Here is a 230686-nt window from a genome sequence, read left to right on the forward strand (position 1 = left end):
CCCTCTCAGGTCGGCTACGCATCGTCGCCTTGGTGAGCCGTTACCTCACCAACTAGCTAATGCGCCGCGGGTCCATCTGTAAGTGATAGATTGCTCCATCTTTCCCGATTCGGTCATGCGACCAAACCGCGTATCCGGTATTAGCATTCGTTTCCGAATGTTATCCCAGTCTTATAGGCAGGTTACCCACGTGTTACTCACCCGTCCGCCGCTAACCTTATCCCGAAGGACAAGATCCGCTCGACTTGCATGTATTAGGCACGCCGCCAGCGTTCGTCCTGAGCCAGGATCAAACTCTCCAAATTGGTGTTTGAAATGCTCATTACTTGTTATCGCTTTTTCGCTTATCCCGAAGGATTTGCGAGGCAGTTATTACTCGTTGTTCAGTTTTCAAAGAGCAATCTATTCTTTCATATCGGCCGTGTGTCTCGTTGGCGACCTAGATAATATATCACGTTCGCCTATGGCATTGCAAGTGTTTTTTTCATTTTTTTCGTTTTTTTATTTAGAATAGCAATTAGTACCTATAATGCTGCGTTTTAACGAATGTTTAACGTTATTTTATACAGAACAACTTACAGTAAGATTCCCATTAGGTAAAAATCTATTCTCTTCCACTATAAGAAGGAATCTTTAAGCTGGATAACTGTACCTCCCCCACTAATCCTTAAAATCACTTACAAAAAAGCAAGCACATAATGCTGCCTTCTGAAATCATTCTTCAGGCTGCATTTATGTGCTTGCTTCAATTTTATCGACAGTATGATTACCTTAATACTTCTTTTATATGTAGCTGTCGCTCACTGATTAAATTAACAATAACACCTTCAATGGAAACCCATGGCCTTGTCGGGTAGTTATGATCCGAGAATACAATCTCGCCAATTCTCTCATCACTAAGCCTTACAATTGTTCCATTATGGAACTGCGTCGCCTTTTCGACGAAAATACGCACATATGTGGGATCCAGCTTGCCGAAAGCATCGCTTTGGATCTGCTCCAGCACCAGATAAGGAGATACCGCTTTCCTATACGCTTTATTTAAGGTCATGGCATGAAAAATATCTGCTATAGCTACAATCTTGGCATAAGGATTTATTTTCGTTGCATCAATACCGAGCGGGTACCCCGTGCCATCAACTTTTTCATGATGCTGCAGTGCCGCCATTTTAACACCTTCATTTAAGGCAGGCACATTTTTGAGCAGCTGATAGCCAAGTACGGTATGACGCATCATTTCTTCTTTTTCTTCTGTAGACAATGAATTGGGCTTTGTAAGGATGGACTTATCTATCTTTACGTTCCCGATATCGTGAAGCAAACCGGCAAAGGCGATTTGCATCCAATCTTTCTGTGGGAAACCCGTCCATTGTGCAATTTGGTAAGAAGTTAAAGCACAGGTGATGCTGTTATGAAGCAAATAATCTTTCTCCATAAATTGACGCGGCGCAAAGGTGAGTAAATTATAACTCTTTATGTGCTCGAGCAATTTTTCCAACTGCTTGCGAATGTCCATCACGGGCAGGGCCTGGCCAGCAACAAAAGAATTAAAAACTTGGCGCAGCACGATGAGCATTTTATCATACTCTTCATGAAGGGGAGATGACACGATAGCCGGACTCGCTTCTTGGCCAGCATCCTCAGCTGTTTCCTCACGTGTTTTGCTTACAATTTGGTTTGATTCAATCTCTACACTTGTAATGAGGAATGCCTGCAGGATTTCCATTTCTTTAGGTGTTACTACCTTACCCTTCTGAAACAGCACGCTGCCAAGCGGAGTGAGGACATCTTCAATGATTTTATCGCCTAATTTAAGATGTAATAACGTTACCGCCGCCACGAGAGTCCTCTCCCCTGTAAATGAATATACTTACGATTTATTTGTTAACTAAAACACAAGCTGATCCGCAGGTTGGCGGTATCAGCTGTGTTCTTACCTATTCGATTGGCGTTTCGCCGTTTTCTTCCTCTTCGCCCTCATCGAGAGTCTCGCTCTCTTCGCTGCGCGCTACGCGTGTAACCGTCGCAACGGTGTCGTCTTCGCGCGTGTTGATGAGCTTGACGCCTTGCGTGTTACGGCCCATCGTCGAGATCCCCTCCATGCTGGTACGGATCATCGTTCCGGAAGCAGTCATGATCATAAGATCCTCATCGTTCTCAACAACCTTAAGCGAGACGATCGGACCATTCTTATCCGTAACGTTTAGGGTTTTAATACCCTTCCCGCCGCGGTTCTGAATGCGGTAGTCCGCTACCGGAGTACGTTTGCCGTAGCCTTTGGAGGTAACGATCAGAATATCCTTATCCGGTACGATTACATCCATGTCGATAACCGTGTCGCTATCATCAAGCTGGATGCCTTTCACGCCGGTTGCAGAACGTCCCATAGACCGAACATCCTGTTCGGAGTAACGAATGGACATCCCCTCGGCAGTACCCATTATGATCTCCTGGTTGCCGTCAGTCAGCTTCACGCCAATTAGATCATCATCCTCGCGGAGCGAGATAGCAATGAGCCCAACCTTACGGATGTTGACATAATCATCAAGCGGAGTTTTCTTCACGACCCCTTGTCTTGTAGCAAAGAACAAGAAGTGCTCAGAATCAAATTCCTGAACCGGAATAACCGCATTAATGGTCTCGCCTTGTTCAATCTGAATAAGGTTGATGATCGGCGTTCCCCGCGCAGTACGGTTTAGATCAGGGATCTCGTAAGCTTTTAGCTTATAGACCTTACCTTTATTCGTGAAGAACAGGAGGTAGTGATGCGTATTGGAGACGAATAGATGCTCGACAAAATCATCATCCTTCGTACCCATTCCTACAACGCCTTTACCGCCCCGCTTCTGGCTGCGGTAAGTACCAACCGGCAAACGCTTGATATAGCCGGTGTGCGTAATCGAGATAATAACATCCTCGCGTGGAATGAGATCCTCATCCATAATTTCCTCATCACTTGCCATTAGCTCCGTGCGACGCTCATCGCCGAAACGTTCTTTCAATTCGGCGAGCTCTGTGCTGATAATATCCAGTACGAGCTGCTCGTCGGCTAGAATAGCTTTATATTCAGCAATTTTCCGCATAAGCTCCGCGTATTCTGCTTCAATTTTATCTCTTTCCAGTCCAGTCAGACGCTGCAAACGCATATCGAGAATCGCTTGAGCTTGCTCGTGACTGAGCGAGAATCTCGTTATCAATCCTTCACGCGCTTGATCTGCCGTCTGGGATGCGCGAATTAACGCGATTACCTCATCCAAGTGATCAAGAGCAATGCGCAGGCCTTCTAAAATATGAGCTCGCGCTTCTGCCTTCTTCAGTTCAAATTCGGTGCGGCGACGAATAACCTCGATTTGATGCTGTAAATAGTGATATAGCATATCGCGAATATTCAAAGTCTTAGGCTCGCCATTAACTAGCGCCAGCATGTTGATCCCGAAGTTGGATTGCAGTTGCGTATGCTTGTATAAGTTGTTGAGCACAATGCTCGGATTCACATCGCGGCGAAGCTCAATGACAACGCGCATCCCGTTACGGTCAGATTCATCCCGCAAATCGGTGATGCCCTCGATTTTCTTCTCCCGCACAAGCTCTGCTATCTTCTCGACTAAACGTGCTTTGATGACTTGATACGGCAGCTCATGCACGATAATGCGCGCTTTGCCGTTATTCTCCTCAATTGTTGCACGCGCCCGCATCGTTACGGAGCCTCTACCTGTCAAATAAGCTTGACGGATACCTTGGCGACCCATTACAAAAGCAGCCGTCGGGAAATCTGGCCCTTTTATATATTCCATTAATTCGACCGGCGTAATATCAGGATTCACGATAAGCGCCTGCACTCCATCGATAACCTCGTTTAGGTTATGCGGAGGAATGTTCGTTGCCATACCGACTGCAATTCCCGTAACCCCATTGACTAGAAGGTTGGGATACCTTGCAGGCAATACAACAGGCTCCGATTCTTCACCGTCATAGTTGGGCGCGAAATCGATTGTCTCCTTATTGATATCACGCAGCAGCTCCATTGCTATTTTGGAAAGACGAGCCTCCGTATAACGCATGGCCGCTGCAAAGTCGCCATCTATCGAGCCAAAGTTTCCATGTCCATCAACGAGCATGTAGCGCATGGAGAAATCCTGTGCCATCCTAACCATTGATTCATACACGGCCGAATCACCGTGAGGATGGTACTTACCGATTACTTCTCCAACGATTCTCGCAGATTTCTTATGGGGCTTGTCCGGTGACATGCCTAGCTCAGACATCGCATACAAAATACGTCGATGCACGGGCTTAAGCCCATCCCGAACATCGGGAAGAGCACGGCTTACAATGATACTCATTGCGTAATCCATAAAGGAATCCCGCATCTCCGTACCAATGTCCCGGTCTTTTATAGATATACGTTGTTCTTCCGCCATGATTTACCTCCCTGACGCCATCTATAGCTAATCTTAAATCAACATAACCTTATATTTCTTTCTCAAAAAGCGAGCATATAAACCTTTTTCGCTCGTGCTTTCGGAATTCCCGTGAATCTCTTGTCATTTTTCGTTAAAAATAGGTGAATTGCCGCTCTCCATACATAAAAAGCCGCCATAAAATAAACAGACCCAACTTTCATTATACCACTCAATTCCAAGTCTGTCTCCTTCATCATTCGATTTCCCATTGAAGATCAGAAACAGCGAGAGAGGAGAAAATTCGTTGAGCATTCAACGTGTGAAGAGTAAATGGGCTAAAACCAAAATTATGCTTAAATCCGATTATTTACGTCAGTTCATGCCCGTAACCAAACTGTTTGACCGTTCAAATCTGCGAACGATGCTGAATGAGTACGGAATGGTTTACTTCAAGCCCATTAATGGTACCTTTGGCAATGGTGTTACACGAATAGAAAGAACAACGACACCATCTCTCGGCTACCGGTACCAGTTGGATACCAAGATCATGTTTTTCTCCAGCTTCGAGCAGCTGTATCAGCGCCTATCGAAGCAAAAGAAAGGCAGAAGCCACATTGTGCAAAAAGGAATCCATCTGCTTCGTCACCAGAAGCGCCGCTTTGATATTCGGGTCATGGTCCAGAAAAACCCTCGCAACGAATGGGAAGCGACCGGCATTATCGGACGGCTTGCCCATCCCGCGAAAATAGTAACAAACTATCATAGCGGCGGAACCCCCATGGCGATTGAACGGCTTATGAGCGATCATGCCAGCTCCTCCGAGCTTGCCGCCTTTAAGAACCGGTTAAGGAAGCTGAGCATTACAATAGCCAACAATCTCGAAGCTTCCTATCCTCATCTGAAAGAGATCGGCGTCGACATCGCCATTGATGCGAAGCTTCATCCTTGGATTCTGGAAGTAAATACGCTGCCTGATCCGTTTATTTTTCGGAAACTGCCCGATCAGAGCGTTTTCCACAAGATTTACCGCTACGCGGTTGCTTACGGCCGATTCAAGCGTAAACGGATGAAGTCGTCCTCTGGCGGCTAAGCTAACGTTTCGCGTAGAAATATAGAGAAAGTTGGCAGCATGATATACTTTCCTATATTTCAAAAAAAGAAGCAGGCGTCCATAACGGGCGGCTGCTTCTTTTCCCTATGCTTGCCTAGACATCCAAGTTCGTTACGTATCTAGCGTATTTCTGAATGAAATCACGCCGCGGTTCAACATTGTCGCCCATAAGCGTGTCGAATACCACATCCGCTTCGATCGCATCCTCAATGGTTACCTGCAGCATCGTACGGCTCTCTGGGTCCATCGTTGTCTCCCACAGCTGCGTAGCGTTCATCTCGCCTAGTCCTTTATAACGCTGGACATTCACTTTAACGCCTTCACCGAACTCGGCAATAATCCGATCACGTTCCTTTTCGGTCTGTGCATAGCGGATAACCTTGTTCCGTTCAACCTTGAAGAGCGGCGGCTGAGCGATATAAATATAACCGGCATCTATAATTTGACGCATGTACCGATAGAAGAACGTCAGCATTAGCGTACGAATGTGAGCGCCATCGACGTCGGCATCGGTCATGATAATGATTTTGTGGTATCTAGCTTTGGCGAGATCGAAGTCATCGCTAATGCCGGTTCCAAGCGCCGTGATGATTGCCCGAATCTCCGCATTGCCGAGAATCCGGTCAAGACGCGCTTTCTCAACGTTCAGAATTTTACCCCGCAGCGGCAAAATAGCTTGGAAGTGACGGTCACGTCCTTGCTTTGCGGATCCGCCCGCAGAGTCACCTTCTACGATGTACAGTTCGCTAATCGATGCATCCTTGGAGGAACAGTCGGCTAGCTTGCCTGGAAGCGATCCAACCTCAAGGGCGCTCTTGCGACGAGTGAGCTCGCGCGCTTTGCGCGCTGCTTCTCGGGCACGTGCGGCCTGCAGCCCTTTTTCAATGATTTTGCGTGATACGGACGGATTCTCTTCAAGAAACTCCTGAAGCTTCTCGGCAAAAAACGACTCTACAATGCCGCGAACCTCGCTGTTGCCCAGCTTGGTTTTCGTCTGGCCCTCGAATTGGGGCTCAGGAATCTTAACGGAAATGATAGCCGTCAAGCCTTCGCGCACATCGTCTCCGGAGAAGTTCGAATCATTATCCTTAATCAGGTTGGTCTTGCGTGCATAGTCATTGATAATACGTGTCAGGGCGCTCTTAAAGCCGGACTCATGCGTACCGCCTTCATGCGTATTGATGTTGTTGGCAAAGGAATGAATATTTTCCGTATAGCTGTCGTTGTATTGCAAAGCGACCTCTACATGGATATGATCCTTCGACCCTTCCACATAAATCGGTTGCTCATGAAGCGGCTCTCGGGTACGGTTCAAATACTTTACGAACTCGATAAGCCCGCCCTCGTACATAAACGTATTCGATACGCCCGTACGTTCATCGGACAATACAATTTCAATGCCTTTATTCAAAAACGCCAGCTCGCGGATCCGCGATTGCAGCGTTTCATAATCAAAAACGGTTGTTTCCGTAAAAATCTCGCTGTCCGGCGTAAACGTAGTCTGTGTGCCCGTTTCCGTCGTATCTCCGATAATTTTGATATCATATTGCGGAGCGCCTTTACGGTATTCTTGCTGGTAGATATGTCCTTCACGTTTAACTTGAACAATGACGAGCTCGGACAGCGCGTTTACGACAGATATACCGACGCCATGCAAGCCGCCAGATACTTTATAGCCTTCACCGCCGAATTTACCTCCGGCATGCAAAACCGTCATTACGACCTCGAGAGTCGATTTCTTCAGTTTCGTATTTTCCCCCACAGGAATGCCGCGTCCATTATCGATAACAGTTATGCTGTTATTCTCGTGAATGATCACTTCAATTCTTGAGCAAAAACCAGCCAAAGCCTCGTCAATACTGTTATCGACAACCTCCCATACGAGATGATGAAGACCTTTGCCACTGGTGGAGCCAATATACATCCCCGGACGTTTGCGTACCGCCTCTAATCCTTCCAAGACCTGTATCTGACTCTCGTCATACGTATGCTGCTCCAAAGACATGCAACTTCACTGCTCCTCTCAACTGCTGTTCCTGATCGCCCTCGCTCTAGCCGTTCGCTGCAAAATGATGTGCCCTTTTCTTAAGCGTAGAGGATGAAATAGGCGAATAATATATTTTCTGCTTCGTTACAACGATCGATTTCGGCTCTTCCTCGCCTATCGTTTCAACGTCCTTGCGTTTTCGTGCTCCCGCAACAAATTGCTTGGAGAGTTTGGAGGATTGCTCGATAGAAATATCAAAGATGGCCACGAGCTCCGCAGCCCGAATTATTTTCTCGCCGCCCAAATGGATGTACATGTCCTCTTCCTCACCTCTCCTATTCGCACCTAACGCGTCACTTGGCCGTTTTTCACATGGTAGATGCCGGCATCCTGAAGCTTGCTCACATTCACGCTTTCAAGGCCGGTCGTTGTAATAAAGGTTTGTACTTTGCTTTGAAACGTCTCAATAAGCTGGGTTTGACGATTCTGATCGAGCTCAGACAACACATCGTCAAGCAGGAGAATCGGATACTCGCCGATTTCCTCGTTAATGAGCTCTATTTCTGCCAATTTTAAAGATAAGGCCGTCGTTCGCTGTTGCCCTTGAGAGCCGAAGACTTGCGCTTCTTTGCCGTTTATAAAAAACGCCAGATCATCGCGATGCGGTCCCACTAGCGTAACCCCTCTGCGAATCTCCTGATCTTTCACCTGTGTTAACTTTATCATAAATTGATCAAATAAAACAGTTTCATCTTGCTGGGCATCCGCATCAAAAGAAGGGCGATACTCTATTTTGAGTTGTTCAGCCCCGTTCGTTATGCCTGCATGGATCTGTTCTGCAAACGTTTGTAATTTATGTATGAAGTGTTTCCTTTTTTTCATGATTTTAACACCATGCTCTGCTAGCTGCATGTTCCACACGTCCAGCATCGTTTGGTTAGCCCCTCCAGGGTAGGCCGCTTTCAAAAAATTATTGCGCTGCTGAAGCACCTTCCCGTACTGCTGGAGCGTATACAAATAGCCGGGCTGCACCTGACCGATTTCCATATCGAGAAACCGTCTTCGCACACCCGGCGTACCTTTTACGATCTCAAGATCCTCGGGCGCGAACATCACGACATTCACGGAACCGATGAAATCACTAAGCTTACGTTGTTCTAGTCCGTTGATTTTGGCTTTTTTTCCTTGTGACGAATAGAGGAGATCCAGCTTAATCGAACCATATTTTTTATCGACCTCGCCTGAAATGCGCGCAGAATCGGCTTGCCAGCCGATAAGCTCTTTGTCCTTCGATGTACGATGGGATTTCGTTAACGCGAGCACGAATATAGCTTCAAGCAGATTCGTTTTCCCCTGGGCATTCGGGCCCAGAAACACATTAACCTTATTCGTCGTTTGCAGATCGATCTCGGTATAGTTGCGGTAATTTTGCAGCTGTATGCTTGTTAAAAACACGTTTCGACCTCCAGGTCCCTTGGTGCGTTACGCTTTTCCTACCGTGAATGCGCCGCAGCCTTCAACCTCTACTTTATCTCCGGCATATAGCTTTCTGCCTCTACGATTGTCCGCTTCTCCGTTAATGGTAACCGTGTTCTCCTGCAGAAAAAACTTTGCGTGGCCGCCTGTCGAGATGCAATCGGACAGCTTCAAGAACTGTCCAAGCGTTATATATTCGGTCTTGATTTCGATTTCCTTCATCGGGTTTGATCCTTCCTTTCTCTGCTTATGCCAGCATTAGCCCGTTGTCCGGTAAGGCAGAATGACGTACATGCTGTATGCGTGGTCCATCGGTCTGATAATAATAGGGCTCATAGCTCCCGTAAAGCCAAAAAACAGCTGCTCACTGTCGATTACTTTTAGAACATCAAGCATATATTTCGAGTTAAATGCGATTCTAAGCGGATCGCCGTTGAATTCCTTCGCTTCAAGCTGCTCGGTTACTCGTCCAAGCTCCGTAGAGCTCGATGAAATTTCAATTGTTCCGTCTTCCAGCGTCATAAGGCGAACGATATTCGTTTTTTCCTCGCGCGACATCAGATAAGCACGGTCAATCGCATCCATTACGTTTTTTGTATCGAGAACAAGTTCTGTTTTGAATGTCTGCGGAATAATCTTAGAAGTATCGGGATAGATGCCATCTAGGATACGCGTATAGAACAATACGTTGCCAAGCTTAAATAAAACTTGATTGTCTGCTACGACAATATCAACGAGAGCGTTCTGCTCGGGTACGAGCTTGGAGAGTTCAATCAACGTTTTGGCAGATATAACGACATTGCTGAACTTAAACTGCGCTTCCGTGTCAACTTGCGCGGTTCGGCTGGCAAGCCTATGGCGGTCAGTGGCAATGAATTTAAGCTCGCCTTCTAAAAGGTTCCAAAGCACACCTGTCAAAATAGGCGTTTGTTCGCTCGCCGAAGCTGCTAGCACGGTTTGACGAATCATCGCTTTTAATAGATCGCCTGGCATTTGCAAAACTTCGTTCTGCTCAATGGATGGAAGCACCGGGAATTCTTCGGGGTCAAGTCCAACCATCTGTATTTCAGTGGAGCCTGAACGAATCATCGTTTGGTAACTTGAGCTAACTTCGATCATTACTTGCTCGGAAGGAAGCTTTTTGACGATCTCCACAAAAAACTTTGCTGGAAGCACAACGCTGCCAGGCTTATCCACATGTGCAATAACGAATTGATCTCTTTCCACAGGGATGAAGCTTTGGATGGAAATATCGGTATCGCTTGCGGTTAGTGTTACGCCTAAATGAGTGACTTCGATTTTGATACCGCCAAGAATCGGTATGGCAGGGCGTGAAGAGGCAGCTTTGGCTACTTGCTGAATCGCATCGTTTAGTTCATTTTTTGAAATGGTTAATTTCATGGTTTCACTCCTAGCGTTCTTATAAATGGATTCACGTATGATTGCGTACGAAAACGGTGTTTGGTTTCAAAAAATGCAATTGCCGTTTACGCTTATTTGATGATGTTTTTTTAAAGATTTTTAGTAGTCGTAGTAGTAGGGACACTGAATATGTGGATAACCCCGTGGAAGACCGATAAAGCAAGCCTATCCACATGTGCATAGCGTGTGCATAGGCTTGCTTAGTTGTTCACATATGATTTTTGATTTTTTCGGTCAGGTTTTGGACGATTTTATATAGATCCTGATCGATCTTCAATTGCTGCGTAATTTTCTCGTGTGCATGGATGACCGTCGTATGATCTCGGCCCCCGAATGCCTCTCCGATCTTAGGAAGCGAGAAGTCGGTGAGCTCCCTGGACAGATACATGGCGATTTGCCTCGGATAGGCAACGGCCTTTGTCCGCTTCCGCGCTTTAAATTCCTCTAGCCGCAGTCCGTAGAATTCGCCTACTTTTGTTTGAATATCATGCATCGTTATCATTCTAGGCCTACTGGATGGAATGATATCCTTGAGCGCTTCCGCCGCCAAATGCGACGTAATATCTGCATTTATAAGGGATGAATAGGCGACTACCCGTATGAGGGCACCCTCCAATTCACGAATGTTCGTGTCGATTTGGTTAGCGATATAGATCATCGCTTCGTTTGGTATATCCAGGTTTTCCGCTCTAGCTTTTTTTCGAAGAATCGCGATCCGTGTCTCCAGGTCCGGAGGTTGAATGTCGGTAATAAGCCCCCACTCGAAGCGTGAGCGCAAGCGCTCCTCCAACGTCGGAATTTCCTTTGGCGGCCTATCGCTAGAGATAACAATTTGCTTGCGTTCTTCATGGAGCGCGTTAAACGTATGGAAAAACTCTTCCTGCGTCTGCTCTTTCCCTGCCAGAAACTGAATATCATCGATGAGCAGCACGTCGATATTGCGGTATTTGGTGCGAAAGCTTTCGCCTCGGTTATCACGAATGGCGTTAATAAACTCGTTCGTAAATTTCTCGGACGAAATATATAGAACCTTCGTATTCGGGTTGTGATCCATAATATAATGGCCAATTGCATGCATTAAGTGGGTTTTGCCAAGTCCGACGCCCCCATATAGAAACAAGGGATTGTACGCTTTGGCAGGCGCTTCGGCCACAGCAAGCGAGGCTGCGTGCGCGAAACGGTTGTTGGCCCCAATAACAAATGTATCAAATGTATATTTGGGGTTAAGCATATGAGTAGGCGTGGCTTCTTCACTCATAACAGGCGAATGCACCGCTTTCGGCGGAAACATATAGGCCGGCTCGGCGCCTTTCGGCTCCTCGATAGAGAATCGCACGTCCACTTGTCTACCCAAAAACTCAAAAAGCGTTGTTCTGATTAGCTTCGTATAACGGCCTTCCAGCCATTCGGCCGCAAATGTTGTCGGCGCTGTTACTTCAAGCATGGAATCATCGACAAAAGAAGCCTTCGTCGCTTTGAACCAGGTGTCAAAGCTCGGCTTGCTCAATTTAGTCTGAATGATCGACAACACTTGCTGCCATAAATCATAGGTATGGCTGTCCACAGACTGTCACTCCTTATCCAAATCGCCACGAGTGGCGCAGTTGCAAGAAAAAATGTCGAAATTCAGGGTATTATAACGAAACCATCCACATTCTACCGTTTATTGAGCGGATGAGTTATAAATAGGGGATGAGTTTGTTCACAATGTTATCCACAGGCTGTTGATAAAACTGAGGCTGTATTGATCTAATCCACAATGAAAACATAATTATCATAGCAAAAGATCCCTTATATTTCAACGAAATCGCATATTTTATCCACATTCTCAACTGCTTGTGCATAAAAGTTATCTACACCACTACATATTGTTTATATCTTGTTAAGATTTCGACAAAGTTCGTTGTGGCCAGTTGTGGATTGTGCACATGTTATTAGTTTTTGATGAACAGGGGCTTTTCATGCGTTATCCACAGCAGCGATTGCATATATTTTTATCCACCATTTCATGCTGGAGCCGATCATTGACTTTTGGTCGCTAACATGGTTTAATAAAAAAAGCGTTTTTTTAAATATAAGGCGATATAAGTAGCACACTTATGGACATTCTTATATTTCACCGCGAAACGATGCTGCTCCGTCGACATAGACGGCGAGAGCCGTTTACGCTTGATTGGAAACACGCAGTATAGGAGGTGCAGAACGATGAGACCTACATTTAGACCTAATGTAAGCAAACGCGCGAAAGTGCATGGATTCCGCAAACGGATGAGCACGAAGAACGGACGTAAAGTTTTGGCAGCGCGTCGTCAAAGAGGAAGAAAAGTACTGAGCGCATAAGCAGAAGACCACGTCCGGTGGTCTTTTTTTTTTGCTTATGAGGATGAGGAGCGGGGAGCAGGCTGCTTATGCTGCTCACTTGCTGGCGATACTTTAGAAGATCAATGAGGGAACGGTGGCCATCAGTCGTGCATAGAAAATTGCGTCTTCGCAACCGTGAAGACTTCAGCCGGATTTACCGAGGCGGCAAATCGTTTGCGAATGGGCAGTTTGTCGTCTATTGGTCCAAGCAGCCTTCGGCGGATCCTTTTCGCCTTGGCGTTTCCGCAAGTAAAAAAATAGGCAATGCGGTCGTTCGCAATCGGATGCGCCGAATGATCAAAGAGATTGTCCGTCATCAAGCGAATCGGATTGTTCCCAGGACCGACTTCATTCTTATAGTAAGAAAGCCTGCTACGGTAATGAAGATGAAGGAAATGGAGAAGAGCGTGCTGCATGTATTAAAGAAAGCGGGCTTGCTTAAGGGCACTGCAAATACGAAGGAAAAGCGGGCAGAATAGCGTTTTTTTGCCGGCTTGCTTCGCGTGCTCAAATTTCGATCTTTTACGCGGATCAAGAAAGCGGATGCATGGCAGGTCTCGCTGTTTCTTTGTCCCATAAATTATGGTATAGTCTAGAATGAAAATGTAGTATTGTATGAGTTATACAATGCCTGTATTTTGTCTTGAATCACATGCTGCGCCGCAAGGGTACGGACATAGCCGTTAAAGCTTGAAATGTAAGATAGGGTATGAGTGTTTCTTCTATACATAGCTTATGTTTCACTTCGCGACGAGTTTTTCCGAAAAAACGGCTTTTGCCGTTTTACGCTTGATGTAAATGCTCTTAGAGAGGAGTTTTAATGTTGTTGTTTTGGACTAAAAACAAGAAATGGATTTTAGTGCTTGGCCTTGTCATGCTTATGGGTGTGCTTGCAGGCTGCGGCGCACCAACAACCCAGACGACGGAAACCGCTGATTTATTGAAGGGGAACTTCTGGGAGAAAAACGTAGTTTATTATTTTGCAATTACGCTTGATACGTTCGCAGGCTGGTTTAATGAGTCTTACGGACTTGCTATATTGCTCCTGACGATTATTGTAAGAACGTTGATATTGCCATTAACGCTGAAACAATACCGCAGCTCGAAAGCGATGCAAGCTCTGCAGCCACAAATGGCTGAAATTAAGAAAAAACATAAGGATAACCCGCAGAAGCAGCAGGAAGAAACGATGAAGCTGTTTCAAACGCATAAGGTTAATCCAATGGCAGGCTGCTTGCCGCTAATCGTTCAAATGCCGATTTTTATCGCGCTTTATAATTCGATCTACAAAAACCCTGATATTCGTGAGCATACGTTCCTATGGCTGGAGCTCGGAGAGAAGGATCCTTATTACATTCTTCCGATACTCGCCGCTGCTACGACTTTCATTCAATCCAAAATGATGCAGAAGCAGCAAACGCAAACGATGCCGGGCATGGGGATGATGCTGGCGATTTTCCCAGTGCTTATCTTTGTAATGGCGCTTTCGTTCCCGGCAGCTTTGCCTCTATATTGGGTTTACAGCAACATTTACACCATTGTACAAAACTACTTCCTGTATGTTCGTTCATCTGACAAGGGCAAGGAGGTCCCTGCGAAATGAAGAAAATCATTGCATCAGGGAAAACGGTAGAAGATGCTGTACGTAACGGATTAACACAATTGCAAGTCACTGAAGACCGCGTTAAGCAAGTTGTGCTTGAACAGCCGACCAAAGGATTTTTTGGACTGTTCGGTGCAAAAGAAGCGAAAGTTGAGCTTGAGCTAATTCCCGATCCGATGCTGGAAGCGGAGCAGTTTCTCCGTGAAGTAGCAGGTACGATGGGGTTGCAAGTGAACATCGATCGAAAGCAAACGAGAGAAGGCACGCATCTGTCCGTAACGGGCAGTGGCGACCTTGGTATGCTGATTGGACGTCGCGGACAAACGTTGGATGCATTACAGTACTTGGTTAACATTGTGGCAAACCGTTATTCTGACAGTCATTTGCGTATCGTTCTTGATGCAGAGGATTTTCGTGAGCGCCGCCGCAAAACGTTAGCGGATTTATCCGATCGTTTAGCAGGACGAGTCATTCGAACTAGGAAAGAGGTTGTCCTAGAGCCGATGTCGCCGCATGAGCGCAAGGTTATTCATTCGCAGCTTCAAAACCACCCTAAGGTGAAAACATTCAGTAAAGGCGATGAGCCCAACCGGCGCGTCGTCATCGCACTCAGACAATAAGGTTAACCTTATAAATGTATACGAATCAATACGCTATCCACAGCAATGGCTCATAATGGTCATTGCTGTTTTTCCATTTGAGAGGTGCTGACAGCAATGGTACATGATACGATAGCAGCCATTTCGACAGCGGTCGGAGAAGGCGGTATCGCTATAATACGAGTTAGCGGCCCGGAGGCAGTTACTGGGATCGCAACGGTTTTTCGTTCAAAAATTGATCTTAATGATGCCGAATCACATACGCTGCATTATGGGCATATTGTTGATCCGCTATCTGGTGAAAAGGTTGAAGAGGTACTCGTTACGCTTATGCGGGGGCCGCGTTCCTTCACTGCGGAGGATGTTGTTGAAATTAATGCGCATGGCGGCGTTATAGCCGTTAAGAAGGTGCTTGATGTTGTATTGCAACTGCAGGGTTACCGTACGGCTGAGCCGGGGGAGTTCACGAAGCGGGCATTCTTAAACGGACGCATTGATCTCATGCAAGCGGAGGCTGTTATCGATCTGATCAGGTCTAAGTCAGATCGTGCGTTCTCCGTTGCCCGCAAGCAAGCAGAAGGCGTATTATCTAAAAGAATTAAAGCATTGCGACAGACGGTTATTGAGCTGCTTGCCCATATTGAAGTGAATATCGATTATCCGGAGCATGACGTGGAGGAAATGACGAATGCTTTTATTCGTGACCAATGCGATTCTGCTATTAATGAAATAGATCGTTTGTTAAAAACGGCGAATGAAGGCAAGATATTACGGGAAGGGATCGTAACCGCTATTGTAGGACGGCCCAATGTCGGCAAGTCTTCGCTGATGAATGTGCTGACTCAGGAGAATAAGGCGATTGTTACCGATATTCCAGGAACGACGCGCGACGTCATTGAGCAATTTGTAGCACTTAATGGCATACCGCTTCGGTTGCTTGATACTGCCGGTATCCGTGAAACGACAGATGTAGTTGAACGTATCGGTGTCGAGCGTTCACGCAATGCGCTGGAAGAGGCCGATCTAATTCTGCTTGTGCTTAACTATAATGAGCCGTTGCAATTGGATGATCGAGAGCTTTTGCTGCAAATGAAGGATCGTCCGGTCATTGCGATCATTAATAAGACTGACTTGCCGCGTCAATTAGAAATTGAGGTGGTGGAGGAGTCGATTGCTGCCGATTCCATCGTGAAAATGTCGGTTCTTGAGGAAGACGGTCTCGACCGTTTGGAAAAAACGATAAGTGAAATGTTTTTCGAAGGGCAGCTCGAATCAGGGGATTTGACCTATGTGAGCAATGTTCGACATATCGCATTATTGAAACGTGCAAAGCAATCGCTAGTCGATGCTATCGATGCTTCAGATTCCGGTATACCGATTGACCTCATTCAAATTGATGCTCGATCGGCTTGGGAATCACTAGGTGAGATTCTAGGCGATGAAGCTGGCGACTCGTTGATTGATCAAATATTTTCGCAGTTCTGCTTAGGAAAGTAAATGCCGTCAGTCGCTTTTATATACGTAAGATAATAGGTTAGGTTGAGCCGCGAATTTTCTATGGAAACGGTGCGCTCACCCCTAGGAAGCAGGTTTTCATGAAAACCTGGAGGAGGGTAATAGGACAATGAGATATCTAGCTGGTGAATATGATGTTATCGTTATTGGCGCGGGCCATGCAGGCTGTGAGGCTGCACTTGCCGCTGCGCGTATGGGTTGTGAGACACTGCTGCTCACGATTAACTTAGACATGGTCGCGTTTATGCCTTGTAACCCATCAATTGGCGGTCCGGCAAAAGGGCATGTCGTTCGGGAAATCGATGCGTTAGGCGGAGAAATGGGCCGAAATATCGACAAAACCTTTATACAAATGAGAATGCTTAATACGGGTAAAGGGCCAGCGGTTCATGCCTTGCGTGCGCAAGCTGATAAATTTGATTATCAGCATGTAATGAAGAAAACAATTGAAGAAACGCCTCATTTGACGCTGCGTCAGGGAATGGCAGAAGAGCTTATCGTTGAGGATGGCAAATGCTTGGGTATCGTTACGAAAACAGGTGCAGAGTATCGCGCCCGCACAACGGTAGTGACTACAGGTACGTATTTGCGCGGTAAAATCATTATGGGTGAGCTGATGTATGAAAGTGGTCCTAACAATCAACAGCCGTCGGTTCGGTTGTCTGCTAGCTTGAAGGAGCATGGGCTTGAGCTTGTTCGTTTCAAGACGGGCACGCCTCCGCGTGTTCATAAAGATTCTATTGATTTCTCGAAAACCGAAATCCAACCAGGTGATGATAAACCAAAGTTTTTCTCGCATGAGACAGAGTCTTCGACGAACGAGCAGCTGCCTTGCTGGTTAACGTATACATCCGAAGCGACGCATAAAATCATTAACGACAACTTGCATCGCGCTCCGATGTTTTCTGGTGCCATTGAAGGTACGGGGCCGCGCTACTGTCCTTCTATTGAGGATAAGATTGTTCGCTTCGCGGATAAGCCTAAGCATCAAATCTTTTTGGAGCCGGAAGGTAAGAATACTTCTGAATATTACGTGCAAGGTTTATCGACCAGTATGCCAGAAGATGTACAACTCGGCATTTTACGATCAATCCCAGGTTTGGAAAAGGTTGAGATGATGCGCAATGGCTATGCCATTGAGTATGATGCCGTTGTTCCAACTCAGCTTTGGCCGTCCTTGGAAACAAAGGTGATCAATGGTTTGTTTACAGCCGGTCAAATTAATGGAACATCGGGCTATGAGGAAGCAGCCGGCCAAGGCGTTATGGCAGGCATCAACGCAGCTCGCAAGGTGCAAGGGAAAGATCCGATTATTATTGGCCGCTCTGAAGGCTACATTGGTGTAATGATTGATGATTTGGTTACGAAAGGAACGAACGATCCATATCGTTTGCTTACTTCACGAGCAGAATATCGTTTGCTGCTCCGCCATGACAATGCAGATTTGCGTTTGACACCAACAGGGCATGAAATTGGCCTTATTTCCGACGAAAGATATAGCAAGTTTTTAAGGAAAAAAGAATTGGTTGAAATAGATATTGAGCGTTTGCGTGGGACAAAGGTTAAACCTGATCATGTGAATGCAATGCTTATAGCTGCAGGAACTGCTCCAATGGAGCACGGTACGGATGCCCTTTCGTTGCTTAGACGTCCTGAGATTACTTATGCCATGCTGGAGACTGTAGTACCTTCCGTTCCAGAAATGAATGAGGAAATGAAAGAGCAAGTTGAAATTCAAATCAAGTACGCTGGATATATCGAGAAGCAGCTTGTACAAGTGGCACGATTGAACAAAATGGAGAAAAAGCGAATTCCGGATGATATTGATTACAATGAAGTTCGCAGCTTGGCTTCTGAAGCCAAACAAAAGTTGTCCTTGATAAGGCCGTTGTCTATTGGGCAGGCTTCGCGTATTGCGGGCGTAACACCAGCCGATATTTCCATTCTACTTGTACATCTAGAGCACTATAACCGTGTAACGGCAGCGAGAGGTTCATAATATGGATGAGACAATACAGTGGTTTACAAAAAGGATGGAGGAGAGCGGGATACCGCTTTCTTCCACCCAGCTTGATCAATTCGAGCTATACTTCCGGTTGCTAGTAGAATGGAACGAAAAAATGAATTTAACAGGCATTACGGAAAGAGATGCGGTTTATGAAAAGCATTTCTATGATTCGGTAACTCTTTCCTTTTACACTAAAATGGATAGCGTGCGCAGGCTTGCTGATATTGGATCAGGAGCGGGGTTCCCAAGCATTCCTCTTAAAATTTGCTTTCCGCATCTTCAAGTTATGATTGTGGATTCTTTAAATAAACGTATTCAGTTTCTTACGCATTTAACGGAGCAGCTTGGTTTGAAAGATGTGTTATGTTTACATGGCCGAGCTGAGGATGTAGCACAACTGCAAGCACATCGTGATAGTTATGATTTGGTAACAGCAAGAGCAGTAGCGCGACTGAATGTTTTAAACGAGTTTTGTTTGCCCTTCGTCAAAAAAGGCGGCATATTTGCGGCCATGAAAGGTTCGCAATCGGATGAGGAAGTTGGCGAAGCAGCATTTAGCCTAAAAGAGCTTAAAGGGAAAATCAAATCACAACATCAGCTCTCGCTCCCCAATGAGCAATCAGAACGCCATATTATATTAATTCAAAAGCTTGATAGCACACCACGCAAATATCCAAGAAAAGCGGGAACCCCAATAAAGCAGCCGCTTTTGTAGAAAACATGAATTGTTCCACGTGAAACATGTTATGTTTTTATCGCCATATTTATACAACATTTATTCATTCGTCGCTGTGTCAAGCAGGAGAACGCTCAGCCATAGTCGAATTTATAAATTAGATGAAGAGACTGGACGATACCGTAAGACCGCGAATAATGAGCCGCATTCTTAGAATGGGCAGCAGTTCGGGAAGCGGGTAAATATAAACATGGTATATCAACGTTAAGACATACATGATTATATTGGAAAGACGCCTCTCCTATCATTTCCGAATGAATTTTGTTATGGATGTTCGCCGTGCAGTTGACGATTATTACCTGAGATAGGTTCAAGCAACCTTAATAATCCAATTGGCAATGAACCAATCTTACTGCTGAAGCGTATTTATTGCAAAAACCTTGTGAGGGCACTTTAATTGAATAACAGTATAAATGTAGAAGTAATTTGTACATTGATGCTGTATTTGTTGTGAAACGCATGGTTTCCATGATAGTTATGGGGAAAATGGTTTCATTTGAAGTGGCTAAAACTAGGTTTATCTCATGATCGGGTGGTAATTATCGATATGAAAGAACAATTTTCTCGATTGTTCGGCCTGTCCGAGCAGCGCATACCGCAAGAAGAAGTTCGGCAAATACCGATTCAAGAAATTGATCCGAGTCCTTTTCAGCCTCGTACGATATTTGATGACGAACGAATTGAAGAGTTATGCCAAACGATTAAAACCCACGGTGTTATTCAGCCAATCGTAGTAAGAATGCGTAATGGCAGATATGAAATCATTGCGGGGGAGCGTCGTTGGCGTGCAGTTACCAAGCTCGGATATGATACAATACCGGGCATTGTGCGTGAATTCAATGATTCACAGACTGCTTCTATTGCTTTAATTGAAAATCTTCAAAGAGAAGGACTTTCAGCTATAGAAGAAGCGATTGCTTATCAAAAGCTAATCGAGCTTCATCAGCTAACGCAAGAAAGCCTTGCACAGCGATTGGGTAAAAGCCAATCGACAATTGCAAATAAATTGCGATTATTAATGCTCAATGATACGATAAAGATGGCATTGATGGAGCGCAAGATTACAGAACGACATGCCCGTGCTTTGTTATCATTGGATACGGAAGAATTGCAGCTAAAAGTATTAGAAGAAATTATAACCAAGGATCTTAATGTTAAACAGACAGAGGTTAGAATAGCGTTCTTGAAGGAATCAACGAAATTAAAAAAAGCGAAACGTATTTCATTTACGAAGGATGTTCGTTTGGCTTTAAATACAATTCGTCAATCCATCGAGATGGTATCTGGCTCTGGCTTACAGATCAAAACGAATGAAAAGGATCACGACGATCATTATGAGATCGTTATTCAGATTCCTAAACGATAAAATATAGGTGGCTGCTGCCATTATTCTCTTTTCTTTGTGCCGCCCTCTGCGAGGGCGGCGAAGCCATTTGTAGCTAATGAAACTGAATTAATACCATTTATAAAGACGTCTTCTTAAGAGAGGGCTTTATTACAAGAAGCAAATAGCAATGCAGAATTAATACTATTTCTAACTTTTTTTAACTTCAAGATGCTGCACATAATAGCTGTACACATAGAGGTGAGCCGGTTTTGTCGAAAATTATAGCAATAGCCAATCAAAAGGGCGGTGTCGGAAAAACGACAACGTCTGTCAATTTAGCTGCTTGTCTTGCATCACTCGGAAGAAAAGTGCTGTTAGTCGATATCGATCCACAGGGGAATACAACGAGTGGATTAGGTATCAACAAGGGTGATGTAACGAATTGTATTTATGATGTGCTTATTAATGATGTCCATCCTAAAGATGCGATGTTTGAAACGAGTGTTCCAGGATTGAAGATCATTCCAGCAACGATTCAATTGGCAGGAGCCGAGATTGAGCTTGTCCCAACGATTTCGCGCGAGCTTCGTTTGAAAAAATCACTTCATTTGGTCAAGGATGATTTTGACTACGTTCTCATTGATTGTCCTCCGTCACTTGGTATTCTTACGATTAACTCACTTACAGCCGCGGATTCTGTCCTTATCCCAATCCAATGCGAATACTATGCACTAGAAGGCTTGAGCCAATTGTTAAACACAGTAAGACTTGTACAAAAACACTTGAATACTTCACTTCAAATTGAAGGAGTCCTTCTAACAATGCTTGATGCTAGGACGAATTTGGGCATTCAAGTTATTGAAGAAGTTAAGAAATACTTTCAACAGAAGGTATATCAAACGATTATCCCTCGTAACGTTCGTTTAAGTGAGGCACCATCGCATGGACAAGCAATAATCACATATGATCCACGTTCTAAAGGTGCGGAAGTTTATACTGAACTCGCAAAGGAAGTGATTATGTATGAGCAAGCGGCTAGGTAGAGGGCTGGATGCGCTTATCCCATCGCTTTCTGTGAATGATGACGATAAAGTTATTGAAATTTCTTTGACGCAGCTTAGACCAAATCCTTATCAGCCAAGAAAAACGTTCGATGAGGATTCTATTAAAGAGTTGGCGGAATCCATTAAGCAGCACGGTATTATCCAGCCTATTATTGTTCGGACTGTTCTGAAAGGCTACGAAATTATAGCTGGTGAAAGACGATTCAGAGCATCGCAATATTGCGGTAACAAGACGATACCGGCAGTGGTTAGATCCTTTACTGATCAACAGGTTATGGAAATTGCATTGATTGAAAATCTTCAACGCGAGGATTTAAATGCAATTGAAGTTGCCGTAGCCTATCAAGCACTTATTGATAAGTTCAAGCTTACGCAAGAGGAGCTTTCCATGAAGGTTGGAAAGTCGCGCTCGCATATTGCAAACTTTGTTAGATTGCTTTCCCTTCCTATAGAGATTAAAGATAATGTTTCACGTGGAACAATTTCGATGGGGCATGCTAGGGCATTGGTTGGAATAAAGGATAATAAGACTCAAAAAGAGCTTGCCGACTTGACCGTGTCGCAGGAGTGGAGTGTTCGAGAGTTGGAAGAGGCCATTCAAAAGCTTGATTCGAAGCAGGCCGAGGATACGGTAGCCAAGCCAAATCAACGCAAACGTGACCCTTACATCGATCATCTTGAAGAGTCATTGCGTGAACGTTTTAAGACAACGGTGAAAATTAAGCAACAAAAAGATAAGGGTAAAATAGAGCTTCAATATTACAGTAAACAAGATTTGGAAAGACTGCTTGAATTGCTTCAATATATGGCATAGAGCCTATTAAACAATGGCATACCTAAGTTGTAATCTTGCTTTTGAAAGATTAAACTAAGGTATGCCATTGTTGTGGAGAGACAGCTTGAAAGGATGCGGAATTGTGGTTAATAAAGAGAAGCCTATCATATATTTGGATCATGCAGCGACTTCATGGCCAAAACCACCTGAAGTAACAGACGCAGTGATTCAAGCAATGTTGAACGATGCAGCTAATCCTGGCAGAGGAAGCCATGCGATGGCAGTACGGGCAAGTCGGATATTGTTCGATACACGCAAGCATTTAGCAAAGCTTTTTAACATAAAAAATCCAAATGATATAGCATTCACTTCGAATACGACGATGTCACTTAATATGGCCATAAAAGGGTATCTTAAACCAGGTGACCACGTCATAACAACTTCCGTTGAGCATAACTCTGTGAGAAGGCCTTTATATTATTTGGAACAGACAAGTGGTATCGAGGTTACTTATTTAGAGTCAGATGAGCAAGGGAATTTAGCTATTGATGCGGTTGCTAAAGCCATACGCCCGCAAACCACACTTATCGTTGTCAACCATAGCTCCAATCTGCTTGGAACGATAATGCCGGTTGCAGCTATAGCAGAGTTAACCAAAAAGCACGGCATAAAACTTCTTGTAGACGCAGCACAAAGCGCAGGTATCATCCCAATAGATGTTAAAGCAATGGGCATTGATATGCTAGCATTCCCAGGGCATAAGGGACTGTTGGGGCCACAGGGCACAGGAGGGTTGTACATCGATCCTGAGCTTGAATTAGTACCATTGCTGCATGGTGGCACTGGGAGCCAATCTGAGGCGCTTGAGCAGCCTTTAGTGAGGCCGGATCGTTATGAGGCAGGCACGCAAAATACGCCAGGTATTGCAGGCCTAAAGGCCGGAGTACAGTATGTGCTGAATGAGACAGTTCAGAAAATCCATACTAAGGAATGGGCATTGTCGCAAAGGCTAATGGAAGGGCTTAAGCTGATTAATGAGGTTAAGTTGCTGGGGCCGGAACTAGGGGAACAGCGTACTGGAATAGTGGCTTTTAATGTGAATGGGGTAGATCCGTCAGAGCTTTCCTTTATACTGGATCAGCATTATCATATTGCCGTGCGAGCTGGCTTTCACTGTACACCGCTCGCACATGCATGCGCAGGTACGACTGAGACGGGAGCAATTCGGGCTAGCGTAGGTGTGTATACAACGAACGAGGAAGTTGATGCTTTATCAACTGCCATTAAGGAAATCGCAAAACAGTACAAAGCATAGCAATGATTGTGGGGGGCGGATTAACAACGATGGAAGACTGGACGACAAATCCGATGAATGCTGTAACAGTAGGAATCGCTTTATTGGTTATCATATTATTCGTATGGATAGCAGTTGTTGGCGGGCGGCTGAAAAAGCTGCGAAAGCAATATACAGCGGTCATGGGGAACACAGGCGTAACGAATATGGAGGAAATCATCATTCAGCTTAAAGAAGGGCTTGCTGAGCAGCAACAGGCCAATATTGCGTTAAAAGTACAATTGGCAGACGTCCAAGCGGCGCTTCCGCTTCAAAAGAGTAAAGTAGGTATTGTGCGATACAATGCTTTTGCCGAGCAAGGAAGCGATCTTAGCTTTTCCATTGCTATTATTAATCAGGAAAAAGACGGAGCTATTTTTTCAGGCATCCATAGCAGAGAAAACACGTACGTGTATGCGAAACCGGTGGAAAAAGGCGAGTCAACCTATCCATTGACCCCGGAAGAACGTAAGGCAATTCAAGAAGCCAAATAAATCAGGAATGCAATACAAGCTAGATCGTATCGGATGCAGCCGTTTGCTCAAGTGCAATGCCGGTGGAAAGATGCGCATGATTCGCAATAGCTGTAAACAGGCTAAGAGAAATGATGTCCGACATCTTCATCACGAGATGCAATCTGGTGTTTTGCAGGACGAAGTACTCCATAAACCCGCCAACGTTTACGATACCGGTAATGTGAACGTCGCCAACCGGAGGAAGATCCTTGTTGACTCCAGCGCCAGGGCGAACAGGGCCGACCCCGACTTGAATGCTGCCAACACTGGCAACCTGACCTAAGCAAGCATCAATGCCAATGACAAATGGCTTATGATAGCGTCGATTAATTTCGATGAGCGTATCATCCAAATTCATAGCATGAACGGGGTTCTCTAATGTCCCGAATAAAGAAAAATGAGGGCTCCGGTATTTCGATAAGTTAGTTCCAATTAACGGTCCTAATGAGTCGCCGGTGGAACGGTCGGTACCTATGCATACAACAACAATAGGGCGGTTATCGGCGAGCTCATCCAGCATGGCGGTTAGACGGTTGACCAGCATGCCAATAACGTTCGCAGTCGTGTAGGGCACCTTCAAAGGCGTTTCTTTGATAAATGAAAGTTTCATAGAATCCCTCCGATAATACCGATATGTTACTAGTATATGGATAGGACAACCATTTTATACGTCAGATAGTTTTGATATTTATTATGTATAGCTGATCGTAAATCCAACAAAATGGAGGTCTTGCACGTGTTAATTGCGTTCGATTCGACGCAGCAGGCGTTGCGTGCTGAGATGCTGCTTGAGTATGCAGAGATTGAAATTGATATTTGTCCTACTCCCAAGGAAATCACAGCCGGCTGCGCGTTGTCCATTCACTTTCCTGAAGAGGATTTAACGATGGTGAAGGATGTCATTGTCCAAGAAAACGTAGAAGTTAGAGGCATATTCAAACCGGTTGATACTGGTTATGAGCAAATTGAAATGTGAACGGTAATAGGCATGCGAAGGAGGTTAGGGGATGTCAATCAACGAACGGTATAATAAGGTTGTCGCATGGTTGACAGATAACGAATTGTGGGAGGCCTTCGGAAGCTCGGCGCTGCGAATCATTATGTTCCTCGCTATAGGCCGACTTGTCGTATGGATCATACATAAAACCATTGATCGCGTTATCTTAGAGCGTGAGAGCAAGAGACCAGCAAATCATACAAGACGAATGACTACGGTAGGCAAGCTAATGAAAAACGTGGCCTCGTATGTCGTTTATTTTATTACGGTAATGCTTGTGCTGTCAGAGTTCGGTATTAATCTCGGGCCGCTGCTCGCAGGAGCCGGCGTTCTCGGCCTTGCAATCGGGTTTGGCGCGCAAAGCTTGGTGAAGGATATCATTACTGGCTTTTTTATCGTGCTGGAAGATCAGTTCGCTGTTGGCGATGTCATTCAAACAGGGCAGTTCAAAGGAACGGTTGAGGTTATCGGCCTGCGCACGACACGCATACAAAGCTGGACGGGAGAAGTACATATTGTTCCGAATGGAATGATTAATGAAGTGACTAACTTCTCGATAAATAATAGTATAGCGGTAATTGATATTTCGATTGCATTTGAGGAAGAGGTCGACCGGGCACTTGAAGTTATCCGTCATACGATGATTACGATGCAGGACGAGAATCTGATCAATGCGCCGGAGGTGCTCGGTATTCAAACGATCGCGCCGACAGGGGTAACGATACGGGTTGTAGCTGAATGCAGGCCGAATACGCATCCCATAGTTTCGCGCAAGCTCAATATGGTGATCAAGAAGTCGCTGGATGCAAACGGAATTGAAATTCCTTACCCAAGAATGGTAACCTATCAGCGCAATGAAAAAGGGGGCGTCAAAGATGGAGCGTAAGCAGTTTGAGCTGGGAGACGTTGTTCAAATGAAAAAACAGCATCCTTGCGGCTCTAATGAAATGGAAATTATACGCATGGGGATGGATATTCGCATCAAATGCGTAGGTTGCAAGCACAGTGTGCTGATTCCCAGAGCAAAGTTCGAGAAAAATATGAAGAAGGTTCTCCGTTCCAATGCATCTGCGGAAGGAATGTCGGACTCGCAATAATAAAAGCATTATTTGAAGAAAGCACTTGCAGGAAGACAAGCTGTGTGATACAATAATTTTTACATGCGGAGAGGTACCCAAGAGGCCCAAGGGGGCTGACTCGAAATCAGCTAGGCGGGTCAAACCGTGCGTGGGTTCGAATCCCACCTTCTCCGCCATAAACAAACAGTCAAACGATTCGGTTGCCGAATCGTTTTTTTTATATTTTATGCTAGGAGGTCCTTCCAATGAGTACACCTAAGCTGCCTTTGACAGATGACGAACGCAAGCATTTGAGGAATGCAAAAGTGAAGCTAATCGAAGTGAAAGGCTTTTCCGAAGCTGAGCTTTGCATGATCATGCAAATACCGCAAGAAAGGGCCGCGTATATACGGGCTCTAGCACATTTTCAAAACGTGCCTTCAATCGGGCCGAGTCTTGCTCAAAACCTATATGAGCTTGGTTTTTATACATTGGAAGAAATTAAAAGCAGCGGAGAGAGTGGTGCCCAGCTTGTAGAACGGCTAGAGCGGCTCCATGGGGTATGGATGGACCCCTGCGTAGAAGACGTGATGAGGCTTGCCGTTCATCATGCCAACCATCCTGGCAGCGATAAGCAGTGGTGGGACTTCACTGCGGAGCGGAAGTTATACAGAGCAGAGCAGGGATATCCAGATAATCGGCCGAGCAAAGCTTGGCATGATTAATGGGTTATGAAATGACAGGATCGCTTATAAATGAGGCTGAAGCTGAGGTAGTAGCTGGCAATGAAAAGAGGGCTCTCGCGAGCCCTCTTATTGACGGTGTTGAATGGTTGAGTCGATTCATAAACACGACAAGTATTTGAAACATGGAAAGATTCATTCGTCAATTGGAGAAAATTAGCCAAAGCCTCATTTATTCCTTTTGAGCACAATGCCGCAATTCCGTTTGAACGGTTGCTTGCAGCGATGCTCGAATGCATGTGCATGAGAGACAAGTGTCTTTGGCACAATCCTCCGCTTCAATGCTGCGTGAAAGACCTTCTCTTAAGGCTGCATGCACAGCTTAGGTTTTCACCTAAAGGCTGCAAATGTTCATGAGCGAAACAAGAGCTGATCCGCGGATGGCGGGTACAGCCGTTAACGCTTTTTGCCAGAATGGTCCAACGGAACCACACCTCTCTTACACCGTCGAATTATAGAATACCCCAAGCTTTTCTGTTCTATACAGTGAGATGAACGGCAATTAGTGGCCCATTCGTTTCCATTTGCGCTCATGGTTACTTGTATCAGGGAAACGCTGCCCTTTATTCAAGGTTACTTTTTTGGGATTTTGAATGCCCATGTGAAAGGAATTCACTCCATCCTCGATGTAAGTGCCGTCGTTCGGTGCTTTGTCCCCCGGAGAGAACATGGTACCTTCACCTATTAGGATCATCCTCCATATACATAGTATTTGCACGGTAAGATCGATGGTTCATATCTACCCGCTGGGATAGTATCTGCATTAAAGCCCGATTGCATAAGTAGCAGATAACGGCTATAAACATACAAATGGAACACGCCTGTTAAAATCGCTTGTCATAGGCATTTGTATTTGATATAATATAGAGATGCGAGCAGAAGCTCGTTCCTTGCTCCATTTATGGGGCCGCTAGTCCAAGAGGAGGTGAAACAATATGCGCAAATATGAAGTAATGTACATCGTTCGTCCAGACGTTGAGCAAGAAGCCTTGCAGGCAATCGTTGACAAATTCCATGGCATTATCTCCAACGGCGGAGAGGTCACAAAGCAAGATGTGAGCGGAAAACGTCGTCTTGCGTATGAAATCAACAAGCTTCGTGATGGTTATTTTATACTGGTACATTTCAACGCAACGACTGAAGTTGTGAATGAACTTGACCGCATCATGAAGATTACGGATGAAGTTATCCGTTCGTTGATCGTCAGAGACGTCGCTTAATCCACGCTGGATTGTTCGATTGGGAGGTCAGAAACGATGTTGAATCGTGTTATACTAATTGGTAGATTGACGAGAGACCCAGAGCTTCGCTATACGCCTGCAGGTGTTGCGGTTACACAATTTACGCTAGCGGTAGATCGTCCGTTTACGAGCGGCGGTCAAGGCGAACGTGAAGCGGATTTCATTCCGGTTGTAACTTGGCGTCAACTGGCCGAGACTTGCGCCAACTACTTGCGTAAAGGCCGCTTAACAGCGGTTGAAGGACGCATTCAAGTTCGGAATTACGAGAATAACGAAGGCAAACGCGTCTACGTAACGGAAGTTATCGCTGATAACGTACGGTTCTTGGAGTCCAACAAAGACGGCGGCGGCTCGCGCGAAGAAGGCGGAAGCAGCTACAGCGGCGGTACAAGCAGCGGCGGCGGATCTTACGGCGGCAACGCTTCCCAAAGCGGCGGTAACCGGCCATCTGGCAATAACTCACGTAACGACAGCCGTGATCCTTTCCAGGATGACGGACGCCCGATTGATATATCAGAGGATGATTTGCCATTCTGATATCGGAGTAGCAGATACTTCGCATATCGATGGAACGGTTATGCAGCCTTTATCGCAATATAAAGCAGCTGTGTAATTGTACAATTTTCAACGATAAGGAGGATACCTATCATGGCTTTCAAGCAAAGAGATAACGGTGGCGACGAGCGTCCAGAACGTAAGTTCAGCGGACGTAAAGGCGGACGTAACAAACGCCGTAAAGTGTGTTTCTTCACTGTAAACAAAATCACTAAAATTGACTATAAAGATGTTGATTTGTTGAAAAAGTTTATCAGCGAGCGCGGCAAAATCTTGCCACGTCGTGTGACTGGAACAAGCGCGAAATACCAACGCTTGCTTACAATTGCAGTTAAACGTTCACGTCAAATCGCATTGCTTCCTTACACGACTGAATAGGTCGTGAAGTGAATATGCACCAAAACGGAGGAGCCTGTCACCAAGGGCTCTTTTTGTTTATTAAGGGGCCTTATGCATAAGGGCCTCTTTTTGTTGTATGCTAAGCCAAACAAGTGAGAGGTGTTTGTGAATGCAGTTTATACTTTATTTGGCAATCATCATTGCGGCGACCAAAGCGGCTGGCCACTTGTCCGTGAAGCTGGGGCAGCCAGCCGTGCTGGGCAAGCTAATCATGGGCATTATTCTGGGCCCGGCTTTTCTTGGCTGGGTACAGCCTGATGACTTCATAGATCACTTTGCGGAAATAGGCGTGCTGCTGCTTATGTTTATCGCGGGGCTGGAAACGGATTTGGATCAGCTGCGGCAAAACTGGAAATCCGCATTCGCGGTAGCAATCGGAGGAATTATTTTACCGTTTATTGGCGGGTATGCCGTTGCTTCAGGGCTTGGATTATCGCAATCCGAATCCTTGTTCTTGGCCCTGCTGCTCTGCGCAACCTCCGTTAGCATTTCCGTTCAGGCATTGAAGGAGCTGAATCAGCTTAATTCGAAGGAAGGCAGCACGATTCTAGGAGCAGCGGTTGTAGATGATGTCGTCGTTGTCATCCTGCTGGCTGTAATGCTCAGCTTGCTGGGTACGACGGAAAGTGTGTCGATTCCAGCATTAATCGGTAAAAAGGCATTGTTTTTCGTCGTTGTCATTGCGGTTTCCATCTGGATTATTCCGATCTTCATGAAGCTGATAGCAAAGCTTAAAGTAACGGAAGCGCTGATGAGCGGTGCGTTGATCGCTTGTTTTTCTTTTGCATATTTTGCGGAGAAGATGGGAGTAGCGGGGATTATAGGAGCATTTGCCGCGGGGATAGCCATTTCGCAAACAACGTTCAGACATGAAGTGGAGAAGAAGGTTGAGCCTATTGCATATACGCTTTTTGTTCCCGTGTTTTTCGTTAGCATCGGGTTGAACATTACATTCAATGGCGTAGGCAACCAACTCGTATTTATCATTGTGCTATCCCTAGTTGCTATTCTCTCAAAGCTGTTCGGCGGTGGGTTAGGTGCAAGGCTGACGGGCTTTAATAACCGTTCGTCGCTTGCGATTGGTGCCGGGATGGTATCGAGAGGAGAAGTAGCGCTTATTATTTCGGCAAGCGGATTGCAATCCGGACTGCTGCCGCAGAATTATTTTACAGCTGTAGTTATGGTCATTATGATTACGACACTGGTGACTCCGCCTATGTTGAAGCTTATCTTTCCGTCGGCTGCAAAGGAAAATACGGCAAAAAGATAATTACCCAGCTAAGGATGAAGCTTAACGGAGCAATTGTCATGTATGGGCTGTTTTAGCCATTCCCGAGTCCCCCATTCGCGTTTAGGTTTAAAGTAATGCTACAATAAACCAAAATGATTGCCTTTATGGGAAGGAAAGGGACTTCAAGATGGAAAATGCAAAAACGGGAACCGACCGATTCAAACGGTTTATCCTGAATAATAAATTCGTTTTATTTCTGCTTGTGCTGCTGCTAGTCGGGCTAAATATTATGGTGCTTACCAAAATATCGTATATCTTTACGCCGGTTACGGTGCTGCTCAAAACGCTGCTTTTGCCTGTCATATTAGCGGGAATCGCTTACTATTTGCTTAATCCGATCGTGGATTATTTGGAGCGCAACCGCATCAAAAGAGTGTACTCGATCATTCTTTTATTCCTGCTTGGAGCAGGGCTTATTACGATATTGCTCGTTGCGGTAATCCCTTTTCTCAATGAACAGGCGGTTAGCTTCGTCAACAATTTCCCTAAGTACGGTGACCAGCTGCGCAAAAATTTCGAGGATTTTATGGACAGTCCCGGTTTTATGCAGATTCAGGAATGGTTTAACTTAAACCCAACGGAGCTCTCCGGAAATATCACGGAGCAGGCAACCTCGCTGCTGAATGGCACGCTGTCGAGCGTAGGATCGTTCGTAGGCGCGATCAAGGAAGTTTTTCTAGCCATTGTGACGCTGCCGTTCATCCTGTTCTATCTTCTCAAGGATGGGAAGCATTTGCCGCAAGCGATTGTCCGTTTTCTGCCTAACCAGCTGCAGCCGCAGTCGAAACGTATCATGGCAGAGATGAATGGCCAGATCAGCAGCTATATCAGAGGCCAGATTATCGTTAGCTTCTGCATTGGCATGCTGCTGTATATCGGATATTTGATCATTGGATTGGAGTATTCGCTTGTCCTAGCGTTAGTTGCAGCCTGTACAAGCGTGATTCCTTACCTCGGGCCAGCTATTGCGATTACGCCTGCTTTGGTCGTAGCGCTCGTCACATCTCCTGTTATGCTGCTGAAGATGATCGTCATTTGGACGATTGTTCAGCTTATTGAAGGCAAATTCATTTCACCGCAGATTATGGGAAAAAGCCTGCAGATCCATCCGATCACGATTATATTCGTCATCTTAACGGCCGGAAACCTATTCGGGCTGGCAGGAATCGTGTTAGCCGTTCCTGGCTATGCGGTGCTAAAGGTTATTGTCATTCACTTGTACGATTGGTTCACGAGCCGTTCTTCGCTGTACAAGGAACAGTTGCACGAGGATCAGCCGTCATAACATACGGAAGCGGCTCAACAGCTTGTAGTACGAATAAACAATGCCAAAGGCCAGCACATAGGACAAGAAGGTATAGCCGATATTCCAACCGTTTCCGTAGGACACTTTTCCGAATAGCAAGGCAGTGAATTCAAGCAGCGTCGTAAAAAAGATAAACAAAAACAAAACGAGCCCCGTCTTGCTCTTGTGAGATTGTATTGCCAGGATCATGTAGCTGCCAAGGATGGGGTAGAGGCCAAGGTCAAGCGGCATGGCGGAGACAGATTCGTCATTCGGGATAAACGGCGTGAAATCCCAGAACCCCATTTGGAAGCCAAGCGAGTTGATGACTAAGGAAGCGACTGCGCCAATCGGACAGATGAGGAGTAAGATTCTCGGATTGTTCCGTATGAGCGGAATAGCAGCGAGCCAAGGAATAACCAAACCACAAATGATATTAAGGACCATATCAATATGCATGCCCATTCCTCTCCTTTTTCTTTTTTATTAAGATGCCCTTGATCTCAGTCCGCGTATTCATACACCATCAAACAAGGCAGATGTCATTGGACATCTGCCTTGTTTGATGGTGTATGAATTTATAGGTTTCACGCGATAAAGTATTCTTCTATTTCTACGAGAAACGGATACCCTTCTCTTGCAGAGGAGGGTATCCGTTTCTTCTTGTGATTAACCGATTTCAGGTTTTAGCATAGGCTGGCGGGGTGTGATCGTCAGCTCTACCTTGTTGATGCGGTGCTTGCTTACCTCGCGGATCGTGAAGGTCAAATGATGAAAGTCGAACTTCTTGCCGGGTTTCGCTTCTTCCATCTCACTGTAAAGCCAACCGCCTACGGTATCGACTTCCTCATGGGTCAGCTCCGTGCCAATCAGGTCGCCAAGCTCGGTAAGCGAAACTTTGCCGTCCAGGAGATAGGACGTCTCGGATATCATCTCAATGTCCTTGCGTTCGTCGGCATCGAATTCGTCCCTTATATCCCCAACGATTTCCTCAAGAATATCCTCGATGGTAACAAGACCGGATGTGCCGCCGTATTCATCGACAACAATGGCAAAGTGTACGCGTTCCTGCTGCATCCGTGTCAGCAAGGTTTTGACAGGCAGCACCTCAGCTACGGACATGACCGGCTGGATAAGGGTTTGCAAATCAATCTGCTTGTTCTCTTGATACTCAAGAAACAGCTGCTTGGTATTGATCATGCCTACGATATTGTCCTTGCTGTCTCCTGCAACAGGAAAGCGGGTATATTGCTCCTTGCGGATAATGTCCATGTTTTGCTGCAAAGTATTGTTCTTATATAAAACGGTCATATCGGTACGCGGAACCATAATTTCTTTTGCCAAAATTTCGTCAAAAGCAAATATGCGATTTACATATCCGTATTCCGTCGTGTTGATTTTGCCGCTTTCAAGGCTGTCGCTTAATATAATTTGAATTTCTTCTTCGCTGTGGGCATTCTCATGCTCCTTGGCCGGCTTTAAGCCGAACAAACGAACTAATGCATTAGCTGAGCCGTTTAAGAGCCAAATAAATGGGTACATGACCTTGTAGAACAGAATAATCGGTTTAACAACGGCGAAGCTGACAAGCTCTGCCTTCTGAATCGCAATGCTCTTCGGGGCAAGCTCGCCGATGACCACATGCATGAACGTTACGCCGATAAAGGCAATGACGAATGAAAGAATGTGACTGATATCGCTGTTGAGGTGCCATGCTTCGAATAGCGGGAGCAATAATTTTTCTACGGTTGGCTCTCCGAGCCATCCGAGTCCGAGCGCCGTAATGGTTATGCCGAGCTGGCAAGCCGATAGGTATCCATCTAAATTACTGACTACACGTTGAACGGCAAGCGCGTTTTTCTTGCCTTCAACGACTAATTGGTCGACTCGGCTAGTCCGAAGCTTGATAATGGCGAATTCGGTAGCAACGAAAAAAGCAGTGAGCACAATTAGTAAAGCAAATAATACTAGATTAAGTCCTATACCCATATGAAATATTCACGATCCTTCTTGTTTCGATTTTTTGGTTTCATTTAATAGTACGAACTTTCTGCCAATTCTTCAAACCTCTGAATCGGTGATAAATTGCGGTAAGCGTTCAATTAAGCGCATTTGGAGCGTTGGGCTAATCGATATTAGACATTTTCTTTGAATTACGAGGTGATGTTAATGGTTTTAAGAGTAGTTCTTATGAACTTATTAAAAGAACAAAAAAGAACGGCTAAAGGCCGTTCCATTTTGAAGCAATAGTATTAAAATTTACTGGCTTGCTGCTCTGACCAGTCGCCAATAACAGGAAGCTTATTGAGCTTGCCTTGCAGCGTAAGCAGCATAAGGCCAATCCACAGAACAAAACCGACGGGCACAAGCAGTAGCCCGAGCAACCAGCCGATAACGGGAATAAAGCCAAATAGCAGGTTAAGGACGATGAGGGAGACTGACACTACGATCGATTGCACGGCATGCAGTCTGACGAAGCGGCTATTCTTTTCTAGAACTAGGAATATAATGCCGGTAATAAAGCCGCCGAGATAGCAAAGCAAGCCCGCTACTTTAGGGTCCAGGCCGGTTGAGGAGCTGTCCGGTTTCAAGGATGGGGGATGATCCACAATTTTCACCCTTTCTATATTTTACATAATCTTTCCTGATTGTATTCGCCGCGAGTTAGGACTAGACCTCTTTCTATTATAAAAAAATATCCATTTCTGGTATGATTCCATTGTAAAAGTTTTGTAACCTGTTTCGACAATATATCGTCTAAACTGAGAATGCGTATTTATAAAAGAATAGACCAGATAGGAGAAGTCATCATATTATGAATAAACGTAAATGGATGTATGCAGCGTCAGCCGCAGTGGTTATCCTTGCCGTTACTGTTTTTTTCAATCGCGGGGCATTGGCCATGCTGGGATTCGATTGGTTTCTGGAAGGACATGTGGAGAAGCAGCTGGAGCAGACCTATAAACCGATAGATGGACGGGAACCCATTCCGGTTAGTACAATAGATAAGAAGCAGGATCCGTTCTCCGTCCTTCTGCTCGGCGTCGATCAGCGGGGCAAGGAAATCGGGCGCTCCGATACGATGATCTACACGGTTGTGCGTCCCAATGACGGCGACATGCTGATGGTCTCGATTCCACGCGATATGTATGTGGAGATCGTGGGCAAGGACAAAGAAGATAAAATTACTCATGCTTATGCGTTTGGCGGAGCAGGAATGGCGATGGACACCGTAGAAAAGTTTCTAGACGCGCCGATTAATTATTACGCTTCTATTAACTTCGAAGGCTTCCGCAATGTAATAGACACGCTTGGAGGCATGTCGCTCCCGATTGAAGAGGACATGGTTAATGATGACGCCGACCACGAGAAGTTTGTCATCAAAGCCGGGCAAGAAAGCTATAATGGTCAAGATACGCTGAATTACGTGAGATACCGTGAAGATGCAGGCGGGGATATGAACCGTACGGAACGGCATCAAATCTTTTTGGGCCTTCTCATGGACAAAGCAAAGCAAATGAATCAATGGTCCAAAATTCCTGAGCTAATGAATATTATGGGCGAAAACTTCAGCACGGATATGCGTCCGCAGCAGCTTGTCGATCTAGGCCAAAGCATGCTGCAGGCGAAGGATCGGAATATATACAGCCATTCTCTGCTTGGAAGCGGACATCGCTTGAAGAACGGCGGGCCTTGGTATTATTTTGCCGATGAAGAGGATTTGTCGAAGGTACAGACGATGATAAAGAGCTGGTTGAATGCGGATGCGCCTGCATCCAGCTTGATATTGCCGGATAAGTACACAGTGAACAAGGTGAAAGAGGTAGGCTCGCTATCGAGCAGCGAGGATTCCTCCAAGCAGTAAGCCTGCTTGCTCCGATCCGTCTGCTGCCTTCGGCCAACAGGAATAGGGGAAACAGCAAACGGAACGGAGTGGTTGGGGAATATGAATATTGCTTTCTTTTTGTTGCCGAAACAGGAGGTCGTTTGCCTTACGCAGGATGCGACGCTTAGACAGACGCTTGAACGCATGGAATATCACCGATATACGGCAGTACCTATTATTAATGATGACGGCGGTTATGCCGGTACGGTGACGGAAGGCGATCTTCTATGGTACATCAAGGACCATGCCGATCTGACGCTGGATCAGACGAATAAGGTAAGGCTTGCGGATGTGCCGCTTCGCATGAATAACAAGACCGTTCGGATCGATGCCAATATGGATGATCTGATCTCGCTCGCGAAGCTGCAAAACTTCGTGCCCGTCGTCGATGATATGAACCGGTTCATAGGCATCGTCAGGAGAAGCGAAATAATCGATTACTGCCAGAAAATTATTATGGAGCAGCATAATGTACTGCAGGATAAATAGCCAATAAGCGTTTCTGGCATGGATCGCAGGTATTAAGTTTAATCGCGGCAGGGCAATCTAATAAAAACGGAGACGGAATGGAGTGACTGTTCCGTCTTTTTTGTTTTTTCGGGGGAAGCGGGGCGCTGGCGTGAATGTGCGTGATATGTTTTGCTTTTATGCTATAATGAGTTGTAAAAGTTTCGTAAGAAACCAGATTATATAAGCAAGAGGTGAACGGTTTGAGAACCGGCTTGAAACCAGTGCTGTGGAGCTTTGCGGCACTCCTTTTATTATTGACCCTGTTAGTACCGCTCTTAAATGTTTTTGCCATGCTGCTGCTTATGGTGCCGTATGTCGTGCTTTATACGACCTTGTCGCCCAAAGCGTTTGCGCTGCATCTGCTGCCCGTATGGGTGCTGGCATTTTTTATCGGTGGTCCGGCTACGCTTATTATCGGATTGTTCTTTCTCATCCCGTCTATTGTGATGGGCCACTTGTATATTAAGCAAGCGCCTGCTTCGAGGGTGGTTCGGACGGTCGGCGTTGTCGTTCTGGCGCAGTTGATGCTAGAGCTGCTCGTATTCGAGGTGTTCTTGGATCTATCGCTCATCAAAGAACTGAGCTCATTCATCCGCGTGTCGGTTGAGGACCTTATGGCGCAAAGCTTATTGTCAAAGGAATGGGATTCCAGCCTGACAGAGCTGGTTATCCAAACGATGGTCAACTCTATTCCGGTGACTTTTATTATGATCTCCTTTACGATCACTGCAATTGCGCAGTTTTTAGGTCGCAGAGCCGTGAAATGGAGCGGCGGTCCAGAGGTGCCAAGGTTCACGCGCGCAAGAGAATGGCGTCTGCCGCGTCTGCTTGTCGTATTGTACTTAATTACTTATGTAATGGAGCTATTCTCATCCACAACGAACGAGTCGTTCTTTTCGGTCGCTTTGCTAAACCTGGTTCCTTTGCTTAGTTTTGTTTTTGCGTTTCAGGCTGTCGGATTCTTCTTCTTTCTCGCTCACCAGCGAGGATGGAATAAAGCGGTGCCGGTGCTTATTGCAATTCCGGTGCTATTGTTCCCGCCGCTTAGCTTAATTGGTGTGCTGGATACTGCTTTCCCAATCCGCAAGTCGTTTACGAAACCATAGCACAGGAGCGGATAGGAAATGCCGAAGTTTTTGGTTACGCGTTGGCACGGCATGCATCAGGTATGGGCTTTTGCCCTGATGGTGTTGATGTCGGTGGCGCTTGCTTGGTTTGAATGGCTGCTTGGCCTGATCGGGCTGCTGCTTACCAGCGGAGTCTTGATTTATACCGTAATGGCGGAGAGGGCTTTCCGCAAAGATCTTAAAACGTATTTGGGCACATTGTCATATCGGGTGAAGAAAGCGGGCAACGATGTTGTCAGCGAGCTTCCCTTCGGAATTATCCTATATAACGAAGATCGAATCGTAGAGTGGCATAATCCTTATATTACGGACATGACCGGGTTAGAAACGGTCATTGGCGTGCCGCTAGCCGAGATATTCCCATCCTTGCAGCAGGTTAAGGAGCGGGAAGGCACCGTGGAAGCAACGGTGGGCTCGCAGGTATACCAGCTGATCTTCAAGCCGAAGGAACGGATATTGTACGTAAAGAACATTACGGAGCTGTGGCAGCTTGGCCGTAAATATGACGACGAGAAGCTTGTGCTGGGCGTTGTCATGATCGACAACCTTGAGGAAGTTACGCAGGGGCTCGACGATCATCAGCGCAGCTCGATGCTGGCAAAGGTCACAACGGAAATTACCGAGTGGGCGCAGAAATATCATATTTATTTGAAAAGGCTCACGTCGGACCGGTTCCTGCTTGTAACCGATCAGCGTACGCTCAAGCAGCTTGAGCAATCCCGCTTTGTCGTGCTTGATGAGGTAAGGGAAATTACCGGCGACCACAAAATTCCGGTTACGCTGAGCATTGGGTTTGCGGCGGGTGCCGAGCATATTATCGAGCTTGGCCAATGGGCGCACACAAGCCTTGATATCGCGCTCGGACGCGGCGGAGATCAAGCTGCCGTTAAAGTGGGGAGTCGCCAGTCATTCTATGGCGGCAAGTCGAATGCGGTCGAGAAACGGACGCGGGTACGGGCGCGTGTCGTTGCGCATGCGCTCCGGGATTTGATTCGCGAGAGCCATAACGTTGTCATTATGGGCCACAAAATGCCGGATATGGATGCAATCGGTGCGGCAATCGGCGTGATGAAAGCGGCGCAGCTGTTCGGCAAGGAAGCTTATATCGTATTAGAGGGCGTTAACCCTGCTATCCAGAAGATGATGGAGCTTATCCGGGAAGACGAGAAGCTCTCCAAGCGATTCGTATCGCCAGAGCAAGCGTCGGCGCTTATTACGCCGCAGACGCTCGCGGTCGTCGTCGATACGCATAAGGTATCGATGGTGAAGGAGCCGAAGCTTCTCACGCAAACGGACCGCATCGTCGTAATTGACCATCATCGCCGCAGCGAGGAATTTATCGCGAATGCGATCTTGGTTTACATGGAGCCGTACGCATCGTCGACTTGCGAGCTCGTTACGGAGCTGCTTCAATATATACATGACCGTGTCGTACTCGATGTTAGGGAGTCAACGGCGCTTCTTGCGGGCATCACCGTGGATACGAAGAGCTTCTCTCTCCGAACGGGAGCGAGAACGTTCGAGGCTGCATCATTCCTGCGCCGCAATGGCGCTGACTCCATGATGATTCAGCGGATGCTGAAGGAGGATCTGGAGGAGTACGTACGCAAAGCCGAAATCATTAAGCATGCCGAAGTGTTGTATGAACATGTAGCCATTGCCGTTACGGAGTCTGGCCGCAAATATTCGCAGCTGCTCATTGCCCAATCGGCCGACACGCTGCTCAATATGACCGACATACTGGCTTCCTTTGTTATCGGGGAACGGGCTGACGGTCTCATCGGCATCAGTGCTCGCTCACTCGGTCATATGAACGTGCAGGTCGTAATGGAACGCATGGGCGGTGGCGGGCATTTGACGAATGCGGCCGCTCAGCTTGAAGGTTCGGTAGTGGAAGTTGCCGAACGACTGAAACAGGTATTGGACGAAATCGAAACGGAAGAGGGGTTATTTGAATGAAAGTGATCTTTTTGCAGGATGTTAAAGGACAAGGGAAGAAAGGCCAAGTAAAGGATCTTTCCGAAGGTTATGTACGTAATTTTCTATTGCCGCAAGGGCTGGCGAAGCTGGCGTCTGACGGCAACCTGAAGACGCTTGAGGTTCAGACTGCTTCTGAGCAAAAGCGCAAGGAGAAAGAAAAGGAAGATGCGCAGGCGCTTGGCAAGAAGATGGAGGAAATGACGGTTGTCATTAAAACCAAAGCCGGCGAAGGCGGAAGATTGTTCGGTGCCATCACGAGCAAGCAAATCGGTGAGGCGCTGGCGGCGCAGGGCATTAAAATCGACAAACGCAAAATCGAGCTGGATGATCCGATCCGTACGCTGGGCGTAACTCAGGTCATTGTTAAGCTTCACCCTGAAGTGAAGGCGAAGCTAAGCGTTCAGGCGAGCGAAGAATAGAAAGCGACCCGGGCTTGTGCAGCAGATTTGCTACGCAAGCCTTCGCTTATGTATAGGATGGGGGTTTGCTACGCAAACCTAAGTTAGTGCTTGTGAAGAAGGATTTTCTACGCAAACCTTAAGTTAATGCTTACGAAGTAGGTTTGCTACGCAAACCCTAAGTTAATGCTTACGAAGTAGGTTTGCTACGCAAACCCTAAGTTAATGCTTACGAAGTAGGTTTGCTACGCAAACCTTAAGTTAATGCTTACGAAGTAGGTTTGCTACGCAAACCTTAAGTTAATGCTTACGAAGTAGGTTTGCTACGCAAACCTTTTAGGAGGTTCCCAATGAGTAACGAGCTGATGTTTGACCGAGTTCCACCGCAAAATCTAGAGGCTGAACAAGCTGTTATCGGAGCCATATTGCTGCAGTCGGAAGCGCTCATTACGGCGATGGAGCGGGTGCGCAGCGAAGATTTCTACAGCGGTCCCCATAGACAAATCTACGAAGCGATGGTTGAGATAGCCGAGAACAACCAACCGGTCGATCTCGTGACCTTGACCGCGCATTTGCAGGATCAGCATCTGCTTGAAGAAATCGGCGGCGTCAGCTATTTGGCGAAGCTGGCCAATTCGGTGCCGACAGCGGCGAACGTTGATTATTACGCGCAGATCGTCGAAGAGAAATCGATGCTTCGGCGTTTGATTCGGACCGCGACCAATATCGTCTCCGATGGATATGCCAATTCCGATGATGTCGGCGTCCTGCTTGGGGACGCAGAGAAACAAATTCTAGAGATATCGAATCGCCGCTCCGGCAGCGGGTTCATCTCCATCAGGGACGTACTGATGGAGGTGTTCGAGAAGGTTGAGCAGCTTTACCAGGATAAGGGAGGCACGACGGGCATACCTTCGGGCTTTACCGATCTAGACCGGATGACCGCCGGCTTCCAGCGAAGCGATTTGATTATCGTTGCTGCCCGTCCTTCCGTAGGTAAAACGGCATTCGCGCTGAACGTGGCGCAAAACGTCGGCGTGCGCGCCCGAGAGACCGTGGCCATATTCAGTCTGGAGATGTCAGCGGCGCAACTGGTTCAACGTATGATCTGCGCCGAAGCGAATGTTGATGCACAGCGCATGCGTACAGGACATCTGGAAGGCGACGATTGGGAGAAGCTGACGATGGCGATTGGCTCCTTGTCGGAAGCCCAAATCTTTATTGATGACACGCCGGGGATTACGGTAGCGGAGATTCGTGCCAAATGCCGTCGTCTGAAGAAGGAAAAAGGGCTTGGCATGATTATGATTGATTACTTGCAGCTCATCTCCGGCCGCGGTAAAGCGGGCGAGAACAGGCAGCAGGAGGTATCCGAGATTTCACGGACGCTGAAGCAAATCGCACGTGAGCTTGAGGTACCGGTCATTGCGCTTTCGCAGCTTAGCCGGGGAGTCGAGCAGCGGCAGGATAAACGTCCGATGATGTCCGACCTTCGGGAATCAGGTTCGATTGAGCAAGATGCTGATATCGTATCCTTCCTATACCGGGATGACTATTACGATAAAGAGTCCGAGAAAAAGGATATTATCGAAATTATTATCGCAAAACAGCGTAACGGACCAGTCGGCACGGTTGAGCTGGTGTTCCTCAAAAAGTACAATAAATTCGTCAGCATAGACCGGGCGCATCAGGATCCGATGCAAGCCTCTTAATATCCGAACAATTGCATGGGCATCTATGCAATTGTTCGTTTTTAGTTTGACTTCTCGCAGATGGACTGCTACACTATTAATGCTGTCTTTTGACTGGCATCACGTAGCAATTGTTTCCTTTCTTATGAAGGACATTTCGTGACGCAGCATTTGGACGGTAATTTTCGGTGCTTATAAACACCGGACGGGGGTATAATTATGTCTACGGTTGTTGTTGTTGGTACACAGTGGGGAGACGAAGGTAAAGGCAAAATCACTGACTACTTGGCAGAGGGAGCCGACGTCGTCGCTCGTTACCAAGGGGGAAACAATGCCGGACACACGATCCTTATTGATAACAAAAAGTATAAATTGACGATGATTCCATCGGGTATTTTCAATCATAATAAAACTTGCGTCATCGGAAACGGGATGGTTATCAACCCGGAAGCGCTGATCGACGAAATTAACTATATTCATGATAACGGCTTCTCCACGGACAACTTGAAAATCAGTGACCGGGCACATGTTATTATGCCTTACCATCTTGTGCTTGACGGTCTTGAGGAAGACCGCAAAGGCGACAACAAGATCGGTACGACTCGCAAAGGCATCGGCCCTTGCTACATGGACAAAGCTGCCCGAAACGGCATTCGTATCGCTGATTTGATGGATGCGGAGGAATTCGAAACTAGAGTTCGCAGCATCATCATCGAAAAAAACCAATTGATCGAGCAAGTCTACGGAGGTTCGCATTTGGATGCGGATTCCATCGTTCGCGACTACCTCGGATTCGCTGAAGTTCTACGCAAATACGTAACAGACACATCCGTTGTTCTTAACGATGCAATCGATGCGGGCCAGAAGGTCCTGTTCGAGGGCGCGCAAGGCGTTATGCTTGATATTGACCAAGGCACTTATCCGTATGTAACCTCTTCGAACCCATCGGCTGGCGGCGTATGTATCGGTTCGGGCGTAGGCCCATCGAAGATTCAGCAAGTCATCGGCGTAGCCAAAGCTTACACAACCCGCGTAGGCGACGGACCTTTCCCGACGGAGCAGGATAATGAAATCGGCCAATTGATTCGCGATAAAGGCCATGAATACGGCACAGTAACAGGCCGTCCGCGCCGCGTTGGCTGGTTCGATACGGTTGTCGTTCGCCATGCACGCCGCGTAAGCGGCATTACGGGTCTTTCCCTGAATTCACTTGATGTGCTTACAGGTCTAGAAACGGTTAAGATCTGCACAGGCTACAAGCTGCGCGGCGAAGTGATCGAAACGTATCCAGCAAGCCTCAAAATGGTTTCTGAGTGCGAAGCGATCTACGAGGAGCACCCAGGCTGGTCGGAAGATATCTCAAACGCCAAGACGCTTGAGGATCTGCCAGTGAATACGCGCAATTACTTGAACCGCGTATCGGAGCTTACGGGTATTCCGATTGCGATCTTCTCCGTAGGACGCAACCGCGAGCAAACGAACCCGGTTCGCCCGATTTACGAATAGAATGCTAACTTAGAAGGATGGCCCTATGGCCATCCTTTTTTGCATGTTTTGGCATAAGAGAGAATGCCTGTCCCTTTTGTTGACCATAATGGTATATAACAGATTATGGTAACGGCAGCTTTAAATAAAAGAAAGATAGGCTGCGCAACGAAGGGAATGTGGCAAATGTTGAAACGAATCGGATGGCTGGGTAAGCTGGTTGCTTCAGGACTGATTCTAAGCTTCCTATGCATATGGACGACCGGATATATTGTTACTAGTTATGTAGAGTCGATACTAAAACAATTCAATCTGCCGCTTGAGGTGCCGCCTATGGCCATGTCAGGCGTATGGGGCAAGCTCTGGGGAGCCGACCCGTTAGTCACGACGGATCTTGCTGAACAAACGGAAACGCAGGAGCAAGCGAGTACTAAAGACACTTCAGAAGCGAAAAAGGAAGATACTCCAGGAGCGATTACTGAGGGGAATACAGACGAGGTTACTGAGGATAAAACAGAAGCCAATGCGCAGCAAGAGACGGAGAAAGATCCACCGGCATCGGTTGACGCTTTCAGCCAAGCCTCGGATCCTCCGCTGACGGATATTGGAATTGGTGGAGGTACGCAGGCGGGAGCAGGTTCGGCGCCAGATAGCGGAACCGTCGTAGAGGAAGGCGTGGCCGGAATGGATGGCAGCGAGACGGCAATGACAACCGATGAGTTGACGGAAGTGAAGGAGCAGATGTCCGACAAGGACAAGGATGAGCTGTTTGGCCTATTAATGAGCAAATTGCCCCAGGAATCATGGCAAACCATCTCGCAATTTATCGAAAACGGGCTGACGGAACAGGAGCTGACAGACATCCAACAGATCATGGCACAGCATCTCGACAAGACAGAATATAGCCAAATGATGGACATTCTGAAGAAATATTAATATTACGAACGTCTTGTAAAGGTTGCTCCAATTGTTGGGCATATGTTAAAGTATTAGGCGAGTGATCCGACAGGATAATTCGCCTTTTTTTATTGTCGGAAGCCAGAAAAATAGTTGCATAAGCGCGAAAAGGAGACAATCATGACCGTTTTCAGGGACAAGGGTCGGATTCAGAAGGTATGGAATCAGTCGATTCAGTACTTTCGGCGTGACCGATCGCAACACTTGAGTGGCAAGAAACAGCAACAACCTGCAAGCGATAAGGCCAAATTGCCTATATGGCGGAAGAAACCGGTTCAATTGGCAGGGGGAGCTCTCGTTCTCCTCACAGTAGCAGGATTTAGCGGAATCCAATATGTCCAAGCAAACACAGTCGAATTTTATAACGTATATATGAACGGCACAGCGGTTGGAACCGTAAGCGACCCACAGGAAGTAGAACAGCTTGTTCTTCTGGAGACGGAAGAGGTTCAGCAAGCAAATCCAGGACTGAATATGGTGCTTGATACCGGAACGATTACATACGAAGCTACTCAAGCCTTCAAGGGAACGCCTGAAACGGATGTCACATTGGACAAGCTCGAGGGCTTGTTTGCATCTCATGCGGTTGGCGTAGAAGTAAAAGTAGACGGCAAAGTAATCGGCATCGTGAAGGATCAGCAGACAGCCGACGACGTATTGCTGCGCGTACAAAGCAAGTTCGCGCCTGAGCTTGCCGCGGCGAAGAAGAATCAGAAGGAAGTTAAGTCCCTTTCCTTCGACCCTAACGAGAAAGCGGCACCTGCAGAAGAAGCCAAGCCTGCGTCTAAGACGCCAGGGCGTGAAGTAACGGAGGTCGAATTCATCGAGGCTGTTATGACAGAATCAATCGATATCGATCCAGAGCAGATTATGGAAGCGGAAGCGATCTATAAGATGCTTGTGCAAGGCAGCATTCAACCTACCAAATACACGGTACAGGCCGGGGATTGCGTCGGCTGTATCGCGCAGAAGTTTGATATTTCACCTGAAGTCATCTATAAGAATAATGCTTGGATCAAGGATGACAAAATAACGATTGGCGATGTACTCGATCTAACGGTCCTTCAGCCGGAGCTTACGGTTAAGACCATTGAAAATTTGGTGGAGGTCGAAACGATTGAGCCGCCGGTTGAGATTAAGAAAAATGCAGACATGCGTGTCGGCGAATCGAAAACTATTTCCGAAGGGTCGGCTGGCTCGAAACGATTAACGTACCGGATTACCAAACAGAACGGTTATGTTGTCTCAGAGGAGCTTCTTACAAAAGAAGTCATCAAAGAAGCAATGCCTAAAATCGTCGAGAGAGGTACAAAGGTTATTATCGGCGAAGGAACAGGCCGTTTCGCGATGCCGGTATCCGGATCACGTTTGACGAGCAAGTTCGGCAAGCGCTGGGGCCGTATGCATAACGGTATTGATTTAACCGGCAACAAGAATATCCATGCTTCCGATAACGGCATTGTTGAATTTGTCGGCACGAAGCCAGGTCTAGGCAAGACGATTATTATCAACCACAAAAACGGCTATACCACGGTTTATGGACATCTAAGCTCTTACAAAACGAAGGTAGGCGCCGTTGTTGAGCAAGGCGATACTATCGGCATTATGGGCAGCACAGGAAACTCAACGGGCGTACATTTGCATTTCGAAGTGCATAAGGACGGCGTTCTTCAGAATCCATTAAAGTACTTATAATTTATACCCAAATATAAACAGAAATAATCACTTTCGCTTTATGCGGAGGTGATTTTTTTTTTAAGTATGCGCGTAAAAAGAATGAAAGGAAAAACCTTGCTAACATGAGGGAAGTTTCATTGTGAAGGAATGGATAACGTGTGTTAAAATAGAAGTTACAAGTGTTTATTATAGGACAAGCGACGGGCGGGTGTAGCGATGCACGGAAAAATATTAGTGGTCGATGACGAACAGCCGATAGCCGATATTATAAAGTTTAATTTGGAGAAGGAAGGCCATCAGGTCATTTGTGCCTTTGACGGCGGAGAAGCAGTGCGGCTCGCATTCGAGGAGCTGCCTGATTTGATTCTGCTTGACCTGATGCTTCCCGTAAAGGATGGCATGGACGTATGCCGCGAGGTTCGCGCCAAGCTGCAGATGCCGATTATTATGCTGACTGCCAAGGATACGGAAATTGACAAGGTGCTTGGGCTAGAGCTGGGCGCCGACGATTACGTAACGAAACCATTCAGCACGCGTGAGCTGCTGGCGCGCGTGAAAGCGCATTTGCGCAGGCAGCAGAAGCCTGCTGGAGCAAATGGCGAGCGTGCAAGCTCCTCCGAGGGGCCTGCCGAGCAGGAGCAGCAGGGGTTCAAGTTGTTTAATTTGTTTATTGATACCGATATGTACGTCGTCTATAAGGACGGCGAGCCGCTTGATCTTACTCATCGCGAATACGAGCTGGTGCATTATATGGCTCGCAATAGCGGCAAAGTGATGACGCGCGAGCACTTGCTGCAGGCGGTGTGGGGCTTTGAGTATTTCGGAGACGTGCGGACGGTAGACGTAACGATTAGGAGGCTCCGCGAGAAAATTGAGGATGACCCAAGTCGTCCGGAGTATATTATGACCCGGCGCGGCCTCGGTTATATGATGCGCAATTCCAAGTCCGGAGGCTTCGCGTAGGATGAAGGGCAAAAGCTTCTTCCGAACGATTCAAGTCAAGCTGGTCATTATCTATTTGCTGCTTATTCTCGTAGCGATGCAGCTGATCGGCGTTTATTTCATCAGCACGGTAAAGAATTCATTGATAGACAGCTTCACGAAGAACCTCAAGGAGCAGGCTGACATTCTCTCGAAATTCGCAGCTCCAAGCCTTGCTGCCAAGCCGGATACGGAGGGCGATTCGTCAGAGAGCACGACCGAGGATCTCAGCCTGGTCGTTCGCAACCTGTTCAGCATAAGCGGCGCGGAGGTTCAGGTGCTGGACTCGAATGGCAAGATGGTCGCGACCTCGGTTCAGAGCAACCAATCGTACATTGGCCAGAAGAATAAGTCGCTTGCCGTGAGCAGGGCGCTCCAAAACATAACGGACAATGAACAGGAAATTATAGATGAGGACAACACGCGCAAGAAGATGATCGCGCAGCCGGTTACGATTAATGACAACAAGGTCGTCGGCGTCGTCTATGTCGTCGCCTCGATGAATGAGCTCTATGAGACGGTGAACAGGGTCAATCAAATCTTCTTCTCGGGTACGCTCATTGCGCTCGGCTTAACGGGAGTGCTGGGGATTTTGCTGGCGCATACGATTACAAGTCCGATTCAAGGGCTGACGCGGCAGGCGGAAGCGATCGCACAAGGTAAGTTCGATCTTCAGGTGCCCGTGCTTGGGGATGATGAGATCGGCAGCTTGAGCGTCGCGTTCAATGATATGACAATCAGGCTCAAGGAAGCCTTATCCGTGAATGAAGAAGAGAATGAGAAGCTTGCTTCTATTCTATCGAATATGAGCGATGGCGTGGTTGCGGCAGACGAGAACGGCAATGTAATCGTATGGAATAGACGTGCGCTGGAGCTGCTGGACGTACGAACCTTCGAGGGGCTTGTATTGCCGGAGGTTTTTGAATTGTCCGAGCAGCGCCTGAGTGAGCTTCAGCAGGGGCGCGGCCAGACGCTGCTCATCGCTCGCAATGCGGATGAGCAGGACATGGGCGACAGCGAGGAAGGGCATCTGCGAGCTACCTTTACGCCGATTCATCGCCGCGACAAAGGCATTACGGGTACGATAGCCGTGCTTCAAGACGTAACGGAGCAGGAGAAGCTTGAGCAGTCGCGCCGCCAGTTCGTTGCGAACGTATCGCATGAGCTGCGGACGCCGCTCACCACGATCAAAAGCTATGCAGAAGCACTTAACGACGGTGCGCTAGAGGAACGGGAGCTGTCGGAGCGGTTTGTAGGCGTCATTCGCAACGAGACGGAGCGTATGATCAGACTGGTAACGGATCTGCTGCATCTGTCCCGACTGGACTCCAATCAGGCGCCACTGCGGCGCAGGCAGACTAACGTGCACGATATGCTGGACGAGGTGGCTGACCGTTTTTCGTTTCAGCTTAGGCAAAAGTCAATCAAGGCAGCTGTGAGGGTCGATAACGGACTGGAGTCAGCGTGGCTTGACCGCGACCAGATTGATCAGGTGCTCGATAATTTGTTTTCGAACGCGATTAAATACACGCTGGACGGTGGAACCATTGAATTAACGGCGAAGAAGCCGGCCGATTCGGCATTGCTGGCCATCAGCGTCAAAGATACGGGGATCGGGATTCCCAAAAAGGATTTGGATCGGATTTTTGACCGATTCTACCGCGTTGATAAGGCGCGCTCGCGCAACATGGGCGGAACCGGCCTCGGGCTTTCGATTGCCCGGGAAATTGTGAAGGCTCATAGCGGAACTATTTCGCTGCATTCCGAGCTTAACGAGGGCACGACAGTGACCTTCACGCTCCCGCTGCTGGAAGAAGGGGGTGAGCCTGCATGAAGGAGAAAATAAAGACGACAACGCTAATCGTGCTCGTCGCGCTCAGCCTTCTTCAAAGCTACTTGCTGGCTTACAGCATGCCGGGCCTTGGGGCGACGGTCAGAAGCGATCAGGATTACGTGAATTCCGAGCCTATGGGAACGCCGGGAAGCGTGGAGAGCGTAATTTTTCCAGAGACGCTTGTTATCCATCTGGGCGGCAACAAGCATACGATTATTTACCCAGGGACGCAGTTCTACGACATGATTCTTAACCAGCGCATTCAGGGTAGGGAGTTCAAGGGCTTCCAGCGAAGCCCGTCAGACGTGCTGAATTGGGAAGAGATTCGGAAAAACGATATTGGTATCGAGCTGCGGTTCGAAAACGGAATTCCGGTGGAGCTGCTGCAGAAGCTGCTGAAGCTCGAAGGCGACCTGCTGTTTCTAAACGAGACAATCGACCGCATCTGGATTTTTAAGACGACCGGTACGGAAGAGATCAGAACGTTCTTCTTCAGCTCGGACGGAGAGATGGTATATGAGTCCGTCCGTGCCGACTTAACGGTTCGCGACGTGCAGGATTATGTGGGCTTTGGGCAATACCAGCCGAAATATACGATGACCGCAGACGGGCTATACGTTCCAGCTGTGCCGATTCAATCGACGGAGATGCTGTTCCCGTATGAGACCTATTCGCCGGATTCGATGCAGCGCAGCTTGTTTTTTGATCCGAGCACGACAAGGGCTTTAGAGGATCGGGGCGGCTCGCAGATTTATACGGACGGCAAGCGGGGACTTCAGGTAGAACAGAACGGCAAGTGGATCAGCTATACCGATCCGAGCGCGCCGCAAATTACGGAAAATCTATTAAGCGACAATGTGTATGCCTCGGTAGACTTTGTGAATCAGCACGGCGGTTGGGACGGCGTTCATCGGTTCGTTAATGCATTGCCGGGTGGCGAAGGCAAGGCCATACGATTCAAGCAATACGTGGAGCAATATCCGGTCCTTGCGGCATCCCCGTTCCATTACGGCTACATGAAGCTAACGCTGCAGCAGGGGGTCGTAACGGAATATGCGAGATCGCTGATTACGCTTGCCGCGGATTCCGAGTCGCGCACCGTGAGATGGCTGCCTGGCGGCGATGAGCTCCAATCCATCCTTAGTCGGTATGACCGCCGCAGTGAGGTGAAGACGTTGTTCCCGGCGCTGCAGTCGCTGCCGATAGATGAGGAGAGACTTCGTTTCAATCCGATCTGGGCGGTACGCCTAGCTGACGGAACGGAGGAAATGCTGACGGATGCTTACCCGAGCGGGTATGAGCCTCCTAAGCAGGCTGTGGAGTCATCCATGAGCGGCACCGCTGAAGACAGTGGAGAGGATGCTGACACCGCAACGGCTGCGAATGGTGCAGGAGCCGTATCGGTCGGAGGAGCGAACCCCCTGTTTTTCGGGACAGGGAAATAAGGTTATTTGAGATGGCGGGGGGTGAAGGCGGGTGGATTGGGGACGAGCGAAAAACGTGCTTATTATTTCGTTTTTGCTGCTCAACGTGTTGCTGGGCTATCAGCTCTGGCTAGATATTAGAGAGCAGCTGAATATGAACGTGAACACAGCGGAGCTGCCGCAGGATAAAGTGCTGCTTATGCAGCAGAAGCGAATTTCGTTAGAAGCCAATCTGCCGCTGGAAACGCCGGAGCTGGGTGATCTAACTTACAACCTGCACTCCGATAGCCGAAAGAACGCGGAGCCCGTCATTCTGGATAAACCGGTGGACAGTACCATTATTTATTCCAAAAAAGAACTGTTGAAAACGCTGGGGAATCGCATTCCCGAGCTTGACCAATACGCGTTCGATCTATTGAACAGTAGCGTGGACCAGTTCGTTCTCTATCGTGTCGTGGACGGGCGGCCCATGTTTGACGTGAAGCTGACGCTGTATATCAGCGATCAAAAAATAATATCATTCCTGCAGGACCGGGTAGAGCTGCTCGGCGCAGGCGAAGCCAAGCAGGCGCTTCCGGCAGCTAAGATCGTAGCGAGCCTCATTGAAACGTATTTGCCGGATGGTGCGGTGATTTCGGATATTCAGCTCGGCTACAAAGGCCAAATCTTCGATTCGGAGAAGCAGGTGTCCGCACCATCTTGGCGCGTGATGCTGGAGGACGGCCATTTGTTTTATGTGCATGCGATAAGCGGCGAGGTTGCAACGGATGAAGCGCAAGGGGAAGCGGCAGCGAACGGTTTACGTTAACGGGAGCGGGAGAAGGGACAGGAAAGAGCATTATGGGACTTCGATTTACGGTATTGGGAAGCGGTTCGACCGGCAATGCGACAATCGTGCAGGGTAACGAAAAAACGGTTATTGTCGATGCGGGAATGAGCGCGAAGAAGCTGGATGAGCTCATGCGCGAGCGGGGAATAACGGGGCATCAGCTCGATGCGCTGTTCGTGACGCATGAGCATTCCGATCATATCAAGGGTCTCGGCGCATTCGCGCGCAAGTATGACTTGCCGATTTATGCCAATGAGGCAACATGGGCCGCGATGGAGAGGCATGTAGGCACGATTGCCGCCGAGAAACGTGTGTTCATGGAAACGGGAGAAGAAGTTACTTTCGGATCAATGGCCATTCAATCTTACCCTATCTCGCATGACGCGGCGGAGCCAGTCGGCTACTGCTTCGTGGAGAATGGGGAGAAGCTCAGCCTGGCAACGGATCTTGGCTATGTGAGCGAGAAGGTAAAGCGTCATATTATCGATTCGGACGTGCTGGTGCTTGAGGCCAATCATGATACCGAGATGCTCCGGATGGGAAGGTATCCGTGGAATACGAAGCGCCGCATATTGAGCGATGTCGGTCACTTGTCCAACGTCGCGGCAGGCGAAGCGCTGCTGGAGCTCATGACGGATCGAACGAAACGTGTCTATTTGGCTCATTTGAGCCTTGATCATAACGTGATGGATTTAGCGATGCTGACCGTGAATTCTATCTTGGAGGACCACGGAATATTTTATAAGAAGGAAGAGCATCCCCTGCGGGCAACGTACCACGATAAGCCTACGCCATGGGATGAAGTGAAGCGGAAATAAGCGACTCGAGCTGCGCATCCAGCGCATCGGCCTTAGCGCTTAGCTCTTCTCTCGTAAGTATGCCCTTATCTATGAACAACTCTAGCATTGCGCTTAATGTGAGAACGGTACGGTAGTGGTCATCCTTCAAATCTGCCAGCTTGGCGGCTAGCTGTACATGTTCCCAGGCGGCGGGGGTTTTGGCTTTCATTGCGGCATCTCTCCTTGGTTTTATAATGGTTTGTGAGCGGAATGAAAAAGATCTGCTGTCCATCGTTCGAATCTATTATTATTGTAGTCAAATCTTCCGAAAACATTCCTATATTGAAAAAATAGTCTTGATGTCTAAGACATCGAGAGGAGCGATAGCAATGAGCTTATTCGACGATGATTTTTATTCGACCAAGGTTTCCAAGCGTGCTGCCCGCGAGAGCAAGAAGGGAGACTTTGCTTTTCCATATAAAAGCAGGGAACGAAAGTGGTCTAACGTCCGCATTGCATTCGTATCCTCGATAACCAGCGCAGTGGCCGCGACCTTGCTGTTCGGCGCCGTATTCGGCGGCGGAGGCGGGATAGGCAACGGCGGCGAAGCAGTAGCGACAGCAGGCGGCGTGCTGGCGGTTGATCCGCTCGAGCGTCCGATCCAGGCTTCTGCTAAAGTAAGGCCAGCCGTCGTAAGCGTCATTAATCAGCAGCTGTTCGCGCTTGGCATAGGCAAGGGAGAGCCGCTTCCCGAGGGCACTGAGGAGAAAGGAACGCTGCGCGAGGTAGGCGTAGGCTCCGGCGTCATTATAAGCAAGAAGGATGGCAAAGCAGTCATTATTACGAATTATCATGTGATCGATCAGGCGCAGGCGGTAAAGGTTGTTCTAATGAACGGCGAGACGCGCGAGGCGCGTGTCGTCGGGAAGGATCAAATTACCGATCTGGCCGTGCTTGAGATCGATGCGAAGGGCATAGATGTCGTTGCTGAGATTGGCGATTCCTCGGCTCTGCGCCCGGCTGAATATATTATCGCGATCGGCAATCCGCTTGGGCTAGGAGAGTCCGTGACGACGGGAAGCGTGAGCAAGACGAAGCAGATCGTACCGGTATCGCTTAATCAGGATGGCGTTTACGACTGGGAGCAAGAGGTTATCCAGATCGATGCGTCCATCAACCAAGGCAATAGCGGCGGACCGCTTATTGACCTTAACGGGCGAGTGGTTGGCATCAACAGCATGAAGATTGCCGATCTCGGCGTTGAGGGCATCGGTTTTGCGATTCCCATTAACCTAGCTATGCCGATCGTGGAGAGTCTGATCAAGCAAGGCCATGTGCCGCGTCCTTATCTGGGCGTCTACACGATGGACCTGGAGCAGTATTGGGAGCAGCAGGGCTTCGAGGATGCTTACGGCGATACGGGCGAAGATGAGCTGCTGCCGGATGATGAAGTGTCCGAAGAGGAGCCGGATAGCGTTATTGAAGGCACGCTGCCGAAGCTGAACCTGCCTGATGACATTTATGACGGCGTGATCGTGCTTGAGGCGGTTGGTCCTGCCCAGGAGGCAGGCTTGCTGTTCAATGACGTTATCGTGAAGCTCGACGGCCAATCCATTAGCAGCACGATGGATCTACGCAAATATTTGTACGGCAAGAAAAAGATCGGCGATGATATTGAGATTACTTACTATCGTGACGGCAAGCTGAATGAGACACACTTCAAGCTTGGCGAAAAGGAAGACGAGGAATAGATGGTCGAATAACCGCAGTGCACGTACGGGAGACCGTAGGGGGCGCTGCGGTTTTTTGTTGGAATTGGAGGAGGGGGAGAGCGGTATTGAAGAGAATCAAGATGGGACAGTGAGTGCAGAGAGAAATTGTGAGAAGGGACGGATGAAACAGTGATTGCAGCGAGATATGGTAGGTGGGAGTAGCGGGGAGTGAACACGGCAATAAAACACGGCAAGAGAAGGCGGAGAGCATATGGTGATAATAAGGGGAAATAGAGGCTAATGCTTGTCGTTTGCGAAAATTGTCGACTTCAAAGGGAAGGCGTTTTCTGATATGCTGAGTATAGTTATTTTTGGACAGACTGGTAAGATGGTAACATGGATGGTTGAAGCAGGATATAGGAAGACAACACATTGCAAGACCGGACTGAACAAAGCAAGACGTGACAAGAGATTGTAAGAAGCGACAAGAGAAAGAAAGACAAATGTAGACAAGCAAGACCTGACAAGACATAGCAAGGCATATGAAGAAATATGAAGACACAGCAAGATAATTAGGCAAGACGAAGCCGTTAGGCAGAAATACAATCAACCAGGACAGGAAGCGTGCAAACGATGTATTGTGTGTGTAAAGAGCATATGGAGACGGCTTTGGACCGATTTGTAGACGAATATGAGGATGCACCGGATGTCGTAGATTTGAAGGAAACGCAATTCGCAGATTGGGACCCGCCGCGGAAATGCGATTTTTGCGTAGAACCTGCTACTTTTTTGGTGGTTTAGGTGTGAATAAATTTAAACCATTTGGTTGGTAACCGAGGTTGAAAGAAGGATTCGGTTACCAAAGCGATAGCAGCCTGTAAATGGTTTATTCAACTTATTTAGCATAAAGGGAAGTGTCGGGTTTGCATATACAGATAGCTGCCGTTGGCAAGCTGAAGGAAAAGTACTTGGTGCTTGGCATAGCGGAATATGCCAAGCGGCTCGGGCCGTACGTGAAGCTTACGCTCACGGAAGTGCCCGATGAGAAGGCGCCGGAGACGATGAGTGCGGCGGAGGAAGCGATTGTGCGCGAGCGAGAGGGCGAGAGGCTTCTAGCGCAGCTGAAGCCTGAGGCGCACGTAGTCGCGCTCGCGCTTGAAGGCGAGCTCTGGTCAAGCGAGGATCTCGCGGGCCAGCTCGATAAATTAGCCACGTATGGGCGAAGCCACGTGGCTTTTGTTATTGGAGGGAGCAATGGTCTTGCTCCCGCTGTTTTGCAGCGCGCCCAGCAGAAGCTGAGCTTTGGGCGCATGACCTTGCCGCACCAGCTGATGCGTCTGGTGCTGGTGGAACAGATTTATCGGGCTGTGAAGATAAATCGGGGGGAACCGTACCACAAGTAACGGCGAAAAATCCGGGTGTTGAGGATATACGGGGGTGTAAAACAAAAGTGAGATATGAAGAGTTTGAGCTCCTATAGTCTTCGACTGTAGGGGTCTTTGCTTTTGAGAAAAATATGTCCGAATCGTTTATGCCGTTCCGCAGAAAAATCCACTATATTTCATGCCGGGAGGTACAGATTAGAGATCTATCGGAAGAGATTAGAGCTTTACGCAGTCTCTTTTTTGCATCTCTTAATCTACTCTTAAACTGAAGCTGATACTATTTGCATAGTGTCCCTATTATGTCTGACGGGCACATTATGATTGTGGAGGACGAAAGCATCAGATCTATTTAAATATTGGAATTATATTAATTGTTATTCTCTATTTGATATAACAAAGGAGAGATAGGAGTGCATCATATTTTGGGAATGGTAAAACAGAAAAAGATATTCGCGGTCGTCCTCGCTTTGGCAGTATTCATTAACGTTTATTCGGGGGTCGCTAAAGCTCAGGGTACGGCCACATTGAAGATTTCAGCAAATTCCATGGATTCAACTTATGGGGAGGATGTGACCTTTAACGTCACTGCACTCGATCCGGTAATCGGTGGAATGACCCCCAGCGGGACAGTCACCTTCAGGGATGGTAATCAGGATCTTATGACAGTTGGATTAACTACGGCTGAACCAGTGATTACGACAACGAACTGTGGCTCTGCTTGTCCCGTTATTCAATGGGGGGCATACACCTACCGGGCTTACAGCTTTGGGGATAATCGCATTGCGATGAACATTGTTACTTACGACGCTTCCGGCAATATTGTTAACCAACTGGAAAAGGCAGGAGCGCGTTATTTATCGAACATTACGATGGATGCTGCTGCTCAGACTTTTACCTTCTGGGGTCAAGATGACATGACGATTACGGTGGGATGGGGAGAGCTCCTAAGCGCCTCGTCCAGCGCCAGCTTTAAGACATCCGCTCTGGCGATCGGTATGCACGCCATTACCGCTGCCTTTCAAGGGGACGACGCTCATGCCGCAAGCGAAGCAACCACTACGTTTACCGTACACCCTAGGTATACCGTGGTGTATAACGGCAACGGCAGCACTGGAGGAGAGGTGCCCGCTAACAGCGGCTCATATAAGGGCATTAAGGTGTCGATTTCTGGCAACAACGGAAATCTGGTGAAGACAGGCTACACTTTCGCAGGCTGGAACACGCAGGCGGATGGACATGGATTGGATTATATAGCAGACGCTGAAGGCGTGATCACGTCCGATGTGACGCTGTACGCGAAATGGAGGAAGACTTTAAACGTTGGAACGGGTACTGCAAGTGATCCTTATCAGATTACAACCGGTGAGGAGCTGGATACGGTCAGGAATTATTTGGGTTCGGATCTGCATTTCAAGCTGACGGCGGATATTGATTTGAGCAGCTATGGCCAAGGATGGTTGCCGATCGGGGGTTCTAGCGGCCGATTTCAGGGGCATATGGACGGCAATGGACACAAGATCACAGGCTTGACGATTAATAGACCTAATGATAATTTTTCAGGGTTGTTTGGTTATTTAGACTATGATGCAAGTGTTTCCAATATGGTTCTGGAAAATGTAAATGTTACAGGCAAACAATATGTAGGCGGCTTGGTAGGCCGTATCGATGGCGGTGAGATAAGCAACAGCTATGTATCAGGAAGTGTAACAGGAACAAGCGCCAGTGTAGGCGGTTTGATTGGCTACAATTACTATGGAACGGTTAGTAACAGCTTCGCAAAAGCAAATGTAACAGGAAGCAGTACCAATGTAGGCGGTTTGGTTGGAGCCAATTTCGGAGAGATCAGCTACGGCTATGCAGCAGGAAACGTAACAGGAACCGGCACCAATGTAGGTGGTTTGATTGGCACCAACAGCGGAACAATCAGCTACAGCTATGCAGCAGGAAGTGTAACGGGAAGCGGCACCAAAGTAGGCGGTTTGATTGGCAACAATAGTAGTGGAACGATCAGCTACAGCTTCTACGACTCGGGTACAACAGGTCAATCGGATACCGGCAAAGGCGTTGGCCGATCGACCACGGAGATGAAGACGCAAAGCACTTATGCAGATTCAAACTGGGACTTCACAAGCAGTTGGGGGATAAGTCCATCGCGCAATAACGGATATCCCTATTTGCAGGCAATACAAAAGTTTATGACTTATGACGGTAACGGAAACACGGGCGGGAGTGTGCCGACTGACAGCAAGTCGTATTCGCAAGGCGAAACAGTCAACGTTTATAGCAATACGGCAACTTTACTCAAGACTCACTATACGTTTGCAGGTTGGAATACGCAGGCGGATGGAACCGGAACAGATTATGCTTCAGGCGCTTCATTCAGCATGGGCTTGTCCGATGTGACGTTATATGCAAAATGGATATTGACCCCTACATTCAAAGTGACATATAACGGCAACGGCAGTATGGGAGGAAGCATACCGACGGACAGTGGCTCGTATGAGCAGGGCAATACGGTGTCGGTATCCGGGAACAACGGAAATCTGGTGAAGACTCACTATACGTTTGCAGGTTGGAATACGCAGGCAGATGGAATTGGAACAGATTATGCTTCAGGCGCTTCATTCAGTATGGGCTCGTCCGATGTGACGCTATATGCAAAATGGATTTTGAACCCTACATTTACGGTGACATATAGCGGCAACGGCAGTACGGGAGGAAGCGTACCTACCGACAGCGGCTCGTATGAGCAGGGCGTTTCGGTATCGGTATCCGGCAACAACGGGAATCTGGTGAAGACGGAATATACTTTTGCAGGTTGGAATACAGCGGCGGACGGCAGCGGCATTAGCTATGCCAGTGGGGTGAGTTTCTTTATAGGCACTCAAAATGTTACCTTGTATGCACAATGGCTGTCAGCGAACACATTATTGTCCGGCTTGTCACTGGATCATGGAATGCTACATTTTTCACCATCGCAGACGAATTATGCTGTACGAGTTGAGAATTCGGTTTCTACTCTTAACCTTTTTCTGAGTAAAGGCGATCCTAACCAATCTCTAACGGTTACGGGGGCGAATTACAATTCGGTAACGGGAAATGTATATGGCTACAGTGCATCAAGCTTGTTTGTCGGACAAAACCCTATTCGGATTACCGTGACGGCGCAAGACGGCTCAAACACGACATACGTGGTCACAATTGCCCGAGAAGGTATCATAGGAGAGCCGATGCAATTAGACCCTTCGGTTCGTACGCTTATGTACCCGGGCGGGCTCGAAATTAAGCTGCCTGATGGACTGGTGATTCCCGAAGGGACAATATTGACGGTACAAGATTCGAATGCCACGCCCTCCGGGGAGGTTAAACTAGCTAGAGCAGGACAAGTTATCGAATTCCAATTTGAAGGCATGACCATTACTCAACCTGTACAGATTACACTCGGGTATGACGATAGTTCAGATAGGAGTAAGCTCGCTGTTTATTATTACAACGTGTCTACTGGCAAGTGGGAATATAATCCTTCCCAAGTAACGGACAACGGCATCGAGACGACAGTCAGCCATTTCTCCACATACGGAGTACTGGCGGACACGACCGCACCAGACCAGGTAACAATTACATCGGGCGCAAAAACGACAAACTCGATTACGCTTCATCTTGCTGCGAACGATGATTCGGGTGTGGCCAAATATATGATTTACCGTGACGGGACGATCATTGTGGAAACGGCTGAAAGTACGTATGTCGATACAGGACTTTCTGCTTTGAAGCAGTATATTTATACGGCTAAGGCTGTTGATATGTTGGGAAACATTTCGAATGTCAGCGAAAGCATGATGGTCGCAACGAACGGCGATGGTGGCTCATACACGCCAACTCCGCCAACGAGTGACCCCAAGGTCACCTCTATAGATGGTCATTTAACGCTTCCCGCAGGCAAAGCGGGAGAGGTTAGCCAAGGCGATGAGATCAAGATCGTCATTCCTGCTAACGCTACAGGCAAAGAGTTAAAATTAACGATCGATAAAGTCTCGGATGTACAGACGTTGATTACAAATAAGGATATTCTGCTTAGCCCGATATTCGAAATTCTGAAAAGCTTCGTGGAGAACTTCGACAAACCTGTCACGCTCTCTTTCAAATTTGATCTAAATAGCTTGAAGGGCAATGAGAAGGCGGTCGTCTTCTATTATGACGAAGTGAAGAAGGAATGGGTGAAGGTCGGCGGCACTGTGAGCGGCAACAACATTACCGTAGAGGTTAATCACTTCACCAAATACGCTGTATTTGCGGTAGCCAATACTGCCCCTCCGACAACGGACGGATTAACGAAAGTGAGCTTCAGCGATATTGCCGCACATTGGGCGGAAGCCAGTATTAAACAAGCGGTAAGCGCGGGCATCGTTAAGGGCTATCCGGACAACACGTTCAAGCCAGGTCGCACCGTGACACGCGCGGAATTTGCGGTCATGCTGATGAATGCGCTCAAACCGCAAGGAGATGGAGCAGCCCTGACGTTCACCGACAAGGCGATGATTGGCTCCTGGGCGCAGAAATCTATCGCGCAGGCCGTGTACACGGGTATTATTAGTGGTTATGAGGACGGCTCCTTCCGCCCGAATGCGGAAATTACTCGTGCAGAAATGGCTAAAATGGTTGCAAAGGCCTTGGGTCTGACTGGCGGAACAACTGAGACACCTGGCTTTGCAGATGATATAGACATTCCGGGCTGGGCGAAAGGCGCTGTGGCCACTATAAAAAATTTGGGTATTATTGAAGGCAAAGGTGCAAACCAATTCGCTCCTGGAGATAAAACGACAAGAGCAGAGGCGGTAACGGTGCTCTTGAAAATGCTGGAACAAAAAAGCAAGTAAAGAATCTAGACCAAGGCTGTTTTGAAGTCAAATTCAAAGCAGCCTTGTTTTGTAGAACCGATAACCCGGATTCCCCGCTGCCAGATGGATAACCCGGACTGCCTTGGCAATTGACAGAGATGTTGCCTGCAGTTCAAAAAATGTTTTTCGATGGTCGAGTCAAGCTGGAGCGGGACAGGGTCGGACATGCTGTCCGCCAGTTGCCCTTTGGCCTCGGTCTTGCTTCGCTCAAGCTGGTCGTGCTGGGCTTTCAGTTCGCTGAGCCGCTCAACGAACAGCTCGTCGTCGAAGCCGCTTGACTCGAGATGCTTGAAGAACCACTTGCGCTGGCTCAAAGTGAAGCTTAATTTTCTCAACTTGGCGGCCAATGCTTCGCGGTGCGTCCTTGCTAATGGTGATTTATTCCACTACCATGCGCAGCAACGCTTTTCTAACTGTTGCAATAGCGATAAACGCTGATCTTCAAGCTCTGATGACCATTCAATTGCAAGATCCATTCTTCAACTGTATCAATATGATCATAATGAACCTCCAGCTATGTGGATTTGAATGAAGAGACAGGTTAAACTGAGCACAACAAGCCTAGGATGTGCCAAAGGAGACATGATCAATATTGTGAGCCATTCGAATAGATTACACATCATACGGTTTATCCTTGTGCTGCTTACCGCTGGCCTCATTCTTCAAGCTAACCCTGTGCAGGCAAGCTCGCATGAGGATCAAAACCAGGCATCGAGGATCGCTTGGGAAGCCTACTATTTCGGAAATATGACTAAGGGACAGTTGCCTTCCGAATGGCATCCATTCTCCCAGATGGATTCGGATCGGAATGGCGCTCATCCAGGCAACGAGCTTTGGCTAAAAGCTGATCTTTCGAAAAAAGGGATTTCACCGGGGCAGCTTCTGGTCTATTCCTATCTAGTTAAGGATTTTGAGATTGCCTTATTTCTTGACGGCCAGCCTGTCTTCAAGTCAGAGAAACTTCTACCATCGGGATTTATTTCTTGGAGAATCATTTCGTATGAGAATATAACGGGTAATGAAGATCAGGTACTGGTGGCTCGCATTGCTCCTCATCAAAATTTGGAAGGTTTCGAGGTATGGTCGGGAACCTCATCGTCTTTAGCGCTTAAGCTGCTGCGAACGGAAGCGCCGATGTGGGCTGGGGCAATTGTGCTATTACTGCTAAGCGCGGTATCTTTACTATTGTATTTTTTTAATCGCAGCCAAACGCTTTTTATTTATTTTTCCGTTTTTTTCGCGAGTCTTGCTATAGATTTAACCGTCATGTGGGGAGGCTGGCAGTTTGCTTTCCGACCAGAAGCTCTATGGGTCTGGGGATCGCTTATTCACTTTAATTGGTATATCGGATATGCCAGCGGGATTTTGATCACGTATGCGATTGTTGGTGGTAAAGGCAGCAAGTGGATTCGTAATCTTGGTTACGTGGTGTTAGTCTATGCCTTTGTTGCGGTTGCGGGTTGGCTGTTGTTCGGTGAACAAGCGCAGCTGCTATTTTATCGACTTTTTTACGATTATGTTTCGACATGTCTGTTACTCGCATTAATAGTTGTCCTTTTTCTTGCTCTTAAACGGCGAAGAAATTCGGAAATCATGGTGTTTGCAATCGGAAATGCCGTATTTGTTGGAGGGCTTGTACTTGGTCGGGCGATGAGCGGGCAATTCGGACTCTTTCCTACGACGCGGACCTTGTTGACATCGCATCACGCGCTTGCCCAGATTAGCTGGACCTTTCTTGGCTTCGGCGGGGTAGTCATCTGTTTTGGGATCATCATGGGAATGCGGCTTATGCGTATGGTAAAGTTACGTTCAACAAACAAGGAGCTGGCGAAGGTAAATGGCGAGCTTATAATAACCAATGAAAAGCTATCTCACATCGATCAGATTCGCAGCAATATGTATTCCGAAGTGAGTCATGAGCTCAACACGCCGATTACAGCAATTAAAGGTTATGTCCAGTTAATGCTGAATGGTACGATTCCGGCGGGAGAAACCCGCTATCTTCAGGTCATTCATGATAAATCGCTGGTGATGGAGCGGATGATCGACGATATGCTGGAAATCGTCCGGCTTGAAAATAAACATATTCAGTTCGAATTTGAGCTTGTTCCGTTTGGGGCTTTATTCGCAAGGCTGTGTTCGAAGGTGCAGATGGACATGCTGGAGCAGGGCTTTACCTTCTCCTGGGTTCCGATGCCGGAGCCTTATTGGCCAGATCGATTTATGGCCATTTACGCCGATCCGATGCGCGTGGAGCAAGTGTTTGCTAACTTGCTGTCGAATGCGCGGAAGTTTACAGCTCCGGGAGGTACGATTCGCGTCGAGGCGGCAATGGAGGAACTCGGGGCTCAGCCTTTAGCCATTACCATTCGGATAATCGACAGTGGGTACGGGATAGAAGAGGGGGAGCGGGAGTCTATTTTCGAGCGCTATTACCGGGGGAAGGGTGCTAAGACAGGAGCGATTACGGGAACGGGGCTGGGACTACCGATATGTCGAGAAATTATGAACGCTCATGGCGGTGAGGTCGGACTTGAACGTTCATCTACTCAAGGAAGCACATTTTATTTCCGTTTTCCGTTGCGTTATGCATATGTAAGGGAGATGGAGCCGGAGGAGACCGCGTAAGGGCGGGAGCCTCCTTTTTTCATTTTCTTAATCTACTTTTAAACTGGTGTAGCTAGGATGTAAATTGTGCTGCGTCATTTTCAGAGGGAATACCACAATAAAAGTTCGATGAAGTCAATATCGAAGTGAAAGGTAGGTGCTTATAATGTCTGACGGGCACATCATGATCGTTGAGGATGAACGGGATATTCGGGAGCTGCTGCGGTTGTGCGTGGAGAGCAGCGGATTTCGCGTGACGACAGCTGGAAGCGTGAAAGAAGCACAAGCTTTACTGGGCAATGAATTGCCTAATCTGGCGCTGCTGGATATTAACCTTCCGGACGGAGACGGGATGAGCCTGTGCGCTGAAATTCGCAACCGCTCGGATATCCCCGTCATTCTAATTACTTGCAGGAAGGAAGGCGGTGATATTGTAGCCGGCTTGGAGGGTGGGGCGAACGATTATATCGTGAAGCCATTCGATGTCGATGTCGTGATCGCACGTATTCGGACGCAGTTGCGCAGCTACGCTTATTGGAAGCAGTCAAATTATAAGAATAGATTGCGTAATCAGGAATTGAGCATCGATCTGGATAGCTGTGAAGTGACGGTTGGCGGAAAGATGGTAGGACTATCGGCTAAGGAACGGCAGCTTCTCTTATTTTTGGCCGATCACCCCAATCAAGTGTTCAGCGCAAGCTTGCTATACGACAGAATTTGGGGGCTGGAAGGAACAAGCGAGGAGAACACGGTAAGCGTTCATATTCGCTATTTACGTAAAAAAATTGAGGTCAATCCTTCGGAACCGAAATATATTCAAACGGTTCGCGGCTTTGGCTACAAGTTTTGTTGGGTGGAAGATTACTAATCTGGAGGCAGAGCAGTGAACAAGCTTATTTATAGTATATTCATTATATTCATTTCGACTTCGTGGACAACTCCTTATCCAACCGTTAACGCGGCAGATGTACCCCAGTCCTCGCTGACCGTTCAGTCCATTTCTGCGGGGACTTATCATATGTTGGCCTTGATGAGTGATGGAACGGTTATGTCTTGGGGCCGGAATGTTAGCGGACAACTGGGAGTAGGGGGGACGGGTAATCGGGGCTACGCTTCAGCGGTCAAAGACGGGAACGGACAGCTTTTGTCTGATGTTGTAGCTGTTTCAGCGGCCTCACAGCATTTATGAGGGCATTGCATAGCCATTGATAAAAAATGGACTAAATTTTAATGATTGTAAATTAAATAGCTAATTATTAATCAAACCCATATCTATATAGATATGGGTTTTTCATTTTATGGTACATAGATACGTAGATACAAAGATACAAAGATACATAGTATATGATTATTATTCTATCTAATGAATCTGAGCGTTAAGTGAATAAATATAACTGATGGTTTTATCACCTTAGAATTATGCTTTAAAATATTCTACAATTAGTGTTATAAAGATATTTATCGAAACTAAACGACTAGACGAAAAAAGTATTTATGAATTTGCAAGATCTCAAAATGTTCTTCCTGGAATAGTTGTAGCAAGATTACAACACGATTAATATATTGGCTTTGACAAATTAAATTACTTAAAAAATAGGTGAATAGTAATTAAACAAATCATATTCTCACACTATAACACCTTATTCTCGTCTGAAAAAATCACTATACAAATGTAATTAGGGATTTGAATTAGAATTTTAAAAATAAATTCCTGTTCTCTAAATTAGGCATGGGAATTTCTTTTAAGTGTGGGGTGAAATAGCATGATTCTAGTTAGAAAGCGTTATTGTCAGTTGCATTGCATGCATCAATCCGTATCTTTAATAATATATAGCTGAGAATTGGACGGTTAAAAATTTTGCCCTACAGATGATAAGGCGAACCGTATCATAAGTAGGGCGAAATTTCGTGACCATACCATATATGGTTTGCTGAAAATTAGAATTAGGTGTGTGGACGGCCTGTCCATTGAAAAATAAAAGCCATCCAGCAAAGACAGCATTCCTTTATTACAAAAATTCACTCTTTTAGATCGTGTGGAGTGACTCAATCCATGACCAGCCCACCGGTAACAATCGTTATTTCCCATGCAAGCACATTATAAGCCAATCTCACTTCCTGAACTTATTCCTTGTCGACCCTGCCATAGTGTGCCGCAATATCCAGAGCAGTCTGTCTCACTTTTACGGCTATATGATAAGGTTCAAGCACAATAACATCGGTCATGTAATGGAACACAGTGCGGATTAGCGAACGTTCACTCGAGTAGGTCGTTCGCACAAGAAGCAGACCATCCGGCAACCGTTCAATATCCTTTTCATCAAAATGGTCCATCACCGACACGGCAGCTGATGCTTTAAACTGAAGAACAACGGGAATTCTCTCTTTCGTCTCATTTATCTCAGGTGCTATCCATATGTCATTCAACTGTGTAGGAGACTCTGTTTGACGCATGAAGGTGCTGGCTTGGATACCCAACTCCCGAATACGAGTCAGCTTGAAGATACGATAATCGTCGCGTAAGTGACAATATCCGTGAAGGTACCACGAGTAGTTCTTAAGCACGAGCGACAGTGGCTCGACCTCGCGCTCCTGTTCATCGCCTGTTCTGCTGGTGTATTTGAATCGAATGTGCTTCCGGTCATTCACGGCTTGGCGTAGTAAATCATACCGGCTTTGGTCCTCTTTGCTATTTTTCCAAGGGGTGAAATCGATATGAATACGGTCTCCTTCTCCTGTCCGGCCCTGTTCGGCTTGCGCTACCATTGCGCCGACTTTGCTGAGGAGGAGATCCATATTTGAGTGATTATAGGCCTTTGTAGACTCAAGACCGCGAAGCGCAGTGGAAAGGGCAGTCAATTCATCGAATGACAGCAACTGCCGATCCAGCCGAAAGCTGTCCATAATTTCATAACCGCCTTCCATGCCGGTATAGGAGACGATGGGAATGCCAGCTTGACCGAGCGAATCGAGATCGCGATAAATGGTACGCAGAGACACTTCAAGCTGTTCCGCCAATTCCTGCGCTTGTACCCGTTTTCGATTGAGCAGCAAAATCATAATGGCCATTAATCGTTCAAGCTTCATTGTCATCTCTCCTAGGTCGGCACGCTGCAGCTCGCCGGTATATGAATTAGTGCGTGGTTACGAATTCTTCACCTTCGGCAACTAATTCCATTTTATCCTTTGACATTAGGAATGCCGTAATCAGCGCCAAAGCAGCGGGAATGAGGCTCCAGGCAAAGGTTGCTCCAATGGAGCTCGACAGCCCGGAAGTAATGGTATTAAGAAGCTGAGGATCGATGGATTGACGAAACGCCTGATTCAAAAGCGAATGGGGATCGCTTAAGTTCAAATCATCCGGGATCGTTATGTTGCCCTTGCCAAACGATTCGGTGAGCTTGGAGAGCAGACTATGGCTTTGCACAATTCCGAAAATGGTAATGCCAAGCGCCATGCCAAGCGAGCGATTGAAATTCAAAGTCGCGCTTGCCGCTCCGCGTTGCGCCGCAGGGAACGAATGAAGCACAGAAGTGCTCAGCACCGAGAAGGATGCACCAATCCCAAGACCAATCAGAATCATAATCCCCGTAATCGCAAGTCTAGAAGATTCTACCGTAATTTGCGAGAGGAGGGCAAGGCCTATCAGCAGCATTGCTAGCGTCCCTATCATAATGGTCCGGTATTGCAACTTTGTCATCAAAAGTCCGCCAAGCGTAGCGGTGACAACCGAACCCAGCATCATCGGCAATAAGGTCAAGCCTGAATTGGAGGCGGAACCGCCAAGCACGCCTTGCACGTAAATCGGAATGAAAATCGCCGCTGTCATGTAAGCTGCGCCGCTGAGCATGGCGACCAAATTGCTCGTCGTGTATAGTCTGCTGCGGAAAAGGCCGAACGAGATGATCGGTTCTGCAGCTTTTTTCTCAACTACGACAAGCAAGAAAGCAAGAACCACAAATCCAGTAAACAATCCGATTATTTGCGGGGAATTCCAAGCATACGTTTTACCGCCCAGCTCAAGTCCGAAAATAAAGCAGACGACAGCCCCTACGAGAAGAACAGAACCCGCCCAATCGATTTTTTGCTGCGAATGCTTTGCTGATTCTTTGTAAAACAAGGCGATTAACAGCAAAGCAACGAACCCTAACGGCAAATTGATGTAGAAGATCCACGACCAGCTTAGTTGATCGGTGATGTATCCACCGAGCAGCGGACCAACCACACTCGACAAACCGAATACCGCTCCGAATGCTCCCATCATCTTCCCGCGATCCTTAGGCGACATGACGTCGAACAAAATTGTGAACGCAATCGAGACCATCGCCCCGGCTCCGACCCCTTGCACAGCCCGATAGCTACTTAGCTCTACGATGGATTGCGCCATTCCGCACAACGCGGAACCGATCATAAACAATATGATCCCAAAGATGAAAAAACGTTTGCGCCCATACATATCGGACAGTTTTCCGAAAATTGGCATGCAGGCCATTTCTGCAACCATATACGCTGTGGTGACCCAAACAAACTTATCGAGTCCTCCCATCTCTCCGACGATCGTGCCGATTGATGTTGAAACAATCGTGTTGTCCATGGACGCCATCAGAAGGGCAAGCAACAGTCCTCCAATGATTGCTGTCAGTTTGTTTGTCATACGATCCCATTCCTTTCTTATACCTAAATTGATTGGTGAACAGTCATCTGAGACCATCATAAGCAACCCTTGTTGACAACTGTATGTCAGGGAAGAAATGCTCCATTGGTATTTTTAGAAAATAGGTTTCAATCGCCCTTTAATCATCGGAAAAAGGCAGGCGCCGAGTAGGTATTCGGTTACAGTAAGAAGTGAAAAATCTACTCTAAGCCCACCATGGTCAACAGTCTCAGCGCCAAGAAAAATCGCATCAACTGATCGATGCAGCTTTGGTTTATAATAAATAGGGATGAACACATTGCAACATACTCAGTAAGCAACATCGTTTTTCACATCGGAAGAGGAGACTGTTTGATCTTGAATAAGAAGCAAAATGGGTCCAATAAAGTCGTAATGGCCGCAATCGAAACGATTGAAGAAGTGGATTTGCTGCTTATAACGCAGTTAACGGCATGGTTTGTTCTTTCTGGGTATCTGGAAATTATGCAAAACGGTTCCGATATTTTAATTCGGACAGGCGATATTTTCGTTCTGAACAAAGGTGATATTGTTCGTGTAATTGGCAGTAAAGAGAACGCGACGCTTACGGTAAAGCTGCTGACCAATGAGTATCAAGAAGAGTTTCCATCCTTTAAGCTTAACATCCCATTATCGATGGTGTACAAAAAAGACGGTTATGAACTCATAAAAAATGGCATGGCGTATTTGTACCTCGAAATGATGTATCCGGCAGATGGCCATGATTATATGATTGATGGTTATACGAATCGTTTAATCGGGCTGCTGTACCGGTATCTTGGCGCGGCAGACGAAAAGGAGCAGGCGCACGCTGCTACGGACAAGGTGAAAGAAATTGTATCGTATATCCATGCCAATTATGCAGAGAAGCTCAGCTTGGATGAGGTAGCAGAGAAGTTTTATAGCAGCAAGTACTACCTGGCGCATTCTTTTAAAAAGCAGTTAGGGATTTCAATCGGAAACTATATTAAAGAAGTGCGATTGTTTCACAGCTTCCGAATGCTGGAGAGTACGAGCGAAAAGATCGTTACGGTTGCTTTAGCCAACGGTTTTCCCAATGTTCGCTCGTTTAACGAAGCATTTAAAATAAGATATAAGCTTACACCCGCTGGGTTCCGTAAAGAGCGTCAAATAAGAGAAGTACAAAATCGTGCCAATGGGGTACTGTCTCAAGATGTATTAGCATTACTATCGCCATATGTGCCACTAGGCGATTTAGCGACTGGCCCAACTTTTGTTCCCGAGCGCATTGAGGTTCAAATGGATCTGCATAAAACGATCGGTCGGTATTCAAAGGTCAATCATGTACTAAAAGTAAAGGACGAACCTTTGGATAGCCGTTTGCTAGAAGTGCGTGGGCGTCTTGGGGTGAAGTGGGTAGCAGTTGCCCATATCTTAAAAAAAGTGAATATACAGCTGGATGAAGGCAAGCTTGTTTGTTCGTTTAGAGAACTGGATCGAATGTTGAAGCAAATCATGTCTGTCGGTATGATTCCCTATCTTCAATTCCATTCCATTGATTACGATGATTGGGAAGTGCAAGGCTTTCATGACAAGGAAGGGTTTCAAACGGTAATTGCTGAATTAATGCTCCACTTACAGCAAAATTACATCACAAGCCAGGACTGGATGTACGAGTTCCGCTGTTATTACGAATTGCAAAATAGCGGGAAGTTATGCCTGCCGCTAGTAAATGCGATTTCAATCTTTAAAGGCTATAGAAACGTTGTCATTCACTTTCCTATGGCGCCCGAAGACGCGGTGTCGCTCGATATGGCCTGCCATAATGCTGTTTTTTGCATTGATGACTGGACGCGCATGCGCAAGATTCCACTCGAAGCTGCGATTGATCATCTATTTGACGAGGCTTACATTCAAGTCATAGGTGAGAATACGAATATGAAAGCCCAAGACCGTATTTTGAACCATATGCTGGTTTTTGAACACGATGATTATTTACAGGCTTATTCGGATCTAGCGCAAGCAAACGCAAATATTTGGCAATTTATAAGCCTAATGAATCATAACGAAAATGCGGACCACTACTTTCCCCCATTGTCGCTCGATTCTGCAAAGCTGTTTGAGTATTTTCCAGATGAGCTGTCGAGTAAGCTGTCATTATTTACGCCTGATGGTCGTTACAAGGACAATTGGTATGCAACAGCGTTTGTGAGTCGCCTGTTTGACGAACTTGTATTCCAAAACAACTCATGTGTCGTGACAAAGCAGCAAGAAAATTACCGCATTTTGAGCGTTTATCCAGAGGAAGAGCTGCATCTGATTATCAATCAAAATAATGAACCATTTAAATCAGCATGGCATAAGGTGAAAAGTCCATATATGTCTATAAAGTTGGAATTAGAGAACCTGGATGGACCATACCGATTAATCAAGCAACAATTAACACCTGACCAGGTAGATCAGCGAGTTGAACTTGCCGAATTAAGAAAATGCAAAAAGTTGTCCTTTGAAGACATCGCCTATTGGAATGCAATTAACCGACCTTCGAGGAGCGTTGAACAATTGAAAGCAAAGGGAAATTACTCCCTTGAATTCGAGGTCCCCATATTCGGAATCGTCATGATAGACTTAGAAAAGACGAACGGTTAGTGCTAAATATTGCTCATTCGATTTAGTGAAATATCGAATGATCGCAATATTTAGCTTTTTTTTTGGCAAGATTCTCATAGTTTTCATGTAAGCGCTATATTAAGATTGAAAAAGAATGAGAGAGCGAACCGGAGGGGTGTCACCGTGTGGGACTACTTTAGAAAAAAACAGGCAAAGAAAAAAGAGATCGTGCTGAAAGTGAAGGCGGATAAAGCTAAGCTTAAGGAACAAAAGAGAAAAATGACTGCGCTGCCAGAAGCAGAACGCAAAGCAACGATAGAACAGGACAAACAATTACGAAATGAGCAAAAGCAACAAAGAAAAATGGAGCTAAAGGCTTTAGGACGCAAAGATCGAAGGGAGATGAAAAAAGAAGCGAAGCAGTACAAAAAAATTAAAAACAGACCAAGGCGAATCGCGGGATGGTCGATAGCGGCGGCTATTGCCATATTCTTGTTCGTTCAATTCGGCCCAATCGCTTCTGGGCTCATCGATGCATTGACTGGAAAGCATATTACAGCAGTAACCGATTCACCTGAGGCACTTGCAGCTCGCGAGCAGGGTGGGAAAATAGCTGAAGAAATCGCAAATGAAGGCATAGTCCTACTCAAGAATGAAGAAGGACAATTGCCCTTGCAGGATAAAAAGGTTAACGTCTTCGGAGTAGCGGCATTAGAGCTGCGTTATGGCGGCGGAGGCTCCGGCTCGGGCGATACTTCTCGTGCGGTTAATTTGTTTAAAGGCATGGAGAATGCCGGTATTTCGTACAATACGAAGCTTTATGAGCTGTATCAAGATGTCGGTGCCGAAGCGGGAGTGGGTGCCAAGGCAAGTACCGGCATCACTCAAGTTGTAAAAGGCATGCTGGGCTTAAGCTCAAGCGATGAACCTTTTATCGATTACTTGTCGGACGAAGCCATGGAACAAGCGAAAGCCTACTCGGACAATGCGATAATTGTCATTGCCAGTGAGAGCACAGAGGCTAGCGATGCAATTGCTGAACAGTTGAAACTGACAGAAAACAAACGCGCCTTAATTGAAAAGGTTGCAAATAGCTTTAAAAACGTGACGATTGTCGTAAATGCAGGGAATGCACTGGAGCTTGGTTTCGTAGAAGAATACGAATCGATTAAATCCGTATTGTGGATTGGAACGCCTGGTCCATACGGAGCAAATGCGCTAGGAAATATTCTTGCAGGTAATATCAATCCATCGGGGCGCATTACGGATACGTATGTTTATGACAATTCGTCGTCTCCGGCAAGCGAGAACTTTGGGGACTACAAATACGATAATTTAAAATATTCATTCCTCAATTATCAAGAAGGTATTTATGTAGGCTACCGTTTCTATGAAACCTTCTTCTTAAACGACGAGGCAGGCTATAAAAATACGGTTCTATACCCATATGGGCATGGATTAAGCTATACGGATTTTGAATGGAAAGTACTAAATCAGTCGTTGTCGGAAGAGAAGATCGAACTGCAAGTTGAAGTGAAGAATACTGGCGACAGAGCCGGCAAAGATGTGGTGCAAGTTTATTATTCAGCTCCTTATATCGCAGGCGGTACGGAGAAATCGGCAATTGAATTAGCGACCTATGCAAAGACGTCTCTGCTGGAAGCTGGCCAATCCGAGGTACTCACGCTTTCGTTTGCCGCCGAGGAAATGGCTTCTTACGATATGAACGTAGAAGAAGCATATGTATTAGATCCGGGAACGTATTCGATTAAAGTAGCTCGCAACGTCCATGATATAGTAGCAAGCTATGATCTGGAACTGGCACAGAAAAAGGTTTTTAAAGAAGATAAGGATACCAAAACGGCTTATGAGAACCGCTTTGATCTAGCAAAAGGCGAAATTACGTATTTGTCGCGTAATGATTGGAAGAACACGTATCCCTCTGATGAGAACATTAGCCATGAAGCACCGGAATATGTGCTCGATGCGTTCTCGAACAAGCCGGAGGCTTCGAAACAGGAAATGCCGAAGGTTGATGCCGCTAATGGCATAAAGCTGGAGGATTTGAAAGGTTTAGCTTTTGACGATCCGAAATGGGCAACCTTCTTGGATCAGTTAACCATGGACGAGATGATTGATTATGTAGCAAACGGTGCTTACCGTACGATGGCTATAGACCGTCTAGGCGTTCCGAAAACGTTGTTGATGGACGGGCCTGCTGGATTTAGCTATTTCTTTAAACCAATTGAAGCAGCATCATATCCGTCAGAAATCGTCATTGCGGCAACATGGAACAATGATTTGGCTTATCGAATGGGAGAAGCAGTCGGTAAGGAAGCGCGTGCGTATGGCATTCAGGGCTGGTATTCACCGGGTATGAATATTCACCGTACGGCACAAGGCGGCCGCAACTTTGAATACTTCTCCGAGGATCCCGTGCTATCAGGGAAGATGGCAGCTTCAATGATAAATGGTGCGGAAGACCAAGGCATTATTGCCTTCATGAAGCATTTTGCATTGAATGATCAAGAAACAAACGCTCGTTCAGGAAATTTGATATGGGCCAACGAGCAAGCGATTCGCGAAATCTACTTGAAGCCGTTTGAGATTACGGTCAAAGAAAGCAGCCCTCTGGGCGCAATGTCCAGCTTCTCCATTATCGGAACAAAGTGGGCTGGCGCGAATTCCGTCTTGTTAAATGATATTTTGCGCAAAGAATGGGGCTTCGAAGGGTTTGTTTCAAGCGATGCAGTCTTTGGCTTTATGAAAGCACCTGATGCTGTCGTAGCAGGAAATGACCTCATGTTGGATATTATGACGCCAAGCAAAAACGTTAAATTGTTGAAAGAAGCATACAAGAAGGATCCTTCAGGTATTGCAAACGGAGTCCGCACAAGTGTTCATCATGTGTTGTACACGATCTTGCAAACCTACTTATTCAAATCATAGGCGTTTGGAAGCAGGGTGAGAGAATTGAAATATAAAGCATTAATTGAAAGCATGACATTAGAAGAAAAAGCGTCTTTAATGTCTGGCGCAAACTTCTGGAATACAAAAGCGATTGATCGATTAAATATCCCGAGCATTATGCTGACAGATGGGCCCCATGGACTCAGGAAGCAAGGCGGAAAGGCAGACCACTTAGGCTTAAACAAAAGCCTGCCTGCGACTTGTTTTCCGACGGCGGCAACCTTGGCTAATAGTTGGGATAGGCAATTGATTTATGAAGTGGGCCAGACGATTGGAAAAGAAGCGGCTAGCGAAAAAGTGAGCGTGCTGCTTGGCCCTGGATTAAACATCAAGCGGAATCCGTTATGCGGGCGCAACTTCGAATATTTTTCCGAGGACCCTTATCTAACGGGCGAATTAGCGAGCGAGATGGTTAAAGGCATTCAGGCTAACGGCATTTCTGCCTGCCCAAAACATTTTGCGGTCAATAGCCAAGAGCATATGCGAATGACGATTGATGAAATCGTAGATGAGCGTTCATTAAGAGAGCTGTATTTAGAAGGGTTCAGACGTGTGGTGGAGAAGGGTCAACCGAAAACAATTATGACCTCTTACAACAAAGTTAACGGCAATTTCGCCAATGAAAACGACTATTTGCTGCAGGATATTCTGTATGGAGAATGGGGATTTGGTGGCGTGGTCGTTACCGACTGGGGCGGTAATAATGACCGCGTTGCGGGTTTAGAAGCAGGAAACCAGTTGGAAATGCCCGCGACCAATGGGATTACGGATAAAGAAATCGTACAGGCGGTTAGAAGCAACGAGTTAGACGAGGAAGTGCTGGATGAAGCCGTCGATCGTCTGTTGGAGCTGGTCTATTCCACCCAGCTGAACGATAGCGACATTCCTCGCATTGATTATGAGGAGCATCATGACAAGGCAATTGAAGCAGCTAAACGATCGATTGTGTTATTGAAAAATGACGACAATATTTTACCGCTTGGGCTGGATAAAAAAGTTGCGATTATTGGCGATTTTGCCAAAAACCCTCGCTACCAGGGTGCTGGAAGCTCGCTTATTAATCCTGCGAAGCTATCCAATGCCTGCGATGTGCTTAGTCAATCAAGCTTGCCGATTGTTGGGTACGCAAAAGGCTTCAAGCGAATGGGCGGAAATAATGATCGGTTACTAAGGGAGGCCGTTACATTAGCTGAACAAGCGGATACCGTTCTGTTGTTCTTGGGGCTGGACGAAGGCAGCGAAGCGGAAGGCGTCGACCGCGAGAACCTTAGCTTACGCGAGAATCAGCTGGATATGCTTCGTTCGTTATCGAAAGTTAATGCCAATGTTGTGGTGATTCTTGCTGGCGGCGGTGCTATTGAAATGCCCTTCGTGCACAATGTGAAAGCCATCGTTCATACCTATTTATCCGGACAAGGAAACGCCGAGGCGTTAACGAGTGTATTGCTTGGGGCGTACAACCCAAGCGGCAAGCTTAGCGAAACCTTCCCAATCTCATACGGCGATGTTTCTTCTGCTCCGTATTATCCGGGCAGGGAAGCAACGGCGGAACATATCGAAGGTATATTTATCGGTTACCGCTATTTTGATACCGTGGAGAAACCCGTGTTATTTCCGTTTGGTTACGGGCTGTCCTACACAACCTTTGAGTATGCAAATTTAACGGTTAATTCGTATAAAGCTTCGTTTACCATTACCAATACAGGTGCTGTTGCGGGAGAAGAGGTAGCGCAGCTTTACATCCAGAAGCATGATTCCTCCATATTTAGAGCAAAACGTGAGTTAAAAGGCTTTGAAAAGGTGTTTTTGGAGCCGGGTGAAAGTAAAATGGTCACGATAACGCTGGAGGAACGTGATTTCTCGTACTACAATCCGACCATTAATAAATGGGCGGTTGAACCGGGAGCATACGACATTCAAATCTGCAGTTCGATCCAATCCATACTGTTAAGTGAACGGATTACGCTTGCGGGGGATTCTGTTTCTTGCGAACACACGAAGGACCAATTCCCTCATTATTTTAGCGGACATGTTCATGAAGTAACGGTAGCGGAATATAAGCGGCTTTTGGGATACGAGCCTCCGTCACCTGCTTGGAACCCGAAACATGATTTGGGTTTAAACGACACCATTGCTCAAGCTAAATATAAGAATGGTCTGGGGAAAACCATTTATCATGTCGTGTTTTTCTTTAAAAGGTTTTTTGACGCAACCAATAAACCACTGTTAGCCAATAATGTCTACTTTGTTTTGAATATGCCTTTTCGCCAGATCGACCGCTTTACCGGCGGTAAAATTAGCCGAAAGCAAATCTTAAGACTATTGAAATGGATCAATCGATGACGCATGGCCAATTCTGGTACTTTCCTTCATGTTGATCGTGAAACAAGCATAAATCAAATACATTAGTAAAAAGGGGATACCATGGTATCTCCTTTTTACTTCCAACAGCCTATTTCTGTGCTACACCAGATACGACCAAGGAGATGTAAAATAAAATGAGCGAAGTAAGTATTAAAAAGCATGCTGGAATGATAGGTTTTTGGAATAAGTATAAGAAAAAGCATCCAAATATTGCACAATTTATAGTATTCTTTATACTAAGTGCCGGAATGACGGTATTTCAACTTATTCTAATGCCTTTAATCAAGCTCATATTCGCGCAGACATCATTACTAACGACAACCTTTAAAGTTTTTCAGTTGGGGCATAATTATGATGGAAGTGCTTATTATGTGTTCGATTATGCAGCTGGTTCACTTGCATCAGGAGGCGGAGGAGGGCTTGGCTATTTTCTTGCCGTTCAAATAACGCTTGGAATTGCACAGATTATTAACTTTTTTGCACAGAGAAATATTACGTTTAAATCCAACAGCAACGTTTGGATGGCTGCTTTCTGGTATATATTAGCGTACGTTCTCATAACAATCGGCGCTGCCGCAGCTCAAGGATTTTACAAAGCTCCTATCTATAACTTATTAATTAACACATGGGGAATGGGCTCATTTGGTGAAACAACAGCGGACATTTTTACAATGGTTATAAATAGTACCATCTCGTTCGGAGTATTTTACCCTATATTTAAAATCATTTTCAAACAAAAGTAATGAAATAAAGGAGAGATGGCAATGTCTTATATCGTTGATTTTAAAAATGTATCTGCGGTTGGTTTAGAGTCTTCGCCTGTAGTAGAAGCGCTGGCTGGTTTGCGTGCGAACGAAGCCCGTTACTTTATGACCAAATACAAGCATGAATTTACGGTTGTACAAGCTAGCGAGAGTCAGGATACGCTTGATTACGTGAACCGAATTCTGAAAGAAGAACGTGATATTGAATTTGCGGCCAAGCCTTTAGAAACATCGCGGTTTCAAGTTGAAAACATTAAATTTGCCTATGTGTTTTATGAGGATGGTCTTTCGATCAACGTCATGTACACGGTGGACGACCCTAAGAAGCGGGCCGTTGGTTTTAAGCTTTCCGAGGGTATGGAGATACCAAAGGAGTTAGCGGAAAAGTTTAAGTTTGCTAGGCAGAAATCCAAGCTAGCTGGAACGATCCGGGGTTCGTTTTTTGTCATCAAAAAAGAATATTAAGTCTTTTAAGGCTGTATCGAGTGGGGCTCTGACCGAGCAGGAAGAAGAGGTACTTGATTTGCTCACCATTCAACGCGTTAAGCAGCATCGGCATCAGAGTTGAGCGTGAGGCTAGTGTGGTGGACCAAAATATAAACAGCATCATAGAGGGGTTTCAGCTTTATGCGATACCGATATTATTAAAAAGACAGTATCCTCGGGGATGCTGCCTTTTTTCTTTGTGGCGTATGCAGCGGGAATAAAGCTAAATTTAAAAACCAAGGTTTATAAAATAGGTGCTAAAAATGTGTTTAACAATGACAAAAGCTGTCACCATTAACGGTTAATATAGATTTGTGGGAGATTAGTTGAACAAAGAGGAGTGACGACAAGATGTATGGTACAGTCGAAGATTTGATCGTGGAGTGGAAGCGCGAAGCCGTATTGACCCAGAAGGTATTAGATAGCTTGACCGATGAAGCGCTCTTGCAGCAGGTCTATCCCGAAGGTCGCACGTTGGGAAGAATCGCATGGCATTTCGTTTCGAACATCCCGGATTATTTAACGGAATTCGGCGTCTCGATAGCAAAAGTTGAAAATCCGAGCGAAGTGCCATCCGCAAAGGAAATGATGGAGGCATTTAATACAATATGCTCCCAGGTAACAAGTGCTCTTCAGGAGCAATGGACGGATGACACATTAAAACAAAATCAAAAAGCATTCGGAAGAACAGAATCTAACGCGACGATCTTTATGGGATTGATCAAGCACATCGTTCATCATCGGGGACAGGTTACGGTACTAATGCGCCAAGCGGGGTTGCCTATACCCGCAGTATACGGTCCTTCCAAGGAGGGGTGGACGCAGCTTGGAGTAACACCACCGCTTTAAGCAGGCGCCTATCATAAACATTCACAATAATGAAAGGATTCTGTATTCGAAAGATGAAGGTACCCGATTGGGTACCTTCATCTTTCGCTCTGCTAGCAATAAGCTCAACCGTTTCATAAGTAGCAGCATATTTTTAGTCACAGCAGTTGAGGTGCTTGGCAGACGAACGGTCATCTCATGGCCAAGTCGATAGCTACGGTTATCATGTCCAGGTTTTTTGACAGGCGTAATGTCCAAGTTGTTCCACTGAGGAAACTGTGTATCTATTAGACTGCGTACCATTTCAGTCGTAAATGTGATCAGTAATGTCACCACTTTCTGCGTCACTTAGGTATCCTCTTGCATCACTGCTATAATTATAAATTATTTACCTCAGCCACTTCAAAGGATACAGCAGTTATAAAAAACATGCCGTTACATAAGGCTGTTCAACAACTGTTCAACAACCTTAATATAGGTAGGGCTTAGTGTTACCGGGTATGATATATATAGGTTTCGATTTTTCTCCAGCTGCCAATATCTATACAGCGTCCGCTTCTGCTATAAGCTTTGCAATTACCGCGCTGCGCGCCTCGTCCGTAAAACGGATAACGCCATTTACCTCAACAATGAGGCCTTCTTGAATCCGTCCATCCAGCCAATCGCTAATAAAGCCGGGAGCATAACCGCCTTGACCGAATTCGCCGCCAAAAGCGATTATTTGACTATAGGTATCTAAATACAGCTGACGGCTAGTAGCCGGATACGTGTTCGTGTATAGCCAAAACTGCACATCATACATGAGATGTGACTGCTCATCCGCATGAAATGAAAAATGGCCCTTTTCCTGAACAATTTGGTTACATACACTGCGTATTTTGGACTCGAGGCCGTCCACTCCAGAAGCCTTGTCGCAGAGCTCCGCGAGCAGTGGAGAGAATTTGCCTTCTGCTACCTTGCGCAGATCCTCCTCTTTGTCTTCTTGGGATGTGTCGTATTCTTCATCGCTCACAAGCCCGCGAATGAATGTCTCAAAGTCCGGTGCCAAGAACGTAATCTCGTAATCATCTTCCTGATCGACATGAATAACTTCCGGTTCGCCATCTTTCCCGCAGTACCTGTAATCGAGCATTATGACATCATGGCCTGCCGAAGGGCAGTCACAGATCACCACACCAATGTTCGGATAGCCCCACTCTTCAATCATAAACGGGCTGCCGAGGTCACCGCAGATCGCATAGCTTTTGTCTCGTCCAATTCCCATAATTCCGGTTATGGCGATATGATCCTCGGCCCAAGAGGTAGCTTCATCTGTCGGAAAGGATGTGTGGTAGGGAATTCCTCCGTTCTGATGCTTCATTAGAGCAATATAAGCCGCTGGCAGCTTATAGCCGAGTTCTTCTTCTACGGAAGCAATCAGCTCCTCCGTAGGCGGCACAGAAACATATTGATCTCTGGCATAGGTACTGTCTTCCCAGAAGCTATCGAGATCCATTCCTTCAAATGGAGTCGAGCCCGAATCCTTCTGCTGCCTGCTGAGTGTGCGTCTTGCCTCAGCCTTTTGCTGCTTCTGCCATTTACCGCGGCTCCAATCCAGAAAACGGGCCGAATGCTGATCGTCAGGATCCAGCTCCAGCGCGGTTTTCAGCATACCTACCGCTTCTTCATAACGCTTCATATAATAATAGGAGTAGCCTACGCGAAAATACCATAAAGGATCAATGTTTCCCTGCTCAGCAATGAGAGCAAACTGTTCGAGCGCATCTTCATACAAACTTAGATTGTTATAAGCCCGGCCCATGCTGCTGATCGTATCGTAATCCCTGTCCGCAGGAGAAATCTTCATTAGCGTATCAATGATTTGCTGGTGCTCGCTGTCCTCGTGCCACTGCATGATCTGTGCTTTTAGCTCTTCGTTCATCATTGCTTTTCGCCTCCCAAGTAAAAATAAGATTTTCTCTATTTTACCAGATGGAAGGTTGCATACGGAAATGGGCGCTAGAACGATTTATCGACGTGTTAATTGTTAAGAGAGAAAAAAACACTCAAAGTTCACGGCATCAAGGAGATAAAGCTTCTCATAAGGCAAAGACGAAGAGTGATGTATTCTCTATTGTTGGGCCGCCAAAAAGTCATGTTAACCTTCTATTATGACCGCTTGGCGCAAATGCGTTCCTAATTGTTAAACCCTCGATTAGATTAATGTATGTAGAGTACATGGTGCGAAGGGTGGTTAACATGAAAATAGGGCTTAAAATTTTGGTTGGTTTAATCGTTTTGGTTGCAGTTGGATTTGGTTTATTGGCATTTTTCAATCGACCGATATCGAAAGAGGCGGTTAATGAAAAAATGGAACGGCACCTCACAAAAGTACTAAATAAAAATGATTCGTTATCAAGCGTGTTATTGACCATACAATCCGATCAGTCCGATTACATGGAGCAATTCGCGGTAGGCACTAAAAATCGGCTATCAGAGCAACCCGCTCAAACGAATAGTCAATACCATGCAGCCAGCATCGGCAAAACGATGTGTGCGGTTGTCTATGGCATGTTAGTGGATAATGGTCAAATGAGTTATGACGATAAAATCAATTCTTGGCTAGATCCTGGCATTCTGAAGGGGTTATTCGTTATGGACGGCATAGACTATAGCGATCAGGTAACGGTAAAACAGCTATTGAATCACACCTCGGGAATCGGTGATTATTTTGAAGGTCCCGTAAAAAGCGGGAAACCGCTATTGGAAATAATCACATCCAATCCGGACCTTTCATTCACTCCTGAAAAGTTGATTGCATTTACAAGGGAAAACCAGGAGCCTGTAGGATTGCCAGGACAACAATTTTATTATTCGGATACGGGATATATACTGCTTGGACTTATTCTGGAAGCAATCGAGGAAAAACCTTACTCCGATATTTTAGAGGAGAAAATATTCGAGCCATTAGGCATGACGGATAGTTATTTAATGTTTTATCATGATCAACCAGCCGATATTCTTGGGGTTTACTTGAATGGCATAGATTATAGCGACAAAGAAGCATTATCGATTGACTGGTCAGGCGGTGGCGTAGTGACCACTATGAATGACTTGTTAACGTTCATGAGAGCTTTGGAAAAGGGGGATTTACTGTCTGACGAAGTGTATAAACAGATGACGGACTTTAACCAACGCTATGAAAAGGGTATATATTACGGAATGGGCATGATGTATTTTGACTTTAGCGAGCTGTCATTCCTGCTTGGCTCCATGACGGATGTGTATGGCGGCGTCGGAGCAACAGGGACTTATATTTTATATGACAAGAAGAAGGATACCTTTTTTATCGCTAATTTTGGATCGCTTGATTTTGCGGAAAAAGGAATAGAAGAATTAGTAAAAATAAGAATGATTTATGATAGGATGATAGTTGAATAAACAATCCACAAGGTGTCATTAGGAGATATGATGGTTCAATTATTGTGTTCAAGCAAGGTTTATGAAAAGTTGAAACAAGAATTATCCAAACACCAAATAGTAATCGAGCAAGACAGCGTGTTGGTGCTCGTTGAGAATGGGTATGACATACCAAGCGGGAAGCTTAGTGTTGTATTCGATGCGATTGATTACATGGATGTAGTCAAGCTGTTGGTCTCCGGCGTTCGAGAAGATATGCATTATATGAATACGCTCACTGGCTTAAGCGATAATAAGTTTGCCGTTATTGAACCAAGGGATATTTTATATCTAGAAGCAGGTCCGGAAGGCATGATGGCTTATACGAAGTCTAATCACTACAGCATCAAAGAAACGTTGCAATATTATGAAAGCATTTGGGCGGCCAAAGGATTTATTCGTATCAATAAATCACAACTCGCTAATTTGCTGCACGTGAAAGAAATTATTCCTTGGTTTAATTCCAGGTATGTGCTTAGACTGGATAACCTAGTTGAACTAGAAGTATCAAAAATGTATTCGAAAAAGCTTAGGAACACACTTAAGATGTAGGAGAACCATAATGGAAAAAATAAATCTGGAAAATATTATAAAATCCTTTTTTCTCGGCATATTTATGGGCATTGTACTACAGTTTTATGACCGTACAGAGGCGTTGGTCAGCTATCAAGTATTAACGGTATTAGCGAGCGGAAGCATAGGGTTCATCATCGGCTTTATTACAGAATGGCTAACAGCCATACTTCCGATAAGCATAGCAAATGCGCGAATGTACTTCTTTATCAATAACCTCATTGCATTATTAGTTACGTCATTTATTATGGCAGCCTTATTGTTGATTACAAGCAGCGACATGGAGACCGAGCAGCAATTTATGCCGGTATTATTAATCGTGCTGGGCATTATATGCATAGCAAATCTATTTGATTATTTGATGTATCGGCGGGCTCAGAATAAATTGAAAACCTTTAAGGCGTTGATAAAAGAAAAATAAGCTATGTCACATGCGCATAAGACCCTTCTACACCACTATAAAAGCGGTGCTGAAGGATCCTTTTTAACCTCGTCATGTTACTCAGGTGTTCCTTGAGCTACCCCGTGGACATATGTGAGCCAAGGGGAATTTAATTACTTATTCCCATGCAGGTTCTTATTCGCCAGTTGAATACAGTCCAGAATCGCGCGGATAACAATCTCGGGCTCCGTTAGTTGCGGGAAATGTCCACTTCGGTGAGCGATGATATGCTTGCCCTGATTGCTTAGCCGAACGAAATCTAATTGGTTGTTTGCACGTATCTCCATGGCATGCTGGGGCATCATCGGCGGTTTTTTGCCTCCGGATACGACTACGAGCGGAACATCGGGAAAGGAACCCGCTTTTTCAAGTTGCGCCACGGTTTCTTCTACAAAGTTAACCTCGCTCCACTTGCGCTTCGAAGAGAATGAATCGAACATTGCTAGCATCCGGTTCATTCTCTTGATGAATGGGCCTTGTGTTTCATTGATGCTTAAATCCTGCGGATGGCTGGAATCCAGCAGCACAACGCCTGCGACTTCACCCGGGAATTGTCTCGCGAACAGGTTAGCATATAAACCTCCCAAAGAGTGTCCAACGAGAATGTAGGGAGGGTGGACGCGCGTTTCCGCTAGTAACTGACGAAGTGCGGTCACAATAGCGTCCCCATGCTGGGGGATTGATGGCTTATCACTGCTGCCGACACCTAATCGATTATAAGCGACAACGGTAGCTGCCTCTGCTAGTTTATGGAAAATTTTGTACCAGCCTTCTATAGGGCCGCTCCCCCCGTTAATGAGCACGACAGCGGGATTATCCTTCACCGAAAGTGCATATTCCATAATCCCGCTTGGCGTATCGGTCTTACCCTTAGAAATGGATTTCATCGTAATGCCACCTTTTTAATAGTAATGGATAGATCGTGTCACCTTATTACCTAGAATCAGCTTGATTCCACTCCTATGTATTAATTGTTTTTTCTACCATAAAGTCTAAGAATCAGCATGCAAATAAACGCCGTTATGGATAGCTCCCGAGCGGATTACATGTTCGGCATTAATCTTTTTCATCTGATGAAACTACCCCCTTCTAATCGCATAAGGTCAGTATACAGCTTAACTTGATTTGCGCGTGGTTAAAAATTAAGGCTGTGTTAGGATTTCATTTTCCCGTAAGGCAATTTGCTCATAATAGAATAAACATAACGCCATGGTTTGGGCGGATTATTGAAAATATTGTTGTCGTAGACGAATAGACAAGTTAACTGGCTATGGCTGCAGTCGGTATGTTTATGCTTAGGCCCGCTGCTGCTTTGTTTCAGGCGAAAATGATGTTTAATTGAAAATAAATGGAGCGCCGAAGCACATTTATGTGTCTTTGGCGCTTTTTTTGCGTCTATAGATAGACAGGGGCCACTCAGTCGTATGAAGCGGATAGTCAGGTTGTTTCCTTTTCTCGAAACGTTTATTTTAATGATAATAGCCGTATGCTAAAAAATATTATCAATAATGAAAAATATGAGGGTTCTCAGTTGTATTCATAGTGAAAGGGGGTGCTGAGGTGTACAATTCATTAGAGCTCAATGAATCTGTGCGGCAGGCCTTGGATCTACATTCACAAAGCTTAATTAAAATTGCCTTTGCATACTTGAAAAATATAGCTGACGCAGAAGAAGTGGCACAGGAAGTATTTCTCACCTATTTGCAGAAGCGCCCTGTATTTGAAAATGGCGAACATGAAAAAGCATGGCTCATTCGAACGACGATTAACAAAAGTAAAAATATGCTCAAAACCGGATGGTTCAAAAGCAGGAACCCTGTTCCCGAAGATTTGAGCTACCTTCCGAAGGAAGAAAACGATGTTTTGCAGGCCGTACTGGCCTTGGACAAGAAATATCGCATTCCGATACATTTGCACTATTATGAGGGATATTCTATCCAGGAAATTGCAGCTATTTTACAGGCTAAGCCTGCAACGGTAGGAACATGGCTGGCAAGAGGACGCTTTATTTTAAAAGAGAAGATTGGAGGCCTTGAGGATGAAGAAATCTGTTTATAAATCCGCAATGTCCCGTGTGAAAACAAGTGAGAATTTCAAAGAAGAAACCTACCAGAAGTTAATGCAGGAATTGGACAAGACATCTCAAACCAATCATAGCAATCAAAAGGAGCGGTTCAAAATGGAAAGAGCGAGGAAAAAGACGTTAACAGGTTGGACGGTCGGAATCGCAGCATGTGCGGTATTATCGGTTAGTCTCTTTACGATGAATCAGAATTCGCCAGCAGGTACTACCCAGCCTCCGACTGCTGTAACACAGCCTCCTATTATGGGTAAGGTACAAGTCAATATTGATGGCGTGATCTCTGAAGTGAGCGCTGACGGCAAAAGCTTCAAGGTGGGTGATCTTTGGGTAGAGGTAACCGATAAAACAACGCTAGGCAGCAAGGAGCCGACGGCGGCCGAGCCATCTAAAGAGCTGCTGCAGAAAGAATTTAAAGTCGGTAATATCGTGTCTGGCTACACTTCACAGGATGTCAGCACCGGCAAGGTCACTGCGGATGTGATCTACAACAACATGGCTCCGCAGAAGGAGGAAAGCTCGAAAGCGCCTACTACAGGCAAAGCGGCTGTCAATATTGAAGGCGTAATTACGGAAGTAAGCGTAGACGGAAAAAGCTTCAAGGTGGGCGATTTGTGGGTAACCGTAACGCCGGATACGGAACTTGGCATCGGAGGCCCGACGGCAGCTGAGCCATCTGAAGAGCTGCTGCAGAAGGAATTCAAAGTCGGCAACATCGTGTCGGGGTTTACGACAGAGGATGTTGCCACGGGTAAAGTGAATGCAACGAACATTTACAATAATATGGTTCCCCAAAAATAAGCGAGATCACACAGCACGCACCTGTATGAAGCGGGTAAAATAATCGTTTTCTGCGTATAATGCTTCGAAACAGCTTGCATGTCCTAAGAACATTTCCATAGGGGGAATGTTCTTTTTTGTGTTCGCTACTCTTTACAACGAGAGCCGATCTCTTCCCTTATAATCGTCATGAGAAGCTCCTTGGAGGATACAGATGGATATGCTCGGCCACGAGGCTGCAATAAGCCTACCATAATATAAGAATCCTGTAATTCGACATCGATTCTCTCTACCTCGGGGACCAGCATAGTCGAGGCCAGCACGACACCGACGTCGAGCGTTTGCTTGATGAAACGCGGAATAGCAGAAATCTGGCTAACTGTATTCAGACGAGGCGGTACTGCTTCATATCTGGAAAGTTGCTTAGCCAAATACAAATAATAGAGGCAAGTATGCCCTCCGGTTATAACGGGGTAGCCCAGAATATCAGGAACGGAAATATTATCTTTTTCGCAAAGCGGATGGTCACGGTCCACGACAAAAACAATCTTCTCTTGATACAGGGGTTCAAAATAAAAAGAAGCCCCATCGGCAGGCTCGCCGCAAATAGCGAAATCAAGCTCGTCTTGAAGGATCGATCGCGATAAATAGTCGGTGTTACCCGTAACGATCTGGCAGTTCATTTTTGGTTTATGCGCATGAAAGGATCGCAAGGCGTTCGGAAGAACGCCATCCATCATCGATTCGATTCCTCCGATCCGCAGGTTGCCTATCTCGTCTTGCTGCAGCCCTTTGGCTAATTCGGATACGTCGTTCCAATGTTGAATGAGCTTGCCGGTCTCCGCTGCAAACACTCGTCCGGCGCTCGTCAATTCAGCGTCCCAGCCACGTTTGAATAGCTGCACGCCAATGTGTTTCTCCAGTCGTTGTATTTGATTCGTTATAGTCGATTGCGCATAATTTAATTTCTGGGCTGCCCGGGAGAAGGTTCCTTCTTCAAGTATCGTTTGGAAAGCAATCAGCTCTCTTAAATCCACTCCAATCACCTCGATCGAAATAATGAATGAAGAATATCATCTTATTCAATTATATAAATAATGAAAAGCCAAGTAAAATAAAGCTATCTCAATGAAGGAGTGGTGACTATGCCATTTGTTAGGGTTAGCTACTTGGAGCATTTGTATGATAACAGGCAATTGGAGCGAATCAGCCGCTCGATTATGGGCGCGCTGGTTCAACAGTTCAATGTGCCGGAAGACGATCTGTTCCAGGTGTTTCATTCCCATCAAGCAGGGCAATTCTATTACAGCAAACAGTATTTAAACATTGAACGAAGCGATGAACTGCTTTACATTCAAATTACGCTCAAGTCGGGCAGAACGACGAGGCAGAAAGAAAGCTTCTACGAATGTTTGGCTGAACAATTGTCAAAGAGGCTTCCCATGCGGAAAGAAGATGTCTTCATCGTGCTTGTCGATACGGAGTTCGAGGATTGGTCGTTCGGCAACGGAATTGCTCAAATGCTGCAACGAACAGCCGGGGAGGCGTGACATGGCGCATCGGAAAATCATGTCCAGCGCACGGGAGTCGTTCGGAGACATGGCTCCGGCCTTCGTCGCGTATTCGGAAGACGTGTTGTTCGGGGATCTCTGGCGAAGGGAGCAATTATCGCTCAGGGATCGCAGCATGGTTACGGTTGCCGCGATTGTGGCGGGAGGCATGACCGAGCAGCTTGCCTATCATTTGCGATTAGCAGTAGAGAACGGGGTGGCACAAGATGAGCTGGTGGAGGTCATGACGCACCTCGCCTTTTATACGGGATGGCCGCGCGCGGCATCAGCACTCCATGTGGCGAAAGCCGTTTTTGGAGAGTAGATTAACGTTCACCATTCACAACGAAGCTAGACAAAATGTTATTATTTTTTACAATTTTGGACAAATATTTTACTGTTAACCGCATAAATATGATATTCTCCACCCTATGGTATCGTATACTAGAATGAAAGCCGATATTCATAGGAATAAATATCATATTTCAGAAATAGGGGATTTCCTGCATGAGCTCCACCGTTGAATTCGTACTTATGTGTGCATCTTTGATTATGATGGGCATGATTTTAATTTATGTTTATGGATTTAGAAGAGAGCGCGGCGTCTACTACCTTGTCGGCTTGATCGTATGCAGGATTGTATATTCCAGCAGTATCATTTTGGAGAAGAACAGTGATTTATTGATGGAAAAGCTAATTTTCCGTAATGCTCAGCATACGGCACTTAATATAATGGTACCTTTCGCCATGCTATTTGTTTATCAGCTAGTTGGCCGCAATAAGCTGTTAAAGCCGCTATGGAAAATAATCGTGTTCGCTATATTTTCACTTTGGTCATTGCTTGTTTGGCTCGATCCAAAGCTTCATATGATCTTCCGTACGATTGAGCTCTATAACGGCAACTTAGTAACAACGAAGACGTTTTATTCGATGACCTTTACTATGATTTGCTATAGCCTGGTGATCTTATGCATCTATTTTCTATTTCAGTATATACGGAGCATTCGCAACGATTTCCGCAAACCGGGGATGTGGGTGCTTCTCCTATCCACGCTGCCGTTTGTGATTGAGATTATGAGGTTTGTAAATCCGGAATGGTCCTCGTGGCTGCTTTCATTGACCGTTTACTGCGGGTTTACAGGTACTTTGATGCTGGTTATCATGCTGCGGATCAAGTTTTTCTCTACCGTTCCGATTGCGAGAAGCATCGTGCTAGACACGCTTCAGGAGAGTATTGTTACAGCGAATGCGGCGGGGAAAATCATTGACAGCAACAAAAGAGCTATAGATTGGTTTACGGAGATGGGTCACGAGGCTGTTTTCGGCAAAAATATAACTGAATTATTGGACGCTTGGCCGGAATGGCTTAAGCTGTGCAAGTCCATGCAGCAGGGCAATGTTGAGATCGATATCTTTCTGGATGGGGAGAGGAAAATATACAGCGTAAACGTATACCCGTTACATATGCTGAGGCGTCAAGGGCAAGGAAGCATCTCGCTTATTGTCGATATTACGGAGAAGCAGCAGCATCTCGAGCAGATAGCACAATTGAATCAATTGAAGGACCAGCTATTTACGATCGTATCTCACGACATTCGCAGTCCGCTGGCCTTGCAGTTCCAACTTATTGAGCTGCTGGAAGAGGATAGGCACCGCTTGGATAAGGAACATCGGGAAATCATAGAAACATTGGGAGATCAGATTCGTCACACACTGGGAATGACCAATAATTTGTTGGAGTGGTTTCGAAGCCAAAGGGAAGATATGGCGCTTCGCCCGCAAATCCTGCAATTAAATGAGGTTGTCGAGGATTGCTGCCAGATGCTGCACATCAGGTACGAGGCCAAGCATATTCGCATGAATAATGGCATTGCTCTGGAAACGCTAGTGTATGCTGACCGGGAAGCGCTCGGACTAATTATCCGCAATTTGTTAACCAATGCGATTAAATTTACTGAAACGGGAGGATCCATTCAAATCCTCGCAGAAGTATCGGGAGACATGGTGATTGTTTCTGTAGGTGATGACGGAGTCGGTATGGATGATGTGCAGGTTCGTCAATTATTTGGCGACAAGCAGCTTAATTCATTGACGGGCACCTTGGGAGAAAAGGGCACAGGGCTTGGACTGCTCGTCAGCCGGCAATTCGTTGAACGAAGCGGCGGGCGCATATGGGTCGAAAGCAAAGTCGGAGAGGGAAGCATATTTTATTTCACGATGAGAGGCGGGGGCAAATCATGAAGGTTCTCATTGTTGACGATGAGCCTGCTATGCTGCTGGCTATGAAAAGACTGCTCTCAAAGGTTGAAAGCGTGGAGCTTGTCGAAGGATTCCAAACGGCGTCAGAGGCGCTGGAATTTGTACGTGAAACGGATGTAGACCTCGCATTCCTGGATATAAAAATCGCGGAAGATAACGGCTTAGAGCTCGCCCGGAGCTTGCGTACCATTTGTGCGGATCTCGACATCGTGTTCGTAACCTCCCATTCCGATTATGCATTTGAAGCCTTTGACGTATATCCATTGGATTATATGGTTAAGCCCATTTCCAGAAACCGTTTGACTCAAACGATCTCACGGGCGGCTAGCAAACGCAATGTTTCTTTGCATGAGGAGAGCGCTGCCCTTCCTGCCAATCGCTTAATAATCCGGGGCCTTGGCTGTTTCGAAGTCACTAGTGAGCACGCGGGTACGTTGAAATGGATTTCGAAAAAGAGTATGGAGCTATTCGCCTATTTGCTTGTAAATCAAGGCAAAAGCGTAACGAAGGCACGGATTTTGGAGGACGTTTTCCCGGGCATGCCTCTTAAAAATGCGGAAATATACTTGAATACGGCAGTCTATCAGCTAAGGAAGGTGCTGTCGCTGCATGGCCTTAAAGAAATCGTACTATCCGCACAGGAGCAGTATCGTGTTCAGCTTGATTATATAGATGCTGATTTTATTCAATTCGAACAGGCCGTAATGGAATTATCCGAAATCAATATAGCGAATGAAGCGATGGCCATAGAATTGGAGAAACATTATGCGGGCGAGCTGCTTGAGGATAAATCCTTTGAGTGGGCAACTTTGGAGCGCGAGCGTTTATCGATTGTTTACGATTCCTTTGCTAAGCGCCTTGCAAGCTGGCTCTTGGATCAGAAGCGTTATAGAGAGGCAGCGCATATTGCCAAACGAATTGTGTCACGCAATGAATTCGAAGAAGAGTCAACGATATTGCTGCTGAGCATATATGGGGCTATGGGAGATCGACAGTCTCTGCATCATTACTATGAAGTCTATGCGCAAGCGCTGTTCCAAGAGCTTGGCCTGCAGCCCTCGACGGCCATTCAGCAGCTGTATGAATGGTATGGGTAATTATCCAACTGGCATCGGTATGGAGAGGGATCAACATAAAAAGGGATTAGACAAATTAATTCCCGCCTCTATGCTATATTTTATAAAAAAACTTTTATGACATGGCTTCCCACACTGCGAGGGCGTACACAATGATGATAAAGACAAAGCTTTACATTCCGCTTGGACGTAATTACCTAGTATCTCGGCCGAGGCTGATGAACAAGCTGGATGAAGGGTTAACCGTAAAGCTAACCATTATTTCTGCTCAAGCGGGTTACGGGAAAACGACGGCATTAAGCGAATGGGCGAAACAATGCCGTTCACTCGTTGCATGGGTTTCTTTGGACAAGCAGGATAACGATTGGCAATCATTCTGGAAATATATCATTATCTCCATCCAGGAGAGAATACAAGGCTTTGGCAGCACAGTGCTGCCTCTTTTGGAGAAGGGACCTTCTCCAGCATCTGAACCGCTTATTACGGCGCTGCTGAATGAATTAAGCCATTGGGATGATGATCTAGTCATTATTTTGGACGATTATCATACCATTGAGCTTCAAACGATAGAAAAATCTTTGTCGTATCTCATTGAGCATCTGCCCCCTCACATTCATTTCTATATCGCAAGCCGCTCGGATTTGGCCATTCCCACCACGCGTTTACTGGTTAAGGGCGAATTGCTGCACGTTACGATGCAGGATTTACGTTTTCAGCTGGATGAAGGGGTTGTGTTTTTCAGGGATACGACGAACTTGTCGTTAACCAAGAATCAAGTGACCCAGCTGTATAAGCAGACGGAGGGTTGGATTAGCGGACTTAAGCTGGCTGCGCTATCTCTACAAGCAAGTGATGACATCGGCAGCGCCATTCAGCGGTTCGGTGGACAACAGCATAAAATATCGGATTATTTGCTGGAGGAAGTACTGCAGCATCAATCGGAACAGCTGCGCCAATTTTTATTGGAAACGTCGATTTTGAGTGAGATGAACCATTCGATATGCCAGGCCGTAACAGGCCAAACGGACAGCCAAGAGCAATTGGATCGGATTGAGCAGCTCAATTTATTTATTGTTCCGCTGGATGACCATAGAGGCTGGTTTCGATACCATCATTTGCTTTCCGACTTCCTGCAGCAAATTCTCCGGAGAACAGACGCTGACAAGTGGAAGCAGGTACATATTCGCGCGGCTCTTTGGCTAGAGGAACATGGTTTGGACGTAGAAGCTGTAGAGCATTATATCGAGGGAAACCAAATTGAGGACGCGATTCGGTTAATAGAGAAAAATCTTCATGTATTGGTGCAGAAGAAAAATGTAATGTTAATCAGGTGGGTATCTGCAATTCCTGAAAACTCCCTTGCAGAGAAACCGATGATTGAGCTTTTTTATATAGCCGTATTAATGGGAGTAGGGGAATGGCAAGCCGCATTTAGAAGAGTAGAGCAAGCCAAAGCGCGCTATCAGGCGCTGCAGGGAAAGATGAATGCCGACGAATGGAACCAGACAATGGGCAACATTTACTTTTTTGATACGATGGCTTCATATTTGCAGCAAGACTTGAAGAAAACGTCCTTCTACTTGGAGTTGATGGAGCGTCATTTGCCGGATGGCAGCTTTTTTCAGACAATGGGCTGCAATCGGTATCAAGAGCTTGATTTCTTTGATGATCTTCTTGCGGTTATAAACGATTTCAAGGCAATGGAAGGTTTTCTGCTGAAATGGATTCTAATGTGGGAAAACAAGCAGCAATATCCGTTTATCGGTTACTTTTATGGCTCCTATAGCAGATTGCTATATGAACATAACCGGCTGGATGAGGCGGAGTTGTATATGAATCAGGCACTGGAGCGCAAAGATCTTGCTGCCTTTGCCCGAATCTTGATACCCGTATATATAAGCGCATCGCGAATTCAACAAGCCAAAGGCAATGCGAGACGCGCTTCCGAGCTTTTGGAGCAATTAAAGCATAAGGTTGACTCACCTGACTATGACCTGTTTATGCGTATGGTCGAAGCAGAACAAGCTTCTCTGTTTCTACAGCAAGGCTCGATCGAGCGCGGGGAAGAGTGGCTGCAAGGCCGCGGATTGGCGCTAACCGATGAGTTATCCCTAAACCACGTAGCCGAGTACATGATCATGGCTAAGGTGCTTGTGGAGAAAAAGCAGGAAAGCGACGCTCTTCATTTGTTGAATCGGCTATATGAATGGTTGCGGAAAGAAAATCGTATGCGGGATCAAATCAAAGCATTGATATTGCTAAGCGTTGTTTATTATCGCATGGATCAAATGGAGCCGGCGCTGGCGCAGCTGGATAACGCTCTTGTGTTGGCAGAGCCTGAGGGGTACATTCGCAGCTTCGTGGATGAGGGGGCTGAAATGGCAGAATTGTTATCCGCCTATGTGAAAATAAAGCAGTTCAGCTCTGCAGTATCTTCCGATTCCATAGAATATGCTAAGCGATTGCTTAAGATCTGCAATGGCTCCAATCGAGCCGGCTTATCCGACAGGGTATTTTTAACCGAGCAAGAAACGAGAGTATTGAGGCTGTCAGCTGAAGGATTATTGAATAAGGATATTGCAAACCGGCTATTCATAATGGACGAAACCGTCAAATCACATATTAAAAATGTGTATAGAAAGCTTGGAGTAAATAATAGGATGAAAGCTTTGAAGCGGGCGAGAGAGTTGAATCTGATCGATAACTTTGAAGATAGGTAAGGCCATTATACAATTTGATTTCATAATAGATTTGAAATGCTATCCCCCGTTTGGGGGATATTTTTGTTTTCTGAATAGTGATATAGTCTTGAAAATATCGATAATTGTCGAATTATAGCTTAGGAATAAAGCAAAGCTCAGACATTTAAGGAGGAATACAGGTGCGCAGCAGGTATCAAAAAGGCATTTCAACGGTTTTAGTATTCGTGATGGTGCTAGGTTTGTTTAGCGGGTTAATGGTAGGCGGAGCTAAGGTGCAAGCGTTTAATGGGGGGACAGGAAGCCAAACGGATCCATACCTCGTTTCAACAGCCGAAGAGCTTAATGATGTGAGGTATCATCTGGAAGCGGGAGCGCACTTTAAACAGACAGCAGATATTGATTTGAGTGCATATACCAATTGGGAGCCAATCGGCAATGATCCCAATTATGGCGACAGAAGTTATTTTTTCAAAGGTAGTTTTGATGGCAATGGGTTTAAAATCAGCAACTTAAAGATTGATAGGCAATGGAATGAAAACGTCGGTCTTTTTGGAATTGCCGAGAATGGCAATTTCAAGAACATTCGGTTAGAAAATATTGATGTCAAGGGTATGTATTCGGTGGGCGGATTGGTTGGTAACAACTACAACGGAACCGTTAGCAACAGCTATACCACGGGCAGTGTATTCGGTCAAAATCGGGTAGGCGGGTTGGTTGCAGATAATTATGGAACCATTCGCAACTCTTACTCCACCGTAAATGCTACCGTATCCAATATGGAGGTTGGGGGTCTAGTCGGACAAAATAATGGCCCCCTCGTTGCAAGCTACGCTACAGGCAATGTCGTTCAAACCGGAACTGCATATGGAACTGGTAGAGTAGGCGGGCTGGTAGGAATCAACAGCGGCCCGATTGACAGCAGCTATGCTACAGGTAATGTATCGGGCAGCTATGATGTTGGCGGCCTGGTGGGCGCGTATAGCGGGTATTTCGGAGGAACCTCCGTAACCAACAGCTATGCGACAGGAGCGGTGACCGCGACACAGCCATCAGTAGGCGGTTTAATTGGAGCATACTATTCGAATGATGGACCTATAGCGACTAGTTATTACGATAGCATGACATCAGGAAAAGCTGATACAGGAAAAGGCATCGGCAAAACAACCTCAGAGATGAAGGATCAAGCCACATTCACGGGTTGGGATCCATCTCTTTGGTATTTCGTTTCTGGTCAATATCCGCAATTGTGGACCGGTAATTTAGCGCAAGGAACAGAGGGCGGAACAACAAAGCTTGAAAATGTTGAGGGTATGGATTTTTCTTTAAATGGAGGAAGCTACACAACGGTAGCCGGTACGTTTGTTGATCGTTTAGATGCCATTGCGGGTGATGTCATCTCTATTCGCAAGACAGCGAATAACGCGATCAGTAAAACATTTACTGTCGGCTTGTCGGATATTAGGCCGGCAGCAGCACCGGCAGCAGCATTGGCTGAAGGAACGAATCCAGGTACAACTAAGCTGACGGTTTCGGCTGGGGGAATGGAGTACAGAATCAATGAGGGTACGTTCACATCCATGGCCGGAACGAGCGTAGATAATCTTCCGGTTTACGTGGGAGACCATCTATACGTACGAGTGGCGTCGTCGTTGGAGCAACCGGCCTCCTTCGAACAGGATTTAGTTGTGTCCAGTGAGGATATCAAGGTTGTAGCTATAGCAAATCCCGCCATAGTAGGGGTTACGGTTCCTGTAAAGGGGGCTTCCCCGGTTTCGTCGATGAGTACTACGGAATACGATGCTGCTATTACTTGGACTCCGGCACATGCAGCATTCGCTGCAAATACGGTGTATACGGCAACCATTACGCTGTCTCCGAAAGCGGGATACACCAAAGCAGGCGTAGTGGATAACTTCTTTACCGTAGCCGGCGCAACAACGGTCACTCATGCGGCTAATTCAGGCGTAGTTACGGCCATTTTTCCAGTAACGGAACCAGCCGTAGTCGCAGACTCGGTTATTAATGGGGTAACGGTTCCGGTTGTAGGCGAAGCACCGGTGCTATCCGTTAATGAAACGAATGAATATACAGGAGCAGTAGCGTGGTCCCCTTCCGCTGAGAAATATGCAGGGTCGGCGGTGTACACGGCAACGATTACGCTCGCTCCGAAAACAGGCTACACGCTCACCGGCGTGGAAGAAGATTTTTTCAGCGTAGCGGGAGCCGTATCGGTTACTAATGAAGAAGATTCGGGAATTATTACAGCAATATTCCCCGCAACGGATGTTGCAGGAATAGAGAAAGCAGATATTGAAGGGGTTACGGCTCCAGCAACAGGCCAAACGCCGGTAGCGTCTATTACGGATACGAATGAATACACAGGAACGATAGCGTGGTCGCCTTCCGTTGCGAAATATGCGGGTTCAGCGGTGTATACGGCAACGATCACTCTCGCTCCAAAAACAGGCTATACACTAACAGGTATCGAGGAAGACTTCTTTAGCGTAGCAGGTGCCGTATCGGTTACGAATGATGCCGATTCAGGCGTCATCACAGCCATTTTCCCAGCGACGGATGCAGCAGCGGTAGAATTTGCGGATATTGAAGGCGTTATTGCACCAGTTGTGGGTGAAACGCCAGTGTCGGCAATTGATGAGACAAACGAGTATACAGGCACCGTAACATGGTCGCCTTCGGTTGTGAAATTCGCGGGCTCGACAGCCTACACGGCAACGATCACGCTTACACCAAAAACAGGCTTTACGCTAACAGGCGTAGCTGAAAATTTCTTTAACGTTGCTGGTGCCGCAACGGTTATTAATGAAGAGGATTCAGGCGTGATCATAGCAACCTTCCCAGTAACGGATCCAGCCGTATTGGAGATTTCGGATGTTGAGGGCGTAACCGTGCCGATCACAGGTGAAGAGCCAGCATTGTCGATTGAGGAAACAGATGAGTACACGGGGGCAATAGCATGGTCACCTAATGCTGCAACATTCGCAGGAGACATCGTGTACACGGCAACGATTACACTTTCGCCCAAAGCGGGTTACACGTTAACAGGCATAACGGAAGACTTCTTTACAGTAGCGGGAGCAGCGGCAACGACAAATGAAGAAAATTCAGGCGTCATTACCGCAATATTCCCGGCGACAGAACCAGCAGCAGTGGAGAACGCAGCTATTACTGGCGTGACTGTACCTGTTAAGTATGCTGTCCCTACGGAAGCTGCAATCGAAACTGCCGAATATACGGCAGCTATTTCATGGTCGCCGGCTCATAATCCATTTGCGGCAAGCACGGTCTATACAGCTACAATTACGCTAGCGCCAAAAGCAGGCTATACGCTCACGGGCGTGGCTGAAAACTTCTTTACGGTAGCCGGAGCCGTGACGACTACTAATGGATTGGACGCGGGCGTCATTACGGCCGTTTTCCCAGCGACTGAAGCGTTAAGCACATTAGCGACATTGAGTTCCACAATCGGAACGGTAAGCGCGAGCGGCTCTGTCAATGAAACGATTACCGGCATACCGGCCGAAACTACACTTGCATCGCTGAAAGCAGCCATTACACCTGCTGAGCATGCGACGTTCGACATTTATGAGGCCGACGGGGTAAGCGTTGCTCAAGCATTGGCAACAGGCAACAAGGTGATTGTTACCGCAGAGGACGGTATAACGAAGACGGTCTATACAGTTACATTACTCGTATTGCCGACACCAACGCCAGCAGCGGGCGGAGGCGTTCCGACGCCGAGCAGTACGGCGGTTATCTCTACGAATGGTCAGTTGACGCTTCCGTTGGGTAAATCAGGTGAAGTTAGTCTAGGTACGGAAATTAAAATTTTAATTCCAATGAATGCCATCATGAAGGATTTGCGGCTTACGATTCAAAAGGTACAAGAAACGCTGCATCTTTTGAAACATAACGAGGTTCTTGCTAGCCCGGTTTATGAGCTCGAGAAAAACTTTAATGAGAACTTTGCCAATCCCATTCAAATATCGTTTGTTTTTGACCCGTCCGTCATTAAGAGCAATCAAAGAGCTTCGGTTTTCTATTACGATGAAATAAAAGGGCTGTGGGTTGAAGCTGGGGGTGTAGTGAGCGGCAATCAAATAATGGTTGAAGTCAATCACTTCACAAAGTTTGCAGTACTGGCTGTTGGTATTGACCAAACAGTAACCCTTAGTGATATTGCAGGACATTGGGCTGAAGCCAATATCAAGAAAGCGATCGCGGACGGCATCGTCAGTGGTTATACGAATGGCACATTTAAGCCAAATGCAACCGTAACACGCGCGGAATTTGCATTGATGCTGGTGAATGCATTGAAGCCGCAAGGAGATGGAGCGGTAATGACCTTTACGGACGAGACGGCAATTGCTGCATGGGCGAAAAAGGCTGTTGCGCAAGCGGTGCAAGCTGGAATCATAACAGGCTACAGTGACGGAGCCTTCCATCCGAATGCACAAATTACACGTGCAGAGATGGCAGCAATGCTGGCCAAAGCTTCGGGCAAGCCTGTCCAAGAAAATACCGAGACCGGCTTTGCTGACGACAAGGATATTCCGGCTTGGGCGAAAGGCAGCATTCTTTTTGTACAGCAAGCAGGATTGATGCAAGGGAAAGGCGAGAATCAGTTCGCGCCACAAGCTAAAGCGACTAGGGCAGAGGCTGTAACGGTTTTACTGAGCATGCTGGAAACCAAAGAATAGACGCATCTATTTGATTGGCTTGGCGTGTGCGGAATAGATTAGAATTCAACAGCCCTTATTCCATTAGGGGCTGAATTTTCGGACATTTACGATCGTGCGATTCATGCAGAAGAGGGTACACCGGGAGCCATAGGCTTCGGTGTACCCTCTTGTTTTTAACAATGCTATAAATTAAGGCGTGTTCTTAGGTATCAGGCCGTTGCCATACTGCATGAGCGGTGCGAGCCAGACCATGCCAGTCCCCCGATATACGTTGACGAGTCCTTCTCCGGAAGCCGCAGAGCCCATCCGAGTCTTGCCCGACTTCTCAACGGTGAATTCCAAGGAATTCGACCACATAAGCGCAAAGTTCCCGTCGACCTTGAGCACGTCGTTCTGCAATTCGATAACGACAGCCTCTTCCGATGGAATCGGCGCTTCGAGCGCCAGAATGCCTTTTCCTTTGGCGCTAAGATTAAACAGGCCTTCTCCGCCTAGCGCGGCTGAAGAGAGACTCTTGCGCGCAGTTACACCGATCTCTAGAGTCGTCTCGCAAGCGAGGAACATGCCGTCATCAATGACAATGTGGTCGTTGTCGACATCAATTAACCACAGGTACTTGTAGGTCGTTTCCAGCAAAATGGTGCCTGTGCCTTTATAAAGGGGTTTGATGGCACTCGTACCTGTTACTGCACTGGACACGAGATTTCTCATGAGGCCGCCAACTCCTTTAACGCCAGAAGTCATTTCAATATTGCCAATCATATATTGCATGGCACCAGCGCTCAGCATGACCTCGCTATTTTTAATCTCTACCATGAGCTGCTTGTTGCGCATATTGCTTTTGCTCATAAAAAAGTTTGCTTGTGCGTCTAGCATGGTCGTGTTGCTGAGATCCTCTTTATACTCGATTACGGTAAAGCCACCGAGCTGTTCCTTAATGACAACATTGTTGTTGTCCTTTAGATTGTTTATCGTGAAAGCCATACTGATATTCGCCTCCTGTAGAAGTTATGATGATCAAATGGAATCCTTCCAGATGTAGGTATTCGACAAAAGGAGGCAGTATCCTTGCCATCTTTTGTAAAGCTAAGTAACTAAAAATGAATGGCTATAAATTTCCAAGATGATACAATGGTAAAAATTGATAAAATAAGGAGCTTTTATTGATGAGGGTATCAAAGAGTATATTAATGTTAACCGCAATTCTTCTATCTTTTTCGTTTTTAAAGTTAGAATCATTCGTTGAGGCCGCAGAGAAGCCGGCAACGAAAATTGTTGTCGATGGCAATGAAATCAAGCTTGCCGTGAAGCCCATTGTAGTTAATGGGAGTACGATGCTGCATGCCAAGGGAATATTCGATGCCCTGAAAATGAATTCGAAGTTCGATAAGAAGCAAATTACGGTAAAGTACAAGGATATTACTTATAAAGCGAGTGTAGATCAAACCCGAATTTATATCGGAAGCCGTGAGCTTCGTTTGACACAGGCTCCCGTCGTCAGGGAAGGGCGAATTTTTGTACCTGCAAGGTTTGTCGGGATTGTAATCGGCAAAGAAGCAACTTACGACGAAAAGGAAAACCAGCTAGTTTTTGGATTAACCGAAGCAGCTAGGAAGGCTCTGCAACGCAGCTTGTTTGAAGCGGTGAGAAAAGGGGATGCCGTTGCCGTTGCTAACTTGATTAAGCGAGGCGCCAATCCGAATGGCAAGTTATTGGAAGAATATTTAAATAACACTCCGATGGATTATGCAGTTACCTATAATAGAACGGCGGCTGCCCGTGCTTTAATAGAGGGTGGATTTCAAATGAAAGGAAATGACCAATATATTGGATTTAACGTCATTACACTTCAGAATGCCGAATTGCTTGAGCTTTTGCTATCGGCGGGCTTGGACCCGAATAAAAGGGATCATTTAGGGACACTGCTCGAGTTAGCCTCTAGCGCAATATCAATTGGTTCAGAGAACGGCACCTATAAAAGCCTGAAGCCATCACCTGCTATTGTAAATTCGCTGCTGAAGCATGGAGCAGACCCAGGGCTGGACAATTCCCTTTATAAAGCGGTTCAATCCCAAAATTATAGTATCATACAATCACTACTGAGAGCCGGCGCTGATCCCTATAAAGTAAATGAGCACGGTACGACACCTTACGAATTAAGCCTTCAAAAAAATATTAATCGTTGGATGGTCATTCAGGATGTGCGCGTTGAACTGCCTTCGATCATTATTACGGACGCCAAGGGACAACAAATCAATGAAGGCAACATGAACCTTCGCTCCTTGGAAATGCCCAATGAGTTACCTTCATATGTTAGCTGGACCAATGGTCAAGTAAATATAGACGTGCCAAGCGGGAGATATCAAATCATGGATTTGATGTTTCACGGTACGACCTATATTTTACAACAAAATAGTTCTTTCACGATTCAAGGAGCGACGGCCACGCCTTCTACGATTAAGCTGCCTGAGCTAAATGTAAGTGCCAGGTTAACCAGTGACTCGATCTCCATAGATGGTGGGTTGTTGATGATGTATAATTCCCAGAATGCTTCTCTTTCATATGTTAGCGTAAGCGATTCGACATTTAATCTGTATGCGCCTGCTGGACAGTATCGTATTATAAGCTATCGAGACAACTCAGGTAAACCGCATACGGTAGACGTTACGTTTACCGTTAATGGTGGAGGCGGGGTTCAGGATCTGGCATTAGCGCTTAAAAAATTAAGTGATCCAGTCTATAATTAATGTAATCTTTTGTCGTTGAATAATACAATAGTTGCAAAGTTAAACTATTGTGTGATACACTTTGTTCAGGTGATGATCATGACAAAGATTTCTCCCTACGTAAATGTACGGGAAACTTTTCAACTGCTGGTTAGGGTTTTCGGCATGCTGCAGAAGGATGGCGCGCAAGGCTGCGGCGTCTCTGTTATCCAGAGCCATATTTTGTACGAGCTGGGCAAGCGGCCAAATATATCTTTGAATGATCTCGCGCAGCTGCTTATAACGGACACAAGCTCCCTTAGCAGGCAAGTACAGCAGCTTGTAGAGCTTAATCTGATTAATAGGCTGCCTGATCCGAATGACCGGCGTTATGTTGTGCTGTCGCTGACTGCTGATGGTGAGAAGAAGCAGCTGCATATCACGGAATCCATGGAGCTATATTTGCAGGATGTATTTGCAAGTATTCCGGCTGAGAAGCACGAACAAGTTTTCGAAACGTTAAGTTTGATGAACCAGGCATTGAACAATACCCCATTCAAGAAACAGCCTTCTTCCTAGTAAGAAGGCTTGCGTTTCATTAATAGTTGCAAAAATCAATTATATGTAGATGCAGTAGTTGAGTGAAGCTGAGAATTGGCTGTGAGTGAATGGGAAGCACAGATTTGAATAAATGAACGATGAAGGAGCTGCTTATAATGAACCAAGTATATGATACCGTGACAAACCACCGATCGATTAGAAGCTATACGAATGAACCGGTGAGCGAAGAGCATTTGACGATGATTATTGAAGCCGTACAGGCCGCACCGTCGTCCATTAACGGACAACAGGTAACAGTCATCAGCGTACAGGATCCAGAGACGAAAGCGCGGATCGCAGAGCTTTCTGGAGGAAATCCTTGGATTGCGCAGGCACCTGTTTTCTTGCTGTTTTGCGCGGATTTCTACCGTGCCAAAATTGCGGCCGAGCTGAATGGCGAAGAGCTGGTTGTGACGGATGGGGTCGAGTCGATTATTGTCGGCTCTACCGATGCAGGCCTAGCTATGGGTAACGCCATTGCCGTCGCAGAATCTTTAGGGCTAGGTATCGTGCCTATTGGCGGTGCGAGAAGACAGCCTATTGAGCTGATTAAGCTGCTGGGACTGCCTGATTACGTGTTTCCCGTTAGCGGTCTAGTGGTCGGTCACCCGGCAGGAGCTTCCGAGAAAAAGCACCGGCTCCCTCAAGCCGCGGTTTGGCATAAGGAGCAGTATAATACGGAGCAGGAAGGCTTGATCAAACAATATGATGATGAAGTCTCTGCCTATATGTTGAAACGTACGGACGGTAAAGAATCCCGAGGCTGGTCGAAAGCCGTGTCCTCCTTGTACAACCGGATCTATTATCCGGAAGTGAGAAAGATGCTGGAGCAACAAAAATTCGATACCAAATAAAAGGAGGATGCACATGATTATTTTACAGGTTCAAATGACAGTGGCAGCGGGGGAGCGCGAGACGTTTCTAGATAAATCGACCGTGCTGCTCTCGTCTACGCAAGCCGAGGAAGGCAATATCAGCTACCAGTTGTTCGAGAATGTCACTAGCCCTGGCAAGTTCGTTATGCTGGAGGAGTGGAAAGACGAGCAAGCGATTGACCTTCATAACCAAACGGATCACTTCACCGAATTTTTTGCTTACGCACGAAATGTTCTTATCGAGCCGCTTAAAGTAAACCGTTTGAACGCATAGAGAATAAGGAGAAGCCGACGGCTTCTCCTCTTTTGTTTATCTAACCGCTAATTTCGTTAAAGTTGAAGCATACGCAGCATCATATCGATAAGAGAAATGTAATTTAGTTGATAGGTTTGTGATGATTGATATTGAAGATATGCCTCAATGTGAAAGTATTGCACCTTTTGTAGAAGTTTGTCATTTTGCCGTCATTAGCTTCCTGTATGATTGAATAGATGAACATGCATCCAATGATCATCTATTCAATCATATAGGAGTGAAATATGTTTATGAAACTTTTTTCGTTAAGTCGTTCGGTACTCGTCTCTGCTTTGATACTGGTAATATTAAGTGGCTGTGTAACCAATACGGGGTCATTCAGCGTTGTTATTGGCCCCGAAGAGATATTAGAAAGCTCTGAGCAAATGTACGTTAGATATTCGAATGGATCCGTAGAGCATATACCAATTGATTCTACAAACCCGTCACTAACGGTGGCCACGACTGATGTTGGTAAAACGATCGTAGGAGGTTACTTGACCGATGGAATTGTAAGCTGGGTTCCTGAAGTTGTGTACTCCTATAACCAAGTCGAAATGAAAGACATCTCATCAACTAAACCAGCGTTACCAGTAAATTATGTTGTTCAGCAAATAGAGCCTAAAGCGGATATCGATCATCCGGGGTTTGTAAGTGTGACCTATTCTGTATATGGAACGGATGGGAACACAGTGAGTGATCGCACGGAGATATTTGCTCATTCCGCCGATCCAAGTGTTGTTTTTTTAAATAATACTGGAAGTGGGAATAGTGAAGTAACGGGGGGATATTCTTCATATACCCAAAAAGGTGAAGTTACATTTTTGGTTAAATCGCCTATTGAAAATTTTTCAGAACCGAATATTTCATTGTTTTCGGGCTCGCATTTAGTTTATAACACACAATTTAATGAGGCTATAAAAGCAGTATCAATTGGATTTGCTTCCGGTGATAACGAGCAGAATGTGACGCAAAACATTAGTTTGCTATCGAATGATATACCGGGAATCAATGTCTCTTGGGCAAGTAGCAATACCGATGTCATTACCGAAGCTGGGGTTATTCAAAAGTCTAAAACGAGCTCAGGCTTCTCAGATGTGAAGATGACAGCCACGTTAGCAGGTTATGGCATTGTATTGACTAAATCCTTTGACCTTCGCGTGGAAGTTAAAAAACTTAGCAATGCTGCTTCTCTTAGCGAGCTCAGCTTAAGCGGCGTTGTATTAGATCGGGATTTCAATGGTCAAATATTAGAATATACCGGTCAGGCACCACATGAGGTATCCGTCACTACGGTCACCTACACGCCAGATGATAGCTTCGCATCCGTAGCTTACGAACGTGATGAGTCACCAGTTACTAATCCAATCGACTTGCGAGTAGGTTTGAATGAAATTAGCGTCATCGTAACGGCGGAAGACGGCAGCAAACAATTCTATAATGTGGCAGTTACGAGGGAACTCGAGCCGACGCCAACTCCATCACCGACTGCAACACCGGATCCAACGGAAACGCCGGTACCAACGCCAACGGCAACAGAAGCACCAACAGAAGCACCCACATTACCAAATCCAACGGTTTCTCCAACACCAAAACCGACACCGGCGGCATCCAATCCCTTCTTGTCGTCTGCTGCAATTGATATAGATAAGCTGACGGCTGAGTTGAAACAAAAATGGACAGCCTCTGAACCGGTTTCCTTCACGGATACGGCTTCGCATTGGGCATCCAAGGATATCGGTATTGCATCACGCCTTCAGATTATTGAAGGTTTCCAAGACGGCGGCTTCAAGCCGAATGCATCGGTAACTCGAGCAGAGTTCAGTGCGATGATCGTAAGGGCATTTGGTTTAGGCAAGGCTTCCTCAGGCACGTCATTCAGCGACCTGGATTCACAGAATTGGTCAAGCACCTACATCGAAAGCTTGGCTTCGAGCGGCATCATCAACGGCTATCAAGACGGCACCTTCAAACCAAACAATGACATTACGCGAGCGGAGATGCTGACTGTTATTTCTCGGATTGTGAACTTGAAAGCATTGAGCCAGAATGATGCCCCTGCAGCATTCTCGGATATCTCGGATGAATATTGGGCAAGAGCGGCAATCGAGGAAGCAGCAGGCGCAGGCATGATTAATGGAGTGAGCACGAATCAGTTTGCCCCAGAGAATAAGTCAACGCGCGCTGAAGCATTAACGCTTATTATTCGTTCATTGCGAACTTCAGCGGCGATTAACGAGCTTTTGCAATAAATCATAGCTTTCTCAACCGGAGACTGCAGCTAACCGCTGCAGTTTTTCATTAAGGCTTTGAATCGCGCAAACGTGCGATGACCCTCCCTATAGGTAGTCTTATAACGAAATTTGTGATAACATGTAGACTGACAAGTAGAACGTGAACGTGGGAAAGCCGATTCCGTTCGTGCCAGTATCACCGCAGTTTGCGGACGCATTTTTAAACTGCGGATGAATTGGGTATGATTGAAAGGTCGAGTTATTAAATTGCAATTATTTTGAAGGAGGATTTATCATGGCTTTGGAATCAATGAAAGAAATGTTGAACAAAGGTTTAAAAGAAGGTTACGCAGTTGGTCAATTCAACATCAATAACCTGGAGTGGACACAAGCGATTCTAGGTGCTGCTCAAGCTGAGCAATCCCCTGTTATTCTTGGCGTTTCCGAAGGTGCAGCTCGTTATATGGGCGGCTTCACGGTTGTAACTGCAATCGTGAAATCCCTAATCGAAGAAATGAAGATCACAGTTCCAGTTGCCATTCACTTGGACCACGGTTCAAGCTTCGAGAAATGTAAAGAAGCGATCGATGCTGGATTCACTTCCGTTATGATAGATGCTTCGCACTCGCCATTCGACGAGAACGTAAAAACGACAAAACAAGTGGTTGCTTACGCACACGAGCGCGGCGTTTCGGTTGAAGCCGAGCTAGGTACTGTTGGCGGACAAGAAGACGACGTTATCGCTGATGGCGTTATCTACGCTGATCCTCAAGAGTGCAAACAGCTGGTTGAGCTTACAGGCATCGATTGCCTAGCTCCTGCTCTAGGTTCCGTACACGGTCCTTATAAAGGCGAACCAAACCTAGGCTTCAAAGAAATGGAAGAGATCTGCCAAACGATCAAGCTTCCATTGGTATTGCACGGAGGTACAGGAATCCCAACTGCAGACATTAAGAAATCGATCTCACTGGGAACTGCAAAAATCAACGTTAACACAGAAAACCAAATCGCGTTCACAAAAGTTGCTCGTGAAATCTTGACTTCCGACTCCGAAGTTTACGATCCGCGCAAATTCTTGTCCCCAGGCCGCGATGCAATCAAAGCTACCGTTCAAGGAAAAATTCGTGAGTTTGGTTCTTCAAACAAAGCGTAATCCACATACATGCAAAAAGGTTGGGAAGAATGCGATAAGCATTCATCCCAACCTTTTTTTTATAGATAAGAATTTACATGTTGTCACATATATATGTGTTTATCTATCTCCGCCAAACGACTGCTTTTGCCACAGAGGACGGCGACAGCCGTTTACGCTTGGCGTAATCCTTTAAAGCATGATTGTCCACTACCGTTCCTTGTTAAGGGTATGATCCGCATTTGGCAATCCATGGAACCCAAACGCCAGCATCGGGCCCAATTTAATGATTCGTGCCATATAGGAGCTAATTTCGCTCGGAGTCCGATTAAGGCCAGTCTCAAGCCAGTGCATGATCAGGCCAAAGTTGGCAGATGTCACATAAGCGACGATATAATCCGGTGGAATAGCAGCAGGACTTGTGCCGCCTAACTGCTGCGTTTTCGCATAAATATGGCTGGCGAACAGCTCCCGGAAACGTATCGCATAGGCAAGATCGCCCTTGGGACCAAACATCGTCTTCAGAAAATCGGCATGCTCCGCTATCTCCTCGAACAATTGAACACTCACAGGGTAGACTTCGTTTCTGTCCATATAGTGAATGGCATCTTGAAAGTTCAGCTGAGTAATCCGGTTTCTGACCTTCTCAAAAACATGCTCCTTCAACTGTTCCAGCATATCGGGCACATCGCGGTAATGGAGGTAGAAAGTGCCGCGGTTTATCTCGGCGCGGTTCGCGATATCCGTCACCGTTACGTGATCAGCGCCTTTCTCCGCAATCAAGCTCATTAGTGCTTCATAAAGCAGGCGCTTCGTGCGTACCTGGCGCCGATCCAACTGGTTGCTCATCTAATCCTGTCACCTCTTCGTCACTATTTTATGAGAAAATCAACACTCTATCCTTGAACTGCTGAGTAATAAACAGTACGGGAAGAACTGATTATTGTACTTTCACTGCTACTTATTATAATAAGCATTGTGACCTTTAATCAACAGAATGTCCATTAAAATAGAGGAGTGAATGTATAGGATGGCATTATTTAAGCAAAAAATAACTTGGATTGGGTTTGTCGGCGTTTTTGTCGTTCTGATCGTATTCGGCGCGGCAATGATGGGTTCCGTGCTCGGCATGAAGCCTCAGCATTTGCCTGTAGCGCTAGTCGTTGCTGATCAGCCTGTTCAGACAGCGAATGGTCAAGCAGTCGCAGTGGGAGAAATGATCAAGCAGATGCTGCTTACTAACGAGCAGATGCCGTTCACGTTTACTGTGATTGAGTCAGAAGCAGCTGCACGCGAAGCTTTGGACGAAGGCAAATATTATGGTGCGTTAGTGTTGCCTGTCGATCTAAGCGCAAATGTCTCATCGCTAATGAGCGCACAGCCAGCTCAAGCTTCCGTAAGCATTGTAAGCAATGACGGGCTCAATACTCAGGCAGCTACTGCCGTGAAGCAAGGGCTGGGCCAAGCTATGCGGATGGTCAATGCTGAGCTTGCCAAGTCGATGCTAACACAAATCGGCAACCAGACAGAGCAACTGCCGATTACTGTCGCTCAAGCTTTGTTATCGCCTATTCAGGTACAAGAAGAGGCTGTTCACGCCATCGGAGCGAACAACGCCTCAGGAAATGCGCCAGGCTTATTGACGCAGATCATGTGGATGGGCAGCCTGATTGCAGCGGTAATCTTGTTTCTCGCTAGAGGGAATGCGAGGAAGGCTGGGGCGAATAGCTGGGTGAGCATTCTGGCGCAGCTCGGTATGGGCGTCATTATAATAGGCGCGGCTTCCGGCTTCCTGATATGGATGGCATCTTCGTGGTACGGGATGGAGCTGGCTCACGCGTCGGAAACCTGGTTGTTTCTGTGGCTGGCTGGATCGATGTATTTCTTGATTCAGTCTGCATTGCTCAATTGGATTGGATTTCCGGCGATGGCGATCATGGTGCTGCTGATGTTCTTCTCTATGCCGATCCTGAATGCTGCGCCTGAATTTCTAACCCAAACGACGCAGGATTGGATATACTCCTGGACACCGCTTCGATTCGTTGCGGATGGACTGCGAGAGGTCATGTACTTCAGCGGGCTGAAGGCGGCAGCATCGAATGCAGCGATTGTGTGGAGCATCGGCGGGGCTTTTCTCTTACTGCTGCTTGCTTCGGGGTTCAAAAAAGGGAAGGCACCGATAGAGGCATCGCATGCTTCGGCAGTGCCAGCACCAATAAATTAAACCAAAACAGCCTCCTGTCCACGTGGACAGGAGGCTGTTTTGACTTTATGGGCATTATGGCAGCACGTTGCCGGCTGCGCGATAAATACCATACCATTCCTCGCGGGTTAAGTAGATCTCGCTAGCTTTACAGCAGTCCTTCAACCGCTCTATGTTCATTGTGCCAATGACCGGCTGCATGCGAGCAGGATGGCGCAGAAGCCAAGCAACGGCAATCGTCGTATTGCTCACCTCGTATTTGGCTGCTACCTCATCGATTTTTGCATTTAATTCAGGGAACTTCTCATTGCCAAGGAAAACACCTTCGAAGAAGCCGTATTGGAACGGTGACCAAGGCTGAATAGTTATGTCGTTCAATCTACAGTAATCTAGTATGCTGCCATCGCGGTTTACGGCAGGCTCATTCTCCATATTCACGTTAAACCCGGCAGAAATCATTGTTGTGTTGGTAATGCTCAGTTGAAGCTGGTTGGCGACAAGCGGCTGTTTAACCGATTTTTTGAGAAGCTGGATTTGCATCGGGTTTTGGTTGGATACGCCGAAGTGACGTACTTTGCCCGAGCTCTCCAATTGATCGAAGGCTTCCGCTACCTCTTCTGGCTCAACTAATGTATCCGGACGGTGGAGCAGAAGAACATCCAAGTATTCCGTATTCAATCGTTTCAGAATGCCATCAACGGAATTCAAAATATGCTCTTTGGAGAAATCGAACATTCCTGGGCGGATTCCGCATTTGGATTGCAGAATCAGGTTCTCGCGCACGCTTGCGTTCATGTGAACGGCATTTGCAAAAATTTCTTCGCATTTGCCGCCGCCGTAAATATCGGCATGCTCGAAGAAATTAGCGCCTTCCTCAAGAGCCGTTTGGACAAAACGCTCGGCCTCGGTTTTATCGAGTGAATTGATCCGCATGCAGCCTACCGCAACGACTGGCACGTCTAGCGTGCTTGTTCCAAGCTTTATCGTTCTCATTATGAAACTCCTCCTTGGTACTTGGGTTATAAATATGTAGGGAACGAAATGATTGTCTCACACAATCGGCTCTCTTTTCAAACCTGCTCGCAAATCATGTCGAAGTTTGTCATTTTTACGTCATTCAAAGGTGATATACTTAATTAAATCCTATACCGTTTAAAAGAAGACCATATCCAGCGTGGGGGATAGCCCTTTATGAGCTACAATATATATTTATCGGTCTTTCTGATGGCAGCTGCCTGCTGTGCCATAATCATTTGCTACCTTTGCTGGAAAAGAAGGGATCTTCCTATTTCCGTGAGCTATGGCTTGGGTATGCTCACGGGTGTCTTCTACAGTTTTGGATATGCTTTTGAGATTGTCAGTACCTCGCTCGATCAGATTCGATTCTGGCTCAGAATGGAATACATCGGCATTCCCTTCGGTACGCTATTTTGGTTCATCATGGTTCTCCAGTATACGGGACGCCAAGCGCTCGTTAGCAAACGGGTCGTGGCCGCGCTTATATCCGTCCCATTGATTACGTTTGTAGCACACCACACGAATGAATTCCACCATCTATTCTATAAAAGCATGACACTCGACTATTCAGAAGGATTCCCGTTGCTCGTGTTGGAGAAGGGACCTCTATACTATCTTCATGTTTATTATTCTTACGTTATCTTTGTCATTGGCATGGTCATGCTGATCCGAATGTTCTTGAAAGAAACGCCGCGCATAAAAAAACAAGTCGCTTTAATGATTATTGGCTCTTGGGGGCCTTTTGGATTTGCTCTGATTTATGTAAGCGGCATCGTGTACATGCCCATTGACATTTCCCCATTTGGATTTGTTATCTCGGGTATATTCTATATGTGGGGAATCTACCAGTTTAATATGCTCAGGCTGGCGCCGCTCGCGCATCAGAAAATGTTCGAATCCATGCAGGATGCCGTTATCGTCCTTGATATGGATAACAGCTTAATGAGCTTTAACCAGTCTGCGGCAGACACAATTCAAAACTTGAGCAAAAAAAAAATTGGGCAGCCCGCCGCAGTCATTTTCTCGGAATATCCAGCATTGCTTGAGAGGGTAGTCCATCAGCCTTTTCATGCAAGCCAAACGCAGATTTCAGGGCATTCGGACGAGCTGTTCTTTAATATTCATATGTCATATGTCAACAATAGCCGCAGGAAGCCCGTTGGCAAAATGATTCTGCTAAGCGACGTGACGGAATCGGTTCGGTCGGAACAGAAGCTGCTTGAGAATGCCAGGCAGCTTAGCGAGCTGAATACGTTTAAAGACAAGATGTTCAACGTTGTCGCCCATGATATACGTGATCCGCTAGCCGTACTCATTAACCTCATGGAGTTAATGGAAGAGGAAATGCAGGACCGCGGAGAAAGCCACGATGAGCTTTTGAATGAAATGGGCCAGCAAATCAAGAACACCTTTGACCTTGTGGAAAGCCTGCTTGATTGGTTTCGAAGCCAAAGAGGAGGCATGCTATTCCGCCCCGTGGAGCGGGACTTGCTGCATGCAGTTCAGAGTAATATGCGCTTGCTTAGCGTTAGGAGCGAGGCGAAGCGGATTCACATCCATACAGACATACCGAAAGGCATATTTGTCTATGCGGATAAGGAAATGCTCGATCTTATCATTCGAAATTTGCTATCCAATGCGATTAAATTTACGAACTTCGATGGGAGCATTCGCGTAAAAGCGGAAATTAGCAGCAGTAAAGTAACGGTATCCGTCCATGACACAGGCTTAGGCATTTCCTGCGACCAAGCCGACACGCTCCTGCAGGAAGAAGCGTACCCGAACTCATTGGCGGGAACGGCCGGTGAACGCGGCGTAGGGCTAGGGCTCACGTTATGCAAGGAATTCGTTCAGTTAAATGGCGGGCAAATTTGGTTTGAAAGCAAGCCGTCGCAAGGAAGCACCTTTTATTTCACCATTCCTATTCCTCCAACTGCATCTACCAAGCCGCTACCTGGCATAAAGGGGGTATACCATGAAAGTCTTGCTCATTGATGACGAGAAGGCGATGCACTTAATCATGAAACGGATGCTCGGCAAAATTGCGGAGGTGGAGATTGTCGGCGTATTCCAAGAAACGGAATCTGCCTTCTCCTACCTCAGCCTTTATGAAGTAGACTTGGTATTTTTGGATATCAGCATGCCGAGGGAGAATGGAGTGGAGTTCGCGGAGCGTATACGGGGGATTGGACGACAGACCAAGATCGTATTCATTACCTCGCATAAGGAATATGCCGTTTTTGCCTTCGATGTGGATGCTTTTGACTATATTGTAAAGCCCGTCATTCAAGAACGGCTGCAAAAAACGGTTCAAAAAGCGCTTGCAGAGAAACGTTCGGAGCTTTTATTACAGTCAATTCGGAAACCGGATAGAGAGGTGGCTACCCTGCTTTGTTTAGGCGGCATCGATATTCAGAGCGCCAATGGCGTCAGGGTCAAATGGAAATCGAGCAAAAGCGCGGAGCTTTTGGGTTATTTGCTATTACATAAAGGCAGGCTGGTGTCCCGGTCCAAAATCATTGAAGATCTGTTCGGCGGCATGGCCCAAAAAAACGCTGAAACCTATCTGAATACGACAGTCTATCAGCTGCGAAAAGTTTTGGAGGCTTACGGCTTGAAGGAAAACCTGCACTCCGAGAGCAACCACTATGCTTTCAGCCTTAGTCAGGTGCATGTTGATTTCTTAAGTTTTGAAGAAGGCTGCAGGCGGCTGGCAACCATTAATGATTCCAATATTCAGCAGGCTATTGAGCTGGAGCAGCAATATACCGGACATTTGTTCGGAGAGCGTGCCTTTCCATGGGCTTGGAATGAGGTAGAGCGGCTAACGTTGATGTATAACGCTTTTACGCAGCGGCTATCCATCGCGCTGATGCAAGTCGGGGAAATCAATACGTCGATTCGGTTATTGTTAAAACTAATGACGCATAATGAAATCGATGAAGAATCGTTCATGCTGCTCATGAAGGCGTGGGCGCTGCAAGAAAATAAAGAAGCAATCGTGAAAAATTATGCTCAATTCGTGGAAGTGCTGCATAGGGAAATCGGCATAAGGCCTTCCCCTGAGGCATCGGACTTATACGCTCAGTTGTTAGTGGGACTAAATTCATAATAATATGTCGGAAAAAAGAGTTTCGCGATAGCGGAATTCTTTTTTTCTGTCGAGGTTTGTCATTTCCCCGTCATTGGTCTCATATACACTAGACTTTAGTAGGTTAAATTATTGAAGTGGGAGTGGAAAATTCAGATGATTAAAAGAAACAACAAAGGCAAGACGCAAATGAAAAGAAAGGTTTCGCAATGGATGGCTGTTACATTGACAGCGGCAGCGGTTCTAAGCGCAGCACCCGTAGGAGGTTATGCGGCACCGGCTGGAGGAGAGGTTAGCTTTGTGCCGCTTACAGTGCCGGATACGACAGCTCCCGCTTTTGTTGGGGCGAGATCCTCGTATGGAAATGAAGTGTATTTAAACTTTGATGAGAACTTTACTATTAATGTGGCGGAGAATTCCAGTTATGAGGCGACTACGGCATTTTTGAAAAATAACATCAGCATATCGAGTGATGGCGTAAATTTCACACCTTTCCAGATGCAAGAGAGTGAAGCCTACTTAGATAATGGGAATCAGATGTATTTAGATTATGGTCAAAATATGAAAATTATTGCAGGGGCTAATACGGTCATTAAGATTGCAGCGGGTACGATAAGGGACGAGGCTGGAAACCTAAACGAAGAGATGAATCTTCAAGTAAGCCCGCCAGTCATACAGAGCGCTGAAGTTAGCGCCGATAATCATGATATCGTGATTACTTTTAACGAAGAAGTCTTCGATAATACTGAGAATGAAAGCTATCTCAAACAATATATTCAAATCTCAAGGGATCCCCAAAGAAAACTGATCCCGTTAACAGGGCAGGATACGGCAACGCTTGTTTCTGGAAAGCTGCATATTCATTTGGCGGAAGCGATTAAAGGAGAATCCAACCAAATTATCATTTCAGGTGATGCTCTAAGAGATGCTGATGGCAATGTACAGACTGATACAAGAACGACTTCTTATATGAAGGCAAACGCGGGCGTAGAAGATCCTAATCCAGCAGATTCAACGCCTCCTCAATTTTTGAAATATTATTTCTCTAATGGTCTTAAAGATTTGGCCCTGCATTTTGATGAGGATATTCAAATGGATACAGCTGCTATTGCAACTTTCAAACAGAACACGCAAATGTATAACAGTGCAATCGGGTATTACTCTGGCCTTGCTGATGATGTTGACGTAACCGTAACGGGCAATACCATTAATCTCCATTTTGTGTCATTGCCACCGGGGTACTATAGCTATTTCCAATTTAATGGAGTAAACCAAATTAGCGATATGAGTGGAAACAAGTTCGATCATTCCAGCATTAGTACCAATTGGATTAATGTAAATGACCTGACAAATATGTACTTAAATAGCAGATATCTCTCTCATGATGGCCGCCTCTTAACTTTGCAATTCAATAACTATAGTGAAAATCTAATGGATTTAACAATAGACGAAATGGGATCACATCTTAAAGAGTCGATTCAAATCTCTTCGGATCAAGGCGTTACCTTTGTAGATCTCGACCCTAACGATATTGTTTCGCTGCAAGGTGGCGAGATAAAGATTATTTTCCACGATGCGATCAAAGCGGGTGCGATTCAGGTTAAGGTAGAGGCAAACATTGTCGGAGACGAGTATGGCTATCGGAAAAACAATGAGGTTAACGAAAAAATTGCATATAACACGCCGGATTTCAGAGGTTCATTGCTAAGTAATACAGTAAGTGAATTTCTATTCGAAGATAATGCAAGCTGGCGAGACCAAGTAACAAGCATCGAAGTGTATGATGATTACAATGAAATTACTAGAGAACTTACAAGCTCTGAATACACACTGACGAATGGAAAGCTTACAATTCAGAAAGGCGTTTTTCTAGAAGGCTATAGCTATGAAATCTATATCCATGCGAACGGATACAGCAGTAAGTATATTGAGGGCTATGCAATGAAATCCACCGAACTATTTTACATGACAGCGCCGGTCGTGACTCCGGACAATGGCATTACTGCGAAGATTAATGTGCTCGCACGCGATCATGCTAATCAAAGCAATAATTCAAATCCATTCTCGCGCGATAGTAATAACAATACCAATCAAAGAGGCAATCAAACGGTTGTATTCCAGCTGTTTAATGGAACAACGCCTGTTAGCATCGTTGCCGCTGATCTGAAAGTGGGAACAGGCACATATTCGGCGAATTTCAATGTGAGCGATGCAGCGACAAATCCTAACTACACCGTCAAAGCGTATATTGTTAGCAAATATAGCAATGACCCGACCGATGTGGGTTTGAATCTGGCTAGCGTGAAAACGCAAAGCGAATTCGATCAAGCTCTGCTTTTGAGTGACAACAATAATAATAGTCCGGAATAATAATCAATTAAGGAATTAATATGAAGGTGAGGAATATAAAAGTGAAACTACGACAGCTTAATATGATGCTGGTCATGATGCTTTGTTTCATGTTTGTACCCGTCACGGCTTTCGCAAGCACTGCAGCGGTTACGATAAACGCAATAGAGCCTGTTGAGCAAAGCGGAAATGTGGTTATAAAAGGTACGTCTACTCTCGATGAGGTTATCATTAAAGTATTGCGGCCGGGAAACAGCGTCGTGTACTACACGATTGCCCCGGTAAGCGAAGGGAAGTTCTCCAGCTCCTTTACTTTGGCAAGCAGAGAAGCGGCGGGTACCTATAAGGTTGTCGCTGGACAAGCCGAACAAGTAGCAACATTGGATTTCATCGTTAAGCCTTCAAGCACAGGCGGTGGAGGCTCAGGTGGCGGTGCGCCTATCGGAACGATAGGGACGCCTGGAGCGGCCGGCAAGCCCGTAACGCCGCCCAAATCGAACGCGGATCCCGTAACGGTGGATACGAGCAAGAATGAGGCTGTCCCTTCTAAGGATGCCACAGGAAATGCAGTGACGGTCGTAAAGCAAAATGAAGAGGCATTGGCGGACGCCCTTGCTAAAGCGGCAAAGCAAGACAACCGCGGAGATGCGCCAATTGTTTTTATCGCATACAATAATCCTGCTGGTGAGACGGTCCAATTTAACCTATCATCCGCCGTATTGGCTGCAGCCGCAGCCGGCGCTCCGAATACCATTATCTCGCTGCAAACGAATGATGGGGAGTATTCATTGCCGCTAAGCATTATTGATTTTGCCGCAATCGCGCAAAGCCTGGGCGCCGCGACCAAAGATATAAGCATCCAAGTAACCATTTCGGCAGCTGCTGCCGATCTGGATGCTCAAATCAAGAAAAGCGCACTCGATATATCCGCAACCCAACTTAGTAAAGCAATTACGTTTACGGTAACTGCAACAGGAAACGGTAAGACGATTGAGCTTAATCAATTCGGTTCCATTTACGTGGAGCGAAGCATTGTATTAACAAATGCAGTGGATGGAGCGCGCACGACAGTAGTCCTTTATGATCCTCAATCTGGAAAGTTCTCATTCGTTCCGGCTTTGTTTGAGAAGCAAGCCGACGGCTCTACGAAAGTAACGTTTAAACGCAACGGCAACAGTATATACGCCGTACTTTCCTCAACAAAATCGTTTAATGACGTAAGTACGCATTGGGCCAAATCAGATATCGAGCTGCTGGCATCCAAACTGGTGGTCAATGGCGTAGCGGACAACGGCTTTGCTCCTAATAAACAAATTACAAGGGCAGAGTTCGCGGCATTGCTCGTTCGCTCCTTAGGGCTATCGCTAGATGCAGCCGCAGCGAATTTCACCGACGTTAAATCAAGTGACTGGTTTGCGGGCGCGATTGGCTCAGCCGTGAAAGCGAAGCTTGTGGATGGTTTCAGTGACAACAGCTTTAAACCTAATGACACCATTACTCGCGAGCAAATGGCTGTTATGATCGCAAGAGCGATTACTGCATCGGGTGTAACTACGAACGCTGCGGGTGAATCGGATGGTACATTAGCTGTATTCAAGGATCAGGCATCCATCAGCAGTTGGGCGCAATCCGCTGTCGCACAAGCGGTTGACGCCAACATTATTACGGGCATGACGGAGGAAACGTTTGTTCCTTCCGCTAAGGCTACGCGTGCACAAGCCGTAGTTATGCTTAAACGCTTGATGCAGTATGCGAAATTTATGAATTAGACAGTTGTAAGCCGCCAAGCCCAGTAGGGCTTGGCTTTTTTTATGCTTGAAATATAAGCTCTCATTTACTATAATGGATATTAAGAGTCTATAATATCTTTTTATTGACGGACTCCAACATGCAATAAAGCAGTGCTTGTTTCCGCATCCTGTTCTAACCCATACGCTTGAAGCGGGAAGCGATTAGCTTCTTGTGCTCTAATTATAGACATTAAGGATCTAGGAAGGTGATTTGAATGGAGAATAATATGGATGTAGCCATTATTGGCGGTGGACCAGCGGGATTGAATGCAGCGCTCGTGCTGGGCAGGGCGAGAAAAAAAGTAATCGTGATTGACGAAGGCCGTCCACGAAACCGGGTTACCCGCGAGACACATGGCTTCTTAACCCGTGACGGCATTAGCCCTAGCGAATTCCGCCGTATTGCGAAGGAGCAGATTAGCGCTTATCCTGGCGTGCAATTTGTAGAGGATTCGGCATTTTCCGTGACAGGGGAAGATGGGGCGTTTGAAGTGACTACTGCGAAGGGAACGGTCTATCGAGCCAAAAAGCTGCTATTTGCCGTTGGCATGAAGGATCTGCCCGTAGATGTGAAAGGATTGGCAGAAGCGTACGGCAAAAGCGCGTTTGTCTGTCCTTATTGCGACGGATGGGAATTAAGAGACCAGCCATTGGTTCTGATCGTGAAGGGAGCTAGAGCGCTGCACTTGGCTATGATGCTGACCGGGTGGACCAGTCAATTTACGATTTGTACGGATGGTCCCGATGAATGGACCGATGAAGAGCGTGCAGAGCTTATTCATCATAACGTTCCAACCTATAGCTCGCCGATCGAACGTATTGAATCAAACGAAGGTATGGTGGAGCGGGTTGTATTGAAGGATGGAACGGCCATTCCGTGCAAAGGTATTTTCTTTGCTCCGAATCTTGCTGCGGGGTCAGACTTGCCACAAGCATTGGGATGCATGGTGACAGACGCTGGAACCGTGATTGTCGATGCTTTTGGCAAAACGAATATAGCGGGTGTCTATAGCGCAGGCGACGCGGCAACCCAAATGTATCAGGCCATTGCGGCAGCTTCCATGGGGGCGCTTGCTGGTGCGGGTATTAACGGGGAATTGCTTGCAGAGGCATGGAACAGCAAGAAGTAAATGAACGTTTCGTTTCAATAAAACAAGGCAAAAACACTCGGAATGATTCGGTTCCGAGTGTTTTATTTGCGCCATGTACGCGTTATTCATGCAGCTTGGAGCTTCTCTGCGTTGTTTTTTCTAATCCGCACGGCCATTAACGCGGCGAAGAAGCAGACGAAGCCGGCGATGACAAAGGCTTGCGAGTAGCTGCCGAACCAATCACGCATGACGCCGGCTCCATATGCCGCGGTTGATGCGCCGATCTGGTGGGCAACCACGATCCAACCGAAGATCATGCCAGATTTCTCTTTGCCGAATGTCTCGCCCGCAAGCTTGGCGGTTGGCGGTACGGTGGCAATCCAGTCGAGACCATAGAATACGGAGAAAACGACAAGCATGGCAGGCGTTGCGTCAAGCGCATAGGGCAGGAACAACAGGGATAGTCCGCGTAAGCCGTAATACCAGAAGAGCAGCCAGCGGCTGTCGAACCGGTCGGATAGCCAACCGGAAATCGTAGTGCCGAACAAATCGAATAGCCCCATCATGGCGAGTAGACCAGCGGCTGTAACTTCCAGCATGCCATGGTCGCCGCATGCCGCAATCAGATGCGTGCCGATTAGGCCATTTGTTGAGAACCCGCAGAAAAAGAAGGTACCGGCAAGCAGCCAGAAGGTGGCATTCTTCATGGCGAACCGCAAATTCTGCAAAGGAGTCAGGAATAGATTGCCTTTGAAGACGGCAGGCTCGACGATTTCATCCGAGCCGTAAGGCGCTGCTCCCACATCATAGGGATGGTTGCGCATCCAGATCGTTACGGCCACCAGTACTATCAGAACGCCGGCAACGGCGGCATAAACGGCATATCTCCAGCCCCAATCGGCGGTGACCTTGGCGAACAGCGGCAGAAACAACAGCTGCCCGGTCGCGGCGCTCGCCGTTAACAAGCCGATGATCAAGCCTTTTCGCTTCACGAACCACATATTGCTGACCGTTACGCCGAGCACGTTAGCCATCATGCCCGTCGCAAGCCCGGATACAACCCCCCATAGCAGCTCGAACTGCCAGAGGGAGCTGATGAAGGGAGTAGCGGCAAGGCTGCCAGCCAGCACGACTAACGCGCTAATAACGACCTTGCGGATTCCGAAGCGCAGCAGCAGGGCAGCAGAGAAAGGGCCTACAAGCCCGTATAATAAGATACCAATAGAGATGACGCTGGAAATTCCGCCTCGGCTCCACCCGAATTCATCCTGAAAGGGAACGAGCAGAATGCTTGGCAGCGAGCGAATTCCCGCGGATACGAGCAATGTAGCGAAGGTTAGCAATACGATAATCCAGCCATAGTAGAAGCGGGACTTCACTTTAAGTTCGCCCTTCAATTTGGTTTTACTCATGCCTATCCATCCTTTATATTTTGTTTGTACATACAAATATATGGGGGCAAGCACTTTACTTATTCCAGTAAAGCGCTGCCTGCTTCCACGTCACGCGTCAATTGTTCGGCAAGCTCTTTGCCGAGCAATGCTTCATAATTGGCTTTGAGCTGTTTGGAGGCTTGGCGCAGCGACTGTTCCATCTCGGCTCCTTTGGGCGTTGGGTAGACGAGGACCGTCTTTCCCTGAACCTTGCGCTCGACAAGCTGCTTTCCCTCGAGCTTATCAATGAAGCGCGTAAGAGTAGAAGGCGTAATATGGAGCTTCTCGGAGAGCTCCTTCTGCGTAATGCCGGGCTTGCCGATAACGAGTCGGATCAAATAACCGTAGGCTGGCGTGAGCCCAGTCGTAGCAAAAGCATCATCTGCCATTCGGGTGATTGCGCGGCTTAACCGATTGGCAGTGAAGTATAAGCAGGTGTGCAGAAACGATTCGTCAGGGATAGGATCTCGCTCGGCAGATTCATTCCGTTCATTTGTCATGTGTGAGACCCTCCTTAAGGACTAATGCGGGATTTGCAATCTTTATTTTGTATGTACAACAAAGATAATTCATTTTAGGTCGGCTGTCAATTGTTTTTGCGAGCGTCTCTGGTATCAAAATTAACCTCTTCCAAAAACTCAATAACCTCGCCGTTGGGGCTTTGAACGACAGCGTTTTTGATGGTTAGAGGGGGCTCTCCAAGGGTGAGCAGTCCTGGTTCTACATATGAGGTCGCTCCGTGAGTGATCGCCTTCTCATATAGGTTGTCTACATTCTCCACATAAAATGCAACATGAAGCAGCGCCCCATGAGCGACTTCCTCGTCTGAAGCGGCTTTTTTACCTTGAGCAGGAATGACGGCCTCGTTATCAAAAATTTCGATGCATGTTTTGAGGTCAGGCGAGATAAGCATCGAAGCCTCTTTGATCTGAAATGCGGGCAAGCTCCAATGATGGCCGACTTTAAATCCTAAAGCCTGTGTATAAAAAGCGATTGTAGCCTGATAATCCTTGGCTTGTATGGCAATGTGCGCGAGTCCTTTTATGCTCAATCGAATCTCTCCCTTAGCGTAGTGTCTATCTATTATAGTAAGAGAAATAATTAAATCACATAATAAACAAAAGGTTATAATGAAATTTATATTAAATAAAGAAGTTATTTCGGCGATAAAAGCTTATTATAAATTCAGGATGAAAGGCGGGCTGTTATGGATTCGCATCTAGACGAAATTGATAAAAAGATTATGCAGCTGCTTCAGGACCAAGGACGGATTTCGGTCTCGCAAATAAGCAAACAGATTGCGATGTCACAGCCTTCGGTGAAGGAGCGAATAATGAAGCTGGAGGATAAAAATATTATTACCGGCTATACGGCCACCTTTAATTTACGTCATCTAGACCGGGGAACCACATCGTTCATCATGGTCAAGACGGAGCATTGCCAGGAGCTCGTTGATTTCTGCGCAGCAGCTAAGGAGGTAACCGACCTGCACCGCATCAGCGGCGAGTATAATTATCTGATTCAAGTTCAAACCTCTTCCGTTGAGGAAATAGCTGCGTTTCAAGACTTACTAGTCCGGATGGGTCCTTCCAAGACGCTGATCAGCATGAAAAATATAATGGAAAACCGAATTTTGCTTTAGCCGGCATCGTACATTAGTGGCATCCATTACGGAAATCCCCTATACTTGTAAAAGAATTTTAAGTGCGCGATTGCGGCACTGCAACACGATCCACAATAGAAAATGAATGGGGAACTTATACGATGGCGGAATTGCCGAAATGTCCGAAATGCCAATCCGAATACACCTATGAGGACGGAGATATGCTTATTTGTCCAGAATGCGGCCATGAATGGACGCTTTCCCCCGACATTGCGGCAAGCGATGACCAAAAAATCGTAAAAGACGCGAACGGCAATATTTTAACTGACGGCGATACGGTGACGGTCATTAAGGATTTGAAAGTCAAGGGAAGCTCATCCGTATTGAAGATCGGAACCAAGGTCAGAAATATACGCTTAGTGGACGGTGACCATGATATCGATTGTAAAATTGACGGTTTCGGAGCAATGAAGCTGAAATCGGAGTTTGTTAAAAAGGCGTAATGAGGAAGGCTGTTTATCAGCTTATGTATGTGAAAAGAGGTGATCCCGGCCGTTACTACCGGGATCGCCTCTTTTTGTAGTTTACGCTCTGCGCTCGGAGATATAGCAGGCGATTCCCAGCATAAGCGCGGCTCCCACAAGCAGTGCGCCTACCCATGGCAGCGCCGTTATGGACATATGCGTGATGACAAAGCCGCCGATAAAAGCGCCTGCTGCATTGCCTAAATTGCCTGCTGAATGGCTGGAGGTAGAAGCAAGCGCCGGCGCTGCCTTTGCTAGGCTCATAATACGGACCTGAAGCCCCGGCATCACGGCAAAGGACGCCGCTCCCCAGAAGAAGATGGTCAGAACAGCCGCAATCGGGCTGTGGATGGTGAAGGTAAGCAGCGCTAGAATGAGGCATATCGCCAAATACAGTCCGAGAATAGAGGGAAGCAGCTTCCAGTCCGCCAGCTTGCCGCCGACGATGTTGCCGATCGTTACGCCGCAGCCGAACAGGACAAGAATCCATGTTACGCTGTGCTCCGCGAAGCCGGACACCTCCACAAGCAGCGGCGCAATGTAGGTGAACACGGCGAATAAGCCGGCATTGCCAAGCGCCGCGATCAATAGGAATAGCAGCAGCTTTGGGCTTGAGAGCGCGCTGATTTGTTGGACAATGCTTGCGGGCTTCTCGGGCTTTAGCTTCGGAATAAAGATTAGGATGCCAATCAACGCCAGTATGCCCATGATGGCGATGGCACCGAAAGAGGCTCGCCACCCCATATTTTGACCGATAAAGGTACCAAGCGGTACGCCGATGATATTCGCAATCGTGAGCCCGGCCATCATAATGGACACGGCGCCGGCACGTTTGTCGGGGCGTACGAGGTTAGACGCGATAACGGCGCCGACGCCGAAGAAAGTACCGTGCGTCAAAGCGGTTAACATTCTCGCTCCCATTAGAACGGCATAGCTCGGGGCGATTACGGATACTGCATTGCCAACAATAAATAACACCATTAGAAGCAATAATAGCTTTTTTTGCGGAATACGGTGGGTAAGAATCGTTAATATGGGGGCACCGACGGCTACGCCGAGCGCATACATCGTAATGAGCTGCCCAGCGGCAGATATGCTCACGCCTAAATCCTGCGCCACGTTGGGGAGCAGTCCCATAATGACGAACTCGGTCATTCCAATGGCGAAGGCGCCGACGGTAAGGGATAGAATAGAAATGGGGAATGGTTCCTTGACTGTTTGTTTTTTGGCCAAGCGTTCTGCTAGTTCCATGATGTCGTTGTCAACCTTTCTGAGTGCTCGTGAAAGCTTACATAAAATAATAGGCAACAAGCCTAAAAGACCTGTTACCTATTATTTCGTTTTCTGTTCGCGTAATCAAGCTATTTCTATCTGGCTGCCCTTCGTGCAGCGGAAGCAGCGAACGACGTTATGCCTTTTGCTCATAAAGCTTAATGATCTCAATAATGGTATGCACGGCCTTCACCATATTGTCTGCTGACACGTATTCAAACCGGCCGTGGTAGTTTTCCCCGCCTGTGAAGATGTTGGGCGTGGGCAGTCCCATATAGGACAGCTGGGAGCCGTCTGTGCCGCCGCGAATCGGTTCGATAATCGGCTTGATGCCGAGATTCTCCATCGCCAGTTTTGCGATTTCAACAATCTCTATGACCGGTTCGATTTTCTCCCGCATATTGAAATATTGGTCTTTAATTTCCAGTACGATGCGATCCTTGCCATAGCGGGCTTGCAGTCCCTCCATGATTTGGGTCATTTGTGCTTTCCGCTCGCCAAACCGTTTGCGATCATGGTCGCGTATCAAATAGCGGAGCTGCGTTTCCTCAACGTCGCCTTCGATGGAGGCAAGATGGAAAAAGCCTTCATAACCTGCCGTGTGTTCGGGTGCTTCTTCGGCTGGGAGCATGCCTTGCAGCTCCATGGCGATCTTCGCGGAATTAATCATCTTGTCTTTAGCAGTGCCGGGGTGGACGTTTTTACCTTTGACCGTAATGTGAGCGCCTGCGGCATTGAAGCTTTCGTATTGCAGTTCTCCTAATGGGCCGCCATCCATCGTATAGGCATAAACAGCGTCAAAGGCCGCCACGTCAAAGCGGTGCGGACCCCTGCCGATTTCCTCATCGGGCGTAAAAGCGACCCGGATTCTGCCGTGCTTGATTTCAGGATGCTGAAGGAGGTAAGCCATAGCTGTCATAATCTCGGCAATGCCGGCTTTATCGTCTGCCCCCAGCAGCGTCGTTCCATCGGTGGTGATCAAGGTATGGCCCTTATAGCCGGAGAGCTCAGGAAAGTCCTTAGGAGACAGCGCGATGCCTAGCTCCTGATTGAGGATGATATCATTCCCGTCATATGGCTCTACAATTTGCGGCTTTACGTTCGTACCCGTGAAATCGGTGGCCGTATCGACATGGGCAAGGAAACCCACCGTGGGAATTTGCTTGTCCGTGTTCGCGGGCAGCGTGGCCATGACATAACCATTCTCATCCAGCGTGATATCCTCCATGCCGATGCTTGCCAGCTCTTCCACAAGCTTACGGGCAAGCACTAGCTGGCCAGGCGTCGAGGGGCATGAAGTGCTGCTCTCATCGGATTGGGTTTCTGTTCGTGCGTAAGCAATAAAGCGGTTTATGATCTCCGTTTTCATGGTCTGTTCAACATCTCCCATACATTTGATTATGTAGAAAATTATAATACAAAAGAGACGGCATCCCAAATGATGCCGTCCCGCGTTTGATTAATGCTGGATACACAAGGTCTAATAGGTGGGATCCGTCGTGTCATACGAGCGGGTTATGCACGTTTTTTGAATGTGGATACTTTTTCAGATACCTGAGCTACGGCAATATGCTTTTGCGTATGCTTTTGGGCTTTAGGCCTATGAATAATCAGCGAGAGCAGTACCAGGTTTAGGGGCAAGGTGCCGGAAGGATAGACGAAATAAACATCCTTCCACATGGGAGCGAATTTGTTCTTATATTCATAAAGCCCTTTGAAGTTGTACATTTTGCTTCCGTAGCGGTACAGCAGACCAGCTGCCGGGAAAGGATTTGAATTAGCAAGCGGAGCCATTCCGAGGCTACATACTGAATAGCCTTGCTCTTGGCCCCATAGAAACAATGACGCGAACAGCACGTCCATCGTCCCATGCGGGCATGCTTTCGTATAGCGCATCAGATCAATGGTGATACGGCCGGGGAGCGGTTCCTCTTTTTTTCTTGCGTGCTGAGGTTGCCCGCCGGCGATGGAAACAAAGGCTTCATACTGCCCGCTAGGGCCAATCAGTACGGCAATTGGGAACTGGCTGACATAGCCTTGCGAGAAGGAGCCGACGGAGAACCCCTTTTCCTGCCGATTGGCGAGCCATTCATCCGAAATCGCTTCAAGCCGGTTCAGCAGCGCGTCCGAATAAGGGGGCTGCATAACTTGAAACGTAAAGCCGCTGCGCTGCGACTTATTCATGCGGTTGCGCAGCTTGAGCCATTGCTTTCCCTTTAGGCTGAAACCGGTCAGATCAACCTGAGCCTCTTCTCCAATCTTGGAGCTGAGCATGCCTAGGCGTTTATATAAAGAAAGATATGTCGCTTTGGTTTGATAAAAAACAGGGACACGCTTGTTCTGAGCGCAGTCCTCGATAAACTGCGCAATAAGCCGTTCGACAGCGGCTGGCGTGCCAATCGGGTCTCCCAGCACAATTCTGCGATTTCCGATAGAACGGTAAACGAGAAGTGCCTCATACCGGGAATCCCATAGCCATTCTTTGTCGCAAAGGTAATATAAATGTGAATGCGATTGGTGACCGCAGGTTTTTAATAAGTCCTTCAAGCGTTTTTCGGAAAGGTTATCGATCATTTGAAAATCCTCCAAGTAAGCAATGAATATGTCGAATCGTGTCGCATATTATGTTTATCGGCGTGAACGACCCTTGATTAAAGAGAAAAGAGGATATCCGCGGGCGCTGCGTTAAAGAAATTTCGCATTCGGTCGGGGCTAGAGGGTATAATATGAACAATAATTAGCATATAAAGCCCTAAAAATTGATTTTAAGGGGATATAGCTATGAGAACCGCAAGACCTCCCTGTTAATCCGCTGCTGCCTATCGACCACGAGCTCCTCCGCTTTATTTGATTGCGCAATTTGCATTCAAAAGGAGAGGAGCCGTCATCATGGGCCATATACCGAACGTCCGGAAGCTGTTCGTCATTCGTTTTTGTAACCATTTGATTCCCGCTTATGTGATTGAAAGACTGTTCTGGGAAGAGCGGGGCATGACCATACAAATGGTTGTGTACACTGAAATTATTTTTGCGTTCACGATTGTGTTATTCGAGGTGCCCTCCGGCATTTTGGCAGACAGATGGGGTAGGAAGAAGCTGCTTACATGCGCTGCGCTGCTTGGTTGCCTTGAATTTCTGCTGCTCGTGTTCGCGACCGCGTTCTGGCACTTTGCATTGGTCGTGTTTATAGCTGCAATCGGCCATTCCGCCAGCAGCGGGGCAGAGGATGCATTGCTGTATGATTCCTTGGCAATAGAAGCAAAAGAGTCGCAGTTCGAGAAAGTAGTAGGCCGATTAAACGCATGGGGCCTGGTAGCGGTCATCCTTGCCGCACTGAGCGGCAGTTTCTTAGCGAGCCAATTCGGATTGGAGCTGAATTATTGGATTTCCCTATGTGCCATGGCCGTATCGCTAGCGGTCACGCTGTTATTGGCCGAACCCGCTCGGGTCGGCGGTAGAGCAGATGAGGGCTCCATGCCTTTCAAGCAGTATCTCCTCGTTTCCATCCGGTTTTTCAGAAGGAACAAGGGGCTCAGCTTAGTCATGCTATCGGGAATGGTTATGGGAGCCGCTATTAATTTCATCGATGAATTTTGGCAGATCTATCTGGAGCGATTAGATATTCCGGTTCTGTATTTCGGAGTCTTTTCTGCCGCCATATTCCTGCTCAGGCTGCCGGGCAATATGCTTGCCTATAAACTAAAGCATTGGATCAGCTATCGAGCCTTGCTCCTAGGCATAACCGCGGTTCTCACGCTCGGATTCTTTTATATATCGATGACTCAGCATTACAGCAGCTTGATTGCAATCGTCGTGATTTGTACGGCTGCCGGTGTAATTGAACCGCTTGCGGCTGGTTATCTGCATCACCGAATCGATTCGTCGATGCGAGCCACAATGGGCTCGTTTCAATCCTTTGGGGAGAACGTGCTGCTAACGCTAACTGGCTTAGGTTTCGGTTATTTCTCTTCGAAGCTCGATATTTTCGGAGGTTTTGGTTTCCTTTCCGTTATTTGCAGCTTGTTTTTTATTTATTTTTTGTTTGCGTCCAAGAAGGTTGTAGAGTAGAAAAGTGGCGTTAAAGCTGTCTATCTCAGGTAAACCAGGAGCGGGCAAATCTAATAAAATGCGTGAAAACCTTCAGTCCCACAATAAAAGTGGTACTGAAGGTTTTTTTTGCCCGATTATATGCCAGGCTAGAGCTGATATATTCAAGGATGCGTTTGGGAAACGGCACTTTTTTGCGCGGTTTGCACATAGGTTGAAAGCGTCTGCTAGAGCCGAAATATGGTATATTCATAATAGTGAAAAGACAGAGGCGAAGGACTAATGAAATGAACAAACAAATGGCAGTTTTGCTTGGTATCATTGGAATGTTTTTTGCGGTGACATTCATTTTCATCATGCAGTGGGTTCAGCCCTCCGTGAATTATCCGCAGGCGAAGAACGGGGTGCTGGATGCTAGAGAGTGGAATTTCGCTGAACAGGGGTTCGTACCGCTGCGGGGCGAGTGGGACTTCTATGAAGGAAAGCTGCTTACGCCGGAGGATTTGCCCAGCTTGAAGCCGGATATTCAGGCCATTCCGGCACTTGTTCCCGGAGGCTGGCGGGAGATGGAGGGCTTTTCGAACAAAAAGGGTTTCGGTGCAGGTACCTACCATTTGAAGATTTATGTAAGCGAATCGGATATTTACAGCCTTCGCGGCAAGAAGATGCGAATGTCGAGCCATATTTTCATGAATGACAGCGATCTCGGAGGCACGGGGAGAACGTCGCTTTCGCCTGATGCGTTTATTTCGAGCAACATTCCCTTTATAGGTACGGCTTATTCCAACGGGCAGACCGTCGATATATTCATTCAGGTAGCGAGCTTTAAATATTTGGCTGGCGGCTTGGTTCAGGCGCCGGAATTCGGATTAGACGAAGATATATCGAACCGGCGGGACCACTCGAGGCTGGCGGATATGATTGTCGTCACCATGCTGCTCGTTTTCGGGTTGTATTACTTGGGCATGTTCAGACAGTGGCGGAAAGAGAAGCATTTGATGTATTTCAGTTTTTTTTGCCTGGCAACGGGCTTGTTTTTCAGCATTGATAATGAAATATTAGCCATCCTGGTTATTCCGGGCCTTTCATTTCTTTGGTTGCAGAAGCTGATCTTTTTATTTTCTTTTTTCTCTTTTATTTTCTTCGCGCAATATGCCTACAGTTATTTAGGAGAGCGGGACAACATCGTTTTTCGATGGCTGCGGCGCTGTTCGTTTATTTATTTCCTGTTGTTTATGATTGTACCGAACACTTATTTGCGGAGTATTTTCTTTATTGCCGTCATATTGCAGCTCGTTACCTTTATATCTGTTTTCTACGCCATATTCCGCAGTAGAAGCAGGGGCGATCAAGGAAGCTTTACGATTCTGATTGGGGTCTTTTTTCTCATCGTAAGCTGGATTTATGCGCAGCTTCGCTATGAGCTGGCGCTCGATAATCCCTATTATTTGATCGTTACGCCGTTGCTCCTCGTATTCTCGCAGGCGTTTCTCATCTCAAACCGGATGCAGGAAGGTTTCCAGAGGAGCGAAAGGCTTGCCGAGCAGCTCATTGTTTATGATCGGCAGAAGGATGAATTTTTGGCCAAAACCTCGCATGAGCTGCGAACGCCTTTGCATGGCATTATTAATTTATCGCAATCGCTGCTTGATAATGAGGAAAAGCCGCTTAAGCTGGAGCATCGCGAGAATATTATGCTCATGCACTTATTAGGACGCAGGCTTGCGGGGCTGGTGCATGATATTCTGGATATGAATCAAATTCGGCATGGGCAGCTTTCTATTCATAGGACCTCCGTCAGTCTTCATATGTCGGTTCGCTTTGTCATGGAGACGCTATCGATCTCCTCGCTTAATAACGAGGTGAGAATCGTTAATGATTTACCGAAATCATTGCCTATGGTGCTCGCAGACGAGAACAGGCTGAGGCAGATTCTGCATAACTTATTGGAGAACGGCTTGAAGTATACGATCAAGGGTACGGTAACGATCTCGGCGGAGAAGAGATCGGGTATGCTTGCCGTCTCTGTTTCCGATACGGGAAGAGGCATTCCGACGGAAGCGCTGCAGCAGCTCTTTCAGCCCTTTATGCAGTACGAGCATGAAGATATGGATGCGCGCAGCGGCATCGGACTTGGACTTAGCATCTCTAAGCAGCTGGCGGAGCTGCAAGGAGGCGTGCTCGAAGTGGAATCGGAGGTAGGCGTAGGTTCCCGGTTCACCTTCACCATCCCGCTCGCAACGGCAGAGGCGAATGATGTGTCCGAAGCAGCAGGCGGCGAGCTCGTTCGCAGCTATGCTCCGGTATCGCATGCGGCGGCAAGCGAGCTTAAAGGTTCCTTCCATATCCTAATCGTCGACGATGAGCCGTCTAATCTGAAAATATTGATGGACGCAGTTGAATCCATGCCGTATGCCTATACCGCTGTACAGAGCGGAGAAGAAGCGCTTTTGGCGCTGCAGCAATCGGTTAAGCCGGACCTCGTGCTGCTCGACATTATGATGCCAGGCATATCCGGCCTCGAGGTTTGCAGGGAGATACGGAAGCTGCACGGCTTATCCGAGCTTCCTGTGCTCATGTTGACCGCCTCGGGCCAGACAGGCGATGTCATGGCGTCCTTCGCTGCCGGAGCGAATGATATTCTTCAGAAACCGTTTGAGCTTATGGAGCTGAAGGCGCGCATGAAATCGCTGCTTGCTATGAAGAGTTCCTCGGAGGAGGCCATACGCCGGGAACTGGATTTCCTGCATGCTCAGATTACGCCGCATTTTCTATATAACAGCTTGAATGCATTGGTCGGGCTCAGTTATAAGAACGTGGATAAGCTTAGGGAAATGATCTATCATCTGACCACCTATTTGCGGGCGAAATTTACGTTCGTGTTCCAAGGTGAGCTGATTGAGCTTAAAAAAGAACTCGAGCTGGTTGAAGCTTATCTCGCGATTGAGCAGCTTCGCTTTGGCAATCGGCTGCAGGTTCATTACCACTTGGAGGATGGCGTAAACTGCATGCTTCCGCCGCTTTCCCTTCAGCCGATCGTAGAGAATGCGGTTCGCCACGGCATTGGCCCGAAGCCGGAAGGCGGCAGCATACACATTACGATTTGCGGGAGCAGCGAAGGGGTAGATATTACTGTAGCGGATGATGGTGCCGGGATGGATGAATCCACGCTGCGCAAGCTGGACAATGGCGAAGCTGGCGGTGTCGGTATCGGCAACGTTAACCGTCGCATGCAAATGCTCTATGGCGTTAAGATGGATCTGCACAGCTTGCCGGGTCAAGGGACGCAAGTTAAGCTGCATATACCGGAGGGATTTGATGCTAAGCGCAATTATGGTTGATGATGAGGAAATGGCGTTAGAGGTTTTGGAGATTCTGCTGGAGGAGATCGGAGGCGTAACCGTAGCCGGCAAATTCAGCCAGGTGGCGGAGGCGATTGCGCAAGCCGCCGCATTAAGGCCGGATCTTATTTTCCTGGATATTGAGATGCCCGGGATGAATGGGCTTGCTGCGGCTGAGCTGTTCTTTGCCGAATCTCCGGACAGCGAGATCATTTTCGTCACGGCATTCCATGAATATGCCATTGAAGCGTTCGAAACAAATGCAATCGGTTATTTGCTGAAGCCAGTCGTAAAGGACAAGCTGGCAAGCACCGTGTACCGCTATATGAACATGCAGGCCAAAGCGATTCGCCGAATGGGTAATTCCGTACCTGCTGGAATCGTGCCAAACGGGGAGGCCGCTTCGCTTTCTAGTGCGAGCCATTCCCTTCATCTCAAGGCAATGGGCAGCTTAGAGCTCTATCAGGCTGATGGGACGCTCGTAACCTGGAGAACGAAAAAAACAAAAGAGCTGTTTGCTTATCTATGGAGCTTTGCCGGGGCTCCGGTTTATCGCTATTATATTCTCAATGATCTATGGCCGGACCTGGACGTGGAACGCGCGCAAACCTTATTCCATACGACGCTGTACAACCTCAGGACCACCCTCAAGAAAGCGGGATTTATAGAAGCTGTAGCTTTTGGAGATGAGCGGTATTGGCTGACTTCGGCAGAGATGGCAAGCGATGTGACTGATTTGGAAAATATGCTGGCGGATCATTCCGGCCGCTATGACGCGGCTGATCTGCTGCTCCTATATCGAGGAGATTTTCTCGAGATGGAGCATTACAGCTGGGCGGAGGCAAAACGGCACCAGCTTCGCACAAGCACGGTGCTGCGCTTGGAGCAGCTGGTGGCGGAGACGCCTTCTTCCATGAAGGAGCAGCTGCTTCGCAAGCTGATCGAGCTGGACCCCTATGGCTTGAACAATTATGATCACTTGATTCAACACTTCCGTCAGGAAGGGAACAGAGCTGCTGCGCGGAAGGTGGATGAACAGCGGTTGAATATAATCGGAAATGAGCTTGGAGCTGGCATAGGCCGCAGGCGCCGCTGAGCGGAGCGAATATATTCGTTAATTGACGCGACAGCCCCCTTGTTTTCGCGAGCCAATTTTGGGACAATAATAAGCAGAATACGCGCTTCGGTTATATAGGCGGGAATAGACTGGATCTTGCAGTTTTGAAAAGAGGATTATACATGAACAAACCATCCATATATGGGTTAACTTTTGAGCAGCTGACGGACTTTTTTAAGGAGCATGGCTATACGAAATTCCGGGCAACGCAGGTATGGGAATGGCTGTACAGGAAACGGGTTACGGCTTTCGGCGATATGATTGACGTCAAGGAGGAATGCATCAAGCTGCTCTCTGAGCACTTTGTTCTTCTGACCCTTACGGAGCATACGCGGCAGGAATCGGCGGACGGAACGAACAAGTTTTTATTCAAGCTGCATGACGGGAATCTGATCGAGACGGTATTGATGCGCCATAAATTCGGTTTGTCGGTATGCGTAACGACTCAGGTAGGCTGCAACATCGGCTGCAGCTTCTGCGCAAGCGGTCTGCTGGCGAAGAGCCGCGACCTGTCCAGCGCTGAGATTGTTGAGCAAATCGTGCAGGCCCAGCTTCACCTGGATCGGATGCAGCAGGATGAGCATGTGAGCCATGTCGTTGTGATGGGTATCGGCGAGCCATTCGACAACTTCACGAACATGACAGACTTTATCGGCGTCATCAAGAGTCAGAAGGGACTCGCTATCGCAGCTAGGCACATTACTGTATCTACAAGCGGTCTTGCAGGCAAAATCGTGGAGTTCGCCGATTCCGATCTGCAGGTTAACCTTGCCGTTTCCCTTCATGCGCCTAACAATGAGCTGCGGACACGGATTATGAAGATTAACAAAGCGATTCCAATCGAGAAGCTGATGGAGTCCATCGATTATTATTTGGAGAAGACGAACCGCAGAATTACGCTGGAGTATATATTGCTCAAGGATGTGAATGATCAGAGGGAGCATGCGCTCGAGCTGGCGGAGCTGATCGGCAATCGCCGAAGCTTGGCGAATGTGAATCTCATCCCATATAACCCGGTCGACGAGCATAGCCAGTATCAGCGTTCGGATAGAGAGACCATCCGCGCCTTCTATGACACGTTGAAGAAGCAAGGGGTTAGCGTCAGCGTCCGTCTGGAGCACGGTACCGATATCGATGCGGCCTGCGGACAGCTTAGAAGCAAGCAAATCAAAAAAACCAAAGAGCTTCAGCTTGGCTAGACAACTGCCGTTTGCAGAGGGCATTTCCGTCACAGGGAATGTTCTTTTTTGCGTTAACGTGACAGTCTTCTGCTTCCATCCTTTATCTGTTAAGATGAATTTGCCGCACGGCATGATATTGGCTAAGAAGGGTGTAAAAACATGAAGAAAAAAGCATTGGATTTGCTTATCATTATGGCAGGAGCGTTTATATTTGCGTTAGCCATCAATTTATTCGTTATTCCGAATGAGCTCGGAGAGGGCGGAGTTACGGGAATAACGATTATTTTATATTATTTGTTCGAATGGTCGCCAAGCTTGATCAGCTTGCTTTTCAACTCCTTTCTGTTAGTTGTCGGCTATCGCTTCCTCGACCGAAGAACGGTTATCTATACGATCGCTGCGGTGTTGTTTCACTCGTTATTCCTGCATCTGACGGAGAACTGGAGCATTGCATCAGATGAGATTACCGTGAATGCGGTATTCGGCGGCTTGTTTGGCGGAATCGGAATTGGCTTAATCATCCGAGTTGGCGGCACGACTGCCGGAACGACTATACTCGCCCGCATCGCCAATAAGTATTTGGACTGGAATATCAGCTATGCGCTGCTGTTTTTCGATCTGATCGTCGCCTTCTCGTCTTATTTCATTATCGGGGCAGAGGCGCTTATGCTGACGATTGTCATGCTTTATATTGGGACGAAGGTGATGGACTTCATCATTGAGGGCGTAAATCCGAAAAAAGCCGTGACGATTATTTCGAAGGAGCAGGACAAGATCGCGGAACAAGTCAACGTGGTGATGGATCGAGGGGTTACGGTTATGTACGGTCGCGGTTATTACACGAAAACGCCGCAGGAGATCCTTTATATCGTCATAAGCAAGCAAGAGCTAAGTACGCTCAAAAAAATCGTGAAGGCAGCCGACAGAAACGCTTTTATTACGATCCATGACGTACGCGACGTGTTCGGGGAAGGCTTTATTGATATTTCGAAGTAGATGATAAAGGTAGCCATGACTTGGATCATTGTCATAGGTTGCCTTTTCTTAATTTTCTTTAGGGAGGAGCTCCGTACCGGAGACGGTACTAGCTTGAAGGTGATATGGTTGGCTGGCTCAAGCCAGTCATGCTAAAGCATGCTAAAGCTTCGTCGAAATAGGAGGCAGCCCGGTATGCTTCAACCGCATGAAATAGCCATTCCATTTCCGACTGAGAGGCTCCTCTATTCTTATCATTTCACTCGTTATAGCGCTGTCCCATCAGCTGGAAGTCATCGCTTTTCGCTTATTTTTGCAATATAGGGTAAGATTAGAGGAAGAAAGCAAATGGGAGCTGTTCAAATGTCGAACGAAGAAGTAATATTAACCCAAGAGGGCTTAGAGCAATTGCAAGCCGAGTTGGACGATCTGAAGTACGTTAAGAGAAAGGAACTGGCAGCTCGGATTAAGCTGGCGATTAGCTACGGCGATTTGAAGGAAAACAGCGAATACCATTCCGCGAAGAACGACCAGTCATTTATGGAAACGAGAATCATAATATTAACCAAGATGCTCAAAAAAGCCCGCGTTATCGAAGCCGATACCCTCGATCTCTCAAAGGTCAATATCGGTCTGACCGTTATTCTTAACGATATCGAATTTTCCGAGAAAATTACTTATAAAATCGTAGGCACGGAAGAAGCGGACGTAGCGGAAAATAAAATTTCTTACGAAAGCCCGCTGGGCAAGGAGCTGCTGGGGAAAACCGTTGGCAGCATCATCAGCGTCAACGCGCCAATGGGCGTTATTAAATACGAGCTTCTTGAAATAAAAGCAATGTAATCATTCATTCCTAAAGCAAAGGATGAGGGGAAAATGGGTAAGCTATTTGATGCCATGTTACCTCAGCATGAGGCGTTTATTCGCCAGCAGCATATCTTTTTTGTCGGATCGGCTCCGTTATCGGAGGAAGGGCATGTCAGTATATCTCCTAAAGGACATGATTCCTTGCGCATTCTGTCTGCGAGCCGCGTTGCCTATTTGGATTTGACGGGCAGCGGCAATGAAACGAGCGCCCATCTTGAAGAGAACGGAAGAGTCACGGTGATGTTCTGCGCGTTTGACGGAGCACCCAATATTCTTAGGCTTTACGGTAAGGGGAAGGTTGTGCTTCCTAATTCACCGGAATGGGATACGCTTTTTCCATTGTTTACGCCGCTGCCGGGTGCCAGACAGATTATGGATATCGAGGTGCACAAGGTGCAAACCTCTTGCGGGTACTCGATTCCATTTATGTCTTACGAAGGCGAGCGGGAGACGCTTCAACGCTGGGCGGTTCAGCAGGGCGAGGACGGATTGGTCCAATACCGGAAAGAGAAAAACACGAAGAGCATCGATGGTATGCCAACCACTTTGAGCGCTCTTTATAAGTAATTATGCAGCGTGGCCAGCTAATTCGACATTGTCGAATTAGCTTTTTTCAAAATATAGGAAGGTATTTCATTTCGCCAACTTTTTCTATATTTTTACGCGCAACGTAAGCTTAGCCGCCAGAGGACGGCTTCAGCCGTTTACGCTTGTTAGCGAATACTAGCGGAGACGACAGCATAACGCGTCTATTGAGCGAAAAAAACAAGGATCGACAAAATCAGATGAGAAAAGATTAATGAGCTATGGGACTCTAGCATGATGTAAACTAACACTTAGTGTGGCAAAGTAATACTTAGGAATGCGATACACTGACCATCAACTTTTGGAAGCTAGATAGGTTTCTCCAAAACTTTTCAAGGAGGCAAGCAATTATGAATTATCATTTCTTTGTAGGCAACGATAACGGAAACAGTGAGCATGATTTGATTATCGACGGAAAATTGGTCCAACAGCCCAATGTGAATTGTACGGTGGACGAGCTGCCGTGGAGCGAGGAGCAAACGCCGGAAAGCTTTATCAAAAACCTGCAGGATCAGCTCGTCGTTACGATCGATTCGCCAGCGGCCCGGCCAGGAATGTATTACGTCGGCAAATTCGCGCTGGAAAGCGGAGAAATTCTGGACAACCTGCAGATCGGAATCGATTTGAAAAGCGATATGGACCTTCCGGTCATTAATACGCTTGCGCAAATCGCAGCTATGGCGGTACAGAAGGCTTATGAGGAAGAAAAAAAGATCCCAGCGCAAATCGACGTGGAAGCGGATATGGCAACGGCGCTGCCCGTAACTCAGCACACGGACGAAACCTCGACAAAGTTCGAGAAGCGTTTCACTTCGGGCACGCATCACGTAACGGTGCATCTAGGCATGCAGCGCGTAGCCGTGAAGATCGTATTCCCGTTTGCCAAGGTCGTTCCGGAAGCAACACCGGTCATATTCACTTTGCAGAAGGACGCTGCGGGCAGCTGGAGAGAAGGAGAAATATTCGGTGATTTCCTTGAATCTTACGGGATCGAGAAGAAATTCAACGGCAGCTATTTCAAGGACAAGCGTATCCTTCACGTAGATATTGGCGATGGCTCGACGGAGTATCCGATTACGGAGGGCAATAAGTTTCTGCGCCAGTTCGTTCATGGCAGCCATCATGGCGCTGGTTACGCAATCGAAGAAGCGCTGCAGGAATTTAATCGCCTCATCCATTTGCCGGACAGCCCTCGCCAATTTTTCAGCGATGTCATTAAAAACCCAGGCCATAAATATCATGCTCGTGCGCTTAAGACATTGAAGCGTCCGCTTGAGAGCCAAGTTAGGCAAATCGTTCAGCATGTGAAGAAGCAGCTGACCAAAGCGCGCAATGAAATTGACTTGATCTGCGTTTATGGCGGAGGCAGCATTCTTATGCGCTCCGTATTGTACGCACAGCTGAAGGAGCTGTGTGAGGAACGGGAAATGCAGCTGCTTTATATTCCGGCTGAATATGCCGTACAGCTTAATGCAATGGGACTTGATGCCTTCGTACGCGGGAAAATTTATGAAGCGCTCAAAAGCAAAGCGGTTCAGCCCGTATAAGGAGCATCACGCAAGCATCGGCATATTCTAACGGATTCTGGTAGGTGATTAATATGAAAAAAACAAAACTGCCCGGTGACAATATTAGCTTGAAAACCAAAAAGACGGAGGACCCGCTGGTTATGCAGTGGTTGAATTCCCAATCGAATCTGATGGATTCGCTGCGTTATTTGGTCGAGAAAGAAATCGCCAGCAATGGCGTGCGCAATTTGCAAGCATACGTTCCGATGGAGCGAAGCACCTTGCAAGCGGGTGAGCCTGCGACGCAAGAAATGGATCTCCGCGCGCATTTGGCTGCTGGCCTTGGCCAGTTCGCGGCGGCGGTGGAAGAGGTTATCGCGCCTCCGAAACCACCCGAGCCTGCTGTTGAAGAAGAGTTCGATGACGATGACATTGAAGCTTGGAGCTAGCTAAATAACGTTTTTACTGGTATTATCACTTAAAAAGAAACACCTAGAAACACTAAGTGTTACTAGGTGTTTCTTGATTTTTGTGAGAATAACACGACCGAATATTGTTTAATGATACTATATGTTTCTTAATATTATTAGGTAATACCGAATAGGTTATCTCTATTCTCACTTGCCTCATACAAGAAAGTGATCGTTGAAGCAGTCATGACAAGCTCAATTTTAACGTTTGTTTCAGCTTAATAAAAGGGCCGAATGCAGAGGAAGTTCTCCTCCCAGCATTCGGCCTCTTTTCGTTTACTGGCTATTTTGTTCACGGAATTGGGCAGGCGAGATTCCGTAGGTTTTTTTGAACAAGGTGAAGAAATAGGTTGTGTTCAATACGCCTACCCTCTCGCTTATGCTCGCAACGGAATCAGTCGTCGTGATGAGCAGTTCTTTTGCCGCTTCCAGTCGCGTGTTTTTCAAATAATCATTGATGGAGATCTGGGTATGGCTTCGAAATAGCTTGCCCAAATACCCGGGAGAGAGCTGTACCGATTCGGCAATCGATTCAATTCCCAAGCTTGGGTCACTATAATGCTGCTCCAAATACGAGCGTACGGAGTCGATTAGCGTATCGGTCTTTGTCGTTTGCTTCTTATCCATCAGCAGGCTGATCAGCTTGCAGAAGTGATGGAGCAGGGAATGAACCTCCTGAATCGTCTCCTGCTTTTGCAGTTGATTGACTGTATCGTAATATTCCTTCGAATATTCCTGCATAATAGGCAAAGCGCCGTCAAAGTCGCGCAGCAGTGCGTTTAATAGCTGATTTGCGCTCGAAATAGCCTGATAATAGCTCATATCACTGAGCTGTTTCATAAATTGGTTCAAGGCATGCTCGACCTTTTGATCATGGTTTAAGCGAAGCGCCTCATTCAATTTTTTCTCGGCAGCTGCCGGATAGGCGTTATTTTGCCGTAGACCGCTTCGCACCATTCCTTCATAGATAATGGACTGATGCCCGAAGAAAAAGCGGTATTTGGCATATTCCTGCGCGGATATGAAAGAGCGGTCAACTTCATTTCGATCGTCAACCGTTTCTCCGAGGCTGAATGAAATGGTGAATTTGAAATAATCCCAGATGACCCTTTGAATTTCACCCAGCGTTAATAAAACATGCTCCGGGAGCTCAGGGTTATCCAGAAAAAGGAGAATGGCCAGCGTTTCCTCGTCAATAACGATGGTTTCGTTCCGCAAATGCTTCTGAAGCAGCTCATTGCTTATATTATTCACAGAGAATCGGTACAGCCCTTGTTTGGTCTGATTGTGCTGCTGAGCGAACTCCGCGTAATGATCGATTTTCGTCAATATCACCATATAATAGGGGCTTGTAAAATGCTCGTAGATCGCAGATTGGATCATATGGGAAGCGGATAAATCCTGAAGCGTCCCGTGCAGCAAATGCTGTAGGTACGATTTCTTCAGCACGGGCAATGATTGCTGCTGCTCCAGCTCTACCATATTTGCTTGGTCCATCACGTTGGAGAACGCATCAGCAAGCAGGGCATACTCGTTATGGTTTTGCTCGGATAGAGGCTGCCGGCTGCCTGTCGCCTCATGCACCCGTTTGATCAATCGTCCAAGCGGGTTATAGAGCTTGTTCGTAGCGAATAAAGACGTCAACCCGCCAAGCACGATAATGAGGACCGCAATAAGCCCGGTAAAGTTTCGCAATCCGGCGATATCCGATATAAGCAGCTTGTAAGGTTTGAGGCTGACAAAATACCAATTTAACTGGCTGGATTTCACGAAGGTGACAAGCTGCTTGCTGCCGCCTATATCAGCCTTGAAGTGTCCTGTTTTGGATGGAGAGCTTAGAATGCGCGCGATATGCGGCATATTGGTAAAGCGCTGCATAAACTGCCCAGGATCGGTATGGGATAAGACAAGCCCTTCGCCGTTCATCACAAAGACGTCATCGCTCGCGCTGCTGATCGAATTAATCGTGTTCAGAATATAATGCTCATCTACGTGGATGACAATGGCTCCCTTATTGGGGGAGCCCAAAGCATAATTTGGCCGCAAAATGACGGTAAGCACATGCTCGGGGTCACTATTTGGCAAGGAGGTCGGCGGCCGTAGCTTCTGCGCGAACAACTCCATGTATTGCATGTGCTGGATGTCGTTAATGCGCTCTTTCTCGGGCTCGGTAAGCACGTAGGGGGTGCCTGCCGTGTTCAAATATCGTTTTGTGTAATCATTATAGATACCTACATATTTAATGAACGGATAGGTGGATTGGATATCCATCAGAATATTCATGGCATCGCGGTCCTGCACATAATCATGCTGTTTACCCATAAGAACCGTAATAATCTGGTTGTTTTTCAATAAATGATTGCCGATCGTTTCAATTTGCTCATGTACGATGCTTGAGGTATAGCTTGTCTGCTGAAGCATGGATATGACATGGTCGCTAATCGTTTTCTCCGTTTTGGAGGCAAAAAAAACATAAAGCGTACTGCTTACAGCAAGCACGGCTATTGCGACAAGCAGCACGAAATAAATCAGCATTTTGCGGTAGACGGAATAATACAGCCAGCTCCTCCATTTCATCGGTTTGCCTCCTTCTGCGCTAACGTATAAATCGCTTACATTCTTTATTTATAAAACTTTAAAATACATCCTACTTCAATGCAACGTTATTGGGCCCCATTAGCAAAAATTGAAGGCATCACTAATTTTTGTATCCCTCAAAAGCCTTGATTTTAAAGGCTTTCCAAACATTTTGACTATTCAGCCGTTCACCCTGAAGCACATACTGAAACTATCAAACGCAAGCCACAACATTGCAAAGGGGGAAGCTGCTATGAGCCGGATTAAAGTGCAGTCGTTCAAGCGATACACCTTTTTTACCGACATCAGAAAAAATCCGGTATCGTATTTGTTGGTTTTGCCGGCACTGCTGTATACGCTCATTTATGGTTACATGACACTGCCGTACATGGTCATCGCTTTTCAAAAGTTTAGTTACACGAAGGGAATATTCGAGAGTGAATGGATAGGCTGGAAAAACTTTGAGTTTTTCTTTAACTCGACGGCAGCCTCAATGGTCACTTGGAACACCATTAAGCTGAATTTTTTGTCCATTTTATTCGGTACGGTAGTGGCTTTAGCTTTCTCTATTCTATTAAATGAAATTCGTTCAAGGGCATTCAAACGCGTATCGCAATCTACCCTGCTGTTCCCTCACTTTCTGTCTTGGATCATTGTCAGCTACATCGTGTACAGCTTGTTCGCGACGGAGCATGGTCTTATTAATGGCTTGCTGGAGTCTCTGGGCTTCGATCCGCATAATTGGTACTCCGATCCGAAGCCATGGACAGGCATTCTCGTCGGGCTCAGTGTATGGAAGGAAACGGGGATGTCGGCAGTCATTTATTTGGCAGCTATTACAGCCATAGATGACTCCCTATACGAAGCAGCAAAAATAGACGGCGCCAACCGGTGGCAGCAAATCAAATCGATTACGATTCCGATGCTGATGCCAACCGTGTCCATTCTTACCTTGCTAGCGATCGGGAAAATCTTTTATTCCGATTTCGGGATGATTTATGCCATTATCGGCGACAATGGTATGCTTTATTCGACAACGGATGTCATCGATACGTATACGTTCCGGACGCTGCGAACTTCAGGCAATCCGGCAATCGCCATGGCAATTGGACTTTATCAATCTGTAGTAGGCTTTGTGCTTGTCCTATCCGCGAACTGGATCGTCAAGAAATTCAACAAAGACAGCGCAATGTTCTAAGGAAAGAGGTGAGTGCATTGAAAAACCGAGATCTATTTCAAGTCGTTAATACGGCTTTTATTACGTTGTTCGCCTTGCTGTGTACCTTGCCGATATTGCTCGTCCTAATTGTATCTTTCTCCGACGAGGAATCCATTCTGCGAAAGGGCTACAGCTTCATTCCCGACAGCTTCTCGTTAGCCGCGTATAAATCGGTGTTCGGAAGCAATGACCAGCTGCTGCAAAGCTACGGGATTTCGATCTTCGTGACCGTGATCGGTACGCTCGCAGCGGTTGTGATTACAGGGATGGCTGGTTATATGCTGGCTAATCGCCAAGTACGCTATCGCAACAAAATTGCCTTGTTTTTCTTCATTACGATGCTCTTTAACGCGGGCCTGGTGCCCTGGTATATGATGAATGATCTTCTTGGCTTCAAAAACAATCTGCTGGCGCTTATTGTACCTACGTTAATATTCAGCCCGTTTAATTTGTTTCTCGTCCGAAATTTCATGCAGGAGCTTCCCGAGGCTCTATTGGAATCGGCAAGAATCGATGGCGCAAGCGACGCCTATATCGCTTTTCGCATCGTATTCCCATTGTCGCTGCCCGTACTCGCAACGGTCGCTTTATTCTACGGATTAGGTTACTGGAACAATTGGTTCAACGCGATTATGCTGGTAGACAAAGAAAGCTTGTATCCGCTCCAGTATCTATTGTACAAGCTGCAGTCGGAAATCAACATGGTGAATCAGATGCAAGGGGTCGTGGCTTCGAACATAACGTTGCCGACAGAATCATTCAAAATGGCGGTAGCGATCATCACCATCGGGCCTATTGTGCTGCTATATCCGTTTCTTCAACGGTTTATTATTAAAGGACTCATTGTCGGAGCAGTCAAAGGTTAAGACATATACGAATGGATCGATCATCTTACACATGCAGAGAGGGGAAACAAAGATGAATACAAATAAGAAGCGCTTTATACCTGCGGGTTTGGTGCTAGTTATGCTGACTATGCTGCTGATGGCATGCGGAAATTCCGCTAACAATGAGGAAACCAACGGCAATACGGGCAGCGGGCAAGCGGATGCTGGCGAGGTTCTACCGCTGCGATACGTAATCCCAGGTACAGTCAAGCCGCATTCCGATGACGTTGTAGCAAAGGTAAATGAAAAGCTGAAGGCTGACGGCGTCAATGTGAAGCTCGAGGTAAACTATATTCCGTGGGATGCTTGGGATCAGAAGACGAATCTGATGCTGAGCACGGGCGAGGAATTCGATATGCTGCATGTCATGGAGAACAGCTCTGTGCCTACCGGCTCGTACGTTGGGCGCGGTGCGCTCCAGCCGCTCGATGAGCTTATAGACCAATACGGGCCCGAGCTGAAAAAAATCATTCCGCAATATGCATGGGATGCCGCGAAGGTAAACGGCAAAATATATTCCGTGCCTGCCTTGTGGCGCTATGAAACGTCAGGCAGCGGTGAAATGGGAACGCTCGGTTACCGTAAGGATTTGCTGGAGAAAACGGGGCTTCCGTTCCCGAAAACAGCTGAGGAACTAATTGCAACGGCCGAAAAAATGCAGCAAGCCGCTGATAAGAAGCTCTATATTCAAACAGAGCAGGACGTTACGCCAATCTTTTTGCACCGTACGTATGACTCTTGGCCATTCTATGTAGATTATCGGGAGCAGCTAGTTAAAGTCGATCAGTCCGGCAATGTCACCTCATGGCTCGAGAGCGAGGAGTTCAAGAAGGACGCGGAATACTTCCGCCAGCTGTACGACAAGAAGCTTATTAATCCCGATATTTTGACTTACAAAAAAGAAGAGCGCGACAAAGCCATGACGCTGGGCGATTTCATTTTCAGCACGAACGGGGCGTTTTACTCCAGCGTAGCCATTGCGAAAAACAACCCGGAAGCCAAAGTGGGCGAGAAATATTTGGCAGAAGAAAAGCCGCTGCTGCAATATTTGGCTTTTGGCAATACGAATGCTGTTCCGATTACGTCAGAGCACCCGGAAGCAGCGATAAAGTTTTTAAACTGGCTGTACACGAATAAGGACAACCACAATCTATTTCTATACGGGGAAGAAGGCACGCATTATAAAGCGGTGGGCGAGCGTACCGCAGAATTTATTAAGGATGACAACGATGCGTCCTATTATTTCGACTCATGGATGATTGGCAATAACCGATACACGCTATTTGACGTAAATACGCCCGAGGATTATTTGAAGGAGTTAACGACAGAGCCGACGAACCCAGTCGAGTTCTCGCCCGTGCTGGGCTTCCGTCTTAACACGGAGCCGATTGCCGTCGAATACGCGAACGTGCTGTCGGAACTAAAGTCCAAAATCTTCCCGATCAAAATGGGGGTAGTGGATTATGATAAGTACTTCCCGGCCGCGCTGGAAAGCTTGAAGGCAGCAGGGCTGGACAAAGTGGTTGCCGAATACGGGAAGCAATTCAAAGCATGGCAGGCCGAGCAGCAGTAATAAGCTACGCGATGCCAAAAAAAGAAAAAAAAGAAGGAGAGCGCGATGCTCTCCTTCTTTCTTTATGTGTATTAGTGTGCAAGCGCGAATAGGCCGTGGATGTGCGAAAGATAACGAATGTTGCTCGCTTCCTTCATCAGGGATGCAGGCAAGCCTTTCAGCTGCGTTGCGTTTCCGCCGATTGTGCCAACGCCGTCTTTGCGGCCAAGGCTGCCGAGCGTACCGGAGAATACCGGAACGAACTTATCCATAACGCCGCCTTTGATTTGAACCGCTAGGTTGTAGCCTACCGTTTCGCCCATTTGCCAAGCAAGTTGAGCCGTAGGAGGGTAAGGACGGTCGCCGCCCTCTGGGAATACTACCGCGCAGTCGCCTGCTAGGAATACGTCAGCGTGCGAAGTCGATTGAAGAGTAGGCGTAACCGTAGAACGGCCGCGATCCTCTGCAAGACCGCTGCTGCCGACAACAGGGTTGCCTTTAACGCCGCCGGTCCAGATGATTGTGCTGGATTCGATCGTGCGTCCGTCTTTCAAAGATACGGAGCTTTTGGTTGCTTCGGTAATCGCTACGCTCGTAATGAAGTTCACGCCGCGCTTCTCTAAGCTTGTCACTGCACGATCGATCAATACTTTAGGGAAGATTGGCAGAACGGCAGGGCCGGCTTCTACGCAATAAAGCGAAATATCATTGAAGTCGATGCCTTTGCTGCGGCATACTTCAGGAAGTCTGTCCGCGAACTCGCCAACAAGCTCAACGCCTGTCAAGCCGCCGCCGCCGACAACGATTGTTGCGTCAGCTTTGTTGCCTGATTTTTTGTAAGCATCAAGACGGTCTTCCACATGCTTGCGAATTTTGTTAGCATCGGAAACGGATTTAAGAACAAGGCTGTTCTCTTCGAGTCCTGGAATTCCGAAGTAGTTCGTTTCGCTGCCTAGGGCAACGACAAGCGTATCGTACTTTTGTACTTGGCCGCTGGAGAGAACCACTTGCTTCTCATTCGGTTTGATTTCTTTTACGGTGTCAACTACGATGTTGACTTGTTTGTCGCCAAGAAGCTTGCTTAGCGGCAAAGCAACGGCTTGCTCAGCAATCGTATCGCCGGCAAGTCTGTGCAGCTCAGTGATGATTTGGTGAGTAGGGAAACGGTTTACGATTGTAATGCTAGCTTCTGCTGCGCTTAGGTGCTTGCGAGCTGTTAGAGCAGTTAGAAGACCGCCGTAACCGCCACCAAGAATTAGAATTTGCTTCGACATGTTCATCCTCCGTTCGTTCTATACGTAATCAGTGTATTATGCTTTTTCGTTTTTCCGTTCCGACAATACGCTAAGGAATGCTTGTGCAAAGCGAAGCGTTTTTTGAACTTCTGGATCCTTCAGCATTTTCAGCATAGCGAATAGGCCGACGGATGATCCAGCAGCCTCTTGTGAGCGCTCGCCAGCTTCCATAGCTGCAGTAGCGATACCTTTTGCTTTTTCTTGAACCGGTTTGACGAATTCACCGATACCTTGAGCGAAATCGTTGATCAACACTTTGTCTGTTGCAATGCCTTGCGCGAAGTCATAAGCTTTAGTCATCAGCGTAACCATTTCAGCTAATTTCGGAAGGTTGTCTACAAGTACAGTCAAAGACTGTTGAACCTCCGGCTTCAATAACTGATCAAGTACATCCAAAGTTTGCTTTTCTTCCACGAGGCTTGCTGCGACCTCTTGTCCAGCAGTTGGTTGTGACATAATAGAATGTCCTCCTTTGCGTAAATTTGAAAGTAAGTTGTGGTCTCAATTGTGCCAGTCGCTAAGTGAAGCTTAACATCCTTGAAGTTTGTTACACTTTTCACATAGTTTCGCAAAAAAATGTGTGTGCGTTAGTAACAGCCTTATCCCGGCTATCGGACAAGGAAGCATTAGCGAGCATGACGTAATCGGATTGAACCCTTTGCTTCTATTCTACATCGTTTTTGTCAAAAGTTAAAAAGAAATTTATTACTTTTTGTAAAAAAATATTGCGATTTGTCGCTTTAGGCTAAGAAACGGGCAATAAGCGCCCTTAACAGGCCTATGGAAGAGAAGGAGAACGATTGACATGAAGCCATTTACTCAAAAGGTAATCTTGATTATCCAGTCGATACCGAAAGGATCTGTCATGACTTACGGCCAAGTAGCCGAGCAGGCCGGCAGCCGAAGAGGCGCAAGGCAGGTCGTTCGCATTCTGCATTCGCTTAGCGGTATTCATAAGCTTCCCTGGCACAGAGTCATTAATGCAAAAGGAGAAATTGCCATAACCGACGAGGAGGCGCGGTATTCGCAGATTCGTTTTCTTGAAGAGGAAGGCATAGAAGTAAGCGCAGAGGGGCGAATCGATTTAGAGAAATACCGGTTTGACTACAATTAACATTTTCTAATAAAGGCTGATTTGAAACCCCGTATCCGAACCTTTATTATGGTATAGACCAATCGGAAGGGAGAGAAAGAATATGACTACTGAAATAACACCGGGAAATGTGCGAAACTTCACCGTTTCGACCGAAATCTTTTACAATCCGAGCTTGGATATTTATTCGCAAATGATTTATATCGTACTGAGCTCAAGCACGGCGGATACCGCGTCGCTCACCTTGGATGAGGTTGCCAAAAAGGGGCGCATGACGACGAAACTAGCCATAAAAGCGATGCAGTCCTTAGTAGATGAGCAGTTAATACCACATAAATTGTTCCGTAAAATGATCGGTGAATTCCAGGATGACCGCTTGTCCTGGGCGGCCAAAGGCCTGCTTACGTATTGCAAAGAGCATAAGGAAATTACGTTGGCGGAGCTGCTGACGCTCTCGGATCAGTCCGGGGAAGACGAGCAAAGCATTCGGAAGGCGCTGATGGAGCTCGAACGCAATGGCTACCTGGAGGAGTTTCCGGAGCTGAGCAGGCTGACTTCATAAGAAAAAGCGGGACGTATCCGGCCAAGTGGGCCGCGCACGTCCTGCTTTTTTCAATTGCTGAGGCGTTTGCTTATTCTTTGCTTAATCGTTTCAGAAGAGAGTCTCCGTTTTTTCCAACCACGATATGCGCAAACTTCGCTTGCCGCTCGGTCTCCATTCCGGTGCCTTCCGGAACAAAGTAGGTTTCAATGCCATAGTAGATGCCATCCCAGCCATTATAGACGCCATTAATGACGATTTCTTTGGCGCTTATCGGCTCTCCCTGCGCATATAACCGGCTAAATTGATAGATGCCATTCGCATCTTCCTGGAGCACGGCCTTGATGCGGCGCGAGCCTCCGCGGGCCTCCAGCTCCTTGTTTACGATGGACGGCGGCGTAGAAATGCTGTAATTGAGCGTTACGTAATCGCCTTGCAGCAGCGATCTGGGGTCAAGCGGCTCAATGGCAAGCTTTGCGGGAGTTCCGCCAGAGAGCAGGATCTCGCTCGTCGCTGCATGGTACCCGACATAGCCAAGCTGAAGCACGATGACGATGGCGATTAGGACAGGGCTCTTATGCAGAATTCGGCTGTAAGCATCCGTATCCTCCGGAACCGCTGCGCGTGACCGATAGGCAAACACATAAGTAACGGCAATGGCGATCACGCCTAACAGAGCAAGGGTTATCGATTTATGAAGCAGCGTCCAGAACAAGTCGTAGTATTTGAAACCAACGAAGATGAACCAAAACACTAAGCTCGCCGCTGCTTCGAGCGTCTGCTTCCGGCGAACGAACAGGAATGAAAGAACCGTGACGACAAGGAAGTTGATCACATTAAAAAGCTCATAGGAATACGGGAAAATGTCAGGCATAAACGTGAGCCAAAACATGAGCAGCAGTGTAAATAGCAGTCCGCATTCCCTAACATGCCGTCGCATGGCCCCTTCGCGTAGAAGATGGTGGCTTGCATAGACGACGGCGTTCAGCGCAGCCATAATAAGCACAATAAAGGATGAAGCATGCTGAATGTATTCGAACAGCTGGAACAGCAGAATGGCGATATTCAAGTTAATGAGCGAATAGCTGAATAGATGCTGCGACCTTCCGCGGAGCCTAAACCAGCCTGCCGCCGTTAGAGCGAGATACAGAAGCGTTAAGGCTGCGGCATCAATCCATACGATGGCGACTACCCCTGCAGCGTATCCGATCGTTAGGATCGTGTACCGGATGACCGGATTGAGACGGCGAAGCAGCAGCATCGGAAGCACGAACAGGAAGGAGAGGACGAGCAATACCTGCTCTGGATCGACATTGTTCGATGCAAGCAAGACTAATCCTACTAATGAAATGCTTCCGATCAACACACCGATTACCGTCACGATTGTGGAGACGATTCTGCCAACGAGCACGCTTTGATGCTCTTCCTTTACCTTGGTCTCCGCATGCGGCACATCATTTGTTTCATCTGCTCCCAGCTTGTTGAGGAAGCGGAAGAAAAAGAAATTTGCGGTCAGCAGCAAGGCAACGAATAGCAGGCCGAAAATGAAAAACGAAGTAGAGGCATGCTCAGAAAGCAGCTCTAGAAATTTAAATACGGCAAATGCTGATGCTGCCAGCGCATTGAGCGTAAGCATCACTTTGTTCAGGCGAACGCGGATGAAGTAGTAGAATCCTATCGCAATCGCAGTGAGGCAAGCGATGTTCATCCACATGCCCAAATGCTCGAACTGCGTCGAATTGCTTAGAAAAAGCAAGGCGATATGGAAGACGATAAAGCTAACGAATTTCAGCGGAGCCGAAGGAAGAAGCTTGGACTGCGTAAGCAGGAACAGGATCAGATTGATGAGCGCGAACATGCTGCCAATCAGCCAAAGCTCGTTATCTGTGCGTGCAATGTACATGGAGCTTGGGAAAAAATATTGCCACAGCGTTAAATGTATTAGGACATAGGACAACAAATAAAACGGGTTGAAGCGCGTAATAAAAGAAAACAGCAGTGCGGGAGCCGACCATACGAGAAACAGCTCGTATGTGTCCGCATGGGAATTGTAAATTTGGTTGAGCAGGGCAACGGCCGCGCCGAATGAAATGCAGCCGCCTACAAGGAATAGGGCAGACAGGAAAGAATGATGCCCGAGCATGATTTTCATTTTGGCAAAAAAGGCAGATGCTCCGTAGAACAGCACCATGATGCCGGCGGAGGCAAGAATTTTATCGGCACGGCCTAAGCCGCCCCAGTTGGCAGCGAAAAAGTAGATGATGGCAGCAAGCAGCAGGGACACGCCCATCAGGAAGCCGACGCGGGTAACATTCAATCGAAGCATTGTACTCACATGCCTTTCTTGGTGGTATGTCTTGTATTATAATGACCCAATCCTTGGCGAGATAGTACTCACTTTTTGTAGTACTATCCCTTGAAGCCAGTGGTCTCGCTGCAATATCATTACCCTCGTTATCCGCATGTTAATCGCTCAAATCCTTATGGGCATGGCGAAATGGATGGCTGCGTCAGGTTTATGAATGCTGCCAGCTGCCAGCTTGAATCCTATGGCAAATAAAAAACTCCTGACAGCTTCCGTCAGGAGTTCTCTGCTTGTTCCAGCTGCCAATTACATGGCTTTCGTCAACGTTGCGGATTGATTCGACTGTTTCCAATTGACGTTCCAGCCAAGCCATTCTGCAATGAAACGAAGAGGAACTTGCGTACGCCCGTCTTTGATATGAACGACGGCATCAAGGGTCACGTTAGCGCCATTGACTTGAATCACATTTTTGCCTAGCCAGAATACGACTTTATCCTTGCCAAGTCTAAGCTCAACCGTTTTGTTTGCCGGTACATATTGCACGTTTGCGCCGAGCGTATCCGTCAATGTGCGGAGAGAGACGAAGGTCGTACCGTTCTTGACATATGGAGCGACATCCATCATCGCGTTTTTTCCATTGATTTGGGCATTTTTGTTGCCCAGCTGGAACCAAATCGTCGTAACGTTATTCGGATTCTCAGGCTGCGTAATCGGCGGTTTTACTTGGAAGAGCTCCGGTTTTTGGGTAACGATGGCCCCGCCGAGCGCTTTTCCTACGCCGAACATAAAGCTGTAGCCTTTGCGGAAGCTGTCGTACAGACCAGTTTTATTGCTCGATTGATAAATATCAAAGGCTTCAAGCACAAGCTTCTCATGCTCGGCAATTGCAGCAGTAGCGCCTGCGGTCGGCAGGTTCTCGCCTGTTGCTGCGCCAAGGAATTTGCCGAAAGCTACAGAGAAAGCATCCAGCTTGGCTCTTGCTTTGCTGATGGCGGCCGTATCGCCTGCAAGCACGGCCTTGATGATTTCATCCTGTGCGAAGATATGATCGCCTGTCCATACTTTCTTGAATGCCGCACCGCCCTCAGCGCCATAGATCGATGTAATGGCAGTGGTGAAATCCTTGGTGTTGCCGTCTTGTGCTTCCAAGAGAGCGGCATAGGCTGGCGATTTGTCGAAGCCCTTCTGCATGCCGAGTACGGCTAACGCATAATGCTCGGCTGCCAAGTGGTTCAATGCGGAACGCAAATCCCCGGCAGGCGTATCGGAGCGGGTTTGATTGAATTTGGCGGGCAGCTGCGTCGTGATAGCGCCCGCCAATGCATCGCTGACGCCGAACATGAAGCCTAAGCCTTCGCGGAATTCGGTATAAGCCGCATTGTAATTGCCTGCGGCATAGAAATCGAATACTTCGAGCACCTGCTTCTCATGCGTACGGACGACATCTTGAGCGGCCGCGGCAGGCAGATTGCCTTCCGTCGCGGAGCCAAGGAAGCTGCCGAATTCCTTTGCGAAGGCTTCCAGCTCGTTCCGGGCTGCCGTCTGGCCCGTCATGTCCTTGCTTTTCACGGCGGTCACATACTTGTCGGTGTAGCCATTATGGGCCGCGAAGATGCGGTCGAACTCCTTGGCGCCTGCATCACCGTAGATGGATGCGATCGCGGGCACCATGTCTTTCGCGTTTTGATTCAGCGCAGCTTGGGCTGAGGCTGCGTCCGATGCGCCGTCGTACGCTTTGGTCATGGAGACGACCGCCAGCGTGAAGTGCTCGGATAGCAAGTAATCGAGTCCTGCCCGAAGCTCGACGGCAGGGGTTTCTACGCTCGGCTTCATCGATTCTGCGCGAACGTTTTGCGTGCCTGCCAGTGCGGGAAGCAGCAAAGACAAGCTAAGTACGGGGGCAAGCCATTTTTTCATCTTCATGGTACATTCACTCTCCTCGTATGTGTTGTTTTGCTTTCTTACTAAGGCTCACGCTGAGGAGGAAGAATTGGATCACCTTTTTCGAAAAAAGTTTTTTGAAGCTCAATTCGCGTATTGAGCGAGGCCGTTAGCAGGAAGGGAAATAAGAGAGCGATTAATACGTTGGAGGCTATTCCAGCCTTTTTACAGCCTAGCCAAAAAAAGACTTCTCCCCGCTGTCTATGACAGACCTTAGGGAGAAGCCGCTATGCTTAAGGGCGAAGCGCTTCTTCCGCCCATTCCATATAATACGAATTGCCGTTGCGGGTGTCGTATTGCTGCGCAGACGACAAAGCGAGCTGGGCAAAGTGATCAGCCAGGCTTTCAAGGCTAGTATCCTCTTCCGTTCCAATGAAGGAGACAGGCAGCCGCGGCCGATATTTCGAGCCGCTTGCCGCAAGCTTCTGAAGCAGCTGCGCGCTGTAAAGATGAAAGACCATTTTGTGAAACGGATCCTCATGATCATAGGCCATCGCCAAGTGATGCTCGAATAAGTCGATGCCCTTCTTAAGATCCGTTGACGATAGAAAAGCGATATGCCTGCCGATCGTCTCAATGAAGTCCCGTTTGCCCTTGATCAATCGATAGCCCCTGACGTGCGCCTTGCGCGCTTCCTGCTCGGATTGTTGATGAAGCATCGGAAGGAGCAGATAGGCGAGCGTAATATGCGGTACCTCCGCACAGCTCATGTCGCCGGACAGGATCGGCTTCGCGGCTTCAAGCGCCTTCTCATGCTCGCCGAGCAGGGAATAGAGCTGCACGATCTGGTTTTGCTCACATGCCTCGCAATCGCTCATGTGATCGCGGTCGGCCTTCTGGAATTGCTCCATGTAGCTTTGTGCTTTTTCCATATGGCCTAGGTCCATGGCGGTGCGGAAGCGATAATATAAATAAGTGCGGTCATCGTAGCCATGCTCCTTATACCGCTTGCCCAGATCATCGACAAGCTCTTCGATCTTATGAAGCGGGATTTCCGGGAAATGCGAAATTTGCCCGACAATCCATTTGTAGGACCACATGAGATTAAAGCTTGCGAACGCTTCGGGATTACGGTCATATTGGCCGAGCTGCCAGGAGAACGCGATAAGCGCTTTGAGCGGGTAGCCGTGGAAAATAGCCGTTTGAACGATCTCGCCCCTAGCCTCATAGCCCTGCTCGATATTCCCTTCGGCATCGGCGTAACGCGCCGCTGCTTCCAAAACCTCCAGCTTTGCTAGGCCATCGGGCAAATCGTAAGCCTCGTCCATCAATGTTTCGAAATCATAGTTCATATGGATGTCCCTCCATTCCCCGCATTCGCGGACAAGCCCCAGTCAATAAATCGTACGATGCCTTGATTCAGAACGGCCAGCTCTTGCCGGCTCATCGGGTAATGCCCCATCATCAGCGCGTTTGTATACAGCATCTCAACCGCGGCCGGCAGCATTTCTTTGCTGCTTGCGGCGAATAGGCGACTGATCAGCGGGTTGTTTAGGTTGAAATATAAGGTTGAATAGGCTGATTCGCCGAAGCTGGCGCCTAGATTGCCCAGCACGGACGAAAGCAGATCGGTGCTCGATTCCTTGGCTTTCTCCAAAGAACGGAGCGCGGATGACTCCTTCGATAGCGTGTAAAGCGCCGGAAGCTCAGCCGGCTTGAACCGTTTCAGCTGAATATGGCAGCGGAACCGCTGCAGCGTGATATCGGCGATCCGGATCATATCGTAATAGCTGTTCTTTTCCTCCATCGTTAGATCGGTAAAGGACAGGGAAACATCCTCGGGCATCAGCCGCTCCAGCTCTAGCTCGGGGTTCAAATAAGAAATTCCGTCTAGAAGCTGATGATTGTAAATATATCCGCCGTTCAGCACGAGCAGCGATTGCGCAGCCGCCACATGCGTGATTTGCCGGTATTCATCCACGGTAGCGGTATAGTATATCTTTTGCTTCTCATTGATCAGCTCGCCAAGCGTACGCTCTCCGTAGGTGCTCTCGAACGTAAGCCACTTGTAAATGGTATTCAGGAATGCGGCATCCTCCGCAGCCAGCGCCTTCATAGGCAGAGCGTGCAGGGCAATGATGCGTTGAAGGCGTTCCGGCTCATGGCTCCCGATGCGGACCAGCTCGTCCCGGATGGCTTCGCCCAGCTCATCGCGTACGGACTGCAGCCGGTCATCCTCATAGAAATGCTCACGCGAGGCGGTTGGCTGCAGCTCATCCGTCCAGATCAGGCATTTGACGAAAAAAGCCCATTCCGGCAAAATATTTTCCGCTTTGTCCGATACCAGCATCTGTTTCAAATAAACCTTGTGCGAGCGCCTAGCGTTTAGATTGACGCTATGCGGCAAAATATAGGCAATGCCGCCGGTACGTCCGTTCGCTGTGCGCAGCGGAATGAAATCCTCGAAGGGCTCGGCGAGCAGCCGGCTTCCAAATTCGAGCACCTCTCGGCGTTTGCCGCGGGCAAGCTCAGGCTCGACGAACCAGGCAGGCTGCGCAGCGTTGATGGCCTTCTGTTGACCGCCTGCGACCAGCGTGACCGGATACGGCAGCAAGGCGCCGTAATAGAAGAGCAGCTCTTCTACGGCAGCGGGCTCGAAATAATCAGCGCTATCGCTTTTACAGCGCAGGTACACTTTCGTACCGATTGCGAGCTGCGTGTCGAGCTTGCGGATCGTATAGGTGCCGTCCGGTTTGCCGCGCCATTCCATGGAAGGGCCGCCTTTGGCCGACTGGGTCAGTACGACAATCTCTTCGCTGACCATAAAGCAGGATAAGAGGCCGATGCCAAAGCGGCCGATGAAGGAGGTTTCGTTGGCGAGAAAATCATTGCCGACCTTCGAGGAATGGCCGATCATCGCCAGAAATTGATGGATATCCTCTTCGGTCAATCCAATGCCCGTATCCTCCACGGTCATCGTGACATGCTCGCCGCTTCCGGCGATTTCAACGGACACCTTTCCTTTGTAGGAAGGGTCCAAGCTGCTTCGTGCCGTAATGGCGTCGGTCGCATTCTGCAGCAGCTCCCGCAAAAACACCTTTGGACTGCTATATAAGTGATTGGATAATATATTAATCATTCCGCTTAAATTAACCTGAAACCGATATTCCTGTTGTTCGCTCATCAGACACTCTCCCTTAAGTAAGTAGTAACCAAATTACACGAATGCTGGTAGGTATCTGCCTTAGTTTACTATTCTTTTGTGTTTTATTTCCAATATTGGCCCAATAATAAGACGAAGGGCTTAATGTCATATGAGCCATAAGTCCTTATGAATAAGTCTTATTTAGCAGGCTGAGAGCGATAAGAAAAGGTTTATGGATCAAAAGGACAGCTAGTATGCTATGCTTGAGGTTACGAAAAAACTAATAATGTGCGGAAGAGGTATATAGATGAGTGAAATGAAGTTTGCGGATTATGCGTTAAGCGAAGAAATTGTACGAGCGCTCGAGAGTCTTGGCTATGATACGCCTACAGAGGTGCAGCGCGAGGTTATACCGGTCGCACTAGGCAAGCAGGATTTGGTCGTCAAGTCCCAAACGGGCAGCGGCAAAACCGCGGCATACGGCATTCCGTTGTGCGAACTTGTGGATTGGAACGAAAATAAACCGCAGGTGCTTGTGCTGACGCCAACCAGGGAGCTGGCTCTTCAAGTAAATGAAGACATAACGAACATTGGCCGATTCAAGCGGATTAAATCGATGGCCGTTTACGGAAAGGCACCTTTTCACATTCAAAGAGCAGAGCTGAAGCAGCGGACACATATGGTCGTAGGAACGCCTGGCCGCGTGCATGACCATATCGAGCGGGGCACGCTCCCGATTGAGCGCATTCAGTATTTGGTCATCGATGAAGCGGATGAGATGCTGAATATGGGCTTTATCGAGCAGGTGCAAGCGATCATAGAGCAGCTGCCGAATGATCGGGTGACGATGCTGTTCTCGGCGACGTTCCCGGCAGACATCGCAAAGCTGTCGCACAAATACATGCATGAGCCTGCCCAGGTTGAGATCAAAGCGGCAGGACTTACAACCGCTACGATCGAGCATTCGGTCATCGAGGTGAAGGAATCGGATAAGTTTGCGATGTTAAAGGATGTCATGATCGTCGAAAATCCGGATAGCTGCATTATTTTTTGCCGCACGCAGGAGAACGTTGATCAAGTATTCCGGCAGATGGCTGAGCTTGATTACCCGTGTGACCGCATTCACGGCGGCATGGAGCAGGATGAGCGCTTCGAGGTTATGAACGCGTTCCGCAGAGGACAATTCCGCTATTTGATCGCAACCGATGTGGCCGCGAGAGGCATCGATATTACGAATATTACGCATGTCATCAACTTTGATATTCCGCTTGAGAAGGAGAGCTACGTTCACCGGACAGGAAGAACGGGACGGGCTGGCAAGACGGGCAAAGCCATCACCTTCGCTGCATCCAAGGATGCAAGGCGCCTTGCCGAAATCGAGAGCTATATCGGGTTCGCTATTCAAAAAGCAAAGGCGCCGTCCGAGGAAGCCGTCGATCTTCGCAGGGAAGCCTTTGAAGAGAAGCTCAATATCGGACCTGAGCTGAAGAAGGACAAGCGGGAGCAGCTGAACAAGCAGATTATGAAGCTGAATTTCAACGGCGGCAAGAAAAAGAAGCTGCGTGCGGTGGATTTCGTAGGAACGATCGCGAAGATTGAGGGCGTTTCCGCCGATGATATCGGGATTATTACGATTCTGGACAATGTAACGGACGTGGAGATTCTAAACGGCAAAGGATCTCTCGTGCTGGAGGTCATGAGAAACACGACGGTCAAAGGCAAGCAGCTGAAGGTTCGCAGAGGCAACAAGTCCTAGCGAAGAGTAAGCTGTAAGGTTGCCAGCTTGCGGAGCGCAACACGGCTAAAAGCAAATTAAAGTTCAGGAGAATCGAATGGAAAGCTTCGTATACCAGGTTGTTATGCTGGCGTTGGCGGCAGCGATGCTGCTTGCCTTGCTGTCCATCGTGTTCGTTAGCTGGCGCAATGGCATATCGCCGATGCCTTCCTCGGCCGTGGTGCGGCGAGAGGTTTTGCTATTGCTGAGAAGCCTGCCCGGGCAGGGCGTTATGGTTGATGCCGGGTCCGGCTGGGGAACGCTGGCGCTTCAGCTCGGAAGAAGCTTCAGGGGCTGGCGAATTATCGGTATCGAAAATTCAGTTATCCCCATGTGGATATCTTTTTGGCTAGCAAAGCTTGAGAATCGGACGAATGTATCGTTTAAAAAGCAGGATTTATACACATATTCCTACAAGGATGTGGATAGGGTTGTGTGTTACTTGTATCCGGGTGCGATGCGGCGGCTGGATACGATTTTTGGCGAGCAGCTAAAACCAGGCGCGTATGTCATCAGCATTTGCTTCGCGATTCCGAATCGGAAGCCGGAGCGGATCATTCTATGCAAGGACTTGTACCGCACGAAGATATATCTTTACAAGTATAAGGACACATAAGGAAGCGGGTCGATTGCATGGAGACGGGCCTGAAGTCGCTTTTTGGCGATATAGATATATATTTGTTTGACCAGCTGTTGAAAGGGCGATTAACGAAGGATATGCGCATACTCGATGCTGGCTGCGGCTCGGGGCGCAATCTCGTGTATTTGCTTCGAAACGGCTATTCGGTGATGGCAGTTGATCGTTCGGAGGCGGCAATTGCCGATGTTCAAAGGCTGGGAGCGGCAAGCTCAACGAATTGGTCGGAGCAACAAGCACGCGTGGAGGCAGTCGAGCGGCTAAGTTTCGAGGATGATAGCTTTGACTTCATTATTAGCAGCGCGGTGCTGCATTTCGCGAGCAATGACGTCCATTTCGATCAAATGTGGGATGAGCTTTGGCGTGTGCTTGCGCCCGGAGGCAGGCTGTTCGCACGATTGGCCTCCTCGATTGGGATGGAGTCCAGCATGCAGCCCCTTGGAGACGGACAATACCTGCTTCCTGACGGAAGCAGGCGTTATCTTGTGAATGAGGAGCGAGTGGATGGGCTTATGGAGAGAACAGGCGGACTGCTGTATGAGCCGCTCAAAAACGTCATCGTTGCGGGCAAGCGCTGCATGACGACCTTATGCGTCCAAAAGCCGCAGCCGCAACTAGCGCAGCTCTAAAGCTGCAGCCACCAAATGCCCGCGCATTCCGGCAGGCGAATAAGCTGCTCCTCCGCTATTCGGTCGGCAAGCTCGTCGCTGAAGAAGAAGCGGGTCAGCTGTTCGGCTTGATCCACGCTGTCGAATTCGTAATCCATGCGCACCCATCGGGACGAGAAGCCATAATGATGTTCCAGCGCATTGAAATACGGTTTTAGGAAGCGAGGGGGATTCGGCGTTTCGAACCCGGTTCCCATCGTCTCCACTATGATTGCCGTCCCGCCAGGGCGGAGCACCCGCTTGATCTCGCTGATCACTAGCCTGATATCGTCCTCCCAGCCCGGGAGTGTGTCGCTGCCTAGATACCCGATGCTCCAGCCTGACACGACTAAGTCTGCGCTGTCATCCTCCAAAGGCAGGCTTCTGTGGTCAGCCACGCTTGTACTCCAATTCGTATATCCCGCTTGCGACAGCCTCTTCGCTGCTACTTCCAGCATCGCTGCCTGCGCATCAAGCGCGACAATGGACCTCGCTTGACCGGCCAGTACGGCAGCCAGCCTGCCTGAGCCAGCTCCAAGATCGACTACGTCGAGCCCTGCTACGGGCCGAATTTCCTCAATGATTGATTCTAAGCTTGGCTGCTTCGCGATTAACTCGTGGTAGCGCTCTGCTTGCTGCGCGTAGATTGCCCCATGATCTGGCATCGGTAACTCCTCCTTCTATGGTATGTATCGCTCACTTCCCAAGAATAAAGGTATACGTAACGTTAAAGTCAACCTCGGAATGCAGGAATGGAGCTGGAGCAGCTCCGCCTATTTGCTTTTTCAGGCTTGCATGCGATTCACATGTTTACTCAAACCGCTCCAGAACGATTTTCCCAATCATGCTGCCGGTTTCAACGATTTGATGGGCTTCCCGCAGGTTGGCGGCATTTATTGGCGACAGCCGCTTGGCAATGGTTGTACGGAGAACACCGTTATCGATCCGTTCGGCAACCTCGTTCAGCAGCCGGTGCTGCTCATCCATATCTGCCGTTTCGTACATCGCTCTCGTGAACATGAGCTCCCAGACGAAGGTAACGCTTTTGTTTTTGAGCAAGGTCAGGTCGATAGGCGAGCTCATCTCTACAATGGAGCAAATTTTCCCTTGAGGCGCGATCGCTTCGGCCATATTGGCCCAATGCTGCTCCGTCCGGTTAAGGCAGAAAATATAGTCGACGGATGTAAAGCCGAGCGTCTGCAGCTGGGGCAGGAAAGCGCAATGGTGGTTAATCGTATGGTGGGCGCCAAATGAACGTGCCCATTGCGCTGAATCAGGCCTTGAAGCGGTTCCGATTACGGTCAACCCAGCTTCGTTAGCGAGCTGAGTGGCAATAGACCCGACTCCGCCGGCAGCGCCTATTATCATAATAGACTTGCCTTCGTTACGTTCACGATTATGTGAGATGCCGAGACGGTCGAATAATCCTTCCCAAGCGGTGATGGCAGTAAGCGGCAAAGCTGCTGCTTGCGCAAAATCAAGCGTTTTTGGTTTATGGCCGGCAATGCGCTCATCGACAAGGTGGAACTCGCTGTTGCCGCCAGCACGCGTTATGCTGCCTGCGTAGTAAACTTCGTCCCCCGGCTTAAAAAGGGACACATTGGGGCCTACCGTTTCGACGATGCCTGCGACATCCCAGCCAAGCACGCGCGGAGCGGCTTCCGTTTTTCCTTTGGGTGAACGGACTTTCACATCTACGGGATTAACGGAAATCGCTTTAACCTTAACGAGCAGGTCACGTCCCGTAGGAATAGGTTTTTCGATGCGCAAATCGATGAGGCTTTCAACGTCCCCGATGGGCAAATAACGGTGTAATCCAATTGCTTTCATAGTGGTCATAGGAATCATTCCTCTCTTTTATGCTAGCCATATCCCTAGTATAGGTGTTAACCTGCAGATACGTAAGTACGCACATTCATGTAATGTAGTATCAAATTATATACTGTAAAAGAGGGGACGAGGCGAGATGAGAGACCGGATAAGCGGGTTTGGCGATTGCCCCACAGGCGAAGGCTGCCCCGTTGAATTCACGCTGGACGTGATCGGCGGCAAGTGGAAAGGCGTCATTTTGTACCACCTGATCGATGGAACGAAAAGATTCAATGAGTTTTGCAAAATTTGCCCTAATATTACGCAGCGTATGCTGACCCTGCAGCTTAGAGAGCTGGAGAATGACGGAATTGTTCATCGCGAGGTCTATCATCAGGTACCGCCCAAGGTCGAGTATTCGCTGACGGCATTTGGGGAAACGTTAAAGCCGATTATATTGCAAATGAAGGAGTGGGGAGATACCTACAAGGACAGCCTGCTGGTGCTCTCGAAAAAGAGGCAGACCAAATAATCGGCCAGCAGGTTGTCCAGCACGTTAACAGGATAGGGACTCGTTCACTGCTTCGTTGAGCAGCTATGTTGCATCATTGCGGCATGGCTGTTTTTTTGGTTTTGAAGTCGCATGCGGGCGCCGATTCTAAGCCAAGAAGCTGTTCCTATATGGATGAGACAGCTTCTTTCATGCTCGGCGATGTTCTGCTGAAGCGAAAATACATGATGAATATTGCGGCCCAGCTGCACGCTCATGCCGAATTTACCGTTCACCTTCAATAATTCTCATGAAGCGAGAGGTGCAACCCTTTTTTTGAAAAACGGTATTAAGAGGTATTCATCATCTTGCGGCAGCACGCCGCTTGTTTAAATTCCGTTTAAACAGGCAAGGTAAAGTAAAAAGCGTAGCGGAGAGAAGAGAAATAGAGGAGTGGTAGTTATGAAAGACAAAAAAAGCAACGTTAGGCGGTTTATTGGACTTATCATGGAGACGAACCCTCCGAAAATGATGCTGTCCATAGCGGTTATATTAAGCGTGATCACGACGCTTGTAAGTTTGACGATTCCCTTGTTTACGAAAAACATGGTCAACGGCTTCTCGCTTGGCTCCTTGAGCACGACACAAATCGTCTTGATGGCAACCGCATTTATTGCGCAGGTCGTATCGGGCGGCTTGTCGGTATATTTGCTGCATTACAGCGGCAACAAGATTGTATCGTCCATCCGCGAGCGGCTGTGGAGCAAGATGCTTCGCCTGCCTGTCCCGTATTATGATAACAAAGCCTCGGGCGATACCATTAGCCGTCTAACGAACGATACGGCGCTGCTAAAGGGGCTTATAACCGATCATGTGACCGGCTTTTTCACCGGTATCCTATCCATTATCGGCGCCTTGTCGATCCTTTTTTACATGAACTGGCAAATGACGCTCATCATGCTTACCGTTTTCCCCGTGGCAGCTCTCATTATGGTGCCGATCGGCCGCAAGATGTACACGATCTCGAAGGCGACGCAGGCCGAGAACGCAAAGTTCACTTCGGTTGTGAACCGCGTTGTATCAGAGATTCGTTTGGTAAAGGCATCGGGGTCCGAGCCGGCAGAGTATGAGCAGGGACGCAGCGGCATTCAAAACCTATTCGGCTTCGGCTTGAAGGAAGCGCGCATGCAGGCGCTAATCTCGCCAATGGTCTCGTTTATTATCTTGCTGCTGCTCGTATGCTTGATCGGCTTTGGCGGCGTGCAGGTTTCCTCCGGCGCCATGACAGCCGGAGAGCTGGTCGCATTCATTATGTATTTGTTCCAAATCATGCTGCCGATTACGCAAATTTCACAGTTTTTCACGCAGTTCCAGAAGGCAATGGGCGCAACGGAGAGCATTATTGGTATTATCGAATCGGAAGAGGAAGATCAGGATAGCGGCAAAGCGGTTACGGAAATGAATCAAACGCTTCAGGTCGATCATGTTTCTTTTGCCTATAAGCCAGAGGAGCCGATCCTGCGGGATGTGAGCCTGACGATTGAAGCGGGCAAGGTAACGGCGCTCGTGGGACCGAGCGGCAGCGGCAAGACAACGCTATTCTCCCTGCTGGAGCGGTTCTATGATCCGACCTCGGGGGCGATTCGGCTTGGCGGGAAGGACATTCGGGATGCGTCCCTGCGCTCATGGCGCAGCCAGATCGGGTACGTATCTCAAGAAAGCCCGATTATAGCAGGCACCATTAAGGATAACCTATGCTACGGGCTATCACGGGACGTTACGCAGGAGGAGATCGAGCAGGCAGCGCGAATGGCTTATGCGGACGGTTTTATTGAAGCACTGCCTGGCGGCTACGATACAGAGGTTGGAGAAAGGGGCATCAAGCTGTCAGGCGGCCAGCGTCAACGGATAGCAATAGCTAGAGCGCTGCTTCGCGATCCGCGTATTCTTATGCTTGACGAGGCGACCTCGAATCTGGATAGCAAATCAGAAGAGGTCGTGCAGGATGCGCTCAAAAACCTGATGATCGGCAGGACAACGATTGTTATCGCGCATCGATTGTCGACGGTTGTCGATGCGGATTCGATCGTGTTCCTAGAGAAGGGCGCCATTACCGGCGTCGGAACGCATGAGCAGCTTTATGCGAGCCACGCGATGTACCGCGAATTCGCGAACGGCCAGCTGCGCATGAACAAAACGGCTTCCTAAGTGAGAAATGAGGGATTAAGATGGGGTATTTGCTCGTAGTAGACGATGATCCGCACATACGGGAGCTTATTCATGTCATTCTTCAGAAGGAAGGACTGCTCGTGCAGGAAGCTCCGGACGGGCAAGCAGCGCTTGCTCAGATGGAGCAAGCGCCCGCGGATATGGTCATTCTGGATATTATGATGCCGAATATGGACGGCTGGGAGCTGTGCAAGGAGCTGCGCAAGCAGTATGACGTTCCGCTGCTTATGCTTACGGCCAAAGGAGAGATGGGCGATAAGGTAAAAGGCTTTAATCTGGGGACCGACGACTACTTGGTAAAGCCGTTTGATCCGGCGGAGCTGACGGTCCGGGTTAAGGCGCTTCTGAAGCGCTACCGGATTGCGGTTTCGCAGCAGGTGTCTGTGGCGGAGCTGATGCTGGACCGGCAAACTTATGAGGTAAGGATTGGCGCTGACTTCTTCACGCTCCCTCCGAAGGAATTTGAGCTGCTGTTCATGCTGGTCAGCCATCTGGGCAGAACGTTGACGCGCAACCAGCTTATAGAGGGCATTTGGGGATATGACTTTGACGGCAATGAGCGTACGCTTGACGTTCATATCAACCGTCTAAGGGAACGTTTTGTATCATGGGACATCTCCATTAAGATCAGCACGATCCGCGGCTTAGGCTACCGGCTGGAGGCTCTGAAATGAAGCGGCGCCATTCCATAGCCGGCATGGTGCTTCGCTTCGCGGGAGCCATCACCATGCTGTTTGTGTTCAGCGGCTTAGCGTTCTCGCTTGCGTATTGGCTGACGAGATGGTTTTACTCGCATCATGAAGTCGCTTTGCCCGAATATCTTCTTCAGCTCGTTAACTGGGCGCTTGGCATCCTTATTCTCATACTGCTGGCGGGTACCGTGAACTTGGTGACGGTGCCGAAGCAAAGGAAAGTCTGGATTGAAATGATGGATGCGCTCAAGCTGATGGCAAAGGGCAATTTCAATATTATGCTCGACCGCGACAAGAAATACCATGGGCAGATCGGCGAGTTCGTGCAATCCATCAATGACATGGCGCATGAGCTGAAGCAGGTGGAGCTGCTTCGGCAAGAATTCATTTCGAACGTATCCCATGAGATTCAATCCCCCTTGACTTCGATTCGGGGCTTTGCCAGCACGCTGCAGCGGGAAGGGCTTAGCCCGGAGGAGCAGCGGCATTATTTGTCCATTATTGAGAAGGAAACGACGAGGCTCTCCAAGATAAGCGATAACTTGCTTAAGCTGACTACGCTTGAGTCGGAGCAGCAGCAGCTCGATCCAAAGCTTTACCGCCTGGACACGCAGCTTGAAAACATTGTGCTCGCTTGCGAACCGCAGTGGCTGGAGAAGGAGCTTGAGCTGGAGCTTGAGCTGGAAGAAACGACGATCGAAGCGAACGAAGAAATGATGAGCCAGGTGTTTGTGAACCTGATCCATAATGCCATAAAATTCACGCCGGTTGGCGGGAGCATTAAGATCGTAATCCGCCATTCTCCGAGTGATGTTAAAGTTATGGTTGCCGATAGCGGTATCGGCATATCCAAGGAAGACCAGCTGCGGATATTCGAACGCTTCTATAAAGGGGATAAGCAGCGGACGAGAACGGCAGACGGAAGCGGGCTAGGCTTATCGATTGTCCAAAAAATCGTCGAGCTTCATCACGGGGCAATCAAGGTGGATAGTCAGTTGAATCAGGGCTCCTCCTTTGAGGTGTCGCTTCCTCTTCCATAGCGGGAGAGCCGGCTGTCCGTTACTGCACTCAGAGAAAGCCGATTTTCAATATCCATATTTTAGCCCCCGCTCATTTGTTTCAAAGTACGCGAATAAGGTTAATCTTAGCTATATCGCAAGCAAAGAGAGGGGAAGATAAATATGGGTCTATTATGGACATTAATTGTCGGAGGCGTTATTGGTTGGTTAGGCGGTTTGATCGTAGGTCGCGACGTTCCGGGCGGCATCATCGGTAATATCGTAGCTGGACTTGTCGGAGCTTGGTTAGGTACGCTCTTGCTAGGCGGATGGGGTCCTTCGGTAGGCGGATTCGCGTTGATTCCAGCTATCATTGGAGCGATTGTAGTCGTACTGATTCTAAGCGCGATTATGCGCGGATCAAGAAGAGCGTAAGTACGCTTTTGCCAAAACTTGATAAAACCGTTGTTGAAGTAGTAACGTATACTTCAATAGCGGTTTTTCTGCGTCTATAAAGCTAGAATGGAAGAGGTCGAACAAAATGCTTATAACAATTGGTAGTATTGCCTTATGCGTGGTCATCGTTTATTTGGTTCTGCGGTTTTATCCGGCATTCGGCGCTGGACCGTCCAAGAAGCAGCGTCAGCGGCTCAGCGGGTCGGAGCAGTATGCCAGCAAAAGGTTCGTTAATGCCATACCGACCTCGATGGAGACCTCGACAGGTGAGAAGCTGAAGCTGCTTATCGCGTTCATGAAGGGCAATCCGCACGCGAGGCCCGGCAAGCCGATCGCTACTCTGCAGATGGAAAACGTTTATTCGCCTGAGGCAGGCTCGAAGCCTAAGCTTACCTGGTTCGGGCATTCGGCTGCCATGCTGCAGCTTGACGGTAAAAACCTGTTGCTAGACCCGATGTTCGGTAAAGCGCCTTCCCCATTTCCGTTCATTGGAGCAAAAAGATTCAGCAGCAAGCTGCCGTTTGAGATTGAGCAGCTGCCGATTATCGATGCCGTCCTTATTTCCCACGACCACTATGACCATCTGGATTACGGTTCAATCGTTAAGCTAAAGGACAAAGTGAAACGGTTCATTGTTCCGCTTGGCGTAGCGCAGCACCTCATAAAGTGGGGCGTGAGCCCTTCCATTATCGAGGAGCATGATTGGTGGGACGAGTTTCAATATGATGGGCTGCGGCTTGCCTGCACGCCGGCGCGGCATTTCTCCGGGAGAAGTCTCTCGGATCGCGACGCAACCTTGTGGTGCTCATGGGTCATTCACGGCGAAGCCGCCAAAATCTTTTTTAGCGGTGACAGCGGTTATGGCCCGCATTTCAAAGAAATCGGAAATAAATACGGGCCGTTCGATCTTACATTAATGGAATGCGGACAATATGACATGCGTTGGGCAGACATACATATGATGCCCGAGGAAACCGTACAGGCTCATTTGGACGTGCGGGGAGAGGTGCTGATCCCGATTCACTGGGGTGCTTTCACTCTTGCGCTCCACAGCTGGTCGGACCCTATTGAACGTGCAGTGAAAGCAGCGAAGGCGCGCAGCGCAAGGATAGCGACTCCCCGTATAGGCGAGACGGTCTTTATTCATGGTGCTGCTTACCCCTCTTCGGTGTGGTGGAATTAATATGAGAGAGCCCTTCCGGGTTTCATTGAACTGTGACCCATAGGTAGGGACTTTTTTAAAAGTGTCCTTCCTAGAGGTCACAGTTCGCATGCGGGAGGGCTCTTGCATTTATTGCCGCAGGATAACTGCATTTTTATCATCCCAGCGCCACTGTGTCCTTTCATCACCTAGAAAGAATCCGCCAAGCCAGCTGCCGCAGCCGCTTGGCCTTGCCCAGTCGCTTTTGCAGGCCAACACCGCTTTGCCTCGTTCGGTAAGCATGATATTGGCTTGTAGGAATTGGTCTGGTGAATCATGCAGGCCGGGAATAGGTACATCGTTTTCTATGCATATTAAGGGATCATGGCCTTCCGACAACTGCTTAAGTATGAACCAATACTGCAGGTCGCCTAGCCCGAGCCGGTGATGTTTATTGCTTATTTGTTGAAAGAGCTGCAGGGGAGTATGGCATTTTGCCGCAAGCAGCTCCAGCGTCGTTTGCTCAATAAGGCCAAGACCGTTCCGAACAGACGGATAACGGGCTAAATGAAGCTGGAGCGCATCATGCAGGAACGGCAGCGCCGACGTATCTTCCTTCAGCAGCTCCGCGATAGCCATCGGATGCTCAGCGACGAATGCTTCCCATGCTTTTTTGCCTAATGCTAGCTGTTTACCGCTGATTTCGCTCCAAGTATGGTTGAGCGTGGAGAGCTCAGCCGCGGTCAATTGACCTAAGCCGTGAAATAAAGCAATGCCTGGAAACTGGTCAATGCTTAGCAAATACAGCTTGGTGCTGCCCAAATCCTGCCGCGCGAACCAATGGAGCAAGCAGCTCAGCATCGTCTGGTCATACAGATCATGCTCGAACCAGAGCACAATCTCGCGGTGCTCGCGAAAAGCTGCGAGCCGGCGTTCCTGTGTCTCGGCAGACGATACCCACTCGAGCGGCGGTATGCCAAAGGCCTGCTCCATATAGGCAGCTCTGCGCAGCTTGTTCTCAGCCAGCTCGGGCAGCAGAAAGACGGGACCGAACGTGTACATTTCCCTCCATACAAGTACCTCTCCCTGCACGCCAGCCTCATGGAGCTTGCTGCCAACCGAATCTCCGTTAACAATGTGAATCATCGAACCGCCTCCTTGTAAGTTGATATTCGCCGATCGGGAACGGTTTGGCAACGGGCAAAACAAATCATTTGAAATAAGGTGTTGACAACGCCCCGAAAATATATTATCTTTAATTCAAGATATTTAACTTAAAGACATGCGAAACGCGGAAGGGAGTGAGCATCATGGCAAACGACAATCCGAAACCGAATGTATCATTGGAACTTTTCATTGCTTTGTCGAGAGCGACCCAATGGGTCAACGCGCATGCGGATCGCGACATACGAAGCAACGGCTTGAATCGAACGGAATTCGGCGTGCTGGAGCTGTTATACCATAGAGGACCTCAGCCCTTGCAGCAAATCGGTGAGAAGGTATTGATGAGCAGCGGTAACATTACGTACGTTGTGGATAAGCTGGAGAAGAAGGAATTGGTTCGCCGCAGAGCATCAACCGAAGACCGGCGCCTCATTTATGCGGATTTAACGGATCAGGGCAAGCAATTCGTAGAGAATGTATTTCCCGGACACCAAGCGGTTATCGAACAGGCAGTAGACGGGTTGTCATCGGAAGAGAAACAGCTTGCAAGCAAGCTGCTTAAGAAGCTGGGGAAATTTGCGCAGGAGCATTACAAGTAGCGAGGTTAGCGTACAGCTTGCGGCCTCTTTCTTGATAGAAGCCAAACGGACTCTCGCGGCGGGAAGCTGCCGGCAACCGTTTACGCTTGTCAATTATCTTTAATTAAAGATTCTTTAATTAGTAATAAAAAACAAAAAATGGAGGAATTAAAATGAGTATTGCATTGGGATTGTTAATCGTTCGTCTGGTTGTAGGGTTGTTGTTCGTGGGTCATGGCGCACAGAAGCTGTTTGGGTGGTTCGGAGGCTACGGCCCTAAAGGAACCGGCGGCTGGCTGGAGTCGATTGGCGTTAAACCGGGTGTAGCAATGGCAGTGGTTGCGGGCCTCATGGAAATTGTCGGCGGGCTGCTGTTCGCAGCAGGGCTTCTTACTCCGATTGCCGCAGTATTGATTGTTATGACGATGCTGGTTGCAATCGTTAAGGTACATGGGCAGAATGGATTGTGGGCAACTGCAAACGGCTATGAATATAATCTCGTGCTTTTAGCCATTGCTATAGGTGTTGCATTAACAGGAGCGGGTGAATATTCAATCGACGCACTCATTCGTTAATCTGAGATTTTGTTAGTTACAATACTTTTGGAATTCATATAAAATAAGGAGAGTGTTTAAAATGACAAACAAAACAACAGGTATCCATCATGTCACCGCTTTTGTAAGAAATCCGCAGGTAACGGCTGACTTTTACGCAGGGGTGCTAGGTCTTCGCTTGATTAAAAAAACAATTAACTTTGACGCACCTGAGGTTTACCATCTGTACTTCGGTAATGAAGCGGGAAGCCCGGGCACGATCATAACGTTCTTTCCTTGGGAGAACTCACGCAAAGGAAAAGTCGGCGCTGGACAGGTGGGGTACACGACATATGTGGTGCCTAACGATGCTTTCGATTTCTGGAAAGAGCGCTTCACGAAGCTGAACGTAGCGTTCGCCCAAACATCGAGATTCGGCGAGCAGTACCTGCAGCTTGAGGATCCGGACGGCTTGAAGCTGGAGATTGTGGCTCGTGAACCGGGAGCGCCAAGCAAATGGGCATTCGGCGGAGTACCGGCAGAGAAAGCGATTAAAGGCTTTGGCGGAGCGATCCTGTACAGCGCGGCGCCTGCAGCAACGGCCGAGACGCTTGTTAACGTAATGGGTCTTGAAAAAATTGGCGAAGAAGGCGGGTATGCGCGCTTTCAAGCTTCCGGTGATCTCGGAAACCTTATCGACGTTAACGTGGAAAGCATGGAGCTTGGCCATGGAGGAGCAGGGACCGTCCACCATATTGCTTGGCGGGCAAAAGACGATACGGAGCATGCGCTTTGGAGAAGCCAAGTCGAAGGCAGCGGTTTCCTTCCTACTCCGATTGTTGACCGGCAGTACTTTAACGCCATCTACTTCCGGGAAACCGGCGGCATATTGTTTGAGATTGCGACAGATCCTCCGGGCTTTGCCCGTGACGAGGATGCGGAGCACCTAGGCGAGAAACTGATGCTGCCTGAGTGGTACGAAGGTCGCCGCAAAGATATCGAGCAGCTATTAACGCCTTTTGACATCAGGGTATTGGAGGAGGACAAATGATGAAGCATATATTCAAGCAAGGAACGGATCCGGCGGCACCAGTACTTCTGCTGCTGCACGGCACGGGCGGAACGGAGCGGGATTTACTCCCGCTCGCTGACCGGTTATCCCCAGCCTCATCGGTGCTCAGCGTAAGGGGCAACGTGCTGGAGAACGGCATGCCGCGTTATTTCCGCAGGCTGGCAGAAGGCATCTTTGATTTAGAGGATCTCGTGTTCCGGACCAAAGAGCTGAATGATTTCCTAGATAGTGCGGCAGAGCAATATGGGTTTGACCGCAGCAACCTTGTGGCGATCGGTTATTCCAACGGCGCTAACATTGCAGGCAGCCTCTTGTTCCACTATCAGGGAGCGCTGCGCGGAGCGATTCTGCATCATCCGATGGTACCGATTCGCGATGTAACGCTGCCGGATCTGACAGATGTCCCTTGTTTTATCGGGGCAGGCTCGAATGACCCGCTGTGCACGCCTCAGGAAACCGAGGAGTTGAATGGAATGCTGCAAGGAGCAGGAGCTTCCGTTACGCTCCACTGGGAGCAGTTCGGGCATCAATTGACGAGCTCGGAGGTCGCAGCAGCTGCGGCTTGGTATGCAAATACATTCAAAAGCGAGTAAACCGGATTGCATGCTAGAATAGGAGGGTTTGTCCGTGAAATCGATTGATCCAACAAGCCAAAGCGTACAGGATAATTACAAGCTGCTCATCGGCAGCATCATACCGCGGCCGATTGCTTTCGTAACGACGTTATCAAGCGAGAGCGTGCTGAATGCGGCGCCCTTCAGTTTTTTTAATATCGTTACGGCAAATCCGCCGATGGTAGCGGTATCCGTACAGCGCAAACCGGGCGGTGTCCAGAAGGACACCGCCCGCAATGCCGTTCATGCCGGCGAGTTCGTCGTACATATTGCGCAGGAAGGCTATATTGAAGCGATTAACGTGACTGCGGCGAATGTGCCGCCGGATGAAAGCGAGGTAGCGCTTGCGGGTTTAACCACGGTAGCAAGCGAGTGCATCGCCGTGCCTGGCGTAGCTGAGGCGGGCATACGGATGGAATGCGTGCTGGAGCAGGCGCTGCCGCTTGGCGGAGACGGGCAATCGCCTGCCTGCGACCTATTGATCGGCAGAGTCGTCCGGTTCCATATCGACGAGGCCTTATACGAGAAAGGCCGCATTGATGCCAAGGCTTTGAAGCCGGTAAGCCGGCTTGCCGGAAGCGACTATGCAAAGCTGGGTGAACAGTTTATGATTGAACGACCTCAATAAGGAAAAAGAAAGGAGAGAATAATGGTCATCGCAAGCATTATATTTGTCGCCATCGTTGCAGTAGAGCATGTTTATATTCTTTTGCTAGAGATGTTTTTATGGAATACGCCGCGCGCGCGCAAATCCTTCGGCACGACGAGGGAGTTTGCGGAGAGCACGAAGTCGCTTGCAGCCAACCAAGGATTGTATAACGGCTTTCTGGCAGCGGGGTTGGCATGGGGCCTATTTCATCCGAATGCCGAATTCGGCCAGCAAATTCAGCTCTTTTTCTTAATTTGCGTGCTCGTTGCTGCCGTATACGGCGGTTTGACCGCGAAGAAGTCGATTCTCGTCGTACAAGGCTTGCCCGCGCTTATCGCTCTCCTATTCGTCATACTTGCTTCATAAAATGTTCAAACGCAAAATGCCCGTACCTTGGTGATAATTACCGGTACGGGCTGTTTGCGTTTGGTTTAAAAGGACACTTTTGCGTAAGGAAAATAAAAAGTATTACTAAGTATTATATTGTGATGTAGACCATGCAAGGAAGCCTAGCCCAATGAAAAGGACGAAGGTGCAAACGGCTGCCTATGATAACGGCATTATCGTGGATGGAGTATGCACCGCAATTGACGGGTATTGCGGAAAGCTAACAATATCCTAAAGCATTTCTCTCATTATTCTAATGATATTTTGATAGGATGGGGGTACTATGCAGCACAAATGCCATATCAGCTGTCAAAAAGGAGAATATTAAATGCCCGCCGCTAAGAAAATGGACTCGATATCGAACCTGTCCTTCCGCTTTAAGCTTCCTGCCATGATATGTCTGCTCGTGTGTGTCGTATTATCGGCTACCAGCATGATTTCGTACAAGATCGCTTCGAGCATTACGTTAGACAAGAGCAAGGATGAGATCAAAGCAATTTCCGACAGAATTGGGGAGGGCTTGTTTTCTTCCGTACAGCTCGAGCAGCAGTCGGTTTTTTTATTATCCATTAATTCGGCGCTTACCGACTTAGTGAATCAGCGGAATACGGGCAAGTTGGCGGACGAAGCCTTCTTCTCAGCTGCGAATGAGGTCCATGTGAAGGCGAACCAGACGCTCATATCCAGCATCAAGGGCATGCCAGGCATTGAATCGCTTATGCTGATTGATAAGACCGGCGTGATTATCGCATCCAACAATCCTGAAATTATAACGAAAACAAGATCTGATCGGCAGTACTTCCAAGACAGCCTGCAAGGTAAAACGGTAGTCAGCGAAGCGCTGGTATCCAAAACAAGCGGCAATCAGGTAAACGTATTCTCGTTGCCCGTACTTGATTCCAGCGGCAAGGTGCAGGGCGTATTTATCGCAACGGCCGTTACCTCCTTTTTCGTAGACAAGCTGGCGAACATTCAAATTAACACGGAAGGAAAAGTAATCATTCTGGACCGAGTAGGAACCATCGTCTACCACTCCGGAGACGAGGCGTTGATAGGCAAGCCGATGGAAACGGCAGAGTATGCGGATATTTCGATGCCAAGCACTTCAGGCAAGCTGGCCCAAGGCGAAGTAAAGCTGAAGGACAAGGCTGCCTACTACTCCAAAATCCCTTTATCCGACTGGACCGTCATTGTCGAGGATCCCTATTCGGATGTGAATAAGCCCCTGCAAGCGATGCTAAGGCAGATGATGACCGTAATGTTGATTGCTCTGGTATTATCGATAGCGGTTGGCGTGCTTATATCCCGGCTCGTCACGAAGCCGATCGTACAGCTGACGGGACTTTTCAAAAAGCTGTCCTCCGGTGATCTAACGACTTCGGCGACTGGCAAATACAATGGCGAGTTCAAGGAGCTGGCGGACAGCTTCAACACGATGGCAGGGCGCAACCGGGAATTGATTACGAGCATGAACGGCTCGATCTCTGTGCTTCACGGCAGTACGAGAGAGCTCGACCAAACCTCCGCTCGAACGTCTGCTTCCATTATGGAAACATCGACGACGACGTCGGAGATTGCGAAGGCGATGGAATCGCAGGCGAATGATACGGAATCCATCGTCAATAAGTTTATGGACGTGGGTGACAAAATCGCCAGCGCCACAGCCAAATCGTATACGATTAAAGAAAAGGCTGACGCGATAACCGAGATATTCGAAGCAAACCACGGGGTCATTGAATCTTTGGTTGCAATCAATGTACGGAATGAAGAAGAGGTTCGCAAAATTTCGGATATTACGCGCCAGCTAGCGGAGAGCTCATCCGGCATCGGCCGCATGACCGATGCGATTGCCGAGATTGCCAATCAAACGAAGCTGCTTGCCTTGAATGCTTCGATTGAAGCGGCACGGGCGGGAGAGCACGGCAGGGGCGGGAGAGCACGGCAGGGGCTTCGCCGTGGTGGCGAGCGAGATCCGGAAGCTTGCGGAGCAGACTTCCATACAATCGCAGGACATCAATGCCATCGTAGGCCTGACGATCAACCATGTTGAGCAGAACAACCAAAGCGTTCATGTTATTGAGGGCATTACGGAACAGCATAATGACAGCGTAGGCCAGACGAAACAATCATTCGAGCTCGTATCCGGGCATGTGAAAGATATAATTGAACAGGTTCGGGCGATGGCCGAAGAGCTGTATGAGGTCGAGAATGCGAAGAACGAAGTGCTCGATGCCGCTCAAAACTTGTCGGCTTCGGGCGAGGAAGTATCCGCGTCCGTCGAAGAGGTAACGGCAACGGTGCAGGAGCAGGCGGCTATGGTGCAGCAGCTAGCGGCAATGGTTACGACAATCGACAAGCTGACGCAGGATTTGGCGGTTGCTTCCGCGCAGTTCAAAACGGAATAGTACGAGAAGGCTGCTCCCCGACAAGCGATGCTCTGCGCATCCGGGGGCAGCCTTTTCGATATCTAGCAAGCTCCATGAAGGCTAAGCGCACTGATATGAAATGTTAGGGTAGATGTGGTATGTTAGTAGAAATAGCGTTTAACAGGAGCGGTTCGTCCATGAAGGTGAGTATTTTTGATGTGGCCAAAAAATCAGGTTTGTCGGTCGTGACGGTATCGCGGGTACTCAATAACTCAACCTCGGTTCGGCAGAAGAACAAAGAAAAAGTATTGCAGGCCATGAAGGATTTGAACTACCACCCGAACGCCTCAGCAAGGAGCCTGGCGAGCGGAAGGACAGGCATTATTGGGCTAACGCTGACCACCTTGCATGATACGGTGCTCGATGCAGTCGTGAAGGAAATAAATGATTGCTTAGCCGAGCAGGGTTACTTCTTGGCGTTATCGATTTCACCGGGTGACGAGGATTCCTTTCAACGCTCCATGTTCCAAGAAGACCGTGTAGACGGCGTCATCCTGCTGTCGCCTATGAATGCGGACATTTACGTGATGGAGCTGAAGAAACGAAAGATTCCGTTTGTCATTCTCGATAATCAGCAGCGCAATCCGTCGGTGCCATCCATCGTGGTCAACAATTATAAAGGCGGCTATGATGCTACGAAGCATCTTATAGACTTGGGACATACCGAGATTGCCCATATCAGCGGGCCAGATTCCTACTTAAGCAGCCGCGAACGTGAGCGGGGGTATTTGTTTGCGCTTCAAGAGGCAGGACTGAGGCCGTTCCATATCGAGCAGGGGACATTTGGCATTCCGTCGGGCCATAGCATTGCGATGCGCTGGATTCAATCGGGCCGTTTGCCTACCGCGGTTTTCGCGGCGGATGATTTTATTGCGCTTGGCGTAATGGATGCCTTTAAGAACGAGAGAATCCGTATTCCCGAGGATGTTTCCGTCGTTGGATTCGATGATCAGATCTATGCGGAGGAGTTCCGCCCGACCTTGACTACGATTCGGCAGCCGTTCGAGAAAATTGGACGGCAAGGCGTCGAGATTTTACTGAAGCTAATTAAAGACCCGTCCAAGCGCAATGTAACGATGGAGTTCGATCCCACTTTAATCGTAAGAGAGTCAACGGGAGCGCCCCGTCAATCCCCGGTTCCACTGAGAAAATGAATAGGCGCACGAAAAAGGAGCTAGGCGGCTTAAATGCGCTAGCTCCTTTGATTTTGTTACCCATGGGCAAATGAAGGTACTGGGTGCATTTGAAAGCCCGACCCTGCTTAGGCCTTTGCTTAACCTTTCACCGCTCCGGCAACGACGCCTTTGACGATGTATTTCTGCAAGAAAATAAATACGATAATCGATGGAAGCACGGCCATCACCATGGCTGTCATCGCGTATTGCCAATCGGAAGTATATTGGCCGACGAAGGTGTAAGCGGCAAGCGTCAACGTTTTGGTATCGGGCGAGCCGTTAACCATAAGCAGCGGCAGCAGGAAGTCATTCCAGATCCACATCACGTCGATGATGACGATGGTTGTCGTAACGGATTTCAGCAGCGGGAAAATAACGAGAAAGAACAGCTTGAAGCCGGATGCGCCGTCAATTGTCGCACTCTCGTCGATTTCCTTCGGAATGCCTTTCACGAAGCCGTGATAAATAAAGACGGCAAGCGGTGCGCCAAAGCCCCAATAAAGGATGCCAAGTCCCCAAGTGCTTTCGGACAAATGGAGATCTTTGGCGAGCTGAAGCACGGTAAGCATAATGGACTGGAACGGTATCAGCATCGGCATGATGCACACGATATAGAGCAGTCCGCTCCACCGCGTTTTCGTTCTGGCCAGCTTGTAAGCGGCAATAGAAGAAACGAGGATAATTCCCGCAAGCCCGACGGTCGTAATGACAAAATTGTTTAGAAAGAGCTTCGGATAATTGATGAACGACCATACATACGAGTAGTTCTCGAATACGAGCTGCTTCGGAAGGGCGACGACATCGGTCATGACCTCGCCGAAGCTCTTGAACGAGTTGTTAATGGCTAAGAACAACGGATATAGAAATACGAGCGAGAGGAGCACCATGACGATCTCAAGGACAATGCGGCCTGCTCTGCCTTTACTTTGCGTTTTCATCAGGCTTCAACCTCCCTGCGTTTGAAGAGCGTCAATTGAATGATCGTTACGAATAGGACAGCGACGAACAGAATAAGCGCTTTTGCCGTACCGTAGCCGTAAAGATTGTTTTGGAACGTATCGCGGTAAATGTCATAGGCGATGCTGTAAGTCGTACCGCCAGGCCCGCCGCCCGTGAGCGAGAGGATGACGTCGAATACTTTGATGGAATTCGTCAGCGCCATAAAGACGGATATCGTGATGGAAGGCGCAAGCAGCGGAAGCGTAATGCTGAAGAAGCGTCTCACCGGGCCGGCTCCGTCAACGGTTGCGGCTTCCTTCAAATCGTCAGGCACCGACTGCAGGCCCGCGATGTAAATGACAAGATAGAAGCCGATGGATTGCCAGATGGATACGAGCAGTATGGATACGAAGGCTAGCTTAGGCTCGCCGAGCCAGCTGAGATCGAAGATGCCCCAGCCTGTGCTTTGCCCAAGTGATTCGAAGCCTTGCATGAAAATGAATTTCCAGATGAAGCCAACGATCACAAGGCTTAGTATATACGGGATAAAGAAAGCAGCCCGCAGCCAAGAGGTCGTCTTAAGCTTCATATCCAGAACAACTGCCAGAAGAATGGCCAGTATGTTCACGATAACGATATATAGCACGGCATATTTAATCGTAAACCATGCGGAGTTCGCAAAGTTCGTGTCGCCCATGAAAATTTGCTTGAAGTTGTCGAGCCCAACGAATTTCGGATGCTTGGAAATCCCGTTCCACTTCGTCATGGAATAACGGATCGTCATCGCGAACGGAATGTAAAAAGCGACCGCGATACAAATTAATACAGGCAAGGTGAAGATGCCGAATTCGAGCTTCTCGCTCCATTTTCTACCTAATGATTTGAACATCGCCATACCTCATCTCTTTATGGTTCATCTAAATTTATATTTCAAAAAATCGGGATTAGCTATATTGTGTATTATAAAACAGCCATCCGCCCTGCAAAAATGGATTTAAGAAATCAGTTAGGGGTAAAAAGGTGAACTTCATGCTGTATTAAAAGGTGGTGGATTTTCTTGATGAACAGAGCGTTGCGGGCAATAAGGGAAACCGCCGAACGGGTGACCAGAAGGTTGGTGAACAAGCTTATTTTGCTTTTCACGACCATTATTATACTCGTAGTGGCGTCATTGACTTTTATTTCATATCAGATGTTCCAGAAGGAGTCGGTCACGAACAGCATTGCCAGCACTTCCAATAACCTGCTGCTCGTTAATCAGAACATGGAGGACTATTTGAAGGGAATGGAGCAGCTCTCGCTGCCGCAAATCCGGTTCGATGAAATTACGTATGCGATCATGCACGAATCGGAGGATTATGCCTCGAAAATGTACTTGGAGAACTATTTGCGCCAGCTGTATTATTCGAGAAACGATCTTCAGGCGATCTACCTTTACGTCGTGAACGAAAACAAATATTACTCGATTACGCAGGAAAATTATAATATCGCGGTCCGTACGGGATCCGACCCGAAGATTGCCGAGACACCGTGGTACGAGAAAGCCATGACAAGTCCTTTCAATCGCTCGTACCAATCGTTTGTCCAATCAGAAACCGAAGCAGTGGGCTATCCGATCGAGTTCGGCAACACCTTTATGGCATATCACAGGGTACTTCGGTCGATTGTATCGAGGCAGCCTCAGGCAGTCCTTTCGTTCTATTTCGACGATTCGGTCAGCGAACAGATTCTGAAGGATATCCCTTTTGACGAGGGACAGCATTTGCTTTTTTTAAGTCCGGACAACGAACCGTTCTATACGGATGACGAAGCGTTCTACAGAAGGGCGAAGAACGCCTCCATCACGGAAAAGCTGACAGAAGGAGCGAAAGGCCAGTTGACCTGGTCGGAGGGAAGCCAGAAGTATTTGGTTGTCTACGACATCGGCGAGCAGGAGGGCTGGAGGCTTGTTAAGCCGATTCCATACTCGCAGATTTATGAAGCAGCACGCACGACGCGTAATTTAGGCTTTATAATCGGCTTGCTGTTCCTGCTGCTGTCGATTATTATCGTTATTTATTTCTCCAATGCGATTACAAGGCCGCTTCAGAAGCTCTCTTATCATATGAGCCGCTTCAGCACGGGGGATTTCGATGCAGAGGCAGAGGTGAAAGGGAGAGACGAGATTGCGTATTTGTCCCGTCATTTTAATCTCATGGTGCGGCGGACGAACGATCTGATTAATGAGCGCTACAAAATGAAGCTCGTAGAGAAGAACGCCATATTGAAAGCGCTGGAGGCGGAAATAAATCCGCATTTTCTCTATAACGCGCTGCAGGCCATCTCTACGAAAGCGTTAAAGAATGAGCGTTATGATATCGCCGATATGGTGGATGCATTGGCGCTGACGCTGCGCTATTGCATCAGCGGGAAAGATATCGTGCAGGCGCGGGACGAGCTGAAGCATATCGAGAATTACCTTTCGCTGCAGAAAGCGCGGTTCGGCAGCAGGCTCCAGGTGGCGTATGAGTGGCAGGAAGCGCTGCTGGAGCTGGAGCTGCCGAAGCTCTCGATCCAGACGCTTGTCGAGAATGCCATCAAGCACGCGCTGGAGAAGGTATCAAGTACGATTACGATTGAAATCCGTGCTGCGGTTACGGAGTCGCATGCCGTCATTTCGGTAAGGGACAATGGGCCGGGATTCACGGCGGAGCGGCTGGAGCAGGTTCGGCAATCCTTCCTGCAGGCATGGGAAGATCGCGAGGATGAGAACGAGAGCATTGGGCTCGTGAATTTGAATACTAGATTGAAGCTGCTTTACGGAGACGAGGCAGAGCTGATTATCCATACGGATAAATCAAGCACGGAGCTGGCAATGTTATTACCGCGGGGAGGCGTGAGCCATGTATAGGGTGTTGATTATTGATGATGAAGAGCCGCTTCGCGAAGCGATTCGCATACTAGGCGATTGGAAGGGCTTAGGCGTTGCGGAAGTGCTGGAAGCAACCGACGGGAAGGTCGGACTTGCCATGCTGGCTGAGCATAAGGTCGATCTCGCTATGGTCGACATGAAGATGCCGGAGATGAACGGGATGGAGCTGCTTCAAATCATTGAACGGGATTATCCTGATTTGCTGACGATCGTCATTAGCGGCTATAACGATTTCGAATATACGCGCCAGGCGATCCGCTCCAAGGTTGTTGATTATTTGCTGAAGCCGGTCAACCGGCAGGATCTCAATGCGTCGCTGCGCAAGGCGATCGACGTGCTGGACGCGAAGCGCAAGAAGGACAGCGACTTCATTAATCGTAACATTACGCTGAATATGTCGCTGCCGCGGCTTAAGGAAAGAGTCTATTTATCGATCATCGAGCGCAGCTTCAAAAGCCAAACGAACGAAGCCTTCCTGCCGCTGATCGGTGCAGACGATCCCGGCAACCGCTTTACGGCAGTCGTTGTGCGCGTGCTCAATCTGGAGCAGATCCGCAAAAAACGGTTTCATCACGATACTGACCTGCTGCACTTCGCGGTCGCGAATGTCATAAATGAAATAGCAGGCGATCATTTCGGAGCCTTTAGCTTCGCAAGCCCGAAGCAGGAACGCGAGCTAATCGCGATCCTAACGATGAAGGGTGGCTATCCGGAGGACATCGCCTATCGGTCGGTTCATCAGTTAAATAAAGTCGTCTCTACCCTGAAGGAACTGTTCGGCATCGTGGTTGCCGTTGGGTTTGGCCATTCCACGCCCGATGCGCTGCAGCTGGCTTCCTCTTACGAGGCGGCAAAAGCTGCAATCAACGGCATTGACCTGCTTAAGCTTAACGGGGCAATTGTCATTGCGGCCACGGATAAAGCATTGGCCCCTAAGGAAACGCAGTCTTTGACAAGCCGGATATTGGTCATTCGCGGCGCATTGGAGAGCGGCAACATACATAACGCCAAATCCATCCTGAATGATTACATGAAGAAATGGCGCGCGTCGGATTGGTTCAATATCGGGGAAGCGGACCGGGCGCTGCATGAGTTCGTTATTTTGCTTAATGATATGGCGCTTGAGCTTGGCGCGCCGCAAGCCGAACTGCCGCTTGGCGGGGATCACGCGTTGCGGGATGTGGGCATTAACAGTGATTTTGAGAATTTGGAGCAATTCGAGCAGCTGCTGGCCGATATTTTGGATTATTTCAGCGGTCAAATTAGGAAATCGCTCTTGACGAATCAGCCCTTCGAAGTAGGGGATATTAAAACGTATATCGATAACCATTACTTTGAAGAAATCAAAATTTCGATGTTTTCGGACAAATATTTTCTGAGCAGGGAATACTTGATGAAGCTGTTTAAGCAGCAGTTCGGCTTCGGTATTCACGAGTATGTGCAGAAGGTGCGAATGGACAAGGCGAAGGAGCTGCTCGATGACCCGAATTTGAAAATCCAAGATATTTCCGAAATGCTGGGCTATAAGGATAAAAATTATTTCAGCAAGGCGTTCCGCAACTATTACTCGTTGTCGCCTAGCGAGTATCGGGCATCAAGCGGGAGTAGCTAAAAAGTGAACAGCGGTCAGCATGACACTTTTTTACCCTTAACTATTCACTTATGTGCATTCTTATCCGATTTCTTTTTCTTTAGAATAGGCATCGTAGACCACAACCAACGAAGGAAATGGGGGCATTTCAATGTTCAAAAGATTTCTGGCACTATCCGTCAGCCTCGTGCTGATTATCGGAATACTGGCTGCTTGCGGCAGCGACAAGAACAATTCGGCAGGCAACAACGAGGGCACGAATACCGGAGGAAATACGGAAGCCTCGGATAAGCCAGTGACGATCAATATGTTTACGGCCTCTCCCGAATACACGGACGCATTTAACGCATACATCGCAGAATACAAAAAAGTAAAACCGAACGTTACGATTAATCTCGAAATTATGCAAGCCGACTATAACACCGTATTGAAATCGAAGATTGCTGCGGGAAGCACGCCGGACGTGTTCCAAACGACTGCGGGCGGCGATATCGATACGTTCGCCGAATATAGCGCAGACCTTACAAACGAGCCGCTTGCGGCTGCAATGACGGATTCCGTCAAAATCAACATGAGCTCCAAAGACGGTAAAGTGCTTGGTTTCCCTGTCAAAGGAAACTTGATGAACATGGTTTACAACAAGAAGCTGCTAGCTGAAGCAGGCATCACAGAAGTGCCAAAAACAACCTCCCAAATGGAGGATGCAATCGCGAAGCTTGAAGCAAAAGGCATTACTCCTTTCGCCAATGCTTATAAAGAGTGGTGGGTATGGAAGCATATCTTCCAAAACTTCGTGAATGCGGCTGCTGAGGATGCAGGCATTACGCCGAAGGAATTGGTAGCTAAATTTATTGCAGGCGAAACGACTTTCAACGAGTACCCCGTACTAAAAGACAACTTCTTCAGCTTCATCGACACGACGGTCAAGCATGGTACGAGCAAGCCGCTTGAGCGTGACAGCAACGCAGAGGTAAGTGACTTTGCTTCCGGCAAAGCAGCATTCATGACCGGTAAAGGCGCTTGGGACGAGGAAGCGATTAAAAAAATTACGCCAGATTTCGAACTTGGTATCGTAGGTTACCCGGTAAGCGAAAAAGCAGAGCAGAACTTGCTTGTGACAGGCGCTGACCAAGCGCTTCGCATCAACAAAGACTCCAAAGTGGTTAATGAAACGATTGCTTTCTTCAACTGGCTGTACACTTCCGATTACGGTAAGAACTGGTTCTCCACTGTAGCGAAGGTTATTCCTCCAATCAAGGATGCTCCGCTTCCTGAATTGGATATGCCGAAGCAAATGGAAGAGATTCTAAAAACGGAAAAATCCGGCGACTTGTCGGTTAACTACTCTCTAGATACGTTCCACCAAAAGTTTGGTGAGTTGATGCAAGGCTATATCGGCGGCAGCAAAACGAAGGACCAAGCCATTGACGAAATCCAAAAGGCTTGGGTGCAATTCGGCTCCGCAGAATAAGTCTCGCGAATAAGCATGACCTTAACTCAGCACTTTTACAGTGCTGGGTTAAGTTGTTTTATGGGGACTAAATCAAACAGCTAAGGACGTGGGCATGGGATGAGCAAGCAAATTGAAATCGCGGAAAACGGATTGTACCTGCAGTTTGAAATTACGGACAGCGGGGATGTGCTGTTCCTTCATTTCGGCCCAAGACCGCTGGGCAACGGGACGATTCAAACGAATCAAAAGCAGGGATTCCGCTTGATGGAGCTGCAGCTGACAGGGGAGGACCGTGACGAGTATCACGGACGCACGCATCGTGCTTCTTATCCAGGCCTGCGGATGGTCTATGATGCGCATACGGATACGCGCAACGAAGCGGGGCGAAAGCTGGAGCTCGTCTTGCGGGATGAAGTGACGGGCCTTAAGGCCGTTCAGCACTTTCAATTCTACGATGGCGTACAGACCGTTCGCTGCTGGACTGTCCTTAAGAACGATGGCACGGCCGATGCTGAAGTGGAATACGTGTCATCCTTCGCCTTGACGGGCTTGGACAAAGAAGGACAGCTGGACCGCGATGATAAAATGAGGCTGCACATCGCCCATAATGGCTGGCAAAGCGAGCTGCAATGGCGCTCGTACAAGCTGCCTGAGCTAGGCATGTCCCATATGAAGGATCGCGGTTCGAAGCGTGTTTCCTGCAGCAATACCGGCTCATGGTCAGCAGCCGAGCATATTCCGATGGCTGTCCTGCAGAATGAAGAAGCGGGATCTAGCTTGTTCTGGCAGATTGAGCATAACGGCTCATGGCATTGGGAAATCATTGAACAGTCCGATTTGCTGACCGTACTCATTAGCGGTCCGACCGAGCATGACAACCATTGGTGGCTTAAGCTTGCGCCAGGCGCGGAGTTCGTGTCTATCCCTCTGGCAATCGGGGCGGTTGTTGGCGGATTCGAAGATTCGATTGATCAGCTAACGGCTTATCGCCGCCTTATTCGGAGACCAAATGAGGACAATCGGCTGCTTCGCGTGATCTTTAACGATTACATGAACTGCTTATGGGGAGATCCTACGACAGCTAAGCTGCTGCCGCTAATTGACGCCGCAGCGGAAGTAGGCTGTGAATACTTCTGTATCGATGCGGGCTGGTATGCGCCAGGCGAATGGTGGGACGGCGTAGGCGAGTGGCTTCCGTCGGAAGAACGCTTCCCGGAAGGCATTAAGTATGTGCTCGATTATATCCGGGAAAAAGGGCTGATCCCCGGCTTGTGGCTGGAGCTTGAGGTCATGGGCATCAATAGTCCGAAGCTTGCGGAAACCGATGACAGCTGGTTTTTCATGCGGCATGGCAAACGCGTCAAGGACCGCAGCCGCTATCAGCTCGATTACCGCAACCCGAAGGTAATCGCCCATGCGGATGAGGTGATTCGCCGTTTGGTCGAGGATTATGGGGTTGGCTATATTAAGATGGATTACAATATTAACGCCGGGATCGGAACGGAAACCGATGCTGATAGCTATGGAGACGGGCTTCTCCAGCACAACCGCGCTTATCTGGCATGGCTGGACAAGACGTTTGCAAAATATCCGAGCCTAGTCATCGAGAACTGTTCGAGCGGCGGCATGCGGATGGATTATGCGATGCTCAGCCGACATAGCATTCAATCGACGAGCGACCAAGAGGATTATGTGAAGTACGCGGCAATCGCAGCAAGCTCGCCTGCGGTACTCACGCCGGAGCAGTCGGCTATTTGGTCCTATCCGCTGAGAGAGGGCGATGACGAAGAGGTTATTTTCAATATGGTCAACGCGCTGCTGCTGCGCGTTCATCAGAGCGGCCATCTGGCGGAGCTTAGTCCCCGTCGCAGAGAGCTGGTCAAGGAAGCACTCGATTATTACAAAGCCATCCGCAGCGACATTCCAGCGGCACGGCCATTCTGGCCGCTTGGCCTGCCGACGCAGCAGGATGATTGGGTGAGCTACGGTCTACGGCATGAGGATCGCATTTACTTGGCCGTATGGCGCATTAAAGGAAGCACAGGCACAGCGAAGCTTCCGCTTCCGAGATGGAAGGGGCAGCAGCTTCAAGCGAAATGCGCGTATCCTGCTCAGTCCCATGGTTCTGAATGGGTTTGGCATGAAGACGAAGGCGTGCTGGAAGTCACTCTGCAGGAAGAGAAAACGGCTAGGCTGTTCGAGCTGCGTGTCATGTAGCTAGCTGCTTCAGTGGAGGCCGAAACCGAAACCGAAACCGAAGTGACAGATAGTTTATAGTGCTTTAACTAAAATAGCGTGCAGCGAGAGAAGCTTGTTCTCCGCTGCACGCTATTTTAGCATACCCCGTACTTTCTAACGATGCAGTGCTTTGGCTACCATATCCGCATAGAAGGAAGCACCGTGCTTCTTCAGGTGGACGCCGTCCGTGGAGAAGAAATCCTTTTTCCCCTTGCTTGCCGAATACCAATCTATAATGGTCACATTCTCGTTTGCTTTCGCGGTTTCCGCGAGCATTTTATTTACGGTGTCCTGCCATTTGCGCGGTACTCGCGTGTTGATCATGAAGATCTTGCGCTCCGGTCCGATCGTCTCCAGCAGCGCAGCCATTTGCTTTGTCGTGAAGGAACCGTTGGTACCGAGGGCAATGATGACCGTGTCCGCGAGCTCGTCTCCGCGTTTCAGCTTCTCTAGAATGGCAACGGCCTGCGAGAACTGCCTGCCTACTTTGCCGTCTATGGCGATGCCGGGCAGCAGATTCTCCAGATAAGGACCGGCATCCAGCAGAACGGAGTCTCCGATTGCCGTAATTTCAGCAGCCGGATGGGAAACATCCGGCTTTACTGCAGGTGCGGGCGTTGCCGTAGCGGTGGGGCTCGTTGGTTTGGCAACAGCGGTAACGGGCTTTCCGTCTGCCTTATCCGGCTTGCTTTCTGCATCAGGTACAGCAGGCTTAGGAGGATTCGGCGTTGTTTCAACGGTTACGGCCGGGTGGTTTGCTTCTGATCCGCTATCCGCTTGGACGGCTGCCGATTGGAGATTAACGCTGCTTGCGCAGGAAACGCAGGATACGATCAAGACGATGCCGACGAAGTAGGTCGTTGATTTCCGTAGATGGGGGATCTGGAAGCGCTGCTTAAACGAACGAGACAGCTTCCCGATAGCGCCGTGTCGGATCGGCTCCTCTACAAATCGCCAGGACAGCTCTGCAAGAACAAAGGTGAGTACGACCTGGATGAACGCTCTTGCTATATGAAGCTCTCCTGCCTCGGCAGTCGGCGTTGTCAACACGATAATCGGATAATGATACAAATAAATGCCGTAAGAGCGAACGCCAATCCACGCAAGCGCCTTGCTGCCGATGGCGCTGGCCAGCTTGCTCGCTGGATGCGCCATTGCGGCAACGACTGCAGCTGTTGCAATGGCAAGCAGCACCATGCCGCCGCGATAAAGGAAGGCATCGTATTCCCCAGTGGTAGCGATCATAACCGCGATTACGACCATGCCGGCCGTTCCCACGCAGTCGAGCATAATGCGGCTGCGCTGCGATATTGCCATGGATAGCTTCCAGCTCGGCCAAACGACAGCTAAAGCAGCCCCGATAAGAAGAGCGAAAGCTCTTGTGTCCGTACCGTAATATACCCGGCTTGGATCGATCCCTGGCTGATAGAGCAGCGCCATAGCACCGGCAGACAATGCGGCCGCGGCGAGTGTCCATAATGCGAGCTGGCCGCGTTTGGGTACGAAGCGGATCGCTGCGATTAGCAAAAGCGGCCAGATGAGATAAAACTGCTCCTCGACCGCAAGCGACCATAAATGTCCGAAAGGCGAGGCGGGACCAAAGCTTTCGAAATAAGAAACCTCATGAAAAATGAGCCACCAATTGCTTATATAGAGCAAGGCTGAGCCGATATCTCCTCTTAATGCCAAGAGCCTGCTGGAATCGCTGATGAACAGCCATATGGAAACGAGCGCGATCATGAGAAACATCGCGGGAAGAAGCCGTCTTGCACGGCGAATAAAAAATGTTTTGAGATCGATGGCTTTATTTTGCCCAAGCTGTTTAAGCAAAATATCCGTGATCAGGTAACCAGAGAGGACAAAAAACATGCTCACGCCAAGCAGGCCGCCAGGCACGGCTTTTACATTCAAATGATAGGCAATAACGGCTAGGACGGCGAAGGCGCGCAAGCCATCAAGTCCAGGCATGTACCTGCTGCTGTTGCCAATGGGCTTAGGCATGGCGGATGCCTCCTTCACGAATCAGGATGGGGAGACTTGCAGCAGAGCGAAATAAGCGAAGCGTACGAGACAAGTGCGATAGGAAGGAATTGCGGACGGTAAAAATGATGTTCAGCCCCTCTGGAAGTTAAATCGTTGTATAAGCAATTATAGAAGGTAAGCTCGGGAAATTCGTAACAGAACAGTTACAAATCGGTATCAAACCGGTATCAAATCCGAAATGGCAGCTCTCAAAATAATGCATGGAAACCTAGTATGTTTCTTTTGGCGCAGGGAACGGTAACCATAACGTGACGAACATGAGGAGGAAGGCAACGAATGCGTTTTTTGAGAATGGGAATGGCCGTGTTGATGGCCTTTATTTGGATCGCAGGGGGAGCTGACTATAGCGGGGCAGCCCGAGGGACAGGCCAGCCGATGGCTGCATTCGTCAGGGAAGGCGGATTATGGGTGAAAGCAGGCGAGGAAGAGACGCTGCTGGATAAAGGACCGGCCATTCGGAATCCGAGTTGGTCGTTTGATGGGAAGCGGCTCGCCTATACAAAGGGAGCAGACGAAAAGGAGTTATGGGTGCTGGAGCTTCGTTCCGCTAGAGCAACTCTTGTGCATGCGGAGGGAGGCGGGCGGTTCCAATGGTCGCCTTATGACGGGAAGCTGGCTTATCTTATTAACGGGCAGCTGCAATATGTCGATGCCGAGCAGCCAGGCACGATACTTGGGAAGGGAGATGGCATCGGCAATTTTTCTTGGCTGCCAAGCGGAAAAGGCTTTTTTGCCTCCTCCCGCTCGGAGCTGCTGCCGGATGGGTGGACGCCGATTACTCTTTATGAAATTCCGGTTATGGTATTAGGGCAACCAGCCGAATACGTGACTGTGCATGTGCTGCCGAAACCTTCTGATGATTTTTTTGCCGTCGGGACAAGTGCCTTCAAGTGGTCGGCCGACGGCCGATGGATAGCGTTCCTAGCGACGCCGACCGCTTCGCTATCAGCTGACAGCAACACGCTTTGCGCCATATCGGCGGACGGTGTCGTATTTCGCACGCTGGATGAGATGGTTCATCGCGAGGAATGGTTCCAGTGGTCGGCAAAGGGCGATCAGCTTGCTTTCATTGCGGGAATCGGACGCGAAGCGACCAGCAACAAGCAGTTGAGGGTCATTGCCGTTTCATCTGAGAGAAGCGCTGTCTACACGCCTAAGGGTTTTGTTGATGGGGATTTCACTTGGCAGGATCCAGCTCATATCGTCGTATCAAGAGCTAAGGAGAAGAAGGCAGACGCTATGGAGCCCGCAAGCTCCGTCTACCCGCATTTAGTCAGCATAGAACTGGCAAGCGGCAAGCAGAAGCAGCTAACGAGACCATCGAAAAAGCAAGAGCAGTACGATCCTGAACGTTTGAAAGATGCTCTTGCATGGGTGAATACCGATCAGACAGTAGCAAATGTCATGCTGGCAGATGCCCGCGGCCGCCGTGCCGTTGCATGGATTAAACAAATTGACATCGCTCCATCCTATTATGGACAGTGGGGATGGCCTGAGGTAGTGTCCTATTATGGCCGACATTGAGCGTATCGTAAGCAAGCGGCTGTAACGCGCATAAAAAAGAACCGAGACGCCGAGTCTCGGTTCTTGCTTTAGATTTGGACGAGCAGCAGAATGATGGATGACAAGCACAGGCAGGTACTGATTAAGCATAGGAACATGACCACCTGCTTGTGGTTCAAGCCTGCGCGAAGCAGCCGGTAATGGGCTTGGCTGGCATCTGCTTGATAGATCGCTTTTCCTTGCATCATCCGTTTCACGACGACGAACAAATTGTCGAATATCGGTACGCCCAGCGCGAGAATCGGGATGAATAGCGATATGACCGTAGCTTGCTTGAATGCGCCGTCGAGCGCGATAACGGCTAGGATGAATCCTAGAAAGGTCGCACCGGCATCACCCATGAAGATTTTGGCTGGCGGCTTGTTATACCTTAAATAAGCAATCGTTACGCCGACCAAAATGATAGCCATAATGGCAGAGTTGGATTGGCCCTTTGCGAGCGCAACTACGAATAGGGTCACGGCCGAGATTGCGGATAGCCCGCCTGCCAGCCCGTCCATGCCATCGGAGAAATTAATGACGGTCGTAACGCCGAATATCCACAAGATCGTAAGCAAGAATTGTAAAATGACCGGAAGCATGACGTAATCGCCTGAGAGCGGGTTATAAAAACCGGTAAAGGATATGCCGGAAGCGTACACGAGCACAGCCGCCGATATTTGCACGATGAATTTAGGCAGGGAGGGAAAATCTTTCCCCTTTGTTTTATACCAATCATCCACGGTGCCGATAACCAGGAGCAGCACGCCACCTGCAAAGATAGCGCCGGTCTGGAGCGAGAAGTCTCTGGCGACTAGTAGATACGTAATGAAAAATCCGATAAATATGACGTAGCTTGCGGTCAGCGGAATCGGTTCGCGATGAAGCTTTCGTTCCACGTCCTTGCGGGGCTTGTCCACGAAATCAAAGCGGAAAGCCATTCTGCCAAACGGCGGTATTAAGAAATAAACGATCGCGAAGGAAACGACGAGAGAGAATACGTATAGAATGTTGGTCACCACCGTTAATTAATGAAGGAACAACAGAATTATACAATTCGAGCAGAAGAATGTCGATTGGCGGCGGCGTATGTGAGAAGATCTTAATATATGTCTGGCCCCAGCGCTGTGCGCTGGGGCCAGACATATATTGCGGGATATAAGCAGCGGGTTCTCCGGCTGTTGCAGGCTAAAGCAGGAGATTCTCCAGCGTTTGCCCAGCGGTTTCGTCTCCTGCCGATACGCGAAGCAAGGCTTCCATGTACAGCTGATGGAGATGAAGAATGAGGCCGTTCTGCGTATCGATCGCTTTGACATTGTATACGTCCCCGTTGCCAAGCAGAAGGAGTGAATTATGCTTAAAGTAAACGACGCCTGTGTCGGCGAATAATCCGAATGCACCCAAAGGCAATACGGTATTCAGCTTGGCTGCGAGAAGCAGCAGCTGCTCATAATTTTCGGAGGACACATCCTCGGCTATTGTAACAAAGGCTTGCAGAATACAGATGCCTGCTGCCTCGGCATCCTCCATATTGGGAAGGAAACAAAGCTCCAGCTGGATCTCGCGCGCTTCGTCGCCAATGTCGTCAAATAAGACGATGAGCGAGCGGAAAGGATCTTCGGGCGTAGGCTCGGCCCAGCCAGTCCGGAAACCTTCCGAGCGGTAATCGGCTTCCAGCAGGTGAAGCAGTCGGTTTGGTCCTGTCGTATCCATGGTCATGCACACCTCCAGCATTTACTAAGTATGGAGTTTCTTCGCGATAAGGTCGGCTTTTGGCGTTTTCTTCTTCGGATCTGGCTTGAGACCGATATTGGTAATCAAGGTTACATACTGCGGATCGGATTCTAGCACGCCTTTTTTGTATATCGTGTGAGCGAGATCGGTAATGATCTGGGCGTAGCATTGCGCAACGGAGTTGAATCCGTTCTGCTGAAGCAGTCCGTTGCGAAGCACCGATTTGTCCGGCTTGGCTTTCGGATCAGCCGCTTGAAGCTCAGCCACTTTTTTGTCCACGCCAAGGAAGCGGTCCACGATTTCTTCTTTGCGGGTACGTTTTTTATAGAATTTATAAATAGCCGCAATACCGCCAATTGCTCCCGCAACACCGAGCAGCAGCCATCCGACAGGGGTTGCCGCGCTCGCAAGCAACAGGCCGCCCCCGACGATCATTGCCGCGCCTTTTAGCGCCGTAGCACCGCTTTTTTTGCGATTAATCTCCTGAGTACTGGCCCCAATATTCGCTGCGAGATTCAGGTTGGCATCCTTGCCGGCCGTTTCTTTCTCCAGCTTTTCGAGATTTTTTTTGCGTTTGCCATGCGTATACACGCCGGCTGCCCCGCTTGCCAGGTAGGCCGCTCCGCCAACTACGCCAGCTGCCCCAGCCGCTGCCGTAGCAGCGGTGCTGACAGCAGCGCCCATATATGTCTGTGTGTTGACCACGCTTTGTGCGCCGAAGCGAGTAAGGTCGGCAACGCCTGCAAAGCCTTCTCCTCCGATATTTTGCGCTTTGTCATGCGTGCTCAGAGCTTCGTCATGATTCTGTGTCGCATTGTAGATCTGCATGCCTGAAGTAACCCCGCTGAGCATAGCGGCTGCCGGACCGATATCCGTTACGGCTCCGAGGGCGCCTTCGTGCGCTGCGCCTGTAACAAGGCCCTGAGTCGTGCTTACGCTGGTCGCGGTTGCGCTTGCGGCGCCGACCGAGGCGGCTGCCGCCGTCGTCGCGTATGTCACATAGTCGCGATCGGTGTCGTCGTTGTAGTTTTTCGTATTCTGGCCTTTAACGGTTCGCACGATCTTAGAGAATTTATCCCAGTCGACGCTGCGCCCGGTAAAGCCTGTAATATGCTTCTTTGCCTTGCTCAGCGAGGATGAGCCGGTCCCGCCTGAGCACAGATGCGTGACGATTTTTTGTTCTGTGGTGCTTAACGCTTCAAAGAACGCGAACAAATCCGATTTCTTATCTTTGGCGGCTTCTGCTTTCAGCCAGCTGGCGATCGCCTGCGAGCCTCCGGAAGCTGCGGCTCCGTCGCCCTGGAGCTGCTTGACGCTTGCTTGCGCGGCGCGATTCCCGGCCGTTCGCTGCAATTGCAGGACATTGGAAGGGGCTGCGGCGCTTGGCGCCCGGTCCGAAGTAACGGAGGGCTGGCCTGGCGTCGACTTAATAGATTCACGGGAAGAAGTCGCCTTCTTCTGTAATGGACTGTTAGCCAAGTATTACCCCTCCTAAGATGGAAAGCCTGCCTGTACGAAATGGTGTAACCATGCGTGATCCGAGCTTATGATGTAGTTCTTTTATCTTAGCACGACTTGCCAAATTGTACTATTAAAATGGTGCGAATTACCTTATTTTCGACAATTTTTTTATTGAATTTCAGAAAGCAGCCACGCGTAGGCATTCTCTTCCTTCTGAATGAATAAGGATAAGCGATCCTTTAATAGATAGAACGCATCACGTGAAGAAGGGGGAGACGTGGACATGAAGCTGGATTGTGCCATTATCGGCGGCGGGCCGGCGGGCTTGAACGCCGCGCTGATGCTGGGCAGATCGCGGAGAATGGTCATCGTATTCGACACGAACAAGCCGAGGAACGCAGTTACCCGGGAGTCCCATGGGTTTATTACGCGGGACGGAATCGAGCCGCGGGAGCTGCGCAGGCTCGCGCATCAGGATATCGCGAAGTATCCTTCCGTCACGATCAAGCCGGATAAGGTCACCGGAATTAAACCGAAGGCTGGCGTTTTTGAGGTGACGACGAGCAACGGGGTCATGTACCAAGCCCGTACGGTCATTTTGGCCGCGGGGCTGAAGGAGTCGTTGCCCGATATAGCTGGTTTGCAGCAATTTTACGGAAAAAGCGTGTTTAGCTGCCCATACTGCGATGGCTGGGAGCTTCGAGACCAGCCGCTTATGGTTCTGTCGGAAGGCTCCAATCTCTTTCACTTGGCCAAAATCGTGTATAACTGGAGCAAGGACGTGCTCGTCTGCACGAATGGAGCTAATACATTGAATACGCAGCAGATCGCCATGCTTGGGCAGAGGGGCATTCAGGTGGCTCCTTACAAGATCAAAGCGCTTCAAGGCGAGAACGGGAAGCTGGAGAGTATCCTATTTGAGAATGCTGCGGAGGTGAAGCGTACGGGCGGCTTTGTTACGCCTTCTTGGGACCAAGCCGCCGCATTCGGGGAAGCGCTCGGATGCGCGATGACGCCGTCCGGCGGCTTCGTGACGGACGACTACGGCCGAACGAGCGTCAAAGGCGTATATGCTGCAGGCGATGCCTCTATTATCGTGCCTGCGCAGCTGATCGTGGCGGCGGGAGAGGGCAGCAAGGCAGCGATTGGGGCAAACACCGATCTGACGAATGCTGACTTCGGCGGATAGCAAGTTACTCGGCTCGTTCGGCATTCTATGGGAGATGATCCAGCGTGTGCCCGTCCGGACTTTTTGAACCGATAGCATGAGGCTGAGAATGAGAATATGCAGCGTAATTGTTACACCCGGTCGCTTTATGGGTATTGGATGTGGACCAATTGAAATCAACTGCTCCATGTTTCATATATATTGTGCTAACCGTGGGTAGGGGGAGGGATCTTATGCTGGAGAAGTTGCAAGCCGATGATTGCGTATTAAACCAATTTCCGTTTATGCGGGATGAGTTGCAATACAATTTGATTCATTTGATTACAGCGATCGAGGGGGCGACCGCGCTCAAAACGCCTGACGGACGAATGCTGTTCGCAGGATCGCCAGGCCATAACGCTTGGCTTTGGCTATCGGAGGATGTTACGGACGAACACAGGATTATGCTCATGAAGGAGCTTGTCGGCTATCATCAAGGGACGGATCTGCCTGGCATATGTGGTGCCCCGCCTACGGCAGAGCTTTTCGCTAAGCTGTACTCCGAGATTAATTCATTGAAATACCACGCCTACATGAAGATGCAAACTTATTCTTGCCCAAAGGTGATTAAACCCGTTAAGGTAAAAGGAAAGCTGGTTCAGGCAACAAGGCAGCATGTGGAGCTCGTCGCTGAATTTATGGCAGGCTTCTCCGAGGATGCGTACGGGGCATCCGTCATTCCTGCGAGCCAGCTCCCCGCGGCTGAGGGCATGGTTATGCGAGGCAATTTATATTTCTGGACGGTTGACGAGCTTCCGGTGTCGATGGCCAATATCGCACACCGTTCTCCGCGGCATGGTCGGATCAATACGGTGTACACGCCGCCGGTATTGCGTAAGAACGGGTATGCAAGCGCAGTCGTAGCGGGGCTTTGCTCGATACTGGAGGAAGAGGACCGCGAGCCGATGCTTTATGCGGATACTAAAAACCCGAACGCCAATAAGGTATACAAGAATGTAGGATTTGTAGAGAGCGGCCCTATTGCCGAGATTAGATTCATGTAGAAAAAGTAGCAGCAGAAAGAAGGAAGCTGTCTGAAGATCGATCGTTTGTTAGCTATGACCGTACTGCTGCTAAACCGCCGCCGCATTAGCGCCAAGGAGCTGGCGGACCGCTTCGAGGTGTCTACGAAGACGGTTTACCGTGATATGGATACGTTGAGCCAAGCGGGAATACCCGTGTTCGCTCACCAAGGCACGGCAGGCGGCTTCGAGATTATGGAGCAGTACACCATATCGCGCCAGTATCTCTCATTGGGAGAAATTTCATCGATTATCGCAGCGGTCAAGGGCATCGGTACGGCCCTGGATGATGCCACCTACGCCAGCCTGCAGGAAAAGGTCACAACGCTTCTGCATCAATCGGACAAGCATCAGGAGGGCCATAGACCGGAAAGCTTGGTCTTTGATCTCAATCCCTGGGGATTGGGACCGACTGCGCGGGATAAAGTAAACAAGCTTAGACGGGCGATAGAAGATACGAGGCTGGCGCAGTTCAGCTATATGAATTCCAATAGCTCCGAATCGGAGCGCACGGTTGAGCCTTATGCGTTGATCTTAAAAGGGAACGTGTGGTACTTGCATGCCTATTGCACGCTGCGCGGGCAGTTCCGCGTGTTTCGACTCTCCCGCGTGCAGCAGCTTGTTATGCTTGAGGAACGGTTCGAGCGGCGCGCTGTACCTGCAATGGATAGCTATGCATGGGATTCGGAATGGATTGGCCGTTTGCTCGCACGGGTAACGCTGCTTTTTCAGCCGCAGGTCCGCTACCGCGTAGGAGACTCTTTCCACCCGGATATGGTTGCCACGCTTGAAGATGGGTCTCTGCGAGTCGAGGGAGAGATGACGATAGACGAGTGGTTCTTCGGCATGGTTCTCAGCTATGGCAATCAGGTCAAAGTTGAGCACCCTTCCCATGTCGCGGAGGAGGTCGTTCGCCGGGCTCGCCAAATTGTTGAAAGCTACGAGAACTAAGACAGACAGCTGTCCAGTTTCCCCGACTATACTTGTGAAAGAAACAACGAAATGGGGAAAAACAGATGAATGAACAGCTTGTGGCAAAGCCAGCGATATCGTTAATTGGGGTAGCTGTCCGCACGACCAATGCAGCCGAGGCAGGGCCGGATGGCCAGCTAGCCAAGCTTTGGCAGGGTTATTTCGCAAGCGGTACCGCGCAGAGTGAACGGGTAAGCAACGGGCATATGATCTACGCGCTATATACGGATTACGAGAGTGATGCAAGCGGTGCGTACACGACTCTTATTGGGCATGAGCGCGCTGCTGGACACGCGGATATTCCTGACGGTCTAGAGCACGCTGAGGTTCCGGAATCGAGATATAAGGTATTCAGGACGAAAAAAGGGCCTGTTTACGAAGTTGTGGCACAGGCATGGGGCGAGATTTGGGCTTATTTCGAGCAAGCTTCGCTTGAGCGCGCGTTTACCGGCGATTTCGAGCTTTATGACGGACGTGCTTTCGATCCGGAGCATGCAGAGATCGATATTTATATCGCGGTCAAATAGAAGAAACTGAAAAAACGTACAAGCACCCGTTCTAGGCGAGGCTTGTACGTTTTTTTTTGAAATGCAGGAAAGTATAACATTCTGCCAACTTTCTCTCTATTTCAGTGAGGAATTTTAGCTTATCCGCCAGAGGACGGCTTCAGCCGTTTACTTTTGTTAAGGGTATAAATGCAGTTACTTCTCGTCGCGATAATCTTCAACGAGCAGCTCAAGAGCACCTGTCTCGGGATGCATGATAAAACCGTGAACAGGAATGTCCTTCGGGAATAGCGGATGCTTGCGAATAAGCTCAACGCTGTGCATCACGCCTTCCTCGGCGCTTGCGAAGCCCCGCAAAAACTTCTCCATCTGGATTCCTGAATTTTCTAATGTTTCTATGGCAAGCGGATCAATGCCGTGTTTAATGAATTTGCTGACCAAGCCCTCCGTATCCAAGTTGGTCATGCCGCAGCCGTGATGTCCGATGACAAGCACCTCGCGAGCGCCAAGCTCGTAGACAGCGACGAGAATGCTGCGCATGGCACTGCCGAAGGGCTGTGTCAGAATGGCGCCAGCGTTTTTGATAAATTTGGCATCACCGTTTTTAATATTCAATGCTTTGGGCAGCAGCTCGACAAGCCGCGTATCCATACAAGTTAGAACAGCAACCTTCTTGTCTGGAAATTTGTCAGTCAGATAAGCTTCGTACTGTTTCTCTTCAACAAACTGTTTGTTAAACTCCATAATGCGCGGAACAATGGACATATTATTTCCTCCTAGCCAGCATACTTGCTATCTCTTTAATATTATTATTCATGGAAATTGGGAGAGAGTCAAATGTAGATCTAATGAATGATCCCGCTTTGCTTCGCTTTTTCCAGCATTTTGAACGTATAACGATTGATCCACTTCTTCAAAGCGAGACCGAGGAGCAGGGCAGCTCCGGCAAAAACGGCCTGTGCAAGCAGGTCCCGAGCCACGATATCCCAAAGAATGCCGCCGACCGCCTCGCGCATCATGCTAATCGCGTACGTAAAGGGCAGGAAGGGATGGATGGCTTGGAAGAAAGGCGGAGTAACCTGAATGGGAAACGTGCCGCCGGAGCCCGCAAGCTGGAGCACGAGCAGCACGATAGCCATTGCTTTGCCCACGTTGCCGAATATAGATACGAGCGTGTAGACAATCAGCATAAATACGGCACTCAGCAGGAGCCCGAACAACACGAACCATAACGGATCGGCGACGTAAGCCTTCAGCAGCCACATGTCTCCGAGCGTCACCAAAAGCGATTGCACAAGCGCGATAGTCAGAAAAGTGAGGTAGCGGCCCAGATAAATCTGGTAGCTCCGATAAGCCGTCTCTGCGCGGTGAACGTCGACCGTCAGCAGCGATACGAGCAGCAGGGCGCCGACCCAAAGCGATAGCGTGGTGAAAAACGGCGACATCGCGGACCCGTAATTCGGAATAGGGAACAAGCGGTTCTCCTTTAAGATGACAGGCTCAGCGAAAAAAGCGCCCTCGCGCTCCGCGTCATTTTTGAGCAGGTCAACAAGCTCGTTCAAATTTCCTTCCTTCTCCAGCTCGCGTATGCGCCCGGCAAAATCCTTGATCCGCTGCTCTGCCTCAGGCAAACGAGCTTGAAGCTTGGCCAGCTCGCGGCCGCCTATCTCCAGCCCCTTAGCCGCATCATTTGCGATGCTGATGGCGTCCGGAACGGCTTTTCCTGCTTCCGCAAGCACCGATTGCGCATTTGCCGCTGCCTGCTTCGCTTTATCCGCGGCTTGTTTGACGCGAGGCAGGATCTCGCTGTCATAACGGCCAAGGACGTCCGTTACTATTACGGAAGCTTCCTTCGATAGCGAGTTTAGACGATCGATTAAAGTCTGAGCCGGCTGCTCACCCTTCTGAATGGCGGAGCGGATCTGCGAAACCAGCTCCAGCTGCTGCTGGAACCGGCTGTTCGCCTGCTGCAGCCGGCCAATGATGGCGGTTAGCTGCTTGCCATCGGTTAGCGCGTTCAAGCGCTCCAGCAGCTTGACCATCCCGCCTGACACGGCAACCGCGCTGGATAGCCGTTTTTCCGCGAGCGCGAGCGTCGTTTGGACGACGGCGGGATCAATGGTTGTGTCTTGCAAAATAGCGGTGAGCTGCTGGATGCTCTCTGCCGTCTCGAGCAGCAGCTGCAAATCCTGTTTAATGAGCGGGCCTGCGTTGTCGAGCGCTAGTGTGCTTTGCTCGAAGAAAAGGCCGAGCTGCTTCGTGAATGCTGCGCCATCCTTGGCAAGTTGGGCAGCCTTCGGCAGCTCGGCTTGCACCGTGCCGACTATTTTTTTCGATTTCTCGATATCGGTTGCGGCTAGCGCTACCGCTTCATTGATTTGCGGGATTAGCGACTCCAGCTTGAATACGGTTTGGCGGACCTGCTCGATAGCCGGCTGGTTTTCCTCAAGCTCCATGCCTATTTGGTTGAAGATGCGGAATATCGTCTCATTTGCGGTTTTTACGAAGCTGGCGCGAACCTCCTCGATAATGCCGCTTGCGCCTTTTTGGGCAATTTTGGGCGCGACCGCGTTAATCTTTTCGTTGACGGCGTAATCGAGCTCCGCTTGCTGCGGATTGTCGGTCAGCACGGTGGCCATCTTCGCGGAGAAGTCCGCCGGAATCGTAATGCTGGCATAATAATCGCCATGCTTAACGCCGTCCATCGCTTGTTTTTCCTCGACAAACACCCAGCCAATCTTTTTATTTTCTTTCAGGGAAGCGATGATTTCATATCCGGCTTGGATCGGCGTGCCGCGCAGCTCGGCGCCTTCGTCGTTGTTAACGACGGCGATGGCAAGCGAGCTGGTCTGGCCGTAAGGATCCCACGACGCTTTGATATTGAACCATGCATAAAGGGAGGGCAGGAACGCGAGGCCGATTATGATGATGGCAGCAGCGCTGTTGCGGGCAATGCCGCTAAGATCCTTGGCATAGATGGCGAATATTTGTTTCATATGTACTCACTCCTAATAATGGCTGATATTAGTATTGCTTAATAGCCCGCGATCTACCCAAGGTATAAATGAATAATGGCGCGTTCAGCTCAAAAAGGCAGAAGCCGCAGCTGTTATGCTGTAGCTTCTGCCTTTGAAATTGTAATTTGATTTAGGTACGGTCTTCGCTCATAAGCTCTGCGAGCAGCTCGAAGGAACGGAGACGCGCATTGTGGTCGTGGATTTGACTGACAACGATCAGCTCGTCCACGCTTGTCTCTTCGATAATCGCATTCAGCTTCGCTTTGACGGTTGCTTTGGTACCGGAGATGGTGAAGCTGAGCTGCTTGCGCACCATCGCTTTCTCCTGCTCGGTCCAAAGTCCGTCCATGGTGTCGACGGGAGGATTGAGCTGCCCCATGCGCCCGCGGATCAGGTTCAAGAAAGCTTGCTCCTGAGAAGTTGCAAGGTAAGCGGCAGCCTCATCCGTATCCGCTGCGATGACGTTGATGCCCGCCATGGCATAAGGCTTATCGAGCACGCTTGAAGGACGGAAGCTATCGCGGTACAGCTTTAAGGCCGGAACCAGGAAGTCAGGCGCAAAGTGGCTTGCGAATGCAAACGGAAGGCCGTGATGCCCGGCAAGCTGGGCACTGAATCCGCTGGAGCCAAGCAGCCAAATCGGTACGTCTAGCCCTTCGCCCGGAACGGCTCGGGGCATGATGCCTCGGCCTTCCTCGGTTGGGTTGAAATAATGCCGCAGCTCGTTCAGCTGCTCTGGGAAATCCTCGCCGTTCGAGCCAAGGCCGCGCCGCAGCGCACGGGCGGCAACCTGGTCGGACCCCGGAGCCCTTCCAAGCCCGAGGTCGATCCTTCCCGGATACATCGATTCGAGCGTGCCGAACTGCTCGGCGATGACGAGCGGTGCATGGTTCGGCAGCATGATGCCGCCTGAGCCGACGCGGATCGTTTCCGTGCCGGCTGCAATGTACCCGATAACGACGGAGGTCGCGGAGCTTGCTATGCCGGGCATATTATGATGCTCTGCCACCCAGTAGCGGTGATAGCCCCATTTCTCGGCGTGCTGCGCCAAATCCAGCGTGTTGCGGAAGGACTGGGCGGGCGATCCGCCGGTTACGATTGGTGCCAGATCGAGTATGGATAAAGGAATATTCGAAATCGTCATTGGTACATATGCCTCCTCGTTATAAGCGAATGCAGTAAATCTGCCTCGCCCTGAATGGCTTGCGCGCGCCTGAAGGGAAAGCCCCGATGCCGTGATCGACATGCGCGTGTGCCTCGACGGAAAACCTCAAAGCTGAGATTGACTTGCGCATGTCTCGATTGAAATCCTCGATGTCGTGACTGACTTGCGTGCGCCTGAAGGGAAAGCCCCGACGCCGTGTACGGCTGCGGGGCTTTCTCGGCTTGTCGATTATTGCGGATTCGTGGTCCAGATGCCTGCTGATTTGATAAATACGCGATCCGGCAGCTTCAAGGCCGCTAGAACAAGCTCGGCCAAATCCTCGGCCTGCATCATGCGATCCTCATCGCCGATTTTGAGTCCGGCATTCGAAGCAAGCTCCGTATTGACGGTGCTTGGCGTAAGGGCAGTTACGCGGATGTTCGACTTGCGTACCTCCTGCATAAGCGCTTCTGTCATGCCGATTACCGCGAACTTGGATGCGCAGTAGGCTGAGCCTGTCGCAAAGCCGCGCTCGCCTGCCGAGGATGCAATGTTAATGATGCTGCCGCTGCTTTGCTCCAGCATCGTTGGCAGCGCGGCACGCGTGACATAATAGGTGCCGAGCACGTTGGTTTGGATAATGCGCTCCCACTGCTCGTGGTCCATATCCAGCAGCGTGCCGAACGTTCCGATTCCCGCGTTATTGATCAGAATATCGATGGAGCCTAGGCTTTCTTTCAGCGTGGAAACAGCCTGGTCCACTTCAGATTTGACCGCAATATCTGCGGAAGCGATGTGAACCTTCACGCCGTAATTACTTGCAAGCGAGGCTTGCAGCGATTCCAGATCGGAGCTGGTGCGGGCAACTAGGCCCAAGTTAACGCCTTCTGCCGCCAGTGCGGTCGCGATCGCTTTGCCGATGCCTTTTCCCGCGCCGGTAATAATAGCGGATCTATTTTTTAATTCCAAGGGTATCTCTCCTCTTCAATGTTTGGTAGGGGGTGATTCGTACATAGCCACAACGATATGATATCCTTTTAAGAAGGCTCCACATACGCTAGGTTTAATTATTATGCTACATCATACTTAAAGCAAGTAGCAACTTTATAGTAAGAAGGTATCATTTTTATATTGAAAAGGAGTCGTTTACGTTGGGAGATCAGCATTTTAAAGAGACGGTAGAGTTAACGCTTAAGGTCATCGGCGGCAAATGGAAGCCGGTCATTCTGTGCCATCTGACTGAGGGCACGCACCGGTTCGGCGAGCTGAAGCGGGAGATGCCGGCCATCACCCAAAAAATGCTTACGCAGCAGCTGCGCGAGCTCGAAGAGGACGCGATCATCGACCGCAAGGTTTATGTACAGGTGCCTCCTAAAGTAGAGTACTCGTTAACCGAGTATGGCTTATCCGTAAAAGCGCTGCTAAACGTTATGTCTCAGTGGGGAGAGCAGCATCAGGAAAGGCTCTCCGAGCAGCGCGGGTGAGGCGATTTTTGCTTCTCATAGTACCCAAATGGGTACTACGTTCCATAAAAGTGCGTACTGTTTTTTCTGACTGAGAGGGTCTAGAATAAGGGCTGTCGGAACGAAAAAACGAATGAGGAGCGATAATAAATGAAATTACAACTAGCACTGGATTTGGTTAACATAGAGGGAGCAATCGAGGTCGTTAAGCAAGTGGAGTCTTATGTGGATATCGTGGAGATCGGTACGCCGATCGTCATTAACGAAGGGCTGCACGCAGTAAAAGCGTTAAAAAACGCATTCCCGAACATGACCGTGCTTGCCGATCTGAAAATTATGGATGCAGGCGGCTATGAAGTAATGAAAGCCTCCGAAGCTGGCGCGGATATCGTGACCATTCTTGGCGTAGCCGAGGATGCTAGCATCACGGGCGCTGTGGAAGAGGCCAAAAAGCAAGGTAAACAAATTCTAGTCGATATGATTGCGGTAAAAAACTTGGCAGAGCGTGCCGCGCAGGTAGATGCGCTTGGCGTTGATTATATTTGCGTGCATACCGGCTATGATCTTCAGGCCGTTGGTCAAAACTCTTTTGAGGATCTTCTCACGCTGAAGTCCGTAGTCAAAAACGCGAAAATAGCCGTTGCCGGCGGAATTAAGCTGGGTACGCTGCCTGAAGTGATCGCTGCCGGTCCTGATCTGATTATCGTTGGCGGCGGCATTACTGGACAAGAAGACATGAGTGCCGTTGCATCCGAGATGCAGCAATTGATCAAGCAGGGGTAAACGCTATGAAAAGAAGCATTGCTGGTTATGCGGTTATACTGATGGAGCTGCAGCGAGCCGCAGATCAGCTTGATCAGGGGCAGCTGGCGTATTTGGCTGAGGCAGTAAGCTCTGCTGGCCGCGTCTTTGTTGCCGGAGCAGGCCGCTCAGGCTTAATGATGCGTGCGTTCGCAATGCGCTTGATGCATTTGGGACTTGATGTGTATGTCGTGGGCGAGACGGTCACGCGCAGCTTGGGCAAATGCGATCTATTGCTGATCGGAAGCGGTTCGGGCGAGACCAAATCGCTTGTGCCGATGGCGGAGAAGGCACGCGCGCTTGGAGCGGTTGTAGGCGCCTTGACGCTTGCTCCGGAGTCGACCATTGGCGGGATTGCTGACTTTGTAGTCAAGCTGCCTGGTGCGCCGAAGGATCAGGCGGAGCATGAAGCGTCGACAGTACAGCCTATGGGCTCCTTGTTCGAGCAGATACTGCTGATCGTGGGCGATGCAGTTATATTAAGCCTGATGGAAAAGCAGGAGCTGAGCGGCAAGGCGATGTACGGCAATCATGCGAATTTGGAGTGAGAGCTGAGACATTGGGGGAAGAGCTTTATCTAGGTAGAGCTGATTCTAGGTGTAATAGTGAATCATAGGAGTAATAGTAAATCATAGGAGTAATAGTAAATCATAATGGATAAGAGGCAATCTCGGTAGGTAATAAATACCTCGGGAATGCCTCATTTTTTGTGTACGGAGATGCAGTAGCAAGCATGCGAATGGAGCTTCGTTATAGAAAATTTTTTGTTCTATGCAAGTGCAATTATCTAACCGTTGCCGTTAGGCGGTTCAGTGTGATTCGTAGTTTGTTGAAGTGGATGTAGTGAATGTGGTGGATGGGGAGTAGCTGGCTGCTTGTTGGCATAACTAGTATAGCTGGTATGGCTGCAAGCGTTCTTTTGGCAATTATGGAGGAGTAGTTTGTTGAATTGGATGTAGTGAATGTGGTGGATGGGGAGTAGCTGGCTGCTTGTTGGCATGACTAGTATAGCTGGTAAGGCTGCAAGCGTTCTTTTGGCAATTATGGCGGAGTAGTTTGTCGAAGTGGATGTAGTGAATGTGGTGGATGGGGAGAAGCTGGCTACTTGTTGGCATGACTAGTATAGCTGGTATGGCTGCAAGCGTTCTTTTGGCAATTATGGAGGAGTAGTTTGTTGAAGTGGATGTAGTGAATGTACTGAGTGTGGTGGAGGGGGGTAGCTGGCTACTAGTATAGCTACTATGGCTCATTCAGCAATATTGTAAGTGGTAGTTTGTTCAGCTAGGTTTGCTGGAATCGCATGCTCTTAGTCTACGTTGCAGTTTATGCAATGGAACGGACAAAATCCGGTTAGTTTAGAGCGTACGTTGTAGTTTATGCAGCAGAATGAACCGGATACGAGGCAAAGAGAGAGCCAGAGGCTAATTCTGTTGCACTTTATGCAGCGTAGCTGGCAAGCAGGCGAGAAATGCGGGTTTCTGTTGCAGAAAGTACACTGTAGCCTTAGCGTTTCGGCTTCTAGAAGACACACCTTAACGAAAAAGCAGAGGAGACGCGCGTTAACGCAAAAGCAGAGTGGCTGCTCATTTATGCAAGGCAGAGAAGTCGCGCGTCAATACAAAAGCGAAAGGAGCTGTTCCTTAATGTAAATTCTTCAGCATCCGACCTGCCTTCGTCCTATCTACCCATGCTCTCCTTCGAGGTATTTCCTTGACGGCATCGAACTTCACTAGCGTTGTACGAGGTCACCCTTTCCTACCAACGGAAGGGACGGGGCTCGAAGGCGATTTAGCTAGGTTTGCTGGAATCGCATGCTCTTAGTCTACGTTGCAGTTTATGCAATGGAACAGACAAAATCCGGTTAGTTTAGAGCGTACGTTGTAGTTTATGCAGCAGAATGAACCGGATACGAGGCAAAGAGAGAGCCAGAGGCTAATTCTGTTGCACTTTATGCAGCGTAGCTGGCAAGCAGGCGAGAAATACGGGTTTCTGTTGCAGAAAGTACACTGTAGCCTTAGCGTTTCGGCTTTTAGTAAGCGCAGCTGAACGAAGAGCCAGAGTAGCTGTTCATTAATGCAAAGTAGAGGAGACATGCGTTAACGCGAAAGCAGAATAGCTGCTCATTAATGCAAGGTAGAGGAGGTGCACGTTAACGCGAAAGCATAGTAGCTGCTCATAAATGCAAGGTAGAGGAGACGTGCGTTAACGCGAAAGCAGAGTAGCTGCTCATTAATGCGAGGCAGTAAAGGTGTGCGTTAAAGCAAAAGCCAGAGTAGCTGTTCATAAATGCAAGGAAGAGGAGACGTAAGTTAACGCAAAGGCCGGAGTGGCTGCTCATTATTGCAGAGTCTTCCACAGCAGACCTCCTCCCGTTCTTCACGTCATGCTCCCCTAAGCGGCATCTCCTATTGGCCATCGCACTTCACTATCGGAGGGAGGATTCGCCCTTTCCTGCCCGCAGAAGGGGCTCGATGGCGAAGGCGATGCGGAACCGAAGGCTTTCAACCGGGTCTTTGAGCTTAATGCCCATCAGCTTTTCGCATTTATCTAGCCGATAGATTACCGTGTTGCGGTGCACGAACAGCTGCTTGGACGTCTCGACGAGCTGGCACTGCGTGTCATAGAACACATTCAACGTGCGCATCAGCTCTTTTTGCTCGCTTTCCTCGGTGCCGGAGAAGCAGTGAAAGGTTTCCTCGTGAAATTGCTTCAGCTCATCGTAGGGGATCATTCGGAATAAATAACTGATATCCTTGGATTGGTACGACTGGATAAACCTCGTTTTTTTCATCTGATAGCCGATCTGCAGCGCTTTAACCGCTTCGTTATAGGAGAGTCCGATATCGAGCACATTCGTAACGGGCTTGCCCATGCCGAGCGAGATGCTGAGCCCGGATTGCTCGTACAGCTGAGCGGTCATGAGAGTGAGCTGCTTCAGGAACAACCCTTCTTCCCATTCTTTGTCTTGGATAAAAACAAGCATGCCGAACAGGTCGTTTTTTGTAAACATAACAAATACTTCGCCTAATGTGGCGAAATGGCGCTTGATCAGCTCATATTGCAAATCCCGCTCGGAAATCAGACGCTCGTCGGAGGAGGACGCAGTGGTTTTTGGCATGTCTGAAGACAGACCGGTCGATTCGTCTTTGCGTGCGGCGAGCAGCAGCCACGTCCCCTGCGGCTTCAGCCCGTATTTTTTGCCGCGATGCAGCGCCTCCTGCTCGGAGCTGATGAAGCCGTCGATCAAATCGGAGAAAAATTCGTTTTTATAGCGGCGCGAGCGCTCTTTCACCGCTTGCCTCTTCGTAATTTCCATGCCGATGACATTGGAGGCCTGCTCCAGCGTCAAGCCGTATTGGTTGGAGGCTGCCTGCTTAGGCTGGAAGGCGATGAGGTAGCCCTCATGCCGGTAGGTGAAAATCGGATACAGCTCCACATAACGGTATTTGATAAGCGCGGGATCGATCAGACAGAGCTGCGCCGAGGCTTGCAGGTTCGGCAATCCGCTCAGCATAGCTTCGGCAGCGGCGATTAGCGGCTGCAGTCCGGGCTGCTTGAAATGCCTCGAATGCGCGGTAGGCTGCAATTTGCTGCTTAGCAGAATGATAGGCGAATCAAGCAGCTGCGTCAGCGCATTTATAATTTCGGGAATGCCGTCGCCTTTCATAATCATGGTCGAAAACCGCTTGTGAATCGTGAGCGAATATTGCAGCTCATCATTTTTGTTATCCAAAATAACGCTGGTCGAACGCTGCAAAATTTCACCGAGCGAGTGCTCGACTGCGGATATCTCAATAATCGGGAAGTCGATTCGATTGGCCTCATCGATGACCGCCTGCGGAATTTTGAGCGCAAAGCGTTTGGTTTTGACCGCGAGTCCTGAGCATTTCAGTTGATTCATCTTGGTCATAAGCTCGAGCAGCAGCTCGGGCTTTTCTTTCATGAAATAGCCGTTGGTAAGCAGCAGCTCGCCGGGCCTTAAGAAATGGATGATGTCGGGGGCATCCATAATATTGACGGTATGAACGGCACGCGTAATTCCGCTTCGCCCTGCGATGATGTGCGACTTGGAAAAAATGGCGTTGGAAAGCAATTGCTCGAGCAGCATTCTCGTCCATCTCCTCGTTTGAATGGATGATATAAAAACTAACATCAATTATAACCTTTGTAAATAGTTCGCTGGACGAATGATCCAAACGTCATGGTTACCTTTGGACTTATCGAACAATGACAGCAAGGATGTAAGAAGGTATGCTTTTTTCAAGTGAAATAATGTTAGATAACATGACACAAACGAAAGACGAACGCTATTTAGCAGGCTGCGAATTTATGTACACATCGAAATAGGATCAGAGGTGAAGCTGTTGCTCGATTTGCTTATCAAAGAAGTGCGGCTGCCGAAAGCAGAGTTCCTTATGGACGTTGGGGTACGCGAGGGAAAAATCGTTTACTTAGCCGCAAGCGGAGCTGACGGGGAGCCGGCGGCGCTGCAAACGGAACAGGGTAACGGGGGAATGCTCCTGCCGGGGTTCGTTGAACCGCATATCCATCTCGAGAAAGCGTATCTGCTCTCCCGAATGGAAGAAGAAGCAAATTCCTTGCAGGCTGCGATTCAAATGACTGCGGATATGAAGCATGGGTTTACGAAGGATGACATGCAGAAGAGATCGCTTGCGGTTATCCGCGAAGCCATCCGCAGCGGCGTTACCCATATGCGCTGCCATGCGGAGGTTGATCCGATTCTAGGCCTTTCCGCTTTCGAGGCTGCGCTAGAGCTGAAGGATCGGGTGAAGGCAGCACTGGATCTGCAGATCGTCGTTTTCCCGCAGGAGGGCATTTCGAAAAGCCCAGGTACAGCAGAGCTAATGGATGAGGCGATGCGGCTTGGGGGCGATGTGGTCGGTGGCATCACTTACCAAGACGATAACCTGCAAGAGCATTTGCGATTCGTATTTAATATGGCTGAGAAATACGGAAAGCCGATCGACTTCCATGCCGATTTCTCGGATAACCCCGAGCAGCTTGCCATAACTGACATCGCGAGCATGACAATTGAAGCTGGCATGCAAGGCATGGTTTCAGCAGGCCATGTTACAACGCTTGGCTCGCTCCCGCAAGAACGGGCAGTATCCGTGGCAGAGCTGATCAAGCAAGCAGAGCTTCATATTATGACGCTCCCGGCGACTGATTTATTCATCAACGGGAGAGGCGACCGAGAGAAGCCGCGGCGCGGACTGACGCCAGTCGGGCTTCTGCTCGAGAAGGACGTCAACGTTGTCATCGGTGTCAACAATGTGCGCAATCCGTTTACTCCGTTCGGCAAGGCCGATCCGCTCGAAACGGCATGGCTGCTGGCGGTAACCTCCTACATGGGCAGTGAGGCTGATGCATGCAGGCTGATTCACATGCTGACTGAGGGTGCGGCCAAGGCGCTTGGTTTGAAGGACTACGGCATCCGCATGGGGGCAGAAGCGGATATGGTGCTTTTCTCTGCCATGACCGAGCGCGATATTGTGCTCGATAAGCCGGAGCGGCGCACGGTGTGGAAACGCGGCGTAAAGACGGCGGATACGCTGGTTGAAAGCAGATTACTTGGGCTTTTATAAAAGAACATATAGAGGAGTGGGTTTGGGATGAAAAAGGGATCAAGCAAGACATGGACGTTAGGTTTATTGGTCATTGTTATGGCGTGGGTGCTGGCGGCATGCGGCGGAGGAAACGGCAACGTGAAGGAAGCTGAGCCTGCTAACGCAGCGGAATCAGGCGGGGAAGCGGCAAGCAAAGAGCCGATTCTGATCGGCATGTCCACGGAAGCAACCGGCGATAATGCGATGAACTCCGTTAACCTGTATCAAGGCGTTCAGGTAGCTGTGGACCAAATAAACGCGAAAGGCGGCATTAATGGTCGCCTGGTGGAGTTGGTCGTACGCGATACGGAGCAAAACCCGACTCGCGGCATAAGCATTATCCGTGATTTTAGCCAGAAAGAAAAGGTGCTGGCGGCAATTGGCGGGTTCCACAGTACGGTCATGCTGGCGCAGTCGCCGATTATCATGGAGGAGAAATTTCCGTTCATGGTCGCTACCTCTAACGTACCGGCGTCGGTAGAATCCGGCATGCCATGGACGTTCGGCGTTCGGATGAATGCGAATATTACGGCGCAATACGCGCTCAAGTTCATCAAGGAGCATTTCAATACGACCAATATTGCGGTGCTGCACGAAAATGGCGGTTACGGCAAAGGCGCCGCAGCAGCTATGACAAAGGTGCTGGAGGCGGAGGGCTTGAAGCCGGTAGCCGTGGAATCCTTCGACAACGCGAAGGACAAAGACATGACGGCACAGGTTAACCGTGCGAAGGAAGCAGGAGCTGAAGTTGTATATTTATTCGGCCAAGGCGCAGCTAACGGCTATGTGCTGCAGGCGATGGATAAGCTCGGCTGGAAAGTGCCGATCGTAGGGGAGAACGGTATGGCGAACAAAGGCGCGCAGGAGGTAGGCAAGGAGCTTGCGGAGGGGACTTATGCAATTCAAACGGCTAACTTCAACGTAGATCAAACGCGTGAGACGGCAAAGGTGTTTTTGGCGGACTTCACGGCGAAATTCGGACATATTCCGACGACGTTTGCTTCCGCGGCGCAAGGCTATGACGGCGCGATGATGATTTTCCAAGCGATCGAGAAAGCAGGCTTGACCGGCGACTTGGCAAAGGACCGCGAGGCGATCAAAAATACGCTTGAAACGGGTTTCGGCTCGTATAGCGGCGTAATCAAGGATTGGGACCAAGCCTTCACGCCTGACAATCATGATGCTGTCGATGTGAACTCGTATCTGATGTGCGTATGGAAGGACGGCAAGCTGGTCATTTCCGACAAGCAATAAGTCACTTAACAAAGAAAGAGGGATGGACATGTCGCTTATACTTCAGCTCGTCATTAGCGGGCTCTCAGTCGGATGTCTATATGCCTTGATTGCGCTTGGCTACAGCTTGACGTTCGTCGTGAACGGCACGCTGAATATGTCGCAAGGACAGCTGGTCATGCTTGGCGGGGTGCTCATGTTCGGATTATCCGAGCTAGGGCACCTGCCCTTTCTCGTCTCATTCGCGCTTGCGGCGTTAATCGTGGGTTTACTCAATTTAGGCATTGAGAGACTCGCCATCCGCAAGTTCGACAAGGGCGCGAATTCGATTGAGTGGGTGCTCAGCACGATAGCGGTAGGCATTATTATTCAAGACGTCGCGTTGTACGTTAACGGTCCGGATGAAGGGGTAACGCCTTCACCTGTCGGCGATGATATGCTTCGCATTTTTGGCGCAGGCATCTACTGGAAGGAGTTTATTTTTCTTCCGGTTGTCGGAGTTTTGCTGGTGCTGTTAATTTTATTTTACAAAAAATCGCATTGGGGATTATGGCTTAGGGCAACCGCCGACAATCGGACGGCCGTAGAGATTATGGGCGTCAGCAGCAACAAGATCGTTGCAGTCGCTTACGTGCTGAGCGGTCTGCTCGCTGGCATCGGCGGCGCATTGATGTCTACCAATTATGCCGTGTCCGTCGATATCGGCCTGCCTCTCGGGCTTAAGGCGATTTCGGTTGCCATTCTCGCAGGCGTCAACAATCCGAAAGGAATCGTTGCAGCAGGACTCATTCTCGGCATTTCGGAGGCGTTCATCGGGCAGTACATTTCGACCGCATTCAGAGAGATGTTTGTTTACGGTTTAGTTATTCTCGTGCTGTATTGGAAGCCGATGGGCTTGTTCAACGCACGAAAAACGATTGTAAAAGTGTAAGTTCGCAAACGTCAGGGGGTGCACAGATGAATCAACTTATCGAAAAAAGCTTTGGTTACCGCACGGCTGCCGGATGGATTGCGGGTCTCGCAGCCGTGGGGCTGCTTGCTGCCGGTCCATGGATGGTCGACACGTATTATCTCAATCTATTGTTCATGATCGGAATCTTCGTCATTACATGCACAGGCATGAATATCTTAATCGGCTATTGCGGCATTGTTTCTATCGGCCATGCAGGGCTAATGGCAATAGGCGCTTATATGTCATCCTTTCTCAGCACCACCTACGGACTATCGTTCTGGACGGTAGCGCTGATCGGCATGCTGGTATCCTTGATTATCGGAAGCTTGATTGCCATACCGACCATTCGGGCGGGCGGCGTATACTTATCTATGATTACCATTGCCTTCGGTGTCGTTATCCATGAGGTGCTGATCCGTTGGGACGGCTTCTCGGGCGGACCGCTCGGCATTTCCGGCATTGCGAAGCCGCAGGTTGCCGGTTATATATTCGATCTGAAGAGCATGTATATATTCGTGCTGGCGATTGCGGTTATTGCACTGCTGATCGCCCGCAATCTGCGCCGCTCGTCTTGGGGCAGGGCGATGATTGCGACGAAGGAAAATGAAATCGCGGCGGCGTCGCTGGGCATTCGCAAGTTTACGGTGCAGTATGCCGGGTTCGCGATCAGCTCGGTGCTGGCAGGATTGTCCGGTGCGATCTACGCGCATACGAACAGCTTCATTAGTCCGGACACGTACAATTTCCAAACCTCCGTCCAGCTGGTGTTGATCGTTATTCTAGGCGGGTCGGGGAGAGTGCTTGGTCCGGTTATCGGAGCGGCCATTATCGTGTTCCTGCCTGAAGTACTCGATATGGAAAAGCTTCGGATGGCACTATACGGCGGCATTATGTTCGCGGTGCTGTTTTTCCTGCCGAAGGGTATTGCTGGCACAGTGGCAGGCTGGCTTGCACCGCATTTGAGCCGATTTGCCCCTAAAAGCCAGATAGCCTCTCCCGGCACGGCAAGCGGTGAGGCAGTTTTGTTTAACGATTTCACGCAAGCTAAGGTTAAGGAGCTTCTCGTGCTTGAGGGCATCAATAAGTATTTTGGCGGCTTGCATGCCTTGAAGGATGTCAGCTTCTCGGTTGCATCCGGTACTGTTCATTCATTGGTCGGACCGAACGGAGCAGGCAAAACGACGCTGCTTAATGTCATTTCCGGCTTGTACAGCTCGGAGCAAGGCTCATTCAAGCTGCATGGCGAGAAGCTTGTGCCGCGCTCGTTGTCGGCGGTGGCCCAGCTCGGCATCGCAAGGACGTTTCAGCATTCGCGGTTATTTAAAGAGCTGTCGGTGCTTGAGAATATCATGACCGGCATGACGAAGCGGGAGCGCAGCGGCTTAGGGGCATCTCTGCTTCGAACGCCTAAGCAGCTTCGCTCGGAACGGCAAATGGAGGCGCGTTCCCATGCGCTGCTGGATCTCATCGGCTACGAGGGAGACCGGCATATGCCTGCAAGCCAGCTGCCCTACGGGCATCAGCGCATGGTTGAGATTGCGCGTGCTTTGGCAACCTCGCCAAGCCTGCTGCTGCTCGATGAGCCTGCGGCGGGCATGACGGCGACTGAGATCGAGCAGCTGGAGGAACTCCTGCGGAAGCTTGTTTCGCATGGCATAACGGTCGTATTAATCGAGCACCATATGGATTTCGTGCAACGTGTTTCCGATACGGTGACGGTACTTGATTTCGGCAGGGTGATCGGAACGGGAAGTCCGGAGCAAATGCTGAGCGACCCTCGCGTCATACAGGCCTACCTAGGCGGAGAGGAGGTTGCTGCCAGTGCTGAGCATTAAGGGACTAGAAGTGCGCTATGGCGCCATTCAAGCTTTGAAGGGTGTTGACGTGGAGCTTGGCAAAGGTGAGATCGTGGCGGTAATCGGTTCGAACGGGGCAGGCAAAACGACGATGCTCCAATCGGTACTTGGCCTCGTACGCCCAAATGCAGGCGTCATCGAGTTGGACGGCAAGCCGATAACCCAGCTATCCGCGAACAAAACCTCGAATCTCGGCGTGTCGCTTGTCCCGGAAGGGCGAGAGGTGTTTGGCACGCTGTCGGTCGTGGAAAATTTGCGGATGGGTCTCAAAAGAAAAATCGGCTCCTATTCGAAGCAGCAATTCGAAAAGGAGCTGGATCTTGTATTCGAACGGTTTCCAAGGCTGCATGAACGTCGCCATCAGCTAGCGTTCACGCTCAGCGGAGGCGAGCAGCAGATGCTCGTGCTCTCGCGGGCGATGATCAGTAAGCCGAAGCTGCTATTGCTGGATGAGCCCTCACTCGGTCTTGCGCCGATTATTGTAAACGAAATATTCGCTACGATTGGCGAGCTGGCGAAGGACGGGACTGCCGTACTGCTCGTCGAGCAAATGGCTCACAAGGCTCTGTCGATTGCGAAGCGGGGGTATGTCGTGGATAATGGAAGCATTGCGCTGCACGGCTCGTCCTCCGCGCTGCTGAATGACGACCGAATGATCAAAGCCTATCTAGGCGCTCACTAACTAAATGATGAAATCGAGGGTGACGAACATGTCCATTACACAAATAAATCGCGTACGCATAAACGAAGGCTTGTTTGATCTGACATTGGATTTGGAAAAAGGCTTGATCTCGCGAATAGCGCCAAGCACGAATGCTTCCGTAGGGGTAAATACGAGCAGCGTTCGGGATGCGGCGGGCTTGCATTATTTGCCGTCTACAACCGATATGCACATCCATCTAGACAAGCATTTCCTTGGCGAGCCGTGGAAGCCGCTGCAACCGTTTATTACATTGCCCGGGCAATTATCGTTCGAAAAGTCAATGCTTGCTTCGCTTCCGACGACGGTTGCCGAGCGTGCTCGCAGGATTATCCAACTGCTTCTTAGCCACGGCACGACCAAAATCAGAACCCATGTCGATGTGGACCCGCAAATCGGGATTTCACATTTGGAGCATGTTCTTCAGGTGCGAGAGGAGTATCGCGGCGTGATGGATATCGAAATCGTGGCGTTCCCGCAGCAAGGGCTTCTCCGTTCCGATTCGATTAAAGTGATGAAGGATGCGCTCCGCGCAGGTGCCGAATACGTAGGCGGCGTCGATCCGGCAGGTCTTGATCGGCAAGTTGACCGAAGCCTAGAAGCGACGTTCGAGCTGAGTGCCGAGTTTAATGCAGGCGTGGACCTTCATTTGCACGACCCGGGGCATTTGGGCTTATATACGATTAGTCGGTTCGCCGATCTGACATTGCAAGCGAGCAAGGGCGGAAGGACAGCGGTTAGCCATGCGTATTGCCTTGGCCAGGTATCTGAGTCTGAATCAAGAGAGCTCGCCCAGAAGCTGAAAGCAAACGATGTCGCGATTATAACAAGCGTTCCGCTCGATAGGGCAATGCCGCGCGTAGACCAACTGATAGCTGAAGGCGTCACGGTTCACGTAGGCTCGGACAATATTTTGGATGCATGGAGTCCGTTTGGAAACGGTGATTTGCTGGCAAGAGGCGCGAAGCTGGCTGAGAAGTTCGGATGGATTCTGGATGATGCGCTGCTGCAAACGTATCCGCTTATTTCAGAGAACCCGTTAACTCCGAAGGAGGGCGATGCAGCTAGCTTCATTCTTGCAGCTGCAACGAATGCGAAACATGCGATTGCATCTGCGCCTATTCGCGAAGCTGCATTCTCGGGCGGTAAGCTGGTGGGAGGCAAATGGTCGGAGCAACTCTCGCTCATATCCATATAGAAGCGAGCATGCATGAAGCTGTGGCTAGCATCGAATAATGCATAATGCATAATGGATATGGAGGTATTCTACATCCATACTGTCATGGTTTTCGTAAGCAAGTAGCAGCTCAGCCATGATAATAGATAAAGCGGCAGCATGGACGAGAAAAGTCCGTGTCTGTCGCTTTTTTTGTAAACGTATCCTGTAAACACAGGGAGAGACTGAGGCATTTGGAGACCCGTAGCAAAGGTTGGTCGGCTCAGAACGGCTATTTGATCTCGGCCACCGGCCCGCGATCGGACGGAAGCGCTGAACATCGCGAAAATGCTTATGGAACATTACGTGCACGGTAGTTCACTGTATTAAACAAAGGATGGTTTTGCGGTCCGTTGGCTAACTCTTTATAAATAAATGTTTCCAATCATCCATGAAATCGCTGTGATAGATTCGATTGTAATAGCTCAGATGCTCGTTCCAAAAATCAAAAGGGCCACAACGATACTTACCGGATATAAAAGAGGGATAGTTATGCACGGAACTTGCCATAACACTTATCTTTGCCGCCTCCGTTTGCTCTATTACATGTATTAAACTTTGTAATATGTACTTGATTGGAAGTATGCTTTGATAGATGCTTGTCATGTCCTTAGCTCCTGCAAACCATCTTATCTTCTGAAGATTAGAGATAATCGTCATTTTGTATGCGTGGTCGTTAACTTTTTCCAGTTCATGTACTAACATTTTAATGCAACGACGATTCATTCTTGTGTCTTCTTGAAGCCAGCATTGGTAGTTACATAATAGTTGATATAATACGGGGTTCAGTGGATCCGACCTAATAAATATAAATAGATAATATAAGGAATCCATAACGTTTTTGGCATACATCTTCTCAAAAATGATGACCACCCACTTCTAATGATCGTTTATATTCTACTGTAGTTGCAGTTTGATTTCGATTCTTTTGCTCATATCATTCGCCTTCAACCCGTAATATCCTGTCGGTCTGCTAAATCATTTGCGTGCAAAAGCATCTCCCGATATAAATATCGTAAAATATATACATTGTGGCTTCAATATATACAGCGGTAGTAATCTTATTGGATTCTCCATTTTTAGAGTCCGTATTATATTTACCTGTTGTTGTATAATAATATTGATTTTGATGATCGTCATCCCCAAAAAATAAAGGTGTTTCTACGGAATTATTATTCGAATTAATGAATGCCATATGATGAGCATCGAAATATGTGCTAGCAATACAATCGGGTATGTCGCAGCCTGCCTCGTATTGCCCCAGTGTTAGGTTAATGCTTGCCAAAGAGCTGGATGCGTAAGGTTGGATCTGCCTTTCGTCGGTATCGCTTTATCCATAATAATCTATCTGTTACCCATTTGACACGAAACCATAAGGTGTCATATAATCGTAATGCGAAACCAAAAGGTTTCATATTATCGGTTCAAATCTATTCCCTTACAACAACTTATGGAGGCTACCAAATGGATAACAATCAAACGCAAAATACGTTGCCTGATATTAGGCAAACGCTGCTCCTCGATGCGCCGATCCAGAAGGTATGGAACGCCGTAGCTACCTCTGAGGGCATCGCGGCTTGGTTCATGCCGAACAATTTCGTGGCGGAGCTGGGCTGCGAATTCCATCTTGAGGCAGGCCCCTTTGGCAACTCTCCTTGCAAAGTAACCGTACTTGATCCGCCTAACCGACTAACTTTCGAGTGGGGCAAGGATTGGTCATTAACGTTTGAGCTTGTCGAGTTAGCCGAGAAAACAGAGTTTACGCTTATCCATGCAGGCTGGGACGTAAATAAAGTGACGGAGTTCGGTCAAACGCATGAGGAAGTCCGCGAGAGAATGTCGGGGGGTTGGGTTGGTATCGTAAAGAAACTAAGCCAATACGTTGGAGCCTAGAATGGCGGAGCCCGCGCCAAAGCATGATGTCTTCCAAGCAATTGCTGACCCTACGCGGCGTAGGCTGCTGCATTTGCTTGGCGACGAAGAGCTGCCGGTTACCGTAATCAGCGGCCATTTCACGATGAGCCGTACGGCTGTGTCCAAGCACTTACGAGTGCTGGCGGATGCCGGTCTGGTAAAGGATAGGAAGGTTGGACGAGAAACGCGCTATCGCCTAGATCCCGAGCCGCTTCTGGAGTTGAAGCGATGGCTCGCTTATTATGAGCGCTATTGGGACAACAAGCTTTCTGCGCTTAAGCGGTTTGTGGAATCGGATAATGCGAATAGCGAGGGCGGCGATCCCTTTGGATCGCTTAAGCTTATGGATAAGGATTAAAGGAAAGATTAAGCGAGACTGTCCTTATGGCCGATGGCCTGCGGAGACAGTCTTTTTTTTATGCTTATAAGGTAGTGGTGATACGCTTGGAGTAAGCGAGAAGGCGCATCAGGTCGTGGTTTATGGCATTGCGGGCGACGGCAAGCTTGTAACGGTTCGCAGTGGCTTCTATTAAACGGGCAAGGGCAGCCAGCAATGGCGTTGCAAGCGATAAGTTCGCGCCGTACGGAGAGGTGACGCGTGCTGCTATCTAATAAGCAGATCGAAAAATGGCTGAACAGACATCATTCTGTTCAGCCATTTTTTATGGGTCGAAGTCGAAAAAAACGATACGCGTCAGCCGTTATTTAAGCTGAAATTCATTATGGTTTCAGCAGCGACATGTCAAAGCTCGGTACGAGTCCTTCTTCTGCAGCTCGGCCGAGCAGAGCCGTAATTGCGGCATAGCCATCCTCGCCCAAATCAGCCGTAAACGAATTGACGTACAAATCAATATGCGCTTGAGCGACCTCTGGGGAAAGCTCCTGAGCATGCATCATGACGTAACGGCTGGACTCGTCCGGATGAGCCCAGGCGTATTGGACGGATGAACGGATCCACTCCGTGATTGCCTCGGTATCGAGCGTGCGCTTAGCAATAATAGCGCCGAGCGGGATAGGCAGACCGGTGTCTGATTCCCACCAGCTGCCGAGATCGATCAACATGTGGAGCCCATAGTTTGGGTAGGTGAAGCGCGCTTCATGAATGACTAAGCCCGCATCGATGCTGCCGTCGCGAACGGCTGGCATGATTTCGTGAAACGGCATGACCACAATCTCTCCCACGCCGCCTGGGACATGTTTGGCAGCCCAAAGACGGAATAGAAGATAGGCCGTGGAGCGTTCGCTCGGTACCGCGACGCGTTTGCCAGCCAAAGTAGCGGGAGCCGCATTGGTCCCGTTGGTTAAGACAAGCGGGCCGCAGCCTCTCCCAAGCGCGCCGCCGCAGGGCAGAAGCTTGTATTCCGAAAGGACCCAAGGCAAAGCCGCATAGGAGATTTTCATAACCTCCGGACCTTTGGACTTGGCTGCCCAGTTGTTCGTGACGTCAATATCCGCGTAGGTGACATCCAGCTCTGGCGCGCCTGGGACGAGTTGATGTGCCCAAGCGTGGAATACGAATGTATCGTTCGGGCAGGGTGAAAATGCAATATTCATGATAGTACCTCCCGTATTGACTTGGTTGCTGCTTCTAGTGCAGCGAGTGCGTCGCCAATTCGCCATGCAGAGCGGTCACGTGGTCCGACTGCATTGGATATGGCACGAATTTCCGTGACTGGAATGCCGAAACGCTCAGCCGCTACCGCGACGCCGTGTCCCTCCATTGCTTCAGCAGCGGCGCCTTTAATCCGCCGTGCGAGCAGGCTTGCGGTCTCAGCGGTGCCGGTTGCTGTCGTGACGGTAAGAATAGGCGCGCCGCATACGGATAAGCCGCTGCCCTGAATGGCTGCAAGCAGCCGGCTGTTCCAAGCGGTGCTTGCAGCCACGCGTGCTGAGCCGAAACCGAGCTCGTCTAAGCTAAGGAAGCCCTCCGGCGACTCCGCGCCTAAATCGGCAGCAACGATAAGATCGGCAACAACAAGAGAGGCAATTGCCGACTTGCCTATGAAGCCGCCGCCAATGCCTGCGCTAATTACTAAACGATAGGCAGCGTCCGGCGAGGCAAGAGCAGCCGCAGTTCCGGCTGCGGCTGCGGCTGAGCCTACTCCCGCCGCGATGACGTCGATGCCCGGCAAGCCGGCTAATCCGCGAAGGACCGCTTCCCGCTCGGCATCAACGGCGGTCACGATCAGCACGCGCCCGGTGCGGTCAATTGCCGCATCGTCAGCGGCATGACCGGCGTGAATATGTGAATGTAATGGCATCAGAACGAAAGCTCCTTTAATCACGCAAATGATTTGTCCTCATTAATCGTATCATTGGTCGGATTGCAGATGCAAACCGCGGCTTAGCCGATTGTGATCTTCCCTTCAGGGAAACGGTACAGTTCTTTCTTCGAGCGCGTATTGAGCGCGAAAGCGAGCGTAACAGGACCTAGGCGCCCGACGAACATGAGCAAAATAATGATAACCTTGCCGATTTCGCTGAGGTGGCTGGTTAACCCTGCCGACATGCCGACCGTACAATACGCGGATGTGGCCTCGAACAATATAGCCAGAAACGAGCCGGTTTCCGTAATGGATAACAGCATTGTCGCCCCGCAAATGATGGAGAAGGCAATCATCGTGAACATGATCGCTTGGTGGATTTGCTGCTTGGCAATGCGATAGCGGAACAGTACGACGTCGTCCTTGCCGCGCATCATCGCAATAATCGCGCCTATGAGAATAGCGAAGGTCGTCACGCGGATACCGCCTCCCGTAGAACCTGGACCTGCGCCGATGAACATAAGCAGTATGAGGAAAAATTGCGTCACTTCCCTAAGCATAGAGGGGTCTACCGTGCTCAGGCCTGCTGAACGCGCGGTGACGGACTGGAACAAAGCACCGAGAAATTTGCCGATAGCCGACAATGGCTGCAGCGTATGCGGATTGGATAACTCGAGCGCGAAAATGACAATGGCACCGAATGCGGTGAGTAGGCCGGTGACCGATAAAACCACCTTGCTGTGCAGGCTAAACTTTCTGTTTTTGGGGTATGTCACCAGCTCTGAAATAACAATGAAGCCAATTCCTCCGAAAAAAATAAGCAGCATGGATACGATGTTGACGAACGGATCCTCTACGTAATGAATAAGGCTGCTGGCACGCTCTGGAAACTGCGAGAACAAATCGAAGCCTGCGTTGTTGAAAAAGGAGATACTATGGAATATCCCAAAATATATGGATTGTCCAACCGGCATCTCTAGCATGAAATAGCCGCTCAGCAGGATAGCGCCGGACAGCTCGATAACTAAAGCGTATAGCAGAACTTTGCGAATCATGCGCACGATGCCTTCCGTCGATCCGTAATTCATCGATTCCTGCAGCACGAGTCTTTCCCGGAACGAAATTCGCTTGCGAAACAGTAGGGCAAATAAGGTTGCCATTGTCATAAAGCCGAGACCGCCGATCTGGGCTAATAGGATAATGACAACCTGTCCGAAAGTGGAGAAATGAGTTCCTGTATTCAGTACGGTAAGGCCGGTCACGCAGGTAGCGCTTGCCGACATGAACAAAGCGTCTAAGTAGGAGATAGAAGTATCGTTCGTGAAGGATATAGGCCGTGACAGAAGCTGCGCACCAACCAGTATAAGCAAGATAAAGCCAAAAGTCATAACCTGCGGAGGGCTAGGACGGAAACGCAATTTGTCGCGCAGGTTAGTTGCTCTAAGCATAAGTCAATCCCACCTATCTCTTTCCCGCTAGTATAGTTATTTATCTTGAAAAGCATGTATGCTGCCATTATTAGAAAGATGTACGGCGTTTCTTCCCGTATGTTTTGACCGGTATAAGGCGATGTCTGCTTCGCTCAGCAGCATTTCAAGCGGTATATCCGAGGTTCGAGCTTGAGTAACTCCAAAGCTTGCGGTAATCGTTATTGCTTTAGCCGAACTATATAGCGGGTTGGCGGCAATCTCTGCACGCAGCCGTTCAGCGATTTGACCGGCTTGCGCCAGCGTGGTACTCGGCAGGCTTATGGCAAATTCCTCGCCGCCGTACCGGCCAAGCAAAGCGTGCTCTGGCAGAAATTGCTGGGAAATCATTACGATATGCTTTAGAGCGAAATCGCCTACGCTATGTCCATAACGGTCGTTAATCTGCTTAAAGTGGTCAATATCAAACAAAATAAAGCAGAGCGGGGCTTGGCTTTGGTGAGCAGCTGCCAGCAATTCTCTACTTTTTTCCATGAAAAAGGTACGGTTATATATAGAAGTAAGACCGTCGATCTCCGCGAGATAGCGAAGCTTATGCTGCAGCAGCGTATGCTCGGTAACGTCGATCATGACGATGGTTCTGCCAGCGAGTTGGCCATTTGACTTAAGGAGCCTGGAGGACCTAATCCGATAATAGAAGGTTTCTCCGCCGCGTACCCATTTGAGCTCCTCCTCATGGTCGAGGGCTTCGTCCGAGCCTAAGGAAAAGGCACCGGTCTCCGCACCGCGCTTCCAGATATGCTCCAGCTTTTGTCCGATCGTTTCGGGAGTCAGGGCGGGTATGATTTTGGCAGCGGCTCCATTGAAATCCATGATTTGGTTTTCCAGGTTAAGGACAAGCACCCCATCGCGCATGCTCTCGAATATGTGCTCACGCGCAATCGGCGCGACGGTGAGAAGCGAGGTCGAGAAGATCGAAGTCACATATAAGGTGGATGTAATGCACATCAATATGGGCACGGGGTCCATGCCGAGAGGCGTAATGCCGAGCACGTAAGCGAGCGCTCCCAGCATCGGGAGCATAATGCCAATAGCTAGCGTTATCATTTGCTTGCGGTAGATGGATTTGGTCTTCCGCCAATATCGGTACAATAGGAACAAGCTGGCAAACATAGAGCCGGACGTGTAGCTACCATGGACGTAATACCATAGACCGGGTATGACATCAACCATAGGCTTTTCGATATGAGGATTGAGAAATAGATCTTTATAAAATAAATGGTGGTATTCATTAGTCGATACCATTAACAGCGTGATGAAAGGAATAATAAAGAAGACCCAAGATTTCTTAAACGTATTGAACTTCTCGATACCGACATAAATCATAATCAGCAGCAAGCTTAAGGGCGAAATAAACGGCATGCCAATATATTCGATATTCAGCCAGAAACGAATTTCGCGAAGCGAATCGCTGGCGAGCTCAAAGGCAAAGGCAAAGGTGTATACAGCGGATAGGATTGTCGACCACATAAAAACTTTCATGCCTGTGAACTTATTCTTGTTGTTGTATGCATATATGGCAAGCAGCACGCTTAGAACACCGGAAATAACGACAAAAATTATATACTGAGAAATAGGGGTATCCATAGTCATCAACATATGCGGCTCCAATATAGCGGAATGATCGTACGTTATTATTTAAGTCTTCCCATCGCTTGCAAAAAGGCTTCGGACACATTTTACCATATGAGATCGCTTTACTTCAAAAAAATATAAAATTCGCGGTTATATGACGAGATACGTCTAAATCTATGTTTATACAGCTTCGGCAAATTTATTTTTAATCTTTAAAGGTGCAAGGATGCCGCGTGTAGAATTAGGTTGCATACATAATTCTACAAAAATCGATATGTATTCGTTGCTAGGCGAAAATAAAATGATTTAATGTGAGCTTTTGTCGGATAAACGCGGTTTCTGATTGAGTACGATATTTTAAAATGTATTTTTTAGTAAGGTTATATACCTCATGAACATGTAGCATTCATTTGGTATAATTTATCTATTATAAGCTAATCGAAAAAAAGGATGGCTTCAAACAATGAAATATTGGCTAGAGAGGATGCTGATTCTACTATGAAGCTACACACACAACGCATAGCCGGCCCTAGGTACGTAAAGCTGTTTTTTCTATTGTTTCTTATTATTATGGTAGTAGTAGAGTCCTTTCCCCTCGTATCAGGTTCTCGAGTAGAGGCGGCAACGGGCGGTTATGTATATTATGTAGCAACAACCGGGAGCGATAACAACCCTGGATCGAAAGAAGCGCCTTGGAAAACGATTCAAAAGGCAGCGAACACCGTACTGGCTGGAGACACGGTTTACGTGCGAGGCGGTATTTATAAGGAATACGTAAATATTACGGCTTCAGGCTCCAAAGAGGCCGGGTATATTACGTTTCAGGCGCATCCTGGGGAAAAGCCAATACTAGATGCAACCGGTTTAGCGCCTGCGAGCGGAAAAAATGCGTTATTTCATCTCGTAAACGCCAGTTACATCATTATTGACGGTTTCGAATTGCGTAACGTAACATCAACGAGCAGCTCGGTTACGCCAGCAGGCATAAGAGCTCGCGATGGCAGCCATGACGTTCATATTTTAAATAACAACATACATGATATTGCCAACAAAGCGGCTAGCGGCAATGCGCATGGCATTCATTTCTACGGAAGCTCCAGCGTCGAAATGAGCAATATTAGAATTAGCGGCAACGAGGTTCATCATTTGACGACAGGATACAGCGAGTCCGTAACTTTAAGCGGCAATGTCAACGGCTTCACCGTCAGCAACAATAGTATTCATGATAATAATAATATTGGCATTGATATTGCTGGATTTTATGGCGCATGCTCGGGTCTGTGCACCGACCAAGCTCGAAACGGAACCGTATCGGACAATATCGTATATAACATTGACTCCTCAACGAATCCGGCTTATAAGGGAGTTCATGCAGCTGGGGGCATCTATGTAGATGGGGGAACGGGAGTCGTTATCGAACGCAATCTCGTTTTTAATAACGATTTCGGTATCGAGCTTGCTAGCGAGAAGGAAGGTAAGCTGACGAATAAAATCATTGTGCGTAACAATTACGTCCATCATAACTTTGGAGCCGGCATTATTATGGGTGGCTCAAGCTCATCAAATGGCGGAGCAACGGATAACATGATATCGAATAATACGCTCATCGAGAATGATACGTTAAATCAAGGCTATGGGGAAATTACGCTTCAATGGAACAACAAGAATAATAAAATTATGAATAATTTAATTTATAGCACCTCTAAGAAAGCATTTATATACAAGTCAAACGTAAGCGGCTCAGGGAACGTCATTGATTATAATCTCATGTATCGGCCCGACGGTTTGCCGGACGCCGTGGCATGGAGATGGCAAGGAGTTTCGTATTCGACATGGGATGCGTATAAAAAAGCGACAGGCCATGACGCCCATTCGGTTTTTGCCGATCCGCTGCTTGTAGACAAGAACGGCAATCCGCAATTGAAGGGCACTTCGCCTGCCATTAATACAGGATTGGCGCAAGCTGATCTGAATGGGGCTACTGATTTCCAGAACGCCGTACGTCTGCAAGGCGTGAGCGTGGACATCGGCGCCAGTGAATTTATCCTTCCGGTGACGACTGCTCCGGTTATCGAAACACCGAATGTGCCGGATGAAGGTCCAGTTGAAACATTGCCTGAGCTGGATCAGCTGCCACTCATTAAGATTGACGGCGATTTGGCCGATTGGAAGGATGTACCGCTGCTTAGCGAAGGATCGTTTAATGTGCAAAGCTTAAAAGCGATTCTATCGAATCAAGAGCTTACTCTGTTCATTTATGGAAGCCTATTGGAGCAAAAAGGACAATTCTTCCTCAATACGGACGATAACAAAACGACAGGGTTCCAAGTTCCTTATTGGACTTCTAGCGGTGCAGACTATTTAATCGAGAACGGAGTGCTGTACAAGTATAGCGGAACAAACGGTACGAGTTGGACATGGACCACCGTTAAAGATTATGCGAAGCTAAAGAAATTCGTTAAGAACAATACGGTAATTGAAGTTTCAATTGCATTATCGGATTTGGGAATGACCCAACCGACAACGATATCTGCAGGTTATGTATGGAATGACTCTAAATCAGATAAACTTCCGTCAGGTAAAGAGTTTGCTGCGATCGGATTATGGACGGGGAATGATCCCGCCGTTTCATCACCGAGTCCGACCCCAATACCGACGCCAGTGCCGACACCAAGCCCGACACCAAGCCCGACACCGGTACCGACTGCTCAGCCTACACCGATACCGACACCGGTGCCGACGCCGACGTCTACACCGGAGCCTGCTAAGCCGTCTATCGTCATAAATGGAGAAACGGCTGATTGGGATTCCATTCCGGCATTCATGACGGGTGAAACGAATCCGAAATCATTGAAGGCAATACTGGCCGATTCGCATGTAAACGTTCTGCTTCAAGGTAGCGACTTATCCAGCAAAGTACAACTGTATTTCAACACGGATAATGATGCCAAAAAAGGCTACAAGTCTACGAAGCTGACGGAGAGCGGAGCGGAATTCATGCTGGAGAACGGAACGCTGTATGCTTATTCGGGCTCCGGAAGCGATTGGTCTTGGAAAAAGGTGGAGTCATTAAAAACGATCAAAAAATATGTGTCGACAAATGAAGTCGTGGAGTTCGCAATCGCGCTAGACCTGCTAGGAGTAAAGGAAGGGGATACCGTTGCAATTGGCGTGTTGCTTTCTGATTCGTCAAAGACGATGCTCCCGAATGACGGCATCATGAAACCATTTTCTATCGTTCAAAAGTAGATGAAATCATAATTCTTTTGACCTAACGACGAAAGCCCTATATATTCGATAATATCAAGCGAATTGCGCGATGAGCGACTTCCCGGATATTGTCGAATTTAGGGTTTTTTTGTTTGTTTATGTAGAACAAAAGAGGATAATATTTCAAAGAATTGAGTGAACTCTCATAATTCTACATTATTATAGTTATTCCGTAGTCTAAATGAATCACCTGTGTTATCATAGGTTAGCATTCGACATTTACATACAATTAATAGACAAAATAACAAGACTTTCTTTCTCGATGCTGGATCTATTCTTATCGTCAGCCAGAGCTTGGGGTGGTTATTGTATCCATATTTATACTATAAAGACGGGGTGGATTTGTGAAAGTTCTTATTACTGGAGGCTATGGTTTTATTGGATCTCATGTAGCGGATAGGTTTCATAAAGAAGGTTACGAGGTCTATATCATAGATAATTTATCAACGGGCCGTAAGGAGAACATTAATTTCAAACATAAAGGGTATCAGCTGTCTGTTGAGGACCCTAAATGCGAGGAAGTTTTCCGCTCGAACCGCTTTGATGCAGTCGTACATTTAGCCGCTCAAGTCAGTGTTGCGGAATCGGTCAGCAATCCAAGATTGGATACGGAATCCAATGTTCTTGGATTAGTGAACATGCTGACATTTTCCCGAAAATATAAAGTGAAAAAGTTTATGTTTGCTTCATCCGCTGCCGTTTATGGCATGAATGATAAGCTGCCGTTAGTGGAGACGGATCATTGTGATCCGATTTCACCTTATGGCATAAGCAAATGGGTAGGCGAGTCATACTGCTTGAAATGGAGCCAGCTGTACGATTTGGATACCGTATGCTTTAGGTTCTCGAATGTTTATGGACCACGTCAAGGCAGTGTAGGAGAAGGCGGCGTCATATCGATCTTTATGGATCGTGTCAGCTCGGGCGAGCCTCTATTTATACATGGGGACGGGGAGCAAACAAGGGATTTCATATATGTTGAGGATGTAGCGGATGCGATATTCCGAGCGTCCTACGCACCGGTTTCAGGGGTGTATAACCTATCGACTAATTCGGAGCGCAGCATCAACTCATTGGCAGATGTATTAAAGGGTTTGCATACTGTGAAGGAAATTCACCATACGGACAATAGAGCCGGTGATATCCGTCGTTCTACGCTCAATAACGAGAAGATTAAGAGCGAGTTGGATTGGTCGCCCATGTATGATACGGACGAGGGATTGAAACGAACCTTTGCATGGTTCCAGTCGAATCAAGCGAGTCGCGAAAGCGCGGCAAGCATAACAACGGAAGCAGCCAAGGAATCTACTTCAACGAGAGTATGGTTGAAGAGTATTCAACCTTATGCCGAGAATGTATTAGCTTTTGCTTTAACCGCATGGATCGTGCTAAGCCAACAAAGCAGCGCCTATGGCTTGATTGATGTGGAATTGTTCTACATAACTATTATTGGAATTATTTATGGCAGCCGCCAATCTATCTTGGCAGTTGTCCTAGCTATTAGCTTGTTTTTATTCAAGAAATTAAATGACGGACATGAAATCGTATCTCTTATGTATGATACGGATTTCTTCTTTCAGGTTGCGATCTATTTATTCATTGGACTTGTAGTCGGTTATTCCGTGGAACGGAAAAATAGAATGATCCAAGCAAAAGAACAAAAGATTGACGAGCTGGAAAACCGTTACGAATTTTTAAACGGGGTGTACACGGAAGTACGCGAAGTAAAAGACGAGCTTCAGCAGCGGATTTTGAACAGCGGCGACAGTTTCGGGAAAATTCACTCGATTACGAAAGAACTGGAGAGCTTAGAGCTCGAAAAAGTATTTATGTCTACGGTTAACGTAGTCAAATCCATTATGGGCGTTCAAACCGTATCCATTTACACGCTTAGCCCAAACCGTTCATTCATGCGTCTTGTTGCGCATTCCAACGATTCAGGTGGAGCCGTTAGCAAATCGATTCGTGTCGAAGATCATGCATACATTCAAAAAATGATGGCAGACGGCAAGGTTTATGTGAATAAAGAGCTGAACAGCCAAGCTCCATTGATGAGCGTGCCTATCTACCATGAAGATAACATTGCTGCCTTTATAGCTATTGAAGGCATGTCGATCGACAAGTTTTCATTATACTATCAGAACCTATTCAAGGTTACTTCCGATTTGGTATCCTCTGCTTTGTCGCGCGCGCTTGCTTATTACGATGCGACGGAAAGCCGCCGCTTTATCGACGGAACCTCGGTCCTGCACAAAGAGGCGTTTGAAGAAATTATTTCTAGCAAGAAACTAGCAAAAACCATGCATAACACCCCTTACTTGCTGCTCGAAGGGGAGCTTGGCCAGATGTCCTTGAAGCAATATTCGGAAAAGGTGACCAGCATGCTGCGGGAAACGGATTATATTGGCACAGTTAGTGATGGGAAAGTGCTCGTTATTCTTTCCAACTCGGCGGAAGAGGATGCCGCATTCGTGCTGTCCCGCTTCGCGCAAAAAGAAATTAGCATGAGGGTAGTCGAAGGGGATCTCTAATATGATTGGTTTATTATACGGACTATATATTTTGGTGTCTGCGCTCCTTTTATTTATCATTTATCGCAAATCGATGCGCGAGTTTATGCTAAGACTTGTTATCGTGGTACTGCTGCCTGTAATAGGCTGGTTATTACCCGTGTTTTGGCCAAGGCGTTGGTTCAACCATGCTGGCGAGAAGCTGGATGATTATATCATGAAGCAGCAGGAAGAAATGTCCGTCAATACGACGGGCATTCATAAAAAGATGGAAATAGAGAAAGAGCTGAACATTATATCGATCGAAGATGCGCTGATCGTGAGCGAGCATTCCGCAAGGCGCAAAGTCATGATTGATGTTCTGAAGCAGGACTCCATCAACTATCTGGAGGTATTGCAAACGGCTGTCAGCAATGAGGATACGGAAACTTCCCATTATGCGGTTAGCGCCATTATGGAAGCCAAAAGAAAGCTTTCATTATCTATTCAGGAGCTTTCCGTCCGCTATGAACAGAACAAAACGGACGAGCATTTGCTGCGCGCTTACTCAGAGGTGTTAAAGGGTTTTATGCGAAGCGGCTTTTTGGATGATCGCACCGCGCTTAAGTACAAGTATACATACGTTGCTGTACTAGAGCAGCTTATTTCCCAGTCTGAGGATGTAGAATCAGCGTTCGTAGAAAAACTGAATACCGAGATGGAACTGGGCCAATTCATTGCATGCGAGGAAACCTGTCAGAGGTACATTGAGAAGTATCCGCAAAGTGAAGAAGCTTATTTATGCCTTGTTCAGCTCTATTTTATGACAAAATCTGTGGACAAGCTGCAAAACACGATAGACACATTGAAAAAGTCACCGTTGAGGCTCTCGAATAGAGCCCTCACCATGGTAAGGTTTTGGTCGGAAGGGGCATGACATGAAGAAGGAGCTTAATTTCTCCAAAAATATATATATTATCTTGCTAGTCATATTGGCATTGGGCGTAATCATACAAGTTGCTCGATCTCAGTATGTATTGCAGTTCAAGCATAATACGAATTTAACCGAACAGCGCGCGGCATTGCTTAGCAACGTTAAGGAGCATCCATTGGAAGAGCTGTCTGGAACCAATTATTGCGTCGTTTACCATGGTTCTGATGAGTATAGCGTTTTACTTAAAAATAACGCAGCGCGCACGCTTCAATACATGCAGAAGAAAACGACCGAATTTAATATTGCGGAGCAGACTCCGGTATTTAACGGTTGTGGCGTCTTAATTATTGCCTACAATAACCTTGATGAGCTTGGGAATATAAACCGGATTGATCAATTTGTTAATGATGGCGGCTACGTACTATTTATGAGCTCCTTAAACATAGATGCTAATTTTCAAGTTCTCTATCGGAAATTAGGAATCGCGGCATTCGGTGATCTGCATGAAATGATGGGAATCGAGCTGCTCTCAAATGTGCTCATTGGCGAAAAAGAGCTTCACATCAATGATGACTTTATGGAGAATTCAACGATGAGCGTCGAGCTCGACGACCAGGCTGAACTGCTAGCTACAACATCGGACGGAAATCCCCTCTTATGGACGCGGTCCTACGGTAAAGGCGCTTTTATGATGATTAACGGTACCATGCTGCAGGAGAAAATTAACCGCGGCTTTTTCGCGGGTTCTTTAAGTCTTCTAGAGCCCAATTTTATTTATCCCATATTCAATTCTAAAATATTTTTCATAGATGATTTCCCTGCTCCCATATCAAAGGGTGTAATACCTGCCATATACCGTGAATACGAACGCGACACGCCAAGTTTCTATCAACAAATCTGGTGGCCGGATATGCTAAAGGCAGCAAAAAAATACGGAATAAAATATACGGCAGTCATTATTCAATCCTATCACGATGAAGTGGAGCCTCCTTTCGAGAAGCCAGTTGATGAAGACCGATACGGATTGATTTCATATGGACGCGAAGTGATTAAGAGCGGCGGAGAAATTGGGATCCACGGTTATAACCATCAATCACTGGTAGTAGACAAATCCGTTTCCGAGAGCTTTGGTTACAACGCATGGAGAAACGCGGACGTGATGGCGGAGTCCATAAAAGAAGTGCTTAAGTTCACTAGCGAAGCATTCCCGAAATACACCTTGCTCTCCTATGTACCTCCTTCAAACGTTCTTGATGCGGAAGGAAGGGAGGCTCTCAAGAAAGGGTGGCCGGATTTGACCGTTATCTCCTCCCTATATGGTGAGGACGCCAGCGGCATGGCTTATGTTCAGGAATACGAAATTGCGAAGGACGGCATTATCGAGATGCCTCGCGTTACTTCTGGTTATGCGGAGGATACGTTTGAGCGCTGGGCGGAAGCGAATGCAATGACAGGCTTGGGTATCTACTCTCACTTTATTCATCCGGATGACGTTCTCAGCAGCGCGCGCAGCAAAAATCAGACCTGGGAGAAGCTTTATGAAGGCTTTACGGATAAAATAAAACGGTTGAAAAAGACATATCCTTGGATTCGCCCGATGACATCAACTGAAGCCGCGCTCGATATGGGAGTTGCCTTGACCTCGCAATTGACGCTCACTCAGACTGAGAGCAGCATCAAAGGGGAAGTATCCAACTATCGCTCTAATCTCTATTATGTGCTGCGTTCCGATAAGAAGATCGGCAAACAAGTCAATTGCTCGGTCCAAAAGATAGACACGAATACGTATCTCGTAGAAGTATATAATTCCAAATTCACGATTGAATTAGGTGGGTAATCACATGAGAATATGCATCATTGCGGAAGGGTCTTATCCGTATATTACAGGCGGAGTATCCAGCTGGATACACAGCATTATTAACCAAATGCCAGAGCATGAGTTTGTGATTTACGCAATAGGGGCACAAACCAAGCAAAAGGGCCAATACAAATACAAGCTGCCAAGCAATGTCGTTGAGGTAAAAGAAATGTTTCTCGACGCTTATTTATTTGAAGAGGGCGAATGGGGACACCGCTTTAAGCTCACAAATAGCCAGCAACAGGATATGATGGCGCTGCTCAGCGGGGAAGGATCAATTAACTGGGGGAACATTTTTGACTTGCTGCGCACGAGTAAATTCCGAAGAGCTGCAGACTTCCTATCCAGCAAGGATTATTTCGATATTTTGGAGCAGCTTGGGCGCAATAAATATAATTTGGTCCCATTTACAGAGATGTTCTGGACGGTACGCTCTATGATATTGCCGTTATTCTTAACGATTCGGCATGAAATTCCGATGGCTGACGTTTACCATAGTGTATCAACGGGATATGCGGGCGTCGTTGGGGCTTTAGCTAAGCATATACACAAGAAACCGTTGTTGCTAACAGAGCACGGCATTTATTCACGGGAACGGGAAGAAGAAATTATTAAGGCTGATTGGGTAAAAGGTTACTTTAAAGATTTGTGGATTGAATACTTTTACAACTTGTCTACTTGTACATACGAGGCAGCCGACCAAGTCATTACACTATTCAGCCGCAACAAGGAAATTGAGATTGAGGTTGGATGCGAAGAATCCAAAATCAGCATTATCCCGAACGGTGTGAACATTAACAATTATGTGGATATTGCAAAGGCTCCGCAGGATGGAAAGATTCGTATCGGGGCGATCGTACGGGTTGTGCCCATTAAGGATATTAAGACGATGATACAAAGTTTTGCTTTAATTAAGCATGAAGTGCCCAATGCCGAAATGTATATCATGGGTCCAATTGAAGAGGACGAGCAATATTACCAGGAATGCATGCAGATGGTAGAGTCTATGGAAATCAAGGATCTTGTATTCACGGGCGAAGTTCAAATCAAGGATTACATCGGCCAAATGGATGTTTTAATGCTTACGAGCATTAGTGAAGGGCAGCCGCTTGCTATTTTGGAAGGAATGGCATGTTCGAAGCCATTTGTAGCGACAAATGTCGGAAGTTGTAAAGAGCTGCTTAACGGGATGGATGACGGAATCGGACCGGCTGGCTTAGTTGCGCCTGTCATGCATTATGAACAACTTGCTAATGGTGTCGTAAAGCTTTGCAAAAACCAAAAGCTTCGTGAGCAAATGGGTCGAAATGCCTTTGAGCGCGTACAGCGTTATTATAAACATCAGGATTTTATTTCAAGCTACCGTAATCTTTATCAATCGTTGGGAGGCTCGCGAAAGTGGCTGGAATCGGCTTCGAACTGAGAAAGTTGTTTCAGGAGCAAGGACTAATCAATAACGTCAAGGCTTATGCCTACTCTTCATTGACAACCATTGGACCCATGGTTCTATGTATGTTCTTGATTATTGCGCTTCAAAGAATGATGTCTGTCTTTAATGGGAGCTACTTAGAGTGGGAGCTGTATATCTCAACTGTAACGTATTGTTTTATTTTCTCCATTATTATTACGAGCGGAATATCGATGGTCATTACGCGTTTCATAGCGGATATGATCTATCAGAAAAAGTATGAACAGCTGCTTTCCTCCTACTACGGGGCATTAATCGTTTGTTTGCCGGTGTGTGCTGTAGTTGCTTGGCTGTTTCTCCGAGAGGTATCGGCTGATTCAAGCTACAAGGTAGCGGCGTATCTATTCTTTATGGAGCTTATTATTATTTGGATTCAAGGCATTTACCTATCCGCTCTGAAAGATTACATGCGAATCGTTCGAAGCTTCACCATCGGCGTGGTGGCGGCCTTGCTTAGCGGGTTTTTATTGTTTACTTATACGGATATTCAAGCTACGACTACGGCTCTGCTTTCCATTGATATTGGTTTTTTTATTATTGCCGTGCTTTCTTCGTTTCACTTCGAGCAAATGTTTCCGCGCGCCAGAAGCCGTGACTATTTTACTTTTTTAACCTATTTCAAAAAGTACCCTTCACTCTTTTTTACAGGCTGTTTCGTGTATGGCGGCGTTTATATTCATAGCTTCGTTTATTGGTTCGGACCGTCTGGCGAGGAGGTAGCCAATCGTTTCTTGGTCATGCCGAGCTATGATTTACCCGTATTTTACGCATTTCTTTCGGTTGTGCCCTCCATGGTCGTTTTCGTCGTATCCGTCGAGACCTCTTTTTACGAGAAGTTCCGCACGTATTATTTAAACGTCCTAGATGGGGGTACGTATCAGGATATTAATAAAGCAAAAAAAGAAATGCAAAGGACGTTGCTTCGCGAGGTGAGCTTCCTAATGGAAGTACAGCTTCTCTTCACGATTCTTTCCATAGCATTAGGAATGAAGTTTCTGCCAAAAATCGGATTTACGATGGCACAGCTGGATTTGTTTCTCATTCTAACATTAGGTTATTTCTTATTTATTATCATGTTTGTGCTCGTGCATGTTCTGATGTACTTTGACGATCGGAAAGGTGTTCTTATGATTAGCGGCTTGTTTATAGTAGCAAATGCAGGTTTGACGTACTGGATGATGAATTTGGACCTAAACGGGTTCGGGATGTTTATAGCAGCATTTATCGCGCTTGCTGTTGGCATTGGCAGATTGCTGCATGTGCTGCGGAATATTGATTATTATACGTTCTGCTCGCAGCCGCTTACGACCAAAAGCCAACGTAAGGAATCACAAAAGTCGCTTGCTGGTTCCGGCGTCATTATTTCTGCAGTTATTGTGATGACGCTTGCGTTATCGGCTTGTTCCAGTAATAGTGCCAAAGCCGGCAACCAAGCAGCAAATAATGAAAGCAGCAGCTCTGTTACGGAGTCCGTGCAGAGCGATGGTATCTCAGAAGATAAGAGGGTCTATGAGCGTGATGAGGACGGCTCAGTGAAGGCTTTGTATGTGACGATTTTGCCTGATAAATCCGGGAAGGCCGACCCTGTAAGCTGGTACGGGCTTAACCGGATTACGGATCGCTATAGCGAAGAGAACATGGAAATCATCATGCAGGAAGGTAACGATGATGGCAAAGGACCTGTGACGGGGATGTTCGGGTACGGCGCTGACCTAGCGAATGCCAAGATTAGCCTTCGCGGCAATACGGCTCGCTATGCCGCTCAGAAATCTTACAAAATAAAATTATTTGATGAGGCAGGCTTGTGGAAAAATCAGAGAACGCTGAATTTAAACAAGCATTCAACGGACCTCTCGAGACTACGCAATAAACTAAGCTTTGATATGCTTGAGCAAATTCCTCATATTACAAGCTTGAGAACGCAATTTGTCCACTTGTACGTGAAAGACCTGACCGAAGGCGAATCAAATCAGAAGTATCAAGACTACGGTTTGTACAGTCAAATCGAACAGCCTAACGAAATGTTTCTCAAGTCCCATTGGCTAGATCCATATGGACAACTCTATAAGGTTAACTTTTTTGAATTCCAAAGGTACCCTGATCAAATAAAATCGCAATCCGACCCGGATTATGATAAAGCGGCATTTGAAACGATTCTTGAAATTAAAGGCCGCGAAGAGCATGATAAATTGATCGGTATGCTGGATGATTTGAATAATTATAAAAAGCCTATAGACGATGTAGTTGAAGAGCATTTTGATTTGGAAAACCTCTTAACGTGGACGGCTATAAATATTTTAATGGACAACATGGATACGGATGCCAACAATTTCTATTTGTACTCGCCTTTGAATTCTAACAAATGGTATTTCCTTCCTTGGGACTATGACGGCGGATGGGAGCTCCAGCGGGAGGGTAATTTCATTCGGTCATACCAAGCAGGCCTCAGCAATTTTTGGGGAAATACGTTGCATAACCGCTATTTCAGGAATGAGGAGCATATTGAGCAATTAAAGGATAAAGTGAATGAGCTTGCTAAATGGATTAACAAAGACAGCGTAGAGAAACAGCTTAACCAGTATAAGGATGTCGTAAAGCCTTATCTCTTTAGAGCACCTGATATGAATTACTTGCCTGGCCGCAATGTCGATTTTGATCAAGAGTTAGAACAGATTAAGAGTACCCCGGAACGTGCCGTAGAACGGTTTATTGCCGATCTAGAGAAACCAAAACCATTTTATATGGATGATGTCGATAACGAAGCTACGGAAATTCATTTAAGCTGGGGCATTTCGTTCGATCTCCAAGGCGAAGATCTTCTTTATGATGTGACCGTAGCGAAGGACCCTGCCTTTACCCAAATCGTGGCTTCGCAAAAAGATATCCAAATCAACAAGGCAACCTTCAAAAAACCGAATGATGGCATTTATTACTGGCGCGTAGTGGTAAGAGATAGCTCGGGCCACGAACAAACTTCTTTTGATTCTTTTACGGATGTTGAAGGTGACGAGTACAACGGCATTAGACAGTTCGAGGTGGATTAAAATGTTATTTCAAGGGAAGAAGCTTAGAAACGAAATGAAGTATTATATGCATACGCATGATTATATTTCGCTTCGCTATAAAGTATCAACGATGCTGGTTATGGATAAAAACTCATTGTCGATAGACGGGTACGGCATACGCAGCCTTTATTTCGACGGGCCTCACGACCATTCTTTGTATGACAAGAACAACGGTATTTTTAAACGCGAAAAATATCGTATCCGAATCTACAATGGCAGCGACGCTAAGATCACTGTCGAGCGCAAGAGCAAGTACGGTGAGTTCGTCTGCAAGGAAGCAGCCGTGATTAGCCGTGCGGAGTATGACGCCATTATGCGTAAAGATTATGAGATTTTGGCAGATAAAAAAGAGCCGTTGTTAATTGACTTTTATTCGGCGCTCGCGCACCGTGCTTTTCAACCCATCGTCATCGTGGATTACTTCCGGGAAGCCTACGTTTATGAACCCGGGAATGTCAGGATTACGTTCGACAAGCGGCTGACAGCGGGCGTCAATTCGTTCGATTTGTTTGATCCGCATTTGGTGCAGGAAGAAACGCTGCTGCCAGCTCAAACGATAATGGAAATCAAATTCGATGATTTCCTACCGGATAATATACGCAAGGTCATCCAACCGGAACGCCATACGCGATCCGCGATTTCGAAATATGTCATCTGCCGCGAGGCAGGCATGAAGCATTTTAAACAATAGACTAGCAGGGGTGCAATAATGAACGATACGGTTAATTTTCAGGACGTAATCAAAAAAAGCATGCTTCATCTCGAAGCATTTCGAAGCATTTCATATGTGGATATGTTTTTGGGCTTGGCATCGGCATTCGCAATCGGGTTATTTATATATTGGATCTACCGGAAGTCCTTCCGCGGAGTCGTATACAGTTATAACTACAATGTCTCCTTCGTGTTAATGACGATGATTACAGCGCTTATCATCATGACGATTAGCACGAATATCGTATTATCGCTCGGGATGGTAGGCGCGCTCAGCATCGTGCGCTTTAGGACTGCGGTAAAAGACCCGTTGGACATCGTATACATGTTCTGGGCAATCGCTGCGGGTATTGCGAGCGGAGCCAAAATGTATCCTCTTGCGCTAGGCGGATCAATCATTATTGGATTGACTTTGGCATGGCTGTCGAAACGTAAAATTAAAGAACAGGCTTACCTTTTGATTATCCGCCATACAGATCTTGCGACTGCCGAGCTACGGGTGCAGCTGCGCAAGCTCGATTCCAAGCTTAAGTCCAAGACGGTACGCAAGGATTTCACCGAGCTTACGGTCGAAATTAAGATGCGTGACGATAATACGGCCTTTATGAAAACGATAAGCGATATTGAAGGCGTACACGATACATCGTTAATTAACTATACGGGCGATTACGCGCAATAATAGCTTCATGTCATATAACAAAACAGGCCGAGCACCCTCAGTGGGGTGTTTGGCCTGTTTTGTTTGCAGCTGAAGGGAATCAGAAGCTAAATGTTTGAAACAGAAGGTGTGGCATAAAGCTTATTCTTTATGAGGTTCTCATCGGCAGCGTAATTTCCACGCATGTGCCCTCGCCAAGCTGGCTTCGGAAGACGATGGTGCCTTTGTGCGCAGCAATAATCTGCTGGCTTACCATCAGCCCAAGACCGTTGCCGCTCGCTTTCTTCGTGAAGAAGGGCTCGCCTAAGCGGATAAGATCCTCCTCTTTAATGCCGCAGCCTTGATCGATGAATTGTATAATAATCGATTCTTGTCGACAGCATTCAAGCTTGATGGACAGCATGCCGCCCTTAGGCATGGATTCAATGCCATTCTTCATGATATTAACGAAAACCTGCTTCAGCTGGTTAGCCTCGCCGATGACTTCCGGAAGCATGGGATCCGCGAGCAAGTCAAGCTGAACATTGCTCATTTTGGCCTCTGAATCAAGCAGCATCATAATATCGCTCACGAGATGAAGAATGTTGACCGGTTGATAGTGCGTCGCCTGCGGTTTGGCGAATACGAGAAATTCGCTTACGATCATGTTGATCTGATCAAGCTCTCCGAGCATAACCTCCAGGTTAGCTTGCGATAGGCTACCTGTCTTCTGCTGCAGCTGCACGAAGCCTCTGAGCGTCGTCAGCGGGTTGCGTACCTCGTGAGCCACGCCTGCCGCAATCTGGCCGACGACCGAAAGCTTCTCGGAGCGTCTGATGATTTCCTCTGACTGCTTGCGGGAGGTAATATTGCGCGAAATAGTCGCTATCGCAATG

General features: G+C 48.1%; 189 protein-coding genes, 1 tRNA gene and 1 rRNA gene (1 of these 191 cut by a window edge). 135 read left to right on the forward strand and 56 right to left on the reverse strand.

The window, feature by feature from the left end; all coding sequences use genetic code 11:
* From AC0YN3_RS13885 to gyrA, 3 genes are all read right to left on the reverse strand, one after another.
* A 16S ribosomal RNA gene (locus tag AC0YN3_RS13885) occupies positions 1-305 on the reverse strand; the annotation flags it as partial.
* 461 nt (positions 306-766) lie between these two features.
* On the reverse strand, positions 767-1840 hold the full coding sequence (locus AC0YN3_RS13890; protein WP_475775643.1) for an HD-GYP domain-containing protein: 1074 nt from the start codon (positions 1838-1840) through the stop codon (positions 767-769).
* A 97-nt stretch (positions 1841-1937) separates the two neighbouring features.
* Positions 1938-4421 (reverse strand): DNA gyrase subunit A, encoded by a 2484-nt coding sequence (gene gyrA, locus AC0YN3_RS13895; RefSeq protein ID WP_475775644.1) that lies wholly within the window; start codon positions 4419-4421, stop codon positions 1938-1940.
* 286 nt (positions 4422-4707) lie between these two features.
* On the opposite strand from gyrA, the gene AC0YN3_RS13900 reads away from it, so the two are divergent.
* Complete coding sequence (locus AC0YN3_RS13900; protein WP_475775645.1) at positions 4708-5493, forward strand: YheC/YheD family protein; 786 nt, start codon at positions 4708-4710, stop codon at positions 5491-5493.
* A gap of 115 nt (positions 5494-5608) precedes the next feature.
* Here the strand turns inward: AC0YN3_RS13900 and gyrB are convergent, their stop codons facing one another.
* The 6 genes from gyrB to dnaA form a co-directional block, all read right to left on the reverse strand.
* Positions 5609-7519 carry a DNA topoisomerase (ATP-hydrolyzing) subunit B gene (gyrB, locus tag AC0YN3_RS13905; protein ID WP_475775646.1) on the reverse strand — a complete coding sequence of 637 codons (1911 nt, stop codon included), beginning with the start codon at positions 7517-7519 and terminating at the stop codon, positions 5609-5611.
* Positions 7520-7565: 46 nt separating this feature from the next.
* Entirely contained in the window at positions 7566-7817 is a 252-nt protein-coding gene (remB, locus tag AC0YN3_RS13910) for an extracellular matrix regulator RemB (protein WP_012772007.1), read from the reverse strand.
* Positions 7818-7846: 29 nt separating this feature from the next.
* The gene (gene recF / locus AC0YN3_RS13915) at positions 7847-8956 is read right to left on the reverse strand and encodes a DNA replication/repair protein RecF (RefSeq protein WP_475775647.1); all 1110 of its coding nucleotides are present in this window, start codon (positions 8954-8956) and stop codon (positions 7847-7849) included.
* Positions 8957-8983: 27 nt separating this feature from the next.
* The gene (gene yaaA, locus AC0YN3_RS13920; protein WP_475775648.1) at positions 8984-9199 is read right to left on the reverse strand and encodes a S4 domain-containing protein YaaA; all 216 of its coding nucleotides are present in this window, start codon (positions 9197-9199) and stop codon (positions 8984-8986) included.
* A gap of 36 nt (positions 9200-9235) precedes the next feature.
* Positions 9236-10378, reverse strand: a complete 1143-nt coding sequence (gene dnaN / locus AC0YN3_RS13925; protein ID WP_475775649.1) for a DNA polymerase III subunit beta — start codon at positions 10376-10378, stop codon at positions 9236-9238.
* A 229-nt stretch (positions 10379-10607) separates the two neighbouring features.
* Positions 10608-11963, reverse strand: a complete 1356-nt coding sequence (gene dnaA, locus AC0YN3_RS13930) for a chromosomal replication initiator protein DnaA (RefSeq protein WP_183563451.1) — start codon at positions 11961-11963, stop codon at positions 10608-10610.
* 641 nt (positions 11964-12604) lie between these two features.
* Here dnaA and rpmH point away from each other — a divergent pair.
* The 12 genes from rpmH to AC0YN3_RS13990 all read left to right on the forward strand — a co-directional run bounded on the left by rpmH (position 12605) and on the right by AC0YN3_RS13990 (position 24214).
* Positions 12605-12739 (forward strand): 50S ribosomal protein L34, encoded by a 135-nt coding sequence (gene rpmH / locus AC0YN3_RS13935; protein WP_054025773.1) that lies wholly within the window; start codon positions 12605-12607, stop codon positions 12737-12739.
* A gap of 128 nt (positions 12740-12867) precedes the next feature.
* Positions 12868-13239, forward strand: coding sequence for a ribonuclease P protein component (gene rnpA, locus AC0YN3_RS13940; RefSeq protein ID WP_475775650.1), 372 nt, complete (start codon positions 12868-12870; stop codon positions 13237-13239).
* 341 nt (positions 13240-13580) lie between these two features.
* Positions 13581-14363: a YidC/Oxa1 family membrane protein insertase gene (locus AC0YN3_RS13945; protein ID WP_183563445.1), complete on the forward strand. Its 783-nt coding sequence runs from the start codon at positions 13581-13583 to the stop codon at positions 14361-14363.
* Complete coding sequence (gene jag / locus AC0YN3_RS13950; protein WP_138754024.1) at positions 14360-14983, forward strand: RNA-binding cell elongation regulator Jag/EloR; 624 nt, start codon at positions 14360-14362, stop codon at positions 14981-14983. Before AC0YN3_RS13945 ends, jag begins: the two co-directional genes overlap by 4 nt.
* 96 nt (positions 14984-15079) lie before the next feature.
* Positions 15080-16459, forward strand: a complete 1380-nt coding sequence (mnmE, locus tag AC0YN3_RS13955; RefSeq protein WP_475775651.1) for a tRNA uridine-5-carboxymethylaminomethyl(34) synthesis GTPase MnmE — start codon at positions 15080-15082, stop codon at positions 16457-16459.
* Positions 16460-16586: 127 nt separating this feature from the next.
* The gene (gene mnmG / locus AC0YN3_RS13960) at positions 16587-18476 is read left to right on the forward strand and encodes a tRNA uridine-5-carboxymethylaminomethyl(34) synthesis enzyme MnmG (protein ID WP_475775652.1); all 1890 of its coding nucleotides are present in this window, start codon (positions 16587-16589) and stop codon (positions 18474-18476) included.
* A 1-nt stretch (position 18477) separates the two neighbouring features.
* Positions 18478-19200 carry a 16S rRNA (guanine(527)-N(7))-methyltransferase RsmG gene (gene rsmG, locus AC0YN3_RS13965; protein ID WP_475775653.1) on the forward strand — a complete coding sequence of 241 codons (723 nt, stop codon included), beginning with the start codon at positions 18478-18480 and terminating at the stop codon, positions 19198-19200.
* Positions 19201-19768: 568 nt separating this feature from the next.
* On the forward strand, positions 19769-20587 hold the full coding sequence (noc, locus tag AC0YN3_RS13970) for a nucleoid occlusion protein (protein ID WP_183563434.1): 819 nt from the start codon (positions 19769-19771) through the stop codon (positions 20585-20587).
* Positions 20588-20817: 230 nt separating this feature from the next.
* Positions 20818-21591: a ParA family protein gene (locus tag AC0YN3_RS13975; RefSeq protein ID WP_475775654.1), complete on the forward strand. Its 774-nt coding sequence runs from the start codon at positions 20818-20820 to the stop codon at positions 21589-21591.
* A complete protein-coding gene (locus tag AC0YN3_RS13980) occupies positions 21572-22426 on the forward strand; it encodes a ParB/RepB/Spo0J family partition protein (RefSeq protein ID WP_475775655.1) in 855 nt (284 codons plus the stop codon). Before AC0YN3_RS13975 ends, AC0YN3_RS13980 begins: the two co-directional genes overlap by 20 nt.
* Before the next feature lie 103 nt (positions 22427-22529).
* On the forward strand, positions 22530-23702 hold the full coding sequence (locus AC0YN3_RS13985; RefSeq protein WP_475775656.1) for an aminotransferase class V-fold PLP-dependent enzyme: 1173 nt from the start codon (positions 22530-22532) through the stop codon (positions 23700-23702).
* Positions 23703-23731: 29 nt separating this feature from the next.
* The gene (locus AC0YN3_RS13990; RefSeq protein WP_475775657.1) at positions 23732-24214 is read left to right on the forward strand and encodes a DUF4446 family protein; all 483 of its coding nucleotides are present in this window, start codon (positions 23732-23734) and stop codon (positions 24212-24214) included.
* A gap of 19 nt (positions 24215-24233) precedes the next feature.
* On the opposite strand, the gene yyaC is transcribed toward AC0YN3_RS13990, so the two are convergent.
* The gene (gene yyaC, locus AC0YN3_RS13995; RefSeq protein WP_475775658.1) at positions 24234-24845 is read right to left on the reverse strand and encodes a spore protease YyaC; all 612 of its coding nucleotides are present in this window, start codon (positions 24843-24845) and stop codon (positions 24234-24236) included.
* A 111-nt stretch (positions 24846-24956) separates the two neighbouring features.
* Here yyaC and AC0YN3_RS14000 point away from each other — a divergent pair, with 111 nt between their 5' ends.
* The 5 genes from AC0YN3_RS14000 to AC0YN3_RS14020 all read left to right on the forward strand — a co-directional run bounded on the left by AC0YN3_RS14000 (position 24957) and on the right by AC0YN3_RS14020 (position 27015).
* Complete coding sequence (locus tag AC0YN3_RS14000) at positions 24957-25211, forward strand: putative Se/S carrier protein (protein WP_475775659.1); 255 nt, start codon at positions 24957-24959, stop codon at positions 25209-25211.
* 31 nt (positions 25212-25242) lie between these two features.
* Positions 25243-26118 carry a mechanosensitive ion channel family protein gene (locus AC0YN3_RS14005; protein ID WP_475775660.1) on the forward strand — a complete coding sequence of 292 codons (876 nt, stop codon included), beginning with the start codon at positions 25243-25245 and terminating at the stop codon, positions 26116-26118.
* Positions 26108-26329 carry a DUF951 domain-containing protein gene (locus AC0YN3_RS14010; protein ID WP_183563410.1) on the forward strand — a complete coding sequence of 74 codons (222 nt, stop codon included), beginning with the start codon at positions 26108-26110 and terminating at the stop codon, positions 26327-26329. The genes AC0YN3_RS14005 and AC0YN3_RS14010 overlap by 11 nt, the downstream gene beginning before the upstream one ends.
* A 67-nt stretch (positions 26330-26396) precedes the next feature.
* Positions 26397-26487 (forward strand) — tRNA-Ser (locus tag AC0YN3_RS14015).
* Positions 26488-26556: 69 nt separating this feature from the next.
* Positions 26557-27015, forward strand: coding sequence for a helix-hairpin-helix domain-containing protein (locus tag AC0YN3_RS14020; protein WP_475775661.1), 459 nt, complete (start codon positions 26557-26559; stop codon positions 27013-27015).
* 520 nt (positions 27016-27535) lie between these two features.
* On the opposite strand, the gene AC0YN3_RS14025 is transcribed toward AC0YN3_RS14020, so the two are convergent.
* Complete coding sequence (locus AC0YN3_RS14025) at positions 27536-27718, reverse strand: YjzC family protein (protein ID WP_183563404.1); 183 nt, start codon at positions 27716-27718, stop codon at positions 27536-27538.
* A 250-nt stretch (positions 27719-27968) separates the two neighbouring features.
* Between AC0YN3_RS14025 and rpsF the strand changes: the two genes are divergently transcribed.
* From rpsF to AC0YN3_RS14050, 5 genes are all read left to right on the forward strand, one after another.
* Complete coding sequence (gene rpsF, locus AC0YN3_RS14030; RefSeq protein WP_139990857.1) at positions 27969-28253, forward strand: 30S ribosomal protein S6; 285 nt, start codon at positions 27969-27971, stop codon at positions 28251-28253.
* Positions 28254-28289: 36 nt separating this feature from the next.
* Entirely contained in the window at positions 28290-28811 is a 522-nt protein-coding gene (ssb, locus tag AC0YN3_RS14035; RefSeq protein ID WP_308997673.1) for a single-stranded DNA-binding protein, read from the forward strand.
* Between the two features lie 111 nt (positions 28812-28922).
* Positions 28923-29207, forward strand: a complete 285-nt coding sequence (rpsR, locus tag AC0YN3_RS14040) for a 30S ribosomal protein S18 (protein WP_053373429.1) — start codon at positions 28923-28925, stop codon at positions 29205-29207.
* A 130-nt stretch (positions 29208-29337) separates the two neighbouring features.
* Positions 29338-30498, forward strand: coding sequence for a cation:proton antiporter (locus tag AC0YN3_RS14045; RefSeq protein WP_475775662.1), 1161 nt, complete (start codon positions 29338-29340; stop codon positions 30496-30498).
* A gap of 148 nt (positions 30499-30646) precedes the next feature.
* Positions 30647-31804: an AI-2E family transporter gene (locus AC0YN3_RS14050; RefSeq protein WP_475775663.1), complete on the forward strand. Its 1158-nt coding sequence runs from the start codon at positions 30647-30649 to the stop codon at positions 31802-31804.
* Here AC0YN3_RS14050 and AC0YN3_RS14055 read toward each other — a convergent pair.
* The 3 genes from AC0YN3_RS14055 to AC0YN3_RS14065 form a co-directional block, all read right to left on the reverse strand.
* Positions 31799-32263 (reverse strand): CBO0543 family protein, encoded by a 465-nt coding sequence (locus AC0YN3_RS14055; RefSeq protein WP_475775664.1) that lies wholly within the window; start codon positions 32261-32263, stop codon positions 31799-31801. The two genes, AC0YN3_RS14050 and AC0YN3_RS14055, sit on opposite strands and share 6 nt — an antisense overlap.
* A gap of 210 nt (positions 32264-32473) precedes the next feature.
* Positions 32474-33793 carry a hemolysin family protein gene (locus AC0YN3_RS14060; protein WP_475775665.1) on the reverse strand — a complete coding sequence of 440 codons (1320 nt, stop codon included), beginning with the start codon at positions 33791-33793 and terminating at the stop codon, positions 32474-32476.
* 263 nt (positions 33794-34056) lie between these two features.
* Positions 34057-34413 (reverse strand): DUF4870 domain-containing protein, encoded by a 357-nt coding sequence (locus AC0YN3_RS14065; protein WP_475775666.1) that lies wholly within the window; start codon positions 34411-34413, stop codon positions 34057-34059.
* 206 nt (positions 34414-34619) lie between these two features.
* Here AC0YN3_RS14065 and AC0YN3_RS14070 point away from each other — a divergent pair, with 206 nt between their 5' ends.
* From AC0YN3_RS14070 to AC0YN3_RS14135, 14 genes are all read left to right on the forward strand, one after another.
* On the forward strand, positions 34620-35669 hold the full coding sequence (locus AC0YN3_RS14070; protein WP_475775667.1) for an LCP family protein: 1050 nt from the start codon (positions 34620-34622) through the stop codon (positions 35667-35669).
* A gap of 81 nt (positions 35670-35750) precedes the next feature.
* Positions 35751-36179, forward strand: coding sequence for a CBS domain-containing protein (locus tag AC0YN3_RS14075; RefSeq protein WP_475775668.1), 429 nt, complete (start codon positions 35751-35753; stop codon positions 36177-36179).
* Positions 36180-36400: 221 nt separating this feature from the next.
* Entirely contained in the window at positions 36401-37306 is a 906-nt protein-coding gene (locus tag AC0YN3_RS14080; RefSeq protein WP_475775669.1) for a DUF2232 domain-containing protein, read from the forward strand.
* An 18-nt stretch (positions 37307-37324) separates the two neighbouring features.
* Positions 37325-39286: a DHH family phosphoesterase gene (locus AC0YN3_RS14085; protein WP_475775670.1), complete on the forward strand. Its 1962-nt coding sequence runs from the start codon at positions 37325-37327 to the stop codon at positions 39284-39286.
* A complete protein-coding gene (rplI, locus tag AC0YN3_RS14090; RefSeq protein ID WP_441942858.1) occupies positions 39283-39726 on the forward strand; it encodes a 50S ribosomal protein L9 in 444 nt (147 codons plus the stop codon). The genes AC0YN3_RS14085 and rplI overlap by 4 nt, the downstream gene beginning before the upstream one ends.
* Positions 39727-40055: 329 nt before the next feature.
* The gene (dnaB, locus tag AC0YN3_RS14095; protein ID WP_183563370.1) at positions 40056-41417 is read left to right on the forward strand and encodes a replicative DNA helicase; all 1362 of its coding nucleotides are present in this window, start codon (positions 40056-40058) and stop codon (positions 41415-41417) included.
* 198 nt (positions 41418-41615) lie between these two features.
* Entirely contained in the window at positions 41616-42902 is a 1287-nt protein-coding gene (locus tag AC0YN3_RS14100) for an adenylosuccinate synthase (protein WP_441942859.1), read from the forward strand.
* A gap of 165 nt (positions 42903-43067) precedes the next feature.
* On the forward strand, positions 43068-43817 hold the full coding sequence (locus tag AC0YN3_RS14105) for a hypothetical protein (protein WP_475775671.1): 750 nt from the start codon (positions 43068-43070) through the stop codon (positions 43815-43817).
* 141 nt (positions 43818-43958) lie between these two features.
* The gene (locus AC0YN3_RS14110) at positions 43959-45533 is read left to right on the forward strand and encodes a LysM peptidoglycan-binding domain-containing M23 family metallopeptidase (protein ID WP_475775672.1); all 1575 of its coding nucleotides are present in this window, start codon (positions 43959-43961) and stop codon (positions 45531-45533) included.
* Between the two features lie 198 nt (positions 45534-45731).
* On the forward strand, positions 45732-46478 hold the full coding sequence (yycF, locus tag AC0YN3_RS14115; protein WP_475775673.1) for a response regulator YycF: 747 nt from the start codon (positions 45732-45734) through the stop codon (positions 46476-46478).
* A 1-nt stretch (position 46479) separates the two neighbouring features.
* Complete coding sequence (walK, locus tag AC0YN3_RS14120; RefSeq protein WP_475775674.1) at positions 46480-48330, forward strand: cell wall metabolism sensor histidine kinase WalK; 1851 nt, start codon at positions 46480-46482, stop codon at positions 48328-48330.
* The gene (locus AC0YN3_RS14125) at positions 48327-49775 is read left to right on the forward strand and encodes a YycH family regulatory protein (protein WP_475775675.1); all 1449 of its coding nucleotides are present in this window, start codon (positions 48327-48329) and stop codon (positions 49773-49775) included. The genes walK and AC0YN3_RS14125 overlap by 4 nt, the downstream gene beginning before the upstream one ends.
* A 31-nt stretch (positions 49776-49806) precedes the next feature.
* Entirely contained in the window at positions 49807-50562 is a 756-nt protein-coding gene (gene yycI / locus AC0YN3_RS14130) for a two-component system regulatory protein YycI (protein WP_475775676.1), read from the forward strand.
* A gap of 32 nt (positions 50563-50594) precedes the next feature.
* Positions 50595-51401 (forward strand): MBL fold metallo-hydrolase, encoded by an 807-nt coding sequence (locus AC0YN3_RS14135; protein ID WP_475775677.1) that lies wholly within the window; start codon positions 50595-50597, stop codon positions 51399-51401.
* Here the strand turns inward: AC0YN3_RS14135 and AC0YN3_RS14140 are convergent.
* Positions 51370-51591 carry a hypothetical protein gene (locus tag AC0YN3_RS14140; RefSeq protein WP_183563342.1) on the reverse strand — a complete coding sequence of 74 codons (222 nt, stop codon included), beginning with the start codon at positions 51589-51591 and terminating at the stop codon, positions 51370-51372. The two genes, AC0YN3_RS14135 and AC0YN3_RS14140, sit on opposite strands and share 32 nt — an antisense overlap.
* 160 nt (positions 51592-51751) lie before the next feature.
* Here AC0YN3_RS14140 and AC0YN3_RS14145 point away from each other — a divergent pair, with 160 nt between their 5' ends.
* From AC0YN3_RS14145 to AC0YN3_RS14160, 4 genes are all read left to right on the forward strand, one after another.
* A complete protein-coding gene (locus AC0YN3_RS14145) occupies positions 51752-53113 on the forward strand; it encodes a S1C family serine protease (protein ID WP_475775678.1) in 1362 nt (453 codons plus the stop codon).
* A gap of 594 nt (positions 53114-53707) precedes the next feature.
* Positions 53708-53875, forward strand: a complete 168-nt coding sequence (locus tag AC0YN3_RS14150) for a CxxH/CxxC protein (protein ID WP_183563336.1) — start codon at positions 53708-53710, stop codon at positions 53873-53875.
* Between the two features lie 122 nt (positions 53876-53997).
* Positions 53998-54477 carry a 23S rRNA (pseudouridine(1915)-N(3))-methyltransferase RlmH gene (gene rlmH / locus AC0YN3_RS14155; protein WP_441942867.1) on the forward strand — a complete coding sequence of 160 codons (480 nt, stop codon included), beginning with the start codon at positions 53998-54000 and terminating at the stop codon, positions 54475-54477.
* Positions 54478-54869: 392 nt separating this feature from the next.
* Positions 54870-59336, forward strand: a complete 4467-nt coding sequence (locus tag AC0YN3_RS14160) for an InlB B-repeat-containing protein (protein ID WP_475775679.1) — start codon at positions 54870-54872, stop codon at positions 59334-59336.
* 5 nt (positions 59337-59341) lie between these two features.
* Here the strand turns inward: AC0YN3_RS14160 and AC0YN3_RS14165 are convergent, their stop codons facing one another.
* Entirely contained in the window at positions 59342-59704 is a 363-nt protein-coding gene (locus AC0YN3_RS14165) for a hypothetical protein (protein WP_475775680.1), read from the reverse strand.
* Between the two features lie 235 nt (positions 59705-59939).
* Between AC0YN3_RS14165 and AC0YN3_RS14170 the strand changes: the two genes are divergently transcribed.
* The 3 genes from AC0YN3_RS14170 to AC0YN3_RS14180 all read left to right on the forward strand — a co-directional run bounded on the left by AC0YN3_RS14170 (position 59940) and on the right by AC0YN3_RS14180 (position 63153).
* Positions 59940-61985: a sensor histidine kinase gene (locus tag AC0YN3_RS14170; RefSeq protein WP_475775681.1), complete on the forward strand. Its 2046-nt coding sequence runs from the start codon at positions 59940-59942 to the stop codon at positions 61983-61985.
* Positions 61986-62130: 145 nt separating this feature from the next.
* On the forward strand, positions 62131-62832 hold the full coding sequence (locus AC0YN3_RS14175) for a response regulator transcription factor (RefSeq protein WP_475775682.1): 702 nt from the start codon (positions 62131-62133) through the stop codon (positions 62830-62832).
* 15 nt (positions 62833-62847) lie between these two features.
* Positions 62848-63153, forward strand: a complete 306-nt coding sequence (locus tag AC0YN3_RS14180) for a hypothetical protein (RefSeq protein WP_475775683.1) — start codon at positions 62848-62850, stop codon at positions 63151-63153.
* A 935-nt stretch (positions 63154-64088) separates the two neighbouring features.
* On the opposite strand, the gene AC0YN3_RS14185 is transcribed toward AC0YN3_RS14180, so the two are convergent.
* A complete protein-coding gene (locus AC0YN3_RS14185; protein WP_475775684.1) occupies positions 64089-65051 on the reverse strand; it encodes a helix-turn-helix transcriptional regulator in 963 nt (320 codons plus the stop codon).
* Positions 65052-65097: 46 nt separating this feature from the next.
* Entirely contained in the window at positions 65098-66618 is a 1521-nt protein-coding gene (locus AC0YN3_RS14190; RefSeq protein WP_475775685.1) for an MDR family MFS transporter, read from the reverse strand.
* A 393-nt stretch (positions 66619-67011) separates the two neighbouring features.
* Here AC0YN3_RS14190 and AC0YN3_RS14195 point away from each other — a divergent pair, with 393 nt between their 5' ends.
* From AC0YN3_RS14195 to AC0YN3_RS14220, 6 genes are all read left to right on the forward strand, one after another.
* On the forward strand, positions 67012-69246 hold the full coding sequence (locus tag AC0YN3_RS14195; protein ID WP_475775686.1) for a helix-turn-helix transcriptional regulator: 2235 nt from the start codon (positions 67012-67014) through the stop codon (positions 69244-69246).
* Positions 69247-69390: 144 nt separating this feature from the next.
* Positions 69391-72156, forward strand: a complete 2766-nt coding sequence (locus AC0YN3_RS14200) for a glycoside hydrolase family 3 N-terminal domain-containing protein (RefSeq protein ID WP_475775687.1) — start codon at positions 69391-69393, stop codon at positions 72154-72156.
* A 15-nt stretch (positions 72157-72171) separates the two neighbouring features.
* Positions 72172-74520 (forward strand): glycoside hydrolase family 3 C-terminal domain-containing protein, encoded by a 2349-nt coding sequence (locus AC0YN3_RS14205; protein ID WP_475775688.1) that lies wholly within the window; start codon positions 72172-72174, stop codon positions 74518-74520.
* A 155-nt stretch (positions 74521-74675) separates the two neighbouring features.
* The gene (locus AC0YN3_RS14210; protein WP_475775689.1) at positions 74676-75284 is read left to right on the forward strand and encodes a hypothetical protein; all 609 of its coding nucleotides are present in this window, start codon (positions 74676-74678) and stop codon (positions 75282-75284) included.
* Between the two features lie 21 nt (positions 75285-75305).
* Entirely contained in the window at positions 75306-75770 is a 465-nt protein-coding gene (locus tag AC0YN3_RS14215) for a phage tail protein (RefSeq protein ID WP_475775690.1), read from the forward strand.
* Positions 75771-76142: 372 nt separating this feature from the next.
* Positions 76143-76640: a DinB family protein gene (locus AC0YN3_RS14220; RefSeq protein ID WP_475775691.1), complete on the forward strand. Its 498-nt coding sequence runs from the start codon at positions 76143-76145 to the stop codon at positions 76638-76640.
* Positions 76641-77160: 520 nt separating this feature from the next.
* On the opposite strand, the gene AC0YN3_RS14225 is transcribed toward AC0YN3_RS14220, so the two are convergent.
* The gene (locus AC0YN3_RS14225; protein ID WP_475776081.1) at positions 77161-78540 is read right to left on the reverse strand and encodes an SMI1/KNR4 family protein; all 1380 of its coding nucleotides are present in this window, start codon (positions 78538-78540) and stop codon (positions 77161-77163) included.
* 317 nt (positions 78541-78857) lie between these two features.
* On the opposite strand from AC0YN3_RS14225, the gene AC0YN3_RS14230 reads away from it, so the two are divergent.
* Genes AC0YN3_RS14230 through AC0YN3_RS14240 form a run of 3 tightly spaced genes read left to right on the forward strand, consistent with a single transcriptional unit; the run spans position 78858 to position 81051 of the window.
* Positions 78858-80039, forward strand: coding sequence for a serine hydrolase domain-containing protein (locus tag AC0YN3_RS14230; RefSeq protein WP_475775692.1), 1182 nt, complete (start codon positions 78858-78860; stop codon positions 80037-80039).
* 27 nt (positions 80040-80066) lie between these two features.
* Positions 80067-80609 carry a LytTR family DNA-binding domain-containing protein gene (locus AC0YN3_RS14235; RefSeq protein ID WP_475775693.1) on the forward strand — a complete coding sequence of 181 codons (543 nt, stop codon included), beginning with the start codon at positions 80067-80069 and terminating at the stop codon, positions 80607-80609.
* 10 nt (positions 80610-80619) lie between these two features.
* Complete coding sequence (locus AC0YN3_RS14240; RefSeq protein WP_475775694.1) at positions 80620-81051, forward strand: hypothetical protein; 432 nt, start codon at positions 80620-80622, stop codon at positions 81049-81051.
* A gap of 134 nt (positions 81052-81185) precedes the next feature.
* Here AC0YN3_RS14240 and AC0YN3_RS14245 read toward each other — a convergent pair whose 3' ends face one another.
* Entirely contained in the window at positions 81186-81959 is a 774-nt protein-coding gene (locus AC0YN3_RS14245; protein ID WP_475775695.1) for an alpha/beta fold hydrolase, read from the reverse strand.
* Positions 81960-82632: 673 nt separating this feature from the next.
* Between AC0YN3_RS14245 and AC0YN3_RS14250 the strand changes: the two genes are divergently transcribed.
* Positions 82633-83130, forward strand: coding sequence for an RNA polymerase sigma factor (locus tag AC0YN3_RS14250; protein WP_475775696.1), 498 nt, complete (start codon positions 82633-82635; stop codon positions 83128-83130).
* Positions 83111-83953 (forward strand): hypothetical protein, encoded by an 843-nt coding sequence (locus tag AC0YN3_RS14255; RefSeq protein WP_475775697.1) that lies wholly within the window; start codon positions 83111-83113, stop codon positions 83951-83953. Before AC0YN3_RS14250 ends, AC0YN3_RS14255 begins: the two co-directional genes overlap by 20 nt.
* Before the next feature lie 125 nt (positions 83954-84078).
* Here AC0YN3_RS14255 and AC0YN3_RS14260 read toward each other — a convergent pair whose 3' ends face one another.
* Complete coding sequence (locus AC0YN3_RS14260; RefSeq protein WP_475775698.1) at positions 84079-84969, reverse strand: LysR family transcriptional regulator; 891 nt, start codon at positions 84967-84969, stop codon at positions 84079-84081.
* A gap of 108 nt (positions 84970-85077) precedes the next feature.
* Here AC0YN3_RS14260 and AC0YN3_RS14265 point away from each other — a divergent pair, with 108 nt between their 5' ends.
* The 6 genes from AC0YN3_RS14265 (at position 85078) to AC0YN3_RS14290 (ending at position 96237) form a co-directional block, all read left to right on the forward strand.
* Complete coding sequence (locus AC0YN3_RS14265) at positions 85078-85482, forward strand: tautomerase family protein (protein WP_475775699.1); 405 nt, start codon at positions 85078-85080, stop codon at positions 85480-85482.
* Position 85483: 1 nt separating this feature from the next.
* Positions 85484-85807: a carboxymuconolactone decarboxylase family protein gene (locus tag AC0YN3_RS14270; protein WP_475775700.1), complete on the forward strand. Its 324-nt coding sequence runs from the start codon at positions 85484-85486 to the stop codon at positions 85805-85807.
* A 182-nt stretch (positions 85808-85989) separates the two neighbouring features.
* On the forward strand, positions 85990-87723 hold the full coding sequence (locus AC0YN3_RS14275; RefSeq protein ID WP_475775701.1) for a sensor histidine kinase: 1734 nt from the start codon (positions 85990-85992) through the stop codon (positions 87721-87723).
* The gene (locus AC0YN3_RS14280; RefSeq protein ID WP_475775702.1) at positions 87720-88838 is read left to right on the forward strand and encodes a response regulator; all 1119 of its coding nucleotides are present in this window, start codon (positions 87720-87722) and stop codon (positions 88836-88838) included. Before AC0YN3_RS14275 ends, AC0YN3_RS14280 begins: the two co-directional genes overlap by 4 nt.
* Before the next feature lie 131 nt (positions 88839-88969).
* Positions 88970-91537: a winged helix-turn-helix domain-containing protein gene (locus AC0YN3_RS14285; protein ID WP_475775703.1), complete on the forward strand. Its 2568-nt coding sequence runs from the start codon at positions 88970-88972 to the stop codon at positions 91535-91537.
* Positions 91538-91698: 161 nt separating this feature from the next.
* Entirely contained in the window at positions 91699-96237 is a 4539-nt protein-coding gene (locus AC0YN3_RS14290) for an S-layer homology domain-containing protein (protein WP_475775704.1), read from the forward strand.
* Positions 96238-96408: 171 nt separating this feature from the next.
* Here AC0YN3_RS14290 and AC0YN3_RS14295 read toward each other — a convergent pair whose 3' ends face one another.
* Positions 96409-97203, reverse strand: a complete 795-nt coding sequence (locus AC0YN3_RS14295) for an AIM24 family protein (protein ID WP_475775705.1) — start codon at positions 97201-97203, stop codon at positions 96409-96411.
* Positions 97204-97385: 182 nt separating this feature from the next.
* On the opposite strand from AC0YN3_RS14295, the gene AC0YN3_RS14300 reads away from it, so the two are divergent.
* The 6 genes from AC0YN3_RS14300 (at position 97386) to AC0YN3_RS14325 (ending at position 104081) form a co-directional block, all read left to right on the forward strand.
* Positions 97386-98966 carry a stalk domain-containing protein gene (locus AC0YN3_RS14300; protein WP_475775706.1) on the forward strand — a complete coding sequence of 527 codons (1581 nt, stop codon included), beginning with the start codon at positions 97386-97388 and terminating at the stop codon, positions 98964-98966.
* Positions 98967-99044: 78 nt separating this feature from the next.
* Positions 99045-99503, forward strand: coding sequence for a MarR family winged helix-turn-helix transcriptional regulator (locus AC0YN3_RS14305; RefSeq protein WP_475775707.1), 459 nt, complete (start codon positions 99045-99047; stop codon positions 99501-99503).
* Between the two features lie 137 nt (positions 99504-99640).
* Positions 99641-100378: an NADPH-dependent oxidoreductase gene (locus tag AC0YN3_RS14310; protein WP_475775708.1), complete on the forward strand. Its 738-nt coding sequence runs from the start codon at positions 99641-99643 to the stop codon at positions 100376-100378.
* A gap of 13 nt (positions 100379-100391) precedes the next feature.
* Positions 100392-100673, forward strand: coding sequence for a putative quinol monooxygenase (locus tag AC0YN3_RS14315; RefSeq protein ID WP_475775709.1), 282 nt, complete (start codon positions 100392-100394; stop codon positions 100671-100673).
* A 266-nt stretch (positions 100674-100939) separates the two neighbouring features.
* Complete coding sequence (locus AC0YN3_RS14320) at positions 100940-102946, forward strand: S-layer homology domain-containing protein (protein WP_475775710.1); 2007 nt, start codon at positions 100940-100942, stop codon at positions 102944-102946.
* A gap of 277 nt (positions 102947-103223) precedes the next feature.
* Entirely contained in the window at positions 103224-104081 is an 858-nt protein-coding gene (locus AC0YN3_RS14325; RefSeq protein ID WP_441942913.1) for a class II fructose-bisphosphate aldolase, read from the forward strand.
* A 189-nt stretch (positions 104082-104270) separates the two neighbouring features.
* On the opposite strand, the gene AC0YN3_RS14330 is transcribed toward AC0YN3_RS14325, so the two are convergent.
* Positions 104271-104909: a TetR/AcrR family transcriptional regulator gene (locus tag AC0YN3_RS14330; protein WP_475775711.1), complete on the reverse strand. Its 639-nt coding sequence runs from the start codon at positions 104907-104909 to the stop codon at positions 104271-104273.
* A gap of 181 nt (positions 104910-105090) precedes the next feature.
* Here AC0YN3_RS14330 and AC0YN3_RS14335 point away from each other — a divergent pair, with 181 nt between their 5' ends.
* The gene (locus AC0YN3_RS14335) at positions 105091-106284 is read left to right on the forward strand and encodes a YhgE/Pip domain-containing protein (RefSeq protein WP_475775712.1); all 1194 of its coding nucleotides are present in this window, start codon (positions 105091-105093) and stop codon (positions 106282-106284) included.
* Between the two features lie 54 nt (positions 106285-106338).
* On the opposite strand, the gene AC0YN3_RS14340 is transcribed toward AC0YN3_RS14335, so the two are convergent.
* Complete coding sequence (locus tag AC0YN3_RS14340; RefSeq protein WP_475775713.1) at positions 106339-107256, reverse strand: aldo/keto reductase; 918 nt, start codon at positions 107254-107256, stop codon at positions 106339-106341.
* 198 nt (positions 107257-107454) lie between these two features.
* Between AC0YN3_RS14340 and AC0YN3_RS14345 the strand changes: the two genes are divergently transcribed.
* From AC0YN3_RS14345 to AC0YN3_RS14365, 5 genes are all read left to right on the forward strand, one after another.
* Positions 107455-109275 (forward strand): sensor histidine kinase, encoded by a 1821-nt coding sequence (locus AC0YN3_RS14345; protein WP_475775714.1) that lies wholly within the window; start codon positions 107455-107457, stop codon positions 109273-109275.
* On the forward strand, positions 109256-110392 hold the full coding sequence (locus tag AC0YN3_RS14350) for a response regulator (RefSeq protein ID WP_475775715.1): 1137 nt from the start codon (positions 109256-109258) through the stop codon (positions 110390-110392). The genes AC0YN3_RS14345 and AC0YN3_RS14350 overlap by 20 nt, the downstream gene beginning before the upstream one ends.
* Positions 110393-110527: 135 nt before the next feature.
* Positions 110528-112741, forward strand: a complete 2214-nt coding sequence (locus AC0YN3_RS14355) for a hemoblobin-interacting domain-containing protein (RefSeq protein ID WP_475775716.1) — start codon at positions 110528-110530, stop codon at positions 112739-112741.
* A gap of 41 nt (positions 112742-112782) precedes the next feature.
* The gene (locus AC0YN3_RS14360) at positions 112783-114489 is read left to right on the forward strand and encodes an S-layer homology domain-containing protein (protein ID WP_475775717.1); all 1707 of its coding nucleotides are present in this window, start codon (positions 112783-112785) and stop codon (positions 114487-114489) included.
* Positions 114490-114725: 236 nt separating this feature from the next.
* Positions 114726-115640: an NAD(P)/FAD-dependent oxidoreductase gene (locus AC0YN3_RS14365; protein WP_475775718.1), complete on the forward strand. Its 915-nt coding sequence runs from the start codon at positions 114726-114728 to the stop codon at positions 115638-115640.
* 86 nt (positions 115641-115726) lie between these two features.
* Here AC0YN3_RS14365 and AC0YN3_RS14370 read toward each other — a convergent pair whose 3' ends face one another.
* The 3 genes from AC0YN3_RS14370 to AC0YN3_RS14380 form a co-directional block, all read right to left on the reverse strand.
* Positions 115727-117013 (reverse strand): MFS transporter, encoded by a 1287-nt coding sequence (locus AC0YN3_RS14370; protein WP_475775719.1) that lies wholly within the window; start codon positions 117011-117013, stop codon positions 115727-115729.
* Positions 117014-117072: 59 nt separating this feature from the next.
* On the reverse strand, positions 117073-117534 hold the full coding sequence (locus AC0YN3_RS14375) for a MarR family winged helix-turn-helix transcriptional regulator (RefSeq protein WP_475775720.1): 462 nt from the start codon (positions 117532-117534) through the stop codon (positions 117073-117075).
* 86 nt (positions 117535-117620) lie between these two features.
* Positions 117621-118085, reverse strand: a complete 465-nt coding sequence (locus AC0YN3_RS14380; RefSeq protein WP_475775721.1) for a VOC family protein — start codon at positions 118083-118085, stop codon at positions 117621-117623.
* Between the two features lie 156 nt (positions 118086-118241).
* Between AC0YN3_RS14380 and AC0YN3_RS14385 the strand changes: the two genes are divergently transcribed.
* Both AC0YN3_RS14385 and AC0YN3_RS14390 read left to right on the forward strand, forming a co-directional pair.
* Complete coding sequence (locus AC0YN3_RS14385) at positions 118242-118676, forward strand: Lrp/AsnC family transcriptional regulator (protein ID WP_475775722.1); 435 nt, start codon at positions 118242-118244, stop codon at positions 118674-118676.
* Positions 118677-118798: 122 nt separating this feature from the next.
* The gene (locus AC0YN3_RS14390; RefSeq protein WP_475775723.1) at positions 118799-119140 is read left to right on the forward strand and encodes a zinc ribbon domain-containing protein YjdM; all 342 of its coding nucleotides are present in this window, start codon (positions 118799-118801) and stop codon (positions 119138-119140) included.
* Between the two features lie 81 nt (positions 119141-119221).
* Here AC0YN3_RS14390 and AC0YN3_RS14395 read toward each other — a convergent pair whose 3' ends face one another.
* From AC0YN3_RS14395 to AC0YN3_RS14405, 3 genes are all read right to left on the reverse strand, one after another.
* On the reverse strand, positions 119222-120412 hold the full coding sequence (locus AC0YN3_RS14395; RefSeq protein WP_475775724.1) for an MFS transporter: 1191 nt from the start codon (positions 120410-120412) through the stop codon (positions 119222-119224).
* A gap of 157 nt (positions 120413-120569) precedes the next feature.
* Complete coding sequence (gene pepT / locus AC0YN3_RS14400) at positions 120570-121802, reverse strand: peptidase T (RefSeq protein WP_475775725.1); 1233 nt, start codon at positions 121800-121802, stop codon at positions 120570-120572.
* Positions 121803-121948: 146 nt separating this feature from the next.
* Positions 121949-123007 carry a phosphatidylglycerol lysyltransferase domain-containing protein gene (locus AC0YN3_RS14405; RefSeq protein WP_475775726.1) on the reverse strand — a complete coding sequence of 353 codons (1059 nt, stop codon included), beginning with the start codon at positions 123005-123007 and terminating at the stop codon, positions 121949-121951.
* 315 nt (positions 123008-123322) lie between these two features.
* On the opposite strand from AC0YN3_RS14405, the gene AC0YN3_RS14410 reads away from it, so the two are divergent.
* The 9 genes from AC0YN3_RS14410 to AC0YN3_RS14450 all read left to right on the forward strand — a co-directional run bounded on the left by AC0YN3_RS14410 (position 123323) and on the right by AC0YN3_RS14450 (position 134503).
* A complete protein-coding gene (locus AC0YN3_RS14410) occupies positions 123323-124501 on the forward strand; it encodes an MFS transporter (protein ID WP_475775727.1) in 1179 nt (392 codons plus the stop codon).
* A 266-nt stretch (positions 124502-124767) separates the two neighbouring features.
* Positions 124768-127821 (forward strand): hybrid sensor histidine kinase/response regulator, encoded by a 3054-nt coding sequence (locus tag AC0YN3_RS14415; RefSeq protein WP_475775728.1) that lies wholly within the window; start codon positions 124768-124770, stop codon positions 127819-127821.
* Positions 127799-128917, forward strand: coding sequence for a response regulator (locus AC0YN3_RS14420; protein WP_475775729.1), 1119 nt, complete (start codon positions 127799-127801; stop codon positions 128915-128917). The genes AC0YN3_RS14415 and AC0YN3_RS14420 overlap by 23 nt, the downstream gene beginning before the upstream one ends.
* A gap of 143 nt (positions 128918-129060) precedes the next feature.
* A complete protein-coding gene (gene rlmN / locus AC0YN3_RS14425; RefSeq protein WP_475775730.1) occupies positions 129061-130137 on the forward strand; it encodes a dual-specificity RNA methyltransferase RlmN in 1077 nt (358 codons plus the stop codon).
* A gap of 141 nt (positions 130138-130278) precedes the next feature.
* Positions 130279-131115: a YitT family protein gene (locus tag AC0YN3_RS14430; protein ID WP_475775731.1), complete on the forward strand. Its 837-nt coding sequence runs from the start codon at positions 130279-130281 to the stop codon at positions 131113-131115.
* A 342-nt stretch (positions 131116-131457) separates the two neighbouring features.
* Positions 131458-131937, forward strand: a complete 480-nt coding sequence (greA, locus tag AC0YN3_RS14435; protein WP_475775732.1) for a transcription elongation factor GreA — start codon at positions 131458-131460, stop codon at positions 131935-131937.
* Between the two features lie 33 nt (positions 131938-131970).
* The gene (locus AC0YN3_RS14440; protein WP_475775733.1) at positions 131971-132528 is read left to right on the forward strand and encodes a pyridoxamine 5'-phosphate oxidase family protein; all 558 of its coding nucleotides are present in this window, start codon (positions 131971-131973) and stop codon (positions 132526-132528) included.
* A 368-nt stretch (positions 132529-132896) separates the two neighbouring features.
* Positions 132897-134093: a ParM/StbA family protein gene (locus AC0YN3_RS14445; RefSeq protein ID WP_183563137.1), complete on the forward strand. Its 1197-nt coding sequence runs from the start codon at positions 132897-132899 to the stop codon at positions 134091-134093.
* Between the two features lie 53 nt (positions 134094-134146).
* A complete protein-coding gene (locus tag AC0YN3_RS14450; protein WP_475775734.1) occupies positions 134147-134503 on the forward strand; it encodes a hypothetical protein in 357 nt (118 codons plus the stop codon).
* Positions 134504-134800: 297 nt separating this feature from the next.
* On the opposite strand, the gene AC0YN3_RS14455 is transcribed toward AC0YN3_RS14450, so the two are convergent.
* Positions 134801-137101 carry an AraC family transcriptional regulator gene (locus AC0YN3_RS14455; protein ID WP_475775735.1) on the reverse strand — a complete coding sequence of 767 codons (2301 nt, stop codon included), beginning with the start codon at positions 137099-137101 and terminating at the stop codon, positions 134801-134803.
* Between the two features lie 253 nt (positions 137102-137354).
* Here AC0YN3_RS14455 and AC0YN3_RS14460 point away from each other — a divergent pair, with 253 nt between their 5' ends.
* From AC0YN3_RS14460 to AC0YN3_RS14470, 3 genes are read left to right on the forward strand one after another with little or no spacing between them, the layout of a single operon-like run.
* On the forward strand, positions 137355-138299 hold the full coding sequence (locus AC0YN3_RS14460) for an ABC transporter permease (RefSeq protein WP_475775736.1): 945 nt from the start codon (positions 137355-137357) through the stop codon (positions 138297-138299).
* Positions 138300-138307: 8 nt separating this feature from the next.
* A complete protein-coding gene (locus AC0YN3_RS14465) occupies positions 138308-139186 on the forward strand; it encodes a carbohydrate ABC transporter permease (protein ID WP_475775737.1) in 879 nt (292 codons plus the stop codon).
* Positions 139187-139238: 52 nt separating this feature from the next.
* The gene (locus tag AC0YN3_RS14470; RefSeq protein WP_475775738.1) at positions 139239-140780 is read left to right on the forward strand and encodes an extracellular solute-binding protein; all 1542 of its coding nucleotides are present in this window, start codon (positions 139239-139241) and stop codon (positions 140778-140780) included.
* Positions 140781-140851: 71 nt separating this feature from the next.
* Here AC0YN3_RS14470 and AC0YN3_RS14475 read toward each other — a convergent pair whose 3' ends face one another.
* Positions 140852-142033: an NAD(P)/FAD-dependent oxidoreductase gene (locus AC0YN3_RS14475; RefSeq protein WP_475775739.1), complete on the reverse strand. Its 1182-nt coding sequence runs from the start codon at positions 142031-142033 to the stop codon at positions 140852-140854.
* Between the two features lie 36 nt (positions 142034-142069).
* On the reverse strand, positions 142070-142510 hold the full coding sequence (locus tag AC0YN3_RS14480) for a DUF1641 domain-containing protein (protein ID WP_183563124.1): 441 nt from the start codon (positions 142508-142510) through the stop codon (positions 142070-142072).
* Between the two features lie 349 nt (positions 142511-142859).
* Between AC0YN3_RS14480 and AC0YN3_RS14485 the strand changes: the two genes are divergently transcribed.
* Together AC0YN3_RS14485 and AC0YN3_RS14490 are read left to right on the forward strand one after the other, a co-directional pair.
* On the forward strand, positions 142860-143168 hold the full coding sequence (locus AC0YN3_RS14485) for an MGMT family protein (protein ID WP_475775740.1): 309 nt from the start codon (positions 142860-142862) through the stop codon (positions 143166-143168).
* Positions 143169-143250: 82 nt separating this feature from the next.
* Entirely contained in the window at positions 143251-143709 is a 459-nt protein-coding gene (locus tag AC0YN3_RS14490; protein WP_183563118.1) for a hypothetical protein, read from the forward strand.
* A gap of 70 nt (positions 143710-143779) precedes the next feature.
* Here the strand turns inward: AC0YN3_RS14490 and AC0YN3_RS14495 are convergent, their stop codons facing one another.
* The 4 genes from AC0YN3_RS14495 to AC0YN3_RS14510 all read right to left on the reverse strand — a co-directional run bounded on the left by AC0YN3_RS14495 (position 143780) and on the right by AC0YN3_RS14510 (position 151058).
* Complete coding sequence (locus AC0YN3_RS14495; protein WP_475775741.1) at positions 143780-146014, reverse strand: GDYXXLXY domain-containing protein; 2235 nt, start codon at positions 146012-146014, stop codon at positions 143780-143782.
* A 285-nt stretch (positions 146015-146299) separates the two neighbouring features.
* Complete coding sequence (locus tag AC0YN3_RS14500) at positions 146300-147916, reverse strand: copper amine oxidase N-terminal domain-containing protein (protein ID WP_475775742.1); 1617 nt, start codon at positions 147914-147916, stop codon at positions 146300-146302.
* Between the two features lie 251 nt (positions 147917-148167).
* Positions 148168-149226, reverse strand: a complete 1059-nt coding sequence (locus tag AC0YN3_RS14505) for a hypothetical protein (protein ID WP_475775743.1) — start codon at positions 149224-149226, stop codon at positions 148168-148170.
* Positions 149223-151058, reverse strand: coding sequence for an HSP90 family protein (locus AC0YN3_RS14510; protein ID WP_475775744.1), 1836 nt, complete (start codon positions 151056-151058; stop codon positions 149223-149225). The genes AC0YN3_RS14505 and AC0YN3_RS14510 overlap by 4 nt, the downstream gene beginning before the upstream one ends.
* 268 nt (positions 151059-151326) lie before the next feature.
* Here AC0YN3_RS14510 and AC0YN3_RS14515 point away from each other — a divergent pair, with 268 nt between their 5' ends.
* The 3 genes from AC0YN3_RS14515 (at position 151327) to AC0YN3_RS14525 (ending at position 154059) form a co-directional block, all read left to right on the forward strand.
* Positions 151327-152775, forward strand: coding sequence for a DEAD/DEAH box helicase (locus AC0YN3_RS14515; RefSeq protein ID WP_475775745.1), 1449 nt, complete (start codon positions 151327-151329; stop codon positions 152773-152775).
* A 76-nt stretch (positions 152776-152851) separates the two neighbouring features.
* Positions 152852-153409 (forward strand): class I SAM-dependent methyltransferase, encoded by a 558-nt coding sequence (locus AC0YN3_RS14520; protein ID WP_475775746.1) that lies wholly within the window; start codon positions 152852-152854, stop codon positions 153407-153409.
* Positions 153410-153426: 17 nt separating this feature from the next.
* A complete protein-coding gene (locus AC0YN3_RS14525; RefSeq protein ID WP_475775747.1) occupies positions 153427-154059 on the forward strand; it encodes a class I SAM-dependent methyltransferase in 633 nt (210 codons plus the stop codon).
* Here the strand turns inward: AC0YN3_RS14525 and AC0YN3_RS14530 are convergent.
* On the reverse strand, positions 154056-154742 hold the full coding sequence (locus tag AC0YN3_RS14530) for a class I SAM-dependent methyltransferase (RefSeq protein WP_475775748.1): 687 nt from the start codon (positions 154740-154742) through the stop codon (positions 154056-154058). The two genes, AC0YN3_RS14525 and AC0YN3_RS14530, sit on opposite strands and share 4 nt — an antisense overlap.
* A 145-nt stretch (positions 154743-154887) precedes the next feature.
* Complete coding sequence (locus AC0YN3_RS14535) at positions 154888-155916, reverse strand: zinc-binding alcohol dehydrogenase family protein (protein WP_475775749.1); 1029 nt, start codon at positions 155914-155916, stop codon at positions 154888-154890.
* A gap of 127 nt (positions 155917-156043) precedes the next feature.
* On the opposite strand from AC0YN3_RS14535, the gene AC0YN3_RS14540 reads away from it, so the two are divergent.
* The 6 genes from AC0YN3_RS14540 (at position 156044) to AC0YN3_RS14565 (ending at position 161934) form a co-directional block, all read left to right on the forward strand.
* Positions 156044-156418: a winged helix-turn-helix transcriptional regulator gene (locus AC0YN3_RS14540; protein ID WP_475775750.1), complete on the forward strand. Its 375-nt coding sequence runs from the start codon at positions 156044-156046 to the stop codon at positions 156416-156418.
* Between the two features lie 420 nt (positions 156419-156838).
* Positions 156839-158584, forward strand: coding sequence for an ABC transporter ATP-binding protein (locus tag AC0YN3_RS14545; RefSeq protein WP_475775751.1), 1746 nt, complete (start codon positions 156839-156841; stop codon positions 158582-158584).
* A 20-nt stretch (positions 158585-158604) separates the two neighbouring features.
* Positions 158605-159279: a response regulator transcription factor gene (locus AC0YN3_RS14550; protein WP_475775752.1), complete on the forward strand. Its 675-nt coding sequence runs from the start codon at positions 158605-158607 to the stop codon at positions 159277-159279.
* Entirely contained in the window at positions 159276-160337 is a 1062-nt protein-coding gene (locus tag AC0YN3_RS14555; protein WP_475775753.1) for a sensor histidine kinase, read from the forward strand. The genes AC0YN3_RS14550 and AC0YN3_RS14555 overlap by 4 nt, the downstream gene beginning before the upstream one ends.
* 141 nt (positions 160338-160478) lie before the next feature.
* Positions 160479-160730 carry a GlsB/YeaQ/YmgE family stress response membrane protein gene (locus AC0YN3_RS14560; RefSeq protein WP_475775754.1) on the forward strand — a complete coding sequence of 84 codons (252 nt, stop codon included), beginning with the start codon at positions 160479-160481 and terminating at the stop codon, positions 160728-160730.
* Positions 160731-161001: 271 nt separating this feature from the next.
* Entirely contained in the window at positions 161002-161934 is a 933-nt protein-coding gene (locus AC0YN3_RS14565) for an MBL fold metallo-hydrolase (RefSeq protein WP_475776082.1), read from the forward strand.
* A gap of 108 nt (positions 161935-162042) precedes the next feature.
* On the opposite strand, the gene AC0YN3_RS14570 is transcribed toward AC0YN3_RS14565, so the two are convergent.
* Positions 162043-163038 (reverse strand): DUF1835 domain-containing protein, encoded by a 996-nt coding sequence (locus tag AC0YN3_RS14570; RefSeq protein ID WP_475775755.1) that lies wholly within the window; start codon positions 163036-163038, stop codon positions 162043-162045.
* A gap of 164 nt (positions 163039-163202) precedes the next feature.
* Between AC0YN3_RS14570 and AC0YN3_RS14575 the strand changes: the two genes are divergently transcribed.
* The 9 genes from AC0YN3_RS14575 to AC0YN3_RS14615 all read left to right on the forward strand — a co-directional run bounded on the left by AC0YN3_RS14575 (position 163203) and on the right by AC0YN3_RS14615 (position 170469).
* Positions 163203-163655 carry a MarR family winged helix-turn-helix transcriptional regulator gene (locus AC0YN3_RS14575; RefSeq protein WP_475775756.1) on the forward strand — a complete coding sequence of 151 codons (453 nt, stop codon included), beginning with the start codon at positions 163203-163205 and terminating at the stop codon, positions 163653-163655.
* Between the two features lie 152 nt (positions 163656-163807).
* On the forward strand, positions 163808-164209 hold the full coding sequence (locus AC0YN3_RS14580) for a DoxX family protein (RefSeq protein ID WP_475775757.1): 402 nt from the start codon (positions 163808-163810) through the stop codon (positions 164207-164209).
* Positions 164210-164270: 61 nt separating this feature from the next.
* Entirely contained in the window at positions 164271-165218 is a 948-nt protein-coding gene (locus AC0YN3_RS14585; protein WP_475775758.1) for a ring-cleaving dioxygenase, read from the forward strand.
* Positions 165218-165832 (forward strand): alpha/beta hydrolase, encoded by a 615-nt coding sequence (locus AC0YN3_RS14590; protein ID WP_475776083.1) that lies wholly within the window; start codon positions 165218-165220, stop codon positions 165830-165832. The genes AC0YN3_RS14585 and AC0YN3_RS14590 overlap by 1 nt, the downstream gene beginning before the upstream one ends.
* Before the next feature lie 34 nt (positions 165833-165866).
* Positions 165867-166481, forward strand: a complete 615-nt coding sequence (locus tag AC0YN3_RS14595; RefSeq protein ID WP_475775759.1) for a flavin reductase family protein — start codon at positions 165867-165869, stop codon at positions 166479-166481.
* A 21-nt stretch (positions 166482-166502) separates the two neighbouring features.
* Positions 166503-166868: a DUF1304 domain-containing protein gene (locus AC0YN3_RS14600; RefSeq protein ID WP_475775760.1), complete on the forward strand. Its 366-nt coding sequence runs from the start codon at positions 166503-166505 to the stop codon at positions 166866-166868.
* A gap of 349 nt (positions 166869-167217) precedes the next feature.
* A complete protein-coding gene (locus tag AC0YN3_RS14605; protein WP_475775761.1) occupies positions 167218-168939 on the forward strand; it encodes a methyl-accepting chemotaxis protein in 1722 nt (573 codons plus the stop codon).
* On the forward strand, positions 168848-169294 hold the full coding sequence (locus AC0YN3_RS14610; RefSeq protein WP_475775762.1) for a hypothetical protein: 447 nt from the start codon (positions 168848-168850) through the stop codon (positions 169292-169294). Before AC0YN3_RS14605 ends, AC0YN3_RS14610 begins: the two co-directional genes overlap by 92 nt.
* A gap of 158 nt (positions 169295-169452) precedes the next feature.
* Positions 169453-170469, forward strand: a complete 1017-nt coding sequence (locus tag AC0YN3_RS14615; RefSeq protein WP_475775763.1) for a LacI family DNA-binding transcriptional regulator — start codon at positions 169453-169455, stop codon at positions 170467-170469.
* 119 nt (positions 170470-170588) lie between these two features.
* On the opposite strand, the gene AC0YN3_RS14620 is transcribed toward AC0YN3_RS14615, so the two are convergent.
* Positions 170589-171428, reverse strand: a complete 840-nt coding sequence (locus AC0YN3_RS14620) for a carbohydrate ABC transporter permease (protein WP_475775764.1) — start codon at positions 171426-171428, stop codon at positions 170589-170591.
* Entirely contained in the window at positions 171428-172318 is an 891-nt protein-coding gene (locus tag AC0YN3_RS14625) for a carbohydrate ABC transporter permease (RefSeq protein WP_441942972.1), read from the reverse strand. Before AC0YN3_RS14625 ends, AC0YN3_RS14620 begins: the two co-directional genes overlap by 1 nt.
* 171 nt (positions 172319-172489) lie before the next feature.
* Between AC0YN3_RS14625 and AC0YN3_RS14630 the strand changes: the two genes are divergently transcribed.
* The 4 genes from AC0YN3_RS14630 to AC0YN3_RS14645 all read left to right on the forward strand — a co-directional run bounded on the left by AC0YN3_RS14630 (position 172490) and on the right by AC0YN3_RS14645 (position 179601).
* On the forward strand, positions 172490-174319 hold the full coding sequence (locus AC0YN3_RS14630) for a cache domain-containing sensor histidine kinase (protein ID WP_475776084.1): 1830 nt from the start codon (positions 172490-172492) through the stop codon (positions 174317-174319).
* On the forward strand, positions 174312-175952 hold the full coding sequence (locus tag AC0YN3_RS14635; RefSeq protein ID WP_475775765.1) for a response regulator: 1641 nt from the start codon (positions 174312-174314) through the stop codon (positions 175950-175952). The genes AC0YN3_RS14630 and AC0YN3_RS14635 overlap by 8 nt, the downstream gene beginning before the upstream one ends.
* Positions 175953-176082: 130 nt before the next feature.
* Positions 176083-177402, forward strand: a complete 1320-nt coding sequence (locus AC0YN3_RS14640; RefSeq protein ID WP_475775766.1) for an ABC transporter substrate-binding protein — start codon at positions 176083-176085, stop codon at positions 177400-177402.
* A 99-nt stretch (positions 177403-177501) separates the two neighbouring features.
* On the forward strand, positions 177502-179601 hold the full coding sequence (locus AC0YN3_RS14645) for a glycoside hydrolase family 36 protein (protein ID WP_475775767.1): 2100 nt from the start codon (positions 177502-177504) through the stop codon (positions 179599-179601).
* A 135-nt stretch (positions 179602-179736) separates the two neighbouring features.
* Here AC0YN3_RS14645 and AC0YN3_RS14650 read toward each other — a convergent pair whose 3' ends face one another.
* Positions 179737-181623 carry an acyltransferase family protein gene (locus AC0YN3_RS14650; RefSeq protein WP_475775768.1) on the reverse strand — a complete coding sequence of 629 codons (1887 nt, stop codon included), beginning with the start codon at positions 181621-181623 and terminating at the stop codon, positions 179737-179739.
* Positions 181624-181941: 318 nt separating this feature from the next.
* Between AC0YN3_RS14650 and AC0YN3_RS14655 the strand changes: the two genes are divergently transcribed.
* On the forward strand, positions 181942-183189 hold the full coding sequence (locus AC0YN3_RS14655; RefSeq protein ID WP_475775769.1) for a TolB-like translocation protein: 1248 nt from the start codon (positions 181942-181944) through the stop codon (positions 183187-183189).
* Positions 183190-183257: 68 nt separating this feature from the next.
* On the opposite strand, the gene AC0YN3_RS14660 is transcribed toward AC0YN3_RS14655, so the two are convergent.
* From AC0YN3_RS14660 to AC0YN3_RS14670, 3 genes are all read right to left on the reverse strand, one after another.
* Positions 183258-184226 (reverse strand): MraY family glycosyltransferase, encoded by a 969-nt coding sequence (locus tag AC0YN3_RS14660; RefSeq protein ID WP_475775770.1) that lies wholly within the window; start codon positions 184224-184226, stop codon positions 183258-183260.
* Between the two features lie 169 nt (positions 184227-184395).
* On the reverse strand, positions 184396-184926 hold the full coding sequence (locus AC0YN3_RS14665; protein WP_475775771.1) for a hypothetical protein: 531 nt from the start codon (positions 184924-184926) through the stop codon (positions 184396-184398).
* Between the two features lie 18 nt (positions 184927-184944).
* Positions 184945-186420 carry a hypothetical protein gene (locus tag AC0YN3_RS14670; RefSeq protein WP_475775772.1) on the reverse strand — a complete coding sequence of 492 codons (1476 nt, stop codon included), beginning with the start codon at positions 186418-186420 and terminating at the stop codon, positions 184945-184947.
* Positions 186421-186685: 265 nt separating this feature from the next.
* Between AC0YN3_RS14670 and AC0YN3_RS14675 the strand changes: the two genes are divergently transcribed.
* From AC0YN3_RS14675 to AC0YN3_RS14690, 4 genes are all read left to right on the forward strand, one after another.
* Complete coding sequence (locus tag AC0YN3_RS14675) at positions 186686-187591, forward strand: NAD(P)/FAD-dependent oxidoreductase (RefSeq protein WP_475775773.1); 906 nt, start codon at positions 186686-186688, stop codon at positions 187589-187591.
* 212 nt (positions 187592-187803) lie between these two features.
* Positions 187804-188613 carry a GNAT family N-acetyltransferase gene (locus AC0YN3_RS14680; RefSeq protein WP_475775774.1) on the forward strand — a complete coding sequence of 270 codons (810 nt, stop codon included), beginning with the start codon at positions 187804-187806 and terminating at the stop codon, positions 188611-188613.
* Positions 188614-188667: 54 nt separating this feature from the next.
* Entirely contained in the window at positions 188668-189582 is a 915-nt protein-coding gene (locus AC0YN3_RS14685; RefSeq protein WP_475776085.1) for a helix-turn-helix transcriptional regulator, read from the forward strand.
* A gap of 65 nt (positions 189583-189647) precedes the next feature.
* Positions 189648-190130: a GyrI-like domain-containing protein gene (locus AC0YN3_RS14690; protein WP_475775775.1), complete on the forward strand. Its 483-nt coding sequence runs from the start codon at positions 189648-189650 to the stop codon at positions 190128-190130.
* 174 nt (positions 190131-190304) lie between these two features.
* On the opposite strand, the gene AC0YN3_RS14695 is transcribed toward AC0YN3_RS14690, so the two are convergent.
* The 4 genes from AC0YN3_RS14695 to AC0YN3_RS14710 all read right to left on the reverse strand — a co-directional run bounded on the left by AC0YN3_RS14695 (position 190305) and on the right by AC0YN3_RS14710 (position 195239).
* The gene (locus AC0YN3_RS14695) at positions 190305-190874 is read right to left on the reverse strand and encodes a beta-class carbonic anhydrase (RefSeq protein WP_441942985.1); all 570 of its coding nucleotides are present in this window, start codon (positions 190872-190874) and stop codon (positions 190305-190307) included.
* A gap of 80 nt (positions 190875-190954) precedes the next feature.
* Positions 190955-193105, reverse strand: coding sequence for a YhgE/Pip domain-containing protein (locus AC0YN3_RS14700; RefSeq protein WP_475775776.1), 2151 nt, complete (start codon positions 193103-193105; stop codon positions 190955-190957).
* Positions 193106-193256: 151 nt separating this feature from the next.
* Complete coding sequence (locus AC0YN3_RS14705) at positions 193257-194270, reverse strand: LLM class flavin-dependent oxidoreductase (protein WP_475775777.1); 1014 nt, start codon at positions 194268-194270, stop codon at positions 193257-193259.
* 249 nt (positions 194271-194519) lie between these two features.
* Complete coding sequence (locus AC0YN3_RS14710; protein WP_475775778.1) at positions 194520-195239, reverse strand: 3-ketoacyl-ACP reductase; 720 nt, start codon at positions 195237-195239, stop codon at positions 194520-194522.
* Positions 195240-195421: 182 nt separating this feature from the next.
* Here AC0YN3_RS14710 and AC0YN3_RS14715 point away from each other — a divergent pair, with 182 nt between their 5' ends.
* The 3 genes from AC0YN3_RS14715 to hxlB all read left to right on the forward strand — a co-directional run bounded on the left by AC0YN3_RS14715 (position 195422) and on the right by hxlB (position 197082).
* Positions 195422-195754, forward strand: a complete 333-nt coding sequence (locus AC0YN3_RS14715) for a winged helix-turn-helix transcriptional regulator (RefSeq protein WP_475775779.1) — start codon at positions 195422-195424, stop codon at positions 195752-195754.
* A gap of 129 nt (positions 195755-195883) precedes the next feature.
* Positions 195884-196516, forward strand: a complete 633-nt coding sequence (hxlA, locus tag AC0YN3_RS14720; protein ID WP_475775780.1) for a 3-hexulose-6-phosphate synthase — start codon at positions 195884-195886, stop codon at positions 196514-196516.
* A 5-nt stretch (positions 196517-196521) separates the two neighbouring features.
* Positions 196522-197082: a 6-phospho-3-hexuloisomerase gene (gene hxlB / locus AC0YN3_RS14725; RefSeq protein WP_475775781.1), complete on the forward strand. Its 561-nt coding sequence runs from the start codon at positions 196522-196524 to the stop codon at positions 197080-197082.
* 1877 nt (positions 197083-198959) lie between these two features.
* On the opposite strand, the gene AC0YN3_RS14730 is transcribed toward hxlB, so the two are convergent.
* Positions 198960-200642 (reverse strand): PucR family transcriptional regulator, encoded by a 1683-nt coding sequence (locus AC0YN3_RS14730; protein WP_475775782.1) that lies wholly within the window; start codon positions 200640-200642, stop codon positions 198960-198962.
* A gap of 247 nt (positions 200643-200889) precedes the next feature.
* On the opposite strand from AC0YN3_RS14730, the gene AC0YN3_RS14735 reads away from it, so the two are divergent.
* From AC0YN3_RS14735 to AC0YN3_RS14770, 8 genes are all read left to right on the forward strand, one after another.
* On the forward strand, positions 200890-202140 hold the full coding sequence (locus tag AC0YN3_RS14735) for an amidohydrolase family protein (RefSeq protein ID WP_475775783.1): 1251 nt from the start codon (positions 200890-200892) through the stop codon (positions 202138-202140).
* Positions 202141-202167: 27 nt separating this feature from the next.
* Entirely contained in the window at positions 202168-203415 is a 1248-nt protein-coding gene (locus tag AC0YN3_RS14740) for an ABC transporter substrate-binding protein (protein WP_475775784.1), read from the forward strand.
* Between the two features lie 28 nt (positions 203416-203443).
* The gene (locus tag AC0YN3_RS14745; RefSeq protein WP_475775785.1) at positions 203444-204325 is read left to right on the forward strand and encodes a branched-chain amino acid ABC transporter permease; all 882 of its coding nucleotides are present in this window, start codon (positions 203444-203446) and stop codon (positions 204323-204325) included.
* Between the two features lie 26 nt (positions 204326-204351).
* Positions 204352-206181 (forward strand): branched-chain amino acid ABC transporter ATP-binding protein/permease, encoded by a 1830-nt coding sequence (locus tag AC0YN3_RS14750; protein ID WP_475775786.1) that lies wholly within the window; start codon positions 204352-204354, stop codon positions 206179-206181.
* Complete coding sequence (locus tag AC0YN3_RS14755) at positions 206168-206884, forward strand: ABC transporter ATP-binding protein (protein WP_475775787.1); 717 nt, start codon at positions 206168-206170, stop codon at positions 206882-206884. The genes AC0YN3_RS14750 and AC0YN3_RS14755 overlap by 14 nt, the downstream gene beginning before the upstream one ends.
* A 28-nt stretch (positions 206885-206912) precedes the next feature.
* The gene (locus AC0YN3_RS14760) at positions 206913-208100 is read left to right on the forward strand and encodes an amidohydrolase family protein (protein ID WP_475775788.1); all 1188 of its coding nucleotides are present in this window, start codon (positions 206913-206915) and stop codon (positions 208098-208100) included.
* Between the two features lie 1482 nt (positions 208101-209582).
* Positions 209583-210011 carry an SRPBCC family protein gene (locus AC0YN3_RS14765; protein WP_475775789.1) on the forward strand — a complete coding sequence of 143 codons (429 nt, stop codon included), beginning with the start codon at positions 209583-209585 and terminating at the stop codon, positions 210009-210011.
* A gap of 1 nt (position 210012) precedes the next feature.
* The gene (locus AC0YN3_RS14770) at positions 210013-210390 is read left to right on the forward strand and encodes an ArsR/SmtB family transcription factor (protein WP_475775790.1); all 378 of its coding nucleotides are present in this window, start codon (positions 210013-210015) and stop codon (positions 210388-210390) included.
* 362 nt (positions 210391-210752) lie between these two features.
* Here AC0YN3_RS14770 and AC0YN3_RS14775 read toward each other — a convergent pair whose 3' ends face one another.
* The 4 genes from AC0YN3_RS14775 to AC0YN3_RS14790 all read right to left on the reverse strand — a co-directional run bounded on the left by AC0YN3_RS14775 (position 210753) and on the right by AC0YN3_RS14790 (position 215376).
* Positions 210753-211586, reverse strand: a complete 834-nt coding sequence (locus AC0YN3_RS14775) for a 1,4-dihydroxy-6-naphthoate synthase (protein WP_475775791.1) — start codon at positions 211584-211586, stop codon at positions 210753-210755.
* Positions 211583-212293, reverse strand: a complete 711-nt coding sequence (locus tag AC0YN3_RS14780) for a futalosine hydrolase (protein ID WP_475775792.1) — start codon at positions 212291-212293, stop codon at positions 211583-211585. The genes AC0YN3_RS14775 and AC0YN3_RS14780 overlap by 4 nt, the downstream gene beginning before the upstream one ends.
* An 83-nt stretch (positions 212294-212376) precedes the next feature.
* On the reverse strand, positions 212377-213744 hold the full coding sequence (locus AC0YN3_RS14785) for a TrkH family potassium uptake protein (protein WP_475775793.1): 1368 nt from the start codon (positions 213742-213744) through the stop codon (positions 212377-212379).
* Between the two features lie 36 nt (positions 213745-213780).
* The gene (locus AC0YN3_RS14790; RefSeq protein ID WP_475775794.1) at positions 213781-215376 is read right to left on the reverse strand and encodes a histidine kinase N-terminal 7TM domain-containing diguanylate cyclase; all 1596 of its coding nucleotides are present in this window, start codon (positions 215374-215376) and stop codon (positions 213781-213783) included.
* Between the two features lie 480 nt (positions 215377-215856).
* On the opposite strand from AC0YN3_RS14790, the gene AC0YN3_RS14795 reads away from it, so the two are divergent.
* The 8 genes from AC0YN3_RS14795 to AC0YN3_RS14830 all read left to right on the forward strand — a co-directional run bounded on the left by AC0YN3_RS14795 (position 215857) and on the right by AC0YN3_RS14830 (position 229832).
* Positions 215857-218607 (forward strand): right-handed parallel beta-helix repeat-containing protein, encoded by a 2751-nt coding sequence (locus tag AC0YN3_RS14795; RefSeq protein WP_475775795.1) that lies wholly within the window; start codon positions 215857-215859, stop codon positions 218605-218607.
* Between the two features lie 365 nt (positions 218608-218972).
* A complete protein-coding gene (locus AC0YN3_RS14800) occupies positions 218973-221159 on the forward strand; it encodes an NAD-dependent epimerase/dehydratase family protein (RefSeq protein WP_475775796.1) in 2187 nt (728 codons plus the stop codon).
* Position 221160: 1 nt separating this feature from the next.
* The gene (locus AC0YN3_RS14805) at positions 221161-222054 is read left to right on the forward strand and encodes a tetratricopeptide repeat protein (RefSeq protein ID WP_475775797.1); all 894 of its coding nucleotides are present in this window, start codon (positions 221161-221163) and stop codon (positions 222052-222054) included.
* A 1-nt stretch (position 222055) separates the two neighbouring features.
* The gene (locus tag AC0YN3_RS14810) at positions 222056-223888 is read left to right on the forward strand and encodes a DUF2194 domain-containing protein (protein WP_475775798.1); all 1833 of its coding nucleotides are present in this window, start codon (positions 222056-222058) and stop codon (positions 223886-223888) included.
* Positions 223889-223892: 4 nt separating this feature from the next.
* Complete coding sequence (gene pelF, locus AC0YN3_RS14815) at positions 223893-225332, forward strand: GT4 family glycosyltransferase PelF (protein ID WP_475775799.1); 1440 nt, start codon at positions 223893-223895, stop codon at positions 225330-225332.
* A complete protein-coding gene (gene pelG, locus AC0YN3_RS14820; RefSeq protein WP_475775800.1) occupies positions 225308-228421 on the forward strand; it encodes an exopolysaccharide Pel transporter PelG in 3114 nt (1037 codons plus the stop codon). Before pelF ends, pelG begins: the two co-directional genes overlap by 25 nt.
* A gap of 1 nt (position 228422) precedes the next feature.
* Complete coding sequence (locus AC0YN3_RS14825; protein ID WP_475775801.1) at positions 228423-229133, forward strand: polyphosphate polymerase domain-containing protein; 711 nt, start codon at positions 228423-228425, stop codon at positions 229131-229133.
* An 18-nt stretch (positions 229134-229151) separates the two neighbouring features.
* Entirely contained in the window at positions 229152-229832 is a 681-nt protein-coding gene (locus tag AC0YN3_RS14830) for a DUF4956 domain-containing protein (protein ID WP_475775802.1), read from the forward strand.
* Positions 229833-229959: 127 nt separating this feature from the next.
* Here AC0YN3_RS14830 and AC0YN3_RS14835 read toward each other — a convergent pair whose 3' ends face one another.
* Positions 229960-230686, reverse strand: the end of a protein-coding gene (locus tag AC0YN3_RS14835; RefSeq protein ID WP_475775803.1) for an ATP-binding protein. 1544 nt of this gene lie beyond the right edge of the window; 727 of the gene's 2271 nt are visible here — the last part of the coding sequence; its start codon lies off the right edge, out of view; it ends in the stop codon at positions 229960-229962.

Source organism: Paenibacillus sp. J22R232, assembly GCF_056269165.1.

Excerpts from the sequence above, each read along its gene's own strand:
- gyrA (WP_475775644.1), bottom strand. The coding sequence starts at position 4,421 with ATGGCGGAAGAACAACGTATATCTATAAAAGACCGGGACATTGGTACG.
- gyrB (WP_475775646.1), bottom strand. The coding sequence starts at position 7,519 with ATGTCTTTGGAGCAGCATACGTATGACGAGAGTCAGATACAGGTCTTG.
- remB (WP_012772007.1), bottom strand. The coding sequence starts at position 7,817 with ATGTACATCCATTTGGGCGGCGAGAAAATAATTCGGGCTGCGGAGCTC.
- yaaA (WP_475775648.1), bottom strand. The coding sequence starts at position 9,199 with ATGAAGGAAATCGAAATCAAGACCGAATATATAACGCTTGGACAGTTC.
- dnaN (WP_475775649.1), bottom strand. The coding sequence starts at position 10,378 with ATGAAATTAACCATTTCAAAAAATGAACTAAACGATGCGATTCAGCAA.
- rpmH (WP_054025773.1), top strand. The coding sequence starts at position 12,605 with ATGAGACCTACATTTAGACCTAATGTAAGCAAACGCGCGAAAGTGCAT.
- AC0YN3_RS13945 (WP_183563445.1), top strand. The coding sequence starts at position 13,581 with ATGTTGTTGTTTTGGACTAAAAACAAGAAATGGATTTTAGTGCTTGGC.
- jag (WP_138754024.1), top strand. The coding sequence starts at position 14,360 with ATGAAGAAAATCATTGCATCAGGGAAAACGGTAGAAGATGCTGTACGT.
- mnmE (WP_475775651.1), top strand. The coding sequence starts at position 15,080 with ATGGTACATGATACGATAGCAGCCATTTCGACAGCGGTCGGAGAAGGC.
- mnmG (WP_475775652.1), top strand. The coding sequence starts at position 16,587 with ATGAGATATCTAGCTGGTGAATATGATGTTATCGTTATTGGCGCGGGC.
- rsmG (WP_475775653.1), top strand. The coding sequence starts at position 18,478 with ATGGATGAGACAATACAGTGGTTTACAAAAAGGATGGAGGAGAGCGGG.
- noc (WP_183563434.1), top strand. The coding sequence starts at position 19,769 with ATGAAAGAACAATTTTCTCGATTGTTCGGCCTGTCCGAGCAGCGCATA.
- AC0YN3_RS13980 (WP_475775655.1), top strand. The coding sequence starts at position 21,572 with ATGAGCAAGCGGCTAGGTAGAGGGCTGGATGCGCTTATCCCATCGCTT.
- AC0YN3_RS13990 (WP_475775657.1), top strand. The coding sequence starts at position 23,732 with ATGGAAGACTGGACGACAAATCCGATGAATGCTGTAACAGTAGGAATC.
- yyaC (WP_475775658.1), bottom strand. The coding sequence starts at position 24,845 with ATGAAACTTTCATTTATCAAAGAAACGCCTTTGAAGGTGCCCTACACG.
- AC0YN3_RS14000 (WP_475775659.1), top strand. The coding sequence starts at position 24,957 with ATGGAGGTCTTGCACGTGTTAATTGCGTTCGATTCGACGCAGCAGGCG.
- AC0YN3_RS14005 (WP_475775660.1), top strand. The coding sequence starts at position 25,243 with ATGTCAATCAACGAACGGTATAATAAGGTTGTCGCATGGTTGACAGAT.
- AC0YN3_RS14010 (WP_183563410.1), top strand. The coding sequence starts at position 26,108 with ATGGAGCGTAAGCAGTTTGAGCTGGGAGACGTTGTTCAAATGAAAAAA.
- AC0YN3_RS14020 (WP_475775661.1), top strand. The coding sequence starts at position 26,557 with ATGAGTACACCTAAGCTGCCTTTGACAGATGACGAACGCAAGCATTTG.
- rpsF (WP_139990857.1), top strand. The coding sequence starts at position 27,969 with ATGCGCAAATATGAAGTAATGTACATCGTTCGTCCAGACGTTGAGCAA.
- ssb (WP_308997673.1), top strand. The coding sequence starts at position 28,290 with ATGTTGAATCGTGTTATACTAATTGGTAGATTGACGAGAGACCCAGAG.
- rpsR (WP_053373429.1), top strand. The coding sequence starts at position 28,923 with ATGGCTTTCAAGCAAAGAGATAACGGTGGCGACGAGCGTCCAGAACGT.
- AC0YN3_RS14045 (WP_475775662.1), top strand. The coding sequence starts at position 29,338 with ATGCAGTTTATACTTTATTTGGCAATCATCATTGCGGCGACCAAAGCG.
- AC0YN3_RS14050 (WP_475775663.1), top strand. The coding sequence starts at position 30,647 with ATGGAAAATGCAAAAACGGGAACCGACCGATTCAAACGGTTTATCCTG.
- AC0YN3_RS14055 (WP_475775664.1), bottom strand. The coding sequence starts at position 32,263 with ATGCATATTGATATGGTCCTTAATATCATTTGTGGTTTGGTTATTCCT.
- AC0YN3_RS14060 (WP_475775665.1), bottom strand. The coding sequence starts at position 33,793 with ATGGGTATAGGACTTAATCTAGTATTATTTGCTTTACTAATTGTGCTC.
- AC0YN3_RS14070 (WP_475775667.1), top strand. The coding sequence starts at position 34,620 with ATGAATAAACGTAAATGGATGTATGCAGCGTCAGCCGCAGTGGTTATC.
- AC0YN3_RS14075 (WP_475775668.1), top strand. The coding sequence starts at position 35,751 with ATGAATATTGCTTTCTTTTTGTTGCCGAAACAGGAGGTCGTTTGCCTT.
- AC0YN3_RS14085 (WP_475775670.1), top strand. The coding sequence starts at position 37,325 with ATGCCGAAGTTTTTGGTTACGCGTTGGCACGGCATGCATCAGGTATGG.
- rplI (WP_441942858.1), top strand. The coding sequence starts at position 39,283 with ATGAAAGTGATCTTTTTGCAGGATGTTAAAGGACAAGGGAAGAAAGGC.
- dnaB (WP_183563370.1), top strand. The coding sequence starts at position 40,056 with ATGAGTAACGAGCTGATGTTTGACCGAGTTCCACCGCAAAATCTAGAG.
- AC0YN3_RS14100 (WP_441942859.1), top strand. The coding sequence starts at position 41,616 with ATGTCTACGGTTGTTGTTGTTGGTACACAGTGGGGAGACGAAGGTAAA.
- AC0YN3_RS14105 (WP_475775671.1), top strand. The coding sequence starts at position 43,068 with ATGTTGAAACGAATCGGATGGCTGGGTAAGCTGGTTGCTTCAGGACTG.
- AC0YN3_RS14110 (WP_475775672.1), top strand. The coding sequence starts at position 43,959 with ATGACCGTTTTCAGGGACAAGGGTCGGATTCAGAAGGTATGGAATCAG.
- yycF (WP_475775673.1), top strand. The coding sequence starts at position 45,732 with ATGCACGGAAAAATATTAGTGGTCGATGACGAACAGCCGATAGCCGAT.
- walK (WP_475775674.1), top strand. The coding sequence starts at position 46,480 with ATGAAGGGCAAAAGCTTCTTCCGAACGATTCAAGTCAAGCTGGTCATT.
- AC0YN3_RS14125 (WP_475775675.1), top strand. The coding sequence starts at position 48,327 with ATGAAGGAGAAAATAAAGACGACAACGCTAATCGTGCTCGTCGCGCTC.
- AC0YN3_RS14135 (WP_475775677.1), top strand. The coding sequence starts at position 50,595 with ATGGGACTTCGATTTACGGTATTGGGAAGCGGTTCGACCGGCAATGCG.
- AC0YN3_RS14140 (WP_183563342.1), bottom strand. The coding sequence starts at position 51,591 with ATGAAAGCCAAAACCCCCGCCGCCTGGGAACATGTACAGCTAGCCGCC.
- AC0YN3_RS14145 (WP_475775678.1), top strand. The coding sequence starts at position 51,752 with ATGAGCTTATTCGACGATGATTTTTATTCGACCAAGGTTTCCAAGCGT.
- AC0YN3_RS14150 (WP_183563336.1), top strand. The coding sequence starts at position 53,708 with ATGTATTGTGTGTGTAAAGAGCATATGGAGACGGCTTTGGACCGATTT.
- AC0YN3_RS14170 (WP_475775681.1), top strand. The coding sequence starts at position 59,940 with ATGATCAATATTGTGAGCCATTCGAATAGATTACACATCATACGGTTT.
- AC0YN3_RS14175 (WP_475775682.1), top strand. The coding sequence starts at position 62,131 with ATGTCTGACGGGCACATCATGATCGTTGAGGATGAACGGGATATTCGG.
- AC0YN3_RS14185 (WP_475775684.1), bottom strand. The coding sequence starts at position 65,051 with ATGAAGCTTGAACGATTAATGGCCATTATGATTTTGCTGCTCAATCGA.
- AC0YN3_RS14190 (WP_475775685.1), bottom strand. The coding sequence starts at position 66,618 with ATGACAAACAAACTGACAGCAATCATTGGAGGACTGTTGCTTGCCCTT.
- AC0YN3_RS14195 (WP_475775686.1), top strand. The coding sequence starts at position 67,012 with ATGGCCGCAATCGAAACGATTGAAGAAGTGGATTTGCTGCTTATAACG.
- AC0YN3_RS14210 (WP_475775689.1), top strand. The coding sequence starts at position 74,676 with ATGAGCGAAGTAAGTATTAAAAAGCATGCTGGAATGATAGGTTTTTGG.
- AC0YN3_RS14215 (WP_475775690.1), top strand. The coding sequence starts at position 75,306 with ATGTCTTATATCGTTGATTTTAAAAATGTATCTGCGGTTGGTTTAGAG.
- AC0YN3_RS14220 (WP_475775691.1), top strand. The coding sequence starts at position 76,143 with ATGTATGGTACAGTCGAAGATTTGATCGTGGAGTGGAAGCGCGAAGCC.
- AC0YN3_RS14225 (WP_475776081.1), bottom strand. The coding sequence starts at position 78,540 with ATGAACGAAGAGCTAAAAGCACAGATCATGCAGTGGCACGAGGACAGC.
- AC0YN3_RS14230 (WP_475775692.1), top strand. The coding sequence starts at position 78,858 with ATGAAAATAGGGCTTAAAATTTTGGTTGGTTTAATCGTTTTGGTTGCA.
- AC0YN3_RS14235 (WP_475775693.1), top strand. The coding sequence starts at position 80,067 with ATGATGGTTCAATTATTGTGTTCAAGCAAGGTTTATGAAAAGTTGAAA.
- AC0YN3_RS14240 (WP_475775694.1), top strand. The coding sequence starts at position 80,620 with ATGGAAAAAATAAATCTGGAAAATATTATAAAATCCTTTTTTCTCGGC.
- AC0YN3_RS14245 (WP_475775695.1), bottom strand. The coding sequence starts at position 81,959 with ATGAAATCCATTTCTAAGGGTAAGACCGATACGCCAAGCGGGATTATG.
- AC0YN3_RS14255 (WP_475775697.1), top strand. The coding sequence starts at position 83,111 with ATGAAGAAATCTGTTTATAAATCCGCAATGTCCCGTGTGAAAACAAGT.
- AC0YN3_RS14265 (WP_475775699.1), top strand. The coding sequence starts at position 85,078 with ATGCCATTTGTTAGGGTTAGCTACTTGGAGCATTTGTATGATAACAGG.
- AC0YN3_RS14270 (WP_475775700.1), top strand. The coding sequence starts at position 85,484 with ATGGCGCATCGGAAAATCATGTCCAGCGCACGGGAGTCGTTCGGAGAC.
- AC0YN3_RS14275 (WP_475775701.1), top strand. The coding sequence starts at position 85,990 with ATGAGCTCCACCGTTGAATTCGTACTTATGTGTGCATCTTTGATTATG.
- AC0YN3_RS14280 (WP_475775702.1), top strand. The coding sequence starts at position 87,720 with ATGAAGGTTCTCATTGTTGACGATGAGCCTGCTATGCTGCTGGCTATG.
- AC0YN3_RS14285 (WP_475775703.1), top strand. The coding sequence starts at position 88,970 with ATGATGATAAAGACAAAGCTTTACATTCCGCTTGGACGTAATTACCTA.
- AC0YN3_RS14295 (WP_475775705.1), bottom strand. The coding sequence starts at position 97,203 with ATGGCTTTCACGATAAACAATCTAAAGGACAACAACAATGTTGTCATT.
- AC0YN3_RS14300 (WP_475775706.1), top strand. The coding sequence starts at position 97,386 with ATGAGGGTATCAAAGAGTATATTAATGTTAACCGCAATTCTTCTATCT.
- AC0YN3_RS14305 (WP_475775707.1), top strand. The coding sequence starts at position 99,045 with ATGACAAAGATTTCTCCCTACGTAAATGTACGGGAAACTTTTCAACTG.
- AC0YN3_RS14310 (WP_475775708.1), top strand. The coding sequence starts at position 99,641 with ATGAACCAAGTATATGATACCGTGACAAACCACCGATCGATTAGAAGC.
- AC0YN3_RS14315 (WP_475775709.1), top strand. The coding sequence starts at position 100,392 with ATGATTATTTTACAGGTTCAAATGACAGTGGCAGCGGGGGAGCGCGAG.
- AC0YN3_RS14320 (WP_475775710.1), top strand. The coding sequence starts at position 100,940 with ATGTTTATGAAACTTTTTTCGTTAAGTCGTTCGGTACTCGTCTCTGCT.
- AC0YN3_RS14325 (WP_441942913.1), top strand. The coding sequence starts at position 103,224 with ATGGCTTTGGAATCAATGAAAGAAATGTTGAACAAAGGTTTAAAAGAA.
- AC0YN3_RS14330 (WP_475775711.1), bottom strand. The coding sequence starts at position 104,909 with ATGAGCAACCAGTTGGATCGGCGCCAGGTACGCACGAAGCGCCTGCTT.
- AC0YN3_RS14335 (WP_475775712.1), top strand. The coding sequence starts at position 105,091 with ATGGCATTATTTAAGCAAAAAATAACTTGGATTGGGTTTGTCGGCGTT.
- AC0YN3_RS14340 (WP_475775713.1), bottom strand. The coding sequence starts at position 107,256 with ATGAGAACGATAAAGCTTGGAACAAGCACGCTAGACGTGCCAGTCGTT.
- AC0YN3_RS14345 (WP_475775714.1), top strand. The coding sequence starts at position 107,455 with ATGAGCTACAATATATATTTATCGGTCTTTCTGATGGCAGCTGCCTGC.
- AC0YN3_RS14350 (WP_475775715.1), top strand. The coding sequence starts at position 109,256 with ATGAAAGTCTTGCTCATTGATGACGAGAAGGCGATGCACTTAATCATG.
- AC0YN3_RS14355 (WP_475775716.1), top strand. The coding sequence starts at position 110,528 with ATGATTAAAAGAAACAACAAAGGCAAGACGCAAATGAAAAGAAAGGTT.
- AC0YN3_RS14365 (WP_475775718.1), top strand. The coding sequence starts at position 114,726 with ATGGAGAATAATATGGATGTAGCCATTATTGGCGGTGGACCAGCGGGA.
- AC0YN3_RS14370 (WP_475775719.1), bottom strand. The coding sequence starts at position 117,013 with ATGAGTAAAACCAAATTGAAGGGCGAACTTAAAGTGAAGTCCCGCTTC.
- AC0YN3_RS14375 (WP_475775720.1), bottom strand. The coding sequence starts at position 117,534 with ATGACAAATGAACGGAATGAATCTGCCGAGCGAGATCCTATCCCTGAC.
- AC0YN3_RS14385 (WP_475775722.1), top strand. The coding sequence starts at position 118,242 with ATGGATTCGCATCTAGACGAAATTGATAAAAAGATTATGCAGCTGCTT.
- AC0YN3_RS14390 (WP_475775723.1), top strand. The coding sequence starts at position 118,799 with ATGGCGGAATTGCCGAAATGTCCGAAATGCCAATCCGAATACACCTAT.
- AC0YN3_RS14395 (WP_475775724.1), bottom strand. The coding sequence starts at position 120,412 with ATGGAACTAGCAGAACGCTTGGCCAAAAAACAAACAGTCAAGGAACCA.
- pepT (WP_475775725.1), bottom strand. The coding sequence starts at position 121,802 with ATGAAAACGGAGATCATAAACCGCTTTATTGCTTACGCACGAACAGAA.
- AC0YN3_RS14405 (WP_475775726.1), bottom strand. The coding sequence starts at position 123,007 with ATGATCGATAACCTTTCCGAAAAACGCTTGAAGGACTTATTAAAAACC.
- AC0YN3_RS14410 (WP_475775727.1), top strand. The coding sequence starts at position 123,323 with ATGGGCCATATACCGAACGTCCGGAAGCTGTTCGTCATTCGTTTTTGT.
- AC0YN3_RS14415 (WP_475775728.1), top strand. The coding sequence starts at position 124,768 with ATGAACAAACAAATGGCAGTTTTGCTTGGTATCATTGGAATGTTTTTT.
- AC0YN3_RS14420 (WP_475775729.1), top strand. The coding sequence starts at position 127,799 with ATGCTAAGCGCAATTATGGTTGATGATGAGGAAATGGCGTTAGAGGTT.
- rlmN (WP_475775730.1), top strand. The coding sequence starts at position 129,061 with ATGAACAAACCATCCATATATGGGTTAACTTTTGAGCAGCTGACGGAC.
- AC0YN3_RS14430 (WP_475775731.1), top strand. The coding sequence starts at position 130,279 with ATGAAGAAAAAAGCATTGGATTTGCTTATCATTATGGCAGGAGCGTTT.
- greA (WP_475775732.1), top strand. The coding sequence starts at position 131,458 with ATGTCGAACGAAGAAGTAATATTAACCCAAGAGGGCTTAGAGCAATTG.
- AC0YN3_RS14440 (WP_475775733.1), top strand. The coding sequence starts at position 131,971 with ATGGGTAAGCTATTTGATGCCATGTTACCTCAGCATGAGGCGTTTATT.
- AC0YN3_RS14445 (WP_183563137.1), top strand. The coding sequence starts at position 132,897 with ATGAATTATCATTTCTTTGTAGGCAACGATAACGGAAACAGTGAGCAT.
- AC0YN3_RS14450 (WP_475775734.1), top strand. The coding sequence starts at position 134,147 with ATGAAAAAAACAAAACTGCCCGGTGACAATATTAGCTTGAAAACCAAA.
- AC0YN3_RS14455 (WP_475775735.1), bottom strand. The coding sequence starts at position 137,101 with ATGAAATGGAGGAGCTGGCTGTATTATTCCGTCTACCGCAAAATGCTG.
- AC0YN3_RS14460 (WP_475775736.1), top strand. The coding sequence starts at position 137,355 with ATGAGCCGGATTAAAGTGCAGTCGTTCAAGCGATACACCTTTTTTACC.
- AC0YN3_RS14470 (WP_475775738.1), top strand. The coding sequence starts at position 139,239 with ATGAATACAAATAAGAAGCGCTTTATACCTGCGGGTTTGGTGCTAGTT.
- AC0YN3_RS14475 (WP_475775739.1), bottom strand. The coding sequence starts at position 142,033 with ATGTCGAAGCAAATTCTAATTCTTGGTGGCGGTTACGGCGGTCTTCTA.
- AC0YN3_RS14480 (WP_183563124.1), bottom strand. The coding sequence starts at position 142,510 with ATGTCACAACCAACTGCTGGACAAGAGGTCGCAGCAAGCCTCGTGGAA.
- AC0YN3_RS14485 (WP_475775740.1), top strand. The coding sequence starts at position 142,860 with ATGAAGCCATTTACTCAAAAGGTAATCTTGATTATCCAGTCGATACCG.
- AC0YN3_RS14490 (WP_183563118.1), top strand. The coding sequence starts at position 143,251 with ATGACTACTGAAATAACACCGGGAAATGTGCGAAACTTCACCGTTTCG.
- AC0YN3_RS14495 (WP_475775741.1), bottom strand. The coding sequence starts at position 146,014 with ATGCTTCGATTGAATGTTACCCGCGTCGGCTTCCTGATGGGCGTGTCC.
- AC0YN3_RS14500 (WP_475775742.1), bottom strand. The coding sequence starts at position 147,916 with ATGAAGATGAAAAAATGGCTTGCCCCCGTACTTAGCTTGTCTTTGCTG.
- AC0YN3_RS14505 (WP_475775743.1), bottom strand. The coding sequence starts at position 149,226 with ATGAACTATGATTTCGAAACATTGATGGACGAGGCTTACGATTTGCCC.
- AC0YN3_RS14510 (WP_475775744.1), bottom strand. The coding sequence starts at position 151,058 with ATGAGCGAACAACAGGAATATCGGTTTCAGGTTAATTTAAGCGGAATG.
- AC0YN3_RS14515 (WP_475775745.1), top strand. The coding sequence starts at position 151,327 with ATGAGTGAAATGAAGTTTGCGGATTATGCGTTAAGCGAAGAAATTGTA.
- AC0YN3_RS14520 (WP_475775746.1), top strand. The coding sequence starts at position 152,852 with ATGGAAAGCTTCGTATACCAGGTTGTTATGCTGGCGTTGGCGGCAGCG.
- AC0YN3_RS14525 (WP_475775747.1), top strand. The coding sequence starts at position 153,427 with ATGGAGACGGGCCTGAAGTCGCTTTTTGGCGATATAGATATATATTTG.
- AC0YN3_RS14530 (WP_475775748.1), bottom strand. The coding sequence starts at position 154,742 with ATGCCAGATCATGGGGCAATCTACGCGCAGCAAGCAGAGCGCTACCAC.
- AC0YN3_RS14535 (WP_475775749.1), bottom strand. The coding sequence starts at position 155,916 with ATGACCACTATGAAAGCAATTGGATTACACCGTTATTTGCCCATCGGG.
- AC0YN3_RS14540 (WP_475775750.1), top strand. The coding sequence starts at position 156,044 with ATGAGAGACCGGATAAGCGGGTTTGGCGATTGCCCCACAGGCGAAGGC.
- AC0YN3_RS14545 (WP_475775751.1), top strand. The coding sequence starts at position 156,839 with ATGAAAGACAAAAAAAGCAACGTTAGGCGGTTTATTGGACTTATCATG.
- AC0YN3_RS14550 (WP_475775752.1), top strand. The coding sequence starts at position 158,605 with ATGGGGTATTTGCTCGTAGTAGACGATGATCCGCACATACGGGAGCTT.
- AC0YN3_RS14555 (WP_475775753.1), top strand. The coding sequence starts at position 159,276 with ATGAAGCGGCGCCATTCCATAGCCGGCATGGTGCTTCGCTTCGCGGGA.
- AC0YN3_RS14560 (WP_475775754.1), top strand. The coding sequence starts at position 160,479 with ATGGGTCTATTATGGACATTAATTGTCGGAGGCGTTATTGGTTGGTTA.
- AC0YN3_RS14565 (WP_475776082.1), top strand. The coding sequence starts at position 161,002 with ATGGAGACCTCGACAGGTGAGAAGCTGAAGCTGCTTATCGCGTTCATG.
- AC0YN3_RS14570 (WP_475775755.1), bottom strand. The coding sequence starts at position 163,038 with ATGATTCACATTGTTAACGGAGATTCGGTTGGCAGCAAGCTCCATGAG.
- AC0YN3_RS14575 (WP_475775756.1), top strand. The coding sequence starts at position 163,203 with ATGGCAAACGACAATCCGAAACCGAATGTATCATTGGAACTTTTCATT.
- AC0YN3_RS14580 (WP_475775757.1), top strand. The coding sequence starts at position 163,808 with ATGAGTATTGCATTGGGATTGTTAATCGTTCGTCTGGTTGTAGGGTTG.
- AC0YN3_RS14585 (WP_475775758.1), top strand. The coding sequence starts at position 164,271 with ATGACAAACAAAACAACAGGTATCCATCATGTCACCGCTTTTGTAAGA.
- AC0YN3_RS14590 (WP_475776083.1), top strand. The coding sequence starts at position 165,218 with ATGAAGCATATATTCAAGCAAGGAACGGATCCGGCGGCACCAGTACTT.
- AC0YN3_RS14600 (WP_475775760.1), top strand. The coding sequence starts at position 166,503 with ATGGTCATCGCAAGCATTATATTTGTCGCCATCGTTGCAGTAGAGCAT.
- AC0YN3_RS14605 (WP_475775761.1), top strand. The coding sequence starts at position 167,218 with ATGCCCGCCGCTAAGAAAATGGACTCGATATCGAACCTGTCCTTCCGC.
- AC0YN3_RS14615 (WP_475775763.1), top strand. The coding sequence starts at position 169,453 with ATGAAGGTGAGTATTTTTGATGTGGCCAAAAAATCAGGTTTGTCGGTC.
- AC0YN3_RS14620 (WP_475775764.1), bottom strand. The coding sequence starts at position 171,428 with ATGAAAACGCAAAGTAAAGGCAGAGCAGGCCGCATTGTCCTTGAGATC.
- AC0YN3_RS14625 (WP_441942972.1), bottom strand. The coding sequence starts at position 172,318 with ATGTTCAAATCATTAGGTAGAAAATGGAGCGAGAAGCTCGAATTCGGC.
- AC0YN3_RS14630 (WP_475776084.1), top strand. The coding sequence starts at position 172,490 with ATGAACAGAGCGTTGCGGGCAATAAGGGAAACCGCCGAACGGGTGACC.
- AC0YN3_RS14635 (WP_475775765.1), top strand. The coding sequence starts at position 174,312 with ATGTATAGGGTGTTGATTATTGATGATGAAGAGCCGCTTCGCGAAGCG.
- AC0YN3_RS14640 (WP_475775766.1), top strand. The coding sequence starts at position 176,083 with ATGTTCAAAAGATTTCTGGCACTATCCGTCAGCCTCGTGCTGATTATC.
- AC0YN3_RS14645 (WP_475775767.1), top strand. The coding sequence starts at position 177,502 with ATGAGCAAGCAAATTGAAATCGCGGAAAACGGATTGTACCTGCAGTTT.
- AC0YN3_RS14650 (WP_475775768.1), bottom strand. The coding sequence starts at position 181,623 with ATGCCTAAGCCCATTGGCAACAGCAGCAGGTACATGCCTGGACTTGAT.
- AC0YN3_RS14655 (WP_475775769.1), top strand. The coding sequence starts at position 181,942 with ATGCGTTTTTTGAGAATGGGAATGGCCGTGTTGATGGCCTTTATTTGG.
- AC0YN3_RS14665 (WP_475775771.1), bottom strand. The coding sequence starts at position 184,926 with ATGACCATGGATACGACAGGACCAAACCGACTGCTTCACCTGCTGGAA.
- AC0YN3_RS14675 (WP_475775773.1), top strand. The coding sequence starts at position 186,686 with ATGAAGCTGGATTGTGCCATTATCGGCGGCGGGCCGGCGGGCTTGAAC.
- AC0YN3_RS14680 (WP_475775774.1), top strand. The coding sequence starts at position 187,804 with ATGCTGGAGAAGTTGCAAGCCGATGATTGCGTATTAAACCAATTTCCG.
- AC0YN3_RS14685 (WP_475776085.1), top strand. The coding sequence starts at position 188,668 with ATGACCGTACTGCTGCTAAACCGCCGCCGCATTAGCGCCAAGGAGCTG.
- AC0YN3_RS14690 (WP_475775775.1), top strand. The coding sequence starts at position 189,648 with ATGAATGAACAGCTTGTGGCAAAGCCAGCGATATCGTTAATTGGGGTA.
- AC0YN3_RS14695 (WP_441942985.1), bottom strand. The coding sequence starts at position 190,874 with ATGTCCATTGTTCCGCGCATTATGGAGTTTAACAAACAGTTTGTTGAA.
- AC0YN3_RS14700 (WP_475775776.1), bottom strand. The coding sequence starts at position 193,105 with ATGAAACAAATATTCGCCATCTATGCCAAGGATCTTAGCGGCATTGCC.
- AC0YN3_RS14705 (WP_475775777.1), bottom strand. The coding sequence starts at position 194,270 with ATGACGATTTCGAATATTCCTTTATCCATACTCGATCTGGCACCAATC.
- hxlA (WP_475775780.1), top strand. The coding sequence starts at position 195,884 with ATGAAATTACAACTAGCACTGGATTTGGTTAACATAGAGGGAGCAATC.
- hxlB (WP_475775781.1), top strand. The coding sequence starts at position 196,522 with ATGAAAAGAAGCATTGCTGGTTATGCGGTTATACTGATGGAGCTGCAG.
- AC0YN3_RS14730 (WP_475775782.1), bottom strand. The coding sequence starts at position 200,642 with ATGCTGCTCGAGCAATTGCTTTCCAACGCCATTTTTTCCAAGTCGCAC.
- AC0YN3_RS14740 (WP_475775784.1), top strand. The coding sequence starts at position 202,168 with ATGAAAAAGGGATCAAGCAAGACATGGACGTTAGGTTTATTGGTCATT.
- AC0YN3_RS14745 (WP_475775785.1), top strand. The coding sequence starts at position 203,444 with ATGTCGCTTATACTTCAGCTCGTCATTAGCGGGCTCTCAGTCGGATGT.
- AC0YN3_RS14750 (WP_475775786.1), top strand. The coding sequence starts at position 204,352 with ATGAATCAACTTATCGAAAAAAGCTTTGGTTACCGCACGGCTGCCGGA.
- AC0YN3_RS14760 (WP_475775788.1), top strand. The coding sequence starts at position 206,913 with ATGTCCATTACACAAATAAATCGCGTACGCATAAACGAAGGCTTGTTT.
- AC0YN3_RS14765 (WP_475775789.1), top strand. The coding sequence starts at position 209,583 with ATGGATAACAATCAAACGCAAAATACGTTGCCTGATATTAGGCAAACG.
- AC0YN3_RS14770 (WP_475775790.1), top strand. The coding sequence starts at position 210,013 with ATGGCGGAGCCCGCGCCAAAGCATGATGTCTTCCAAGCAATTGCTGAC.
- AC0YN3_RS14775 (WP_475775791.1), bottom strand. The coding sequence starts at position 211,586 with ATGAATATTGCATTTTCACCCTGCCCGAACGATACATTCGTATTCCAC.
- AC0YN3_RS14780 (WP_475775792.1), bottom strand. The coding sequence starts at position 212,293 with ATGCCATTACATTCACATATTCACGCCGGTCATGCCGCTGACGATGCG.
- AC0YN3_RS14785 (WP_475775793.1), bottom strand. The coding sequence starts at position 213,744 with ATGCTTAGAGCAACTAACCTGCGCGACAAATTGCGTTTCCGTCCTAGC.
- AC0YN3_RS14790 (WP_475775794.1), bottom strand. The coding sequence starts at position 215,376 with ATGACTATGGATACCCCTATTTCTCAGTATATAATTTTTGTCGTTATT.
- AC0YN3_RS14795 (WP_475775795.1), top strand. The coding sequence starts at position 215,857 with ATGAAGCTACACACACAACGCATAGCCGGCCCTAGGTACGTAAAGCTG.
- AC0YN3_RS14805 (WP_475775797.1), top strand. The coding sequence starts at position 221,161 with ATGATTGGTTTATTATACGGACTATATATTTTGGTGTCTGCGCTCCTT.
- AC0YN3_RS14810 (WP_475775798.1), top strand. The coding sequence starts at position 222,056 with ATGAAGAAGGAGCTTAATTTCTCCAAAAATATATATATTATCTTGCTA.
- pelF (WP_475775799.1), top strand. The coding sequence starts at position 223,893 with ATGAGAATATGCATCATTGCGGAAGGGTCTTATCCGTATATTACAGGC.
- AC0YN3_RS14825 (WP_475775801.1), top strand. The coding sequence starts at position 228,423 with ATGTTATTTCAAGGGAAGAAGCTTAGAAACGAAATGAAGTATTATATG.
- AC0YN3_RS14830 (WP_475775802.1), top strand. The coding sequence starts at position 229,152 with ATGAACGATACGGTTAATTTTCAGGACGTAATCAAAAAAAGCATGCTT.